This window comes from Faecalicatena orotica, assembly GCF_905197545.1.
In the GTDB taxonomy this organism is placed as follows: domain Bacteria; phylum Bacillota; class Clostridia; order Lachnospirales; family Lachnospiraceae; genus Faecalicatena_A; species Faecalicatena_A orotica.
In genome coordinates this window covers 634,387-821,531 of sequence record NZ_CAJJZH010000001.1, presented here as the reverse complement: position 1 = coordinate 821,531, position 187,145 = coordinate 634,387, and the positions used below count along the sequence as shown (strand labels likewise).

159 protein-coding genes, 1 tRNA gene and 2 pseudogenes (1 of these 162 running past the window's edge) are annotated in these 187,145 nt (G+C 44.6%); 29 read left to right on the top strand and 133 right to left on the bottom strand.

Features of this window, described 5'->3' with window-relative positions; all coding sequences use genetic code 11:
- Window positions 1-69: 69 nt before the first annotated feature.
- The 8 genes from ABIN22_RS03555 to ABIN22_RS03520 are packed head-to-tail and all read right to left on the bottom strand — an operon-like array spanning window position 70 to window position 9,379.
- Window positions 70-735: an acyltransferase gene (locus tag ABIN22_RS03555; protein WP_109729128.1), complete on the bottom strand. Its 666-nt coding sequence runs from the start codon at window positions 733-735 to the stop codon at window positions 70-72.
- Window positions 736-747: 12 nt separating this feature from the next.
- A complete protein-coding gene (locus ABIN22_RS03550; protein WP_346906606.1) occupies window positions 748-1,746 on the bottom strand; it encodes a D-2-hydroxyacid dehydrogenase in 999 nt (332 codons plus the stop codon).
- A gap of 16 nt (window positions 1,747-1,762) precedes the next feature.
- Window positions 1,763-3,889: a DNA topoisomerase gene (locus ABIN22_RS03545; protein ID WP_346906604.1), complete on the bottom strand. Its 2,127-nt coding sequence runs from the start codon at window positions 3,887-3,889 to the stop codon at window positions 1,763-1,765.
- A gap of 27 nt (window positions 3,890-3,916) precedes the next feature.
- On the bottom strand, window positions 3,917-4,966 hold the full coding sequence (locus ABIN22_RS03540; protein ID WP_346906602.1) for an aldose epimerase family protein: 1,050 nt from the start codon (window positions 4,964-4,966) through the stop codon (window positions 3,917-3,919).
- 24 nt (window positions 4,967-4,990) lie between these two features.
- Complete coding sequence (ppk1, locus tag ABIN22_RS03535) at window positions 4,991-7,099, bottom strand: polyphosphate kinase 1 (protein ID WP_346906600.1); 2,109 nt, start codon at window positions 7,097-7,099, stop codon at window positions 4,991-4,993.
- Window positions 7,092-8,099, bottom strand: a complete 1,008-nt coding sequence (locus ABIN22_RS03530) for a GNAT family N-acetyltransferase (RefSeq protein WP_346906598.1) — start codon at window positions 8,097-8,099, stop codon at window positions 7,092-7,094. Before ABIN22_RS03530 ends, ppk1 begins: the two co-directional genes overlap by 8 nt.
- A gap of 3 nt (window positions 8,100-8,102) precedes the next feature.
- A complete protein-coding gene (locus ABIN22_RS03525; protein WP_109729122.1) occupies window positions 8,103-8,507 on the bottom strand; it encodes a secondary thiamine-phosphate synthase enzyme YjbQ in 405 nt (134 codons plus the stop codon).
- A gap of 14 nt (window positions 8,508-8,521) precedes the next feature.
- The gene (locus ABIN22_RS03520; protein ID WP_109729121.1) at window positions 8,522-9,379 is read right to left on the bottom strand and encodes a patatin-like phospholipase family protein; all 858 of its coding nucleotides are present in this window, start codon (window positions 9,377-9,379) and stop codon (window positions 8,522-8,524) included.
- A 316-nt stretch (window positions 9,380-9,695) separates the two neighbouring features.
- Between ABIN22_RS03520 and ABIN22_RS03515 the strand changes: the two genes are divergently transcribed.
- A complete protein-coding gene (locus ABIN22_RS03515; RefSeq protein ID WP_109729120.1) occupies window positions 9,696-11,330 on the top strand; it encodes an ABC-F family ATP-binding cassette domain-containing protein in 1,635 nt (544 codons plus the stop codon).
- An 89-nt stretch (window positions 11,331-11,419) separates the two neighbouring features.
- Here the strand turns inward: ABIN22_RS03515 and ABIN22_RS03510 are convergent, their stop codons facing one another.
- From ABIN22_RS03510 to ABIN22_RS03500, 3 genes are all read right to left on the bottom strand, one after another.
- The gene (locus tag ABIN22_RS03510) at window positions 11,420-11,653 is read right to left on the bottom strand and encodes a hypothetical protein (RefSeq protein ID WP_118621325.1); all 234 of its coding nucleotides are present in this window, start codon (window positions 11,651-11,653) and stop codon (window positions 11,420-11,422) included.
- Window positions 11,654-11,922: 269 nt separating this feature from the next.
- Window positions 11,923-12,522: a recombinase family protein gene (locus ABIN22_RS03505; protein ID WP_109729290.1), complete on the bottom strand. Its 600-nt coding sequence runs from the start codon at window positions 12,520-12,522 to the stop codon at window positions 11,923-11,925.
- Window positions 12,523-12,889: 367 nt separating this feature from the next.
- Window positions 12,890-13,504: a histidine phosphatase family protein gene (locus ABIN22_RS03500; RefSeq protein ID WP_346906595.1), complete on the bottom strand. Its 615-nt coding sequence runs from the start codon at window positions 13,502-13,504 to the stop codon at window positions 12,890-12,892.
- Between the two features lie 189 nt (window positions 13,505-13,693).
- Between ABIN22_RS03500 and ABIN22_RS03495 the strand changes: the two genes are divergently transcribed.
- Complete coding sequence (locus ABIN22_RS03495; protein WP_118621327.1) at window positions 13,694-14,173, top strand: S-ribosylhomocysteine lyase; 480 nt, start codon at window positions 13,694-13,696, stop codon at window positions 14,171-14,173.
- Between the two features lie 65 nt (window positions 14,174-14,238).
- Here the strand turns inward: ABIN22_RS03495 and ABIN22_RS03490 are convergent, their stop codons facing one another.
- A complete protein-coding gene (locus ABIN22_RS03490) occupies window positions 14,239-15,939 on the bottom strand; it encodes a glycogen debranching protein (protein WP_346906593.1) in 1,701 nt (566 codons plus the stop codon).
- A gap of 23 nt (window positions 15,940-15,962) precedes the next feature.
- A complete protein-coding gene (locus ABIN22_RS03485) occupies window positions 15,963-16,970 on the bottom strand; it encodes a sugar ABC transporter substrate-binding protein (RefSeq protein WP_109729294.1) in 1,008 nt (335 codons plus the stop codon).
- Between the two features lie 382 nt (window positions 16,971-17,352).
- Here ABIN22_RS03485 and ABIN22_RS03480 point away from each other — a divergent pair, with 382 nt between their 5' ends.
- Complete coding sequence (locus ABIN22_RS03480; RefSeq protein WP_109729295.1) at window positions 17,353-17,667, top strand: DUF1292 domain-containing protein; 315 nt, start codon at window positions 17,353-17,355, stop codon at window positions 17,665-17,667.
- Here ABIN22_RS03480 and ABIN22_RS03475 read toward each other — a convergent pair.
- From ABIN22_RS03475 to ABIN22_RS03390, 18 genes are all read right to left on the bottom strand, one after another.
- On the bottom strand, window positions 17,653-19,485 hold the full coding sequence (locus ABIN22_RS03475; protein ID WP_346906591.1) for an ATP-dependent helicase: 1,833 nt from the start codon (window positions 19,483-19,485) through the stop codon (window positions 17,653-17,655). The genes ABIN22_RS03480 and ABIN22_RS03475 overlap by 15 nt on opposite strands.
- 25 nt (window positions 19,486-19,510) lie before the next feature.
- Window positions 19,511-20,965, bottom strand: a complete 1,455-nt coding sequence (gltX, locus tag ABIN22_RS03470) for a glutamate--tRNA ligase (RefSeq protein WP_109729297.1) — start codon at window positions 20,963-20,965, stop codon at window positions 19,511-19,513.
- 24 nt (window positions 20,966-20,989) lie between these two features.
- Window positions 20,990-21,715 carry an SIR2 family NAD-dependent protein deacylase gene (locus tag ABIN22_RS03465; RefSeq protein WP_109729824.1) on the bottom strand — a complete coding sequence of 242 codons (726 nt, stop codon included), beginning with the start codon at window positions 21,713-21,715 and terminating at the stop codon, window positions 20,990-20,992.
- A 126-nt stretch (window positions 21,716-21,841) separates the two neighbouring features.
- Window positions 21,842-22,288 (bottom strand): threonine/serine exporter family protein, encoded by a 447-nt coding sequence (locus ABIN22_RS03460; protein WP_109729298.1) that lies wholly within the window; start codon window positions 22,286-22,288, stop codon window positions 21,842-21,844.
- Entirely contained in the window at window positions 22,285-23,040 is a 756-nt protein-coding gene (locus tag ABIN22_RS03455) for a threonine/serine exporter family protein (RefSeq protein WP_346906589.1), read from the bottom strand. The genes ABIN22_RS03460 and ABIN22_RS03455 overlap by 4 nt, the downstream gene beginning before the upstream one ends.
- 184 nt (window positions 23,041-23,224) lie before the next feature.
- Entirely contained in the window at window positions 23,225-24,436 is a 1,212-nt protein-coding gene (locus ABIN22_RS03450; RefSeq protein ID WP_346906587.1) for a leucine-rich repeat protein, read from the bottom strand.
- Window positions 24,437-24,707: 271 nt separating this feature from the next.
- Complete coding sequence (locus tag ABIN22_RS03445; RefSeq protein ID WP_346906585.1) at window positions 24,708-26,690, bottom strand: DUF2207 family protein; 1,983 nt, start codon at window positions 26,688-26,690, stop codon at window positions 24,708-24,710.
- 24 nt (window positions 26,691-26,714) lie between these two features.
- Window positions 26,715-27,266 (bottom strand): LemA family protein, encoded by a 552-nt coding sequence (locus tag ABIN22_RS03440; protein WP_182440754.1) that lies wholly within the window; start codon window positions 27,264-27,266, stop codon window positions 26,715-26,717.
- 136 nt (window positions 27,267-27,402) lie between these two features.
- The gene (gene def / locus ABIN22_RS03435; RefSeq protein ID WP_346906583.1) at window positions 27,403-27,882 is read right to left on the bottom strand and encodes a peptide deformylase; all 480 of its coding nucleotides are present in this window, start codon (window positions 27,880-27,882) and stop codon (window positions 27,403-27,405) included.
- Window positions 27,872-28,117 (bottom strand): helix-turn-helix transcriptional regulator, encoded by a 246-nt coding sequence (locus ABIN22_RS03430; protein ID WP_109729303.1) that lies wholly within the window; start codon window positions 28,115-28,117, stop codon window positions 27,872-27,874. The genes def and ABIN22_RS03430 overlap by 11 nt, the downstream gene beginning before the upstream one ends.
- 178 nt (window positions 28,118-28,295) lie before the next feature.
- Window positions 28,296-29,729 carry an adenylosuccinate lyase gene (gene purB, locus ABIN22_RS03425; RefSeq protein WP_346906581.1) on the bottom strand — a complete coding sequence of 478 codons (1,434 nt, stop codon included), beginning with the start codon at window positions 29,727-29,729 and terminating at the stop codon, window positions 28,296-28,298.
- Between the two features lie 35 nt (window positions 29,730-29,764).
- Complete coding sequence (purC, locus tag ABIN22_RS03420; protein ID WP_109729305.1) at window positions 29,765-30,472, bottom strand: phosphoribosylaminoimidazolesuccinocarboxamide synthase; 708 nt, start codon at window positions 30,470-30,472, stop codon at window positions 29,765-29,767.
- A gap of 200 nt (window positions 30,473-30,672) precedes the next feature.
- Window positions 30,673-31,362, bottom strand: a complete 690-nt coding sequence (locus ABIN22_RS03415; protein WP_109729306.1) for an amino acid ABC transporter ATP-binding protein — start codon at window positions 31,360-31,362, stop codon at window positions 30,673-30,675.
- Between the two features lie 11 nt (window positions 31,363-31,373).
- The gene (locus ABIN22_RS03410; protein ID WP_346906578.1) at window positions 31,374-32,030 is read right to left on the bottom strand and encodes an amino acid ABC transporter permease; all 657 of its coding nucleotides are present in this window, start codon (window positions 32,028-32,030) and stop codon (window positions 31,374-31,376) included.
- A 75-nt stretch (window positions 32,031-32,105) separates the two neighbouring features.
- Window positions 32,106-32,963, bottom strand: coding sequence for an amino acid ABC transporter substrate-binding protein (locus ABIN22_RS03405; RefSeq protein ID WP_109729308.1), 858 nt, complete (start codon window positions 32,961-32,963; stop codon window positions 32,106-32,108).
- A 173-nt stretch (window positions 32,964-33,136) separates the two neighbouring features.
- Window positions 33,137-33,904: a hypothetical protein gene (locus tag ABIN22_RS03400; RefSeq protein WP_346906635.1), complete on the bottom strand. Its 768-nt coding sequence runs from the start codon at window positions 33,902-33,904 to the stop codon at window positions 33,137-33,139.
- A complete protein-coding gene (locus tag ABIN22_RS03395) occupies window positions 33,879-35,162 on the bottom strand; it encodes a DUF5716 family protein (RefSeq protein ID WP_346906576.1) in 1,284 nt (427 codons plus the stop codon). The genes ABIN22_RS03400 and ABIN22_RS03395 overlap by 26 nt, the downstream gene beginning before the upstream one ends.
- Window positions 35,163-35,184: 22 nt before the next feature.
- Window positions 35,185-38,475, bottom strand: a complete 3,291-nt coding sequence (locus ABIN22_RS03390) for a DUF5717 family protein (RefSeq protein ID WP_118621335.1) — start codon at window positions 38,473-38,475, stop codon at window positions 35,185-35,187.
- A 137-nt stretch (window positions 38,476-38,612) separates the two neighbouring features.
- Here ABIN22_RS03390 and ABIN22_RS03385 point away from each other — a divergent pair, with 137 nt between their 5' ends.
- Window positions 38,613-39,707 (top strand): pyridoxal phosphate-dependent aminotransferase, encoded by a 1,095-nt coding sequence (locus ABIN22_RS03385; RefSeq protein WP_346906574.1) that lies wholly within the window; start codon window positions 38,613-38,615, stop codon window positions 39,705-39,707.
- Window positions 39,708-39,781: 74 nt separating this feature from the next.
- Here ABIN22_RS03385 and ABIN22_RS03380 read toward each other — a convergent pair whose 3' ends face one another.
- Together ABIN22_RS03380 and ABIN22_RS03375 are read right to left on the bottom strand one after the other, a co-directional pair.
- On the bottom strand, window positions 39,782-40,126 hold the full coding sequence (locus ABIN22_RS03380; RefSeq protein WP_346906572.1) for a cupin domain-containing protein: 345 nt from the start codon (window positions 40,124-40,126) through the stop codon (window positions 39,782-39,784).
- Window positions 40,127-40,139: 13 nt separating this feature from the next.
- Entirely contained in the window at window positions 40,140-40,586 is a 447-nt protein-coding gene (locus tag ABIN22_RS03375; RefSeq protein WP_346906570.1) for a GNAT family N-acetyltransferase, read from the bottom strand.
- Window positions 40,587-40,805: 219 nt separating this feature from the next.
- Between ABIN22_RS03375 and ABIN22_RS03370 the strand changes: the two genes are divergently transcribed.
- Together ABIN22_RS03370 and ABIN22_RS03365 are read left to right on the top strand one after the other, a co-directional pair.
- Entirely contained in the window at window positions 40,806-41,273 is a 468-nt protein-coding gene (locus ABIN22_RS03370; protein WP_346906568.1) for a phasin family protein, read from the top strand.
- Window positions 41,228-42,901 (top strand): ABC1 kinase family protein, encoded by a 1,674-nt coding sequence (locus tag ABIN22_RS03365; RefSeq protein ID WP_346906566.1) that lies wholly within the window; start codon window positions 41,228-41,230, stop codon window positions 42,899-42,901. Before ABIN22_RS03370 ends, ABIN22_RS03365 begins: the two co-directional genes overlap by 46 nt.
- Before the next feature lie 12 nt (window positions 42,902-42,913).
- Here ABIN22_RS03365 and ABIN22_RS03360 read toward each other — a convergent pair whose 3' ends face one another.
- The 25 genes from ABIN22_RS03360 to ABIN22_RS03240 all read right to left on the bottom strand — a co-directional run bounded on the left by ABIN22_RS03360 (window position 42,914) and on the right by ABIN22_RS03240 (window position 75,934).
- The gene (locus tag ABIN22_RS03360; RefSeq protein ID WP_346906564.1) at window positions 42,914-44,995 is read right to left on the bottom strand and encodes a transglutaminase domain-containing protein; all 2,082 of its coding nucleotides are present in this window, start codon (window positions 44,993-44,995) and stop codon (window positions 42,914-42,916) included.
- 14 nt (window positions 44,996-45,009) lie between these two features.
- Complete coding sequence (locus ABIN22_RS03355) at window positions 45,010-46,065, bottom strand: DUF58 domain-containing protein (RefSeq protein WP_346906562.1); 1,056 nt, start codon at window positions 46,063-46,065, stop codon at window positions 45,010-45,012.
- Between the two features lie 51 nt (window positions 46,066-46,116).
- A complete protein-coding gene (locus tag ABIN22_RS03350) occupies window positions 46,117-47,064 on the bottom strand; it encodes an AAA family ATPase (protein WP_118621340.1) in 948 nt (315 codons plus the stop codon).
- A gap of 150 nt (window positions 47,065-47,214) precedes the next feature.
- A complete protein-coding gene (locus tag ABIN22_RS03345; protein ID WP_109729317.1) occupies window positions 47,215-47,901 on the bottom strand; it encodes a D-lyxose/D-mannose family sugar isomerase in 687 nt (228 codons plus the stop codon).
- Window positions 47,882-51,022: an alpha-mannosidase gene (locus ABIN22_RS03340; RefSeq protein ID WP_346906559.1), complete on the bottom strand. Its 3,141-nt coding sequence runs from the start codon at window positions 51,020-51,022 to the stop codon at window positions 47,882-47,884. The genes ABIN22_RS03345 and ABIN22_RS03340 overlap by 20 nt, the downstream gene beginning before the upstream one ends.
- 16 nt (window positions 51,023-51,038) lie before the next feature.
- The gene (locus tag ABIN22_RS03335) at window positions 51,039-53,081 is read right to left on the bottom strand and encodes an alpha-amylase family protein (protein WP_109729319.1); all 2,043 of its coding nucleotides are present in this window, start codon (window positions 53,079-53,081) and stop codon (window positions 51,039-51,041) included.
- Window positions 53,082-53,164: 83 nt separating this feature from the next.
- Window positions 53,165-54,004: a carbohydrate ABC transporter permease gene (locus tag ABIN22_RS03330; protein ID WP_109729320.1), complete on the bottom strand. Its 840-nt coding sequence runs from the start codon at window positions 54,002-54,004 to the stop codon at window positions 53,165-53,167.
- Window positions 53,994-54,962 (bottom strand): carbohydrate ABC transporter permease, encoded by a 969-nt coding sequence (locus ABIN22_RS03325; protein ID WP_346906556.1) that lies wholly within the window; start codon window positions 54,960-54,962, stop codon window positions 53,994-53,996. Before ABIN22_RS03325 ends, ABIN22_RS03330 begins: the two co-directional genes overlap by 11 nt.
- A gap of 12 nt (window positions 54,963-54,974) precedes the next feature.
- The gene (locus ABIN22_RS03320) at window positions 54,975-56,333 is read right to left on the bottom strand and encodes an ABC transporter substrate-binding protein (protein WP_346906554.1); all 1,359 of its coding nucleotides are present in this window, start codon (window positions 56,331-56,333) and stop codon (window positions 54,975-54,977) included.
- Window positions 56,334-56,515: 182 nt separating this feature from the next.
- Window positions 56,516-58,255 carry a cache domain-containing sensor histidine kinase gene (locus tag ABIN22_RS03315; RefSeq protein ID WP_346906552.1) on the bottom strand — a complete coding sequence of 580 codons (1,740 nt, stop codon included), beginning with the start codon at window positions 58,253-58,255 and terminating at the stop codon, window positions 56,516-56,518.
- Window positions 58,252-59,871 carry a response regulator gene (locus tag ABIN22_RS03310; RefSeq protein WP_346906550.1) on the bottom strand — a complete coding sequence of 540 codons (1,620 nt, stop codon included), beginning with the start codon at window positions 59,869-59,871 and terminating at the stop codon, window positions 58,252-58,254. The genes ABIN22_RS03315 and ABIN22_RS03310 overlap by 4 nt, the downstream gene beginning before the upstream one ends.
- A 208-nt stretch (window positions 59,872-60,079) precedes the next feature.
- On the bottom strand, window positions 60,080-62,053 hold the full coding sequence (locus ABIN22_RS03305) for an FtsX-like permease family protein (protein WP_346906548.1): 1,974 nt from the start codon (window positions 62,051-62,053) through the stop codon (window positions 60,080-60,082).
- A complete protein-coding gene (locus tag ABIN22_RS03300; RefSeq protein ID WP_109729325.1) occupies window positions 62,053-62,814 on the bottom strand; it encodes an ABC transporter ATP-binding protein in 762 nt (253 codons plus the stop codon). The genes ABIN22_RS03305 and ABIN22_RS03300 overlap by 1 nt, the downstream gene beginning before the upstream one ends.
- 194 nt (window positions 62,815-63,008) lie before the next feature.
- Entirely contained in the window at window positions 63,009-64,034 is a 1,026-nt protein-coding gene (locus ABIN22_RS03295) for a TRAP transporter substrate-binding protein (protein WP_430517190.1), read from the bottom strand.
- A gap of 6 nt (window positions 64,035-64,040) precedes the next feature.
- The gene (locus ABIN22_RS03290) at window positions 64,041-65,327 is read right to left on the bottom strand and encodes a TRAP transporter large permease (protein ID WP_346906546.1); all 1,287 of its coding nucleotides are present in this window, start codon (window positions 65,325-65,327) and stop codon (window positions 64,041-64,043) included.
- A complete protein-coding gene (locus ABIN22_RS03285) occupies window positions 65,315-65,815 on the bottom strand; it encodes a TRAP transporter small permease (RefSeq protein WP_109729328.1) in 501 nt (166 codons plus the stop codon). Before ABIN22_RS03285 ends, ABIN22_RS03290 begins: the two co-directional genes overlap by 13 nt.
- 33 nt (window positions 65,816-65,848) lie before the next feature.
- Window positions 65,849-67,096, bottom strand: a complete 1,248-nt coding sequence (locus tag ABIN22_RS03280; protein WP_346906544.1) for an MFS transporter — start codon at window positions 67,094-67,096, stop codon at window positions 65,849-65,851.
- A gap of 122 nt (window positions 67,097-67,218) precedes the next feature.
- On the bottom strand, window positions 67,219-67,983 hold the full coding sequence (gene aroD / locus ABIN22_RS03275; protein ID WP_346906542.1) for a type I 3-dehydroquinate dehydratase: 765 nt from the start codon (window positions 67,981-67,983) through the stop codon (window positions 67,219-67,221).
- A gap of 67 nt (window positions 67,984-68,050) precedes the next feature.
- Window positions 68,051-70,066 carry an oxidoreductase gene (locus ABIN22_RS03270; RefSeq protein ID WP_346906540.1) on the bottom strand — a complete coding sequence of 672 codons (2,016 nt, stop codon included), beginning with the start codon at window positions 70,064-70,066 and terminating at the stop codon, window positions 68,051-68,053.
- Window positions 70,067-70,080: 14 nt separating this feature from the next.
- Window positions 70,081-70,905: a sugar phosphate isomerase/epimerase family protein gene (locus ABIN22_RS03265; RefSeq protein ID WP_346906538.1), complete on the bottom strand. Its 825-nt coding sequence runs from the start codon at window positions 70,903-70,905 to the stop codon at window positions 70,081-70,083.
- A 10-nt stretch (window positions 70,906-70,915) separates the two neighbouring features.
- A complete protein-coding gene (locus ABIN22_RS03260) occupies window positions 70,916-71,962 on the bottom strand; it encodes a zinc-dependent alcohol dehydrogenase (RefSeq protein ID WP_181368535.1) in 1,047 nt (348 codons plus the stop codon).
- 36 nt (window positions 71,963-71,998) lie between these two features.
- On the bottom strand, window positions 71,999-73,042 hold the full coding sequence (locus ABIN22_RS03255) for a zinc-dependent alcohol dehydrogenase (protein ID WP_109729334.1): 1,044 nt from the start codon (window positions 73,040-73,042) through the stop codon (window positions 71,999-72,001).
- Between the two features lie 139 nt (window positions 73,043-73,181).
- Window positions 73,182-74,144: a 3-dehydro-scyllo-inosose hydrolase gene (gene iolN / locus ABIN22_RS03250; protein WP_109729335.1), complete on the bottom strand. Its 963-nt coding sequence runs from the start codon at window positions 74,142-74,144 to the stop codon at window positions 73,182-73,184.
- Window positions 74,145-74,274: 130 nt separating this feature from the next.
- A complete protein-coding gene (locus ABIN22_RS03245) occupies window positions 74,275-75,183 on the bottom strand; it encodes a hydroxymethylglutaryl-CoA lyase-like TIM-barrel protein (protein ID WP_346906535.1) in 909 nt (302 codons plus the stop codon).
- 118 nt (window positions 75,184-75,301) lie between these two features.
- Window positions 75,302-75,934, bottom strand: a complete 633-nt coding sequence (locus ABIN22_RS03240) for a GntR family transcriptional regulator (protein ID WP_181368537.1) — start codon at window positions 75,932-75,934, stop codon at window positions 75,302-75,304.
- Window positions 75,935-76,298: 364 nt separating this feature from the next.
- Between ABIN22_RS03240 and ABIN22_RS03235 the strand changes: the two genes are divergently transcribed.
- From ABIN22_RS03235 to ABIN22_RS03225, 3 genes are all read left to right on the top strand, one after another.
- A complete protein-coding gene (locus ABIN22_RS03235) occupies window positions 76,299-77,567 on the top strand; it encodes a dihydroorotase (protein WP_346906533.1) in 1,269 nt (422 codons plus the stop codon).
- A 197-nt stretch (window positions 77,568-77,764) separates the two neighbouring features.
- Complete coding sequence (locus ABIN22_RS03230) at window positions 77,765-79,114, top strand: 4Fe-4S dicluster domain-containing protein (protein WP_109729339.1); 1,350 nt, start codon at window positions 77,765-77,767, stop codon at window positions 79,112-79,114.
- Between the two features lie 14 nt (window positions 79,115-79,128).
- On the top strand, window positions 79,129-79,668 hold the full coding sequence (locus tag ABIN22_RS03225; RefSeq protein WP_118621345.1) for a BMC domain-containing protein: 540 nt from the start codon (window positions 79,129-79,131) through the stop codon (window positions 79,666-79,668).
- A gap of 135 nt (window positions 79,669-79,803) precedes the next feature.
- Here the strand turns inward: ABIN22_RS03225 and ABIN22_RS03220 are convergent, their stop codons facing one another.
- Together ABIN22_RS03220 and ABIN22_RS03215 are read right to left on the bottom strand one after the other, a co-directional pair.
- A complete protein-coding gene (locus tag ABIN22_RS03220; RefSeq protein ID WP_346906531.1) occupies window positions 79,804-80,823 on the bottom strand; it encodes a sensor histidine kinase in 1,020 nt (339 codons plus the stop codon).
- Window positions 80,820-81,491: a response regulator transcription factor gene (locus ABIN22_RS03215; RefSeq protein WP_109729830.1), complete on the bottom strand. Its 672-nt coding sequence runs from the start codon at window positions 81,489-81,491 to the stop codon at window positions 80,820-80,822. The genes ABIN22_RS03220 and ABIN22_RS03215 overlap by 4 nt, the downstream gene beginning before the upstream one ends.
- A 245-nt stretch (window positions 81,492-81,736) precedes the next feature.
- Here ABIN22_RS03215 and ABIN22_RS03210 point away from each other — a divergent pair, with 245 nt between their 5' ends.
- Genes ABIN22_RS03210 through ABIN22_RS03200 form a run of 3 tightly spaced genes read left to right on the top strand, consistent with a single transcriptional unit; the run spans window position 81,737 to window position 83,587 of the window.
- Window positions 81,737-82,051: a PadR family transcriptional regulator gene (locus ABIN22_RS03210; RefSeq protein ID WP_109729342.1), complete on the top strand. Its 315-nt coding sequence runs from the start codon at window positions 81,737-81,739 to the stop codon at window positions 82,049-82,051.
- Window positions 82,051-82,647: a DUF1700 domain-containing protein gene (locus ABIN22_RS03205; RefSeq protein ID WP_109729343.1), complete on the top strand. Its 597-nt coding sequence runs from the start codon at window positions 82,051-82,053 to the stop codon at window positions 82,645-82,647. Before ABIN22_RS03210 ends, ABIN22_RS03205 begins: the two co-directional genes overlap by 1 nt.
- Complete coding sequence (locus ABIN22_RS03200) at window positions 82,631-83,587, top strand: DUF4097 family beta strand repeat-containing protein (protein WP_346906529.1); 957 nt, start codon at window positions 82,631-82,633, stop codon at window positions 83,585-83,587. Before ABIN22_RS03205 ends, ABIN22_RS03200 begins: the two co-directional genes overlap by 17 nt.
- Before the next feature lie 71 nt (window positions 83,588-83,658).
- Here the strand turns inward: ABIN22_RS03200 and ABIN22_RS03195 are convergent, their stop codons facing one another.
- The 7 genes from ABIN22_RS03195 to ABIN22_RS03165 all read right to left on the bottom strand — a co-directional run bounded on the left by ABIN22_RS03195 (window position 83,659) and on the right by ABIN22_RS03165 (window position 89,999).
- Entirely contained in the window at window positions 83,659-84,006 is a 348-nt protein-coding gene (locus ABIN22_RS03195; protein WP_118621348.1) for an arsenate reductase family protein, read from the bottom strand.
- A 35-nt stretch (window positions 84,007-84,041) separates the two neighbouring features.
- Window positions 84,042-85,415 (bottom strand): sensor histidine kinase, encoded by a 1,374-nt coding sequence (locus ABIN22_RS03190; protein ID WP_346906527.1) that lies wholly within the window; start codon window positions 85,413-85,415, stop codon window positions 84,042-84,044.
- Complete coding sequence (locus ABIN22_RS03185; RefSeq protein ID WP_346906525.1) at window positions 85,406-86,065, bottom strand: response regulator transcription factor; 660 nt, start codon at window positions 86,063-86,065, stop codon at window positions 85,406-85,408. Before ABIN22_RS03185 ends, ABIN22_RS03190 begins: the two co-directional genes overlap by 10 nt.
- Before the next feature lie 27 nt (window positions 86,066-86,092).
- Window positions 86,093-86,881: a lantibiotic immunity ABC transporter MutG family permease subunit gene (locus ABIN22_RS03180; RefSeq protein ID WP_346906523.1), complete on the bottom strand. Its 789-nt coding sequence runs from the start codon at window positions 86,879-86,881 to the stop codon at window positions 86,093-86,095.
- Window positions 86,869-87,645 carry a lantibiotic immunity ABC transporter MutE/EpiE family permease subunit gene (locus ABIN22_RS03175; protein ID WP_118621352.1) on the bottom strand — a complete coding sequence of 259 codons (777 nt, stop codon included), beginning with the start codon at window positions 87,643-87,645 and terminating at the stop codon, window positions 86,869-86,871. The genes ABIN22_RS03180 and ABIN22_RS03175 overlap by 13 nt, the downstream gene beginning before the upstream one ends.
- A complete protein-coding gene (locus tag ABIN22_RS03170) occupies window positions 87,642-88,349 on the bottom strand; it encodes a lantibiotic protection ABC transporter ATP-binding protein (protein WP_118621353.1) in 708 nt (235 codons plus the stop codon). The genes ABIN22_RS03175 and ABIN22_RS03170 overlap by 4 nt, the downstream gene beginning before the upstream one ends.
- A 150-nt stretch (window positions 88,350-88,499) precedes the next feature.
- Window positions 88,500-89,999, bottom strand: a complete 1,500-nt coding sequence (locus ABIN22_RS03165) for a phage tail sheath family protein (protein WP_346906521.1) — start codon at window positions 89,997-89,999, stop codon at window positions 88,500-88,502.
- Between the two features lie 349 nt (window positions 90,000-90,348).
- Between ABIN22_RS03165 and ABIN22_RS03160 the strand changes: the two genes are divergently transcribed.
- Window positions 90,349-91,551 (top strand): FprA family A-type flavoprotein, encoded by a 1,203-nt coding sequence (locus ABIN22_RS03160; protein WP_109729353.1) that lies wholly within the window; start codon window positions 90,349-90,351, stop codon window positions 91,549-91,551.
- Between the two features lie 118 nt (window positions 91,552-91,669).
- Here ABIN22_RS03160 and ABIN22_RS03155 read toward each other — a convergent pair whose 3' ends face one another.
- From ABIN22_RS03155 to ABIN22_RS03110, 10 genes are all read right to left on the bottom strand, one after another.
- Entirely contained in the window at window positions 91,670-94,201 is a 2,532-nt protein-coding gene (locus ABIN22_RS03155; protein WP_346906519.1) for a YfhO family protein, read from the bottom strand.
- Window positions 94,202-94,306: 105 nt separating this feature from the next.
- Window positions 94,307-95,413 (bottom strand): DUF3048 domain-containing protein, encoded by a 1,107-nt coding sequence (locus ABIN22_RS03150; RefSeq protein ID WP_346906517.1) that lies wholly within the window; start codon window positions 95,411-95,413, stop codon window positions 94,307-94,309.
- Between the two features lie 90 nt (window positions 95,414-95,503).
- Complete coding sequence (locus ABIN22_RS03145; protein WP_118621357.1) at window positions 95,504-96,457, bottom strand: glycosyltransferase family 2 protein; 954 nt, start codon at window positions 96,455-96,457, stop codon at window positions 95,504-95,506.
- A gap of 54 nt (window positions 96,458-96,511) precedes the next feature.
- Window positions 96,512-97,966 (bottom strand): flippase, encoded by a 1,455-nt coding sequence (locus tag ABIN22_RS03140; RefSeq protein ID WP_346906515.1) that lies wholly within the window; start codon window positions 97,964-97,966, stop codon window positions 96,512-96,514.
- Between the two features lie 2 nt (window positions 97,967-97,968).
- Window positions 97,969-98,976 (bottom strand): glycosyltransferase family 2 protein, encoded by a 1,008-nt coding sequence (locus tag ABIN22_RS03135; protein ID WP_346906513.1) that lies wholly within the window; start codon window positions 98,974-98,976, stop codon window positions 97,969-97,971.
- A 50-nt stretch (window positions 98,977-99,026) separates the two neighbouring features.
- Complete coding sequence (locus tag ABIN22_RS03130) at window positions 99,027-100,031, bottom strand: glycosyltransferase family 2 protein (RefSeq protein WP_346906511.1); 1,005 nt, start codon at window positions 100,029-100,031, stop codon at window positions 99,027-99,029.
- 10 nt (window positions 100,032-100,041) lie between these two features.
- Window positions 100,042-101,148 (bottom strand): glycosyltransferase, encoded by a 1,107-nt coding sequence (locus ABIN22_RS03125; protein ID WP_346906509.1) that lies wholly within the window; start codon window positions 101,146-101,148, stop codon window positions 100,042-100,044.
- On the bottom strand, window positions 101,148-102,584 hold the full coding sequence (locus ABIN22_RS03120) for an O-antigen ligase family protein (protein ID WP_346906507.1): 1,437 nt from the start codon (window positions 102,582-102,584) through the stop codon (window positions 101,148-101,150). Before ABIN22_RS03120 ends, ABIN22_RS03125 begins: the two co-directional genes overlap by 1 nt.
- Before the next feature lie 653 nt (window positions 102,585-103,237).
- Complete coding sequence (locus ABIN22_RS03115; RefSeq protein ID WP_346906505.1) at window positions 103,238-105,565, bottom strand: type I phosphomannose isomerase catalytic subunit; 2,328 nt, start codon at window positions 105,563-105,565, stop codon at window positions 103,238-103,240.
- Between the two features lie 2 nt (window positions 105,566-105,567).
- Window positions 105,568-107,298, bottom strand: coding sequence for a phospho-sugar mutase (locus tag ABIN22_RS03110; RefSeq protein WP_346906503.1), 1,731 nt, complete (start codon window positions 107,296-107,298; stop codon window positions 105,568-105,570).
- A 273-nt stretch (window positions 107,299-107,571) separates the two neighbouring features.
- Here ABIN22_RS03110 and ABIN22_RS03105 point away from each other — a divergent pair, with 273 nt between their 5' ends.
- The 7 genes and pseudogenes from ABIN22_RS03105 to ABIN22_RS03075 all read left to right on the top strand — a co-directional run.
- Complete coding sequence (locus tag ABIN22_RS03105) at window positions 107,572-108,645, top strand: mannose-1-phosphate guanylyltransferase (protein ID WP_346906501.1); 1,074 nt, start codon at window positions 107,572-107,574, stop codon at window positions 108,643-108,645.
- 245 nt (window positions 108,646-108,890) lie between these two features.
- Entirely contained in the window at window positions 108,891-109,307 is a 417-nt protein-coding gene (gene tnpA, locus ABIN22_RS03100) for an IS66 family insertion sequence element accessory protein TnpA (RefSeq protein ID WP_346906499.1), read from the top strand.
- Window positions 109,301-109,615 carry an IS66 family insertion sequence element accessory protein TnpB gene (gene tnpB, locus ABIN22_RS03095; protein ID WP_346906497.1) on the top strand — a complete coding sequence of 105 codons (315 nt, stop codon included), beginning with the start codon at window positions 109,301-109,303 and terminating at the stop codon, window positions 109,613-109,615. Before tnpA ends, tnpB (ABIN22_RS03095) begins: the two co-directional genes overlap by 7 nt.
- Before the next feature lie 116 nt (window positions 109,616-109,731).
- Window positions 109,732-110,097 (top strand): IS66 family insertion sequence element accessory protein TnpB, encoded by a 366-nt coding sequence (locus ABIN22_RS03090; protein ID WP_346906495.1) that lies wholly within the window; start codon window positions 109,732-109,734, stop codon window positions 110,095-110,097.
- A complete protein-coding gene (gene tnpB, locus ABIN22_RS03085; protein WP_346906493.1) occupies window positions 110,087-110,449 on the top strand; it encodes an IS66 family insertion sequence element accessory protein TnpB in 363 nt (120 codons plus the stop codon). The genes ABIN22_RS03090 and tnpB (ABIN22_RS03085) overlap by 11 nt, the downstream gene beginning before the upstream one ends.
- 292 nt (window positions 110,450-110,741) lie before the next feature.
- Window positions 110,742-112,349 (top strand): annotated as a pseudogene (gene tnpC / locus ABIN22_RS03080) (IS66 family transposase).
- Between the two features lie 61 nt (window positions 112,350-112,410).
- Window positions 112,411-112,554, top strand: a pseudogene (locus ABIN22_RS03075) (transposase); the annotation flags it as partial.
- A gap of 175 nt (window positions 112,555-112,729) precedes the next feature.
- Here ABIN22_RS03075 and ABIN22_RS03070 read toward each other — a convergent pair.
- From ABIN22_RS03070 to ABIN22_RS02980, 19 genes are all read right to left on the bottom strand, one after another.
- Complete coding sequence (locus tag ABIN22_RS03070; RefSeq protein ID WP_346906491.1) at window positions 112,730-113,866, bottom strand: glycosyltransferase; 1,137 nt, start codon at window positions 113,864-113,866, stop codon at window positions 112,730-112,732.
- Window positions 113,867-113,908: 42 nt separating this feature from the next.
- Window positions 113,909-115,747 carry a hypothetical protein gene (locus ABIN22_RS03065; protein WP_346906489.1) on the bottom strand — a complete coding sequence of 613 codons (1,839 nt, stop codon included), beginning with the start codon at window positions 115,745-115,747 and terminating at the stop codon, window positions 113,909-113,911.
- On the bottom strand, window positions 115,747-117,201 hold the full coding sequence (locus ABIN22_RS03060) for a flippase (RefSeq protein ID WP_346906487.1): 1,455 nt from the start codon (window positions 117,199-117,201) through the stop codon (window positions 115,747-115,749). The genes ABIN22_RS03065 and ABIN22_RS03060 overlap by 1 nt, the downstream gene beginning before the upstream one ends.
- A 17-nt stretch (window positions 117,202-117,218) precedes the next feature.
- Window positions 117,219-117,860: an acyltransferase gene (locus tag ABIN22_RS03055; protein ID WP_346906485.1), complete on the bottom strand. Its 642-nt coding sequence runs from the start codon at window positions 117,858-117,860 to the stop codon at window positions 117,219-117,221.
- Window positions 117,826-119,025, bottom strand: a complete 1,200-nt coding sequence (locus ABIN22_RS03050; RefSeq protein ID WP_346906483.1) for a glycosyltransferase family 4 protein — start codon at window positions 119,023-119,025, stop codon at window positions 117,826-117,828. Before ABIN22_RS03050 ends, ABIN22_RS03055 begins: the two co-directional genes overlap by 35 nt.
- A 154-nt stretch (window positions 119,026-119,179) precedes the next feature.
- A complete protein-coding gene (locus ABIN22_RS03045) occupies window positions 119,180-120,028 on the bottom strand; it encodes a glycosyltransferase (RefSeq protein WP_346906481.1) in 849 nt (282 codons plus the stop codon).
- 21 nt (window positions 120,029-120,049) lie between these two features.
- Window positions 120,050-121,045 (bottom strand): glycosyltransferase family 2 protein, encoded by a 996-nt coding sequence (locus ABIN22_RS03040; RefSeq protein ID WP_346906479.1) that lies wholly within the window; start codon window positions 121,043-121,045, stop codon window positions 120,050-120,052.
- A 67-nt stretch (window positions 121,046-121,112) separates the two neighbouring features.
- On the bottom strand, window positions 121,113-122,186 hold the full coding sequence (locus ABIN22_RS03035) for an acyltransferase (protein ID WP_346906477.1): 1,074 nt from the start codon (window positions 122,184-122,186) through the stop codon (window positions 121,113-121,115).
- Window positions 122,173-123,156 (bottom strand): glycosyltransferase family 2 protein, encoded by a 984-nt coding sequence (locus tag ABIN22_RS03030; RefSeq protein ID WP_346906475.1) that lies wholly within the window; start codon window positions 123,154-123,156, stop codon window positions 122,173-122,175. Before ABIN22_RS03030 ends, ABIN22_RS03035 begins: the two co-directional genes overlap by 14 nt.
- 21 nt (window positions 123,157-123,177) lie before the next feature.
- A complete protein-coding gene (locus ABIN22_RS03025) occupies window positions 123,178-124,494 on the bottom strand; it encodes a UDP-glucose dehydrogenase family protein (RefSeq protein WP_346906473.1) in 1,317 nt (438 codons plus the stop codon).
- Window positions 124,495-124,582: 88 nt separating this feature from the next.
- Window positions 124,583-126,094 carry a hypothetical protein gene (locus tag ABIN22_RS03020; RefSeq protein ID WP_346906471.1) on the bottom strand — a complete coding sequence of 504 codons (1,512 nt, stop codon included), beginning with the start codon at window positions 126,092-126,094 and terminating at the stop codon, window positions 124,583-124,585.
- A gap of 376 nt (window positions 126,095-126,470) precedes the next feature.
- On the bottom strand, window positions 126,471-127,556 hold the full coding sequence (locus ABIN22_RS03015; RefSeq protein ID WP_346906469.1) for a glycosyltransferase family 2 protein: 1,086 nt from the start codon (window positions 127,554-127,556) through the stop codon (window positions 126,471-126,473).
- Window positions 127,557-127,575: 19 nt separating this feature from the next.
- Window positions 127,576-128,796 carry a glycosyltransferase family 4 protein gene (locus tag ABIN22_RS03010; protein WP_346906467.1) on the bottom strand — a complete coding sequence of 407 codons (1,221 nt, stop codon included), beginning with the start codon at window positions 128,794-128,796 and terminating at the stop codon, window positions 127,576-127,578.
- 17 nt (window positions 128,797-128,813) lie between these two features.
- Complete coding sequence (locus ABIN22_RS03005; protein ID WP_430517189.1) at window positions 128,814-129,512, bottom strand: sugar transferase; 699 nt, start codon at window positions 129,510-129,512, stop codon at window positions 128,814-128,816.
- 71 nt (window positions 129,513-129,583) lie between these two features.
- Entirely contained in the window at window positions 129,584-130,789 is a 1,206-nt protein-coding gene (locus tag ABIN22_RS03000) for a DegT/DnrJ/EryC1/StrS family aminotransferase (protein ID WP_346906465.1), read from the bottom strand.
- Window positions 130,790-130,806: 17 nt separating this feature from the next.
- Entirely contained in the window at window positions 130,807-132,804 is a 1,998-nt protein-coding gene (locus tag ABIN22_RS02995) for a polysaccharide biosynthesis protein (protein ID WP_347559296.1), read from the bottom strand.
- Between the two features lie 45 nt (window positions 132,805-132,849).
- Window positions 132,850-134,667: an LCP family glycopolymer transferase gene (locus tag ABIN22_RS02990; RefSeq protein WP_346906463.1), complete on the bottom strand. Its 1,818-nt coding sequence runs from the start codon at window positions 134,665-134,667 to the stop codon at window positions 132,850-132,852.
- A gap of 230 nt (window positions 134,668-134,897) precedes the next feature.
- The gene (secD, locus tag ABIN22_RS02985; protein ID WP_346906461.1) at window positions 134,898-137,054 is read right to left on the bottom strand and encodes a protein translocase subunit SecD; all 2,157 of its coding nucleotides are present in this window, start codon (window positions 137,052-137,054) and stop codon (window positions 134,898-134,900) included.
- A gap of 28 nt (window positions 137,055-137,082) precedes the next feature.
- The gene (locus tag ABIN22_RS02980) at window positions 137,083-137,508 is read right to left on the bottom strand and encodes a hypothetical protein (protein ID WP_346906459.1); all 426 of its coding nucleotides are present in this window, start codon (window positions 137,506-137,508) and stop codon (window positions 137,083-137,085) included.
- A 196-nt stretch (window positions 137,509-137,704) separates the two neighbouring features.
- Here ABIN22_RS02980 and ABIN22_RS02975 point away from each other — a divergent pair, with 196 nt between their 5' ends.
- Window positions 137,705-138,190, top strand: a complete 486-nt coding sequence (locus tag ABIN22_RS02975; RefSeq protein ID WP_109729384.1) for a cytidylate kinase-like family protein — start codon at window positions 137,705-137,707, stop codon at window positions 138,188-138,190.
- An 8-nt stretch (window positions 138,191-138,198) separates the two neighbouring features.
- Here the strand turns inward: ABIN22_RS02975 and ABIN22_RS02970 are convergent, their stop codons facing one another.
- Window positions 138,199-139,470 (bottom strand): dicarboxylate/amino acid:cation symporter, encoded by a 1,272-nt coding sequence (locus ABIN22_RS02970; RefSeq protein ID WP_346906457.1) that lies wholly within the window; start codon window positions 139,468-139,470, stop codon window positions 138,199-138,201.
- Entirely contained in the window at window positions 139,471-140,382 is a 912-nt protein-coding gene (gene rfbD, locus ABIN22_RS02965; protein WP_346906455.1) for a dTDP-4-dehydrorhamnose reductase, read from the bottom strand.
- A 232-nt stretch (window positions 140,383-140,614) separates the two neighbouring features.
- Between rfbD and ABIN22_RS02960 the strand changes: the two genes are divergently transcribed.
- Both ABIN22_RS02960 and ABIN22_RS02955 read left to right on the top strand, forming a co-directional pair.
- On the top strand, window positions 140,615-141,415 hold the full coding sequence (locus ABIN22_RS02960) for a DUF4474 domain-containing protein (protein WP_346906453.1): 801 nt from the start codon (window positions 140,615-140,617) through the stop codon (window positions 141,413-141,415).
- On the top strand, window positions 141,412-142,281 hold the full coding sequence (locus ABIN22_RS02955; protein WP_109729388.1) for a metallophosphoesterase: 870 nt from the start codon (window positions 141,412-141,414) through the stop codon (window positions 142,279-142,281). Before ABIN22_RS02960 ends, ABIN22_RS02955 begins: the two co-directional genes overlap by 4 nt.
- A 23-nt stretch (window positions 142,282-142,304) precedes the next feature.
- Here the strand turns inward: ABIN22_RS02955 and ABIN22_RS02950 are convergent, their stop codons facing one another.
- From ABIN22_RS02950 to pth, 4 genes are all read right to left on the bottom strand, one after another.
- On the bottom strand, window positions 142,305-142,865 hold the full coding sequence (locus ABIN22_RS02950) for a manganese efflux pump MntP (RefSeq protein ID WP_109729389.1): 561 nt from the start codon (window positions 142,863-142,865) through the stop codon (window positions 142,305-142,307).
- Window positions 142,866-143,085: 220 nt separating this feature from the next.
- Window positions 143,086-144,144: a peptidylprolyl isomerase gene (locus ABIN22_RS02945; protein WP_118618992.1), complete on the bottom strand. Its 1,059-nt coding sequence runs from the start codon at window positions 144,142-144,144 to the stop codon at window positions 143,086-143,088.
- Window positions 144,145-144,192: 48 nt separating this feature from the next.
- Window positions 144,193-147,576 carry a transcription-repair coupling factor gene (gene mfd, locus ABIN22_RS02940; RefSeq protein ID WP_346906450.1) on the bottom strand — a complete coding sequence of 1,128 codons (3,384 nt, stop codon included), beginning with the start codon at window positions 147,574-147,576 and terminating at the stop codon, window positions 144,193-144,195.
- Window positions 147,577-147,580: 4 nt separating this feature from the next.
- Window positions 147,581-148,159, bottom strand: a complete 579-nt coding sequence (gene pth, locus ABIN22_RS02935) for an aminoacyl-tRNA hydrolase (protein WP_346906448.1) — start codon at window positions 148,157-148,159, stop codon at window positions 147,581-147,583.
- A 206-nt stretch (window positions 148,160-148,365) separates the two neighbouring features.
- Between pth and ABIN22_RS02930 the strand changes: the two genes are divergently transcribed.
- Window positions 148,366-148,800, top strand: coding sequence for a hypothetical protein (locus ABIN22_RS02930; RefSeq protein ID WP_109729393.1), 435 nt, complete (start codon window positions 148,366-148,368; stop codon window positions 148,798-148,800).
- 24 nt (window positions 148,801-148,824) lie between these two features.
- Here the strand turns inward: ABIN22_RS02930 and ABIN22_RS02925 are convergent, their stop codons facing one another.
- The 3 genes from ABIN22_RS02925 to sigG form a co-directional block, all read right to left on the bottom strand.
- Window positions 148,825-149,088, bottom strand: coding sequence for a glyoxalase (locus ABIN22_RS02925; protein ID WP_109729394.1), 264 nt, complete (start codon window positions 149,086-149,088; stop codon window positions 148,825-148,827).
- Window positions 149,081-149,758, bottom strand: coding sequence for an HAD family hydrolase (locus ABIN22_RS02920; RefSeq protein ID WP_118618996.1), 678 nt, complete (start codon window positions 149,756-149,758; stop codon window positions 149,081-149,083). The genes ABIN22_RS02925 and ABIN22_RS02920 overlap by 8 nt, the downstream gene beginning before the upstream one ends.
- 122 nt (window positions 149,759-149,880) lie before the next feature.
- Window positions 149,881-150,660 (bottom strand): RNA polymerase sporulation sigma factor SigG, encoded by a 780-nt coding sequence (gene sigG, locus ABIN22_RS02915; RefSeq protein ID WP_109729396.1) that lies wholly within the window; start codon window positions 150,658-150,660, stop codon window positions 149,881-149,883.
- A 193-nt stretch (window positions 150,661-150,853) separates the two neighbouring features.
- On the opposite strand from sigG, the gene ABIN22_RS02910 reads away from it, so the two are divergent.
- Both ABIN22_RS02910 and ABIN22_RS02905 read left to right on the top strand, forming a co-directional pair.
- Window positions 150,854-151,150: a nucleotidyltransferase family protein gene (locus tag ABIN22_RS02910; protein ID WP_118618998.1), complete on the top strand. Its 297-nt coding sequence runs from the start codon at window positions 150,854-150,856 to the stop codon at window positions 151,148-151,150.
- Window positions 151,137-151,550, top strand: coding sequence for an HI0074 family nucleotidyltransferase substrate-binding subunit (locus ABIN22_RS02905; protein ID WP_346906445.1), 414 nt, complete (start codon window positions 151,137-151,139; stop codon window positions 151,548-151,550). Before ABIN22_RS02910 ends, ABIN22_RS02905 begins: the two co-directional genes overlap by 14 nt.
- A gap of 71 nt (window positions 151,551-151,621) precedes the next feature.
- On the opposite strand, the gene ABIN22_RS02900 is transcribed toward ABIN22_RS02905, so the two are convergent.
- From ABIN22_RS02900 to ABIN22_RS02805, 20 genes are all read right to left on the bottom strand, one after another.
- Complete coding sequence (locus ABIN22_RS02900; RefSeq protein WP_109729397.1) at window positions 151,622-152,239, bottom strand: manganese catalase family protein; 618 nt, start codon at window positions 152,237-152,239, stop codon at window positions 151,622-151,624.
- On the bottom strand, window positions 152,240-152,677 hold the full coding sequence (locus tag ABIN22_RS02895) for a spore coat protein CotJB (RefSeq protein WP_346906443.1): 438 nt from the start codon (window positions 152,675-152,677) through the stop codon (window positions 152,240-152,242).
- 122 nt (window positions 152,678-152,799) lie between these two features.
- The gene (locus ABIN22_RS02890) at window positions 152,800-154,410 is read right to left on the bottom strand and encodes an MBL fold metallo-hydrolase RNA specificity domain-containing protein (protein ID WP_109729836.1); all 1,611 of its coding nucleotides are present in this window, start codon (window positions 154,408-154,410) and stop codon (window positions 152,800-152,802) included.
- An 830-nt stretch (window positions 154,411-155,240) separates the two neighbouring features.
- Window positions 155,241-155,981, bottom strand: coding sequence for an RNA polymerase sporulation sigma factor SigE (gene sigE, locus ABIN22_RS02885; RefSeq protein WP_109729399.1), 741 nt, complete (start codon window positions 155,979-155,981; stop codon window positions 155,241-155,243).
- A gap of 1 nt (window position 155,982) precedes the next feature.
- Entirely contained in the window at window positions 155,983-156,771 is a 789-nt protein-coding gene (locus ABIN22_RS02880; RefSeq protein ID WP_346906441.1) for a sigma-E processing peptidase SpoIIGA, read from the bottom strand.
- A gap of 618 nt (window positions 156,772-157,389) precedes the next feature.
- Window positions 157,390-158,589, bottom strand: coding sequence for a cell division protein FtsZ (gene ftsZ / locus ABIN22_RS02875; protein ID WP_109729401.1), 1,200 nt, complete (start codon window positions 158,587-158,589; stop codon window positions 157,390-157,392).
- Window positions 158,590-158,946: 357 nt separating this feature from the next.
- On the bottom strand, window positions 158,947-159,972 hold the full coding sequence (locus ABIN22_RS02870; protein WP_346906438.1) for a cell division protein FtsQ/DivIB: 1,026 nt from the start codon (window positions 159,970-159,972) through the stop codon (window positions 158,947-158,949).
- Window positions 159,973-160,102: 130 nt separating this feature from the next.
- The gene (locus ABIN22_RS02865) at window positions 160,103-161,197 is read right to left on the bottom strand and encodes an FtsW/RodA/SpoVE family cell cycle protein (RefSeq protein WP_109729403.1); all 1,095 of its coding nucleotides are present in this window, start codon (window positions 161,195-161,197) and stop codon (window positions 160,103-160,105) included.
- A gap of 14 nt (window positions 161,198-161,211) precedes the next feature.
- A complete protein-coding gene (murD, locus tag ABIN22_RS02860; RefSeq protein WP_346906436.1) occupies window positions 161,212-162,579 on the bottom strand; it encodes a UDP-N-acetylmuramoyl-L-alanine--D-glutamate ligase in 1,368 nt (455 codons plus the stop codon).
- A gap of 3 nt (window positions 162,580-162,582) precedes the next feature.
- On the bottom strand, window positions 162,583-163,539 hold the full coding sequence (gene mraY / locus ABIN22_RS02855) for a phospho-N-acetylmuramoyl-pentapeptide-transferase (RefSeq protein ID WP_109729405.1): 957 nt from the start codon (window positions 163,537-163,539) through the stop codon (window positions 162,583-162,585).
- Between the two features lie 150 nt (window positions 163,540-163,689).
- Window positions 163,690-165,471: a peptidoglycan D,D-transpeptidase FtsI family protein gene (locus ABIN22_RS02850; RefSeq protein ID WP_109729406.1), complete on the bottom strand. Its 1,782-nt coding sequence runs from the start codon at window positions 165,469-165,471 to the stop codon at window positions 163,690-163,692.
- A 90-nt stretch (window positions 165,472-165,561) separates the two neighbouring features.
- On the bottom strand, window positions 165,562-167,583 hold the full coding sequence (locus ABIN22_RS02845) for a peptidoglycan D,D-transpeptidase FtsI family protein (RefSeq protein WP_109729407.1): 2,022 nt from the start codon (window positions 167,581-167,583) through the stop codon (window positions 165,562-165,564).
- An 11-nt stretch (window positions 167,584-167,594) separates the two neighbouring features.
- Window positions 167,595-168,134 carry a hypothetical protein gene (locus tag ABIN22_RS02840; RefSeq protein WP_118619014.1) on the bottom strand — a complete coding sequence of 180 codons (540 nt, stop codon included), beginning with the start codon at window positions 168,132-168,134 and terminating at the stop codon, window positions 167,595-167,597.
- An 80-nt stretch (window positions 168,135-168,214) separates the two neighbouring features.
- Window positions 168,215-169,150 carry a 16S rRNA (cytosine(1402)-N(4))-methyltransferase RsmH gene (rsmH, locus tag ABIN22_RS02835; RefSeq protein ID WP_346906433.1) on the bottom strand — a complete coding sequence of 312 codons (936 nt, stop codon included), beginning with the start codon at window positions 169,148-169,150 and terminating at the stop codon, window positions 168,215-168,217.
- A 37-nt stretch (window positions 169,151-169,187) separates the two neighbouring features.
- Window positions 169,188-169,625 carry a division/cell wall cluster transcriptional repressor MraZ gene (gene mraZ / locus ABIN22_RS02830; protein ID WP_109729410.1) on the bottom strand — a complete coding sequence of 146 codons (438 nt, stop codon included), beginning with the start codon at window positions 169,623-169,625 and terminating at the stop codon, window positions 169,188-169,190.
- A 518-nt stretch (window positions 169,626-170,143) separates the two neighbouring features.
- A complete protein-coding gene (locus ABIN22_RS02825) occupies window positions 170,144-170,380 on the bottom strand; it encodes a hypothetical protein (protein WP_109729411.1) in 237 nt (78 codons plus the stop codon).
- A gap of 56 nt (window positions 170,381-170,436) precedes the next feature.
- Entirely contained in the window at window positions 170,437-171,276 is an 840-nt protein-coding gene (locus ABIN22_RS02820) for a DegV family protein (protein WP_109729412.1), read from the bottom strand.
- A gap of 509 nt (window positions 171,277-171,785) precedes the next feature.
- The gene (locus ABIN22_RS02815; RefSeq protein WP_346906430.1) at window positions 171,786-173,129 is read right to left on the bottom strand and encodes an FtsW/RodA/SpoVE family cell cycle protein; all 1,344 of its coding nucleotides are present in this window, start codon (window positions 173,127-173,129) and stop codon (window positions 171,786-171,788) included.
- Window positions 173,130-173,185: 56 nt separating this feature from the next.
- Window positions 173,186-175,066: an asparagine synthase (glutamine-hydrolyzing) gene (gene asnB, locus ABIN22_RS02810; RefSeq protein ID WP_346906428.1), complete on the bottom strand. Its 1,881-nt coding sequence runs from the start codon at window positions 175,064-175,066 to the stop codon at window positions 173,186-173,188.
- Between the two features lie 170 nt (window positions 175,067-175,236).
- Window positions 175,237-175,311: transfer RNA gene (locus tag ABIN22_RS02805), tRNA-Pro, on the bottom strand.
- 111 nt (window positions 175,312-175,422) lie between these two features.
- On the opposite strand from ABIN22_RS02805, the gene ABIN22_RS02800 reads away from it, so the two are divergent.
- The 3 genes from ABIN22_RS02800 to ABIN22_RS02790 are packed head-to-tail and all read left to right on the top strand — an operon-like array spanning window position 175,423 to window position 176,804.
- Window positions 175,423-175,917, top strand: coding sequence for a spore coat associated protein CotJA (locus tag ABIN22_RS02800; RefSeq protein ID WP_330405222.1), 495 nt, complete (start codon window positions 175,423-175,425; stop codon window positions 175,915-175,917).
- Window positions 175,914-176,183, top strand: coding sequence for a spore coat protein CotJB (locus tag ABIN22_RS02795; protein ID WP_109729415.1), 270 nt, complete (start codon window positions 175,914-175,916; stop codon window positions 176,181-176,183). Before ABIN22_RS02800 ends, ABIN22_RS02795 begins: the two co-directional genes overlap by 4 nt.
- A gap of 3 nt (window positions 176,184-176,186) precedes the next feature.
- Entirely contained in the window at window positions 176,187-176,804 is a 618-nt protein-coding gene (locus tag ABIN22_RS02790) for a manganese catalase family protein (protein WP_109729416.1), read from the top strand.
- Between the two features lie 103 nt (window positions 176,805-176,907).
- Here the strand turns inward: ABIN22_RS02790 and ABIN22_RS02785 are convergent, their stop codons facing one another.
- The 8 genes from ABIN22_RS02785 to ABIN22_RS02750 all read right to left on the bottom strand — a co-directional run.
- Window positions 176,908-178,218: a S1C family serine protease gene (locus tag ABIN22_RS02785; RefSeq protein ID WP_109729417.1), complete on the bottom strand. Its 1,311-nt coding sequence runs from the start codon at window positions 178,216-178,218 to the stop codon at window positions 176,908-176,910.
- Window positions 178,219-178,319: 101 nt separating this feature from the next.
- Window positions 178,320-180,146: a glutamine--fructose-6-phosphate transaminase (isomerizing) gene (gene glmS, locus ABIN22_RS02780; RefSeq protein WP_118619024.1), complete on the bottom strand. Its 1,827-nt coding sequence runs from the start codon at window positions 180,144-180,146 to the stop codon at window positions 178,320-178,322.
- A 219-nt stretch (window positions 180,147-180,365) separates the two neighbouring features.
- Window positions 180,366-181,811, bottom strand: coding sequence for a cohesin domain-containing protein (locus ABIN22_RS02775; protein ID WP_118619026.1), 1,446 nt, complete (start codon window positions 181,809-181,811; stop codon window positions 180,366-180,368).
- Between the two features lie 27 nt (window positions 181,812-181,838).
- Window positions 181,839-183,158: an LCP family protein gene (locus ABIN22_RS02770; protein WP_109729420.1), complete on the bottom strand. Its 1,320-nt coding sequence runs from the start codon at window positions 183,156-183,158 to the stop codon at window positions 181,839-181,841.
- Between the two features lie 68 nt (window positions 183,159-183,226).
- Entirely contained in the window at window positions 183,227-184,174 is a 948-nt protein-coding gene (locus tag ABIN22_RS02765; protein ID WP_346906424.1) for a glycosyltransferase family 2 protein, read from the bottom strand.
- 11 nt (window positions 184,175-184,185) lie between these two features.
- Entirely contained in the window at window positions 184,186-185,385 is a 1,200-nt protein-coding gene (locus ABIN22_RS02760) for an LCP family protein (RefSeq protein ID WP_118619030.1), read from the bottom strand.
- Between the two features lie 25 nt (window positions 185,386-185,410).
- Window positions 185,411-186,814 (bottom strand): undecaprenyl-phosphate glucose phosphotransferase, encoded by a 1,404-nt coding sequence (locus ABIN22_RS02755; RefSeq protein WP_109729422.1) that lies wholly within the window; start codon window positions 186,812-186,814, stop codon window positions 185,411-185,413.
- A gap of 209 nt (window positions 186,815-187,023) precedes the next feature.
- Window positions 187,024-187,145: the final stretch of a glucosyltransferase domain-containing protein gene (locus tag ABIN22_RS02750; RefSeq protein ID WP_346906422.1), read on the bottom strand. Its footprint extends 1,414 nt past the window's final position; the window shows 122 of its 1,536 coding nt (coding positions 1,415-1,536); the start codon falls outside the window, past its right edge — the gene reads right to left on this strand; the stop codon is at window positions 187,024-187,026.

Below are 187,145 nucleotides of genomic sequence, written 5' to 3'. Positions count from 1 at the left end.
CCCGCATTTCCCCCCGCATAAGGAACCCCCGCATCCCCGCGGCCGGTTTTAATTGACGCGTCCCGCATTCTAAACTTTTTCTACAACTTCACCTTGTTTTTTGTAGATGCTCCCTGACGGGACATATCCTCTGACTGAGGACAGTGGGTAGATGTTTGTATGGCTGCCTACTACGGTTCCGGGGTTTAAGACACTTCCACACCCTACTTCCACTTCGTCGCCGAGCATGGCACCGAATTTCTTCATTCCTGTTTCGATCTTTCCTTCCGGAGTCTTTACAACGACAAGCTTTTTGTCGGATTTCACATTGGAGGTGATGGAACCCGCACCCATATGGGACTTGTAGCCGAGAATGGAATCTCCTACGTAGTTGTAATGTGGAACCTGAACTTTATTAAACAGGATTACATTTTTCAGTTCTGTAGAGTTTCCGACGACTGCACCTTCCCCGACAATCGCGTTACCCCTGATAAATGCACAGTGTCTTACCTCTGCATCCTTTCCAATGATGGCAGGACCATTGATAAATGCGGTAGGTGCAACCTTTGCTGTTTTGGCGATCCATACATTTTCACCTCGTTTTTCGTACTCTTCTTTGCTTAAAGAGGCACCGAGTTCCAGAATGAAACTGCTGATCTTCGGGAGTACCTCCCAAGGATAAGTCACTCCCTCGAAAATATCTTTTGCGATTGTTTCATCAAGTGTGTAGAGTTCTTTTACTGTCAATGCTGTCATGTTCTGCTCCTCCTAATCGTTGTCTTCCGGTCCACAGAATTTTCTGTAACCGGTCTGAAAGTCTACTTCATTTTCTATCTTACAGCCTGTTAAAACTGCTTTTAAATTTTCTGCGGCAATCTCTACTACTGTCTCCAGTATCTGCTGCATGTGGTAATTCCCGGACACATGCGGCGTAATCAATAGATTCGGAGCATCCCACAGGGGTGAATCTTTCGGAAGCGGCTCCTGCTCAGCCACATCAATCGCTGCGCCGCCCAGTTTCCCGCTTCGCAGTGCATTTACCAGATCTTCTGTCGGGATCAGGCTCCCCCTCCCTACGTTAAGCAGGAGCGCCCCGTCCTTCATCCGGTCTATACGCTCCCTGTTCAGAAGATGTTCCGTCTCGGGGGTTCCCGGAAGGGAGCATGCCACGATATCGGCCCTGCCAAGCAGGTGATCCAGTTCATCCATTTGATGCAGTTCATCCAGATAGTCCGGCCTCTTTGCCCGGTTCCTGCGCACACCAATCACATGGCTTCCCAGCGCATGCATCTTTCTGGCAAACTGGCCGCCGATATCGCCCAGCCCGATAACCAGAGTCACAGAGTTCATGATGGAATTCACTTTCCCTTCATCCTTCCACTCATGTGATTCCATGTTCTTATAGTACCGGTCCAGTTTCTTCATCAGCATCAGTACGGCACCGAGCATATACTCCGATATAGCCAGGCCATATGCGCCTGTTGCATTGGCAAGCTGTGCCCCTGCCGGCATGATGCCGGGCACAATATACGGTGCTGCACCCGCACTGTCCAGCTGCATAAGCTTTAAATTACGGGCAGACTTCAGATACTCCGGCTTTACATTGCCCAGAATAAACTCTGACCGTTCAACCATCTCCTGTGTCACATCCTTCTGTGAAACGTAGGTAAAATGAAATTCATCACTGCCTGCCGCTTCAGATGCCGCATGCTCCAGATATATTTTATGCTGCGGTTCTGCCGGAATTGTCACTAATATTTCTCTCATGCCAAGCCCTCCCAGACTATTTCACACTCTGTTTCGTATCCTGTTTCTTATCAGAAATCTTTTTAGCAGCCTTCGCCCTGCCGGCACCCGGTTTCGTATCAGTTTCCTTCTTATAAAACTGTGCCGCCCGGTCATAACAGCCTCTCAGCTGATACTGGTTGTTAAGCCCCTTCACCCCATTCGTCCGGCTGATAATAAAATGATCCAGCTTCTTCATGTATTCATCCGGGGTAATCTCCCCGTCGGCCACATAATTCAGCCCTTTTTCCCAGCTGGCCGTCAGTTCCGGGTTTAACAGAGATTTAATCGAATTCTCCACAACATCAAAAATCATTTCCCCCTGAAGCGTCGGCGTGATAATCTGCGTCTTTTTATTCAATGCAAGGTACTTGATGTTGATCAGCTTTTTCAGGATTTCCGCCCGCGTCGCACTCGTACCGATGCCACTTCCCTTGATCTGGGCCCTGAGTTCTTCGTCTTCGATCAGCTGCCCTGCATTTTCCATCGCCAGAATAATCGAGCCAGAATTATACCTCTTCGGCGGAGACGTCTCGCCCTCCTTGATGTCCAAAGCCTTCACTGGAAGTATGGCCCCCTTTTTCAGGCTTTTGATCACCTCGAAGAAACTGGTATCCAGATCCTGCCCCTGTTCATCCGGTGCATCATTACTTCCCGCATCCGAACCGGCCTCCCCGTTTCCGGCAGTGGAATTATTCCTTTTTGCCTGAGGGGAGCCTGCCACTTTCAGGTAACCCTCCTCCGCCAGTACTTTAAAACTGGAGAAAAAGCATTCTTCTTTGATCTTTGTTGTGACAGATACCTTCTGGTAGACAGCCGGCGGATAAAAAATACTTAAAAAACGCCGGACAATGCAGTCGTACACTTTTTTTGCCGTTGCAGGGACAGCATTCAGGGCACTAAGCCCCTGCCCTGTCGGAATGATGGCATAGTGGTCCGTGATCTGCTTGTCATTGACATATCTCGTCTTTGCCAGACCCTTGTGGCTTCCGAACCCCAGAATATCTTTCAGGTATGGCGCAGCCATCGGATATTTGGACAATCCGTTTAAGTTTCTGCTGATTTCTTTCGCTACGGCGGTTGAAAGCACTCTGGCGTCTGTTCTGGGATATGTAACCAGCTTTTTCTCATACAGCTCCTGCACGATACGCAGCGTCTCATCCGGACTGATCTTGAATCGTTTGGAACAGTCATTCTGAAGCTCCGCAAGATTATAAAGGAGCGGTGGATTCTTCTTCTCCGTCTTCTTCTCCATCGAAACAATCTGGCAGGTAACCGGCTGGGGCTCCTTCAGATAATCAACCAGTTCCTCTGCTTTTTCTCTCTTCTTAAACCCATTCTCCTTGTACAGATCAAAAGACTCAAAATAACGGGACCCTTTGACGGCCCTCCATTCTCCTTCAAATGTCCGGCCCTGTGCTTCAATGGTGCTTAAGACACGGTAAAACGGAGTCTTTACAAATTCCCGGATTTCTCTTTCCCTGCGCACAATCATTCCCAGTACGCAGGTCATGACACGCCCCACCGAAATCACCGCATACTTTGTATGCAGGTAGTTTGAGATGCTGTTTCCGTATTTCAGGGTCAGGAGGCGGGAAAAATTGATCCCCATAAGATAATCCTCTTTTGCCCTCAGATAAGCGGATGCGCTTAAGTTATCGTACTCCGATAAATCTTTCGCCTCCCGGATTCCGCGCAGGATTTCTTCCTCTGTCTGGGAATCAATCCATACTCTTCTTCTCTGTTTCCCCTCCACATGGGCTTCCTGCTCCACGAGCCGGTAAATATATTCCCCCTCGCGTCCGGAGTCCGTGCACACGTATATCTTGTCCACATCATCCCTTGTCAGGAGGCCGCTCACGATCTGGAACTGCTTTGCCACCGCCGGAATCACCTCGTACTTGAAATTTTCCGGGATAAACGGAAGGGTGTCCAGACTCCAGCGCTTCAGCGCAGGGTCATACACCTCCGGGTAACTCATTGTGACCAGATGCCCTACACACCAGGTCACGATGGCCTCATCAGATTCCAGATAACCGTCTTTTCGTCTTGTATTTAATTTTAATGCTTTCGCGAATTCCTGAGCCACACTCGGCTTCTCCGCAATATATACTGATTTCCCCATAAATAATTATACTGCCTGCTTTTCTCTTTATAGTGTACCAAACCGGTATTCTGTAACGGTTTTATATGCTTCCCCGCTTTTGCATACCGGGCCTGCAAAATGATCGTGATGGATGGCATCCGGGAAGTACTGTGTCTCGAAGCAGACTGCAGCGCGCTTCTGATAAATACTGCCGTTCTTGCCCGGTTCGTCCGTCAGGAAATTGGCTGTGTAAACCTGCATTCCGGGCAGGTCCGTCCACACTTCCATGACAATGCCACTCTCATCATATGCAGCTTCCGCTACTTTAGCAAATTTCCCGTCATTTTTCAATACCCAGTTGTGGTCATAGCCGCCTCCAAGACGGGTCGCTTCATAATCCGCATCAATCCTTTCACCGATTTGCGCTGAAGTTCTGAAGTCCATCGGGGTGCCTGTTACTTCTACCAGTTCCCCTGTCGGGATCGACTCTGCATCCGCCCTTGTGAAATAATCTGCATCAATGGTCATACAATGGTTCAAGATAGTCCCGCTGTCATGCCCGCCAAGGTTAAAATAACTGTGATTTGTCATGTTGATGATCGTATCCTGATCCGGAACGGCGTAGTATTTCATGCGCAGTACATTGTCTTCTGCCAGCTCATAAGTCACATGCATATCGAGTGAGCCCGGGTAGCCCTGGTCCATGTCCGGGCTGTGGAGTACAAACGTAATGGAATGCTCTGTCTCTTCCTCTACTTCCCAGAAACGCTTGTTGTAATAATCCGTACCGCTGTGGAGGTTATTTTTCCCATTGTCATTCTTCTCGAGCTCATAGGCTACACCGTTGATTTCGAATGAAGCACCGCCGATCCTGTTTGCATTTCTTCCGACCGGCGCCCCAAAGGATGCCCCGCCTTTCTCATACCCTTTCGTGTCATCATATCCGAGTACGACATCCAGAAGATTCCCATTTTTGTCCGGCACATATACGCTTACCAGTGCCGCCCCGAAATCTGTTACTGTGATCTTCATACCGTTCTTGTTTTCCAGAGTAAACAAGTACCCCATTTTTCCGTCCTTTGCTGTTCCAAATTCTCTTTTTTCTAAACTGCTCATTTTTTCTTCCTCCTGTCTTAAATTTTATGAATGTCTGAAGAAACTTCTCAGCCGTTTCAGCAGAGAAGGCTTTTCCACCGTCGGCTGCGGGCGTTTTGCCTGCAGTGCTTCTTTCATGAATATCTCCTGCGCGTTAACCGTCTTTTCCCCAACACTCTTTTTCTGGTACGTCCCGTCGTCCTGCATAACCCTCGCCTTAACATTGTCAGCCAGCATCACATTCAGGCTGCGGGCGAGTCTCTTCTTGATCGACTCGTCGTAGATCGGACAGGCCACCTCGACTCTTTTTTCGGTATTTCTTGTCATCATGTCGGCCGAACCGATGTATACCTTCTGTTCCGCCCCCTGTCCGAACAAAAATACTCTCGGATGTTCCAAATAACGTCCGACGATGCTGGTGACAGTAAGATTGTCCGTCTCCCCTGGAATTCCCGGCAGGATACAGCAGATTCCGCGTACAATCAGGTCAATCCGCACGCCGGCTTTGGACGCCTCCGCAACCTTGGTAATGAAATCCATGTCTGTCACAGAATTCATTTTCATGATAATTCTTCCGTCTGATCCTTTTTTGATTTCCTCGTCCATCAGCATGAGCACCTTCGGCTTCAGGCTGGTGGGCGATACGATCAAATGCTGGTAAGCCCCGTCCAGATTACCGATCGACATGTTTTTAAAGAATACGGCGGCATCCTCCCCGATCGACTGGTTCGACGTCATCAGCGAAAAGTCTGTGTACATCTTTGCCGTCTTTTCGTTATAATTACCTGTCCCGATCTGCGTGATATATTTAATTTCATTCTTATTCCTATATGTGATCAGGCAGATCTTGGAGTGCACCTTGTAGCCTTCGAAACCATAGATTACCCGGCAGCCGGCCTCCTCCATGCGCTCCGACCAGTCGATATTGTTCTGCTCGTCAAACCTTGCACGCAGTTCGATCAGTACCGTGACCTCTTTTCCGTTTTCCGCCGCGGCACAGAGATATTCTACCAGCCTTGTCTTTTTTGCGAGACGGTAAATCGTAATCTTAATCGTCATGACGCTGGGGTCCGCAGCGGCTTCCTTGATCATCTGCAGGAAGGGCTCCATACTCTCATAGGGATAGGAAAGAAGGATATCACGTCTTTTGACCTGTGCCATGACACTGCCCTCCATGACAGAAGGCGAAGCCTGCGGCGTAAATGGTTCATCTACGAGGGAGCGCCTCATGGAAACCGGAACTTTTTCGGCGATCGCAAACATGAATTCCAGTTTCATCGGCATTTTGGTGCGGAAAATGCATTCCGGGGTGATGTTAAACTTATCACAGAAGTACTTCTCCATCTCTTTCGTGAGCGGATTCGCCACCTCCAGCCTGACCACGGCCATCCGCCTGCGCTTATGCAGCGTTTCCTGCATAATATTGCGGAAATCTTCACTGTCGGCATAGGCCTCATCATCCGGGGATACATCGGCGTTGCGCGTCACACAGATATAGTTTCTGCCAGAAACCTGATACTGTTCAAAAACAATGTCCAGATACTCCATCAATACCTTTTCCATGCGGATATAACGGATGTCATGTCCCGGCAGGTAAAGGATGTCCGAGATGAACTGCGGCACCGGAACAATCCCCATCATGCTCTTATTCTCAAGCCTCAGGTCCGCCACCACATAGATCTCTTTATTAAGCAGATGCGGGAACGGGTGGTTCACATCCACGATCTGCGGGGAAAGCACCGGCAGTACCTGGTCCTTAAAGTATTTCTTTACATATTTCCGCTCCTGTGGCTCCAGTTCCTTAAAATCGAGCCCGCATACGCCGTACGGATGCAGCTGCTTCTTAATATCCGCATAAGTCTTGTCTCTCTCTTTATACAGCGGCGCTACTGCCGCATAGATCGCATCCAGCTGTTCCTGCGGTGTCATGCCGCACTTCGAGTCCACGCTCTTATTATTCACAGAAGCCATATCATACAGGCTTCCTACACGAATCATGAAAAATTCATCCAGATTACTTGTGAAGATAGCTACGAACTTCATCCTTTCCAGAAGCGGAACGCTCTCATCCTTTGCCTCCTCAAGCACCCTCTGATTAAAACGCAGCCAGGAAAGCTCTCTGTTCTGTGTATAACTCAATGTCTTTTTATTCATGGTCTCCCCTCACTTTTTTCATAAAAATATCTGTCCCGTTATTCTCGTAAATATGAAATCCGTACTTCTCGTAAAGTCCTGCTTTATCTTCCGTATGGAGCATCCCATAGAGGCCCTCAAGTTCCCCGTCGCCGGTTATGTAATCCAGAAGCAACCGCCCGAGGCCCTGCCCCCGGTAAGCCTCATCTACAATCACATCCGCCAGATAGTATGTCGTCGTATAATCTGTCAGAACCCGCGCATAGCCGACCTGGTAGTCATTCCGGTCATAAACACCATAGCATCTGGAGTTCTCCATCGCCTTTTGGCACTGACCGAGCGTCCGGTCCCCTGCCCACGATGTCTGCTCCATCAGCTCTTTAATCCTGCTAACCTGCAGTTTCTTCTTGTCCGTACTCACATAAAAAACTTCTCCGTCTGCCTCACTGGCACCTTCCGGCGCTTCACGCATGATCTTTTCTTTCGAATCCTGCCTTAACCGTTCCCGCAGCATTTTTGTGTAAGCAAATGCTTCGGACTGCTCATTGCCATACGTCATCTGGAGGTCATATTCCAGAGGGAGCCAGCTCTCAATTGGCGCCTCATTATGCTGAAGCAGCGCCTCCATCTTGTCTAAGGCCGCAAAGAGTCTTGCTTCGGGGGTCTTCTTTACCCTGACTTCGGAAAGCAGGCCCTCCAGTTCCTCTTTCTCCGCTCCGTCCAGCAGGCCGGTAAGCTGCCGCAAAGCCTCCTCTTCACGAAGTTCTTCCCGTTCCCCTTTATGAAATACGGCGAAATCCCCGGTGAGCGCTTCCCCGATATCATGGAACATACACAGCTCTATGACACGCTCCATCCTGACCTCAGGGATTTCGTGGCGGAGCATCCATGCAAATACACACAATCTCCAGGAATGCTCAGCCACACTTTCCTGTCTGCCGCCGGAGGTCCAGGAATGCCTCGTATTGCACTTGAGCTTCTCCACCGCATCCAAAAATGCAATCAAATTGTCTGTCTTCATCCGCTATCCTTCCATGATCTTCACAAAAAATGTACGGTTCCTCGGCCCATCAAACTCACAAAAATACAGGTCCTGCCAGATTCCAAACAGAATCTCCCCATCATGCAGGATCAGCGTCTGGGACGGCCCTGTCACTGTTGTCTTCATATGTGCGTGGGAATTGCCCTCCGCATGCCGGTAAAATGGGGCTTCTGTTGGAAATACTTCCTCGAACCCGAGAAGCATATCATGCACAACATCCGGATCTGCATTCTCATTTATTGTAAATCCTGCCGTTGTGTGGGGAGAGAATACAACAACGATTCCCTCCATGATGCCGCTCTTTTTGATGTCCTCCCTTACCATATTTGTCACTTTCGTCATCTGCTGTGCGCTTTTTGTTGAAATGTGATGCTCATAAAGATTCATCCTTCATACCTCCTTTACTTTTCCAGATATTCCAGCAACCTGCCATATTCCTGTTCCATCAGCTCATATCCGTGGTTGTAAAAAGCAGTCAGTGTCTCCTTGTTCCGCTCCAGTCTCGCCACCGGCTTCACAAGCGGGCGGAGTACAAATATGGATCCTTCCCTCTCCAGTGCCTCAAGCTGGTTCATGGTCCTGTTATAATAAAAACTTCTTGTGAGAATCGATTTTACCAGTTTTGGGTAGGAGCGGTATGCCTTCCGGTATACTTCTGCCATCCCCTTTGACACTGTCTTCTTCCTGTATCCCGTATTCCTTGTAAGAAATATGACAATCTTTTCATTACCCTTTTTCAGCGCCCTCGCAAGTGGTACGCTGTCGGAGAGCCCGCCGTCCAAATATGGCACCTCGTCAATATTGACGATCGGTGTGACAAGCGGCATGCTGGAAGATGCGCGGCATATCTTCATCAGCCTTTCCCTGCTCTTCTTCTCATTAAAATATTCCGCCTTTCCCGTCAGACAGTTCGTCGCCACAATCTCACATTCGATCTCTGATGCAAGATAAGTATCATAATCAAATGGAATCAGTTGATTCGGAAATACATCAAAGATCAGATCCATATTCATCAGGCTCTTTTCCTTTACAAATTTGCGGAAGCCGTAATAATAGTTGCCGCTCTTATCCGTCGGTATCATACAGTCTCTTGTCCTGCCCGGCTGCCTTGACACATAGTCCACTGCATTGCAGGCCCCGGCCGAAACACCAATCACGTGTGACATATATAAATCCTTTTCCATCAGGTAATCCAGTGCCCCTGATGTGAAAACACCTCTTGTAGCGCCGCCTTCCAGTACTAATGTAGCTTTCTGCATTTTTTTGCCTCCTCGCTTTTCTTTTCCCATTATATAACGATTTTCTTTATTCGAAAACAACAACTTTGTTAATTTTCCCGAAAACCTATGGAAACCTTGCTATTTCCATGCTTCTCATGTTAATATAATCGTTGTAGCCAAAATTCCCACAGCAGGCTGCGGGGTATTTAATCCCCCCCGTCAGCTTCCGGGCCTGTAAGCCCGATCCGGACCTCCCGGGGCGCGGGAAAACAGCGGAAAATATACGTGCTGCCTCCATATGCCGGTAAGCTGGCCTTGTGCAGTACACGAACACGATTTAAAGGAGATTACAAACATGATCAGTGCAAATAATGTGACATTGCGCGTTGGAAAAAAAGCGCTGTTTGAAGATGTGAACATTAAATTCACAGAAGGGAACTGTTACGGAATGATCGGCGCAAACGGAGCCGGAAAGTCTACATTCTTAAAGATTCTGTCCGGACAGCTTGAGCCGACAAAAGGGGATATCGTCATTACTCCCGGCGAGCGACTCTCCTTCCTGCAGCAGGACCACTACAAATACGATGACTGTCTCGTACTGGACACCGTCATCATGGGAAACGCCCGCCTTTATGAAATCATGAAGGAAAAAGAAGTAATCTATGCAAAGGAAGACTTCACAGAGGAGGACGGTATTAAGGCAAGTGAGCTCGAAGGCGAATTTGCCACCATGAACGGCTGGGAAGCAGAATCCGATGCTGCCACCCTTTTGAACGGGCTTGGAATTGACACAGACCTTCATTATAAATACCTGAGGGACTTAACCGGTGCCGAAAAAGTCAAGGTCCTGCTTGCCCAGGCATTATTCGGGAATCCGGATATTCTGCTGCTGGACGAGCCTACCAACCATTTGGATCTGGATGCGATCGCATGGCTGGAAGAATTCCTCATTAATTTTGAAAATACAGTCATCGTCGTATCCCATGACCGTTACTTCCTAAACAAGGTATGTACACAGATCGCTGATATCGATTACGGCAAGATCCAGCTCTATGCCGGTAACTATGATTTCTGGTATGAATCCAGCCAGCTGCTGATCCGCCAGATGAAAGAAGCAAACAAGAAGAAGGAAGAAAAGATCAAAGAGCTTCAGGAATTCATTTCCCGGTTCAGTGCCAACGCTTCCAAATCCAAACAGGCAACTTCCAGAAAGAAAGCCTTGGAAAAGATTGAACTGGACGAGATCAAACCTTCCAGCAGAAAGTACCCTTACATCGACTTCCGTCCGAACCGTGAAATCGGTAACGAGGTTCTCACTGTAGAAGGGCTCTCCAAGACAATCGATGGAGAAAAGATTCTGGACAACATTACCTTCACTCTCGGGCACGACGATAAAGTAGCCTTTGTCGGAAGCAACGAGCTTGCAAAAACAGTACTGTTTAAAATACTCATCGGCGAGATGGAGCCGGATGCCGGAACTTATAAATGGGGAATTACAACCACACAGGCATACTTCCCGAAAGACTTCGGTGGGGAATTTGACAATGACTACACGATCACCGAATGGCTGACCCAGTATTCCGAAAATAAAGACGCGACCTATGTCCGCGGATTCCTCGGAAGAATGCTCTTTGCCGGTGAAGACGGTGTGAAGCGTCTGAAAGTGCTTTCCGGAGGAGAGAAGGTGCGCTGCCTGCTTTCCAAAATGATGATCTCTGGTGCAAACGTACTGCTTCTGGATGAACCTACTAATCATCTGGATATGGAATCAATCACCGCACTGAATAACGGAATGATCAAGTTTCCGGGAGTACTCCTCTTCACCTCACGCGACCATCAGATTGTACAGACAACGGCTAACCGTATTATGGAAATCGTGCCTGGCGGTAAACTGATTGATAAGATTACCACTTACGATGAATATCTTGAAAGCGATGAAATGGCTAGAAAGAGATATACTTATACAGTGGAAACCGAAGACGAAGATTAATCGAATTTCGCAACAGGACCAAAAAGGCCCTACCAGAAAAGACTTCATGTCTCTGGTATGGCCTTTTTTTATCACTTTCTTTACGTCTGTTATAACGCTCTAAGCAGCGTTTTCTTGCCCTCCTCAGGGTTCAGAATCTGTGTCTTCATCCCGGTTAAGTAATCCAGCACATCGGACCATTCTCCGACAGCATATGCTGTACTGTCTATACTTTCGATAGCGCCGATCAAAGAATTGCGAAACTCATCTTTTCTCAAATCAGATATATAATTCGCACCTACCCGATGTGTCAGAACCTCTAACAGTCCCTCTTCTCTTGACATAACTTATTCCTCCTTATGGTACTGCGGATTAAAGCAGACTTTGGTCAACAAATACATTCCTGTACTTTTTAGCTAAAAAAAGATAGTCCTTAGATAGGAAATAAATAACATTTCCATAAAAAATTATAATCTGCCATATATAAATTAATCTTAACAATAATGCAGAATAAAGTCTACCTTTTTCATCACCAGATGCATACCAACTATTATTATATTATCAACAATGCAGAATAAAGTCTACCTTTTTCTGCATTATTTTTACCATATTTTTACATCTCTTCTTTTTGGCTGCACCATTTTTTAAAAGTTTTAAAATCTACATTCAGCCTTCTGGATGCCTCTCTGGCGCTGATTTCCTGCCGTTTCCACTCCCAGTATACATTTTCGAATGTTTTGGGAATCTTAAGGGACTCTCTCCCAAAATGTACGCCCCTTGCTTTTGCCACTGCAATTCCCTCCGCCTGTCTCTGCCTGATGCTCTCGCGTTCGCTCTGCGCTACAAAAGACAAAAGCTGCAGTACAATATCAGCAATCAGTGTACCTACCAGATCTTTCCCCTTCCTTGTGTCCAGAAGCGGCATATCAATTACTACAATGTCTGCTCCTATTTCCTTCGTTATGTACCTCCACTGCTCTATTATATCCTCATAATTTCTTCCCAGGCGGTCGATGGATTTTACGTACAGGACATCGTCCCGTCTGATATTTCTGAGAAGTCTTTTATATTCGGGTCTGTCGAAATCTTTTCCGGATATCTTTTCCACGTAAAGATTTTTTTCCGGTATCTTCAGATGCTCCATTGCAACCAACTGTCGTTCTACATTCTGGTCTTTAGAAGATACCCTCACATAACCAAAGCATTTGTGCATTCCTTTCCCTCCTTTTACGACACAACTATTATCGCACATTTATGCGGCAGTACCCGCTGGTATATTTTACCAGTTTTCGAACTAAAAAGTAAAACAAAAGTAACTATAATATTATATATAATACATAGAAACATTTTTCGTAATCATTCACAATCTCATAATCTAAAAGATTCATAAAACACCGGACAAAAAAGAAGTGCCCATAAGAGGTACTGCCGGTATACTGCGAAAAGCCTGAATCTTTTCGCAGTATACCGGCATGAAAACTGATTCCATAACTATCAATTTTCACCTCTTCTGAACACTTCTCCTGACAAAAACAGTTCTATCATCTATATATGCACTCACTGTGCAGCTCAAACAAGCTCTAATAAAATACTTTGTCTTCTTCCAGAATTTCCGGCTTACCGTCCCTTACTTCTACAATGGTAACAGCACAGTTCTTCGGAACGCCATTTATCCAGAATCTGGATATATCGGTTTCCCCTTTGATGCAGTTTAACATGGCCGTCAGGGACGCACCATGAGTCGAGATAAGGATTGTTTTGTCAGTAAATTCTTCCCTATTGTATAATTCCTCCAGAAATTCCTGAACCCTTTTTTCCACTTCGGGTATGGACTCTCCGCCTTTTGGTACTTTATAACCGGCCGTGTCCGTAAAGAATTTATTGAATTCATCACTGTCCGGATCCCGGTTTTCCCCTCTGCAGCGCATCCCCTCACAGACTCCGAACCCCATTTCCTGAATCCTTGGTTCGTCATATAGAGGAACTGTCCTGCCGGAAAGTATGATCCGGGCAGTCTCACGGGCACGGGTCAGAGGGCTTGTGTAGGCTGCATCGAAGGTTACATCCTTCAGTCCCTCTGCCGTCTGTTTTGCCAGATGCCTGCCATAGTTGTTCAGGGGGATGTCCGAATGTCCCTGTACTTTTCCTAATTTATTCCACGCCGTCTCACCATGACGAACTAAATATAATCTCATGCCATACCTCCTGATTTATGTCTATATGTATCTGTATAGTATAAACATTCCTGTTCCTGCCGTCAAGTTACTGCGCAGGCTGTACCCTGCCCCTAATTTGTGCTTGTCTTCTTCCTCTACACCCGCTATAATAATTTTTAAGATATTGAAGCCATACTGGATTTCATATAATTTCAAGGAGGAACTATCATGGAAAAGATAACAAGCTTCACCATAGATCATTTAAAATTAATTCCCGGACTCTATGTTTCACGAAAGGATTTCATAAACGAGCATCCTGTCACCACCTTCGACATACGTATGACGAATCCAAATGAGGAACCCGTCATGAATACAGCCGAAGTACACACGATTGAACACCTCGGTGCTACTTTTTTAAGGAACCATCCTGCATACGGGAACAAAGTCCTCTATTTCGGCCCAATGGGCTGCCGTACCGGATTCTATCTGCTTCTGGGAGGCAGTTATGACTCAGCCGATATCGTTCCCCTTATGCAGGAAATGTTCAGCTTTATATCCACTTTTGAAGGAGAAGTCCCCGGGGCTTCTGCGAAAGACTGCGGGAATTACCTCGATATGAATCTGCCGATGGCCAGATACCTGGCAAAAAAATATCTGAATGAAGTACTCATAGACATACAGGATACACAGATGTACTATCCCGGATAACTATGAAAACAAAAAAGGGAACTGCCAGCCGCAGTTCCTTTTTCTGTTATATGCTGTCATACTTCTTATTTCCCGATCAGCAGTACGATGCTTCTTTCCTTTAGCTCAATCATCTTCTGATTTTCAAGCGGAATACTACTCTTTTCTACTCCCAGCCTTGTCTCTGTCACCCGATACCACTTTTTCTTCTTTCCCAGCGTCGGCAGGGCAAAGGAATGCTTTTCCCAGTGCATATTGTATGCAATGAAGCAGTCATCGTCTTTTAGTCCGCTGCCACTGTATAGAATTCCGAGCTGGCGGCTTGCAATCTCCGCCGGAATCTGCCATGCATTCTCTCCGTGGTAAGATACGTCCGGCGTTCCGCATGCGGTCTGGTCCAGACCCAGAAGAAGGTCCGCACGATGGAGCACAGGATGTGATTTTCTCAATGCAATCAGTTCCTTCACATACTGGAACAAGTCATCGCTGGTCTTTTTCTTACTCCAGTTGAGCCAGGACAATTCATTGTCCTGACAATACACATTATTGTTCCCTTTCTGTGTATTCCCAAATTCATCTCCCGCCAGCAGGCACGGCGTTCCCTGGGCCATCAGCAGCAGGAAAAATGCGTTCCGTATCTGGTTCCTCCTAAGTTCCACCACTGCTTTTTTGCGGCTCGGGCCTTCCACTCCGCAGTTCCAGCTGTAATTGTAATCCGGGCCGTCCTGATTGCGTTCCCCGTTAGCCTCATTATGTTTTCCGTCATAGGATACGAGGTCAAACATGGTAAACCCTGTATGTGTCGTGATGTAATTGCAGCAGCCATCTTCTTTTGTGTTATGGCGCAGCGCCCAAATAACGTCATTTACCATGCCTTCGTCCCCCTTCAGGAAACGGCGCATGATGTTCTGGAAGGCATCCTCTTTTTTCATGATTTTGACGCCCTTTAAAAGAGGGTCGCCGACAAGCATATCCCACGGTACAGTATATGGATTCACTACAAAACCATCAACATGATATTCCACAGTATAGTATCTGAGGCACTCCCATGCTGTCTGCGGAAGAATCCCGGCCGCAAAAGGCATCTCCAGAACGACTTCTATGCCGGCTTTGTGATATTGCTTTACCATCTCCTTCAGTTCAAGACAGGGGTTCCCTGATGCACTGTAGGCCGCCTTAGGGGCGAAGTAATATCCGGGTCCGTATCCCCAGTAATTCTGGTATTTTCCCGTGTACTCCTCGAACTCATAAACAGGCATACACTGGATCTGGTTGATCCCCAGTTCTTTCAGATAGGGAATCTTCCCGGCAGCGCCCAGAAAAGTTCCTTTATGTTTTACATGGGAGGAACTGTGCATCGTGAAGCCCCTGACATGCAGACTATACGCAATCACTTCATGGTAAGGGATCTTCAACTGGGAGTCTCCCTCCCAGTCAAAGGAACCCGTGCTGATCTTCCCGCGTATCTGGTGGGACTCGAGGTCTGCCTTCTCTCCAAATGCATGCTGTCCCGTGATTTCCCTGACGAACGGGTCTATACTCACCCGTCCGCCAATTCTGTAATTATATTCATACTTATCCGGCTCCAGCCCTTCTACTGCCAGAAACCGGACCTCACCCACAGCCTTTTCTTCTGGCATGGAGAATACCTGCCCGGGGACCTGTCCGCCCTTTTCGTACAACATAAGTTCACAAGCGGCTCCCGCGGGCACCGCCACTGCAAAATTCACCCTGTCTTTTACGATCCTTACTCCCAGTGGATATGGAACTCCCTGCACTTCTCTCATATTCTCTAGGTCCTCTCTTCCTTTTACTGCCAGCCGTCGGTGCCGTACATCTCTACATTTTCCTTATTGATAAAGAACGTCTCTTCATATGTCTCTCTCTCGTAATCATCGTCGTCCAGAATTGCAATTCCTACCTCGACAGCTTTCTTCCCTATATTGATCGGTGACTGGGCCCCTGTCCCTTCCATTAAAGTCCCCGGTTTCGATAACTCACTTTTCACTCCGGGTGAACCATCCACGCCGTATACGAGAACATCTTTCCTGCCGGCCTCTTCAAGCGCCTCGACTGCCCCAAGCGCCACCTGGTCATTCCCGCACATAACAGCATCAATCTTCGGATTGTCGGTCAGAATTCTCTTCATCTCTTCCTTTGCCGTATCTTTTTTCCCTTTTACATCTGCTCTCGCAAGCACTTCAAAGCCCGCATTCGTAATCGCACTCTCAAATCCCGTAATTCTCTCATTGATAGAATTCATGGAAGGGCATTCCAGTATGACAATCTTTCCTCCGTCAGGACGGTGTTTTACAAGATCCTCCCCGCACAGATAACCTGCGTTCTTATTGTCCGAACCTACATAGGCCGTAATCAGGCCGGTTTCCTTTACCTGTGTATCGATATTGATTACCGGGATATCCGCTTCTTTCAACGCCTCCAGAGCCGGTGTGATCTTCTCCCAGTCAACCGGGCATAAAAACACGGCATCCACGCCTTCTTCTATCATTTCCTGAATCTGCTGTATCTGAAGCTCCACATCTGAACCCGGGTCCTTTGTAACCAAATGGTATTCCTTTTCATTCAGAGATGTCTCTATAGACTTCTTAAGGGTATCGAAATAAGGATTGCCCATATCTATACAGCTATAGCCGAAGGTATAGCCGTCGTACACTTCCTCTTCTTCCTCGCCGCCATCCTCATTCTCTGTTTCCTGTACCGCATTATCTTCAGGCGTACCTACATTTTTCTTGCAGCCCGCGAGCATCATGGATGCTGTCAGAACTACAAGGAGTACGCTCAGTATTTTCTTTTTCATCTGTTAACCTCCTACATGTTTCTGAATCTGTCAATCACCTGCTTCTTCCATTCTACCGTTTTTCTCCCCAATGTCAATAGTTACTGTTCACAGGCAAGCCTGTAAACAGTAACGCGCCTGCTCATTTAAAGTCGCCTGCGGCGAGGAGCAGGCTTATTGGCTACTTTACGTTCTTCCTCCCAGCCTATCAGCGTAGTGATAGGCTGGGGAGTGAGCAGTAACTGTCAATAGCAACAACTGCCATCCCGTGTATGTTTCCCCTTGCTTTTTACTCTTCTTTTTGTTAGAGTTAAGGTATATCCAAGGGCCGCATCAATCTGCACCCGCGGAAGGATCTGCCGATAAAACTGCAGAATAAGCCAACCAATAAAGGAGATCATCTATGAACGAAGAAAACGAATCACTCACCGTAACATTAACACTCGACAACAATGAAGAACTTGAGTGCGCTGTACTCACAATCTATGAAGTGGACGGACAGGAATATATTGCCCTGCTCCCCCTGGATGAGGAAGGCAGCAATGAGGAAGGACAAGTCTTCCTTTATCGCTTCTCTGAAAAGACACCGGGTGAACCGGAGCTCGAGAACATCGAAGATGATGATGAATACGAACGTGCTGCTGATAAGTTCGATGAGTGGCTGGATACTCAGGAATTTGAAGACCTGGATCTGGATGACGACTCAGACGAGGAATAACTCATCAACAAAACGGGAAGGGGATGTCTCCTTTCCGTTTTTTGTTTTAACATACACGATTTTAAGCAGTTCCTTTGCTCTGGTCATTGCTACATAAAAAAGCCGTCTTTCCTCCTCAATCCCCTGTTCTTTCAGCGCCTTTTTATAGGGTACCTGACCCTCGTTGGCCTCGATAATGTAAACCGTGTCGAATTCCAGCCCCTTTGCCGCGTGCATCGTCATCAGGCGGACGCCTTCATGATTCAGTTCTTTTTTCTTCTCCCTGAGCTTCAGAGTATTGGTATACTCTTCAACATGCGTAAACCACTCTTCCAGCGTCGCATATGGGCGGGCAGCCTCTTCCAGCTCCGCCATTACCTCGAACAGGTCGCCTGCATTGATTTTTCTTTCCTTTGCATATTCTCTCAGAAAATCGTCATATCCAATCCGTTTCCTCAGATATTGGATAGCCGCGTAGGGAGCCATTTTCACAAGCATTTTCAAGTCCCACTCAAATTGGTCTACCCTGTCCTGCATCCATTCTTTATCACAGTAGAATCTTCTTAAATCTTCGAAGGAAACATTCCTCCCGGACAGGCTGTCCCTGCCAATATACCGCTTCGGCCGGTTCATGATCTGCAGGAAATCCTGTCTTTCACGGCTTCCGAGCGCCATTTTAAAATATGTCCGGATATCCTTTGCAATAAAATGATTATAAATGTTCGGCATATGCTCCCTCATTTGAAACGGAATCTGACGCTCTAAAAGGCCTTCCACAAGCGGCCTTGCATCTGTATGGATGCGGAACAAAACTGCAATCTCCTCCGGTTTTACCCCTGACCTGATTCGTTCCTGTATTTCATCCAGAATATATGAGCCTTCCTCAACCGGATCCCGCACCTCCTGTACATGGAGACTCGCCCCTGCCTGTTTATCCGCCCGGATTGCCTTGTCAAAACGTACTTCGTTATGTCCGATCACCTTCAGGGCGTTTTCCACAATATTCGATGTGGAACGGTAATTGATATTCAGAAGGATCTGCTTTGCACCCGGAAAATCTTTCTTAAACTGGAACATCAGCTTTGCATCCGCACCCCGGAATCCGTAAATGGACTGATCGTCGTCTCCGACCGCAAACAGATTATTTTGAGGGGCTGAAAGCATTTTAATCACGTCATACTGTACTTGGTTAATATCCTGGAATTCATCTATTAGAATATACTGAAACTTTTCCTGCCACATTTTCAGGATATCCGCCCTGGCACTGAATAATTCATAGCAGAGAACAAGCATATCGTCAAAATCTATTTTTCTTTCTTTTTTACGCTCCTCTTCGTACTGCCGGTAGATATCCCGGAATGCACCGGCATTACATTTTGTTGATTTATATGTCTCTATATCTAGCCTGTTATTCTTTATCTTCCCGATTTCCGTTGCAATCTCCTGCAGGAAATCTTCTTCATCAAAAATCTCTATATCCTCCTGCTGGTTCACGACATGGCGGATCAGCTGGTATTTTTCTTCCTCTGATAAAATATTCTGAGGCCCGAACCTGTAGGCCCATTTCAGAATTCCATAGTATATTCCGTGGAACGTGCCAACAGTGACAGGAAGTTTCTTACTTCCCATCAGATTTATAAAGCGGTTCTTCATCTCCGTGGCCGCATACTTAGTAAAAGTAATGACCAGAATTTCTTCTGGCCTTACTTTTTGTTCTTCAATCAGATATTTCATTCGGTTCACAATTGTCAGGGTTTTCCCGGAACCGGGACCCGCCAGTACGAGACATGGGCCTTTCCCATGAGTGACTGCCTCTGTTTGAGCCTTACTGAAACTCATATATACCTCTTTCCCAGTCATTTGTTCAGCTTAACTTCTCAATCGCAGTTTTAATCCTGCTTATAGATTCTTCTTTTCCGAGAATCTCCATGATCTCCGTGGCACCTCCGGGTGTGTTCTGTTTTCCTGAAACAGCGGTTCTGACCGGCCACATAACATAACCGTTCTTACAGCCCTTCTCTGCCACGTACCCTTTCAGCGTTTCGAACAGGGCATCATTACTGTAATCTTCCTGGGCCTCCAGAAGCGGAAGCAGTTCTTTCAGTACTTCTAATGATGTCTCCTCATTCGTCTTCATTTTCTTATGGGTGTACATTGCCGTATCATACTCCGGAAGTTCTTCAAAGAAATCGATCTGCCCGGTAATGTCCGGGAATACCTCGATCCTTGACTTTACAAGTCCGGCAATCTTCTTTAGGTCATAGTCCTTCTTAATGACTTCTTTTATATATGGCTCTGCCATCTCATAGAACCGGTCAAAGTCCATTGCCTTTATATATTCCCCGTTCATCCACTTTAACTTTACGGTGTCAAATACAGCCGGTGACTTATTCATATGGCGGTAGTCAAAAGCTTCCACCAACTCCTGCAGGGTGAAAATCTCCCTCGTATCCGCCGGGCTCCAGCCTAAAAGTGCTACGAAGTTTACAACGGCTTCCGAAACAAATCCCTGCTCGATCAGGTCCTCATAAGAAGAATGCCCGCATCGTTTGCTCAGCTTCTTATGGTTCTCATCTGTAATCAGGGGACAGTGTACATAAACAGGGACTTCCCATCCGAATGCCTCATACAGGCGGTTGTACTTCGGTGCAGAGGAAAGATATTCATTTCCCCTTACTACATGGGTGATCTCCATCAAATGGTCATCGATTACATTTGCAAAATTATAGGTCGGGAACCCGTCTGATTTGATCAGGATCATATCATCGAGTTCTGCATTCGGAACTGTAATATCCCCGTATATCTCATCCTGGAAAGTTGTCGTGCCTTCATTTGGTACGTTCAGACGGATGACCCACGGTGTCCCTTCTGCCAGCTTTGCCTCCACCTCTTCTTTGGAAAGCCCGAGGCAGTGCTTGTCGTATACGACAATATCTGTCCCGTCTTCAGATACGGAAGTCTTTAAAGACTCCAGCCTTTCTTTATCACAAAAGCAATAGTAAGCATCCCCCTGTTCCACCAGCTGTTTTGCATACTTCAGGTATAGTCCGGAAGCATTTCTTTCGCTCTGCACATATGGGCCGTATCCGCGGTCTTTGTCAGGTCCCTCGTCATGAATCAGGCCTGTTTTTTCCAGTGTCCGGTATATGATCTCGAGAGCTCCTTCCACAAAGCGCTCCTGATCTGTATCTTCCACACGGAGGATAAAATCGCCCCCCTCATGCTTTGCAATCAGATATGCGTATAACGCCGTCCTTAAATTTCCTACATGCATCCTCCCTGTCGGACTTGGTGCGAACCTTGTTCTTACTTTACTCATGTCATTTTCTCCATTTTCTGTTTCTTATTTTGAATTTATCTGGTATGTCTTTACCAGTTTTTCAAGTGCATCATCGACTCTGCTGTATATCACTACATCTGCCAGCTTATCTGAATAATGCTCCTGATTTGTAATAAGGATCAGCTTCTCCCCATTGTAATACTGAATCAGCTGATGGCACAGTGCTGCGTGCAGGCTCGTTCCCAGAACAAGCAGCACATCTGCCTTCTGAATCTCTTCGGCAGCTTTCGTCACAATGCCATTATCTACCATCTCCCCGAACAATGTGATCTTCGGGCGGATTGTATTCTCACATTTTTCACAAAGGGGGATCCCCTTTGCATTCTTCATGTACTCTATCGGATATTCCTTCCTGCAGTGGGGGCAGAAGTTATCATACACGGAACCGTGCAGGTTGACCACGTTTTTACAGCCCGCCCTCTCTAAAAGTCCAAATATGCGTTTGGTAATTGAACATTGTATCAGGCCGTACCCTTCCAGTTTCTGGAGGTTCATAAATCCCTTTCCCGGCGGTATCTCTGTCTGCGCAAGAACCTCATTTTTGTAAAATTCAAAAAAAAGTTCCTTCCTGGTTGCATAAAAGGCACTGCTCATGATCTCCTCCACAGAATAACCGTACTTCTGCTCGATATCATATGACACAGCCCCGTCCCTCAATCCGGGATATCCATTCTCCAAAAGCATCTCAATCCCGCTCATCGCAACAGTATACTGACTCTCTTTCAGCATTTGTAAAATATTAGCGCCCGGCATACTCATCCCGCCTTCCTATTCCTTACACATTTGCCGCAGGTTTCATTGTTAAAATCATTATAAATCAAGTCCCACGATTGTTCAACATTTCAATTCACATTCCTAATGTGTATCTTTCGGAACCGTTTTTTTTAAGTGCACCTTAAACAAGGTGTCCATAATAAATACGGCAAGTGAGATAACCCCCGCAATTTCCAGTGTCTGTGTCAGGTAATAACTGCACTGTGCACTGTCATTGGCTATCAGATAATAAACAATCCGGTACATACCGGCACCGGGAACGGTCGGCAGAATACCCGCTATCAAAAATATGGTCACCGGGGCTTTAAATACTCTGGCAAAGATGTGCGAGGTCAGTGCGATTGCAAGTGCCGAAAAGAAAGATGCCAGTACGGCATCCACGTGGCACTGCACACTGAACAGATAGACAAAACCGCCGATCGCACCTACGATCCCATCGTGCAGCATGTACTTCTTCGGTGTCTCCAGCAATACCGCGAATGCAGCCACGGCCACAAAACATCCCGCCACCCCGAATACCAGCATCATATCAGCCCACCTCCCCGGAAGAATACGCCTGCCAGTGCAATGCCCGCACCGACGCCAAGTGCAACTGAGGCCGCAATCAGGAATGCCTCCAGTATTCTGGCCCCTCCGGAAATATAATCCCCCTGAAGTGTATCCCGCACCGCATTCGTAATTGCCACACCGGGAACCAGGGGCATGATCGAACTCATAATGATAATATTATCATTCACAGACGGTATGACCTGTTTCAGTGAAATAGCAGCCAGTGCTATCGCAAAGGAAGACAGCATGTCCAGAATGAAACCATTGATCCCCAGCCGTTTTCCAATGGTATGCGTCAGGGCAAGCACCGTACCGGTCAGGACTGCCGCCCCTACTTCGGTAATCCCTCCGCCAAACAATGGTGCAAATCCGGTGGCTGCAAGGATTGTTGCCAGATTATAGATCCATGTGCGGTGCTGTTTCCCGCCGGCCTTTTTCAGTCTCTCATAGGATTCTTCCAGCGTCAGCCCGCCGGAACAGTACTTTCTGGATATATCATTTACTTCCATGATGCAGTTCAGGTTCGTCCCGCGTTCCTGCACACGCTTCGTGGCAGTGATCGGCTCCATGTCCGGGCCCCCTAATGTCGCCACAAGACCTGTCATCATCACAGTAGCCTCCACCGTCTGTGTGCCCGCGGTACGAAGGATATGGTTCATCGTATCTTCCACACGGTACGTCTCGGCTCCGCTGCACAACATCAGTTCCCCCGCCAGGACCGCTGTATTCATAACAAGTTTATAATCCATATTTATATGTCCTGCCTTTTCAATCCACTTATGCCGGGAATCTGGTATTCCCCAGAGCGTGTTTGATAAATCATGTATACGGCTGATTTATCAAACACGCTCTAATCCCCGGCTGTATAAATACTTAAACATTTTAACACAAATACATTACTTGTGAAACCCCCGATTACTTTAACTGTACAGTTACCTGAAAACCGGAGAAGATTTCCTGAAACTCTTCGAAATAATCTGGAGGAGCAGAAATCACTAAACCACTGCCTCCACTTTCACCAAATGCCATGCTGCCCACTTCCGGCGGCAGACTTTTGATCATGACCAGCTTTGACAGATTCGTATTAGCAAAAGCGTAATCAGCAATACGCGTTACAGAGGATGGAAGTTCATAGGTCCCGATTCTGCCGCTTGGAAATGAAACGATTGTTGTCATATCCTTATCAAACAGCACCCCGTCTACTTGCGTATAAACTGGGTTTCCATCTCCCGTCCATATACAGAACAGCTCCGGTAGTCCGCTCAGTGCACCGTCTTCAATATAAGTTATATTATCCGGAATCTCAATATCAGTGATTCCCTCCCCGGCGTTATCAAATGCACCACTCACTATCCCCGTACAGCCTTCAGCAGGAAGGACTAAGTAACCGTCATCAATCTGGGCCTCCTCCGGTATAAAGCGGCAGAGCAGTCCCTCCTCATTAATTTCGAATCCTGCCGCTGCATTCACAGTTCCGTCTGAAGGAGTGTCCGGTGCAGTTCCATCATTCGGCACATCCGTGCCAGAGCCTTCGTCCGGTACATCGGGCGGCACAATTTCCGGCGTGTCGGGCAGAACCGTTTCCGGTATATCAGGCACCACATTCTCCGGTGTGTCAGGCAGTACTGTTTCTGGTGTACCGGGTACCACATTCTCTGGTGTACCGGATACCACATTCTCCGGTGTGCCGGGTATCACAATCTCCGGCGGGTCCGGAGTGAAAGGGTACTTTCCATATGTATTTTCACCTGCTGCATGGTGATCCATCGCTATATCCGGTCCGGAATACAAATTTCCCGTCAGATTCATACCACTTTCATCCGGCAGAACGACTGCCGGCCCGATATACATATTCGCATTCTTTAGCCTTACAGCACCGGCCTCCATATTTTTCCACGGGAATTTAACACTATCCGGCCACTGTGTCAGAATCTTTGCCGGATCCCATCCATTAATGTTTCCTGCTATCGGCTGGTATGGATTCTTTGTCATTTCTTCCATCATCTTTGTATCTGCTGACGCAATTTCTGCATAATTCAACTCCGGCAGTTCATATGCCGTCCCCGTCAGAATTATCATCGCCAGCGTGGCACCCAACGCCGAAAACATTCTTCTTTTACTTAACATGTTTCTTGTAATTTTACCGCAATATTCCATAATCCCTCACCTGTACCTTCTATAATTTTCCAAACACCACAATTACTGATTTTACAAAAGAAACGGCAGCGCTGCAACTATTATGCAACATTTCTTTGCTTTTTTGCAGAAACATGCTGCTGTACATACCATTCTGGTGTGCACAGCAGCTGAAACATCACGATTTTACACAAGAAAAAGGAATGCTGCAAGCTTTTACAGCATTCCTTTACGCTTTTTTAATATACCCCGGGCACTCCTGTTACCAGCTCCCGCCGCCTCCGCCGCCGAAACCGCCTCCGGAAAATCCGCCCCCTGAGAAGCCGCCTCCCGTAAAACCTCCGCCTCCGTGACCTGTTCCCGAGGTCACAGAAGGCTGAGGCACGGTCAGGGTCGACGCTGTTTTGTTCAGGCCGCTTATCATCAGCCTGTTAAACATATAATAGTCGAAGAATGTATAGCTGTGATATGGTGTATACCACTGTGGTGCAGCCAGAGACAAATTCTTCAGCTTTTTTGCAAACACGTCCGAGAGACCGAACACATATGCATACGGTATCACGTGGTAAAACCATTGAGGATCGGTCTTTGCCAGTTCATTCATCCGGTCCAGTTCTGCCGTCTCTATGAAATCTCTCAGACCTGCAATGCGTCCCATCCACTCGGCACACTTGGGAGTCCTGCTCTTCATAAAACCTGTCATGCCGATCGATGCGCCAGTCATGACAAGCACTGGAATCAGGACCCAGATATAATCAAACACCTCTCTCTGGATCACCCGCATGATATAACTGCCTGTATAGACTGCCGTAGAGAGAAAACAGATTCCGAGTGTAACAGCAGCCGTCCCTTTTCGTGACACATTCGCTTTTGCATACCAGTCATCAATATTGGAACAGAAGATCAGCATGCCGGCCAGCAGCACAGCCCACAGGACCACCTGCAGGATCCCCCTGCCTATACTTGTATAAGAATAAATACTGGTAACCGCCATAAACCATGCAAGTGGCAGCGTACATAAAACCTTCGAAACCACGCGGGAAATCTTTGACCCGCGGGTATACAGCATATCATTTCCACCGCTCTTGAAGTAATTCTTCAGTTGTGTCTTTGCCATGTCCAAAGTTCCCCTGAACTTGTACTGAAGTTCTGAGATTTTACGTTCCGCCCCCCGCTCAAATAGTTTTCGGAAGACCGTATGCTGGTAATTCGGTGCATCTGCCGGAAGCTCTGAGAGCTTATACAGACACAGTTCATGGTCCGCCATTTCTTCGATCCGCACATACCCTTTATCCGCCCAGTAGATAATCAGGGAAAGAACATCCTTGTCTTCCACGCTTCCGTCAATAATATATCCGACCGCGGCACTGTCTAATCCTTCCGGGGGCTGGTACTGGACCGATGTAATAATCGGTTCGTCTTTTCCAAATTTTAAAAACAGGATCAGTATCAGCAGGAATACTGCGATCCCCGGCAGGAACAAAAGCCATCTTAAAAATGACAGACTGTTCGTCCCTGTAAAATAGCCTTTTTCCACGGGGGCATAAAAAGTAATTCCTTCCCCAATTCTCAGGTCCGTCTTTAATATACCGGTTACCGTATTACCATCCCAGGTTAATTTCAGAATCTCCTTTGCATTCTCGATTCCCCCGTAACTACCATAGTAAAAGCGAAGCTTGCTATGATCTATTTCCTTCGGAAATGTGATACTAAATCGACTCCCCGCCGGAATCCTGTTCTGCCACTGGCCGGGCATGACATTGTATGTTGTCTCATAATAATCCTCTGTCTGTACCCTTGGGATGACTGTATAGGAAATCTTATACTCTTCCTGTGATGCTGCAAAGGCATCTGCATCCCCGAGACGCAGGACCTTGCTGCCATTTTCTGATGTCACATCCAGACCGGAGTCTGAATGAATGTCCGTAATTTTCGCATGATACGGAACCGGCCTCAGCTTTGCATTCTCATCAAGGGAATAGATAACTCCCTTGTACGGGATATGGCGGTAAATCCCATGCCTTGCATCCAGAAAATCCACGCCGATATGTTCCGTCACCTCATAGGACCGGTCTTCCCTGACAACAACGTCTGTATTAAAATACCGGGTATTCATGGCCGTATCCTGTTCTACCCCTGCCGTGGTCGTTGTCCTCTTCTCCACAGCCCCGGAGCCGAATGTCAAAAGCAGCCAGATCCCGCCCCAGACCAGAAATGAAACCGCTCTACCGCTCATCCTCTTCATATGCATATCCCCCTGACAGCGCTGTTAAAATGATACCTTTACATTTTCTCTCTGGCCAGCCGTTTCCACCTCGTACAGAGGTTTTCTCCTGAACCCGAAAATGCCTGCCAGAATATTGCCCGGGAACATCTCGATCTTCGTATTAAAACGGTTTACAACACCGTTGTAGTATCTTCTGGATCCCGCAATCTCTTCTTCAATGCGTGAAAGCTGGTCCTGAAGCTGAATGAAGTTCTGGTTTGCCTTCAGGTCCGGATAAGCTTCTGATAATGCAAATAGAGACTTCAATGTATTACTCAGAATATTATCATTTTCAATCCGCTCCTTGGCAGTCGATGCATTCATCGCTGCATTCCGCGCGGAAATGACCTTCTCCAGAGTCTCAGACTCATGCTTTGCATAACCTTTGACAGTCTCCACATAATTAGGGATCAGGTCATACCTTTTTTTCAAAGATACGTCCATTGCCGAAAATGCCTCTTCCGCTTTGTTCCTCAATTTGACAAAACCGTTATAGGAACTGATAAGCCAGATCACAAGAATCACTACAACTGCGAGAATAATCCATAATGCCATAATTACTGCCTCCTTCGGGTCTTCCCCAATACATCATCTGTCTGCATATACGCTTGTTATTTCTTTCTGTCATTGTATCGCAATCCATACACCGATGCAATCATTAATATTTCCATACTCTACATATTATTCACCATTATTCACAATCAGACGTTTCTTTAGACATGTCAATTTCTGCAATTGCTTTATCCAAAAAGATTTCCCCGTCTAAATGTTCAAGTTCATGGCAAAAACATTTTGCCATCTCCCCCTCGCCGGTCAGAATCAGTTCCCCGCCATTTTCATCCAGAGCCTGAATCGTAACTTTCTCGGGGCGGATGGTCTTTACAAAGCGATTCGGAAAGCTTAAACAGCCCTCCACACATTCCTGAACACCACTTCTTCCAATTATCTCTGGATTCACCAGTTTCAGGGTATGGCCGCAATAATCGATTACAACCAGCCTTTTCAAAATTCCCACCTGGTTCGCCGCCAGCGCCGCACCATTCCCTGTCTGGTGCAATGTCTCCATCATGTCCCCGAGTATCTGCCTGATCCTGTCATCTATGCATTTCACTTCTTTACACTTTTTTCTCAATAAGGGATCACCCTGATACCGTATGTTCCTAACTGCCATTTTTTCCTCCTCTGCTGCTGTCAGCTCTTGATTTTCTGACACTTTCCTGAAATAAAAAGATTTCCTCAATGGTGCACCCGAATACTTGTGCGATATCATGTGCCAGCCAGATAGATGGTTCAAATTTCTCCGTTTCTATTGCATTGACTGCCTGTCTGGATGTCCCCACGAGTTCTCCAAGCTGTTCCTGTGTCATGCCTCTTTGTTCACGAAATTCACGGATTCTGTTTTTCATTTACTTTACACCTCTATACTTTGTCATCTTCTCCTGTAATTATATGTCCTCCCCAGAGTAATGTCAACCTTACATCCACAGTTACAGTAAAGGCACTGAAAAGCCTGTTACCGTCTGCTTTTCAATGCCTTCTTCACTGAATATACTCTTTAAAAAAATTTTCCCTGACTGCAGAAGCCTATACATTAATTTCGGCTTTTACTCCCAGCACGTCCTGATTCTCCTCAAGCAAAGGATTGATCACGCGGCCTAAGTATGCCTCAACCTGCTCTTTTGCACGTCCCACATATTTGGATGGGTCCATCGTCTTCTTCAGGTCTTCCAGACTCATGTTGAATGCATCGTCTGCGGCAATCAGTTCGAGAAGGTTATTATCCAGTCCCTTCTCCTTCACATTGCGTCCCGCTTCCATAGAAAGCTCACGGATTCTCTCATGAAGTTCCTGTCTGTCCCCGCCGGCTTTTACGGCATCCATCATGATGTTCTCCGTTGCCATGAACGGAAGCTCTGACATCAGACGCTTTTCAATGACTTTCGGATACACAACGAGCCCGTCCACTACATTTAAGCAAAGATCCAGGATACCATCGATAGCCAGAAAGCCTTCCGGCACGCTTAAGCGCTTGTTGGCGGAATCATCCAGTGTTCTTTCAAACCACTGGGTAGCCGATGTAACTGCCGGATTCAGGGCGTCGATCATCACATATCTGGACAGAGATGCAATTCTCTCACTTCTCATAGGGTTTCTCTTGTATGCCATAGCAGAAGAACCAATCTGTGTCTTTTCAAACGGCTCCTCGACTTCTTTCAGATGCTGGAGCAGACGGATATCATTGGAGAACTTATGTGCACTGGCCGCGATACCTGCAAGCACGTTCAGCACCCTTGTGTCCACTTTTCTGGAATATGTCTGTCCGGAAACCGGGTAGCATGCTTTGAATCCCATCTTTTCAGCGATCATCGGGTCGATCTTGTCGATTGTTTCCTGATCCCCGTCAAACAGTTCCAGAAAGCTTGCCTGTGTCCCTGTCGTCCCTTTAGACCCAAGAAGCTTCAGGCTTCCCAGAACATAGTCCAGATCTTCCAGATCCATCTCAAATTCCTGCATCCAGAGCGTTGCACGCTTTCCGACCGTTGTCGGCTGTGCCGGCTGGAAATGTGTGAAAGCGAGTGTCGGCTGTGCCTTATATTCACCGGCAAACTTCGCCAGCTCGGCAATGACATTGATAAGCTTTGTGCGGACCAGCTTCAGTGCCTCGGACATCACGATCATATCCGTGTTATCCCCTACATAACATGAAGTTGCCCCCAGATGGATGATCCCCTTTGCTTTCGGGCACTGAACACCATAAGCGTACACATGTGACATCACGTCATGGCGCACGACTTTCTCACGCTCTTTCGCCACATCATAATTGATATCGTCCGCATGGGCCTTTAATTCCTCAATCTGTTCATCGGTAATATTCAGTCCCAGTTCCTTCTCCGTCTCGGCAAGGGCGATCCAGAGCCTCCTCCACGTCCTGAACTTCTTATCCGGTGAAAATATATACTGCATCTCTTTACTGGCATAACGCTCTGAAAGAGGGCTGACATAACGGTCCGTACTCATAAAATGTTATCTCCTATTCTGTTTCAAATTTTATCCTATTTGATGCCGATACGTTTAAAGACTTCCTGATAGGCATCTTCTACATTGCCCATATCCCTGCGGAAACGGTCCTTGTCCAGTTTCTCATGAGTCTCTTTGTCCCACAGTCTGCATGTATCCGGTGAAATCTCGTCGGCAAGGATGATATCACCGTGGAATCTTCCGAATTCGATCTTGAAATCAATCAGTTCGATACCTGCTTCATCGAAGAACTTTTTCAGGACATCATTCACCTTGAATGTATATTCTGTGATCTTGTCGATCTCTTCTCTTGTAGCAGCCCCGATTGCGATTGCAAAGTAGTCGTTGATCATCGGGTCGCCAAGATCATCATCTTTGTAGCTGAATTCCAGTGTCGGTGCTAATAATTTTCTTCCTTCTTCGATGCCCAGCTTCTTGGAAAAACTTCCTGCTGCCACGTTACGCACGATGACTTCCAGCGGGACGATCTCGACTTTCTTCACTGCCGTCTCACGGTCGCTTAATTCCTCTACATAGTGAGTCGGAACGCCTTCTTTTTCCAGTACCTGGAAAATATAGTTGGTCATGCGGTTATTGATTACGCCTTTTCCTACGATTGTTCCTTTTTTCTCGCCATTGAATGCAGTGGCATCATCTTTATAATCTACAATTACAATATCCGGGTCCTCTGTTGAAAATACTTTCTTTGCTTTTCCTTCGTATAACTGCTCTAATTTTTTCATACGTTCACACCTGTCCTTTTTGTTTTATCCTCGTTAAATGGTACGACTGTCTTTCAAATCGTGAAAAACAAAGTCTCGCAGGCTAATTATAATACAAGGCAGAGGGAAAATCAATATACCCTCTGCCTTGTATAAAATAATGTTCATTATTTATTTTTGCGTGAATATATAAGTAACACTTATATATAGTATTGCATTTATCAATATTCTTCTGAAAGTTTCCCCAGAAACTCCTTCATCCTCGTGTTGTCAGAGCCGAATACTTCATCCGGAGTCCCCTGTTCGGCTATGACTCCCTTGTCCATGAATATAATATGGTCAGCCACATTTCTGGCAAAATTCATCTCATGTGTCACAATCACCATCGTCATATGTTCTGCAGCCAGATCTTTAATGACCTTCAGTATCTCACCTGTCAGTTCCGGGTCGAGGGCCGATGTCGGTTCATCGAAGAATAAAATTTTCGGGTTCATCGCAAGTGCCCTTGCAATGGAAACCCTCTGCTGCTGTCCGCCCGACAGCTGGTAAGGATAAGCGTTCTCCTTATCCTGAAGTCCCATTTTCTGAAGCAGTGCCCTTGCCTCGGCAAATACCTCGTCTTTATTTCTTTTCTGCACCTTGATTGGTGCATCGGTAATATTCCTTATCACAGAAAAATGGGGAAACAGGTTGAAGTTCTGAAATACGAGTCCATACTCTCCCTCATAATGAATCTCCCCCTCATCCGGTGCCTCAAGATTCGTTGCACAGCGCAGAAGTGTAGACTTTCCTGAACCGGAAGGCCCGATGATCGCAAGGACTTCGCCCTCCTCTACCGTCAGGGAAATATCCTCAAGCACTCCAAAGCCGTCAAAGCTCTTTTTTATATGTTTCATTTCCAGCAAACTCATGACATTTCCTCCTATTGGTAGTAATTCAGCTTCTTTTCAATCCCTTCCATAATGACAGCCACGACAAGATTGAAGATATAGTAGAATATTCCTGCCGCAACAAGGGGGATTACCGAAGTCTGCGATGACGCAATCAGTTTGGCCGTCGTAAACATTTCTGCAACAGCAATACCGAATGCTAAGGAAGTATCCTTTACAAGTGTGATGACTTCATTGGTCACTGACGGCATAATCCGCTTGATTACCTGCGGGAAGATAATGCGGAAGAAAGTCTGGCTCCGGTTATACCCCAGAAGCTTCGCGGCTTCATACTGTCCCACCGGCATGGATTCGATCCCGCCCCGGTATATCTCCGCAAAATACGCGGCATAATTGATCGCAAACGCAATCAGCGCCGCAGTAATCCTGTAGGAAGTGGAGATCCGGATTCCGAATATGTAAAACGGCCCGAAGTAAACAACCATCAGCTGAAGTATAAGAGGCGTCCCGCGCATAATAGATATGTACGCCTTCGTGATCCACTGTATGATCTTAATTCTTGACATCCTTCCAAATGCAACAATCAATCCCAACGGCAGGGAAAACAAAAGCGTAGCCACAAATATCTCAATCGTAACCAGCATTCCGCCTGACAGCTGCCCTATCATCGCCATAATACTAATCTTCATTTCATCGTCCTCCGGGTCTTAACTGGATAAAAAGGCCAGATACAGTTCCTGACCTTTTTTCCATCTTTTCTTATTTTATTTGCCTAAAGTAACAGAGTCCTCAACACCCCATTTTTTTGCAATCGTCATGAATGTGCCGTCATCTGCCATCTCATTTAACGTCTTCTGAACCTGGTCTCTTAACTTTTCATTGCCTTTGTTGAAACCAACCGCATACTGCTCTGAAGATATTGTTTCGTCAAGTGTTATGTAGCCGCCGTTTCTGGAAGCGATCTGATATTTTGCAACACCGACATCCATCGCAACCGCCTCTGCCGCTCCGGCCTCCAGATCCATGAATGCGGTATTATAATCCGGCACCTGTGTCAGTTGTCCGAATGTATCCGCAAGTTCCTTCTGGTCGCCTTCCAGTGCTGCCAGCGCCGAAGAGTCCGCCTGCACCTCGACAATCCTGCCTGCCAGGTCTTCCAGTGATTTGATACCGGAATCCTCTGCCACGACAACCACCTGGCTGTTGTCCACATATGGATCAGACCATGTGTAATCATCCTCGCGGCCATTCATCGTAAATCCATTCCAGATACAGTCGATCGTACCTGAGCTTAATTCCATATCCTTTGCATCCCAGTCGATCGGCTGCTTTACAAGCTCCCATCCATTCCTGTCACACACTTCCTGGGCCAGGTCCAGGTCAAATCCGACATATTCACCATCGTCATCCTTATACCCATAAGGCGGGAAACTTGCATCGAATCCAAGTGTAAACTTATCACCCTCCGCCTTTTCTTCATTGACCACTTCTGTCTTACTCTTTGTCTCTTTCTTTTCTGAACTGCCGGAATCCTTCGCTGTATCTTCTTTACTTCCGCACCCTGTAAGAGCCGTTGACAGCATAAGTGTCGCAGCCAGAGCCAATGCTAATTTTCTTTTCATAAGTTCGTCCTCCCTTGCGCAGTGCTTTATTCTTTTATCAATTGATTACTTTACCACGCTAAATCGCTTAGACAGCATATCATACATCCAGACAAAAGTCAAGATTCTGTGCCGTGAAAACAGCTAAAAACAGCGGCTAAGGGGAAGAACTTCCCCCCTGGCCGCATTTCATTTTATATATGGCTTCTTCTGTACTGCTGTTTCCATTTTTCAAGCATCACCGCGCTTGGATCCATCTGGAGATGGCTTTTGATGTCCTCCATTTCCTGGCGCATCTGGGCATTGATTTCTACATAATCGTCGTGTTTTGTCAGGAGGATGTGATATTCCTCCAAAGACATATATCTGTATGATGCATACAGATACGGCTTCAGAAGTGCCTTATCTTCGCAGATCTGATATGCCCTGTCATACATTTTTGCAGATTCCTGATATAGGAACAGCCTTCCATAGGCCGCCCCCAGGCCCGCATATATTTTCCCGTAAAATTTGGGATCTACGCTCTCATCCGGATCTTCATTGAGGATCGCCTGATATACCAGAATTGCCTCTTCTATCTCACCGCTCTCCAGCAGGTTGTCACCCTTATACTTCTGGCGTTCGATATCCTTCTGGTTCTTCAGGCGTTCCAGTACATTCTGGATACGGATCATCTCCGGCTCACGGAATATCTTGGAGCTTTTTAGAATCGTCAGTACAAACTTCTCAACTGAGCCGTTCAGGCGGATGACGTCCCGCAGGCTTCCTGCAAGTACGGTCAGACCTACTTCCTCTTCCAGCCAGTTGCAGAGCTGCTCATTCATAATCGTGTAATCAATCAGGTAGAGATTATTGCACAGATAATAGCATAATTCTTCAATTGTATATATCTTGCAGTGTATCCTCGTGATCTCATAAGGATGCGTTGCGTGTCTGTCATGACAAAGAATTAAACTTCCCATCATTGCCTCCTAAGTGAATTATCTTCTCTTCCTGAAAATCCGTAGGCAGGAAAAACTCCCCGAATCCTACGTCCCTTGCCGTGATTTTGCATGTCTTTTCATCGAGAAACAGTGTTTCCAGCTGCAATCGCATAGAGTATTCCCCGCGTTTCGGGAAATTCTCAAGCGGGATCACTTCCGTCTTCAAGGTTCCCTGTATCAGTGATTCCACATGAAGTTCGATGTCTTCCACGTCCTCCAAAAGAACCTCCCACTGATTATTCGATTCATACCAGTGGGCCCCCCACGATACGATCGGATACCACATTTCCTGCCCGTCCACCCTCATATTGACTGTGATCTGGTCCGTCAGCTTTGTATCCGACAGATAGACCGGGTCCTCAATATGCATGTACATCTTGCGGTAGGCTGTGTAGCAGGCGCCCTTGCTGTAAAGGTTATTGCCGATAAAGGCCCTTCTGCCGTTGCAGAGCACACGCAGGGATGTGGGGTACCAGTTATTCTCAAACCCTTCCCCTGTCAGGAATACAGAAGAAACAATCCGTTTGTCAAATACGCCTTCAATAAACTTCCGGAACCGCATATCGGCCTCTTTTGCCTTATCCTCATTCAATACCGGATATACCGCCGCCAGCTCCTTCATATGCGCGCTGGCCACCTCGTCGACCGTGACAAACGTCGTCTTTCCCCCGCCCAGTCCGGGCTTCAGGCGGCGCAGCATATATGCCTTGATTTCATTCCTGTCACAGCAGAACAGCGCCGCCTCATACTGCCACAGTTCCTTCGGCTGGTAAAACAGGTAGTTGCAGAAACTTTCCTTATAATCCTGAATAAAAATATGCCGCTTATCTATGTTCATCCGCACCGCAATCCCGCGCAGGAGCTGCGCCAGTTCCTCGTTCAGTTCCGGCACGCTGAAAACAATCCCGTCAATCTGCGGAAAAGACTGCAGTGACATCTGCACGAACTTGGACAGAAGCCATACTGCATCATACGTTTCCTCCCCAAATTCAATCTTCTCCCCTGCCAGGCTCTTATCAAGAAGTCTTGTGACTGTAAAACCTTCTTTGACCGTCACCAGACGCTTGGCCTCCTTGCCGTAGGCCCACGTATCCCTCAGCTTTCCGATGATCAGCGGAATCTGATAGTTATCCGCATCCACCTCCATAGTCTCCGGTTCGAGCTGCTGCTCATTATAGAAACTGATCTGGCAGGTCTTTTCATTTATCTCATATCCAATTATATTCCCTTGTCCCATCACAGACCACCTCCCCGCGGCATCAATACTGTTCAAACATGTGTGCCGCTATCGCATCCTCGGCCGCATAAGCCTTCATCTTCATTTCCTTCTCCCGGCCTTCACAAAGCAGAATATCATTCAGCCGTCCATACCTGCCGGATTCGCCCCGCTTTACTTCCTTCACGCAGCTTTCCTTATCACTGCGGTATGTGTTGCCGTCAATCGTTTCTTTGAAATAGTACTTCAGGGTTTCGTTTGAGAAAAGCACAAACTTCTTTACATACAGATTCTCATACATCGGTGTCAGAACCTCCGTCGAGTAATCAACCGCTTCCGTATCCCCTTTCTGAAGCTGGTAGTAAAGCATAACCCTGCTACCCTTCTGCCCCTTGTACTCAATCAGAGTCTTGTCCCAGAGCTGAAGCTCGATCAGCCATTCCTTCTCATAAGACAGGAAAAATGGAAAATAAATCTGCTTTCCACACAATTCCTGCAAAAACTTCTTCAGCGTCTTACGTATCATGGAATTATATTCTCTTGCCGAGTAATATTTTAAAACAGCGATTCTGCAGATATCTATCGTATCTTCGCCTTTCTCATACTCCCGGCAGATGATGTCGATCACGCTCTTACTGATCTTCCTGTCCTCCACCACATACCCTCTGGACATATAGGCCAGATAAGCCTGCTGGAGCCTGAAATAAGCACCTTCCGCATAATATTCCTCAAACACCTGCACTTCTGCAAAGAGTTCTTCTGAAAACAGCATCTGTGTCAGAATACGTTCGCCCAGTTTGTGGCTGTGTACCTCATATTCCCGCGCCTCTCTCCAAAGCTGTTTCATCTCCGAAGTTGCCCCGCAGTAATAGTTGGACAGATAGGTCAGGATCACTTTATCATACTGTCCCTGCTTAAATAGTTCAAAACAGATATACGTCAGGAAATCGTCATTTTCATAATTATTCTCCCTGATCGTCTTGCTGCAAAGCGCAAACAATTCCTCCTCGCTGTAAGCCTCCACACCGCGTTCCCTGACCACCTCCAGCGTCAGCGGCTCATCCTCTTCCTCGAGACGGTTCAGGCGCATACTATTAAGGAACTTCTTACACATATCCATGTAACGGAGTTCATAGAATAAACGTCTGCTCTCATAGGGAATAGAGTCTGTGTAATGTCTGCCGTCCTTTGCCTCCCACACGAGCCTGTCCGTCTTCGCATATAAGAACACCTGTGTCCCCCTGTCGCTGTAGGGAACCTTCTGGGTTATGGTCCCGTTATCCGAGATAATGTGGATAAACTTCATATTCGGCACTTTCGTCGTGATCTCATACGCATGGCAGATATCGTAAAGCGCCTTAATCCGCTCCGGATTCATAGAACGTTCTACGATAAACCGCTTATAAATAATCCTCAGCTGCTCGTCTATGTGCCGGCGTTCCAGCTGGTTCCATGCAAAGGCTTCCATCTCATCCCTGTAGTGTGCATAGATTTCGTTGGATTCGTCCTCATAGGTAATCAGGTTCGAATACAGCAGCGCACACTTGTGGTAATCAAGATTGTTCCCATGCATAAAATACAGGTATACAGACCGCGGCAGTGCCTTGTGGAAATGCTGCACCCGGATGGAGGCCATATAGTATTCATACAGCTGGGCGATCTTCAGTTCTGACTCCACGGCTTTTTCATACCACTTAAAGTAAAGGTTGTCCACACAGTTGCCTTTAATCAGCAGTGTACAGATTGCCGTTAGGATCATGGACTCTTCATACATCTTATAGGCAAGCACAAGTGTCTCATACAGGTGTCTGTCGAACCCTTTCAGCTGGCTCGCCAGATTGGCCGTATACAGTGCCAGTTCCTTTGTCATCAGCTTATACTTTGCTGCAAAATACAATACCCGCACTTCAAATGTCCCCAGCTTCTTCAGAGAAGAACTCTTATCCCTGAAACACTTGAACGCTTCCATATAAAACCAGATACTATGGTTCTTTTCCTCATAAAAATGCTGTTCCAGCACACGCAGCCGTTCACTGTAGATCTTATATTCCGAATCCACATTTACAAGCATACAAAGAATCATCCAGCTCTCCGGATGCTTCATGTAAGACTTGGAAAGCTCCTCTGCAACCCTGCGCTGCCCGATGGAATCATTGCTCAGCAGGGTGGTAAGGTACAGGTAATAGGAACTCATCTCCACATTTTTCCCAATTGCAAATCTATTATAATTATAAGATTCGAGAATCCACTTTGCCTCTTCGAAGCGCTGGCCCAGAAGGCAGACATGTGCATGTACCAGCAGATATATCTCATTCTTGCCGTCTGCTTCACGCAGATGTTCCAGCTTCTTCACCGACTCCTCTGTCCATGTGTTAAGGTCTATCCTGCCGGCCTCATATGTCAGATAGCGTTTCACAATGCTTGCAAACTCTATGTCTGCACTGCGGTAGTCCTCCTCCCGCTTCACGTCCTTCTCGACCACGATCTCATAGATGAGTGACTCGTACGGAGTCTCCAGTATGATCTGCCCGAAGTTGCTTCCCCTGTGCAGCTGCTCTGTCGTAATGATATACTCCAGGCGGTAGGAATTCCCGATAAACTCCTCTGTCGTAACCTTGGCATGTTCGACTGTCAGAAAATCGCCTTCCGTGCGGACATCGATCGTCAGATAGCCCCATGTATTCTTCTTGACAGTCAGTGTCTCTTTACGTGCCTCCTCCACTTCCATGAAGGCACGGCTCTCCTCCTCAAGCGTCAGGAATATCTTCTCTTTCTGCTTGCAGCCGACAAGGAATTCTTCCAATGCCTGCTGATCCAGCTCCCACTTGCGCATGTTGTCATACAATGCCTGAATACGCTTGTCTTCATATTTTAATATCTCGTAAAAATCTCTGGAACGGAACAGTTTCTCTGCCTCGGCCGGATCGCGGAAAGAAAGCTTCTTAAAATCCTCGAGGCTCTGCACCTTGCCATAGCTTGTCATAACAAATGGCTTTTCGATGATCGCTGTAAATGCAACGTCATATTCGCCCCCGTTGCATACAATCGTGAACTTACCATGTTCGACATGTCCCGGCACCAGCCCGGAGCCATCATATGTATAATAGATATTAACCGGATTCCCATCGAAGCCCTGTTCTTCACAATGGACACGATAAGAAGAGGGATATACAAGCCCCCTGATAGTCCCCTCGCCCTGGTTCTGCAAAGAGAAACTCCCCTTATACATTTCTCCCTCACCGACACGCATGATGATCCGGGTCTCCGGGAAAATGATCTCTGGCTGCGGAATGTGAAAATCTCCTTTGGAAAGACGTTTAATCTTATTCTTCAAGTTCGTCACCTACTCATTTTCTAATGTTACTTTTCCTGACGTTGCATTTTTTCATAAGCACGCTATAATGAATTATATCATCAATATAGTATTTCTTGCAACGGGTGAATGAAAGAATTTGAAAGGAGATTGTATACATGAATACAAAACCAGAGTTTCATGGCAGTGATCTTGAGAAAATAGAGGAATATTACGGCATTCCAAAGGAATCCATCGTTTGTTTCGGGGCCAATGTCAACCCTCTCGGCCTTTCCGAAAAAGTCAGACAGGAAATCGCGGCAAATCTGGATATCATTTCTACCTATCCGGACAGGGAGTATACTTCACTTCGAAATGCCATCGGGCAGTACTGCAAGGTCCCCCCTTCTTCCGTTCTCGTAGGGAACGGCTCAACCGAACTGATCTCCCTCCTGATCGAACAGAGATGTCCGAAAAAGACACTCATCCTCGGTCCGACCTATTCAGAGTATGCCAGAGAGCTTTCCTTTTCAGACAGTATACAGGAATATTACCACCTAAATCCGGATGATGGGTTCCGTCTGAATGTCCCTGACTTTTTAGAAAAACTGGAAGAAGGATTTGACCTCCTTATTATATGTAATCCCAATAACCCGACCTCCTCCGTCATTAGGACGGAAGATATGCGCCGGATCTTAACTGCCTGCCATGAAGCAGATACCTTTGTCATGATTGACGAAACCTATGTAGAATTCGCACCAGATATCGGGGCAGTCAGTGCAGTGTCCCTCATTGGAGAATTCAGTAACTTCATGGTGCTGCGCGGGGTTTCCAAATTCTTCGCCGCCCCCGGCCTCAGACTTGGTTACGGTGTCACCGGCAATGAAGCGTTCTTAAAGAGAGTCCGGGAGCACCAGATTCCCTGGTCATTAAACAGCATCGGGGCGTTTGCCGGAGAACGCATGCTTCAGGACAGCCGCTATATACAGCATACGCGCACGCTGATTCTGGGTGAGCGTACCCGTATGCTGGAGGAGCTCCGTAAAATCAGGCTCATAAAAGTCTTCGATGCATATGCAAACTTTATCCTGATCCAGATCCTAAAGGAAGGACTGACTGCATCCGGTCTTTTTGAGGCCTGCATCAGACGGGGCCTTATGATCCGTGACTGCTCTTCCTTCCAGTGTCTGGAAGGGGAATATGTACGTTTCTGCATGATGTTGCCAGAGGATAATACACGTCTGCTGGACACATTGAAAGAATTTTTGGAATAAGATGCAAAAAAGAACAGGCGAATGATACAACCATCTGTCATCCGCCTGTTCTTCCTTTCAATCACCATTTACTGCTACTTCTTCAATATCAATGCAATAAATTCCAGATCTTCACTTCCTGTATTCTTCACCCCGTGTCCTTTGCCGTCCTCGCAGAACGTAACATCCCCCGCCTCTATCGGCACCGCTTTGCCGTCGTCATCATACATTCCTGTTCCGGAAAGGATATAGTAGGCCTCCGTCTCCCCGTGGTGCTCATGGTGTCCCAGCTCACAGTTCGGCTTAAGCGTAACTTTGGAAAACATCTTGCAGTGTTCGCCGAGCTGTTCCGGCATCAGAAGCGCCTCCTTCATTATAAATCCGGCTCCTCCGTTTACTTTCTCAACCGTTTCTACCTTTCTCTCTCCTGCTTTCGTCATCACGTCAGCCTCCTTAATCATGAAATTCTTTTACCATCTGGTTATATGCAAGAGGCTTGTATCCAAGTCTCTCATAAAGGGCGGCCGCCCTCACGTTATCATCCTCCACTTCCAGCCGGAACCGGGTAACCCCTTCTTCTTTATGTTCTTCCACATAGGCAAAGAATTCGCTTCCAAGTCCCTTTGAGCGGTACTCCTCCAGAATATAAAGTTCCTCGAGCCAGTACACATATCCCCCTGCCTCCTGGGAAAATGTCTTTGCAACCAGACCATACCCGGCTGTCTGCCCCTCAGACTCCAGAATATAGCCCAATGCATAAGTCCCCCCGTTCATACATTCCTCAAATGTCCTTTCAATATAAGAATCCGGAATGGGATAGAGCACTGCCGGTGAGTGATAAAAATCATGCGCCATCTTTAAATACACATCTCTGTCTTCCAGTTTCATTTTACGAATCATAAAAACCTCCTGCTTAATAACGTTTTATAATGTCAATTATGTTTTCATCCTACCACACTCCTACAGAAGGGTCAAGCAAAGGAAACAGGGAATGGACAGTCGTCAATCAACTCTTAATTTGTCCCCTATTTCCAAAAATTTAAGAAATGGGGAGACGGCTTTGTGGTATAATAATATATATAAATTTTATTTGTCTTACTAAGGAAGGATGGTGCTACTATGGAACTGAATGAAGGTTTGAAGAAAATATTACTGGCAGGTGTCGGCGCAGTTGCCGTTACGGCTGAGACTGCAAAGGATGTTGTGGATAATCTTGTTAAAAAGGGGGAACTTACTGTAGAACAGGGCAAGGTCCTCAACGAAGAGCTTAAACAGAACGCAAAAGAAAAAGTCAAAGAACATGTTTCTGTCACCGTTGTTAAGGAATACAAGGACGCAATGGATGCTGTCAGCCATATGGACCCGGACGAGCTTGCCGCCTTAAAGGCTAAGATAGCAGAGGCTGAGAAAGCCAATGAGGAAAAGGCTGCCGCCGAATGCGAGGATGAGACGGAGGAGAAAGCCGATACCCCTTGCAGCGGGGATCAGGAAGAAAACACAGATGCCCCTTGCAGTGACGAGACAGAAGAAACTGATATCCCATGCAGCGGGGATCAGGAAGAAAAGACGGATACACAGGAAGGCTGACCACGGAGCTGATTATGGACGAGACATTTGTAACACAGGAACAGAATAATACGGAATCTCCCGCTTCTGACAAGAGGCTGCGCGAGATCCTGGCGGTGCTTAGGCGCCACCAGGTCACGCACGGCCTGTCTCCTGTCAAGCTGCGGGAGATTTTAGAAGATCTGGGGCCCACCTATGTCAAGCTGGGACAGATTATGTCAATGCGCTCAGATATGCTGCCGGAATCTTACTGTGAGGAATTGACGAAACTGCGGACGGAAGTAAGGCCCCTGCCGTTTCATATAATTTACGGCGTGATTGAAACAGAGCTGAACAGGCCTGTTTCTGATATTTTTTCAGAGATAGAAGAGACACCCCTTGGCTCTGCTTCTATCGCCCAGGTACACCCTGCTGTTTTGAAAGACGGCACAAAAGTTGTCATTAAAATACAGCGGCCGGCTATCAAACAGACGATGCAGAATGACATCCGCCTTATGAAAAAGGCTGCCGGCATTTTAAAGATTGCCATTGGCACCGAGGATCTCATTGATTTTAAAACAATTCTGGATGAACTGTGGAAGACAACACAGGAGGAAATGGACTTTGTACAGGAGGCTGCTAATCTGGACCTGTTTTATGAAAACCAGAAAGAGATCGCCTATGTCACATGCCCGAAAGTTTTCCACGAGCTGACTACACCGCGGCTGCTTGTCATGGAATATATTAACGGAATCCAGATAGATGAGACAGCACAGCTGGAAGACCTCGGCTACAATATGACCGAGATTGGCCAGAAGGCGGCCGAAAACTACTGCAAGCAGATACTGGAAGATGGTTTTTTCCATGCAGACCCGCACCCGGGCAATCTCTGGGTAGCCGGCGGGCAGATTGCATGGCTGGACCTTGGCATGACCGGAAGACTGACACAGCATAATAAACAGCTCTTAAAAAAGGCTATCACCGCAATTCTGGAAAATGATATCTATGCCCTTAAAAACGTGCTTCTGGCCTTCGGCGAACCTCAGGAGCGTGTTAACCATGCCCGTCTGTACACCGACATTGACGATATTCTAAGCAAATATCTTTCTATGGATTTTGGAACTATGAAGCTGGGCACACTGATTGAACGGATGCTGGAACTTGTGAAAGACCACAGGCTCGCTATCACCCCCGACGTCACCCTGCTCGGACGCAGCATGATTACGATGGAGGGGACACTGACCGCATGTGCCCCGGATGTAAATATCATCCAGATTCTGTCAGTCCATATGTCCACCCTTCTCATAAAGGAACTAGATGCTAAGAAGCTGCTGCGCCACAAGGGCCGCCAGCTGTACACCTCTATGGATAAATCACTGGATATACCCGCACAGCTGTCTGACCTATTGAATATCACAAAGAATGGGCAGGCACAGCTCAATCTGCAGGTCGCTGATTCCGAAGAAATCCGGGAAGATATCCAGAGGACGGCCAACCGGTTTATCTTGAGTATTCTTGCGGTCGGACTGTTTATAGGTTCCGGGCTGATCCTCAATACAATGTCTATGCCAAGGTGGTTCGGAATCCCGTGGCTGAGTTTTATCGGGTATTTCATCTCATTCATCCTGATACTTGTACTCATTTTCCGCATCTTATTCCGCAAAAAGTAGCCTTTCTATTTATCAGCCCAGACAGCGGATCTGGTGGTATTTTATTTTCTTCCATCCGGTCAGGTCATGCCGTACCTTTTTTGTTGCATCGGTAACAAGCTGATACAATTTTTCGTGTTCTTCTTCGGAAGGCGGGTTTTGTGCAAACATCGACTGCCATACTTCATCCTGAATCCACTGCCAATCCCCGACAGATATCTCAGAAATGTAGTTTTTCAGGGACTCAAAAGCCTCTGAAGCCAACGGATCCGCCGCCTCCTTCATGCCTAAAAAGACTGCCGTATCATATAGGGTCCGGTACAGGGCCAGTACTCCCCGTCCATTCCGGTATCTGCGGCACTGCATCATTCTCTGCTTTCTGCGCACTACTCCCTGAATCAGAAAAACAGCAGTCAACAGCAGAATCATTCCAGCGATCGTAAGGCTCCCCAGAAGGATTCTGGTGCTCTTCTTCACTTCTGCCGGTGCCTTCTGCCGGCTGTCCGAAGCAGGGGGAACCGCCAGCGTATCTGTCCCTGTATAAGGAAGTGTATGTTCCCTGACCTGCCAGCCGTCCTCATAGGTTTCACACCACGCATGTCCCATCTGCCCCGTCACTTCAGCTGCATATGTTCCGTCCTCCTGTTCCTGAAACGCGGACGCAGGAATCGCATACCCCTCTGCATATCTTGCCGGATAGTGAAGGATACGGTACATGAGTACAGCCGTTGTCGCAAAGTGCACGCAGAAACCTTTCTTATTTTCAAACAGAAAATATTCTGCAAAGTCCTGATCTGCCGGTGTTGCTCCCGGATTATAGTCATAAACGGTATTCTCTTTGAACTCCTTCTGAATAAACCGGGCTGCATCCTCAATACTTCCGATATCCTGTTCACTGCACAGCGCCCTCAGCCGTTCCAGATCCGGGGGATACTGGTAGTATTCGTCGAGTACTGCATCTGACAAAGCTTCCATCCTCCAGAAGCTGCCGGAATAAACACTGCCATACGCTTCCGGATAGTAAAATGTTCCCCGGGGACGTTCATCTGTACGTACAACAATTCCCTTACCGTCTCCCGGAGAAAACGAAGCGATCGCTTTTAAATCCTGCGGGATTCCATCTTTAAATACACCGGTTCCCGACTCTTCGGGCAAACCGGGGGGCTCACCCTGCACCTGTGTTTCAGCTTGTTCGGCTTCTTTCGCTTCCGGGTCTGTCTTTTCTTCCTCCTTCTGTCCTTCCTGTCTCTCCTTTTCCTGCTGTGGCTTCTCTTCGTCCTCTTTTTTCTTTTCAGAAATTCCTGTCAAATCTGTAAACTTTTGTACAACGCCTTCCTTCACAGCCGTCCTCGCCTGCCGATACACACCGTTTTCAACAGTTTTCATGGCTTCCACCGGCTTTGCAGCCACATTCGAGGCCAGAAAAAGCACCATAATACAGACAAACGCCGATGAAGCGCCGAGTATCACCGATTTTCCTGAGTTTCCCCCGCAGACGGCAAAATAAACACCTGCCGCGAATATCAGCACCCAGCATGCGCCTGCCGACGGGAAGTATCCTTCCACGGCCGCCAGCGCCGCCGGACATAAGATTAATAGTACCGTCAGAAGTTTTCCCCGGTTCTTCACGAGTACCCAGGACCACAAAAGAAGCACCGGCATGGTTGCCATAGCCGTTAAAAGGCCAAGCGTCCACGCCGCGGCTTCCGGCTCACTGTAGAGCAGCAGAGGTTCTGTCCCTTCATAATGGACTCGCAGATACGCATTTGCCAGATAATTAACGGCCGCGGCCGCAAGTGTCTGTCTCCGCCAAAATATAAATGCAGCCGGCAGGACACAGAGTATCACTGAGAGGCCCTTCTGCCATACTTTCAGCGAGGCCCACATTACCCCCAGCACTGCCAGAGGAAACAGAAAGACTGCAAGCCATACGATATTGATATCAGCCGGAAAGACGTTGAAGAATATCCTCCACCAGGAAACCGCAAGGAAACAGACGGCCGCACCCCGTGCGAAAATCAGCACAGCCCCCGTCCCATACGGCCTGTCAAATCCGTTTTTCTTTTCCGCCTCATACAGGCGGATACCGGATTCTCCTTTTTTCCTTCTGCTCATTGCCTGGTCCCTCCTTACAGCTGCAGCAATTCCTGTGTTTCCCCGTTTATCTTCATGTTACCCTGTCCGTCAATCACAACAATGCTGCTGAAATGTTCACCCAGAAAAGCATCTTCATAGGCAATCCCGGCCATCTCCCGGTCTTCATACGGCTCAATATCGAGTAGCCTCCAGACAAGCTCATACGCCGATTCCGCACTGTTTACTTTATATTTGACGACTCTTGCATTCTTTTCTTCAAACCATGCAGCCATATGAATGCATTTTTCTCCTGCCAGAGTCATACTCAAAGATGCCGTGCGTTCCAGCATACGGTCTATCCCTGCGGCACTCGCCCCTTTTTCTGCAAAATCCACCCATAACAGAACGACACACCCCAGAGGACAGCCATGTTCTTTGACCATGAGTTCCCCTTCCTTTGCCGTCAGCTTCCAGTGGATATCATGCACAGAATCCCTGGGGCGGTACTCCCTGATCCTGTAGATTTCCGCCGGGTCATCCCCGCCTTTTTCCACGGAGTACTCATCCGCATCGGCCAGAAACTCTCTGGTCCTTCTTGTGATTTCCAGAGGGATCAGCTCAAATTCCGGCATAATGCCTACGGTGGACCGCTCCTTAAGCTTAATTCTATGATAAAAAATACCAAGAAAATCATAGATTCGAAGCGACTCCATGCTGACCGCCACACTTCCGCAGTAAGAGGAGGTGAAATAATATGACTGTATTTTACGGCTTTTACCCTCCAGATTTCCTGAAAGGACCTTCTTTTCCTGCCTTTGCAGAAAACTGCTTCCCACCCTGACCTCTGCCTTATATTTTACACTCCAGAATATGGATGTATTTTTAATCCAGATACTGATCCTGATTCTGCTGTTCTTGTTTCCCATTGCCGGCACCTTGTGCAGCCCGGCCGAAACCCGCCCCCGTATCCATTTCAGGTATAAAAACGAGAGGAACGGATACAGACACTCCAGCACTAAAATAGCCGTCAGTGCAGGTTCGTTATACATCAGAAACAGATAAGCGGTAATCAGGAACACGGCCAGATAAGTGACCACTCTTTTCCCCATATTTCTCCCCAGCCTTTCCTCTTCCGGCAGCCCGCATATGACTGTCCTGTCTTACCGTTTTGAGACGGATGGTTTTTTCACTTCATCGAGAACCTTTTCCAGCACATCCTCTTTCTGTATATGCCCTACTTTCGCCTTTGTGCTGAGCTGGATCCTGTGTATGGCCGTACACGAAAACACCTCCGCAACATCTTCCGGTACCACATACCCACGGCCTTTGAGATAGGCTCCTGCCCTGGCCATCGCGGTCATGGCCACGGTTCCGCGCGGGCTTAAGCCCATTGCAATCCATTCCATCTCCCTTGTCTTCTTTGCCAGCTGCGCGATATATGTGTAGACCACATCGTGTACAAACACGTCCTCAGCCTCAGTCTGTGCATTCAGAATCCACTGGGCGCTCATAACCTTCTTCACCGAATCCGTAGTCCTCCCCGTCTGGTTTCTCTTTAGGATCTCCACTTCCTCTTTGACAGACGGATACCCCATATTGACACAGATCATGAACCGGTCCAGCTGCGCCTCTGGCAGGAGCTGCGTTCCAGCAGAGCCCGTCGGATTTTCCGTAGCGATGACAATGAACGGGTTCCCTGTCCTGCGGGTCACCCCGTCCACGGTCACCTGCCGTTCCTCCATAACCTCCAGAAGGGCCGACTGCGTCTTCGGAGAAGTCCGGTTGATCTCATCGGCCAGCAAGAGATTGCAGATTACTGCACCCGGCTGATAGACGAACTGCTCCGTATCCTTCTGGTACACCGTAAACCCGGTCAGGTCGGCAGGAAGCACATCCGGGGTAAACTGCACCCTCTTCTCTTCCAGCCCCATTGCCCTGGAAAATGCCAGCGCCATCGTCGTTTTCCCGGTTCCCGGAATATCCTCCACCAGAATATGCCCCTTGGCCAGAATCGCCATCATAATCTTGTTAATCACATCATTCTTTCCAACAACCGCCTTACGCACCTCGCGTATTACCGCATCAACGGCATCCCTGTATTCAGACATCTCGTTCTACCTCCCCGTATATAAACAGAATTTTCATCCAGACTGCCACAATATATTTTCAATTGTATCATAACTCTGCACGAAATGGAATAATTGAGATCATAAAGGCCCGCCTGTGCTGCTAAAACACAGGCGGGCCTTTATATCTTCTTAATCCGCATCAGGATATTCGTTACAGAGCAGACGGCAGGCCACTTCATCCTCCTCGATCTCCGGGAAACGTCCAATCTCTTTGTTATAAAAGAAGTTATCGTTATCGTCATCATTGCACATAGAAACCTCGCCCAGAAGCACCGGTCCGCCTGTCTCTGGTACAATAAAATCATGGTACATATACGGGGTGATCGTGATGCTCTGCCCCGGATGCAGGCAGACTTTGGTTCCGGCAGGCACGTATTCTCTCTTCCCATCTGAACATACGGCAACATCTGTATCCAGCATTTTCTCTTCCGGTGTACCGTTATATACTGTTATGAACACATCATTGCCGCCTCTGTTGATAATATCCTCCATCTTACTCACATGAAAATGCATGGCTGCTGTCTGGCCTTCATATAACATCAAAAGCTTTTCAGCATATGTTTTTTTATATTTCTGAGGTTCTTTTAGATTGCCATTGCGTATCGTAAAAAGTGAAAAACCAATTTCGTCAAATCTGCCGAGACCGAAATCTGTAATATCCCACCCTAATTTGTTGTCTCGGATCTCATCATATTCATGACCAGTATGGAGCCAGTCCTCAGGCGTCCAGTAAGCAAAGGGCGGCATCTCAAAACCATGCGCTTTTATCAGACTTTCCATATCCTTGATGACCTTGTTAATTCGGGAACGTTTCATATGGGTAACCTCTTTCTATATCTAAATATAGTTTCAAACTCATAATTTCAAACGGTTTAATTACAAATTCCAGCTCACCGTTTCCCTCTTCTTCCCCATTACTTTCTTCCAGAAGATTGCAGGGAACTATTTTCTGAATATTATAACCAGAAGACAGTTGTACTTTATGCCTTCCCCCCCGGCATTCATGCAGTCTGACAATTAGACATTCCTCATCTTCTGCTTTCTTGACTGCATCAATCTGTACACCATCATCTGACACTTTGACAAGCTGGTTTTTATCTTTGAATTCGCCTGATACGGCCTGCGCAGGCAGGTTCAAATTATTAGCTGCCTCAATTACGCCGCCCTCCTGTGCCCTGCCCGTATGCGGAAGGAAAGAATATACAAAATCATGCTCACCCATATCAGCAGATGTGTCCGGAAATTTAGCACTTTTCAAAAGACTCAGGCGCATAACATGGTCTTTGATGCTATAGCCATATTTGCTGTCATTGAGAAGGGCCACGCCATAATCCTCTTCTGAAATATCTGCCCACTTATGTCCGCAGACCTCAAATCGTGCCCAATCCCAACTCGTATTCCAGTGTGTAGGGCGTTCGACATGCCCAAATTGTATATCATATGTTGCTTTCACGGCCCTGATATCCGTATAGAATGCTGTTTTTAACAGCTTGTGATCTTCCTGCCAATCCACATGTGTGGTAAAATCAATCCTTCTGGAATCACGGTATACTGCCATATCCTGTACAATTTGGGATTTGTGGAAGCTGTATTCAAAGCGGATTACTGCCTTCAATGGCCCCTCTTCCACAACCTGACCTCCTTTACACTGTTCAATAATCTCCTTTTTCTTCACATGAAAAATATCAATATCCCAGGCATCATATTTCAGCGGCTTGTCCTCATAAATCTCCAGAACATTACCTTTTTCGCCTTCCCTTATAACCATCCTGTCTGCTTCTTTGTCGAATATCTTTACTAACTGGCCAGCCTCATTCCATTCGATAACATAATATGGGGTTTCTATAGAATTCCTATTTAACTTAAATGCTGATTTCTGTTCCTGTGTTTTGTCTTTCCCCGGCCTGAAGGTTATATTGCACATGGAAAAGGGCTGAATTTCCATAAGTACTTCATAGCCTTTAGCTGTACGCTGTGCTTCCAGTTTTTTTCCTGCTGCATCAATGAAATCCCCGTCCTGTATAACCGGCACATGAACCAGTTCTTTCCCGCCAAAACTGTTCACCGTATAAATACCGAAACAATTCTCCTTCGGAACTATTAGCTTCTTAAATGCATTCTCTATAATTCCATCCGCTAATTTTTCTGCCCTTTCATAGGAAATCCTTGAATCTTCATATACTTCCCGTATTGAAGAACCCGGAATGATATCATGGAATTGCTGTAACAGAACTTCTCTCCAACAGTCCTCGATTTCCTGGCGCGGGTATTCCCCACCCCCTGCATAGCAGACGGATGCAAGCCATTCCGCCTGTGTAAGCCTTTGTTCCATATACCGGTTAACTTTTTTATTATATGCCTGTGATGTATATGTTCCACGATGATATTCTAAGTATAATTCCCCGTCCCAGGTGTGTACATATTCATCACTATTTTCGATATCCTCATGAAGTTGGTTGAAAAAATCTAACGCCCTGACTGGCTTTACCCCTGGGAGCCCGGGCAGTTTGTCCATTGCCCGGCGCATTTCAAGCATATCACGGGTCACCCCTCCCCCTCCATCTCCATAACCGTACGATATAAGCGTGTTTTTACTTAGATTCTTATTCCTGAACTTCTTCCAGCTTCCTGCCACGGTACGTGGATCCATCATTCCACTATAAGTTGAATATCTGGTATCCAGCTCCCGCCCCTCCTCCGGCGTGTTCACAAAATAAGTGAGTATTTCACTGCCATCAATCCCCCTCCACCAGAATACATCATCAGGCATGGTATTGAATTGATTCCAGCTGATTTTCGTAGTCATAAATGTATCTATCCTGCACTGTTTCAATATCTGGGGCAAGGCCCAGCTATAGCCAAACACATCCGGCAGCCAGAGGTATTTACATTCTTTTCCAAACTCCTGTTTTATAAACCGGATCCCATATAAAAACTGCCTTACAAGCGATTCTCCTGATGGGAGATTGCAGTCTGCCTCCACCCACATTCCCCCATCCGGTTCCCATCTGCCTTCTTCTATCTTTTCTTTTATTATTTCATATAAATCCGGCCGGTCCTGCTTGATGTAATTGTAAAGCTGAGGCTGTGTCTGGAGAAACGTAAATTCTTCATACTGCTCCATCATGCGGATTGCCGTCGTAAAAGAGCGGATGACCTTCTCCCTCGTATGCTTCGTCCGCCACAGCCATGCGACATCAATATGAGTATGTCCCACTACATTTATATTCACTTTGCTATGTTTCTCTAATTGTTTCAGCCCCTCCGCTAAAACACTGTGTGCTGTCTCTATAGTTCCATAAAAAAATTCTTCATCCCATTCGATACAACTCAGCACATTTTCAAACAGGTTTTTTAGTTCAATGTACTCTTCATCATCCGGCGATAATAAAAGCAGTGTCTCCGTAATTGCTTTTCCATAATAATAGAGTTCATCTGTCTTTTCATGCAGATAGCCCAGACTTGCTTCTTTTACCCTGTGGTAGAAATCTCTATGAATCCCACCACCTTCCAGACCGCTCCAGAGCATAAAAGTCAATTTTACTATCCGGCCCTCCAATTTATCAAACAGGACTTCCCTATGGTTCGTATCTACTCCCTGATAGGGGATCCCGTCTATATAGAGCAATGATTCAAACCCGCTGTTATAACAGTCCCCCGTTTTTCCAAAATCAAACAGCCCAACTGCCTTACAGCCTTCTTTTGTTTCCGGTATCTGCACCTTTTTTTCCAGCCACAGATAAGAATCCCTTCCTTTAAAAATATCATTTAATTCTAAAGGCCTGCCCTCTATCCGCTCCGGCGGGACAAGATGCACCTCATCATCCAAAGCATGGTCGGGCATCGATATGAAAGGGGCTATACTTCTGCACCCCATATACCTTTTTATTCCCAGCTCCTCCACTCTTTTCTGAAACTTCTCAATTGTAAAAAACATACATCCTCCGATTAAATTAATCTACTATTTCTATTACTGTAAATAGCTCTACCTTCGGAATCAGGATGGTCGTCATCCCATTCTCATAGCGGGCCTTCACTTTCATTTCTTCTTCCACTGTCTTCACGCTGCTGATTGCTCCCGGTATTTTTATCTCGATCTCATAAATGGGGGCTACTGGTGAATTCTCCTGCTCGTTTATTACAGCAAAATATTTTTTACTATCTTTTCTCCATCCAACGACTTCCGCAAAAGCAGGGGCATTTGATTCAAACTCCAACGTTTTACACAGCCCTCTGATTATTTTTCCAACAACACGCCTGCTTGTATAAGGCCTGCTGTTTTCTATCGGCGCTGCTACCCAGAGAATCTCACCCTTGCCAATTTTTTTCACAATGGCTGCCGGTCTGTCAGTAAAGACACCTGGAGGATTCGAATGAATTGCCGAAAATTCACATTTCCCGGTCATTGTATAAGGCAGAGTGATTGTCGCTAATATATCATACTCCCCTGAAAATTTAAGCAGTTCCATTTTCCCTTGTACATTCATTGGGGATTTTGCTGTAAAATCACTGAATATTTCCATTCCTTTGTCAGCAGCACTCATATAAGTAACTTCATGCTCCGTCTCACCTATACTTTCCGCCTCCAGAAGTTCTAAAAGTCTCCCATGTCCGATATGGCCGCTCACATAAAGCTTTCCGCCCTCCCTTATATACGACTCTATCGCATCCATTTCATCATCATGGATGACTGCAGTATCACAGATAATGAGTACATCACTTTTTAGTCCATTCAGTTTCTTGCTTGGGATCACATCAAACGGCAGGTTTTCTTCTCTGAGAATTTTGCCCATATTAATCTGCGTTTCCATGAATTTCCGGCTATATTTATCATCTGTCACCGGACTGCCATTCTCACTCCAATGGCATTTTGAGCGGCTCGGGAACCAGACACTTATATTGGTAAGCATATCCCCGCTTACATACTTTTCATAGTTCATTGTCCTGGCAAATGCCCTTTTTACCGGCCCCTGATACACTTCCTCACATAGTGTGCCATCCGGGTTTGCCCCGTCACAAATGGAAAATGCACCATTATGTACTAATGCAATCATGGCATGCAGGGCGAATTCTTCCTCTGTCTTTGTCGTCGTATGGTAAGACAGCCCGGGATCACAGCGTGAAGATATGAACACAAAGGGCAGCGCTTTACTCAGATTCCTGTAATATTTACACATATACGTCTGCTGTAAGAATCCGCCATACAGGTCCCCGCCTGCATAATCGCATGCCTCGGCTACCAAATCTGAATGTGCATACTGCCAGGGGTCTGCCATCATGGATAAATTATGTTCAATTGTCACTTCTGGATGGATTGACTTTACCACGCCCGCAGAAAATGCCGCAAACTCTCCCATCCATTCCTCACGAATGCTCTGGAACTCCCTGAAATTTTTATCCCCCCAATCTATCGTTCTTGGCATTTCCCTTCCGGTCCTCTCAAAATATTTTTTCCGGCAGCTCGGACAATAGCATACTTCCGGGAAAAACGGCATATCAAGGAAAATAGTCTCAAATTGATAGTTTTCGGTTATTTCTGTCAAACATTCTTTTACATACTGCCTGTATTCTTCATTATTCGGACAAACTATCCCGTAACGTCCCTTTCTGCTCATGAAATCACTGTCCGGTACCATCTCTTCTCGGGATGTCTTTCCATATCCATTAATCATGCGCCATTCCGGGTGTTTCTCATATGCCCAATTATCAAATATCTGCGAAAAATACGCCATAACTGCAATGCCGTTACTATGGCATAATTGAATCATCTCACCGACATAGTCTCTTCCTTGCAGCCCCTTGTGCATGCGTCCGGTTTTGGTAGGATAAAATGCCAGCCCTGTATGCGGTCTGCACTTTACAACAATCTGCTGCATGCCTGCATCTTTCAATAATTTCACAAGTCCCTCAGGATCTACCCTGGATAAAAACTCTTCATTCCAGTCATCAATATGCATATCTAAAAAACTCCGCCTGTAGTTGCCTTCAATCCACATATATTATGTTCTCCTTCATTCTTAAATAGTTTGTTTTACCAAATAATTTCTCCCTCATCCCGCTATAACCCGCCGGCCTGCTGCTAGCCCTTGACTGCCCCTACCGTCATCCCTTTCATGATCTGTTTTGAAAATATAAGATAAATAATCAAAATAGGCAGGATAGATACTAATAGTGCTGCCATATAAAGGGGATAGTTAATTGCATGCTCTGAATTGAACATTCTGATCGCAATAGATATTGTCCTCAGGCTTTTATCATTAATTAAAACAAGAGAGAAGGGAAACTCATTCCATGCATTCATAAAGGACGTTATAACAATAATTGCCGTTATCGGTGAACACATTGGAAAAATAATTTTCGTTAGCAGCTTAAAGGTGCTGCATCCCTCCATATATGCCGCCTCGTCCAGTTCTACCGGTATCGTCCTGATATAGTTTTCTGTAAGCATCACTGCAAATGGCAGTGAGAATGCCAGATATGGCAGAATCAATGTCCATCTGTGGTCCAGCATCCCCAAAGCCTTAAACTGCAGGAACACCGGAATCAACAGTGACAGCATCGGAATAACCATGCCCGAAACAAACAATAAATACACGGCCTTTTTAAACCTGAAATTATATCTTGATATAAAGAAACCTGCAACCAGCGCGCATATCACTGTTAAAACCACATTAATGAATCCAAGAATTGCAGAATTCAAGAAGCATTCTAAAAACCCGCTGGATTGTACCGCATCTATGAAATTTTGAAAATAAGGATGTGTTGTAAGGCTCATACTATTCTGCATAAACTCGTTGCTCGTTTTCAGCGCCGAATTCACCATCCACAGTATCGGAAATATGCAGGATGCAGAAAACAAAAGGAGAACTGCATTCACAACGAATTTAAACATCCCCTGTAAAGTATTCTTAATGGTCATTTGCTTTTCCCTCCATCAGCCTCTGGATTCCTATCGTCAGCGTCATAGATACCACCAGGATTACCACTGCCATTGCAGACGCATAACCCATCTTCATCTGGACAAAAGAAGTATCATAGTTATAAAGTGACAGCACACTGGTTGCCCTTCCCGGTCCTCCTCCTGTCATAACCATAATGTGGTCAAATGCTTTAAAAGAACCTGCAAAGCAAATCATAAGACATATCTTTAAAGTATCCCAAATCAGTGGAATTGTAATATACAGACTTCTTTTAAATCCAGTCGCCCCGTCTATCTCCGCAACCTCGAGAATATCTTTCGGGATAGTTGCCACGGCCCCCATAAGTAATACCAGATAATATCCTATGAACTGCCAGATTACCGGAACCGCTACTGACAGCATGGCTATCTTCGGATCATCCAGCCACGGTTTAATCCAGCCGTCCAATCCTGACGCACGCAGGAAATGGTTCAGTATACCAAAATCGTTGTTATAAATCAGCTGCCACATCAGACCGATAACGACGGCCGCTATAATACTTGGGAAATACATCACCCTCCGATGAAGTTCTACAAATTTTACCCATTTCATTGTAAAAAACAATGTGAAAATAAATGCAATCCCCACCTGTCCTGCAACCATCAGCACAGTAAACAGCATAGTGTTCTTAAAGGACAGCCAGAAAGTCTTATCATGCAAAAGCTGTATATAATTGTCTAAACCAATAAATTTTTTCCCGGGGCCGCCTGACCACTCAAAAAAGCTATATCCAAATGCAAATAAAGTCGGGACCACTACTATGAACAGATAAACGCCCACTGGAATACTCAGATATCCAAATATTCTTCTTCCGGGCGGCATAAGAGGATTTTTATACTTTGGCCTGCCCTTTGACGCAAGTCCCCCTGCGGGGCATATCCTGTCATATGCCCCCTGGGTCTGTCTATCTTTTCTCATTTCATCATCCCCTTATTGTTTTTTTGCGCTTTCATGTGCTTCCTGAAGCTTTGCCGCCAGTTCTTCCGGTGTAAGCGAGCCAATGGACATCTCCTGATAACCTACATAGCTTGCATCCATGTATGCAGTAGAAAGCTGTACTTCCGGACACCCCACGATCTTGTCATAAGAATTGTACATATCAAGGAATTTTACGAATAAAGGATCCAATTTGCTTTCATCATAATCAACTTCTTTTGCTGTAGCCAAAGAACCACCTTCAATCAGCAATGTCTGGATTTCCGGTGCCGACATTTCTTTTAAGAAGTTCACCGCTGCCTCCTGCTGGTCCTCGGCCAGTCCTTCTCTTAAGCTGATTCCCCACCCCTGGCCGCCTACAATCTGGCCTTTAAGTTCTTCTTTTCCTTTTACCGGTGGAAAAACCGTAATCTCTGTATTGTCAAGGATTTCCTGTGATGCTTCATTAATTAAATTAGAAACTGACCAGGATCCTTCAATATACATTGCTGCTTTACCATCATAATACATCTGGCGTACCTGTACAGGATCAAGGCTGTTTACATCTTCATTAAATAATCCGAGATCCATCAGTTCTTTAAGATATGTAATTGCTTCTACCGAACTTTCATCTTCAAATGATGCACCGTTATAGTTTTTCACATCTTCATACCATTCGTTACTGTTGAATTTCATAAGGATACCGGGCATAACCTGCGAAGCAATGGCATATTTCCCCTTATTTCCGGTTGCAAGAGGAATATATCCGTTCTCTTTTAATGTCTTCACCGCCTCTTTAAATTCCTGTTCATTTGCAGGAAAGCTGTCCATACCGCATTTTGCAAAAATATCTTTGTTATAATATATAACATGATTTACGATACTGCATCGGGGAACTCCGAGGATATGATCTCCAAAAGTATAATCGCCGAACATACCATCAGCAAATGTATCCGCCCATTCCTGATTTGCTTCCAACACCGGCGTCAAATCCTGTATCTGTCCGTTCTCGTAAAATGATCCCATCATAGATGGAAGTGCCATAATCAGATCCGGAAGCTCATTAGCCGCAGCCAGTGTTTTTAATTTCGTCTCATACCCGGCTTCCTGACTGACAATTTCCTCCACCAGTTCCACATCCGGATACTTACTTTTAAAATTGTCCACAGCCTTGTCCATCATAATTGATTCAATATCCCCGTTTTTAATGGCTTCATCCGTCCCCATATGCATAATAGTCAAAGTAGTCTTAGATGAATCACCTCCTGCTCCACTTTCCTTTGCATCCTTTTCTGTCCCTGAACAGCCTGCCAGCATTCCGCCGACCATTGCCGCTGCCAATACAACTGAAAGAATCTGTGTTCTTTTCCTCATTTTTTGTCCTCCTTTTTGTTTCGGTGTATTTATATAATTAGCATATCGTATACTGTTCCTGCAAAAAACCATGTAAACTATAAAAATATCCACTTTTCTATTCAATATGCAAAAAGAGCCTGACCTGACAGACTCTTATCACGATTACTTTGTATCCTTTTTAGCTGTTTCATTATACCTGTCTACATATGTTTTGTGTAAGCCAGCAACGGCTGTACAATCCGCACTACTGTTCCGTTTTCCGTGCCGGCGCGGAAAAAAAGACCATAGTTCTTTCCAAACTGCAGTTTTATACGCTGGTCGATATTGCGGATTGCCATACCTCTCTTTTCCTCACTTTTGACGTCCATAAGCAATTCTTCAATCTCACTGATATCTATGGAATCTCCGTTATCCTCCACTTCAAAATATAAGTTCTCCTCATCTTTAAATCCCCTGATCCAGATATCACCTTCTCTTCCACTTGGAAGAATTCCATGTTCCACACTATTTTCCACTAATGGCTGTATCACAAAACGCATCGTGGCCCATTGAAACAGTTCTTCGTCTGCCTCAATGTGGAACTGAATCTGGTCAGCTGTACGCAATTCTTGTATTACGATGTAATTTTCTACATAACGTATTTCTGTCTCTACGGAAATAAATTTCTGTCCGGAGTTCATCGTAAGCCTGTAAAGATCCGCTATTGCAAGAACAACACGTCCGGTTTTGTCCGCATGTTCCAGCCTGCTCATCCAATATGCAGTGTCCAGATTATTATATAAAAAATGAGGGTTAATTTGTGCCTGAAGCGCTTTCAGTTCCGCCTCAGTCTGAAGCACTTTCCCTGTCAGCACTTCATTGACCAATTCATTCATACGTCTTGTCATAGCATTAAACTGTGTGCTTAAAATGCCTATTTCATCATTACTTTCAAACTGGAGCTGGACATCATAGTTGTCTTCCTTTACTTCCCGGATTTTTCCCGTAAGCAGTCTCAGCGGGTGAAGAATAGCACGGGAAAAAAGCACCGATGTCAGAAGACATAAAAGCATACTTGCCACAATCCCATATATCAGCAAATCGCGTATCGTCCGGTTTTCTTCCAAAAGCTTTGAACGTTCCAGACCACTGACAATCGTCCACCCCGTGTCAGGAAGTTTATTACCATATACCAGAGTATTACTCTTCTTGTCTGAAATAGTTGTTATCCTGCTTTCCTTAAGTTTTTCTAAATCTGAAATAACCGTCTCTGATTTACCCGCGCTCAGCAGGACATTTCCGTCATCATCCACCAGTGCTATATATCCCGGATATGTTTCTATGTAATTTGAAAACTGCTCTTTCATTTTGGACAGCGGTACATTAATCCAGAGAGTCCCAAGGGTATTCTGCAAATTTTCAGTGTCCCGGATACTGCGTGTCAGCGTCAGATAAACCACGGGGCTGTCATCATTTTTCGCTGAAGTACCCGTCCAGAAGGACTTCCCCATCAACTTTTTTGCACGACCGGCCAATTCTTCCTCCCTTTTAACATCCCGGACATCACCGGCATGTAAGACAAGGCCGTTTTCGCCCTCAATATAAATAGAATTTACGAACTGATTCTGGCCTGTATAGAACATCAGACTTTTTGCCACCTCATTCTGACGCCGCAGTAGTTCACTCCCAGTCATAGATTCTGCCAAAAGCGTTTCTTTCACATCGGAATTCTGAATAATGTACAGTGACAGGTTTCCTACATAATCCGTTGTCACCTGAATACTGTCTGCAATACTGTCAAGTGCATTTTCGGATGCTGCCTCCTGCTTCTGTTCTACTATTTCCAGAGATTTTCTATATAGGACAGTGCCTATAATTGCAATTGGTATCATAGAGATTACGATTCCCAAAATAAAAACTTTCACATTCAGGCTAACAAACATTTGTTTCTTCTTTTTCACTTATTCCCTCCGTCATTCTTCCATGATAACCTGTTCCGATACTCCTTTGGAGAGCATCCGGCATACTTTTTAAAAACCGTATTAAAATATTTATAATTCTGGTAACCACATTTTTCAGCAACCTGATAAATCTTTAAATCCAGATTGTTAAGATATTCCTTTGCACGCTCCACCCGGTATTGATTCAGATAATCACTGAAATTCATACCCGTCTGTGACTTGAATACCTGGCTAAAATAATTCGGCGTGATATAAAGCCTGGAAACAATCTGTTCCACTCTGATTTCTTCCGAAAAATGATTTTCTATATATTGTATCGATTTCTGGATAATGGCATTATACTTGTGCCCCTCTGTCGATGCCAGTAATTCGGAAATCTGACGGCCAAACCTCAGCATCTGCCTCCTTAATGTTTCAAAGCTCTCGTATTTATCAATTTCTTGTAAATAGTCATAATTCCCTTCCGGGAGAATTTCTGGATTAATAGACATTTCTTCAAGGTTTGAAACCGCAATCATCCATACCCTGATGCATGCTGTTTTTAATTTTTCTAAATCTGTATGCTTTTCTAATGCCTCATCAAAAATCCCCTGTATAACTGACAAGACCCCATCTCCATCATAACGCAGTAATTTCTGGATTAATTCGTTTTCTCTTTTCTGAATATTGAGAAACATTCCTTTTCCCGGCTTCATCCCATCCGTATACTGTATCACATGCTCCCCTGACAGATAAGGACGGCTGCGTAACGCCTGCAGAGCCTCCCTGTAAGAGCTTTGAATTTCATATACATGTTCTTTTACACGTCCTATTGAGATAGTGACATAGAAACCATGTTTCTCTTTTATCTTCTGGTACAATGGTATAATATTCGTTGTATTTACACGCTCGTACTGAAGAAGTACTATAAAATGTGCCCTCTTATCCAGAAAAACCATGTCTTTTTCTGATAAATGCAGCACCTCCCGAATAGTTTCCTTTATCTGCATCTGAAGTTCTTTTCGCTCTTCTTTGGAATTCTGGGTTAAAAACAGGAAATCATCAACGGAAACTAATACTACCTGAAAGACTGGACCATCAAAATTTAGACCCAGGCGCCGCCCTTTCTCTATAGTATGAGTGATCTCTTCATCCCCTGACGAATCTTCTTCCAACAATATATTTAAAAATCTTTCCTTGACATATTCGTAATTTTCCTCAACAAAGCTCTGTTGGAAAACTTCTTTTTTGTATTTCCTTTGTTCTTTCTCAATCTCTTTCCGTAAACGTACTACTACAGACAACAGTTCATCTGCATCTACAGGTTTCAAAAGATACTCGAACACTCCTATTTTCAAAGCTTGCTTTGCATAAGCAAAATCATCATACCCGCTTAGTATAACAATCTTAATAGCAGGGTATGCATCCCTTACTTTTTGTGAAAAAGCCAGACCATCTTCCCCCGGCATACGGATATCAGTCAGAATAATATCAGGATGAGTCTCCTTTACTTTCTGAAATCCCTGAATACCATTTGCCGCTTCCCCGCAGATTTCGAATCCTTCTTTTTCCCATTCCAACGATAGAATGATTCCTTTCCGTACAATAAAATCATCCTCTACCACAAGCACCCTCATACTCTCTGCCTCTCCTCTCCCTAATACCTGATTACCTTTCGGAAGTTTTCAGAATCAGTTTCATTCTATCATATTCCGGTAAATATAACAGAATAATTTCCTTTTTCCCGTAGAATAGAAACATAGATAACAGAATATAACTGTTCTGAAAAAGGGGCAGCCGGTTAAATTTTTCCATTAACCGACTGCCCCGAGGCACTTTCATGATTTACTGGACAATCCTGTAATATTCTCTCGATGTAATCAGGAATACTCCCCCGTAGAATACCGCGAATATAAGCACCGTTGCTATAGTACACATCAAAAACAGGTGTATATTGACGAGATTCATAATTGCCAGCAGTTTTGTGATTGTTTTAAAGGCAAATGCCACATGTACGATCGCAACCAGCAATGGCAGGAAAAATACCAATAGTACCTGGCTCTTGATCGAACGCTGTACTTCTTTCTTGCTCATCCCCACCTTCTGCATGATCTGGTACCGGTTCCTGTCATCATACCCCTCTGAAATCTGTTTATAATAGATAATCAGCACGGTTGCCATAATAAACAGCGCCCCGACAAATACACCAAGGAACAGAAAGCCGCCGTAGAGTGCATAAAAATCCTGCCTGAATGCCCCCTTATATTCTGTAAACGATTCCGGTATCTCAGCTGTCAGACGCTTCTGTATGGAGGCCATGACAGATTCTTTTGCGTCCCCGCTGCCACTTAAGTCAAAATAATCAGTGTATATGATTTGATCCGAGCCTTCATAACCGTAGGTCTTCTTCAGCTCTGCAATCTTATCTGCATCCGGCATTACCAGAATGATGCTTTTTACAACATATGAGAGTTCATCTTTTGTTTTTCTCGTATCCTTCATTACTTTTTTCACTGCAAAGCCTTCATCCTGCAGATAGATTGTATCCGAATCAAACTCATCCCCCTGCACGATAACCAGTACCTGGTCTTTATCAAGTGCTTCCTTTTTTCCTTCCAGCCGGTTATAGTCTGACAGCGGAATGATGACCAGTGTCCTGAAATTTGCAGTTTCATTTGAGATATCTGAATCCTCCTCCAGAAGCAGCCTTGCTTCCTTTTCCTTGTATATAGCCGTAAATGTTCCCGAACGGTAAGAACTGCGGTTTTCTATCTCAACACCGGCCTTTTCGGCCTCTTCTTCTATAACCTGATTTTCGGTATCTATTTTTTCCTGTGAACTTCCCTGGATCGTTACATGAACATCTGACGGGAAACGTAATGAAAGAATGTCTTCCATTCCTGCATACAGGGAAAAGGTTACGGATATCAAAACCAGTACAACCGTACTCATGATGCAGATATTAGCCAATCCGACCGCATTTTGTTTCATCCGGTAAATCAGGCCCGATACTGAAGTGAAGTGGCTGGTCTTGTAGTAAAACTTTTTGTTTTTCTTCAAAATCTTCAAAAGCGCGATACTTCCTGCCGTGAACAGGCAGTATGTGCCGATAATGACCAGTATGACTGCCATGAAAAATTTTCCAATCGCTTCTAACGGGGATACTGTTGTCTGGGCGATATAGTAGCCTGCCCCCAGAGTAAGCACACCGATGAGGGTAAGAAGCCGCTTTGTCTTAGGTTCTTTTTCCCCCTGACTGCCGCCGTGCAGAAGTTCCACCGGCTTTGCCGTCTGCACCTGTAAAAGATTGAATAACAGTGTAACCGTAAAAACGGCAAGGAATATGATCATTGTCGCCAGCATTGCCTGAGGTTCCACCGCAAATTTCAGCGGGACTTCAAAACGCAGCATTTTTAATAAGATTAAAAACATCAGCTTCCCGAGCAGCATGCCGAGTCCCAGGCCCATTAAGAGGCTGATCACCGTGGTAAGGACCGTCTCCCACACCATCATTTTCGCCAGATTGCCTTTGTCCATTCCCAGCACCTGGTAGAGTCCAAATTCCTTTTTCCGCTGCTTTACAAGGAAACTGTTTGTATAAAAAAGAAAGATTGCCGAAAAAATACCGGTGATCGTCGCGGCCCAGCGCAGGATCAGCTTCAGGACATTTGAGCCCTCCATCTGGTCCAGCCCTGTATTCAGGCTGATTGCAATCATTACATACAGCATCATGATGGTCAGTATACCGGTCAAGATATACGGAATATAAGTCTTCCCATTCTTCTTGATATTGGTCCATGCAAGTTTCGGATAAAACATTACCGGTCACCCCCTGTGGTCAGAACTGTCAGCGAAGCCGCAATTTTCTGGTACATCTCCTCATTCGTAAGATTCCCCCTGTAAATCTGGTGGAACACCTCTCCGTCCTTAATAAAGAGTACCCTGTTTGCATTACTGGCAGCCTTCACACTGTGCGTCACCATGAGGATCGTCTGCCCGTCCTGATTGATCTGTGTGAACAGCTCCATCAGGTCATCCGAAGCCCTTGAATCCAGAGCCCCTGTCGGCTCATCCGCAAGAATCAGCTGAGGCTTTGTAATCAGGGCACGTGCTACTGCCGCCCTCTGTTTCTGTCCGCCTGACACTTCATAGGGAAATTTTTTAAGCAGTTCTGTAATACCTAGCTTCTGTGCAATAGGCTCCAGCTTCCGGTTCATCTCTTCATATTTTTTCCCTGCCAGCACAAGCGGAAGATAGATATTATCCTCCAGAGAAAACGTATCTAACAGATTAAAATCCTGAAAAACAAAGCCCAGATTCTGACGCCTGAATGCCGCCATCTCCCGGTCTCTGATCGACCCCAGGTCCCGCCCCTTCAGGTACACCTTACCACCCGTCGGTTTATCGAGAGAAGCGAGTATATTTAATAAGGTCGTCTTTCCGGAACCGGATTCCCCCATAATCGCAACAAACTCACCTGATTCTATGGAAAACGTCACATCCGAAAGCGCCTGCACCTGACTGCCTCCAAACCTTGTCGTATAAATCTTCTTCACATTTTTAACATCCAGCAATGACATATCTATTTCCTGCCTTTCATCTTCCTCATTCTCTTGTTTACGAACTTATTATAAACCGACTTGACATTCACAATCCATAACTTTAGCTTGCAAAATACAAAGAAAACCTTACAAAATTGTAAGCTGGGAGGGGACTGTCAGAAAATGGAGTGCAAGGGGGTCAGACCCCTTTGCACTCCATTTTCTGAATATTCTCATTGTTTATTTGTTGTATACAAATCCACCAACTCGTCACCCACCTGCTCACGTATGTCCTGATATAGTGGCTCGCATAATTCTCTCATTTTTTCATACAAATCGTCTGACAATTCTATAACTTCTGTGCCGGACTCTTCCATGATGTCCATCCTGTCTTCTACCCGGATGTCTGCCTGCTCTCTTGCATATGAAGTGGCCGTGGCTGCTGCCTGAGTGATGACTTTCTGCTGCTTCGCACTCATTTCACCAAAAAACTCCTCACTGATGAATAGGCTGATGTAGTGTGGCAGATGGTTTGTATCCACGACGTAATCCTGCTGTTCATACAGCTTGCCGGATACGATGACTTCGACGGGATTCTCTTCTGCATCTATTGTGTTCTGCTGAAGCCCTATGTATACCTCACTGAATGCCATAGGTGTGGGGTTTGCCCCCAAAAGCTGCCAGAATGCCAAATGGTTGGCGTTTTCCATAGTCCGGATTTTCTGGCCTTTAAAGTCAGCTATTGCTGTGATTTTCTTATTCGTCGTCATTACCCGGAATCCCTGATCCGCCATGCCTAACAGATGATAGCCGTTTTCTTCATAGATTCCCTCAATCTTTTCGTAGAATTCCGGGTTATCCACTGCCTTACGGGCTTCTTCTATTGTCTTAAATGCTGCCGGCACGTCGAATACAGCCATCTCCGGCATGAAACTGACCTGAGGCGCCGTGTTCTGAACAACAAACGGAATATCCCCTTCCTTACAGCTTTCCAGCAATTCTCTGTCATTGCCTATCGTAGAGTTGGGATAGATGCTGATCTGCATCTTGCCATCGCTTAATCTGCTTACTTCTTCTACGAATTTTTCAGCAAATACTTGCGTGACTGTATCCTCCGGGCTGCTTGTCCCCAAAGGCCATGCGTAATTCTGCACGCTTTCCTTTTTCCCACCCTCTGAGCTGCATGCACACAGACTGAGCGTCAGGACAATCATACAGGCTGCCGCTGTCAGCCCTGCTCTTAATTTTCTCACATCCATCCCTCCTTACAGTGTCAGGCTGATTGCCGGAATAAATGTAATGAGCAGCAATGCAGCCAGAAAAATCATTATTAACGGGAACGCTTTTTTCGCAATTTCCATCACCGGAATATCAGAAAGAGAGCTTGCCACAAATAGATTCACCCCTATCGGCGGCGTCACAAACCCAATCGCCAGATTGATAACCATGACAATACCGAATTGTATAGGATCCATCCCGATTTCCAGTACAATTGGCAGCAGAATGGGCGTCGTAATCAGGATTGCCGGGCTGGTGTCCATCACCATTCCCACAATCAGAAGGAACACATTGATCACAATCATGATGACCACTGCCCCTGAAAATGTATCCAGAATCCATCCACTGATTGTCTGCGGCACCTGCATCAGGGTCAACACTCTTGAAAATGCAGTCGATGCAATGAGAATAAACATCAACGGCCCATAAGTACGCACCGCCTCAGAACAAATTGCGACGATATCCTTCATTTTCAGTGTCTTATAAATTACAATACTGACAAACAGCGCGTAAAATACCGAGATAACCGCCGCCTCTGTCGGAGACGCAATCCCTCCGTAAATACATCCCAGAATGATAACCGGAGTCAGCAATGCCCAGATACCTTCCTTCATTAGATGAGGAAAACCTCTCCCGCGGAGGATATCCACAACTTCCTTAATTTTCTCCGTATCTTCTCCATAGCGCCGGCAGTAAAAAGACGCATACGCCATCAAAAGCACAGCAATGAGGATACCGGGGATAATTCCCGCCTTAAACAGATCCCCGACTGACTCACCGGACGCCATAGAAAACAGGATATAAGGGATGCTCGGAGGGATGATAACCCCCAGCCCGCCGGCTACAGCTACGATAGCAGTGGAAAATGTCTTATCATACCCCAGATTAATCAAGATAGGAATTGTCATGCTCCCTACTGCCGCCACTGTTGCAGGTGCAGAACCTGAGATTGCCCCATAGAAGAGACAGGTAATAATGACCGCACAGGGTACGCCTGCCCTTCTTTTCCCGATAAAAAATGTAAAAATGTCAAATAATTTTCTGGACACGCCGCCCCTTGCCATAATAATCCCGGAAAGCACGAACATCGGAATAGCAAGCAGCGGGAAGCTGTCCACACCGCCCAGCATGGAGCGGATGACATAGGAGACACTTGCCGTAAAACTGGAGTCAAACGCTCCCGGCAATAAGGACGCGACTCCTAAAGATGAGGCGATAGGGAATGATAACACCAGCAAAATAATAAATATCAGAAATACGCTTACTGCTGACATGCTTCTCCTCCTTTCTTGCGGCATTTTTTTATTTCCAAGTAAAATTTCTGCGCCAATCTGACTTCTGCTAAAAGGAATCCTGCAAACGGTGCTGCCTGCAGCATCCACATCGGCATCTCACAGGCAGTGCTAACCTGCCCGCTTTCAATTGCAGTCATAAGATATCTCCATGCCGCCGGAATCATATAAGCCAAAAACACAAACTCTAATACATAATCCAAAATAAAAACAGCTGACTTCGCAAGGCCTTTGAGCTTATCCGTAAGCTGCTCCAAGCGGATTGCAATCGCTTTCTGTGTGGCAAAACCGATGCTTAGGAATCCGCTCCAAACAAAAAGATAGCGTGTCAGTTCCTCTGTCCAGGACAGAGAGAAATTAAATATATATCTGGCGCAGACCTGTACTCCCATAATCAGCGTCATCACCATCAGCAGCACAATCAATAACATTTCTTCAAAATGCTTATTCAGCCATCCCAAAGCTTTCATAAAACGCCTCCCATCTCCACAACGGAAAAATCTCTATTTTTCTTTTCCGGCCAGCCTGCCATACCGCAGGTTCACAAATAATGCCAACATGACGCCAATTGCCGTAATCACGATATTCAGTATGATAACAGAACCAGCTCCTTTTGCTGCCCCCAGAGAACCAGCCAGCGACAGGATTGTATAGTTAGAAAGACTCGATGCAATCATGATAATACTTGTAATAGTCCCCTTAATCGTAGGAAACAGGTCATTCACCGTAGCTGTTGCAAGCTGCAGCACACCGCCTGCCGCCGAATAACCGATTACAAAAGCCCCCGCCATACAGATAGCAGGCGTCTTAATCATATAGACCAGAACCAGCATGACCGTTGCGATAGCCGGATAAATAGCCAAAAACCGTACCGGAAGGAACTTGTTAACCAGCACAGATGTAACAAAAATCGCCACAATGGTGCCTGCTGAATAATAAGTCTGCATCATGCCCGGGTCTGTCATATGTGCCACTTCTTTTCCAAATGTCTGCGCACAGTTCAGCCAGAGCTGGAAGGTAGCCGTACAGGTGAATCCAATTGCAATCAGTGCAACACTTTCCACCGTAAATTTTGCTTTCTTTAGGCTGCCAAGAAAAGAATCCACTTTGTCTCCCGTCTTCCCTTCTGCCGCTCCCGCTGCTTTCTTTTCAGGCAGCGGAATCTTAAGCACGAGTACCCCTATCACCAGAATCACCGTCGCACATACATACATCAGTACAGAGTACGGAAGATTTGCCGCAGCCAAAGCCCCCATCATGAACGGAAGCAGAAGCTGTGCCATAGAAATAAACAGCTTCGTCAGCATCGTAGCAAGTCCTGATTTTGGCTCCATAAGTTCGACACATGCGGGAATGACCCCTGTATCCAGAAAAGAATTGGCAGCCCCGCCCAGAATCGCTGCAATGTACGCCACCTGCATATTCGGAGAAAACGCAATCCCCACAAAGAACAATGCATAAGAAGCAATTCCGAGCAGTGCACAGAGCCTGCGCCCCATCCTGTCTGAAATCGGACCCGAAAATGGCAGGGTAATCAGACGTCCAAGTCCCAAAGCTGCCGCAACCATCGTTACTTTCTCCACGCCTGTTCCCCACTGCCCAGCAAGGAACTCCTTAATCACCTGCTGCCCAAGCAGAGAACAGCCAATCCCATGTATAAAATAATTCAGATACAGAATAAATGCGCTGCCCAGATATTTTCCATTTGGGCCGGACTCTTTTCTTGTATTTCCACTCACAATTTCACTCATTTTTCTACTCCTTCAATCACCGCGCCTTTTTCATTACACCTTACGGCTTTGGTTACGGTCTCCTTTATCCCGTCCACTTCCCCGCCCGGGAACTTCTCCCACGCGCTCTGCCACGGGACAGTCTATTGATTCTCCGAATGATGCAGCACATTCAGGATATACTTCAGATCTTCTATCGCAAGCTGCCCGGGCGCTGATACCCGCATGGTGCTTCCGAAGGTCAGCGCCGAGCCGAAGATTTCACCACTGATCCTGCTGATTCCACCCAGCCATTTCATCGACATCGTAATCAGAGGGCCATCCGCATGTGCATTGGCATACTGATTCGTCGCTGACAGAAGCGTGAGGACATCTCCCGCATTTTTAGGCATAACCGCCACCTTAGGCACATCCGCCCCAAGCGTCCTCATCTTGCACAGCCGTCCCACAATTTCCTGTTCATTCGGCGTTTTTTCAAAATCATGGCTGGAGATAATCACTGCTTTCCCTTTTCCATGTGCATATCCGCAGAAGTCCTGACAGACCTCATCACCCATGAACAACTCAATATCCAGCAGATCCACGTCGCCTGCATCCACCATAGACTGATTCAGTCTTATGTATTTTTCTAATTCTATCGAGTCGTTGGTCCCTTCGGTACGGTAAGTAAACAGGATTGGCTTATTGCCCATCTTCTTGCGGAGTTCCCTGCCCAGTCCGGCAGTCTTTTGAACATCATCCACATCCACATAATAATCCGCCCGCCATTCAATCAGGTCAGCCCCTGCCTGCAGTGCAAGTTCTGTCTCTTGCAGAATCCCCGCTTTATCCTTCCCTGTAATCGGAACACAGACTTTCGGCATTCCTGTGCCTAACTCCATATCTCTGATTTTCAAAGTCTTTTCCATGCCTTACTCCTCCACTTATTCCTACTGCTGCTTAATCTTTGGATATCCGCTGCGGCCGCTTTCTGCCCTACTTATTCGCCAGATACCCATGCTTCCTGAGTGAATTCAGGATATTATGCCCTTCTGACACACCTTCGATAATCCTTCTGGCACGTACGCTGTCTCCGATGTTAATCATCTCCGCCTTCTGTTCCCCGCCGCATACCTCTTCAATCTTTTCCAGTATCGGACTTTGGGACTTCATGCCAAGACAGACAAACCCATAGTCGAATGTGATCACCTCTGTCCTGCCTTCTGGCGTCTTCACCTGAAACTGCGTATTTTCTACTTTGGTAAGCGCTGTTTTTGTAAGTTCTCTGACACCATATTTTTCACTGATTTCCCGCATGCGCAGCTTACTGACAGGGTCTAAGTCGCGCCCAATTTGGTCGAGCATCTCAACAATCGTCACCTTTGCGCCTCTTGGGGCGAAAAACTCCACCACATCCAGTCCGACGGCGCCGCCGCCTATGACTGCCACACTTTTCCCTTCCATATTCTGTGGGAAGGAGTCCACATTATCAATCATGCGCAGGATGGAATATACCCGGCTGCCTTCCTTGTCAATCCAGTCATGCAGCCCTTCAATCGGCGGAAGCAGAGGCTTAGAACCGGTGGCATTCACGATGATGTTGGGCTTTAGGCTGCGTACGAACTTTGCCGTTGCTTCCATTCCAGTAAATGTATACAGATTTGGAAGGCTTTGGGCACGGTTAGTGAGATATTCCACAAAATCATGGATTCTGCGTTTATCCGGTATCTTGCTGATTTCCGCCGCCAGACCACCCAGAGTCTCTTTGCGTTCCAGAAGGAAAGTCTGGCAGCCAGTCTCTGCTGCCGTACATGCGGCTTCCAGCCCGGCAGTTCCGCCGCCTATGACAACCACATTACATGGCTTCACAACCTTTTGTGTCTTGTCTTCCCAACGGTTCACCAAAGGATTCACTGTACAGCGGATTGGCGTATTCTGTGCCAGCCTGTGTCCGGCACAGCCGATATTGCAGGAAATACATTTTCTGATGCGGTCTTCCCCGCCGAATTCTACCTTATTCACCCATTCGGGATCGGCAATCAGACCTCTTCCCATCCCGATAAAGTCAGCATCCCCATTTTCCAGAATCTCCTCCGCACGCTTTGGAGATCGGATATTACCAGTTGTAATCGTAGGCTTTTGGAATGTTTCCCGGATTGCCCTCGACATATAAGAGCGCCATCCGTCCTCCAGCTGGCAGCTGTCAATCTGGTACTGCAGTGAACTGTTCAGCCCTGCTGACACATCTATGACATCCACTTCCTCCTGAAAGTAGGTGAGAAGCTCTTTTGTATCTTCCAATGTATTCCCGCCTTCTGCCAGTTCATCTGCACTGATTCTGCAGAAAATCGGGAAAAATGGCCCCACCTGTCTGCGGACCTCTTCCACCACCAGCTTTGCCAGCCGTGCCCGGTTCTCGGCACAGCCTCCGAATTCATCGTTTCTCTTATTCATGGTAGGGGAAAGGAACTGGCTGATCAGATATCCATGCCCGGCATGAATCTCCACTGCGTCAAATCCCGCTGTCTGTGCACGTTTTGCCGCCTCCCCATACCGCTTCACAATCGAAAGGATCTCTTTCTTTTCAAGCGGTCTGGGTATACTCCCGCCCGGTTTGGACGGGATGTTGGAGGAAGATACCGTCTGCATCCCGATACGTGTATCCAGAGCCGAAGCCCCTGCATGGTTAATCTGAATGGCAATGCAGGTACCATACTGGTGTACGGATTCGCAAAGCTTATACAATCTTGGGATATAGTTGTCATGGTCAATCCTGATCTGTGTAGTCCCGTTGGAGCCAAGCGGGAAGTCCACGCATGCATTTTCCACAATAATCAGGCCTGTCCCGCCCTGCGCCCGCTGCTCGTAGTAATCCATATGAAGAAAGCTCATTTCTCCATTCTGCTCCCCATAGTTGGTTCCCATAGGCGCCATTGATATTCTGTTTTTCACTGTCATTCTCCTGACTGTGAACGGTTCAAATAATTTTGGATATTTTTCGTGTTTCTTCATATTGATTACTCCTTTTATGCTTCTTTTATATCTGCATCATACCGGTAAGGATAGATGCCGTAATCTTTGAGCAGGCCAAGTCCTTTTCTGATGTCCTGCTGATAGTCGTTGAATGTATTCGCCTCATAAGAAATGTATCCTTTATAGGAGATGGACTTCAATGTTTCAAACAGTGTCCCGTAATTGAATCCATCGCCCGCCATAGGAACTCTCCTCTCGGGAAACGGAAGAAGTGGGTTATCTACATGGACATGCTTGATAAAGTCCGCATATTCTACAATATCTGAATAAGGATGCCCGCCTGCGATGAACCATCTGAAGTCCAGCAGTGTCTTCAGGTTCCCGCATCCCAGCTTTTTTGCATAGTCGTAGGCCTCGGGCACGCTTAGGACAGAATTGCAGATTGCCGCTGCAAGAGGCTCCATCATAATCGTGATATTGTACGCTCTGGCGATATCGCACAGCGTGACAATCAGCTGCTCATTCTTCTTGGACGCCTCCTCACGCCCTGCCCCTTCCGGAAGGCTTCTGGTCTTCCCGTTGCCATATACAAAATACCTTGCACCCATCCTGGCAGTCCTGTCTACGGCTTTCTTCAGGTATTCTGTATAATACGCAAAGTCGAAACTGTCATCCGCAACCACTACATCGAGTGGGAGGGGATTATCGAAGACCTCACTTGCAATCCCACTGTCTTTCACCAGTTTTCTTGCTTTCTGGTATTCTAAATCATCAAATGACATGATTTCCTTAATATGCAGTTCAACTGCATCATATCCGGCTGCCGCAATCTGATCCGCCTCATTTACAAAGCCAAAATGGCTGGTTTTCATTTTCATAAGCCGCCCCCTAATCCTCATTTACTAGCACAACTTTTACATCTGTTGACCTGCCCGATACCAGCTCCTCCATCTTCTTCTGTACCTGATTCATCGGCGCAACGGTCGTAATCAGCTTTTTCAGGTTAATCTTGCCGGATGTAAGCATCTTTGGAATCTCGTATAATTCGTCAACATAACAATAGCTGCCCTTTAATTTCATCTCATGTGCCACTGCATATTTATACTCAAATCCATCCATATGCTCCGCTGCCATGCCAATCATCGCAATTTCACCGCCGTTTCTGACCATCTTCATACTGGTGTTCAGGCTGACTGCAATGCCTACACAGTCAGCTCCGGCATCTGCGCCCTTGCCGTTCGTGATTTCCATTACCTTTAATACAGGGTCTTCCAGCCCGGAGTTAATTACATGGGATGCCCCGCATTCCAGTGCTTTTTCCAGACGCTGCTGGTTCAGGTCAATGCAGATTACATCCTTTGCGCCCAGATATTTTAAGCATTCTAATGCCAAAAGACCGATTGGGCCTGCGCCGAAAACTGTAACGACTTTATCTTTTACATCACTTAACATCTTAACGCCGCGGAGCGCAACGGAAGTAGGTTCGAACATGGAGCCTTCCTCAAAGCTTATGCTGTCTGGGATAGGAATCAGCTTTTCTGCCGGGACTACCACATAGTCTGCCATTGCGCCGTCATATCCGCCTGCCGGCATGGTTGTCCCCGGGATGAAACGTTCCTCACAGAGATTTGGAAGCCCTGCCTTGCAGTCCGGACATTCGCCGCATTGGATGTTTGGATACACTACGACCCTGCCGCCAACCGGTATGGATGGGTTCTCCACGCCTTCTCCATATTTATCAACGACACCGGAGAATTCGTGTCCCATTACAAGGGGTGCCACCCGCATGGCGCTGGTACCTTTGAACCCTCCCGTATCTGAACCGCAGATAGATACGGCTTTGACCTTAATCCTTACCTGGCCCTTTCCCGGTTCCGGAGTTTCACGTTCCTGTTCCTCGATTTTATATGGTGAGACATAACAATATGCTTTCATAGATTTTTCCTCCATTTCATCAATCTACATTTCCAATTACACTTCAATCTGTACCTTTATTTCCGTATTCTGCGGGTTATTCAGAATATCAAACGCTTCCTGTCCTCTCTCAAGAAGATACGTTGAGGTAATCAGGTCTTCTACATTCAGGCGTCCCTCAGCAAGCATCTGCGCCGCCTCCTTCATTTCCGAAGTAAACATATAGCTTCCCAGGAACTTCAGCCCTCTTCCCACAATCTCCATTGGGTCAATCTCTACCTTTTCATGCATCAGTGCTACAAGTACGATTGTTCCGCCATTTCTTACCAGCTCAAAGGACTGATTGATAGAAGAACCGACCCCGGCAGCAATGATGACTCTGTCTGCGCCATAAGAATCTGTAAGTTCTTTTACTCTTGCTGCAACATCTTCATCCTTCGCATTAATGACCTCATCTGCCCCACATTCTTTTGCCTTCGCAAGTCTTGTGTCAAGGATGTCGGATACAATCACCTTCGGAACTCCCAGAGCCTTCAGGAATTTTACAATCAACAGTCCAATTGGACCAGAACCAATAAGCACGACACTCTGTTCATCCACTGTCCTCCCAGTCTTCGCACAGGCAAGTGTCACTCCGCATGGCTCCAGCATTGCCGCTGCTTCATAAGAAACATTATCCGCAACAGGGACAACCATCCATGCCGGCACGGTCACATATTCCCGCATCGCCCCATCAGTCTGTGTGCCCCCGATTGCAGTGCCCATACTCTTCCTGTTCCCGCACAGATTACCTTCCCCACGTTTACAGAAAAAGCAGTCATTACACAACACCATAGGATTCACCGTTACCTTCTGCCCGGCTTTCAGGTCTTTGACCTCATCCCCTACCATGGTAATATCACCCGAAAATTCATGTCCCAGAACAAGCGGCGGTGCAAATCGGTCCGATGCGAACCTGTATGCTCCTAAGTCAGAACCACAGATAGATACCTTCTTAATCTTAATCTGTACTTCATCTGCCTTCGGCATTGGAATTGCCCTTTCCTCAACCTCCAGCACACCGGGTCCATGATAAACTAATGCTTTCATTGCCTTTCCCATTATCCTGATCTCCTTCTTCCTTCTCCCCCGTCCATTAAGAGAATCGCAAAGGGGTTCTGCAAAGGGGTCTGACCCTTTTGCATAGGGGTCTGACCCCTTTGCTCTCCATTGTCAGATAATTATTGTGTATTGAATCAAATTAGCACGGCCATGCGATTGTATAGATATGTTTTCCGCCTTTTGTAGGTCCTTTTAATAATTTTTCTATCTCTTCCGGATCTCTCTGGCTCATGTATTTTGCATCAGGAAGTTTTCCTACCGGACATGCTTCCAAAATGTCATGATGTAATGTAACAAGGTAATCACATACCTTTTCGATACATGCTTTTGCCTTAGCCGGGTCTGCCTCTGTCGCGTGTCCTAATACTCCCTGTGGTGCTGTCACACACTCAATTCCTGCATTTCCCACAACACAGTGTCCCGGGATTGGGTTGCCATAGATATCACCGCCCCGGTCTACATGCCCTGCCGGAAGGATTCCGTGTACATCTGTGTCTTCAGCGTGTTCCATGTCGCAGTATTCCGGGAACAGTGCCAGTGAGATACTCTGTTCTGCCTCACAAGCATGCTGGAACGGTCTGTTAAATGGTCCGCCATGCTCTTTGTCCATCAATGTCTGGGCCATGACACGCGGCAAATCTACAAAGTAAATCATCGCAGGCACCTGATATTTTTTCCCCCACTCCTGAATTGCAACCGGAAGGGAATATTCCTGGCCATGCATGCTGATGAAAATCATCTTACGGAATCCGGTATTCCAAAAACCGGTGATGATTGCACGCAGATATGCCATGAAAACATCGTCCGGAAGGGGTATTGTGCAAGGCTGCCCAATATGATGGAAGGGGTGTGAGCCATACCATACCGGCTCTGCCACTGTACATCCAACCTTCTCTGCCACCATTTCTGCAATCCTTGATACGATAAATGTATCTTCACCGATTGGACCTGAATTCCCGTGATTCTCTGTGGAACCTACCGGGATAATAATGATATCGTCTTTCTCCAGCCTCTCCTCAACATCTTTTTTTGTCATTGTCTGATAATACATCTTCTTTGCTGACTCCATCTGTCCTTCGTTTGGAAAACTCCACTCTGCCATGATTAATTCCTCCTTGAATAAGTTGTTTATTAGTTTTTATGACTTATCGAACTGCATCTTGCTTTTCAATAAGCGAATAATGGATTACTCCACTATTTTCAAAATAATTCTGCTGCCTGTGACCATAAAATCACTTTGCAGATAATGCCCGAAGTCTCTGCTGATAACTGTCTGTTCCGACACCGTTTACAAGTTTTACGATTTTCCCGCCGGCAGCCATGATTTTTTCAAAATCCATTCCTGTCTCGATTCCCATAGAATTCAGCATGAACAGCACGTCTTCTGTGGAAATATTACCGGTAGCCCCTTTGATATATGGGCATCCGCCTAATCCTGCCAGTGAGGTGTCTATCTTATCAATCCCCGCTTCCATAGCAGCCACTACATTTGCCAGCCCCATTCCTCTTGTATTATGCATATGCAGCATCCAGTCCATATCGGGAAATGCTTCCCGGAGGGCCATCGTCCTCTCATAAACGAGCTTCGGTGTGCCAAGCCCTGCAGAATCGGAAAGGGAAATCTGGGCTGCCCCTGCATCCTGAAATGCCTTTACAATCTCCTTAATAAAATCAAATGAAATCACGCCTTCCCACTGTGAAGCAAATGGCAATGAAATGGACCCTGCAAATCCCATATGGTTATCCCTCGCTATTTGCCCGGATTTGGCAAATGTCTTCATAGACTCAAGCGGGGAACGCCCTGCTCCTGCCTTGTTATGTTCCATGCTGGCCGAAACGTTCAGCTTAATCTTCTGACATCCGCAGTCCGCTGCCCTTCTCACATCATCCGGCAGATACACAAGTCCACGGTACTCAACGCCTTCCTTCATATGGAGCTTTTCAAAAACCTTGTCAGTATCCTTCATCTTATACATCGTCTCATACGTGGAAAATGCACCAACTTCAATACTTTGGCAGCCTGCATCAACAACCTCCTCGATAATTCTCACTTTTTCCTCAACCGGATAAATCTCCGGGGCTGTCTGGAAACCATCCCTTGTAACTACCTCACAAAGGATTACTTTTTTGGGAAACTTCATCTTTCTTTCTCCTCTCTTTACTGTTTTGTTAATAAGATGCTTCAATGTGATATATCCATATCGATGTCTCGTGATATTATGTGATGCATCACTAGCTTTCAAAAATATGTCCAGATGGTTATAAACCAATCTGAACATACCCTTCCTTCATTCTCTCAACAGCTGCACTCGTATGCTGGTACATACATTCCAACGCTTCTTCGTACTTCTTCGCCTCAACCAGCTTCAAAAACTTCTCATGTTCCTCTATGGGAAGATAGCTATGCTTCCTCACAATCTTTCTCGAGCCTATCCTATACTGGCTGCGCACGCCTCTGTAAAAATCAGACAGCTGCTTATTCTGCAGCAGGTCAATCAGATAAACATGGAACTCTGCATCAACTTCCGTGTATGCCGAAATATCTTTCTGCTCCATAGCCCTCTTCTGCCTTACGATGAAAGCCTTCAGAACTAAAATATCGTCTTCCTCAATCTTATCAATAATCTTCGGCAGGACATAGTGTTCCACACATTCACGGCTCTGATAGATGTTTTGAATTGCTTTCATATCAATCCGCAGTACAGAAAATCCTACATTAGAATCAACCTCCAGAAGCCCTTCATTCTGCAGCTTCACCAGTGCTTCCCTGACAGGCGTGTAACTTAAGCCCAGTTCCTTAGCACTCTTGCGGACACTGAAAAGTGTCCCCGGCTCCGCTTCCATAATCTGTTCTTTCAGGCTCTCATAAGCCTGTTCTTTCAATGTTGGCATATAAAAACTTCCTTTACCTTTGTCTTGTCTGTTTGCTTGTGATTTCTTATGATGCATCAATCATATCACTTGTCAGTACATTTGTAAACCCCACAAATCAGACAAATATATTCAATAATTTTTGTGCATATTTCACATTTATTCAAAGGGGTCAGACCCTTTTGCTCTCCATTTTCAGAATATTCTTAAATTAATAGAATCGCTATCTGTGGTCTGCCACACATGTGTCTTTTTTATAACAATAATTGATTCCGTTTCGGTCCTATGTTACCATGAACACTAGATTTGAAAGAACCTCATCAAGTGTTCAGGCAGCTTCCGGCTATGTTTGGCCGTTGCTGGGGGTAATAAGGAGATTATTCTAATGAAAATATTAATTAAAAATGGACGTGTTTTGAATCCGGCAACCAATACGGATGCCGTGCTTGATCTTTTAGCAGAAGACGCCTGCATTAAAGAAATTGGGACACATATAGACGCCACGGATACCGATAAGGTAATTGACGCCTCTGGCTGTTATGTCATGCCCGGGCTCATTGACATGCATGTTCACCTGCGCGACCCGGGATTCCTGTATAAAGAGACGATAGAGACTGGGACTCTTGCTGCTGCCAAAGGCGGATTCACCACAATTGTTGCTATGGCCAATACAAATCCAGTTATTGATGATGCACACAAGCTGGAAGCAGTCTATGAGCATGCCCGCCAGTATTCTCCTATTCATGTGCTTCAGGCCGGCTCTGTTACCAAGGGGATGAACGGTTTAGAGCTGACCAATGCCCGGGCATTAAAAAATGCCGGGGCTCCTGTATTAAGTGAGGATGGAAAGACGGTCATGAACGCAGCTCTGTTCCGCGAAGCCCTCTTAAACGCTGCTGCCCTGAACCTTCCTGTTTTAGATCACTGCGAGGATATCCATTTAAAGGGAAATGGCGCACTTAACAGTGGTTCCATCGCAAAAAAACTAAAAGTAGAAGGGATTTCCAATGCCGTTGAGGACACTATCATAGCACGGGACATCCTGCTTGCGAAAGAGACAAACGCACGTCTTCATATCTGCCACTGTTCCACTGCAGATTCTATGAAAATAATAAAAGCTGCTAAAGAGGACGGCATTTCCGTAACCGCTGAGGTATGTCCTCATCATTTCACGCTTACAGACGAAGATATCCTTCCCGGAGACTCTAATTATAAGATGGCCCCTCCTCTCCGCACCCGGAAAGATGCTGATGCATTAATAGATGGATTAAAAAATGGGACTATCGACGTAATTTCCTCCGACCACGCCCCACATGCCCTGTATGAAAAAACCGAAGACATCGCATCCGCCGCATTTGGCATCGTAGGTTTGGAAACTTCTGTTCCACTGACAATAACCGAACTTGTTATCCCCGGACACCTTACCCCTCTTCAGATGGCAGAAAAGATGAGTTATAATCCAGCCAAAATACTCGGGCTCGGGACGCGTGGCCTAAATGTGGGAGAAATAGCCGATATCACTGTCATTCATCCTGATATAGAGTTCGTAATAGATAAGGATTCCTTTGCAAGCATGGGGCGCAATACCCCATTTCATGGGCGGAAGGTCCGTGGAAAAGTCCTGTTTACTATCTGTGAAGGGGTTATCTGTTAAACCAGAACAACTAAAATAACAATCACAAGATCTTTTACTCACAGGCAGCCTGTAAACAGTAACCATCATTCCCTATATTACGATATTTTTAGGTACGATATTTTTATCCAAAATTCCCTGTTTCTTTCCTCCGAAATATGTTATTATTATAACGTATTGTAAAGAATAGCGAGAATCAATGAATGGAGAAGAAAGCTATGAGTCTAATTGAAACAGTAAAAGATGCCGGTATTGTAGGAGCCGGTGGGGCAGGATTTCCTACACATGTGAAGTTAAACACAAAGGCCGAGTATTTTATCGTTAATGCTGCCGAATGTGAACCATTGATTGAGACAGACAAGTATCTGTGCAGGACCTTTGCCGATGAACTGATCAAGGGCATCACTTATATTGCCGATCATCTGGAAGCAAAGAAGCGCTACATAGCACTGAAAGCAAAATACAAAGCCGAGATTGCCGCTTTAAAGGAAGCGATTGATAAGAATCACGCCGATATCGAGATTTTCGAGATGCGCACTTACTATCCGGCCGGAGACGAGCAGATTATCGTACAGCAGGTGACAGGAAAGACCGTTCCTGAACGCGGGATCCCGATCGAGGTGGGCGCCGTAGTTGATAATGTAGGAACCGTACTGGGAATCTACCGTGCTGTTACTGAGGGAGCAAAGGTAACAGATAAGTATCTTTCCGTTGTCGGGGAAGTAAAAGAGCCGATTATGCTGAAAGTGCCGATCGGGACACCGATCCGGACATGTATAGATGCCGCAGAACTTAAGATTTCTGATTATGCAGTCATTCTCGGCGGCCCTATGATGGGAAAAGTTTTCGCAGATGACAGTATGATCGACAAGCAGGTTGTAACGAAGACAACAGGTAACATTATCGTGCTTCCGAAAGACCATTACCTGATCAAGAAAACCCAGGTCCCGATTGAAAGACTGAAACACCAGGCAAGAAGCGCGTGTATCCAGTGCCGCATGTGTACGGATTTATGTCCGCGTTTCCAGACAGGGCACAGTATCAAGCCTCATCTTGTCATGCGTAATATCTGGAGGGAGGATATCATTGATTCCAATGAGGAGTTTGCAAAGAGCTTCGGCGATGCCGTGAACTGCTCCAGCTGCGGAGTGTGTGAGATGTTCTCATGTCCGATGGGTCTTTCTCCGAGAAAAGTGAATGATTACATGAAGGGAAAGCTTCGTGAAAGAGGAATCATGATTGATAAGACTCCGAATCCGACAGCAAGACCGACTATTGAACTGAACCGTATCCCGACTGACCGTCTGATCTCAAGACTGGGGCTTGCCCAGTATAACGGACTGCATGCACACAGCTGTACAGAGCTGCTTCCCAAGGAAGTCTTTATCCCTCTGTCCCAGCACATCGGCAAACCGGCCGCTCCCGTTGTAAAGGCGGGCGACACCGTACATACAGGCGACTTGATCGGACAGGCTGACGATGCTGGATTATCTGCCAACATCCATGCAAGCGTAGACGGAACCGTAACCGAAGTAACATCCGGCGGCATCAGAATTAATGTAAACTAATGGAGGAATCAAAAATGGGAAATTCAGTTGGAATGTTAGAATTATCCAGTATAGCAAAAGGAATTGAAACATGTGACCACGTACTTAAGGCGGCTGAGGTTGAATTACTGAGGGCCTCCACCTTATGTCCGGGAAAATATATGATCATCATCGGCGGTGACACAAGCAGTGTCAATGCGGCAATGAGTGTAGGCGAAGAGATCGCAGGACCTTTCCTTGTGGACAAGCTTCTGATCGCAAATATCAGTGATCAGCTGATGCCTGCAATCAGCAGTACAACACAGGTACCTACAAGCGGGGCTGTCGGAGTCCTTGAATTTTACTCTGTCGCTTCTGCCATTGTTGCGGCCGATACGGCTGCAAAGGCTGCGGATGTACACCTGATGGAGATCCGCACAGGATTTGCCGTGGGCGGTAAAGGATTTGTCACCATGTGCGGCGATGTCAGTGCAGTAACCGCTGCTGTGAAGGCTGCGGAAGAAGTCAGCGACCTGCTGGTTAACAGCGTTGTAATCCCGCGTCCTACAGATAAGCTTTACGAAGCTCTGATGTAGGCAGATTTACCACGAATATATAAAACGCCAAACAGTCACGATAAAACAGCTGTCCCGGCTGCGTCCATGAATTGGATGACACGCAGCCGGAACAGCTGTTTTCATTATTACAGGACTTGCTCATTGTCATCAGACTTACTCAACAATCTGGGGCTTACGGTATAAGTCCAGCTTTACTTTTGTCCCCTTACCCACTTCAGATTCTACCGTCAGGCCGTGGTTTAATTTTGTGCAGATGGATTTGCACAGATACAGCCCTATTCCTGTAGACTTCTTGTCCTTCCTGCCATTATATCCGGTGAAGCCCTTCTCAAAAATCCTCGGGAGGTCTTCTGCCTGAATCCCAATTCCTGTATCTTCGATTATTAATACACCTTCCTTCAAGGGATCCATATAGATGGAGATAGATCCCTTATTCGTATACTTCAGGGCATTGGAAAGCAGCTGCTCCAGTACAAAAAGCATCCACTTTTCATCGGTAAGCACCCTGCCTTCGCATTCCCTGTAGTCCAGACGAATTCTTTGCAGGATGAAAAGCTGGGAATACTTTCTTACGGCCTGACGGACAATCTGGTCTGTCTCATACCAGTTCAGTGACAAATCTGATGACATATCCTCCATACGCAGATAAGACATGACCATCTCAACATACTGCTCAGTCTTAAACAGCTCCATTTTCATGGAAGGGATAAATTCGGTCTGCTGCTCTTCCATCTCCTCTTCTTCAAAGGATTGTAAGAGCAGGCGCATCGCTGAGATTGGTGTCTTTATCTGGTGGGCCCATAAACTGTAATAATCAAGCATATCCTGCCTGCTGATCCGACCGTTCGTCTCAATATCCGTTTTACACTGGAACAACTGCCGTATTTTTTCCTGATATAACTCCTCTGCTATATCACAACAGCCCGGAAGTTCTCTCAATTCATCAGGCAGGGCCTCGAGTGCTTCCCTGACCCGGGATGTGTGCCGGCAGTATCTGACAAATCCTGCGATACATGCAGCGGCATATATGACGGCTGACAGCAGTATTGCATATCCAAGTGCATCACTACTTATATTATGCAGATAAAGAATAAATGTAAAGATAAACAATATCAACAAATATACAACGAACAGGCCGCTTCTTGTTCTTAAATAAGAGATCAATTTTTTCATTCGATCAGGTACCCGATTCCTTTCTTTGTCACGATAAAGTTCTCCACGCCGATTCCCTCCAATTTTCTCCTCAGTCTGGTGATATTTACCGTCAGCGTATTGTCATCAATGAACTCGTCACTCTCCCAGAGCCTTTCCATGATTCTTTCGCGCTTCACAATCTTTCCCGCATTTTCCATCAAAATCTGGAGAATCTTAAAATCATTCTTTGTCAGGTCCAGTTTCTGATCCTGATATATTACGGTGGCATCATTCAGGTTCAAAATAACGCCCTGATATTCCAGTACGCTCAGTTGTCCCTGAAATGAGTACGTACGTCGAAGCAGTGCCTGAATCTTCGCAGTCAGGACATTTAAATCGAAAGGTTTCTCGATAAAATCGTCCCCGCCCATATTCATCGCCATGACGATGTTCATATTGTCATTCGCCGAAGACACAAAAATGATCGGCACCTTAGAAATCGTTCTGATCTGGCTGCACCAGTGGAACCCATTATAAAAGGGAAGAAGAATATCCATTAGGACAAGGTGGGGCCCGAATGAAATAAATTCCTCCTGTACATTCTTGAAATCTGTGACACAGTGTACTTCATAATCCCATCTTGTCAGATGCGACTGGATCGTCTTTGCAATTGTCAGGTCGTCTTCTACGATCAGTATTTTATACATCGATGCTCTCTCCTTATCTTCTAATACGGCCGGTACTCCTGAGGCCCGGTGCCGTTCACCCAAGGTTCCCGGCACGTTCTGAACTGTAACCATTATACTCTGCCTTGCACCCTGCTAACAAGTTCTAAAGAAGATCTTTCAAAATTCTTTAGATTATATATGTTGACAATATATATTATATTTCATATAATATGTGTATAAAATATATATACAAAAATAAAACATATACAGAAAGGACTGATAACATGACCTTTACGCTGAATACACCGATGTTCGATTTTGTCGTCCTGTCGGTCATTGCAAACGGTGATGCTTATGGCTACCAGATCAGCCAGATCATCAAAAAAGCAGCAAACACGAAGGATTCCACACTCTACCCTATCTTGAAACGGTTACAGGATAACCGGTATGTGGAGACTTATGACCAGCAGTTCCAGGGACGCAACCGGAAGTACTATTCCATCACGGATACGGGCCGGGAGCACCATCAGGAATTATTAAAGGAATGGGACACTTATAAAACAACGATCGATGAGATTGTTAAGGGAGGGATTTCATAATGAACAAAACAGAATACATGAAGACGCTTGCCCACAGTCTGCGGCGCCTGCCAAAAGAAGACTATGATAAAGCAATTGATTATTTTGAAGAATACTTTGCGGATGCAGGGCCGGAAAATGAACAGCAGGCCATCGAGGATTTAGGCTCCCCTGCAGACGCAGCGAATGAACTGATTATTAACCTGGCCGTTAAAAATGCACAGGAACCCCCGAAAACAGTAAAACACGGACTGTCCGCCATCTGGATCGGCATACTTGGTGTATGTGCCGCCCCGATCGCACTGCCGTTAGCCTTTTGCCTTCTGGCAGTCATCATCTGTATGATTATGGTGGCGCTACTTTTTATCTTATGTTTATTCCTTGCGGCTGTTGCCGTGGCTGCCAGTGGAATCGTCGGTGTATTCGGCGGGGCAGTCCTTCTGTTCTCAACATTTGCCGATGGACTTGCAACAGTCGGTATGGGCCTGTTTGCATTAGGCGCCGGACTTCTGCTTGTTTACGGGGCCGTAATCTTCTGCCGCTGGTTTTTAAAGAGGGCATCCAGATCACTTGCCAATATTTCAAAGGGAGGAAAAAAGAATGAAAACAATCACTAAAAGAATTCTCACTGTTTCTGCCGGACTTATGGCAGGGGGTGCCATCCTTGGCGGAATCGGTTTTTTCATGGGAGGCAGACCCGGTGTGGCTATTAACAAATACGGGATCAATTCCTCTCATACCAAATCAGAGGCGGTAGTGTTAGAAAAAACTAAATTAGATTCCTTCTCTGATGCTACATTTACAGTTGACTCTTATACCGATATCAATGTGATGGCATCAGAAGACGGAAATTATTATCTGGAATACAAATTAGACAAAGGCGACGGTAATCCTGAATACGATGTCAGCAACGGACAATTTACTATGCAGCAGACAGACTTTTACGTAGGTTTTATCAATATTGGATTTGGCACAGATGCCCTTGTACCCAACACATATATTAATCTGTATGTACCGGAGGACAAGGAACTTGGCACACTGAACATAAACAATGACTCCGGTGATTTATCTCTGGACCATGTCCAGTTCAAAGACGCCAATATTGAAGTCGACTACGGAGACATCACGGTAAAGGACAGCAAGTTTGACTCCATGACACTCACATTGGAAAATTGTTCTTTTGACCTTGCCGACAGCGAAATCGGACAGTTTTATCTCCATAATGAATACGATGATAATACATTCACGAACTTCACATGCAAAACTGCAACTATAGAACTTGATTCTGGCGACCTTTACATGGATGCGGCTAAACTGGAATCCTTGAACTGTGATTCCGAATATGGGAATATCACACTGCTTCTCCCCGAAAAACTGGAGAAATACACGTTTGATGTCAATACAGAATATGGTTCCATCAGACTGCCGGGTGATGCCCCGAGGGGACATTATTCAGACAGGGATGAAAGCGAAGAATATTATCAGACCGACGGAAACGGGAAGAATCTGATAACCATTCAGGCTGATTCCGGAGACATTGAGATAAAAGAACGATAAAAATCACATATATTAAGAAAAACTAAGAAGTGCAGAACCCCTGCACTTCTCTGTTTTTAATGACTAATTCCTTATAACTTCTCCGCCCATTCGCTTTCTTTAAAACCGGTCAGGACTGTGTCTTTTGTAACGATAATCGGACGCTTTACCAGCATCCCGTCTGTGGAGAGGAGCTCGAGCTGCTCTTCCTCACTCATCTGCGGGAGTTTATCCTTCAGTTTTAATTCTTTGTAGAGGTTCCCGCTCGTATTGAAGAACCGCTTCAACGGCAGGCCACTTTTGTGGTACCATTCGGTCAGTTCTTCTTTTCTTGGGTTTTCTGTCTTAATATCCCTCTCCTCATAAGAGATTCCCTGTGCATCCAGCCATTTTCTGGCCTTCTGGCAGGTGGTACATTTTGGATAACATACAAATAACATATTTGTGCCTCACTTTCGTCATGATTTGTCTGTCTTTATTTGCCCGTCTTTACTGGAATGTAGAGACAGACACAGGCGCCCCTGTCTTCGTCGGAATTGGATAAAACAAGACTGCCGCCCTGCTGTTTTGCGAAGGACTGCACCGTAAACAGGCCTATGCCGTAGTGATACTCAGAGTTCCGGCTCTTATCCCCCTGATAGAACTGCTCTGCTGCGTGCCGGAGGTCTTCTTCCGTAAAGCCGGGACCACTGTCCTCTATCCGTAAGCACAGCCAGTCCCCTTCTTCTTTTATACGAATCCATATCATTCCGCCCTCAGGCGTATATTCCACTGCATTATTTAAAAGGTTTTCCCATGCACGGCCCAGAAACTGCCTGTCACTAATAATATAGTCCGACTGAAGTGAAATTACAACCTCCAGACTCTGTTTTTTTGCATCCGTAAGCATTTTCGCAGACTCCCGGAAGGATTCCGCCATATTCCGGATCTCGATCTTTTCCTCCTTCGGCTGGAAGTCACCCTCTGATTTCAGCATTTCCTGAAGCGTCAGGACATACTGCTCAATCCGGTCTGTCTCCTGAAGAATGTAAGTCTGGTACTCCCGGCTTTCTTCCCGTGATTCTGCCTCATCCAGCAGCTGTGTGCTGCCGCGTATCACGGTCAGCGGAGTCTTGATGTCATGCACCAGTGCCCTCACCTGCTGCCGCCTGTTCTCCTCCAGTTTCCACTGTTGTTTCAGTGATATTTCCAGCGCGTCCTTCATCTGAATAAGAGAGTCCATCACCTCGTCAATCTCACGAATCCTTGTATCAGGCTTTCTAAAATCCAAGTCCTTAAGCTGTACTTTTTCCGTCACCTGTTTGACCGACTCCAGCTCCTCCCGGAATATCCTGCCGAATCTCCTGACAAGTATGACACATTCGATCAGAAACGCAGACAAAAATAGCAGCAGGAGGCTTTCCGGGGCTCCCGGCAGATATTTCCTCAGCACCGGGTCCGTAAACTCTGCCTTGATATAGTATACGGCGATACAGATTTCATTTTCGCGCGGGAATACCTTGAAATATTCACTTCCATAGCTGCTGCCGCCCTGCTCATATCTCTGCCAGACACCTGTCCTCGCTTTTTCCGCCAGATTTCCGTAAAGAAATGTTCCATCCTCACTATAGACCCCGAAACGGCAGGTGTCGGGTATCATATCCTCCGTTACCTTCCCGGCTTCCTGAATGACCGTGCGGTTCTCCTCAAGCACAGTCTCCCCGTAATTGGCTGGCAGCAGCATCCCCGCGCCGCTTGCAATAAGAAATAACAGAACCGCCAAAAGGAGCAGTCCGCCCGTCACAGCACAGAACCAGAGCAGGAACCTCCAAAACACAGACTGTACTGACACTTTTCGTTTTACTTCCATTTATACCCTATCCCCCATACCGTTTCGATCGGTTCTATCCCTGCCCTTGAAAACTTCGCCCGGATATTCTTCACATGCTCTGTGATCGCAGACACGTCACTCTCCCGGTCATAGCCAAACACCCGTTCATAAATCTGCTCCTTTGAGAAAACATGTCCGTGGTTCACAGCCAAAAACTCACTGATCTCATACTCACTTTTTGTCAATGGGATGCGCATGCTGTCCGTTTCCGCCTGCTTTCCTGCCAGGTCAAAGCGCACCCCCGCTATCATGACCGCATGTTTTTTCTCCCGGTTTTCCCTCCTCAAATGTGCCTGGACACGGGCCCTTAATTCGCCGATACCAAAGGGTTTTGTAATATAATCATCGCCGCCGGACCCGAGACCGTACATAATGCTCGTTTCATCCGTCCTGGCCGTCAGAAATAAGATCGGGCAGTCCACTTTGCTCCTGATATTCCGGCAGAATGTGATTCCATCCGTCCCCGGCATCATCACATCCAGTATGATCAAGTCATACTGGTTGAGATATTCTTCCTTTACCTCATCAGCATTCTGACAAACCGTCACCCTGTGCCCTTCCTTCTCCAGTGCACGCCTTATTAATGTAAGAATTGCCGGTTCGTCATCCACCGCTAGAATTCTGGCCATGATTTTTCTCCCTCCTTATTTCAATCCCTAATCTTCCATTCTCCTGCCTTCGTAATTGTGAAACCACATAAACAGCAGTCCTGCCCCGGCCAGAGTCATCAAAAGCATTACAATACCGCCCGTTTCAATCTGAGTCCGGAGGAATGCCTTATTTATATCTGCATTTGCCGTCATCTGCACATAATAGCCTGTAAAACGGCCTGCCCAGGCACAGGGCAGGAACTGCCAGATGCCGTCCCCCAGACCGGTCATCATAAGGGCCGCCACCAGACTCTCCACGACTCCCGCACCAATCGATATCCCTCGTGAAAAACGGATTCCGAGAAAAAGGTGAAAGCAATAGCAGAAAGTCTGGCAGACCCATGTGACTAGAATCAATACAAAATAAAATTTCCCCGGTACCTTTACATCTGTCATCAGTGAAAATCCTGCTCCAAAACCTCCGACCGCAAGGGTCAGGGCAGCCAGATTCCATAGCATGAGCAGACAGATTTTTATCGCAAGATTTGACTCCCTGTGCCTGCCGGTCCCGAAAAGATTCTGGAAATGCCCGGCCTGCTTTTCCTGCTCCGCCGCAAGTGCACTTACAAAACTTACGAGTACCGGACATACAATTGAGACAATCTCTATATAGCCGGATATTTTTCCCCACGCACTCCACATGGAGAAGCTGTAATACCAGAGAAATACGGCGATTCCAAGAACCGGCATCACAATATGCAGCCAGAGAATCCATGTCCTGCGCATTTTCAGCATCTCAGCGCTGAGCAGATGAAGGAATGTGACATGTTTTCTTCCATTTTCTAATCTTCCCATCCCCGCAGCCCCTTTCTTTGATACAGATTCGCAGTCACCAAAAAACAGATGAAAAATAACACACCTGAAATCAAAACTCCAACTGGTATGGTCCATAAGTCCAAAACCTCCGGAGAAAACGTCTGGCTCCCCGGCTGCGCAGGAAGTCCGTTTGGCAGTATCCTAAGGACGGGGCACATCAGGCGGCTGATATAAGAAAATGGATTCAGAAACCACCATTTTGACAGTGCTCCCAAGATCCCCAGGCCAATATTCCCTGCCAGTCCGAGCAGAAGCCCTGCCGCATATCCACACGTGCGGCTCATAAACAGCCAGAGTGGAACCTGCCATGCACTTAAGGCCAGCCACAGGCATACCGCTGCAAGACCTGCCATACCAGAAATACTCCTGAGAGCCCCCTTTGCCAGAATCCTGCTGACGATTTCCTGCGTGCAGTACAAAAGCAGTGCCGCATACAGAAGTGTTTTTAAACTGTAGATTACTTTTGCGGCCCAGAGCTTTTTCATATCAAGAGGAAGTGTTCCCATGATCCTGTTTTTTACTCTTTTTTCCCGCTGTTCCGTGAATGCCGTGCTAAGCAGGAGCAGCATGGGAAAGAATGTGGTATACCACCAGTTATACTGATTTGTCTGATAATAAACTGCATCCTGACCTGAAAATAGGAACGAAATCAACAGACTGACGAGAGGCACGGCCCAGAATAATTTTGCCGACACCGTGTGTCTGTTCTTCAGCCCTTCTGCTTTGATATATGCCTGCATCATGCCGCCCTCCCCCTGTTCTTTCTCACAACTTCGGTAAACAAGACTTCCAAATCTTTTCCCTGCTTCATCCCGCCCTGGTATCCGAGCACACCGTCCGAAATGATTCCCACATAATCCGCCACCTGCTCAACCTCGCTTAAAATATGGCTTGAGACGATGACCGTAATTCCTTCATGGGCAAATCCACGGATCAGTTCTCTCAACTCCTGTATACCGAAAGGATCCAGCCCGTTCGTCGGCTCGTCAAGGATCAGCAGGGACGGGTGATTCAGAAGTGCAGCCGCAATTCCCAGCCTCTGCTTCATCCCCATCGAAAACTGACCGGCCCGTTTCTTCCCAGTATTTTTTAGGTCCACAATTTCTAGTACCTCCTGAATACGCCTCTTCGGAAGTCCCAGCAGAAGCGTCCGTACCTCCAGATTTTCCTCCGCCGTCAGATTTTCATAGAGAGGGGGCTGTTCGATCAGAACACCCGTTTCCTTAAGACTGTCCCTGGTCCATCGCTTTCCCCGAAAATAAATCTCCCCTTCATCCGGCCGCATCATTCCCGAAAACATCTTCATAAGCGTCGATTTCCCGGCCCCGTTTGGACCAAGCAGGCCGTATACACAGCCCTGTGGCACCTTCAGGGATATCCCCTTTAATACCTTCTGCCGGGCAAAACTCTTGCTGATTCCCTTCGTCTCTAATATAAATTCACTCATATCAGTGTCCTCCTAATTACATTCTGTATTTGATAAAATAATCATACAAAAAGAATATAAGGAATTTATAAGGGTGGGGGATTTTCTTTCAATTGGAGGGGCGGTAAAATTTTCTACGCATCTGGGGTATATGACCGGTATGTTTTTTCTTTATGAACTGCTCTCGGCGGTATGTTGTGTGATACGGAAAATTACAAATTCTGCGGGTCTGGACGGGGAGATTCCAATATTCATTATTAATCTGCCGTTTTTGATATCATCCGGTGACATGGTTGTCGGACCGATCTCTATAAAGTAGCTCTCACTTGGTGATGCTCCTGCAAACATGCCGTTACGGAACAAAGTATTCAGAAAACTGTCTATCGAAAGGCGAACTCGGTTCCAAAGGTTAGCATCATTCGGTTCAAATGCCACCCATCCAGTATTTGCCTTAATGCTTTCCTCCACGTAAATAAATAAACGTCTGGTATTGACATATTTAAAGGCTGTATTTACACTTGCCGTCCTTGCTCCCCAGATGCGGATCCCCTGTCCCGGCAGTGCACGGATCAGGTTGATTCCTTTTGGATTCAGGATATCCTGCTCCCCCTTGTTAAAATTAATATTCAGGCCGGTGCATGCTATCGTCTCATTTGCCGGGGCCTTATGTACGCCCCTGCACATATCGGTACGGGAATAGACTCCCATAACGGCCCCTGACGGTGGGAAATATCCCGGTTTCTTATTGGCGCGGTCAAAATTCTGTATCCAGGGATGATAAATTGCTGCGTAAGTGCTGTCTATCATCTCTCTGAACTCAATCAGTTTTCTAACATCAGAGATATCCCTCGGCATATCGAGGACTGCAAACCTGCTCTGTATGCTCTCACAGTGGGCAACCAGAGAATTGATTACCTCTGGGATAGTGACACCCGGAACCGCTATAATACTCACTGTATTATTCTCAAGAAATGCCTGGATTCCGGTTCTTTTTCCCGGCCCTTCATCTGTACCAGTAAAAGTGGATGCTGTAATATTCTCTTTTGTACCGTCAGCGCCGCCCTCCAGCCGGATTGAACAATTTCCCTCTCCTAAAAGAGCCTCCACCGGATTCCCCGGCAATGGTATATCTTCCCCCTCATTTGGGCCTTTGTACTGTAACTTTACCAAACGGCTGTCCTGCAGTCTGCGGCCTATATAATTAGCCGATTCTGGGTGAAGATTTAATTCCGCGAACTCTTCTACTTCATCATCATACATTACCCGGATGGTAAGTCCTTTCTTACTATCTTCTACAAAATGTAATTCGACCCGATTCCCCCAGTTCCCCTCATTGGCCGCCGTTACGGAAAGCTGACCATTATCATATGAGGCTGACCTCGCATCAGACGGCAGTACACGTGCAACATAGCAGCGGCTTCCACCGTTTTGAAAAAACTGTTCTACTGCGCCTGCCAGATAACGGTATTCTCCAAATGCAGCTTCATTTAAGTAACCTCCGAATTTACGTGTGAATTCCGAATAAGTCAGAATCAGAACCGGAGCTCCCGCAGCGGTCCCCCTCTCTGCCAGACCTACAAATCCGGCCACACTTGTTGCTACGCCCTCCATTGAATGCGGCAAATTTTCATATTCCTCCACATATACTCCCGGCGATAAATATTCTGCCATTTCTTTTCTCCTTTCCTGCTGCAGGCACTTTGAAGCAGGCCCGACCCACGCTTTTTTTACCTTCCAATTGTATCTGTATCTATCTTATCATAAATCAGGAGGATTTCACTGATATTATTTTGTTTGTCCTAAATCTCTTAAATCTGCCACAAAAAGGCTTCCACAAAAAAACTTGCAAAATAATGTATGAAAATAGATACTTAACTTGCGTATTCCTGTTTTTATGGTAAAATATTCACGTAATAAGATTTCACACCCTGTGCACCGGCAGTGCAAATACCGCCCTGACTGTCCCGACCATCCGGCAGCCACTGCACAGTAAGCATAAGAATAACAAGGAGGAACGCATATGTACTATTTTAGAAAAGTAACAGATGATTTATATTGGGTTGGTGGCAATGACCGGCGTCTGGAGTTATTTGAGAATCTTTTTCCAATTCCAAACGGTGTATCATACAATTCTTACCTGCTGATGGATGAAAAGACCGTGCTTTTTGATACCGTGGATACATCTATCGGAAGACAGTTTCTGGAGAATATCGAGGCTGTACTGGACGGCAGGTCACTTGATTACCTGGTAATCAACCACATGGAACCGGATCACTGCTCTCTCATTGATGAGCTTGTGATACGCCACCCGGATATGAAGATCATCGGCAATGCCAAGACATTCCCTATGATCGGCCAGTTTTATGATCTGGATCTGGAAGGGAAGACGGTCACGGTCAAGGAGGGGGAGACCTTCTCCAGTGGAAAGCATACCCTGCACTTCGTGATGGCCCCTATGGTACACTGGCCGGAAGTCATGATGACTTACGACGAGACTGACAAAGTACTCTTCTCCGCCGATGCATTCGGAACCTTTGGTGCAATGAACGGGACAATCTTCAATGATGAGATTGATTTTGACCGCGACTGGCTGGATGATGCCCGCCGTTATTACACCAATATCGTTGGAAAGTACGGCGTACAGGTACAAAATGTCCTGAAAAAAGCATCTGCCCTCGATATACAGTACATTTGCCCTCTACACGGTCCTGTCTGGAGAAGCAATCTTGCCTACCTGCTTGAAAAATACAATACATGGAGCACCTACAAACCGGAAATGCAGGGCGTTATGATCGCCTATGCATCCATGTACGGCAATACAGAGAATGCGGTAAATGTTCTGGCTGTCAAGCTTGCTGACGCAGGTGTCAAAGAGATTAAAATGCACGATATTTCCAGAACACATGTATCTCAGCTGATCTCCGATAGTTTCAAATACAGCCATCTGGTACTTGCGGCTCCAACATATAACGGCGGCATTTATCCGGTCATGGCGAATTATCTCGACGATATGAAGGCACTGAGTGTACAGGGACGTACAGTTGCAGTGCTCGGCAATGGAAGCTGGGCCCCAATGTCTGCGAAGCAGATGGAGGCTAAGATCAGCGAGATGAAGAACATGACTCTTTTGACCGATAATTTTGCAGTAAAGTCCGCACTGAAGGGTACACAGATGTCAGAGCTTGATGCTCTGGTTGAAAAACTTGTGGAGAGTATACTGTAATTCTAGAAAAGAAAAGTAAAGAAGATAATAAAAAGTCTGGCCTCCAAAACTGCCAGACTTTTTATATACTTCGTCAACTATTGATATTGTTTTTGCTTCGAATTATATAGCAAAACGCTCACTCCTGCTTTTTTCTCCTGTCAAACCACACCAGTCCCAGAAACAGCAGAACCCCAGCTATCGTAAGCAGAATTCCCGTTTTTACCCCCGGCACATGGTATTTCAGTTCGATTTCATTCGCCCCTTCTGTTACCGGTACCGCCATCAGGGCATTGGCCGCTTGTTTTATTTCGACCTCTTCCCCGTTTACACGGGCAGTCCACCCGTCATCGTACGGGATTGTCAGAAGCATGATGCCGGCCTCATCTGCGGTATAGTTTCCTTTTACATGGCCGTCATCGAAAATCTCTGTCGTCATTTCTTTACTCTTTAATTCACGTATCACATCCTCAAACAAGGACTGGTCCAGATAATAGAAATAAGAGGTCGCATCCTGCTCTGTCCCGCTGTAACGGTCCAGTGTAATTGTATGTTCCTCATTCCCATTTCCTGCATTAAATATCTTGTAACTAAGCCATGTAGAATAATCGCAGCGGTACTCCCCGTCAATAGAGAGTGCCAGATCCTGCATCTCTGTGTCAATATATCCATACAGAAGATCCCCTGTCCCGGCCGATGGGATATGGAAATTCAGAGACTGGTCTGTCAGGCTGGTCTCCGGCTCTATTTTCTTATAGAGATCCACTTTTCTTCCGAGAATATTGGAAAACAATTCGTTCTGGTATATAAACGGATCTTCCGATTCCACCTTGTCATACACGGACCCGGCCGCCAGCATTCCTGCCCCCAGCACATACGGGTTCCGGTATACTGCTTTCTGATTTGCATCCGGAATAGAGGATACTTTTTCATAACCCGCCACGTTCTCCGCAGACAGCAGGTATTTTACACCGAACAATGAATCGGCAGGCAGCACGGATTCTGACACAATACTCAGGTCCCGTTCTGTCGAGTATCCGATATCCAGAAGCATATCACCGACCGCTGAATCATAGGTAGAAGAATAATGATTCAGTCCCCGGTATCCATAAACCATTGCCTCATTCAAATATGCAGAGCAGCGGTTTGGCTCAAGATAACGCTTCTGAAGTGTATCCATCCTGTAAAAGACGGAATCTTCGCTCTCCTGTACTGAGCGTATCTGTGCCTCTGACTGATTTACATAGTCCTGATACGCCTCATTCTCCGGATTCCACTGATAGTTGATCTGGAAGGTAATTGCACCGTTGATCACAAATTCCACGGCTAAAACAACCGGTAACAGGTACCTGACCCACTTCTGGTATGCAGCCAGAAGGAAAAGCAGGCAGTATATTGCCAGAAAAACAAATGTAACTTTCAGATATCCCTGTCCATACACATTGTAGAAATAAAATCCGATAAAAAGCAGAAGCAATCCCCCATAAATCGCGGACATCTTCTTCATCTCCCGCCCTTCCGCGAATTCAGCTGCACCTCTGGCAGCCAGATAGATCAGAAGGAATACGGCAACGAAGCTGAACCTGTAGCGATAGCTCCCTGCATACCGGAAACCGCTCCACACACATTCTAACGGGATAAACCAACAGCTCACCAGCATGAAAATCACTGCAATACCTGATAACAGTTTTTCCTTACCGGGTATCCTGCCCGATATAAAATAGTACAGAACCAGTCCCAACGTAGGCAGGCCGCAATACAAGGAAACGGTCGGCACGACACTGCCCAGTGCAAAGCCTCTGAATATGTCTAAAAAGGATCCATTGACAGCCGGTGCAAAGATTGACAGACTGAACACTTCTTTCCCATTCTGCAGCCCTTTTACGATCGGATAGAAAATAAAACAGCTCCCCAGAACACCACTCAGCATTACAAGGCCGGCCCGTACGGTATCTGCAATAACCTTTTTCCATTCGCCTTTCTCTCCCGTTTCCGGCATGGACAAGATTCTCTCATAGAGGAAATAGCATCCTGCAAAAATCCCCGTCATATAGCCTGTATACCAGTTGATCGCAATGCTGAGCAGGACTGTGATAAAAAGGCCGGTCTTTTTCTTATCCGTAACAAACCGGTATACATTCCATAAAAGAAGTGGCAGTAAGATCACTCCGTCGAGCCACATAATATTGGAAGACTGTATCATGACATACTGCATCAGCCCATAGGACACAGACAAGAGTATCCGAATCCTTAAGGACAGCACCGGGAAACGTCTTGACAGGAAGAAGTCCATCGTAATTCCGGCAAGTCCGAGTTTCACCGTGTTCAGGATAAACAGGAAAAGGGGAATCAAAGCTTTCGGGAAGAAAACAACAAACAAATTGAGTGGGCAGCCCAGATAATACCCGAAAAGCGCCATAAGAGAGCCACCCATTGATTTTGAAAAGGAATAACCGAGATGTGCCTTCCCAAGAAGGACGTCCTGATAAAATGCAAAATAATCGACATATTGAATGTCCTGATCCCACAACATATTAGATTTCGTCCCAAAAGGATAGATGCCGCTCACTGCATGTATGATCATAAACAAGCCCGTGATGCATATAAAGATAATTCCCATCACTGCAAGATTCTTTTTTCTGTTTTCATGTAGTTCCCTATTCTTCAACATGGATGATTAAACTCCTATTCCTTTTTATATCTTTCTCTCCACACAGGAAAAACTCTGTATAATGAAATACGGCTGAGGAAAACCCAGCCGCATTTCTTTCAATTCCTACTGGAACTGACTCTGTCCGGGATAGTTTACTGCTATATAGCTTTTCCCGCGGTTTACTTTTATTTCATTCCCATTCATATCCACAAGGTGCAAATCGGACCTTTCATTATTAGCATCCTTGTACCAGTGTATTTTCTGGACAGCCCCGTTTGATACATAGTATCCGGTATAATTATTTCCGCCATTCCAGTTCAGCTGCTTATGTCCGATATCGTCTCTCACAGAAATATCTGTCTCCAGTACGAACACATTTGTGAATGCCAGCTGTGTCTGGGTGCTTTCGTCCATCTGGGGATTGCCGTTGATCTGTTTCAGATACGTCTTAGATGCCTCATCATATGTCAGTGTTGCTGATGCCGCTCCGAAATCAATGCTGACTGTCTTACAGTCAGAACCTTCCGGCTTAAGCTGTTCATTTACCCCGTTGAAATTGAATGCAGTACCCTTCTTATCGTCTGCCAGATCTGTTCTTCTTCCCTCGGACTGTACCACTTCTGCAAACCTTGTACCGTCAAAATATCCGGTGTGCTCCAGAGAATAGCCCTTATTCAGCCTGTCCTGATCACGCCCAAACAATCCTCCGGCATTATTAATCCCGTCATACTGGTCCAGATTCAATGCCTCCAGATAGTCAGCAATGCTGTCATCAATTCCCCAGTTTACATAGAATGCGTCATAAGTTTCTGAAAACGCCGGGAAATAATAGCGGCAGCTTCTGATCGCACAAATCTTCGGAACGGTTGTATAGTCCCCGTAGACTGCCATTAAACGTGTCACATCACCTTCCACCGGAATCTCATAGATAATGTCAGCCTTTCCGATTCCATACTGCGGGAGCGCGTCCTGCACATTGTTAACCATGACTGCTACAGGTCTTTTGCCGATTGCCCCATCAGTCAGGTCGCCAAGCCCTGTCAGAAGATTCTGATTCGCTGGTGCTTCTTCCGGCTCTTTAGTCTCAACCGGTTCTGTTTTCTTCGGTTCTTCTGTTTTTTCTTTCTTCGTTTCTTCTTTTGGCGCTTCTGTTTTTTTCTTACATCCTGCCATACTGAAAATCATCAGCATAACCAGAAGGACAACGCCTGCTCTTTTTAACCTCTTCATATTCATACCCCCTTGGTAAAATATTGAAATATTTCTAATTAAGTATGCTGCCTCTTACATTTTAGCAGATACACCATGAAATGCAACCCGTTAATCTTCCTTTGCTTCTTCCAGATTGCTCTCCCTGCATAAGTATATCGGCCTGTTCTTCGTTTCCAGATAGGTCTTGGACAAATACATACCCAGAATACCCATACAGAGCAGCTGTATCCCTCCCAGCAACAGTATAATACAGGTCATTGACGGCCATCCTGCCACTGGATCCCCAAAGCAGAGTGTCTTTACCAGTATAATAACCATGAACAGAAACGCCACTGCACAAAACACGATGCCAAGTACTGATGCCATCGCAAGAGGTGCCGTGGAAAATCCGATGATCCCCTCCATACTGTAACGGAAAAGCTTGAAAAAGGACCATTTCGTCTCTCCCGCCCTGCGCTCTACATTCTCGAACTCAATCCATTTCGTTTTATATCCGACCCAGCCGAAAATGCCTTTTGAAAAGCGGTTATATTCACTCATTTCAAGAATCGCATTCTTAAACTTCCGGTTCATTAGACGGTAATCCCTCGCCCCATCCATGATCTCCGCAGAAGAAATCTTATTCATCAGTCCATAGAACCTGCGTGCAAAGAACGACCTTATCGGCGGTTCTCCCTTTCTCGTTACCCTGCGGGTGGCAGCCGAATCATACCCTTCCTCTGTCACAGCCTTCAGCATCTCCGGCAAAAGCGACGGGGGATCCTGAAGATCTGCATCCATCAGCGCAACATAGTCGCCGTCAGAATTTTTCAGGCCGGCATAGATAGCAGCCTCCTTCCCAAAATTTCTGGAAAAAGAAAGATATTTCACCCTCTCATCTTTCTTCGCCAGATCTTTCACGATTTTCAATGTATTGTCCTTCGAACCGTCATCTATAAAAAGAACTTCCATTTCATATGTTTCAAGCTGGGTACATATCTTCTGAAACTCCTCGTAGAAATACGGGAGCACTTCCTCTTCATTATAGCAGGGAACAATCAACGTTACTTTTTCTCTCTTCATCTCACTCTTCCTTAGTCTGTAAATAAAGTTTCTCTATCTCTTCTTTAAACAGGGCTATTTTCTTTTCAAGACAGCCCTGACTCCCATATCTGCAATCTCCGTGACAAGCGGGTCCTTCATAGCCAGCAGTAGACCGCCGTAACTCCCGAAAAATAAGAATGCAGCAATCAGCATGGTTACGAACGGTCCCAGATCCGTGGAAGTCTTAAGCAGTACAGACAGGATACTCGCAGCAGCCAGCGCGAAAGCTACCTTTCCAACCCTGACATCTGTCAGCAGTCCCTTAAGCATATCTTTCAGGTACACACACTGAATTATAAGTACCACAAGCTCTGCCATAACCGTTGCAAACGCCGCCCCCGCAGATGCAAAGTGGGGAATTAGGAAAAGATTCAGCACAAAATCCACAACTGCCCCTGCCACGACAGATATCAGCACCTTATCCTCCCTGCCCATCGGCGTCAGAATCTGGATTCCGGTAATATTAGACAATCCGATCAGCAGTACAGTAAGCATCAGCAGCTGCATGGGAAACGTGGCTGGCAAAAATGGTTCTTTCGACAGGATCAGTATCGATTCCCTCGCAAAAATTATAAAGAACACTATGAGTGCACTTCCGGCAGTCACGACAAATCTAACCGCTTTCACGACCGTTTTCCGGAATGCTTCCATCTCCCCCTTTTCGATATAGAAAGATAATCTTGGCAGAAGCACCGTTCCCAAAGAGGTTACCACATTTACCAGTACGGTTTTTACCTTAATAGCTGCATTGTAGTATCCTACATCTGTATCTGTCTTCATAAAGCCAAGCATTACCATGTCCAGATTCAAATAGATACTCGCTGCGGCGGACATAAAGAAAAAAGTCAGTATGGGCCTGATATGGCGTTTGAAATCATAACTAACCGTCTTCTTTAGGGAAACAAACTTCCTCATGTTTATAAAATTCAAAATACCGGACCCATAACTTGCGAAGGCGCTGACTGCACCGTATATAATATAATCTTCCGGCGAATGTACGAATGCAAACATCAGGACGAGGCCCACTACCTTGAACCCAAGCGCACAGAACGTAATGTAAGAATACTGCTCAAGGGCGCTGTAAAGCCATTGAATCCCCATCGTATTTAACACAATGGAAAAACTGACAACAGTCAGCAGGATTCTCTGCTCATTGAATTTCGGGATCACGGCAAGACTCAGGAAAAAAGCCACGTAGATCACCGCTGTCGTAATCCCGTTGATAATCAGCAGTTCCTGTACCGTAGCCGAAAGCTTCTCCCTGTCGTCCCTGACCTTTGCACACGCACGAATCCCATACGTAGGCACCCCCAGAGATGCAAACATTGTAAAGTATGAGACAACAGAAATCGCAAAAGCTACTTTACCGCTCCCGTCAACCAACAGTACCCTGGAAATATACGGGAATGTAATGAGAGGAAAAATGATTGCCGAAACTGTCAGCAGGGCATTCATAATAAAGTTAAACTTTATGGAATGTATCTTCATGTCTAGTCTTCTCCTATGCGGTTGCGTTTCTTACAGAATCTCGCAACCCAGGTATATCCTTTGAAATGCAGTCTTCTAAACATTCGCAGACTGCCGCTTTCCATTCCCGCCCTCTCATAAATATCTGCACTCTTATTCTTGAGTTCTCTATCAAAAGTGATAAACTTTTTCCGGATCTCCATATCATCCACCGGAAAACTCATAAATATTGTGATCTGATCGCCGATCATCTGTGCAGTCCTTTTTCCGATATACTCAACTTTCTCAGGTGAACAACTCTGTTTCATGCTCTCATAAAATTCTGTCAGATGCATGATCACATCGATATGGTTCTGCATATGCCGCTGATACCCCTGAATACTGACGCTCTGCGTCATGACGGCAAGCCGGTACATGTATACGGTCAGGTCCAGATACTGCACGGTCTTTACATAAGGCACCGGGAACAGGATATACTCCACATCCACATAGAAGCAATGTTCATCCAAACGGATATGATTCTCTTTTAATACCGAAGTCCTGATAACGAGTGCGTGCATGCTCATCTGTCTGATTTTACATGCTTCTTCAAAATCCCAGACCTCTCTTCCTGCAAATTCTCTGAACTCTACTGGTGTCAGTTCACCTGTCGTATCGTTCACCTCGTTATAGTTCGTCACCACGTATTCCGCTGTGCATGACTTTAAAGCCTGTACCATCCTGACAAAATCTTCCATATTTACCCAGTCATCTCCGTCAACAACCTTGAAATAGGCGCCGCGCGCTTCCTCAATTCCGCGGTTAATGGTGGAACCATGTCCGCCGTTCTCCTTGGAGATTACGCGGAAAGTCTGTGGATATTTTTCCTCGTATTCCTTCCCGATCTGCGCGGTATTATCCTTTGATCCGTCATCCACAACCAGTACTTCAATATCATCTAAAATCCTCTCATCCAGAAATGAATCCAGTGTCTGGTTCAGATACTTCTCCACGTTATAAGACGGGATCGTAACTGTTAATACTTTCTCCATAGTTTATCTCCTATTTTTTCCTTATCATACTAATCGTTTAGAATCGGAAACTACTGTCCTTTCATACGGTCTTTCGCTTTTCGCATACCGGAAAGCAGATTCATCACCCGGTACATCCTCCGTTTCATAAAAAACAGCAGAATCTTATCCTTTCCGGACAGCTCGCTGATATAAGGATTCTTCATGATATCCGGATATTTTGAGACTACATATTTCCGAAATCTGTCCAGCCACATGCTCTTTGTATCTGCCAGAATAATCTCCTTTGACGGAATAAAATAACAGTGCTGGAAAACCAGATATTCCAGTTCTTTTTTAAATTCCTCTTCCAGATGCTGCCCGTTAAAGTAATCCATCAGGAAATTCATCACATAGGTGCGGTCCTTATAGCTCCTTTCGAAGTTATTGCTCCGCATAATGGAACCCTGCCGCAGCATATAATAGTACTTGGGCGAATCTCCCACATACCCGATCTTTTGGGCTTTTATAATAAATCTCGGAGTTGTCGCCAGATCTTCATAGTGAAGCCCTTCCGGATACCGGATTCCCGATTCATCCCAGAATGCCTTGCTGTATAAGCAGCAGCATGCCGAAGGCGACTTGATCAAAAGTTCCGGATTCGATCTTGCATTCATACACTGATTCTGAGGAAAACCATAGTGGTACCGGTCTCTGCGCCCAGTATCCTCTTCGATGGATTCAAAATCAAAGAACACCATGTCCGCATGCAGTTCTTCTGCACAGCAGACAGCCTTTTCCACCATATCGGGTGATACCGTGTCGTCACCGTCTACAAAAAACAAATATTTCCCGTGAGCCTGCTCTGCCCCCTTGTTTCTTGCATCACTCAGGCCTCCATTTTCCTTATGCAGAACTTTCACTCTGGAATATTTTTCGGCATACTCATCACATATTCCGGCGCTTTTATCCGTCCCGCCGTCATCTACCAGAATAATCTCTGTCTTCGCATAGGTCTGTGCAAGAAGGCTTTCTACGCATCCTTCTATATACTTTTCAATATTATAAACAGGAACAATTATACTGGCTAACTCCATAACATACTCCTTATTGATATAATAAATATTTCTGCTGCTTTTTCAGCTGTTCCAGACTATAGTCAGATCCCTCACCGATACGGACTGCTTCTCTGTCCTGTTCCTGCCTGTGAGACAGAATGAAGGAAGCCCACTCCTCCGGACTCTTTTTCAGGGATAAAAACCAGCAGTGACCAGTTATTTTTGCCTCATCTGTAATCGTATCACTCATCAGGCAGGGCAGTCCTGCACACTGGGCCTCCACACCGACAGTCGGAAGTCCCTCAAAATTAGAAGGGAGAACAAAAAAATCCATTCCCTGAAACAGCCTGTCAGCATCCTTTCGAAATCCCAGAAGCTTTACACTGTCTTCCAGCCCCTTTTTCCTTACAGTCTCTTTTACCTGCTCAAACCGGACCCCCGTGCCTACAAGCAGAAGTATAGCTTCGGGGCACCTTTTTTTCAGTGCTTCAAAAACGTCAATTAAAAAGAAGTGATTCTTCTGATAAACGAAGTTTCCCACATGGCCCACAACAAACTGGTCAGTTATCCTCAATTCACCGCGTATCTCTTCTCTTATTTCCACATTGTGTTGAAATCTCCCCGTATCCACTGCATTAAAGATCACAGAAAAATCTGGAGACTCCACAATTTTTGCCGGGAACATCCACACCCCGGCCTTTTTGGAACATCCATAATATTCAGTTGCCGTCCTATACAGGGTCAGACGGCAAATATAATGGATGATGTCAAATATTTTACGTTTCAGCACGCTTTCAATGTCATTCCCACTTGAATGGCTGTGCAGAAGGATACGTTTCACGTGCATCTTCTTCGCGGCCCATGCCGCCGCACAGTCAATCGCAGTGGATATGTTCAGATATACAATATCATATCTTCCCTGTTCTATAATCTTACAGACCTGTCTGTACTGTTTCACCGGATGCTTTAAACTGGCTATTGCAAAAATTCTTGATTTCCGCTCTCTTAGATAACTTTCCAACTCCGGGTCGATTTCATTCGTGAGAAAGTCAATTCCCACATCATCCCCCCGCACATTTTCAAGAAAGTTCAGAAGGTATTTATCAATTCCACCGCTCCTGCCATCCATGATAAAGCCTGCCAATACTCTTTTCATCACTGCTTCTCCATGTTTTCCTGTATCTGTACAAAACTGCCGCCTTCCTTAACTGTATAATGCATCAGATATCCCAGGAAGGTCCAAAGTGCAAAGCTTCCCGGTGAATTCGTATACAGTCCGTCTAATAAAAATAACATTGATATTGCTGCTATTATAACGCATGCACTCAGTACGGCAATATAGTTCCTGTCTTCCGCCTTAACAAAGCGCTGCCCGCGCCACCAGCGTATCAGTACCAGAATCATGAATGCAGCGTAAATTACAAATCCTACGATCCCCTGATAAGCAAGGATGTTCAGATAAGTATTGTGAAGGCTCACGTACTCACCCTGCGGATTATTAATCAGATAGCTGTCCGGCAGTCTGTCTTTCACAAATGGAAGAAACGAATTGTATCCGGTTCCCAGAACCGGCTTCGTCTTCCACACTTCCAGTCCCCCCGTCCAGAGTGCTATCCTGCCGCTGCTGAAATCATCCTTTACCCCCTGTTTCCTGCTCTTATCATGTCTAGTCTGCTGGTCATTCAACGTTTGCTTTGGTTTCCCTGCCGCGTTCTTTTTCAATTTGATATCCATCTGCTTCTGCACCTGCGTGCTGACCTCTGACTTCAGGTAAGACGCACCCCCCAGAAATGCAGCTGCGAACACTGCCATTACAACAAGACTAATGCAGACCCCTTTAATTTTACTCTTTTTCATAACAGCCGAATAAATAAACCAGAACCCCACTGCCGCGATCAAACAAACTTCCGCTGTCCGGGAATCACTAAAGACCAAATAACCGCAGTTTAATACTATCATGATGATGTATAAGATTTTCTTTAAAAGCCCTTTCTTTTCCAGTAAAAAATATAGACACATCAAAATAGCAGCTGTGCTCAATACACCGCCGTAATTTGGATCTGTATAAACTCCCCAGAGACGCTCCCATCTGAATCCCGCAAACATGGTCTCACCATCTCCTGTAAACCATGCCTTGTAGTAAAGAGTCTTCATCATAATAAGTCCCGCTGCCGCGGAAAGCGCACCATATATCATGATAATATGGGCCACAACAGTAAATTCTTTTTTATATGCCTGCACAGACCTTGAACTATCACAGGCGTAAAGCAGGAAGAACAACATTCCCGTCCATATCAGCCACTTCAGATCCGACGCCGCCTGCCCGTAAGACCGGTTCACGATTATGGACAGAAGAAAACTAGCGCAGAATAAACCTAGCACAATCCAGCCCGGTGTCTTTATATAGTCCCTGAAAAAAATCAGCCTTCCCAACAAAGTCAGCATTCCAAGAACCAGAGAAAGCTTCACAAGCAATGGCTGTATCGGAGATGAATACAAAAATACATTAAAAGTAGCTAGTCCCAGTAGTAAATATGTGATTTTAAAGCTCCACTCCAGTATACGAACGTAATCCTTTTTAATAAGTCTCAATAATCCTTAAACCCCTTTTCTTTGCATCTGGATCATCCCATGAATCATCCTGCTAATTTTTATCCCCCTTGTTTTCTCTCTATGCTATCTTATACTTTTTTCATCCTAAAATCAAGTTTTTGACAGAAATCCAGATTCGACCTGAATTTTCATTTTACGTATATAGAAGTCCACCATGATGGAAGAAGATGATAGTATTCTGTTGTTAGAGATGGCTGTCGCCACCAATCTAGGGATGAAAAATTAAATGTATTAAATATTGATGTGAATGTCGTTAATATCAACAAAGTCAATATTAAAATTCTTTTTTCCACTTTGTACATCCCCATTCAATTTTTTCACTCTTTAAATATATCGTAAATCATAATTTATTCATACCACTTTTGGACCATTGATCTGTACTGACATGATAGGTGATTTTATACGTGATCTTATGTTCCTTTAAAAAACTTTTAGTTTTATGAATCATTACTCATGAATTAAAAGACTAATCCAGTAATAGTCCTCCCCATAAGTTGATACTATCATATCCCTGAGATGTCCAATAAATTGAGGTTCAACTTTTTCAACATAATATGTCTATTATCTCAAATCTGTAGTATGATATCCACGCATTTACTATGAGCGTTTACGAAGAAAACAAATGTTATTTCTTAAACTGTTGTTATAATTAGCTCACAATTTCCATGCACATATAATTTTTGTTTACCGGCACATAAAAAGAAATTGTCTCCTATTTGAAATGCATATTTATTTTCCCCATATACAATGTCTCCGCTACCTCTCAAAACGGTAATTGTCCGAAATGATGATTCGTCATTCATAACCTCTAGATAACCTGACACTGTATATTTAACACATTGAAAATATTTGCATTCTCCTATCAGTTCAATTTCTGAATCCATAACAAATGACGCTGGTAATTTAGTATTCCTGAAATTTTTCCATTTTTTTAAGTTTGCAACATCTAATGCCTGTTTTATATGCAACTGTCTATAATTCCCATATTCATCTTTCCGACCATAATCATAGAGCCTATATGTAACATCTGAATTTTGTTGGATTTCACAAACTAAAATTCCAGCTCCTATCGCATGTATTGTTCCTGCTTCGATAAAAAATGTATCTCCTTTCTTTACCGGTATCTTATTTAGGATATCCAAAATTGTGCCTTCTTTTAGTGCTTTCTTCAACTGTTCCTTTAAAATATCTTCTTTTAATCCGCAATATAGATAGGAATTTTCATCGCATTCTACAACATGCCACATTTCATTTTTCCCATACTGTTCCTCTACCCGCAAAGCATATTCATCTTCAGGGTGTACCTGAACCGAAAGATTTTGTTTTGCATCAATAAACTTGATCATTAATGGAAATTTATCGAACGCCTGACATTTCCATCCCCATTCTTCTTTACCTATAATATCAAGATACTCGCTAAACAGCAGGCCCTTATTCTGACCTTCTGCAACAGAACTTTGTCCCGAATTATGTGCAGAAATTTCCCAACTCTCAGCAACAATATCATAATCACACTTCTTATGATATTTATCTCTTAGTTTATTTCCTCCCCATAAATAATCTTTAAAACAAGGCTCCATTTTAACTAATAGGTCATGTTGTCTATTCATTATCTTTCTATCGGTTTGAAGCGATATGGTATCCTCTTCTTTAATATCTTCACCGACTGATACCTCTACAATAACCACGTCTTCATTTGTATTATTAGCTATACAATGCACTTTACCTGCCGGAACAAATATGCTGCTGTTAGGCAAATAATCTTTCTTCTCTTCTTCGATAATAACTGTAGCAACGCCTTTGACGATAGACCAATGTTCACTTCTGAAATTATGCTTATGACTATTAAAAGACTTTCCGGCACTCAAAGTTACTTTCTTTACCTTATATCCGTCTCCTCTTGTCAAATTTTCATACTTTCCCCATGCCCGATACCGTACACTACTATTCTCAAAAAAATCATTATATTCCTCAACATGATTTTTTATTACACGTTTTCTTCTGTTAGCCTCAGCCTTTGAAGTTATCAGAATAGCGTCATCGGTATTCACTACTAAGGCATCATCTATGTTATTAACCACTACAAGTTTATTATCTGATTCATTAATAATTTGAGTATTATTACAGTTCTCGAGAACCGTATTTTGTTTAAGTGACTGATTCCAGCTCAATAATGTATCAAAATTCCCAATGTCTCTCCACTTATACTTAGCCTGAACTGCATAAATATTTTTGCTTTGTTCTAAAAAATTATGCTCAATGGACATTATGGGAAACTCTTGAAGCCTAGCAAAGGGTAAATGAATTGTTCTCAATTCTCCTTTTATCCCATCCTGAATCTGCTTACATGATTTAAATAAGATTGGATTTAACTTCTTCATTTCCTGCAAAAAGTTTTTAACAATAAACAGCATATTTCCACCATTCCATAGGAATCCCTGCTTAATATATTGTTCTGCTATATTCTGCTGTGGCTTCTCATGAAACCGGATGACTCTATTCTCTTTTGATAATAGATATCCAAAATTTGTATCAGCCTCTTCCGGCGTAATACCAAATATAACTGCCGAAGCGGCTTTTGTTAAACTCTGTGCGGCTACAATTGCTTCTTTATAATATAAATTATCAATTTGATGATCTGAGGAAACAACATAAATAGTCTCTGAGGGATTACAGCACATACTAACCACCATAATAGATGGTGCTGTTCCCTTTTTTTCACTTTCCAAAAAACATCTATACTTTACCCCTTGAAATATCTGCATCTGACTTTCAACTATAAAGTGATAATCTTCATTTGTAACAATGAGAAATTCCTCACAAAAGGGTAAATTTCTTGCGATGGTTTCTTGAAATAGTGACCGGTTTTCTTTGATATTCATAAACTGCTTAGGATACTTTTCCCGCGACAACGGCCACAAACTATTTCCTTTTCCACCTGCTAATACTAAACATTTCATCTTTAATCCTCTTGTTCCATAATGCTCAATAAGGCTTCTTTCAATTCCTGTATTTTTTTATCTGCTTGCTTAATATCTTTCTCTTTTACCCCCAAGTAAACTTTCACTTTGGGTTCAGTTCCAGAAGGTCTCACACAGCACCATGCATTATTATTTAGTTCATAATAAAGAACATTAGATTGTGGCAGTTCTAATTGTTCTTCGCATTTAGTTTTCAATTCATATCGTACCCGCTGTTGGTAATCTCTGATTGCCAGCACCTCATAATCAGCTAGTTTCGTAGGCGGCATTTCCCTTAAATTCTTTAGAATCTCCTTGATTCTTTCTACACCATCTATTCCCTTTAATGTTATAGATAATAAATCTTCCTTGTAATATCCATACTTTTTATAAATATTCTGCATTTGATCCCATAAGGTCATCCCTTGTTTCTGATAGTATGCAGCTGCCTCACACAAAACCATAGATGCAACTACAGCATCTTTATCTCTGGCATACGTTCCAAGAAGGCATCCGTAACTTTCTTCATAACCAAATAAATATTCATACTTTCCAGACTCCTCAAACCATTTTATCTGTTCCCCAATATACTTAAATCCTGTCAATACTTCTATTAAATGTACCTTATATTCCTCCGCTATTTCATTTGCCATGTCAGATGAGACTATTGTTTTAACCAATGTTCCATTTGCTGGCAACATTCCTTGTTTTTTCTTTTCAGCTAATTGATACTCTGCAATTAACAAGCCTGACATATTTCCAGTAAATGGTATATACTCATTTGTTTCACTGTCTTTTGCATATACACCCAGACGGTCTGCATCAGGATCTGTCGCTAAAATAATATCTGCATCCACTTCTTTAGCCAATTCTAATGCCAATTCAAATGCTCTGTGATCTTCCGGATTAGGATATGGTACTGTACTAAAATTACCATCTGGCAGTTCCTGTTCCTGAACCACAAAAACTTTATGAAAACCAATCTCCTTTAAAATTCTTCTAACCAAGAGATTTCCCGTTCCATGCAGCGGCGTATACACGATCTTTAATTGCTCCGCCATTTCTGATATTGCCTCTGAATTCAAAATCAGCTGTTTGAGTTCCCTTATATACTGAGTATCTATATCATCGCCTATGTAAATCAATAATCCCTCAGCAATTGCTGACTCTTTATCTATCGTTTTCACGCTACTATATTCACTTACAGCATTTACTTCCCTAATAATTTGTTTATCCTTTGGCGAAGTAATTTGAGCCCCGTCCGACCAATACACTTTGTATCCGTTATACTCTGCCGGATTATGACTTGCTGTAATCACTACACCAGCAATACATCCAAGTTGTCTCACTGCAAATGACAATTCCGGCGCAGGTCTTAATGATTCAAATAGATACACCTTTATTTCGTTAGCACATAAACATAATGCTGTTTCTTCTGCAAACTCCTTTGACATAATTCTAGAATCATATGCAATAGCAACTCCTTGTGCTGATCCGTTTTCCTTGATAATAAAATTAGCCAAACCTTGTGTTGCTTTTCTCACCGTGTAAATATTCATCCGATTAGTCCCGGAACCTATGATTCCCCTTAACCCTCCGGTCCCAAAATCTAATTCCTTATAAAAGCGATCTTCTATCTCTTTTTCATCTTGTAAGTTCTGCAACTCTTCTCTTGTTTTTCTATCAAAATATGTATTTTCTGTCCAAATCCTATATCTTTCTTTATACGTCATGGCCTAACCATCCTTTCAACAATTCTGTATAATTTTATCATATTTTCTAACAAACTCCAAGGATTTCTTGTCTTCCTTTCTCAATTATAGTATGATATTGTTATTGTTTATAAATAGACTTGTAAACAATAACTTCCACTCCGCTTTTATAATTCTTCTTGATAATGTATTGACTCACTTGCTGTTTTACATGATCGTGTCTAAGTGTTTAAAGTAGCGGTTTATCAATGAAATAACTGCATTACAATCATCACAAAAATAAGGAGAAAAAGAATGAAAAAAACTGCACTAATAATGGCCGGTGGCAAAGGAGAACGTTTTTGGCCTAAAAGCCGTAAAGCATTGCCCAAACAATTTCTATCACTAACAGACGATGACCAAACAATGATTCAGCTAACTGTAAAAAGAATACTACCGCTAGTTGATATAGAGGATATTTATATCGTTACGAACAAGATCTATAAGGATCTCGTTCAGCAACAATTACCCGGTATTCCCATCTCAAACATTATTTGCGAACCTGCCGCAAGGAACACTGCTCCTTGTATTGGCCTAGGGGCCTTATATATTTCAAAAAAATATGAAGAGGCTATTATGTATGTATTACCATCAGATCATTTAATTAAAAACCCAAAACGTTTTATTGATTCTTTAGATAAGGCGAGTACCATTGCAAATTCAGGCTCTAATCTCGTAACATTAGGAATAACTCCAAATTATCCCGAGACAGGTTATGGGTATATTAAATATAATTCTTCACAAGAATTTATGGGAGGATATTCTGTTGATCAATTTGTTGAAAAACCAAGTGTAGACTTAGCTGAAGAATATCTTGATAAAGGAAATTATTTGTGGAACAGCGGTATGTTTATCTGGAAGATATCATCCATTCTTGATAATATAGCACGGTATATTCCTGATACATATCAAAAATTATTAAAAATCAAAGCTGCACTCGGAAGTGATCAAGAAAATACGGTATTGCATGATACATTTATTGAATGTAAATCAGAATCTATAGATTATGCTATTATGGAACATGCCTCAAATATATATACTATTCCAGAAAATTTTGGATGGGATGATGTCGGCTCATGGTTGGCTTTGGAAAGGCACAATGCAACTGATGTAGATAATAATATAAAGAAAGGATCTATAATTTCTATTGATACACACAATTGTATTATTGAAGGAAGTCAACGGTTAATAGGAACCATTGGTATAGAAAACTTGATAATCGTTGATACTGAAGATTCTTTGTTAATTTGTACCAAAAATGAATGTGGCAAAATAAAAGATTTATTATCTGAGATTAAGAAAAGCCACTATTCTGAAAGTATATTATAATGATTCGGAGCATGTGAAAATTTATCTGTAAATAAAATTTTTAAAGGGTCTTTTATGGTAAAATAAAAAATCATAGGAGGCCTTTATTATGGCAAGAGAAAAGTAACCAGTACACAAAGTGTAAGGCGCTTAAATCTTAGGTAGCTTTACTGTCTACGTTTTTGAACTCATAATGATAGTAAATAGATTTTTACTACACTCCGCCTGATAGGAGATAGAAATTCGATACATTTGGAGGTTTTATTATGAGTTACAAACGTGCTTCAGGGCGCTCTCTGGAAGAATGGATGGATTTGGTAACTAAATGCAGGCAAAGTGGCCTGACAGATGCTGCATGGTGTAATGAACACGGGATATCTCCCAGCTGTTTTTACAATGCAGTTACCCGTCTCCGTAAAAAAGCCTGTCAGATACCGGGTCCAGTTGGAAAAGCCAGCACTCTTGATCTTACATCCCATAAACAGGATGTGGTTCAGATTGCTATAGAACCGGAGTCTTCTCCGGCAGAACGGATTTCAGATAATGGAGGCAGTCCTATGCACCTTGACAATTTACATACGATTGAAATCGAAGCAGACGGATTTCTGATACGAATGAGTAACGAAATCAAACCGGTGCTTCTGAAGATACTCATGGATACGCTAAAGGAGTCATTATGTTAGCGGATATCTCAAGTGTTGATGCAATCTATATCGTTTGCGGAAGAACAGATATGCGCAAGTCCATTGATGGGTTATGTGCGATTATTCAGGAACAGTTTTCGATGGAGATTGACCATGCCCTCTTTCTTTTCTGCGGTCGCAAATGTGACCGGATCAAAGCCATTTTTAAAGAACCGGACGGGATGGTTATGATCTACAAAAGACTGACTGCCCAGAGATCTTACAGATGGCCAGGAAATAAATCCGAAGTCCGGAATCTTACATGGCGGGAGTTCGACTGGCTGATGTCAGGCATCGATATTGAGTAAACGCCAAATAGTAAGTACCTTTTCAAAATCATCATATGTGAGATAATAGACTCATCACTATAAAGTCAAAAAAGTTTAGTACTCAACTTTTTTGACCAGACTACAGGAGGTGAGTCATGAAATCTCATACAAGTTTAGTTGCACAGCAAACTCGTTTGAGTGAATGGGCCGAACTGGTCAGGGATTTCCAAAATCGCCCACAGGGTATGAAAATTGATGAATGGTGCCAGCTGCACGACATGACGAAAGCGAGTTATTACTGGAGACTCCGAAAAGTTCGGGAAGCTTTTCTGGCAGCTGCTGACAACACACCAGATTTTATAGAAGTTCCTTCTTCTCCTATCCAGTCAGAAAATATAGCACCGGATCATAAAACCGTTGCTATGATCAAAGGTAGAAACCACCTCACATTGGAGATCACAGACCAGGCATCTGCTTCCTTTCTTCATACACTTTTGGGAGTGATGATGGATGCTCAATGATGGTACAGGATTCAAAAAAGTATACATAGCCACTGGCTTTACGGATCTTCGCAGAGGAATTGATGGTCTTGCCAGGACCATACGTTTCCAGTTCCATCTCGATCCTTATGATAAACATACATTATTCTTGTTTTGTGGCAGGCGTACTGACCGGATAAAAGGACTCCTCTGGGAAGGCGATGGGTTCCTCCTTCTGTACAAGAGGATTGAAAACGGTAACTTTCGATGGCCGCGCACAAAAGACGAAGCACTGGAGATTACCGCAGACCAGTATCAAATGTTGATGCAGGGATTGGAAATCATTGCCAGGAGTCCGATTGAAGAAGTTCCGGAGCCGGTGTTTTCCATGTGATTTGTGCAAAACAGCGAAAATAAGATCATTTTTATTTCTGTCGATTTATCCTGTGCAATATAAAATTTAAAGTTATTCACATCCTAAAAGTTCCATGTGAGCTTTTACATTTACATGACTCAAAAACTTTTCGGATTGTGGATAACCGTCATAAATATCTGGATTTTCAGCGCTTCTTTTCAGGTATTCATAACGGTTATCCACCATCAAAATGACGAAGGTGACAGAAATCAAAAATGGCGAAAATCTGCCGTTTCTGCTATAATACCACTCAGGAAAGTGAGGTTCGGTTATGGCAGTCAAGTATACGGAAGAACAATTAAATACAGTTGATAAGTCGTTTCTTATCCATCTGCTTTTGTAGCAGCAGGAACAGTTGGAAGCCTTAACAAGGGAACTTCATGCATCGAATGAAAAAATGCAGCTCCTGATGGAACAGGTGATCCTTGGTAAACAGAACCGTTTTGGCAGATCTTCTGAAAAGATGGAGGATACCGGTCAGATCCGTTTTGGCGAAGTGGATGGAAGCATTGTATTTTTTAACGAAGCCGAAGCTGTATCTGATTTTAGTGTATCAGAACCAGAAGACCTGGAACTCAGATCTCCCAGGCAGCCAAAACGCAAAGGAAAGAAAGAAGCGGATCTTTCCGGACTTCCGATCAGGCGGATCGACCACTATCTGTCTGAGACCGAATTGGAAGAAGAATTCGGTGAGAAGGGCTGGAAACAATTACCGGATACGATCTCCAGAAAATATCGTTTCGTGCCAGCCAAGGTGGAAGTGGAAGAACATCACATTGGTGTATACGCCAGCAAAACAGATGAACATATGGTCAAAGCAGACCATCCAAAGTCTTTGCTGCATGGAAGTCTGGTATCCCCATCTTTGGCAGCTGCGATCATCAACGGTAAGTATGTGAATGCAGTACCACTCTATCGATTAGAACAGGAATTCCAGCGCTATGGTCTTCAGATCACAAGACAGCATATGGCAAACTGGTGCATTCGTCTCGGAGAAGAATATTTATCGGTTCTTTATGATCACCTTCATGAAGAATTGTATTCCTGTCATGTGATACAGGCAGATGAAACACCGGTGCTTGTAAACCATGATGGATGGAAAGCAGGTTCCAAAAGCTGGATGTGGGTATATCGTTCCGGACATCTATATCACAACCGCCAGATTGTCTTATATGAATATCAACAGACGAGAAATGCATCCCATCCACGGGAATTCCTGAAAGGGTATGATGGCATCTGTGTGACAGATGGATATCAGGTCTGCCATACTTTAGAAAAGGAGTTGGAAGAACTGACGATTGCCGGGTGCTGGGTTCACTGCCGCCGCAGATTTGATGAAGCTTTGAAACTGATCCACATATCGCATCAAAAGGAATCCGAGGCGTTTCTGCTGATGAAACAGATCCAGGCAATCTACCGGGAAGAAGGGAAGTTGAATGACCTTTCTTCTGATGAACGGCTTAATCAGCGGCAAGCGGTCATAAAACCACTTGTGGATGCGTTTTTTGCGTACCTGAAAAACAGAAAGGATAAATTTGGAGATGCCGTCGGTTATGCTCTGAACCAGGAAAAATATCTTCGGGTATTTCTCACAGATGGAGATGTTCCAATAGATAATAATGCATCCGAAAGGGCGATCCGGGGCTTTTGTATCGGGAAGAAAAACTGGCAGATGATAGGTACCATCAATGGAGCCAAGGCTTCCGCGATCATTTATAGTATTGTAGAAACAGCAAAAGCCAACAATCTGAAGCCCTTTGATTATGTACAGTATCTCTTAGAAGAGATTCCACAACACATGGATGACACCGATTGTGCATTCGTGGAAGATCTTCTTCCATGGTCAGAAAAGCTTCCGGCAGAAATCCGTAAAGCTTAAATATAGGTGGCTGCAGAGCAGCCGCCTAAAAATGTCAAGGTACTTGCTATTTTGCGTTTACGGTGAAAACGAAAGTTCCAAATACTGGCTGGCTGTTTTAAATTGCTTAAAAAATCGAGGCGTAAAGGATATTCTGATCATTTGTGCCGATGGCCTGACCGGTATCAAAGAGGCCATCACTGCTACGTATCCAAAAACGGATATCAGCGCGTAAACGCAAAATAGCAAGTACCTTGACATGCAACGGCATGTACTGTTATAAATAAAACAAGGGCTGAAAGCTCCAATAGGTACTATCAGCCCAATTATTATCATAGAAGATCAGTATTTACAGACTTTTCTTCACACACTCATAATTCGGGATTTTTTTCACAAGCTCTCTAGCTTTCATATAATGTTTCTATTGTTTCCAACATCCTGTCCCAGGAATATTTATAGGCTTCATCTTGTATATGCATTTTAAACTTTTCCGAAGCTTCTTCTTGAAAATACTTAACAATTGCTTGACTAATAGCATTGGGATTATTAGGCTCTACTATATATCCAGTTTTTCCATCTTTTACTACATCAGGAAGCCCCCCAACTGCTGTAACTACTACAGGTTTTTCGAAACCATAAGCAATCTGCACGATTCCACTTTGTGTTGCAGATTCATAAGGAAGTACAACTAAATCACATGCTGCAAAATATTTTTCAACTTCTTTATCTGGAATATACCCATCATATATCTCTAAAGTATCTTCTATTTTTAAACTTTGTATTAAGTCTATATAATCTTGTTTATCATCACCAAAGTCTCCCACCACCAATAGTTTTGCATCCATACCTGTCTCTTTTAGAATTGACATTGCTTTTAGTAAATGCTTTAACCCTTTATATTCTCGAACAAACCCAAAAAATAGCAACACCCTTTCATTCTCATTCAGATTTAGCATCCTCCTTGCCTCTGCTCGTGCCATATTTTTAAACTTAAATGCATTATAAGTCGGATGAACTGTCTGTATGCACTTTGCATCTGGCTTAATCCCCTTTAAATCATCTTTATCCATTCTTGATTGTATTATAAAATAATCGCCTTGCATCAGTACCTTTTTTGTTAAAATTTGATCAAAAGGAAAACGTTCATGTGGAAAAACATTATGGCATAAAAATAAAACCTTTATCTTTCCCAATATTTTGCATAAACTCCAATAGCAAGGTGAAAAATATGGATGCCACCATTGAAAAATCACTAAATCAGGAGCCATTTTCTTAATATCATGCCCGACTTTCATCCAATTAAAAGGATTTGCTGTATTTATAATAAAGTTTGTATTTTCTGTCTTAAAACTATCATTTTGGAAATCCTTTTGCTCTTTTTTGAATAAAATTTTAGGATATTGCATTTTAAATGATAGCATCTTCACCTCATACTTTTTACTCAATGTTTTATACATCATTCCCGTATAATGTGAAATACCACCTTTAAATGGATATACCGGACCAATTATTATTACCTTTTTTAATTCCGTTTTCATCTCTAATACTCCCCTCTAAAATATTACTTCGTTCTTTTGTTATTAATACGACGAGAACCTTACTCCACAGTTTTCTACTATTTCCTGTAGTACTTTCCCTTTTATATATATATATTCATTATCATCAAGTTGAGCATATTGATAACCCATTTTTAACATTTCTTCCTCTAGCACCTGATCTGAAAAAACTATCAAATCATCATTTGATTCTTTTGGTAGCTTAGGTATAATATGGTATTCTTTCAACAAAAATTGATATATATAAAAGTTCTGATGATCTTCCTTTCCACTTCCATCAAAAACATAAATATCTTCTGGTAGTTCAATTTGCTTTTCCATTTTTTGAATAAGATCATACCCAGAATCTGCCAGACTATATGTTTTCAATGAATTATTATAATCATACACTATCCCATTATAAATATATTGGAATATTAAAACCATCCCCACAATAATTAATGGCAAATAAATTTTCTTTTTTTTATACAAAAAATAAAAAGTAATCAAAAGGATGCAACAAATAATAGAAGCAGGTAAAAACAAAGAAATTCCTATTTCTCTAGATTCATTCCACAATGAAAAAGGGATAAAAACTTCTGTTAAAGTACCATTTTTATAGATATATGGAATAATTGCCATAAACCAATATAATTGTAAAAGAATAAATGTTATAAATATTGTTTTAAACCATTTCCTGAACCAATCCCTTTTTAAATAAATCCACGCAAAAAACATCATAATCAGAGGACCGCAGTAGATTACGAAATACCTGATATAAGTAAAACCTTTCAACCCATAAGAATAACTCGGTATCCCTAAACTCATCCCATCTGTTGCCCAAATTCCCCATGAAAAAACTTGCCCTAAAATAGTTACAACAATACCTGTAAAAGAAAATGTCCCCAAAATCAACATTAACTTATGACAATTTTGCTCTCTATATTTAAAAATCTTTCGTTGTTTCCACTCGCTTATTTGAATTCTAAAGAGAGAAAAAAACGCTATAATAGTAACAAGAAATATACCACATGTCAAAATATTAATTGTATTTATCTGCCCTAAAATAATATTTCCCCACGCATGCCACGTTCTTGGACTAAGAACATCTATAATAGAAGCTGTCTCAATTGCAGAATTCCTTAAACTCTCCTCCCCTTGTTTTAACCAAATGCTTGATTTCATGAATTCAATAAATTTGGTGGATACAACCCTTCCTAGTAATCCTGCAGTGCACAATAAAGGTAACGATAATATCCATTTTTTATAAACAACCCTTCCTACCAGTATTACCATAAAAAGAGCAATCCAGAATATAATTGCTCGCGTATGCACAATTTGTGCATACACTATTATCAATACACAAATAACTGTGTTTTTAATAGTTCTCTTATTGCAAGATAAATTTTTGCAGGCTTTTAATATTACTAATACCAAAAGCCATACTAAAAGTTGTAACAAATGTTCATTATAAACCACCATAGTTCTAACCGCTACAACATATGTACAAACACCTGAAACTAAGCAACAATATTTTTTATCCTTTATACCAATTATTTTTAACATAATATAATTACAAATCAAAGCACTAATTCCATAAAACACACTTTCACAAATGAGCATCGTTCGATATAACCAAACGGAGTCCTTTATAAATCGTATTAACGGAGAAAATAGAATTGTCATTCCTGATCCATAATAGCCAGCATGTGAAACAACCTCTGACCAATCATACCCTGCAAAGAAGGCACCATTTGAAATTGTTGCAATCTCATCCGATCCAGTTCTAACAGGATACGCAAAAATATTTAAAATTATACGTGGTACAACCGCAATAAAAAAAAGTGTAAACTGATATTTATATCGCCCCCAAAATCTTTTCATCAATTCCTCCTCCCGCCATTATCACTTATTTTAATCATATCAAGCATATATATTAATCGATTACGCTGAAATATAATAAACAAAGTCAAAGTTAATCCCCCATAAATAGCTATACCTATTAGGATTTGAAGAATCAAACTACTAACATTTTCACCAAAGAGCCCTCCACACTTGAAAACCACAACAAACATACTTAATCCAGAAACAACAAAAATCCAACAATCCTTCAAATAGGTGCTAATCTCTAATTCTTTCGTCACGGACATTGTCTGAACTAACATAACTGAAAATTCAGCTATCAGTGTTCCAATAACCGCACCTAATGCGCCTATTTTAGTTATTAAGATACTATTAAATAGAACATTAAAAACAGCTCCAACAATAACAGACACCGTATATTCCCTGTCCCTTTTATTTGGAATCAAATATTGTGTTCTTAAAACATTTGCCCATGAATTAAACACTGTAATTGGAGAAAGGCACATTATTAATATTCCACAAGCCCTAAACTCCTCACCAAAAAATAAAGGAGCAAAATTTTCAGCTACTGCTGCTGTCCCCATGGATATAGGCAACGCTAGCGCCATGATAAATTGCATTGAGTCTCTAATATAGATTTTGCTACGATTAAATTCACCATTAGCTATTAAATTTGACATTTTAGGCAACATTACCGTACCAAGTGCATTTATAAAAACGATTGGAATATTAATAATTTTTTCTGCATTTTCATATAGCCCAGATTGTACTCGGCTACTTAATAAACCTAGCATAACTTTATCCATCATTTTATATAAACTAACTGCAACAACTGGTATAAATAGAATCATAGAAGGCTTAATATGCTTTTTTATTCCCGACCACTCAGGTTGCTCAAACTTTATCATTTTCAATATTCTGGGCCATAATACTAACTGACTAATAAGTATTGAACCTGCTGATATTAATATATATATATATAAGTCTTCTTTTTTCTTAACAAATACTAAAATTGCAACTAATGATATAATTTTTACTGTAGCACTTCTAATCGAAGTCCACTTAAATTGTTCCATACCAAAAAAAAACCAGTTAATATCAAAAACACCCGAAATAACATATAAAATGTTTATCCAGACAACAATTCTTTCTTGTGAATGAATAGACATGGCAAATAGTATATAAATAGCTAAACTAAGTAAAGCTGTTACAAATTGAACACTATAAATCTCCCAAAATTCTTTTGACAATTTATCTTTATTATCTCTAACCATAGCAATACTTCGATTTCCATAATTATTCATACCCACCATACCAAATAGAACAAAGTAGCCTGCAACAGAATAATAATAAGAAAAAATTCCAGTTCCCTCTGCGCCAACAACTCGTGCCAAATAGGGCGCAGTTACTAGAGGAACGATCATATTTAATACTTGATACAACATATTAAATGCTAAATTCTTCTTAACACTCATCCATCATTCTCCAATACCTATCTTTTCTTAATTATTCTTGCAGGATTACCTGCAATTACACTGTTTTTTGTAAAACTTTTTGTAACAACTGAATTTGCACCTATAACACATCCTGATTCGATATTTACACCAGCAAGAAATACTGAACCAGAACCAATCCAACAATTATTTCCAATTGTAATTCTTTTATTCTCTACTCCTTGCAATCGAATTAGATCTGTGCCACTATAATTATGATTTTGAGCATGGAAACGAACGGCCTGTCCCATCTGAACATCATCTCCTATTACTATTCCGCCAGATGCTCCAAAAAAAGAATAGTCTCCACAGCAAAAATTATTACCTATTTTTATTCCTTCCCCTGGACATTCATATGAACTGCTAGCTCTCATTATAGAATATTTTCCTATTGAACAGTTTTCGCCAAATCTTAAGCCCTCTTTTGAAAAACCATCTATTTCTACATAATCTCCCAAAACTAATCCTCCCCCTGAATTATAAATAAAGCTCCTATGTTTTATCATTACTGATTTACCACAAAGTAAACGACCTTGAATATTAGATCCTACCTTTTTTATTAATCCTCTTACTCTTCTCAATGAATATTTATAAATTTTTTCTATTTTATTTATTTTTAAACTTTCCACTTTCTCCCCCAATATTTAAATAGCATTGATATACTTGATTAGCATTTTTTTCAACGCTGAAATTATGGTGAACATACTCTAAAGCCTTCATTGCTATCCTTTTTCTATACTCTTCATCTTCAACTAAAGCCTCGATTTTCATAGCAAGATTTTTAAAATCACCTTGTGTATATAATAAACCATTGATTTCATTATTAATAATTTCTTTCGTGCCACCACTATTCGCCCCTATTACTGGAAGGCAACTAGCCATTGCCTCTATCGTCACTCTTCCAAAAGCTTCCATTTTTGAACAAACAAGTTCTATATCCATAATTCGACGTAATTGATTTAAATTATTTATATGTCCATAAAAAGTAACTTGACTCTCTATGCCCAATTTAATCGCTTCCGCCTTATAAATTTCAATATTTCCAGATCCGGCCAAATGTAAAAATATATTATTAATTCCTTTTTTCTTCAAATAGCTAATAGCTAACATTGCCTCTTTTTGGCCTTTAGCATCAGATAACCTTCCCGCTATAAGCAAATTATATCTATCCTTTTTTTCAAATGTTTTAATTTTTTTTTCTGGAAATCTAATTCCATTATATATTCTTAACACCTTATTTTCCGGAATAAATTGTAAATATTTTCGTTTAAGTTCATCAGATACACAAATAACTTTATCACTGTGCTTTTCAATATAACGATATGAATAACTTTCAGAAAAGACAAATGACAAATTAAAATCTTCTTTTCCAAATTCCCTTATATGCCAGACATGAGGGATATTATACATTTTTGATAATATTCCTCCCATATTTATAATACTAGAATTCGTATGAATTATGTCAATATGAAAGTTTCTAATTTTTTTTCTTAGGCATAAAGCTTTTAGATAATTTATGATACATGCTACGCGATGCATCATAATTATTAGCTTGCCTCTCATCCCCTTAACTTCTTTTGGAATTAGCCATGAATAAAACTTTGTATAAATAATAGTTACCTTTCTTTTTTCTAACTCATTTATCAATGGTCCCTCGTCCGTTCTGACTAGAACATACACTTTATTATTTTTCTTTAATTCATCTATCATACCAAGTAAAGATAAAGTAGCTCCGCCCAGAACTGTTTCATGTGCTACATATAGTATATTCATATTAGTCTCCATTCCGCCACCAAGCGACAGCACAAATAGTAATGAAAGTGTTTCCCCTTTTGCTCTTGATGTACAGGTGTACCCCGATTCACTAAAGTTAGAATCTTCTTAATTAGATTCGTTAAGTAAATTTTTTATATCAACTTCATGATTTTAGTTTAATTTACTTTCTTTCACACTATTTTCCTCAATTATACCTTTTCACAATTCTTTGATAATTTAATGTAAACACTGGTAAACTATGAAAAAAGCTTGCCAACTGCCTACAAAATTTATTCATAATTTTTCTCGTTCCTATATTTCCAGTAGAACCACCTTCTTTATGCAGAATCTTTGCATTCTGATCTACCATAGTTCTTAATCCAACTTTATCTAAATACCATGCCAAATTTAGTTCCTCACCATATAAAAAGGTTTTTGGAAATAGTTGTTTATAATACTTAAAAAACTCAGCCGTTAATATATATGCTGCCCCCTGAACTATATATCCTTGACTCTCTAACTGTTCTAAATTGTACCCATTAATTCTCTTTGATAAACCATAATTGATTTTAAAAATATTCTGAATTGTACCGGAAAAAATATTAAATAACGCCCTTAATGTTTCCAGAAAAAGATGTTGAGTGAATCTACCATATGGAGTTTGTATCTTATTATTGCAACCAATACAAGTAGGATTAACTAATCCAATCCCTTTTCCACAGCAGTTCATCATTGAAGAAAGTACATCCTTTGTTAATAATACTGTATCGCTATTTAAAAGGAATATATCTGTACAATTCAATTCTTCAACAGCGTATCTTATACCAAGATTATTTCCTTTCGCAAAACCTTCATTTTTCTCTGCTACTATTAAGGTGATTTTAGTATTTCCCTCAAACCTATTTCGTATTTCTTCGATTGATTCGTTTGAAGATTTATTATCGACAATTATTATATTATAATTAATATAATCTTGCTTAAGAATACTATCTACGCAATCAATTGTATCCTGAAAGTTAATATAGTTTAAAATAACTATCCCTAGTTTTTTCATTTTCTACTCCATATCTACAATTCAATATTTTTGTACAATTCTAAAATGCATTATAAACCATCCTGACATAAGGCCCATCCATTTTAAAACAGCATAAGGAAGATAAGCTGATAATGCTAATACTTTTGTCGTTATACTTACTTTTTGATCCAATAGAACTCTACTTCGCAGTTTACGTAGATAATATTTCAATTCACTCCTATGCTCTTTATACTGGCGACTCATCGGCAATTCTCGTATCATTTGTAATATAGAAATTAACATTCTCGATTCTGCTGCTTTTATTAAACTCGGATATTTCTCTTCTATAAATTCCAGTATTTTTTTAGAAATCAGAATGCGATCCCATTTTTTTTCATTAAAGGCAGAATGCATACTGCTTCCTTCCCTTTGAAAATAATAATATTTTACAGATGGGGAATATACTACGCCATTGCTTAAATCAAACCAACGATAGACTACAGCCAAATCCTCATATAACATTCCCTCAGGAAACATAGCATTTTGAAATATTTCTCTTTTAATAAGTTTTAAACATGGTGAATTTGTTAAATGTCTTCGGTAAAGTAAATCTTCTAAAGCTTCTTCTGACGTAAGATTCTTTATATCTTTCTCCGAAATATCTTTATTGATATTTTCAATAGTGTATACCTTTTTATATCCACATACTGAAATATCCACCAAATTTTGATGTAATAAATTATATAAATACTCTATATAATCTTCCGAAACCCAATCATCAGCATCCACAAATGTTATATATTTACCCTGCGATTTTAGAAACCCATAGTTTCTTGCACTTGCAGCCCCTCCATTTGCTTTATGATAGGTAAATATATATTTAAACATTTTAGCATACTGTTTACAAATATTATATGAATCGTCCGCCGAACCATCATCTACTAATATAATCTCTATATTAGAGTATGTCTGTTTAGTAAGTTTGTTCATCATTCTCGGTAAATATTGCGCAACATTGTATACAGGCACAATTACAGATATTAAATCTTCATTCATAATTCCTTGTATATTATCTATGAAATTAACTCCATAGCCTCTCTTTCTCAAATTTTAATAACCACTTTTATAAAAGTAGACTATGAACGAAATGTATTTTATTCATAATCTCTATGATTACAAAACTAATTATAAATACTATTGCTGTGGTTATGATAATCATTATAATGCTTGGTATGTTAATTAACATCCATCCACCTTTTTCTAAAATAGCTATAACCAATGCATGAATCAAATACATTCCAAATGAATTTATACTTAGCTTTCTTAATATTTTTTTACTTTTCAACCCAATCCCCTTTTTTTCCACAAATTGTCTAACAAAAACATAAATAGCGCAAGAAATCAAAAGACAATTTAGAAAAGGATATGATAAAAAATCTTGTATAAGTGTTCCTGACGTCATTGATAGATGATAAGTTCTTTCGAAAGTTGCTACTAAACCCAATACGCCCAAAGAATAAAGTCCCAATCTTATATTTTTTTTGAACTGAGTACTATGGACTTGAAACCCCATAAGAAAATATACTAAAAATCCTCCATTTTTACCAAACAAAATATTTAGACCTGCCATTCCTTCTTCTACAAACACACCACCTTGAATTACGTTTAATACTGTTGGCAAAATGCTAGAAAAAATAATTCCTATAACTAACAAATAACTACAGATTTTTCTATTTGCGGTAATCAATTTCAAAATGGGTACTATAATATACAACCCAGCTATTACATAAAGAAACCAAAGATGATAATGTCCTCTTACCCATGTAATTACTAATTCTTTAAAACTAGAATAGTTAAAACTTTGTCCAGATACAATAAAGTTACCTATCGCATATATTGCTGACCAAATTGAAAATACCTTTAAAATATGTAATACATATTTTTTCAACATTATTGATACCGATACTTCTTTTTCTTTTCTAAGAAATAGGCAACCACTTATCATGATAAAAATAGGTACACACCACCGTACACTACTATTAAACATTAAAGCTATTACCCAAGTAATACTTCCCAATGAACTAAACTTCATATAAGAAGATGATATATGTAAGAGCATCATTGCAAACAAAGCTAGCACTCTTAGAGCATCTAAATATTCTATGTTTATTGTTGTACTCTTTTTATCTATAGACATCCTTATTTTTCTCTTTCTCTTCTTCGTGCCCCACTCCGTAATCCATCTTTCTCAACTCAAATTGTATCTCCTCTAACAATTTTCTGTTAGCCGAAATAACATCACCAAGTAATCCAATAACACCACAAAGTACAGCAATAATGATTAACATACTTGCCAGTATCAAAGACTGTATATGTCCAGTCCCAGCCCCCATGCACAGATAAACAATAAACCGTATTCCCAATGCAAGCCCGGCAATTCCAAACACTGCCGCAATACACGTAAAACAATACAACGGCTTATACATCATCAGAGCACGTCCAATTGTAAGCATAGACTTCTTCACATAACCGAACATACTGCTAAAAAGCCTTGACGGTCTCAGTTCAGCATTCGTCCGAATCGGCACAGATGTAACTGCCATCTTTTGCCTTCCAGCCTGTACAATTGTTTCTAATGTATATGTATACTCATTAATGACATTCAGCCTCATAGCTGTATGTCTGCTATACGCTCTAAACCCACTGGGAGCATCCGGTATATCTGTTTTTGATGCTTTTCTTACAACCCAGCTGCCTAAGTGCTGTAACTGTTTCTTAAGCGGTGAAAAGTGTTCCGTTTCATCAATAGGACGTTCCCCTACTACCATTCCTGCTTCCCCACGCAGAATCGGCTGAATCAATTTTTCGATATCCGCACCGCAATACTGATTGTCTGCATCCGTATTAACAATAATATCTGCACCATTCCTTAAACATGCATCGAGACCTGCCATAAATCCTCTGGCAAGTCCCTTATTATTCCTGAAATTAACAACATAGTTCACGCCCCAATTTTTAGCGACCTCTACAGTATTATCTGTACTTCCATCATTGATAATCAGATATTCTATTACATCAACACCGTCAATATGCTTCGGCAGGTCATTTAATGCAACTTCTAATGTTGCCGCTTCATTATAACATGGAATCTGAATAATAAGTTTCATAGTTTCTCCCTCGTGTTTCCTTTATTTTTTAAGTAAGTCCTGATTCACAGCACTTCTGCCTATGGAATCATAAATTACTTTTGTATTCTTCATCTGTTCTAATGTATAACAGTTTCTGCCATCCAGTACAATCGCTTTATTCATCAGTTCTTCATACTTCTGTACATCAAACTGCTTCACTTCATCCCACTCTGTCAGGATCAGACACAGATCAGCCCCTGTTATAGCTTCTTCTATTGTCTTGCAGTACTGGATTTTTTCCGGGAAGTGCTTTTTAAAGTTCTCCATACCGACCGGATCCCATACACGCACATGTGCACCATCTTCCATTAACAATGGAACATTCACCAGTGAAGCTGCCTCCCTCAAATCATCTGTTCCCGGTTTGAATGTACATCCCAACACAGCAACATTCAAAAACAGAAAATCGTCGTAGTACTTTTTCGCCTTTTTTATCAATTTAAACTTCTGATTTTCATTCACCTCAATGGCTGCACGGATTGTCCTGATTTCATTATCGTTAAAATTAGCCAGCCAGTTCAAGGCCTTCGTGTCTTTTGGAAAACAGGAACCGCCATATCCAATACCTGAACTTAAAAACTTATTGCCGATTCTGGCATCATATCCCATGCCATCTGTTACTTCTTCGATATCAGCACCGACAATCTCACACAAATTAGCAATCTCATTAACATAAGATATCTTTAACGCAAGAAAATCATTAGATGCATATTTTATCATCTCTGCACTACGTCTCTTTACAACAAGCTTTGGTGCCTCGAATCCATCGTATACATTTTTTAGAATTTCCCCGGGCACTTTATCCTCTACACCAATCACAATTCTGGAAGCGTGCAGGGTATCTTTAACGGCAGTTCCCTGAGAAAGGAATTCTGGATTAGATGCCACATAAATCTTCACATCATTTTTCTGCTTGTCATGAATATAAGCCTCAATCTTATCATTCGTACCGATAGGCACTGTTGACTTGACAACGACTACGCAGTCCCGCTCCACACTTTCTGCGATCTGCTTAGCTACTTTATATACATAGGAGAGATTTGCTGAGCCGTCCTGCTTTTCCGGAGTACCTACTCCTATAAAAATCACTTCGGCATCACGATATGCCCCTTGATAATCTGTCGTAAACGTAAGATGTGCTAAACTCTCCGTCATTAATTCTGACAGTCCGGGTTCATAAATAGGAGAGACTCCCTTTTGCATAATCTCTACCTTATCTTTATCAATGTCTACACATGTAACATCATGGCCTTTACTAGCCAGACATACCCCTGTAACAAGACCCACATACCCGGTACCAGCAACTGCTATCTTCATTTCAAATTCTCCGTTCTTCATTTGTTTTTTTTGCAAAATTCGACATGCTCTTAAATAATATAACATACTTCCGTACGAATTTCCACCCTTAATAAACAGCTGATAATGTTATACCAGTTTCTTCTATCTTTTCCTTTAGCTGCTCTCCAATCACATAAATGTATTCATGTTCTGCTATTTTACCATATACATATCCGTCATCTATAAGTTCTGACCACACTTCTGGACTCTGGCACAAAAAGACAGCTACCGTTTTCTTTTCCGGCGGCGCTTCAGAAACGACTGGTTTTTCCAGCATACAAAACTGGTACAGGTATTTAGTCTGCTGTCCTGTCCCATCCACACTCGCATCCTCAACATATATTTTATCAGGTAATATTCCTTCTTTTTCTAAATTTTTAAGAAGCTGCACACTGTCGTCTACATAAGAATAATTTTTTTGTCCGCGGTATCCCTCATGATACACCGCGTTATAGCAATAAGAATAGATCAATATAACACATAGTACTCCGAGTATTAGCTGTGTTTTGTTTTTTCTGTATAATATATAACTGATGATTAGTACCAGAAATACTAAAAATGTAGCCGGCAGATAGGTACGAAGCCTAATCTCATCTACAAACCCTCTGGTTAATGAAAATGGTGCAAAATCCCAGCAGCTCCCATTAAAATCACTAATATAAGGTAAGATACACAGAACCCAATATCCCTGAAGCAAGCCTGTAATTACGCAGACAACCGGATATAATTTACCAATTGTTTCTCTTTTATGATAAAAAAAGGATATTCCAATCATTAACAAAGGACCAACATATGCGGCATAATAGCGAAAATAAGTCACTGCCCGATATGCATCTGGATCGCCCCCATAAAACATTGCATTTGTCACTCCGCCAAGCCAGCTGATCGACTGTCCGCCAATTGTAACAAGTACAGCAGCTAAGAATACGCTTCCAATCAAAACATATGGGCTCAGTTTCTGAACCACTGCCATTTCATTATTTGCTCTTCTTAGACCTTTCCATAAAAGAATCAGAATAGCAACAACTGCAAACACTGCCAATCCTCCGGTTACAATAATAGCTTCGTTCAATTGCCCTATAATAATATTCACCCAGGCTGGCCATGATTTTACATCCTCCAACAAATATCCCATTGAGAATGAAACTCCTGTGTTAGACACATCGGAACTGGATGCGTTCACAAAATATGCTAATACAGCCTCTATTCCCTTTTGACTTACCACAAATCCCACAGCCCCCATAATAAGGCAAACTGGAATCGATACTAAAGATTTCCGATACACCCATCCATAATAAACAATTCCAAATACCACTGCAATCCATACAGCCGTTGCACGAGAATGTACCGTTGATGCATAGAACAGTATCAAAACAAGGAGAACCGTGTATGCAATCTTTTTCTTTCTGTCATCTGCACGGGTATTCAATCGCAACAATACCCAAGCCAACAGCCACATAACCAGAACATATATAAATTCCGGGTATGTATAAACCGCTCTTACTGCTACCAGATAAGAACAACATATAGAAGAAACACACAATATCTTCTCATTCTCCACATTCAGATATTTTTTCATCAAATGATATGCAATAGGCGCACTAGCACTCTGTGCCACAGCCATTAGTAAGACTATCATACGATATAATAATACCGGATTATGGAACAACTGAAAAAAAGGAATCAACAGCATAGTGTACCCATACCCATAGTACCGGTAGTTCTGCATAACCCCACTCCAGTCATACCCCATCAGCTTCGCTGCAGGTCCCATCGCAAAAATCTCATCCCCGCCAATTGATACAGGGTCAGACTGAAGCGCAAAAAAAAGTCTCGGCAAAAATGCTATAGTAAATGCAATCCATATATATTTGTTTCTACATATCGACTGTATGGCTCCTTTGAACCATCTTTTGTTACGTTGTTCCATTTTATATCTCCTGTATAGTTTTATTTTACCGCCCCGATTTCACCTTCGAATAAACCATAGGCAAAAACTTCCGCACAATATATATCCCCCGTCCCATCATTAAACAGAGCATTGCCCTTCTATACCGGAATAATACCAGAGCGATCCGAAGTGCCAGACTTTCTTTTGCCCTTGCCACGGGTATAAGTTCATTAAACAGTCCCTGGGCAAACACGGCCCTGCACCACTTGTACCGCAGAGCGTGATTCATGCCGGACCTTTTATCGCAGTTTCTTTCCAAGGCGGATAGGATATATCTTGCATACAGGCTTCCAAGGATACTGCGAATTTCTTCTGTACAGATCTCCCAGTAAGAAAATTGGTCAAACAGCATCTCGATCCGCTGTCTGTGCAGTTTAAAGTAATCCGGCACAAACTTATTCGTCAGATTTGCTTCCATTCGTTTTCCGTAATGGTATGGTGTCACCGGCAATATGTTTACAGTCTCCACATCCATGAAATACTTGACGTTAAACGTGATATCCTCGATTAATTTTATATTTTCAAATTCCAGCTTCATCTCACGGATATAATCAAGCAGATAAAATTTGTTCCATGCATACCCATACAGAGTCTGCTGTTCCAGTTCTATCACACAGGGCCTGAACTCCGCGGCCGTCTTATAGTAATGCTCTAACGGGCAGATAGAATGGGTATACTGCAGAACACCTTTTTTGTCGTAATACTCTTCTACATGTCCAAACAGCACCGCCTGGGCGGGATTCCGCTCAATTGATGCATATACCTGTTCCAGCAGGTCTGCGTCTGCATAGTCATCCGGGTCCATATACCAGATATATTTTCCGGAAGCGGCCTGTGTCCCTGTATTCCGCGCCGGGCTTAACCCCTGGTTCACTTCATGGTGGATCACCCGGATGCGCGAATCTTCAGATGCATACCTTTCTGCGATCTCTCCACTCTTATCCTTCGTACAGTCATCCACGACCAGAATCTCCCAGTCACCGAATGTCTGCTCCTGTATACTGGTGATTGCACGGTCAATATATTTCTCCACACCATAAGCAGGCATGACGATTGTAAAAAAAGGGCTTTTTACCTCTGTTTTATCCATAGATGTACCTCTTTGTATCCTATTTTTTAACCAGTCCCCTGATCAGTTCTTCAATCTTCCGGTATGCCTTAGGCCTGTCAAACTGCTCTTCCGCAATCTGTCTGGCTTTTTTGCCCATCTCAAGGCGCTGGTCTTCGTTTTCATATAATTTTTCAATGGCATCCGCCAGAATGTTGACATCCTCTGGCTCTATGTTTATACCAAATCCGTCCTTTTCTACCTTATTGCGGAATTCCGGACTCATGCATGTATTGATCATAGCTTTGCCCGCAGCCAGATAGTCTCCTATTTTTGTAACAATACTCTGGGGTGCTTTGCGCACAAATGAGTTCACCAGAATATCGGACTTCTTAAGGTATGCCGCCATCTTATCATATGGGGCGTACCCTACAAATTCCACGTTATATATCTGCCGGTCATTCGCCAGCATTTCCAGCTCCTCTTTCATGGGACCGCCGCCCAGAATCTTAATGTAGATATCTTTATGGCCTCTCTTCGCCAGTTCTTCGCCAGCCAGTACCATCGTTCGAATGTCATAGCTTGTCCCGATTGTTCCCGCATAAGTTACCCAGAACTCACCATCCAGCTTTACCACGACTTCATCATTGTCCTGCGCACCTTTGTCAAATACAGCAATTTCATTTCCTACATATACTGTCGCCTTTGGTACGGACCTGTTCTGGTTCTGGAACGGCCGGTCTCTGTACTCGTCTGAAGTACCAATCACACCGGATACCAGTGAATACACCTTTTCCGCATCTCTCTGGAGTGGATAGAACAGAATCGGGCTGATTACCGGGATATCCAGCACCATGCGCATCGCCTCCGGCCACAGGTCGTTAACGTCAGCCACAAAAGGAATCCCTTTTCTCTTTGCATATTCTGCCGCTGCAAGCGCCACGTCATTTGGTGGTATCTCTGCATACAGCAGGTCATAGCCGCCCTCCTTCTCGAGTAGTTCCGTCAGATTCTTTGCCGCAGTCTTATGGCTTTGTATCCGCTTTAAGTCAACATTTTTCTTATATCCGGGTTCGTAGATGAACTTGATTCCGAATTTATAGTCTTCGTTCTTAATCTTCTCTATATCACGCTGTGCCTTCTCCCAGTGCTGAAAAGTCGTCGTTATCAAATCAACCTGATAGCCTGCATCTGTCAGGAAATCACAGAGATAACGGAATCGTGTATACCCTTTTTCCCCGTTTAGTCTGACACCCATCGTAATCACTGCTATTTTTTTCATCCTTTATCTGCCCCTCTCTATCTAATCACAGCCAGAACCGTATCTATCATAATCTTAAAATCTCCCCAGACGCTGAATTTCTTCAGGTACTGTAGATTATACTTCATCTTCACCGGCAGGATATGTTCTACATAAACATCGTCAACTGTTTTTCCGGTCTCCAGCTGGTATTTTTCCATCTTCTCATCTTCATCCTTGAACAGAATGCTTGTTCTTGAAGTAATACCGGCGGGAAGCAGCAGTGTCGCCATCATTTCCTCTGAGTACCGGTCCACATACTTTTTCACTTCCGGCCTGGTCCCGACAAATGACATATCCCCGGCCAGCACGTTAAAAAGCTGAGGAAGCTCATCCAGCCGGCACTTTCGTAGCATCTTTCCCGCCCTTGTGATCCGGTCATCCTGCTTTTTTGTAACCAATGGCCCCTTTTTATCAGCATCTGTAACCATAGTCCTGAACTTGAAAATACGATATGGTTTCCCATATCGTGTTATCCTTTCCTGTCTGTAAAAAACAGGCCCCCTGCTGTCTAATTTTATCCATACCGCAAGCCCTGCCATGACCGGTGACAAGACAACTGTTAAAACAAGTGCAAGAAAGAAATCCACCATGCGTTTCAGACACAGGCTGGATTTCTTCCTCACTAATCTTTCATAATATGGTTTCACATGTCCATTGCGCATGGACTCCGGCAACTGGTTCCATTGTGGCATCATAATTATTAACTCCTGTTTTTCTTGATTGTAACTGTTCATGGTACAAGCCAGTTACGCCTTATTACCTTATATTACTTTAAAAGGCTGCGGAATGTCTCCGCTGTAAACTGCAGCTGCTCATCTGTGAGGCATGTATGCAGTGGCAGTGTGATTTCATTTTCAAACTGGGCATATGCATTTGGGAAGTCTTTGATATCAAATCCCATATTCTTATATGCCGTCAGTAATGGCAATGGCTTATAATGGACATTCGTCGCAATCTCCGCCTCAGCCATTTTTGTAATCATATTGTTACATTCTTTACGTGATTTGTCAAGCACACGTACCAGATATAGGTGTCCGCTGGACTTATGGGACTCCCCATAGTGGTTCAGGAGGCTGACCGGGCAGCCTTTCAGAGCTTCGTCATACTGCCTGATCAGCTCTCTTCTTCGCTTCAGTATATTCGGATACCGTTTAATCTGGACAAGCCCTATGGCAGCCATGATATCCGTCATATTGCATTTAAAGTATGGAGCGACAATATCGTACTCCCATGCCCCCGCCTGTGTCTTGGCAAGTGCGTCTTTCGACTGGCCGTGCAGGGATAAGAGCATATATTCCTGATACAGTTCCTCACTGTCTATTCCTGCAGCTGTCACTGTCTCAGACCACGTCACTGCCCCGCCTTCCGCGGTTGTCAGGTTCTTCACTGCATGGAAAGAAAAGCAGGTGAAATCTGCAATCTGGCCGCACATTCTTCCGTCCGCCTCCGCACCGAAAGCGTGGGCCGCATCTGACATGACAAGGATTCGGCCAAGCGCCTCCTGTCTTTCGCAGGAAGGATGGAACAATGCCTTTTTCTCTTCAACAATCTGAAAGATTTCATCATAACTGTCATATATGATCCCTGCCAGATCGACACAGATGATTGCCTTTGTGCGCTCTGTTACGGCCTCCCGCACCTTCTGCGGGTCCATCTCATATCTGCCCGGCAGTGTATCTACCAGAACGGGGGTCGCCCCCGCGTGGCAGATGCTGCTGCATGTAGCTGAATACGTATATGCAGTCGTGATCACCTCATCTCCGGGTCCGATCCCCATCACTCTGAGAGTCATCTCCAGACACGCAGTGGCAGAATTCAGGCAGACTGCCCTCTGAGTCCGGCAGTAAGACGCGATCTTCCGTTCAAACTCTTTTGTCCTCGGGCCGGTCGTAATCCAGCCGCTCCTCAGTGTATCTGCCACTTCTGCGATTTCCTCTTCTGTAATATCCGGTGGTGAAAATGGTACCCTCATCGTTTTTTCCTTCTTTCTTAATTCCCTGTTTCCGTTTCTTCCGGCTGCACATCTGAGTCAGCTGCGCTGCGGCTTAAAAACGCACTTGGAAGCTTTGACCTCGTATCTGTAAATTCCTTTTTCCAGCCTGCCTGTATCTGCTGGTCCCGGATGATATCTGCTTCCCGTAAATGATAAGTCGGAACGATTTTATGCACGATCCGTTTCATCTGATCGGTTTCCGCATAGGCTTCTCTGTAAAGATCTTCAAGATCCCTGAGAAATTCCTCTTCGTCAAAATCAATCGGTTTCCCGATATGGATCTTCTCGTTCTCTGTGCTTTCCAGACCTTCCTCTGCCATCAGCAGTTCTTCATAAAGTTTCTCGCCGGGACGAAGACCCGTATATTTAATCTCAATATCCGTCCCCAAAGTGTATCCCGAAAGACGGATCAGGTTTTTCGCCAGATCAACGATCTTGACTGGCTGCCCCATATCCAGCACAAAGATTTCTCCACCCTTTGCACTCGCGCCTGCCTGCAGAACTAAAGATACGGCTTCCGGAATCGTCATAAAGTACCGGATAATATCTGGATGTGTGACCGTGACCGGGCCGCCCGCCTCAATCTGCTTCTTGAACAGAGGAATCACGCTGCCGTTGCTTCCCAGAACATTTCCAAACCGTACTGCAACGAACTCTGTTTTCGAACGGGAGTTAAACACCTGTATGATCATCTCGCACATTCTCTTGGACGCTCCCATGATGTTTGTCGGATTGACCGCTTTGTCTGTAGAGATCAGGACGAACTTCTCAACTCCGTACCTGTCGGATGCCAGTGCTACTTTATAGGTGCCGAATACATTATTCTTAATCGCTTCATTCGGGCTGTCCTCCATCAGAGGCACATGTTTGTGCGCCGCAGCATGGTAGACGATATCCGGGCGGTATTTTTCAAAGACGCTGTTTACCTTACGTCCGTTTCTGACAGAGCCGATCAGCACGACAAGGTCCAGATTCGGATATTTTGACTTCAGTTCCTGCTGGATATCGTAGGCATTGTTCTCATAGATGTCAAATATAATCAGCTGTTTTACCCCGTTTGCCGCAATCTGGCGGCAGAGCTCGCTGCCGATGCTTCCGCCTCCGCCTGTGACCAAGACTACTTTGTCGGAGACGTAACGGCCAATCTTCTCTGTCGTTATCTGAATCGGGTCTCTTCCGAGCAGGTCCTCAATCTCTACATTACGAAGCTTTGAGACCGTCACCTCGCCGTTGACAAGCTGGTAAACACCGGGCAGGATCTTCAGGTCACAGGCCGGTATCTTCTGGCAGATATCCAGAATCTTCTGGCGTTCCCGTTTGTCCGCACTCGGAATGGCAATGATGATCTCATTAATATCATATTTGTCTGCATACTTCAGTATGACATCTCTGCCGCCGACCACTTTTACTCCGTGGATAAATGTTCCTTGCTTTCTCGGGTTATCATCAATCACGCAACAGATCTTGGCATCCAGTTCCGTGCTCAGTTCCAGTTCCTTCATCACTACATTACAGGCTTCTCCCGCACCGATAATCATCGTGTTGCGCACATGTCTGCCGTGGATATTCCCACGGTACAAAAGGCGCATGAGCCTGTAGGAAAAACGGCTTACACAGGTAAGCAGGAACAGCGCCGTACCATAAAGCAGAAAATAACTTCTGTAAATCATCCGGTATGTCAGGAAATAAGCCAGAAGATTGAAAAGTACCGACACCATGCACGCCTCGATGATATATACCAGTTCCTTGATGCTTGCAAATCTCCAGAGGCTGGTATAAAGCCGGAACATTGCAAAAATAATAACCGTGACGATAGTATTGACGACGGCCACTTCTAAGACAGAGGTATAATATTCACCCGGTATCTCCGTGATGTGCATGTTAAAGCGGACCCATAACGCAAGAAAAGAACTTACGTTGATAAATAAAATATCCAGAAGCACTAAAAAAACTTTGTATATAACAGACAGGTCCCACTTTCTTAAAAGTTTCATCATATCTTATTATTCCGTATCTTTCAGATTCCAAAGGCCGCCCGTTTACTGGGCAACCTCTGAATCCGGAAGAATTTCTCCCTTCTCTACAGCGTCAATCGCCTGTTTTATCGTATTGATAGAATCGAGATTTGGCTGTGTGACATAAAGGATACTTCCCGGTGAAGAATAACATTCCTGATCGTCCCCTGTTCCCTCTGCGGCCAGTGACTTGATGTTCCATGCCGCCCCGTCAGAGAGCTGGCTTTTGATCAGTTCCTGTATCTGTGCCTGTGACATATTCGTATCCACATTACCGCTCACACTGCTTAAAATTCCGTTTGCACCGGTAAGGATCGCCGGTGAGATTGCCTTTTTAATCATTGCAGTAATGACAGCCTGCTGGTTTCTTCCCCTCTGGAAGTCACCGCCGTCCACATTCATTCTTTCTCTTGAGAATGCAAGCGCCTGCTGCCCGTTAAAGTGGTTCTCACCCTGTACCACATTCATGACAAGTCCTGAATCCTCACTTGTCGTGAATCCCTGTTCAGACACAACATCGACACCACCCAGTGCATCGACCATCTGGACAAGAGATGTGAAGTTCACCCTTGCATAAAAATCAATCTTTGTGTCATAAAGCTGGGCCAGAGTTGCCATAGAAGCATCCACTCCATAAATCCCCGCATGAGTTAGTTTATCCTTCTGTCCGCCCGATATTCCCGGAATCTCCACATAATAGTCACGAGGCGTCGTAACCAGAAGGATCTGGTGCGTTGTCGGATTCACAGTTGCGATGATATTCACGTCGCTGCGGCTGTTCGTCTCAATCGCTCCATACACGTCAATACCGCTGATATAAACGGTAAAGCAGTCACTATCCACTTCAACTTTTGCCGCTGCATTCTCCAGCTTACTCGTAATCTCATGTGAATAAATGATTTTCACATTGTCACTGTATCCTTCGAACGCCTCTTCCAGAATCGCGGTATAGGCATCATTATAGATAATTGCCTGCACATTTCCGTCATGCAGGGCAGTCGCCTGCTCATTCAGACTCTTGTACTCAGTTGTGGAAATATCGCTGCCGACTTCCTTATCAATACTTTCTACCGTGGCTTTTACATCGTCGCCCTTCATGGCATACTGGACACCAAAGTCATATCCTGCGGCATCCTCAATTGTCTCGGCTGCATCCGTTGATAACACGGCTACTACCATCTTATCTACCTTTTTGTCACCGCCGCTGATCGCTTTCACGGTTCCGTTTGTCTTAAATATATAGTAGGAACCCATTACAAGGACAATGGACATCAGCACACTGAGAACCTTACCCGCAATTGCCTTCTTCTTCGAGATCAACTGGCTTGCAAGCGGAATGACCCAGAGAAATACAAGTACACCGATGATAATTCCCAGATACTTCATCGGCAGCATATTCAGCACAAACAGGGCCGCGATGAACACAAGCGTTACCGCAAACTGGATTCCACAGAGAATGATCCCGACTTCTTTACTTACCTTATTAGATGCTCTCTTCTTTCCTCCTGGATTACTCCGGCTTCTTCCCGCCGGTGTACCCTTAGCCGGATTCCCGCCTCTGCCCGGACCGCTCTTCGCACTGTTCACACTCCTGCCTGTTCCGCTTCCGGCACTGCTGCGGTTCGGTTTCCTTTTTGCCCCTTCCGCGGTGCTGCGGTTCGGATTTTTCCTAGCGCCTTCGCCCGTACTCCTGTTTGGATTTCTCTTTGCACCTTCTCCGGCGCTCCGGTTCGGATTTCTCTTCGGGGTGCCGTCGGCACCGCCCGCACTCTGCTTTTCTTCCATCCTGCGGCGCTTTCTTGCCTGCTCCCGCCTGTATGCTTCCCGTTCGCTCTCACTCATTTTATTCTGGCCCATTGGTTCCGCCCCTTCCCTGTCTTTATGTTTCCGGAAAAGTCGATAGTTCGCTTTTTCCGGCTGCTTCTTTCTATATGACTGTGTAAAATACAGGCAGACTTTTTAAATGAAATCTGTTTAAAAATGTCTGCGTACCCTTAATCGACAAGAGTACCCAGACATAATAGCATTTTTCTGCAATTTTCGCAACATTATGAATGTTTCTTCAAAAAAAGTTAAGGATTCTTCCTATTTTTCCACGTCACCCACACTGCACTTGCAATGCATATGGATGAATAGCATCCGCTGATCATCCCGACCAGCATAGGCAGTGCAAATACTTTGATTGATTCTATATTATAGATGACCGCAAATACCAGCACAATTGCCACACAGAGCACTGTCGTGAATGCTGTGTTCACTGACCGCCCCAGTGTTTCCGTGATACTTCTGTTGACCAGAGGCACAAGCCCTTCTTTCGTGTGTGTGTTCATATGCTCCCTGATCCTGTCATACAGGACGATGGTGTCATTGATCGAATATCCAATGATCGTCAGAGTTACCGATACAAACGCATCGTTCAAAGGTATTTTGCACACACCAAATACTAAAAATACAATAAACACATCGTGCATCAGGGCGATCACTCCGGACACGCCCGCAGAAAGCCCTGACAGCGCAGAGAAACGGATCCTGATGTACACCACGATAAACAATGCAGCAAGGACGACGGCGATCACTGAGTTTTTCAGTGCGCGTGCCCCAATATACGGTTCCACCGCATAAGTCTCGGATGACTGGTATTTCTGATCCGGCTCTGTTTCCTGTATCGTTTTTAGTACCTTCGCCTGTTCTTCTGGTGTGATTCCCTGATTGCCTCCCAGATTAAGTACCAGTTTTTTCTGCCCGGAGACAAAATCTTCTCCTGCCTGTGCACTGACCGGACGGCTCAGAACCGCCTCCACCGCCGCAGATGTCTTACTGATATCCGGAGTCTTGTCACACGTGTATTTTAAGATGACTCCGCCCGTAAACTGGGTATCCAGTGTCACACCCCGGACTGCACTGATGACCGTGCCCGTCAGAAGCACAGCGGCAGTAAAGAGAAAGATGGCCTTTCTTTTGCCGAGAAAATCAATCGGCTTTTTCACTTTCTTTATATAGAACAACTTCTGGTTCTGGAACTTCGGATAAAGGAGTACTGAACTCAACATCGTCCTTGACAGCCAGACACCAGCTACTAAATTGATCAGTACCCCTGACAGCAGGGTATACCCAAAGCTCAGCATCGTCCCTGAACCAAATATCATCAGGATCACCGCAACTGCCGCCGTTGTTACATTTCCGTCCAGCACCGATGAAAAAGCATTTTTATATCCTTTTCTCACGGCCGATCTCAGGCTGCTGCCCTTCTGGATTTCCTCACCGATGCGCTCGCTTATGATGACATTGGCATCCACGGCCATTCCCAGGGACAAAATCAGTCCGGCGATCCCGGGAAGAGTCAGGGTATACTGCGGAACCGAAAGTGCCAGTACCTGAAGACTCATCTGGAATACCAGCGCCAGACACGCAATGAATCCCGGAAGCCGGTAATACAGGATCATAAAGATACAGACGAGAATAAATGCAGTCGCGGCCGCCATTGTCATGGCTCTCAATGCACCGCTTCCCAGAGTCGGACTGATTGTATTATAGTTGGTTGTCTTCAGGGAAAACGGCAGCGCACCAGCATTGATTTTCTCCGAAAGTGCCTTGGCATCCTCCTGAGTTTTCATGCCGTTGATAACAGCTTCTCCTCCCTGAATTGCTTCCTGCACGACCGGGTTGGAGATCATATCTTCATCCATATATATCCCAATTGGCTGCCCTGTCAGTTCTTTTGTTGCCTTATAAAAATCATCGGCCCCTGTTTTATCAAACTGGAGAGATACCTCATAGGCTCCCGTCTGCTGGTTTTTTACAACGGAACTGTCTGCCACGTGCTGACCTTCTACCAGAACCTTCCCCTGCGGATCACGGAAAGTCAGCCTCGCCGTTTCTCCCAGCTCTGCGATTGCAGACTCCGGATTAAATTCTTTCTCATCCGATTTCCACGGGAACCTGACGATGATATTTCCATGCTCTTTATCAACCGTAACTTCCCTGTCCAGAATATTCTGTGCATCCAGCCTGTTTTCTATAACAGTTCTGGCGGACTCCATGTCTTCCGCTGACGGAATCCCTTTCACACCTTCCGGCTCGAAAACAGCCTCTACACCGCCCCGGATATCAATCCCGAAACGCATATCTTTTGCGCCCTTAAAGTCACTGCCCAGCCCGAAAATGGCAGCATAAAGGAATACTGCAATTACACACAGCACAATCCATATATTTCTTTTATTTACTTTCAAAGTAAAGTCCTCCTATTCTATTTTCATTTTAAGAATAAAAGAACCCCTTCTTTTTTCCATCCCTTAACTGGAGTATTCGTATCTGATGCATGGCATAGCTCTGAAAAGCCATGCTGACAGACTGAATGACAGACCACACTCTTCCATCCGGCAGAAATAAAAGCATTGAGAAAACTAAAAAAAGATTAAAGAAAATCAGGACAGACTCTTCTTCCGGTCTGCCCATTCTGATACTTGAGACATTTCTTGATTCTGCTGCCGGCAGGACATCGGGCATGCCCGAAGCCAAACGGTTTCCTGAATCCAGAACCGTCTGCTCACTGCCGGAGCCTGTTTCAGACTGCACATGGTTTGTTACATTATGCGGCCTGCGGTCACTCTCAATAAAAAGGCATAGGAGTATAATCTGTACCAGAACTATAATTCTCATTAATTTTATTGCCTTAGTCTTCATAGTGCTCCTCCTTTACCTTTTTATTCGATCTATAGGTTCATTATAACGAGTCTTCCCTCTCCGCACAACTATTAACTACCATAAAAACACTCTTTATAAAATATACATACACTTTTCCCCCCATCGGTGTTATAATAAAACTCAAATACTGACGGTATTGCAACTCTCAGAGGCACACACGAAGGAGGAATACATTATGAAATTAGTAATTACAATGAGCCGCCGTTTCGGCACCGGCGCAAGCGTGATTGCAAAGGAACTTTCCGAAAGGCTTGATATCCCTGTATACGACAAGGCATATATTGAACAGCAGATAGACGACCATATGTATGACAGCGAGGCAGAGGCCATTCGTGAACTGGCTGGTAACCCGTGCATCATCCTTGGCCGCTGTGCCTCCGATATTCTGAAGGATAAACTGAATGTACTGAATATTTTTGTCTGTGCAGATAAAGAAGACCGTATACAGAGGATCATGGGACTCGAATCGCTTTCTTATGAAGAGGCGAAGGAAAAGGTCGAACATACTGACAAGGAACGTGCCGCATACTATTACGAGCATACCGGCAAGACATGGGGTGACGTGAACGATTACCATATGATACTCGATACGTCAGAGCTCGGCGTTGAAAATTGTGCGGACATCCTCATGCAGTACTTCGAAAAGCTGGAATATATCTAAAGATCTGGTTACTCCATTCTGTCAAATACTTCCCGGTTCAGGGATTTGTTCTGATAGGCAACGATCGTGGTGCATACTGCATCCCCGGTTATATTGACAGCGGTTCTTGTCATATCGAGAATCCTGTCTATTCCCATAATCAGAGCAATCCCTTCTACCGGAAGCCCTACGGAATTGAAGACCATTGACAGTGTGATCAGGCCTACGCTCGGGACTCCGGCCGTTCCTATCGAAGCAAGGGTGGCCGTGGCGATTACGGTAATATAGTCTGCCGGGGAAAGTGCGATCCCGAATGCCTGTGATACGAACACAACCGCGACTCCCTGCATGATGGAGGTTCCGTCCATATTGACGGTCGCTCCCAGCGGCACCGTGAAAGATGAAATTTTCTTGGATACCCCCATTTTTTTATCCAGCGTTTCGATGGACAGGGGGATCGTCGCATTGGAGGTTGCCGTGGAAAACGCGAATCCCATGACTGGCAGGAATTTGCGGATAAATTTTATCGGGTTTAATCCCGTAAATAACTTCAGCAGTATCTGGTAGACCCCAAAGCCCTGCAGCAGCAGTGCGAGGAAGACGGCCGCCATATATTTCAGCATCGGTATAAACGCGTCGAAACCAATTCCCGCAAATGTCTTTGCAATCAGGCAGAACACGCCGAATGGTGCGGCTTTCATAACTGCCATCGTCATATCCATCATGAGATCATTAAATTCAGCAAAGAACTGGGCAACAGATGCAACCCTCTCACCTCTTTTAGCCAGAAGAATCCCAATAAAAATAGCAAAGAAAATAATCTGCAGCATGTTGCCTTCCGCAAGTCCCTGAATCGGGTTCTTCGGTATGATATCCAGCAGGGTATCTGCAAATCCTGCCGTCTCTGCGGCCGAAGTCTCTGCCGTCTCGATACTGCTGATGTCCAGGCCAACGCCCGGGTTAATCAGATTGCCGATTCCCAGTGCCAGCGTAATCGCTGCCGCCGTGGTAAACAGATAAAACCCTATGGTTTTCACACCGACTTTTCCAAGAGTCTTAGTGTCCCCGATTGCCATGCTTCCGCAGATCAGGGAACAGAATACAAGCGGCACGACCAGCATCTGCATGGCCCGCAGGAAACCATTCCCGATTACATAAAAGATTCCGTCTATAATCACTGTATCTCTGACATATCCCTCCGGGACCCAGTAGTGCAGAACGATTCCCGCAAAAGCCCCTAGCAGGAGGCTGATAAAAATCAGTGTCGTAAGTCCTGGTTTTTTCCTCTTCGTTTCTTTCATCTACATTCCCCTTTCTTTTCTCTTGTTCTCATTAGCTGTACTATAATCGGAAACATAATCCGCCACATATTCTCTCAGTGCTTCCTTCCATCCTGACGGCTGCTGTATGCCGCACATCCGAAGCATCATATTGTCCAGTACTGTATACTCCGGCCCCTCGAATCCCGGCTGTCTTCCGCCCATTTTTATCGGGACCAGTTCTACTTCTTCTCTCCCAAGCAGTCTGAGAATTTCCTGTGCCAGAGCGTATCTGCTGCAGTGTCCGGCACAGACTGCATGGTAAATGCCCTCCTGTTCAGCCTGAATCAGGCGCAGGATCACCCCGGATAGTTCCTTCGCACTTGTCGGGCATGCAAAGTCATCCACGGCTGCCTCGATCCGCATTCCTTTCCCAGCCTGCTCAATGATCGAATTTACAAAGTTACTTCCTTCTGACCCATAAACCCAGGAGCTCCGGATGATCAGGTGCTTCGGCGCCAGCTCTTTCACGAAGTTCTCGCCTGCAAGTTTTGACTTTCCATATACTGTTCTCGGATTGGGTGTGTCAAACTCATGGTGGCTCTGCTCGTTTGTATCCCAAAAAATATCGTCCGTGGATATCTGGATGATTCTCGCGTCTATCTTTCTTGCAATCGCACTCAGGTTCCTTGCCCCGAGGGCGTTTACTTTATATGCTTCTTCTACATTTTCCTCACACGCCTGTACATCTGTCATACCCGCACAGTTGATGATTGTGTTCGGGCGGTTCCTGCTTCCGAATAAATTCACATCTCCGGCACAGGTGATATCCAGGTCCTCGATATCCGTCTCAAAAAGCTCAACATCACGCATATCCAGCATATTGCGTATCATGGTCCCCACTCGTCCGGCTGCCCCTGCAACCCATATCTTCCCATAATCGTATCCCATCATTCTTCTCCTTTTCAAATCTTTCCCTTAAAAAAGGTTCTCTAAACTTCGCTATTATAAATGGAATCGTCTTGTTTTTCAAGTCCATTTTTCTGGAATCTGCATATAGTGTAATAAGAACTTTTTCAGGACTCTGAGTATGTATCTCCTTATCCCTATTATAATTGTACTGTTTTTTGTTTTATTCTTGTCGTATTACCACAGAAAAAAGCAGGCCGTCCAGAAAGTCGGCCGGATGTCTTATGCATGGAAATGTGACCTGCTGAACGAACTCGCCGTTCCTTTTGGCTTTTCCTATCAATTTGTCCAGGATATCTTTACTTTCAGGGACGATGCATGGCAGAAAGAGTTCGGGTACGGGGAATTTTATGATCTGAATGCATTGTCCATGCACATGATACTGGACTGCGAACCTGTATACTTCAACTATCATGGGAAAACCTGGCTGATCGAATTCTGTAAGGGACAGTACGGGATTAATACAGGCGCGGAAGCCGGTATTTACCACGCAGACTCGGTCGTACCCCCGGCACTCCGGCCCCAGACGGTCTTTACAGCCGCCGCAGAGGATGAGGTTCTGCCTGTTAAACTGCGGCTGACCGGGCCTGACTGCCCGCTTTTTTCCATTTCACAAAAACAATGGCGCGTATCCGGCTTTGTCATGGGTACTTTCACCGCCCCAGAGGATCTGATTCTCGAAGCAGCCGTAACATTCCCCAATCCGGACATGTGTACAGCCTTCACCCGCGCCATGAACGGCCTCGGCTACAAAAGCAGTGAACTGCTCACATACCAGAATACAGTACAGTTCTACTTCACAAGGCCGAAATCAGCTCCGCTCATGGCACCCGATGTCTTTCTGGAAAAATACAGGCTCCTGCAGGGTGATATCTTCTGTGAGCTTTTCCTGTGGCTCACCAATCCTTTTTTTACGACCGTGGACCGGCTGCTTTACCTTTACTACACACATCCCTGCCTTTTTGAGAGGATTCTCTGTATCAGAATGTTTCAGAAGCACAGGAGGAAAAGACAATGAGCTGGTATGAGCGTATTTCACGGGCATTTGTACAGGCGCCTGTCGTCCCCTTAAACAGCAGGTCCCGCTTCGTGCTGATGAGCGACTGTCACAGGGGGGTCGGCAATCACAATGATAACTTTATGAAAAACCAGAATGTATATTTTGCCGCACTAAATTATTATTATGAAAAAAATTATACCTATATGGAATTGGGAGATGGGGATGAATTGTGGGAAAACCGTTCGCTTTCCCAGATTATTGATATTCACAGTGACGTCTTCTGGCTGCTTTCAAAATACCGGAGAGAAAACAGGCTCTATCTGCTGTACGGCAACCATGACCACAGCAAACGCCACTGCCATTATTGCCAGAAGCACTGTTCCACCTACCATGTAAGCGGCCAGAACGATGAATCGCCCCTTTTTCCCGGTGACTGCTATCTGCAGGGGCTGATTTTAAAAGATACAGAGCATGGAAATGACCTGTATCTGATCCACGGCCATCAGGCAGACTTTTTAAACAGCACACTCGCCCCTCTGGCAAAGCTGCTCGTCCGTTATATCTGGAAGCCGCTCGAAGCAATCGGGGTGTCCGATCCTACGAGTGCGGCAAGAAATTATACGAAAAAGAAAAAAGTGGAGAAACGATTGACAGACTGGGCCATACAGGAGCATAAGATACTCGTGGCCGGGCATACACACCGTCCGATGATTGGCAGTTCACAGGCCCCCTATTTTAACACGGGAAGCTGCGTACACCCCCGGTGCATCACCTGTATTGAAATCCAGAACCGGATGATGATACTCGTCAAGTGGACGCTGCGCACCCGGGAAGACAGGTCCCTGTATGTAGCACGGGAAGTTCTAGAAGAATACAGGCTGTAACAAAATTTGGAAATACCATCGTTTTACAGGACCCCCAGATGTTCCAGCAGGATCTTCACCCCCAGAAGGATCAGGATGATTCCTCCTGCGAGCTCTGCTTTTGATTTGTATTTTGTCCCAAACACATTCCCGATCTTTACTCCGGCGGCTGACAGGATGAATGTAGTCACTCCTATAAAAGATACGGCGGGGATGATATTCACACGGAGAAATGCAAAGGTGATTCCCACCGCCAGTGCATCTATACTGGTTGCCACGGCCAGAACAAACATCGTTTTTATGTCCAGGGAATCACTTGTATTTTCGCATTCCCCCGAGAGTGATTCCCTGACCATGTTCACACCGATGATTCCAAGCAGGATAAAGGCGATCCAGTGGTCTACAGCCGTGATTTTATCCTGAAACTGTACGCCCAGAATGTAACCGATGAGCGGCATAAGTGCCTGAAACCCTCCAAACCACAGTGCAACAATAGATACTTTTTTCACGGTAATCCTGGGCATCGCCAGGCCCTTACAGACGGACACCGCAAATGCATCCATTGATAATCCTACTGCCAGTAAAAATAATTCTATAAATCCCATTCTTTTTTCCTCCTGTGTAATGAATCTGACGTGGGTTAGAATAAAAGGGCAAAAAAAAGACACATGTACAGCAAATAAACTGTACATGAGTCTCATTAATTAAGATAAGCCAGACTTTCCAGTCAGTATGTTGACTTACCACGCATATCCTGCGCCAATTACTCCCTCACGGACTGATTAGTATTCTATCATCCAAAGACTGCAATTTCAAGTATTTTATTTATTCATTATCCGAATAGTCGTCTTCACTCTGCTTTACAGTGACACCCTGCTTTTCAAAATTGACTTTCTTCCAAACATTTTTATGTTCTGTTATCTCTGTGTCTTCTCTCCACTTCTTCAGAAGAGAATCATACTGCTCCTGCTTTCTCTCTTCCACAATGGATTCCTTCTTTGCATCGGTAGCTTCTCTGTCAAGGAAACTGGTCACTTTTGCCACATAAATACCTGAATCCGTATCAACGATGTCTGTGACGTCCCCTTCATTCTCAAGAGCATCCGCTGCCTTCACCAGATCTGCATTCGGGGATGTGGAATCGGCATCAAATGTAGCTGTCTTTACTTCCTGTCCTGCTTCCTGTGCCAGAGCCCCTATATCCGGATTGTCCCCTGCTTTTAAGCTGTCTGCAAATTCCTGTGCCTTCTGCTTCTGGGCCGCTTTCTCGTCATCAGTCATGGCCTCTGAATTACCATCCGCATCTGTCTTATTATAAGAGAACAAAACATACTGCATGCTCTTCTGCGCGGCCTCTTCATCAGACACCTCTTCGTCAACGCCTTCCTTCATCGGCTGGTCCATCCTGCTCTGTATGGTAGCAAGCTCCAGGTACTTCTTTACATTCTTCTCATACCCGGAAACCGCCTCTTTGTCCTCCAGAGTGTTATCTTCTACAAAGAGATTAGCTGCCTTATCAATCGCCTTTTTATCATCATCAGTCAGTTCAATATCATAATCCGCCGCATGCTGGTTCAAAAGATACATGTTCTCCAGAGCTTCAAGGAGGCTTTCTTTCATACCGTCTTCGTAGGTCTTGCCATCCTCAACCTCCTGCTTCCACATGTCCTCACCAGTCATCCCCATCATACCCGCATAATAGGTCTCATACTGAGCCTGCTGCATTCTGGCATAAAAATTGGCAACACCCAGTGTGATCTTATCCTTTCCAACCTCTGCCACGACCGCATCATTATCCATAGAACGGCTGCATCCTGCCAGAGATGACACTGCAAGGGCTCCCGCTGCCGCCATAATTATCAATTTCTTTCTGAACTGTCCCATAATATCCTCCTACGTACATTCTAACTTCATTATTATAGCCTTTTTTTATTATTCTAACAAGCCTTTTATATCATTTAACAGCTTTTTCACCAATTCCAGAACGTCCTCGTCCTTTGTCTTCCCGCTGCGCCCCTTCTTCTGGTACAGGAAATACGGCGGTGTGTCGGCCTTGAATACAAGGCTGCCATTGTAGGCCTTGAGAAGTCCCGGTATTTTCTGCGGCTGTACCTTTGCTTTCTCATACATGGTAAGCTGGTATGCATCTCCTTTTTGCTCCACTGCCGTTACATAGGCAGAATGAGCCAGCGCCTTTAAGCCTGCAATGTTCAAAAGCTGCTGCACCTTCCTCGGGATGTCGCCGAAACGGTCGATGAGTTCTTCGATCATATCGTCCATCTCCTCTTCATTCTCAATGCTGGCAATCCGTTTATAGACATCCAGCTTCTGGAATTCATTTGCAATATAAGACTCTGGAATATACGCATCGATATTCAGGTCGATGGAGGTTGTATACACATCTTCTTCCATCTCCCCCTTCAGCTGTTTCACTGCCTCATTGAGCATCTTACAGTACAGGTCATACCCCACGGCCTCCATATGGCCGTGCTGCCGGGCGCCTAGGAGGTTGCCCGCCCCGCGTATTTCCAGATCCCGCATGGCGATCTTAAACCCGGAACCAAGATCCGTAAATTCACGGATCGCGGCGAGGCGCTTCTCCGCAATTTCTTTGAGCATCTTATCCCTTCTGTACAGAAGAAACGCATATGCCATACGGTTCGAACGCCCGACCCTCCCCCGAAGCTGGTAGAGCTGGGAGAGTCCCAGCCGGTCCGCATCGTGGATGATCATTGTATTTACATTGGAAATATCCAGTCCCGTCTCAATGATCGTCGTGGAAACGAGGACATCAATATCACCGTTAATGAAGTCATACATAATATTTTCCAGTTCCCGCTCGTTCATCTGGCCGTGGGCAAACGATACTACAGCATCCGGGACAAGCCTCTGGATCCTGCCCGCCACATCTGCGATGTCGCTGACACGGTTGTATACATAGTAGACCTGTCCGTCACGGGACAGTTCTCTTTCTATGGCCTCCCTGACCATCTCGTCATTGTATTCCATTACATAGGTCTGAATCGGCATACGGTCCATCGGGGCTTCTTCCAGCACGCTCATATCCCTGATTCCGATCAGGCTCATATGGAGCGTTCTGGGAATCGGTGTGGCTGTCAGGGTCAGTACGTCTATATTTTCTTTCAGCTTCTTGATCTTCTCCTTGTGTGTGACCCCGAAACGCTGCTCCTCATCAATAATCAGCAGGCCTAAGTCTTTGAACAGGACATCCTTTGACAGGACCCTGTGTGTTCCGATCACAATGTCCACAAGGCCTTTCTTTAAATCTTCCACCGTCTTCTTCTGCTGCGTGGAAGTCCTGAATCTGCACAGGAGGTCCACCCTGACCGGGAAGTCTTTCATCCTCTGTACAAACGTGTTGTAATGCTGCTGGGCCAGAATCGTAGTCGGCACAAGATAAACGACCTGCTTTCCCTCCTGAACCGCTTTAAAGGCGGCCCTGATTGCAATCTCAGTCTTCCCATACCCGACATCCCCACAGATCAGACGGTCCATGATCTTCCTGCTTTCCATATCCCGTTTAGTGTCGGCAATCGCCTGGAGCTGGTCGTCCGTTTCCTCAAAAGGAAACATCTCCTCAAATTCCTTCTGCCATACGGTGTCCGTCTCATAGGCATACCCTTCGGCCTGCTGCCTTGCCGCATACAGCTCTACCAGGTCCTTCGCAATCTCCCTGACTGCTCCGCGTACCTGACTCTTTGTCTTCGCCCACTGGCTCGTTCCCAGCTTGTTCAGCTTTGGTTTCTTTGCGTCCGCCCCCGCATACTTCTGGATCAGGTCCAGCTGGGTCGCCAGAATATAAAGCGCGCCTCCCCCGGCATAGGTAATCTTCATGTAGTCTTTCGTGATTTTGTCTACTTCAATCTTTTCGATACCCTGATAAATTCCCAAACCGTGGTTTTCATGTACAACATAGTCCCCGATCTTCAGTTCCGAGAAGTTCTGGATCTTCTGCCCCTCATAGACTTTCCGGCGTTTCTTCTTTTTGTGTTTCCCGAAAATATCGGTCTCTGAGATGACCATGAACTTCAGCATCGGATATTCATATCCCTCTTCCACATGCCCGTACGCAACCATGATCGCCCCGGGCTGTACGATGCGGCCCATATCCTCGCTGTAAAAACTGCTCAGGTCATAATCCCGCAGATCCTCTGCAAGACGCCGTGCACGCGTCCTGGAGCCGGAAAGGAGGATCACGCGGTACCCATTTCTTTTCAGCCTCTTCAAGTCCCTCGTCAGCATTTCGAAGCTGTTATTGTACGGATTTACACCCTTTGTCTGAAGACTGTAAGTATCCCGCACATGAAAAGAACCGCATTTTGACTCCAGCGTCGTCAGTCCGATTCCGTAATACTGGTTCATCTTCTCCACAAGCTCTTTTGTGGAAAACACACGCAGATCCTCTTCCTCATCCTGAATTCCCGCGGCCTCCCTGTTTTTCTGACTGTTCAGGAATTCTTCCTCCACCTCGTCCAGACGTTCCAGAAGTCGTACAGGTTCATCCAGAAATAATATACTTTTTGAAACCGGGAAATAATCCAGAAAGGAAACACAGTCTGCGCTGTCCCCCTGAAGCTCTGCGGCGGGATAAATCACGACCTCGTCCAGATTCTCAACCGAACGCTGGCTCTCCACATCAAACGTACGGATCGAGTCCACCTCGTCGCCCCACAGTTCTATACGGACGGGAAGCTCTTCTGTCAGGGGGAACACATCCAGAATCCCGCCTCTCACGGCAAACTGTCCCGGCCCCTCGACTTCTGTCTCTCTCTCATACCCCATCGCTGAAAGTTTTTTCTGGAGTTTTGTAAAATCAACGGCCCCCTCTCCTGAAATATGAATCCTCTTTTCAGAAATGTCATTAAGCGGGGACATTCCATCCAGAAAAGCATCGATCGTCGTAATGATAGTAATCCCGTTTTCAGTCCCCCCGGCATCTCCTGCTGAAGCACTGCCTTCGTTTCCGGCCTCGAAAATTGCCTTTACCACTTCCATGCGCTGCTTTACCAGATACTTTCCCTTAATATCGGCATGATAAAAAAGCAGGTCCTTTGCCGGGTAAAGGTACACATCCTCATCCAGAAAACGATATTCCTCATAGGCTTTCTTCGCCTTTTCATCACTGGAAAAAGCGATGATTTTGTAAAAACAACCATCGCTTAATGCATATATCAGGTGGGTCTTCTGTGAGTTGACACATCCCGCAATCTGCAGGATTCCTTTTTCCTTCATTCGTTTTGAAAAAATCTCATTATACTCCGCCAGCTCGGAAAGCGGCGCTAAAAAAGCCTGCATAAGTCTACTCTTCCTTCTTTTTGCGGTTATATTCATTCATCGCGGCCTGAATCTCCCCGGACGTAATCATTTCCACGGCATGTACCGCCTGACTGTAGCCTTCTTCCATCAATTCATGCTCCGCTTTTGTAAAATGCCCAAGCACATAGTCTGCCAGATCATACCTCGGCGGCTTTTCACCAACGCCAACCTTAATCCGTGGAAATACCTGACTTCCCAGATGTGCAATGATGCTCTTGATCCCATTGTGCCCTCCGGCACTTCCCTTTGCCCGGATGCGCAGCTGTCCGACGCCGAGGCTCACATCATCATAAATAATAATCAGTTCCTGCTCAATATCCACCTTGTAGTAATCCACGAGACTGAAAATACTCTCACCGCTGAGATTCATATAAGTCATGGGCTTTGCCAGAATCACCTTCTGGCCCCCGATAATGCCTTTCCCTATGAATGCACGGTGCTTCCTCGTGTCCACTGATATATTATATTGGCCAGCAATGGCATCAATGACTTCAAATCCCACATTATGCCTTGTTCCTTCGTATTGTTTATCCGGATTTCCCAATCCAGCAATAATATACATAACTTTCACCTCTTCATGCAGGGCCGTAATTAAAAATTAAACACAGCCTGAATTTTCCAAATGTGGCTGATACGCCGCATCTCCATACATTTTACAGGATTGCATCCTATTTGTCACGTAAAAGCCGCGAATATTTTTCGGTTTCCCGTCATACACTTATAAAAAGCGAAATGGAAATAAAATGGCTAACATGGGAGGTCTTTTTCATGGGTTCTAAAACTAAAATCATCGTTCTGCATATGAAAGAAATCATTTATACCGCAGTTTTTGTGGCACTGGGCATACTGCTTGTCATTCTGCTGGTAGTTATGTTCCGTCCCGGAGGGAAAGATAAAAGTGCAGATGCGAAAAAACAGTACACTCCGGGGGTCTACACTTCAACACTGACTCTGAACAACACAAACCTGGAGGTCGAAGTATCCGTGGATGAGTCACATATCAACTCCATCCGGTTCTCCAATCTGGATGAGGCGATGACAACCATGTTCCCGCTCATCCAGCCGGCAATCGAAGAAATTGCTGATCAGGTCTATGATAAGCAGTCGCTCGAGGAAATTTCGTTATCCGATGATACCCCGTACACATCCCAGGTGATCCTGGATGCAATAAAAGAAGCCACAGAAAAAGCCGCAGTGAAATAATTCTGCGGCTTTTGTATGTGTGGATTATCCTTCCACGATCAGATACTGACCATTCTGCAGTGCGAATACTTCTGACGCTTCTTCCAGTTCTTCCGGAGTCATCGCATCGACATCGATCCCGCTCTCCTCAAAATATTCCCTTACCTCGTCAATGGAATCAACAACCACTGCCATGCAGTCTTCCAGGAAGGCTTCTGCCTCCTCCAGTGTCTCAGCCACAGGTTCGTCAAACAGCTGGGACTGTTTCTGCAAAAATGTAAGTAAACATTCCTCATCGTATTCATTCATGACTTTCCACCTCCCTATCATTGATAAATTCAAAGATCTCAAGCGGCGAATCCATAATCAGTTCAGCTCCCGCTTCTCTGAGGGCTTCTCTGCCCCTGAATCCCCAGGATACTCCTATGGTCTTCATCCCGGCCGCTCTCCCTGTCGCAATGTCCACTTCAGAATCGCCGATATACAACGTCTCTGACGCATCTGCCTGTAGCTTCTGCGCAATATCGAGCGCTGCCGCAGGGTCCGGCTTTCTTGGTACGCCCTCTTTCTGGCCCTGTATCCACTGAAATGTATCCGTGCCGAAAATCTCTTTCACGACGCTCAAAGCATCTCTGTCCGGCTTGTTGGACAGTACCGCCATCCTGATTCCCGCCGGCTTAAGCTTTGATAGCAGTTCCATGATCCCGTCATACGGTACTACATGATATGTGCATCCGGTCTTAAATATGCGGTCATATCTTTGCATGGCCTCGTCAAGCCGTGCCAGATCCTTCTCACCTGACGCTTTCAGGGATTTCTCTAAAAGCACCTTAGCGCCGTTGCCAACAAACATCCGGCATTCATCCCGGGTGATCGGTGGAAGTCCCATCTCTTTCAGTGTCTCATTCACAGAAAAAGTCAAAGAATCCAAAGTATCTGTCAATGTTCCGTCTAAATCAAAAATGCAAGCTTTATACATGGTTCCTCTCCATACCTTCCTTATTATCGTATCTGTATAGAACAGTTACTTATAATCTACGTTTATCATAGTATGAAGTCATGGAAATTTCAACCATAAATAGGGATTTTTTCTGAATGTGTTTATCCAAGCAGGTACTGCTTCATTACTTTCAGTGCATTTTTCTCCAGACGGCTGACCTGTGCCTGTGATATCTTGATCTCCTCGGCCACTTCCATCTGGGTCTTTCCTTCAAAGAAACGGAGGGTAATGATATAGCGCTCCCGCTCATTGAGACGCTCCATCGCGGCTTCCAGTGACAGCTCCTCTACCCAGTTTTCCTCCTTATTCTTCTTATCGCTCACCTGGTCCATGACATACAGCGTATCCCCCCCATCCGAGTACACAGGCTCATGCAGGCTCATAGGCATCTGTATGGCATCCAGAGCAAAGACGATATCCTCTTTGGAGATTCCGATCTCCTCTGCAATCTCCTGCACGGTAGGCTCCTTTAAATGCTTCTTCATATAGCCTTCCTTCGCATAGATTGCCTTATAAGCGGTATCCCTTAAGGACCTGCTGACACGGATGGAATTATTGTCCCTTAAATACCTTCTGATTTCCCCGATAATCATTGGAACTGCATAAGTAGAAAACTTCACCGCCCTGTCCGGGTCAAAATGGTCCACCGCCTTCATGAGTCCTACGCAGCCGATCTGGAACAGGTCATCCGCATTCTCATTACTGCTTGAAAACCGCTTAATCACACTTAAGACCAGCCTTAAATTCCCTTTAATATACTGTTCCCGCGCCTCTTCGTCCCCTTCCTTAATACGGGAAAACAAAGCCACCTTCTCTTCTTCTTTCAAGAGTGGGAGCTTCGCTGTATTGACACCACATAATTCCACTTTATTCAAAGCCATAATAAAAATCCTCCTAGACGAAAATTTGATCTAGTAAAATCATTCTCATTCTGGCCGGCAGTTATTCTTTGGGGAGAAAATTAAAAAAAGTTTTAGTCCTTGACAATACAATTCGCCTCTGGTGGGATAACGCAAGTTGAATTTAGAGATTCTTTTGTGTATAATGGTAAAAAACAGATGGATAGGAAATATTATGTGTACAGGAAAAACAGGAATACGCAGGCAGGTTTTAGAAGAAATTATAGATTTGGCAAAGTTTTATGATCTTTCAAGGGTCATTTTGTTCGGCTCAAGAGCCAGAGGATGTTATCTGGAAAAAAGTGATATTGATCTGGCTGTAGAGGGAAAGAATATCGTGGACTTTGCATTGGATGTGGATGAAAAGACAGATACCTTACTGCAGTATGACATCGTGGATTTGTCAACAGCCCGGGAAGAATTATTGGAAAACATCAGGAAGGATGGGATCATATTATATGAGAAAATTTGATAATTACTGCAGCAATCTGGCTGTTTTGGAAAAAGCATATAAAGAAGATATTCAGAATGAATTTATAGTTTCGGGGATTATAGATAAGTTCTCCATTCAATTTGAACTTGGATGGAAAGTATTGAAGGAATTCATTCTGTACGAAGGAAGTTCCATAGGAAAGACAGGCTCACCGAGGGCTATCATAAAAGAGGCCTATCACATCTTTGATTTCATGGACGAAACTATATGGCTTCATATGCTAAAAGATAGAAATGATACAAGCCATATATATGATGGCAATCTGGCAAAAGAACTGGCAGCAAGAATTTTAAAGGAATATATTCCTGAATTTGTATCGACGAGGGAAAACCTATTCCGCAGGTATAAGGATATTGTGGGGGAAAAACAATTTGATTAATATGTATAAACTGGCGCCATTAAATAAATCGGGAATTCTTTTGTATAGCGCCAGTTTATAATTTTTTTGTCTTACAACTCTGTTTTCATCATTCCTTTATCGAATTCAGGATTGAAGTAATAATAATTCTTTGAATCCAATTTTTCTTTCGTTTTTTCTAATGCTTCCCCGAATCTCTGGAAATGCACGACTTCTCTCGCCCTTAAGAATTTCAGTGGTTCTCTGACCTCAGGGTCGGGAATCATCCGCAGCAGGTTGTCGTATACTGTTCTTGCTTTCTGTTCTGCCGCAAGGTCCTCCGTCAGGTCTGTAATGGCATCGCCCTTGGACTGGAATTCGATGGACGTAAATGGCAGCGCGGATGCGGCCTGCGGCCAGAGAGCGGTCGTATGGTCTATATAGTAGGCATCAAATCCTGCCTCTTTTGCCTGCTCAATTGTCAGGTGCTTTGTCAGCTGATAAACCATCGCGCAGATAATCTCCATATGCGCCAGTTCTTCTGTACCGATATCTGTCAAAAGACCGCCCACCTGTTTCACAGGCATGGTATACCTCTGTGAAAGATACCGCATGGATGCGGAGAGCTCTCCGTCGGGTCCGCCGTACTGGCTGATGATCATCTGGGCCGTCTTCGGACAGGTTTTTGTAATTTTAACCGGAAACTGTAATCTTTTTTCATATATCCACATTTAAACACACGCTCCTTCCCAGGGCATGGGACCGTCCTGCCAGCAGAACTTCCCGCCACTCTCACAGTAAATGATGCAGTCTCTCGTCAGGGGATAAAACTTTGCTGCAAATCGTTTTTTCAGCTCATCCCTCTCCTTCGTTTTCTGACTGTACATATCGAGTGCCTGGGTATCACTCATATGAGTATCCAGATACAACGTCAGATCGTCCAGTAAAAAACTTGTCTCTGCTATTTTGGTTAGCAGCGTTTCTCTTTCCCTCTGCTCCTCAGACTTCGGTGCAGCTTCTTTGATATCCTTCTTTTCAATTTCCGCCGCAAAAAACGGCTTGTTCAGATCCCGGAAAATGGTACCTGCAGCCATCGCTTCTTTTTCATCATATAACGCGCCCCATTGCTGAATCGGAATAGACGCAATTGCCAAATGTTCTTCCTGCATAAAAAAATCTCCTTTCTCCACATAAATGAATACACATCTGTGCACACTTAGTATGTGGAGAAAGAAGATTTCTACGTTATAAAAAAACATCCAGTTTTGTTAAAATATATAACCGTACTTCTCTATTCCCAGCTGTCCCATTTATCTGCCAGGTTATTGATCTGATTTTCAAATTTTGCCTTATCCTTGTTGGCGATACCCTCATTCCTGTAGATAACATCCAGAAGCCGCCTTCCAGCTGCAAGCAGTCTTTCGAATGCCGCATCTGCTTTCTTTTGTGCAGGTTTTTTAGCTTTTACAGGTATCCTTACACCCTCGCTGAGGATTTCATTTGCCGCCAGGTCTACTTCTCCGTTCGGGAAAGGCGCCCACGCCGGACATCCGAATTTCTCTTCTATCGTCGCTGCAAACTCATCTGTAACCCCATCTTCCCCATGCACGACAAACACATGTTCCAGAGGCGTCTTGAAACCGCCAAGCCAGTCTAAAAGCCCATTCATATCCGCATGGCCGCTGACTCCGTGCAGACTCTCTATCCTTGCGTGTACTTCGATCGGCTCTCCAAAAAGCCTGACATTCTTTTCCCCTTCCAGAAGCCTCCTGCCCAGAGTTCCATTTGCCTGATAACCTACAAATAAAATCGTACACTCCGGCCTCCACAGGTTATGCTTCAAATGGTGACGGATTCGCCCGGCATCACACATGCCGGATGCAGAAATAATAACCTTCGGCTTTTCAATCAGATTAATCATCCTTGAATCATCACTTGTTGTAGATGTCTTCAATCCCGGGAATACAAGAGGGTTAATCCCCGCATTGACCAGTTTCAGGGCATCCTCATCGAAACATTCCCTCATATTTTTTGAAAAAACCTTCGTGGCCTCGATTGCCAGAGGGCTGTCGAGATAAACCTCAAAATCCGGATACTCTTTCAGCAGATTCTGCTCCTTGATCTCCCGGATGAAATACAGCATCTCCTGCGTCCTGCCGACTGCAAAAGAAGGAATGACTACATTTCCCTTTCTGTCAAATGTTTCCCTCAGGACCTTTGTAAAATCTTTCAGGTAGTCTATCTTCTCTGTAGAATGGACACGGTTGCCATAGGTGGACTCAATCACAACATAGTCGGCTGCTTCTGTATAACTCGGATCTTTGATAATAGGCTGATTGGTATTGCCTACATCACCAGAAAATACAATCTTCTTGGAGATATCCCCCTCTGTTATCCACACTTCAATACTTGCTGAACCAAGCAGATGCCCGACATCCGTAAAGCGTACTTCAACCCCGTCGCAGATCCTGATTCTCTCTGAATACTGGCAGGGTACAATCCGTTCTATGGCATCCAGTGCATCCTGCATCACATAGATTGGTTCGAATACCGGCTGTCCTGCACGCCGTCCCTTCCTGTTCCTCCATTCTGCCTCAAATTCCTGGATATGGGCGCTGTCACGAAGCATAATATTGCACAGGTCAGCAGTTGCAAAAGTCGTGAATATCTCGCCCTTGAAGCCTTTCTTAGCCAGCAGCGGAAGTAACCCGGAATGGTCAATATGCGCATGGGTCAAGAGCACATAGTCAATATCCGTCTCCGGAATCGGAAGTCCCGGATTTTCATACAGGTCCGGCCCCTGCTCCATACCACAGTCTACAAGAATATTCTTCCCTGCCGCCTGTAGCAAATGACAGCTTCCCGTTACTTCATGGGCTGCTCCGATAAAAGTCAATTTCATAAGCTTCACCAACCCTTTTCTTTCTATTGTAGCATCTTTCCCCCGAAACTAACAGGGGAACTTTGGAAAATGTAGGAGGGGATTTTGAGGTAAAGGGCCGCCGTGTGGGAGGGGGGGATGCCGTGTCGGGAAGCGGGTTTCAGGGGAAACTGCCCCTAATTAAAACGGGAGAGGAAATGCGGGCACCGCAGGTATTCGGCCGAACTCCTGATGAGTTCGGCCTGCAACCTGCTTACACACAGGACTTGTGGTCCTGTGTGTATCCCGCCTTTCCCTTCCCGTTTTGATAAAGGGCAGTAATCCCTGAAAGACGCCTCCCGACACGGCATCCCCCCTCCCACACGGCTACGTTCATCCAATCGGGACTCCACACACTTCCGATCGGTAAGTTCTGCCAATATCGCGCATTTGAACTGGCTGGCGCGGTTCAAATGTGCTTTGTACGGTATCGTCATATGACAGGCATAAGCCTGTCATGCAACTTGCTTCATCACTCCTGTTTACGGTCTCCCCGAGCAAAGCGATGGGGACCCCGCGAATTTCTGGAGACAGCGCTGAGAATCCGGGTATGGCGTGCGGCGGGGGCTTTTAGGGGGATGGGATAAGCGGCTTGATGAAATCCCGGGGGAAATGGTGGACCACTTTACGGGCCACAAGTCCGGAAAGTGAGTAGGCTACAGGCAAAAGTCATCAGGACTTTTGCCGCATGCCTACGGTGTCCGCTATTTCCCCCGGGATTTCATTTAGCCGCTTACCCGTTCCCCGACAGCCCCGCCGCACGCCATATCCGGATTCTCAGAAGCGTCCGGGCAAGCCGCCCTCCCCCGGCTTTACTCATACCTCACCATTTCGCGTTTCAGCCGCTGCATGATTTTTTTCTCGAGTCTTGATATGTAGGACTGGGATATGCCGAGCAGGTCTGCTACTTCTTTCTGTGTTTTTTCTTCCCCCTCGGGGTTATCCAGGCCAAAGCGCATTTTTACGATTAGTTTTTCTCTGCTTGACAGTTTGTTGATTGCTTTTACGAGCAGTTTTCTTTCTGCCTCGTTTTCCAGATCTTTGTATATGGTATCCTCGTCGGTGCCTAATATGTCGGACAGAAGAAGTTCGTTTCCATCCCAATCTACGTTCAGCGGTTCGTCGATGGAGACTTCCATCTTGGTCTTGCTGTTCCTGCGCAGATACATGAGGATTTCATTCTCAATGCACCGGGATGCGTAGGTCGCGAGTTTGATCTTTTTGGTCGGGTTGAATGTGTTAATGGCCTTGATCAGCCCGATTGTACCGATTGAGATCAAATCTTCCACACCGACCCCTGTGTTATCAAATTTTTTTGCTATGTATACGACCAGCCTTAAATTATGCTCGATCAGAAGTTTTTTAGCCTCCTCGTCGTATTCGGAACCCAGATGCTGTATCACTTCGGTTTCCCGCTCTGTCTCCAGCGGGGCCGGCAGCACCTCGGAACCTCCGATGTAATGTATTTCTTTATGGTTCGGGAAAAAAATACTTCTAAAGTCTGGTATTACTTTTAATTTAAATTGCTGGGGTACTGCTACTTTTACAACCATTTTATATGCCTCCTAATAGGTCAGGATTTAAAATCATCTGATATTCTTCTTGTTCTGAAACACACTCTTCGCAAACTCCTATAAACGGCTTCTCTACCCATCTCTCTTCCTTTAAGTGGATGCACATTTTCCGGATGCGGAACACGGGCATGATACTCTCTTTTCCTACTGTACGGTATGGTATGTAATGAAAACCGTTTTTCATGTCATCATCTGTCAGAATAGACCTTGCCAGAGCTTTATCTACAACACTTACCGGCTCTTTCGACAAATTGTCTTCCAGAGCATTCCCAGTGTCAATTAACGCCTTTACTCTTTGTTCGCCTGCACTTGTATATAACGTAATCTCGCAAATCTTTTCCTGCAATGTCTTAAGTCTTATAAGAAATTTCCAGATCCCCCTTATCAGGTAATAGCAGCCGACGGCCGCAGCAAAGAACAGACTTCCCGCACGCACGTATGGGTGCAGTGCCTGCAGAATCCCCCCATACAGGAAAGATGCGACATACAGCAAACCAAATGCTTTCCAAAATTGACTTTTTCCTTTGACCTTTAATCCTGTCTTGATCATTATTGTATTGACTGTTGTGTGGAACAAAATGAGTTTTATAATTCCCGGTACCGGAACAGCAATCACAGCACATGTAAGCCCTGCCCCGACTACTCCCCCTAAATAAATGCGTCCATGTGTGGAAGGACATTTCAGCACCTGATTTACGGTAAGCAGTATTAGAGAATCCATCATAAAATTCACCAGAAACAACACGTCTATGTATAATTCATAGTACATGCTCCACCCTCTTTCTCGTTGGTACTAAATCGATTTGGCACTCAAGCAAGATTTATTATAAAGGGAAGAAGGGAAGAAAATTTGTCAGAAACTGACAGAAAAAAAATAATAATTTCGACACGGGGTATTGTTTTATGGGAAGGGGACGCCAGTATGGGGGAGGCGGGGGAGGGGTGTGGTGTTTTGAATGCCGGATGTTTAGACAAGAGTTTGTAATAGAAAATGAGCCTGCTATGCCGGAACCAACCCACTTAATTTTCTAACGTTCCATTTCTCCCATCCACTTTCCTGCCCCACCCTCCATACCGGGATGCACAGCTAAGTGGACGGACAGTCTGGGACCCGCTGTGGGTTTCGATGCCGTTTTAAGAGGGCTTAGAGTGCACTTAGAAAGTGTTACAGCAAAAACGAGAAAAATGAAGGTCAGAATTTGGTGCCCAACACCAAATTCTGTAGCCAACTTGTGGAGAAATCATCAAGATTTCTCCGCATATTGGCTAGTGCCTTCATTTTTCTCGTTTTTGCTGTTATACTTTCTTAGTAAACGGTTCGCCCCCTGAAACGGCATCGAAACCCACGGCGGGTCCCAGACTGTCCGTCCGCTTAGCGTCCCCCCACTTATTTCTTGAAGAAGTCCGGTATTTTTATAGACTGTTCTTTTACCTTGCTTGAAGGTGTCCTTGGCTGATCGAGTGTCGGAATTGTTCCGCCTGACGGTCTGCTTGTTGCCCCTGTCGGTCTTGCTGCCGCGGTTCTGCGCTCCGGATCAATCTGTGTCCTGCCGCTTACCATGTCTCCTGACGGGAGGATGGAACCGACCTTCTGCTGTCCTTCCAGTCTTGCTTTTAACTTGGAAGAGCTTCCGCCTACGTTATGTAAGCCGGTAGCAATGACTGTGATTGTTGCTTCATCAGATCTGGAATCATCATACATAGCACCGAAGATGATGTTTGCATTCTCACCTGCAAGTTCCTGTACGTATTCTGCTGCATCAGATGCATCCATAAGGGTGATATCACCGGAAATATTGATGATAACATGGGATGCACCCTGAATGGTTGTCTCAAGCAGCGGGCTGGCAACAGCCTGTTTTACTGCCTCTAATGCCTTGTCGTCCCCGCGTCCTGCACCGATACCGATATGGGCGATACCCTTGTCCTTCATAACGGTCTGGATATCTGCGAAGTCGAGGTTGATCAGAGAAGGTACATTAATCAGGTCCGTGATACCCTGAATACCCTGCTGTAACACTTCGTCAGCTTTCTTTAAAGCTTCCGGCATGGTTGTCCTTCTGTCAACAACTTCCAACAGCTTGTCATTCGGGATGACAATCAGTGTGTCTACATTTTCTTTTAATTTATCAATTCCCGCAAGGGCATTGGACATACGTGTCCTTGATTCAAAACGGAAAGGCTTTGTGACAACGCCTACAGTCAGTGCTCCCTGCTCCTTTGCTATACGTGCTACGACAGGAGTTGCTCCTGTTCCTGTTCCACCACCCATACCGCAGGTAACGAATACCATGTCAGCACCTTTAAGTGCGGCTGAAATTTCTTCTGAACTTTCCTCGGCAGCCTTCTCCCCTACTTCCGGCTGTGCCCCGGCACCAAGTCCCTTTGTGAGCTTCTCACCAATCTGCATTAAAGTTGGTGCTTTGCATAACTGGAGTGCCTGTTTATCTGTATTGATTGCTATAAATTCTACACCTGCAATCTGCTCATCGATCATGCGGTTTACTGCGTTATTACCGCCGCCGCCGACTCCGATAACTATAATTCTTGCAGCTGCTTCTGATTCGTTGGTTTTAATTTCTAACAAGAGTGTTTCCTCCTTCGTCGTCCTATTAATATTATTTTATACATCCCTTATTCCCACAGGCATCGACACAACGCCATGCCAGCATGACTGTGACATCCGCCGCGGGGCCAAATCCCCGGCAGCCAGCTGTCGGGACCTTGACTTCAATCTACATTCCGGGTTCATTATGAATGCGGAATGACACAGCAGCAATGCCGCCGTTTTTATTGAACGATATAACTCAATAAGTATATAATATAGTCTTTTACATAAATAATCAATAGATTTTTGCTTATTTTCTCTTTTTTTTATTCAATTCATGAAGGCTTTACAGCTTATTTTTCAGCTTTTCTGTAAACCTGCCTGCCGGAGTATGGATTACGGGAACTCCTCCCCCGTCTGGCCATCTTCCTGATACTGGCTGTCCATCTGATTCTGGCTGTCCTGCTGGTCCTGACTGTCCTGCTGGTCCTGACTGTCCTGTTGGTCTTGTCCGTCCTGAGCGTCCCCTGTATCATCCTGATCTGTCCCACCGTCGTCTTTTGACTTGTCCTGAGATGATTTTGGCACAAAACGGACCGCCTTGTCCGAGGCGTCAAAATTCTCCAGATGGAGTGTTCCCTCCTCGTCCGGATATTTTTCTGCCAGCTTCTCAAGGATCGGCGGTACCTGTGCGAGACGATCTTCATAATTGGTCTTGCCGAGCAGGACTTCCACAGTTCCGAAGTAGAGGTTCAGTTCACTGCCTGAACAGGTGATCCGGTCAGGAGTCAGTTCGTATTTTACAATAAGCTGTGAAATCTCTACGATCCGCTGGAATACATTTTTGTCTGATACCGGAAGTATTTTTCCCATCTTTACTTTGGACGCATCGATATCCATACCTTCTATATACGCGGCCCCATCCACTTTGTCTTTTGTCGTCAGAAGTGCCGTCCCTTCTTTATCAAAATAAAGATACTGGTTATTATAATCTATGTATCCGCTTATTTCCTTTTCCTTTACTGTCACACGTATGGACCAGGGTGCTTTCAGGGTGATCCTGGACGATTCTATTGTTGGCAGCTGCTTTGTATCTGCTTTGTTGAACTTCCACCATGCATACACGGAATTCATGCCGTACTTATCGCTCCTGATCCACTCGATCACATCATTTTCAGCTGTATATTTGTTTCCCTTCACTTCTATCTTTTGTATATGGAAGAGGAGGAGAAAAGCAAAAACGATGATTGCTATCCCTAAGACAAATGTCAAAAGTCCCAGAAATACACCCTTTCTCTTCTTCTTTTTTCTCTCAGGAGGACGGTACCCTTCCTTGTATAATACTTCATTTATATATGCTTCATCATCAAACTGTTCATATTTCTCACGTCTGCTCTTCTTACTCTGCTTTCCGCGCTTCATCGATCGTCCTCCTTATATTACTTATCTTATTGCCGTCTGCCCCTTCGGGTGCGTACGGTAATAAGATCTTCCCCTGCCCTATTCTATCAAATACAAGCCATTTTATACAAGACCTATTTTCCCAAACCGCTTACTCGCTTTTTTCAATCGAATTGGATACACTCAGCACGAGTCCCATTTCCAACAGCAGAAACATGACCGAGGTGCCCCCGTAGCTGATAAAGGGCAGTGTGATTCCGGTGTTCGGAATGGAGTTTGTTACAACCGCAATATTCAAAATCACCTGAATCATCATATGTGCCATTGCCCCTGCCGCAATCAATGCCCCCAGAAGGTCTTTCGCATGGGTTGCAATCACAAAAAAACGCCAGATCAGGATCAAAAACAACAGGATAATCAGGCTGGCCCCTACCAGCCCCAGTTCTTCACATATGATAGAAAAAATCATGTCGTTCTGCGCTTCCGGCAGGAATCCAAGCTTCTGCACACTTTCCCCGAGCCCTCTTCCAAACAGGCCTCCTGATCCGATTGCATACAGCCCCTGAAGTGTCTGGTATCCCTTTTCATACTGCTCCGGGTTTCTCCAGATTGCAAGCCGCTCCAGCCTGTAACTCTCCAGTGCCAGAAAGATTCCCATGAAACCTATCCCGGCACCGCCCATCCAGAGAAACTGGGCATACTTTGGGCTTGCCACGAAGATCAGCACTACCGCGATGCCCATGATTATGATCGCGGTACTTAGGTTGCTCGCCCCTACAAGAGCCACAATAGGCAGCACCGGTATCATCACCTTAACAAGCGTACGGAATTTCCCCATCTGCTTCACATTCTTTGTGACAAGGCAGGCAAGAAAAAGGATAATCGCCACCTTTGCAAACTCCGAGGGCTGAAAAGAAATCGGGCCCAAAGAAAGCCATCTTTTGGACCCGTTGTACTCATCTCCTATAAACATAACCGCTACCGATAAAAGGATTGCTGTCAGATACCCGAGCTTTGCCAGAGGAGCCCATTTATGGTAGTCGATATTCGCCACAATCAGCATCCCTGCCATCCCGAGTGCAGTTGCAAATCCCTGCTTTTTCAGGTAATAGAAAGAATCGTGAAACTTAACCCGTCCGTTGTAGGCACTGGTGCTGTATAAAAGGACCAGTCCGATTATCACCAGTAGTAACACAACAATCAGCAGTGTATAATCATACCGCTTCTTTTTAGCAGGACGCTCCAATATAAATTCACTCCTTATAACTGGTTTACAAGTTCTTTGAATTTATCTCCACGTTCTTCATAATTTTTAAACATTCCCCAGCTCGCACACGCCGGTGACAAGAGTACGGCATCCCCGGGAACAGCATTTTCCACACAGATATCCACTGCTTCCTCAAATGTATCAGCCAGAACCGTATCGGTGAAACCAAGCCGTCTGGCTGTCTCATCTATCTTCTCTCTGGTCGCCCCTAAAAGGACCAGCTTTTTCACCTTGCCGTCAAAAGCCTGTATCCATTCTTCATAAGAAGAATCTTTATCATATCCGCCGCCTATCAGGAGCGTCGGGCGTTTCATTGCCTGAATCCCCTTGATGGCTGCATCCGGGTTGGTTCCTTTGGAGTCATTATAATAGGCAACTCCATTCTTTTCGGCAACAAACTCTATACGGTGCTCAACCCCCTGGAAATCCATGACCGTCCTGCGGATAATGTCCAGCGGAACTCCATATGCCGCTGCCATCCCAACTGCTGCCATGACGTTTTCATGATTATGCGTCCCCAGAAGCTTCAGCTCATCAATATGGCAGACCACCTCCGGTTCGCCGTCCATATTTAAGAGCATTCTGCCGCCGTCCAGATAGATACCTTTATCTAGTTTACGCCGGCTGCTGAAATATAGAACCTCTGCACTTACTTTTTCCGCGAATTTTCTTGTTACTTCGTCTTCATAATTCAAAACACATGTATCTTCTGCCGTCTGGTTCTTTGCAATATTCTGCTTTGCCCCGATATAGGCTTCCATCGTATGATGACGGTTCAGATGGTCCGGTGAAATATTCAGAATCGCACTCACCCGCGGGCGGAATGTATGTATGGTTTCCAGCTGGAAACTGCTCATCTCCGCAACAATCACTGATTCTTCCTTTGTTTCCAATGCAATGGCCGTGTAAGGGTTTCCAATATTTCCGACAACAAATGTGCTTTCCCGGTAATTCTTCATGATCTCACCTAAAAGTGCGGTCGTCGTTGTCTTCCCGTTTGTTCCTGTTATCGCAAGGACATCGCCTTTTCCGAATACATAGGCCAGCTCTATCTCACCCCATATGGGGATGTCTTTTTCTCTCATCTGCCCTACAACTGCAAGATCGGTAGGAACCCCCGGACTCATGACTGTCAGAGATAGTGTGTCCAGAATCTCCTGCGGCAGTTCCCCGAGAACCACCTGCATATCAGCCCCTTCTGTCTGTCCTGTCAGTATTTCATTGCGGATACTCCCCGCATCCAGAGAAGCGTTGCCATCATATAAAATCACATCTGCCCCTTGTTTCACAAGCAGTCTGCCGGCCGCTATCCCACTGATACCAGAACCGAATACCAGCACTTTTTTCTCTCTTAAGTCCATAATCTATACCCCCATGAGTGCAATCAGGCAGAGAATCGCCGTTACGATTGAAAATACAGCAACGACTCTCGTCTCAGACCACCCGCATAATTCAAAATGATGATGAATCGGCGCCATTTTAAAGAAACGTTTCCCTCCCGTTTTCTTAAAATATGTTACCTGGATCATAACGGAAGCCACTTCGACCAGATAAATCAGCCCTACGATAATTACAAACAACGGCATCTGCATCATATAAGCCGTTCCTATGACAAATCCCCCCAAAGCAAGGGAACCGGTATCCCCCATGAAAACACTGGCAGGATATACGTTAAACAGGAGGAATCCAAGCAGGGCACCTACCACAGCACAGGTGATCGGTTCAACGCCGCTCTTCGTTCCAATCGCCACCACGGTGAAGAAAGTCGCTACCAGTACGGTTACACTTGATGCGAGTCCATCCAGGCCGTCTGTAAAGTTCGTTCCGTTTACAGTACCGATTACTGCAATAAATAAAAGCGGAATCGCGATCCATCCGATATCCCAGTACTTGCCGCCTGAGAATGGAACAAGCAGTGTCAGCGGAATCTTAGCCACCTTTATAATATAGTAGGCAAAGATGGCAGTCACCACGATCTGAAGCGCCATCTTCTGTTTCGGGTAGAGCCCGTCGGAACGTTTCATGACGACCTTCAGATAATCGTCCAGAAATCCGATCAGTCCAAATCCAATTGTCAGGAACAGGATCGGGATGATGTTCGGATAATCTTTTACATATAATAAGGAAGTAATCACAACACTGCCAAGGATGATCACCCCGCCCATCGTCGGAGTACCCGCTTTTTTCAGATGGGACTTCACCCCATCCTCTCTCTCGGTCTGACCCATCTTCAGTTTTCTAAGAAACGGTATCACAACTGGTCCCATCAGCAAACTAAGCACGAATGAAATCAATACCGGAATCACTACATGATAACTCATACATACACCTCTTCATCTCTTTTGTTAAATAAAAACTTATTTATTCTTATCATTGCTGCTGTCCTGCCTGAAAATGCCAGCAGAACATCTCATACAGTATACCTCATTAGCTTCTGTTTTTCAACTAGAAAACAACTGTTAATCCCTAACTCAATCCGCGCTGTCTTCCTGTTTTTCTCCCGTTTCTTCTGTGTTTTCCGGTATGGTTCCGGTTTTTTCGATACCCAGATAAGGCAGCACATTATCGTAGATGCTCTTAAGTACGGGTGCCGCAATTGTTCCTCCATAATAGACACCCTGTGGGTTGTGGATCAGCACCATGCCAAGAACCTGAGGGTTCTCTGCCGGGGCAAATCCGAGGAAGGATGATATATATTTATTGGCACTTCTCGGCAGTGTCTGTGATGTCGCCGTTTTCCCCCCTATCGTATAGCCCTCGATATAAGCATTCTTGCCAGACCCCTCGGACACTACGCTTTCCAGGAGCGCGCGCATCGTCTTGGAAGTTTCTTCTGATACGATTCCATCTTTTTCTTTGTACTTAAATGTCTCGATCTCATTCCCGTCTTTGTCCAAAACGCCCACCCCAAGGTGAGGTGTCACTCTCCGCCCCCCGTTGATCAGTGAACTGACAGTCGTCGCCATCTGAATAGGGGTCACCTGAAATGACTGTCCGAAAGACATGGTTGCAAGCTCCACTGTACCAATATCTTCTTTTTTATGCATAATCGTCCCAGCCTCCCCGGGCAGGTCAACATTCGTCAGGCTCATTAAACCGAACTGTTTAAAATAATCATAGAAACGATCAGATCCAAGCCTCAGGCCGATATCTATAAAAACCGGGTTGCAGGAGTTCTGAATTCCCTGCACAAAGGTCTCAGAGCCATGTCCGCCGACTTTATGGCACCTGATCTTCCGGTCCTCCACCACACGGTAGCCCGGACATGAAAAGGTATCAGAAAGCTTCACAACACCTTCCTCCAGACACGCAGAAGCAGTAATGATTTTAAAAACCGATCCCGGCTCGTATGTATCATTGATACACCCGTTCCTCCACATCTGGTTTAACTGGTCCTGCACCTGCTCATCCGTCAACGTGTCCATATCTGCTCCTGTATTCAGTATATACGGTTCGTTCAAATTAAATTCCGGTACATTGACCATTGCCAGTATTTCTCCATTTTGGGGATTCATAAGCAGGATGGATACGCTGTCCGCCTGTTTTTCTTCCATCACCTTCAGTGCCGCCTGCTCACAATACGACTGGATGTTGTAATCCAGACTGACCTTTAGCGTATTCCCCGCCACCGGCTCAATCCTGTCTTCCGCAACTCCCTCCAGTTCAATCCCCCTTGCATCAGTCATGGTTAGAATTGTCCCGTTGATCCCTTTTAAGTACTCCTCGTATTTTACCTCCAGGCCGATGATGCCCTGATTGTCCCCGCCTGTGAATCCCAGCACCTTCGATGCGATTTCATTATAGGGGTAATAGCGCTTGAAATCTTCATCCACCTTCACTCCGGCCAGATTATAATTCCGGATCCGGTCCCCGGTTTCCTTGTCGACGTTTGTTTTTACTTTCTCCATAGAAGAAACCTTTTCCACACGCTTTCTTACCGTCTCCTCGTCCAGTTCAAGCTCTTTCATGAGTGTTTGGATGACCAGTTCCGGGTCTTCAATCTGATTGTGTATGACAGAAATCGTGCAGACTGTTTTATTCGTCGCTAGCACTGTCCCATTTCTGTCTACGATTTCGCCTCTTGCAGCCTTAATCGAACGCTCCCTTTCATGCAGGGATTCTGCCTTCTCCTGATAATATTCTGCGTCAAAAACCATCAGGTATACCAGTCTCCCGATCAATGCCAGCAATACTACAGAAGCGCATAGGAACACAACGAGTATTTTCTTTTTATTATATGTTTTGTTCTTCATAAATAAAAACCTTACAAAAGATGTTTTTATAACATATTACATCTTTTGTAAGGTTATTCGTATCTGTTCCCAGTTACTGCTATTTCATTTCTATTGTGCATCCTGACCGGTTGCCCAGTCGGCCAGATCCGGATCGTAGTTATCGTCTATATAAGATCCATCCGGTTTGTCATAATCGTCCTCATAATTCGCGTCAAAATCCTGATAATCTGTCTGCTGCTGGAGCTGCTCGGTCGGCACGGCGCCGTTCGTCGTTCCCGTATATCCTTCCATTGTTGTAATATTCAGGTAAGGGAATGCCTCTGACATAATTTTTTTCGAAAGGTCAAGTACGTAAGAGCTGGTCCCCTGGTCGGCTACATTTGCCTCGTCGATTACGACATACACGACGACTTCCGGATTTTCCTGCGGTGCATATCCGATATATGAAAGCACATACTTCTCATTACCTCGCGGGAGTTTCTCAGCCGTCCCCGTTTTTCCGCCGATATCATACCCTTCAACGTTAGCCCCCTGACCTGTACCGCTTGTCATAACCGCCTTCATATACTGTTTGACCTGTGTTGATGTCTCTGCAGATATCGTCTTTTTCAGCAGCACAGGATTTTTCGTTTCTACTACTTTCCCGCTTTCGTCCTGAATCTGTTTTACAATATGGGGCTGATAGTAATTTCCCCCGTTTATCAGGGAACAGAACGCCGCTGTCATCTGCGTCATTGTAACATTGAAGCCCTGTCCGAAAGAACTGGTCGCAAGTTCCGACGGGTTTAACTGTTCTTCTGTATAGAGCAGGGATGCTGTTGATGCTTCCCCCGGCAGGTCAATCCCGGTATACTCACCGAAACCAAAGATATGCTGGTAACGGCTGAAGTCCTTTGCCCCGATGGCCTCCACCATATGCATCAGCGCCACATTACAGGAGTTCGCGACTGCCTGTTCAATAGTCTCTGTCCCATGCCCTGATCTCAAATGACAGGCTATATCATAATCACCCACATGGAGGTACCCCCCACAGACATATGTTTCATTCCCTTTCAAGGCACCTGTTTCCAACCCTGTTGCAACCGTAAACGGTTTTGCAGTAGAACCCGGCTCAAATGCATCACTGACGCAGAAATTTCTCCAGAGCTCATTCATGGCCTCCAGCTTTTCATCGTCAGTCATGGCTTTCAACTTTTCTTCTGTATAAATCCCAGTCAAATCTCTCGGATTATTCAGGTCAAAATTCGGATAAGACGCCTCTGCCAGAATTTCCCCTGTATTGGGGTTCATGATCATAACTGCCGTATTCTTACTTCCCGGCTCTCCCTCACGTTTTTCTCCGGTATGCTCATCATTGAACTCTTTGATACACTTTTCTACAATACTCTGTAGTGTGACATCAATAGTGGATACGACGGTATATCCGTTTTTCGCCGGTTTTACGGTGCGTTCTACGGTCGACGCACTGTCAAAATATCCATATTCACGTCCATCCGTGCCGTTCAGGACTTCATTATAAGCACTCTCTATCCCTATTGCCCCCTGATTGCCGGCAACGCTGAACCCGATCACATCACTCGCAAGTGAATTATATGGATAAGACCGTTGATAATCGTCCTCCAGCCAGATACCTTTTACATTCGGGTATTTCTTCGTATTCTTTTCTATTTTTTGAAATTCTTTGGCCTTTTCATAGGATACACCTTTCGCAAGAATCTCATACCTGCTTTCAGGATTCTCCTTGATCCGTTCCCTCACATCTGATTCCTTAATATCAAATACATCTTCCAGTACTTTAATCGTAGGTTCGATGTAGTCTTCATCAGACAACACGACATTCACATCCAGTATGACATTGTAAACCCTCTCACTGACTGCCATCTTTGTCCCGTTACGGTCTACAATATCCCCCCGCTTATACGGGATGACACGGCTGTCATACTCCTGCTGGTCCAGTACAATCTTCGTATACTTTTCTCCCTTGGATGCATTAATATAAGTAATCCTGCCTACAAGAACAACAAAAGCCAGTATAATTGCCATAAACAGCATTACCAGCTTTTTCTGCATCCTCTTCGGGAATTTTTTAGTTAAAAATTGAAATCTATTTTGTCTTTTACGTTTTGCCATATTCGTTATCCTTAATCTGTTACATCCTTCGACTTGGCCAGAACTCCGTCTGACGGGATATCACTGTACTGTTTCACATAATCGCTTGTCGGGCTTTTATATTCTATTACATTGCCCTGGGAAGCGTATACCATCCCCATCTCATTCATTGCCTTATCACGGATCTCTTCCAGATTCACAGAATCTTCCGCTGCATTATATGCAGTATCATTTTCTTCGGTCAAATCTGCGAGTTCTTCCTGCAATGCAGAAATATTCTCTGATCTGCTGACCATATCGGACTGGAGCTTTAAGTAAGCTACGCAGATCAAAACCGCACAGATTGCTGCTGCCGCCAGAAAAATCGTATATGCAGGACTCGTGTTCATTGCACGTTTCCTGTTCCTGCGAACCTGACGGCTTGTCCTCTTCGGACTCTCCGGCTGTGCCTCCGGCCTTCTCTTTGGCAGAACTTCCGGCTTAGGTACTGTATTACCATAAACATATGCCTGTCTATAGCTGCTTTTGTTATATGCCTGTCTGTAACCTGACGCTTGTCTCCTTGCAGCCATCCTAGTCTGCCCCTTTCTTGATACTGTTTCCGTCAGGCTCTCCCCTTCCTGACGGTATCTATTTGCTATACTCCTGAAAATTAAGCCCGTTCAAATATCCTCAGCTTAGCGCTCTTTGAACGGCTGTTGAACTCCAATTCCTCCTCACCCGGCAGAATTGGTTTCTTTGTGATTACTCTTCCCTTTGATACATTCCCGCATACACATACCGGGAAATTCTTCGGACAGATACATGGATCCTCATTCTTGCGGAAGGCACTCTTCACGATCCGGTCCTCCAGTGAATGGAATGTTATGATGCATAACCTGCCTCCGGGATTCAGTAAATCAATCATCGTATCCAGCGTCTCCTTCAGGACCTCCAATTCATGGTTCAGTTCTATCCGGATTGCCTGAAACGTTCTTTTAGACGGATGACCCGATGTTTTCTGAATCTTCATCGGAATCGCCCTGCTGATTACTTCATTCAGCTGTCCTGTTGTTTCAATCGGTCCCTTACCGCGCTCCATTACGATATGCTTTGCGATGTTCTTCGCAAACCTGTCCTCTCCGTAATCCCGGATCACGCGGTAAAGATCCGCTTCGCTATAGTCATTGACGATGTCCCTCGCTGTCATCTTCTGCCTCTGATCCATTCTCATGTCCAGAGGGGCATCTGCGCGGTAGGAGAAGCCCCGTTCTGCCGTATCTAACTGATAAGATGATACGCCCAGATCCAGGATGATCCCATCGACCTTGTCAATGCCTATCTCATGGAGCCTCGGCTTCATATCACAATAATTGCTCCTGATTATTGTAACTCTCTCCCCGAAGTCGAGTAACCGAACGCTGGCTGCTTCTATAGCTGCAGCGTCCTGATCTATTCCTATAAAACTCCCCTTGCTGCTTAACTGCTTACACACTTCAAAGGCATGTCCGCCTCCGCCGAGTGTAGCATCCACGTAAATTCCGTCCGGCTTGATTGCCAGACCATTTACCGTTTCTTCAAGTAAAACTGATGTGTGCTTGAATGCCATAAAATCCTCCATATTCATCCGAAAGCTGCCATTACTTTTAGATTCTGATCCCAATTGCTTCCATACGTTCTGCAATTGCATCCAGATCTTCTTCGCTGACCATGCTCCGTTCTTCCCAAAGTGCTTTATCCCAGATTTCAACGCGGTCCTGTACCCCTACAAGGACAACATCTTTTTCCAGATTGGCCGCTTTTCTCAGAGAAGGTGGTACCAATACTCTCCCCTGCTTGTCAAAACTGCCTTCTGAAGCACTTCCGAAGAAATAACGCTTGAATATTCTGGCATCTTTATTCATACGTGGTAAGGTTTCCAATTCGGCAACAAAGTTGTTCCATTCGTCCATAGAGTACACAAATAGACAGCCCTCCAAGCCATTACAGATTACGAAACTATCTCCCAAGTCGTCTCGCAGCTTAGCTGGGATGATTAGTCGGCCTTTTTCATCAATTGTGTGATTAAACTCTCCTAATAACATCCGGAACCCCTTCTGCTAAGTGGGCCTCCACATTCCACCCCACTTTGTGCCACTATCTACCACTTTCTTACCACTTGTCACCATTGTAAACCACACTCTCTCCATTTTCAAGTATTTTTTTCTTAATTTTTTATGGGGATGGAACAGATTTCCAGAGAAGGAGATGCCGTGGGAAGCGGGAATACGCGGCTTTGGGGCAATTTACTGGGATAAGCGGGGGGATGAGGAAAAAAATGGAAAAATTATTTTCCCGTTTTCCGACAGGTGGGGGATGGTGGGGGATTTTTTGCATTAGTGGGGGCGAGTGGGGGACATGGTGGATTTTTCTTGAGATTGTGTGTCTTTTTTGTATGTATTTTGGGTTTTAGATGTTTTTAGGACCCATTTTTTAGATTATAGATTTGATTTTTTACATAAAAAAAGAAAAAGCAGAATCAGAACCGTGATTCGTTATCATGGTTCTGGTCCTGCTTTTTCGTCTTTGTTTAAAATAATTTAATTGTCCTGAAATGTTCTGCCTATTTAGATAACTGACTCAGGTAGTTATTGACTGCATCGTAATTCACTTCAGCCACTGCCCTTTCCTGATTTGCTTCATGTGTCTGGTATGCTGAGAATCCAAGCCAGCCCACTAACGCCAGCGCTGCAAGTCCGAGTACACATTTACGTACAACACTCATGATACGCTGCTTTTTAATAATCTTCTTTCTGTTGGCCTTTTCCTGTTTATATCGTTCTACTTTTTCCTGACTCATCTTTATAAACTCCTTCGTGCTTTTACATTCTATAAAGCATTTTATCACAAAGTGTTCTATACCACAACTATTATTCCGCCGTCACTTGCATACATTGTACTGATTCCGGCCGTGTCGATGATGAAACTGCTTTTAAATTTTGCCCGGGCAAGAAGACTCTTCTCTACTTCCAGTGCTCTTTCTTTGCAGTTACAGTGTGAAATCGCCAGTATCTTTTCTTCTGAATTCTCTACATCTTCCACAATGTGGTCCACCATCTTGGCAAGAGCCCTCTTCATCCCCCTTGCCTGTCCGAGCTGGCAGATGACACCTTCCGGCTTTGCCCCCATGACAGGCTTAATATTAAGTGCACTTGCCACGATCGCCTTAATCCCGGAAAGTCTTCCGTTCTTCCGGAGTGTATCCAATGTTTCCAGTACGAAATAAGTATGCTGGGATTCGATATATTTTTCTACCGTACTGACTATTTCCTGAAAACTCATATCCGCTTCTTCACATTCCTGAATCTTCAGCGCAATCAGTGTTTCTCCAATTGATGCGGAACGTGAATTGAAGATATAGATATCCTTCTTTCCATACTCCTCTTCATAAAGCTTTCGGCCAAGCTCTGCACTATTGTAGGAACCACTTAATTCCGCAGATAATGTCACGGCGTATACACGCTCGGCATCACAATGATAACTTTCCATATATTCTTCCGGAGACGGGCAGGATGACTTCGGACATTCCGGACTCGCTGCAACACGTTTCAAAAAATCAGCCTGGTCAAATGTCTCATCATCTACGATACGGACACCACCGACTTCCATGCTGAGTGATGCAGTTTCAAAAATCCCGCTCTCTTTCATCTCCTCCGTCAATTCCCCACAGCTGTCTACTATTACTTTATAACTCATATCAGTTCCTCCCACACTACACCTGATGCATTTTGCATCTATTATATGTAGTTTTAAATACTACATACTAATATAACACACTTTATATAGTATTGAAAGAGATTTTTTTCAAAATCTCCGCAAAATCTCCGTTTTCTTATGCTTCAGTGAGCATAGTATCCCGCAATCAGATTTTCTTATCGTGTACGGATACCCGGCCGGATGCACCAGCCAGTGGCAAGGCGGGTCCGGATGCAGGCGGGGCGGTGTCTGCTGGTGAAAAGTCCGTTAAGTAAGCTGTAGAAGATGTTAAAGAAAATGGAAGAAAAATAGAGGGCAGAATTTACTTCCGAAGTAAATTCTGTTGTCGCCTGAGGCGCAAAAACATCGGTTTTTGGGCTGAATGCGGCATGTACCTCTATTTTTCTTCCATTTTCTTTTACATCTTCTTAGCGAAACGCCTCGAACTTTAAGCCAGCAGACACCGCCCCGCCTGCATCCGGACCCGCCTTGACATTGGCGTCCCTCCTCTATCCCTCACTGAGTTTTATTTTTCTGGATATACCAAGCGCAATCCCCATTTCTGTCATCAGGAACAAAATCGACGTTCCCCCGTAACTGATAAACGGCAGTGTGATTCCTGTTGTCGGGATCAGGTTGGTTACTACCGCGATATTTAAGATTACCTGCAGTGCAATATGTGCAAATATCCCAGTTGCAATCAGTGACCCGAACATGTCAGGCGCATTTCTTGCTATGAACATCAGACGGTACAGAAGCAGCCCGAACAAAACAAGGATCACAATTGCACCGAATACCCCCAGTTCTTCACATACAATTGTCAGGATCATATCGTTCTGTACTTCCGGTATAACTCCGAGTTTTTGTGTACTGTTTCCGAGCCCTTTTCCCCAGAAGCCCCCGGAGCCTATGGCGTAGAGTCCCTGCATAACCTGGAAGCCGCCGCTGTCCGCGTGATTCTCCGGGTCCAGCCATGTGATGATCCTGCGGAGGCGGAAATTTTCACTTGTTGTAATCGTGGCCGCCATAATCGAAATCCCCACTACTGCCACAACCGCCACTACACCGATGATTTTGATAAAGGGCTTTGTCTTCGGATGTGCCACAAAAAACAGGATACATGTGATTGCAAAAACGATAATCGCAGTACTCAGGTTCTCTGTCAAAAACATGACCCCGCCGGCAGCAATCAGGCCAAAGGCCATGATACGCACGAAACCGTCCCTTGTATTAATCTTCTTACCCATCCTGCACAGCTCGTAGGAAATAAACAGGATCACTGCGATTTTAGTAATCTCAGAAGGCTGCAGTGTCAGATTTCCCGGAAGCTGTATCCAGCGCCTGGCCCCGTAAACTTCAATTCCAAGCGGTGTTTTTACAAGAAGCATCATAACCATTGAAAACATATAGCATTCGAATGCAAATGCACCGTAAATATGATAATCGATTTTCGATACAACAATCATAACAACAAAGCTTAATATACCGATGACTCCCTGCTTTGTAAAATAATACATGTCGTTCTGGAAGTCTGACTGCGCGCTGTAAGCACTTGTACTGTACAACATCACCAGTCCGAAGCACATCAGGAATATGATCACAAGCAGTAAATCAAAGTCAAAATATGCCGTTCCCTTTTTTGCTCCCGCCTTTTTGCTTCTCCCCGCTGAAACGGGAGGTGGTACAGGAGGTACACCCCGTAACGGCTGTGTATTGTCCAGTCTTCTCTTTTGTACTTTCCCGGATACACTGCGTCCCGTTTCTGCGCTTCGTATCGGTCTTACCTTTTCGTTCCGGGAAACTGCCTTTTCCTGCCTGTTATTGCGGATTGGCCGTACTGTTCTGCTCTTCATAGTATCTCCCCTGTCTGAATAACATCCCGCTTATTACTGTTGTTTTGTAGCATATATTATCTGGCATTCATCGTCGGATGCACCGGTTTCCCATGTTCAAAGTACCTGTCATACCACACGAGGAAAATATATACGGTCCAGATCTTACGGCTGTTGTCCGTCTTTTCGTTCATATTCTTTCCATTTCTGTGGTCATCCAGCATCTTCACAAGCATATCGGTGTTAAAAAACTTCTTTGCCGCTCCGGACATAAACATGTCCTTCACAATCGTGTAATACTTGTCTTCCTTCAGCCATACACGGATCGGTATTGGGAAGCCCAGCTTCTTCTTCTCGGCGGTCTTACTCCTGATTACCTTCTCTGCGGCCGCGCGAAGCGCAATCTTTGTCTTTGGGGCACGTACCTTGTAATTAAGAGGAAGTGTCTCCGCCAGCTCCAGTACCTTTTTATCGAGGAAAGGCACACGTACCTCCAGTGAATTTGCCATTCCCATCTTGTCCCCCTTCATCAGGATATCATGGACAAGCCAGAGGTGGAGGTCCACATACTGCATTTTTGTAACCGGGTCTTTTCCCTTTACCCGTTCGTAAAGCGGATGTGTCACTTTCTGGATGCCCGGTTCACATCCCTTTTTCAGAATCCTGCTGGCCTCGCGCTCCGTAAAAATATTCGTCGCATTGGCAAAATACCGTTCTTCCAGTGTCTTTCCGTGGCGCATCAGGAAACCTCTTCCCTTTACCCCGCGGGGCAGGCAATATTCTGCAAACTTGCCCAGCACCCTGCGAATGCAAAATGGAATCTTATTAAACCCGGTATGCTCCAAAGGTTCGCAATAAATATTATATCCTCCGAACAGCTCATCCGAACCTTCGCCGGATAAAACAACCTTCACTTTTTTAGATGCCTCCCCGCTCAGGAAGTACAGCGCAATAGCTGCCGGGTCCGCAACAGGTTCGTCCATATAATACTGAATATCTGACAGCTTATCCCAGTACTCTTCCGGCGTAATGATCTTCGCGTCATTCTGCATATTGATGCTGGCTGCAAACTCCTTCGCATCCTGGATCTCGCTATATTTACCTTCATCAAATCCAACCGTAAACGTATGGTCCACCTGCCCTAAATAAGTCAGATAACTGGAGTCTACACCGCTTGACAGATATGAGGCGACCTCTACGTCACTGATCTTATGCATCTCAACAGATTCTTTCATTACCTTTTCCACATCTTCAACGACTTCCTCAAAAGATTTCTTACTGTCACCTGTAAAATGTGGTTCGAAATAACGGGTAATCTCCATCTCACCGTTCTCATATGTGAAATAATGTCCCGGCTGCAGGCAGAACACACCCTTAAAAAATGTTTCATTCGTCGGAACGAACTGGAAAGAAAGGTAATTTCCCAGTGCCGCCTCATTGAATACCTTGTCAAACTTCGGATGCTCCATGAATGATTTTATCTCGGAACCAAACATCAACGTGCCATTCATTTGTGCATAATATAAAGGCTTAATGCCAAAAATATCTCTGGCAGCAAACAACTTTTTCTTCTTTGTATCCCAGATTGCAAATGCATACATCCCGCGCAGACGGTCTACGAGGCTTTCCCCCCACTGTTCATATCCATGAAGCAGTGTCTCTGAATCTGTGTTGGAAACGAAAATATGCCCCGCATCCACCAGTTCCGCCCTCAGTTCCTGATAATTGTAAATTTCACCGTTAAAAATGAGCACCATGCTTCTGTCCTCATTATAAAGCGGCTGGTCTCCCACTGCCGATAGGTCAATGATGCTCAGACGCCTGAATCCCAGCGCCGCATCCTCGTCCACATACCTGCCCTCACTGTCCGGTCCCCGGTGGACAATCGTGTTCATCATATTGACCAGTACCTGTTCTCTATCCTCAACTTCGCCTACAAATCCTGCAAATCCACACATATATAAACATCTCCTTTATTCAAGTACGCCGGAACATGATTGTACATCAAACACGCCCCAGTACATAACTTGCCCCTTATTATAGCTTTTTTTACATAGAAAAACAACTTTTTTAAAAAAGGGGCTGTGAAACAAGAAAAGCAGTGCCATATGTGCACTGCCTCTCTGCATCGGGGTGACAGGATTCGAACCTGCGACCTCACGGCCCCCAGCCGTGCGCTCTAACCAAACTGAGCCACACCCCGCCTTTGCTTTTACTATTATATAAAACTTTTGCCCAAATGTAAAGTGGAACCTTTTCTTTTTTCTCCCATATTATATTAGTGTAAACATTAATGGAAGGAGTTAACGCAAAAATGGCGAATTGTCAAAACAATATGCGTTACGGCAGACAGATGAACTTCAATAACGGCTGCAATGCCACGCCTGCCGGAAACAGCAATAACAGCGGATGCCGCAATATGCCTATAAATAATAACACCGAATGCCGCAATATGCCGTCTCGCGGCAGTCAGACCGGCTGTCCTGCACCAATGCCAAAAGCAGACTGCCAGCACCGCACCCCGGAACCATGCGGATGCCCGAAACCGCAGCCACGTAATAATGACTGTATGTCAAAACCCAGAAACACTATGGAGGCCCGTATCCCGGAATGCCAGATGCCGAAGCGCCGCACTCCCGAACCGTGCCAGTGCCGCTATGACGCCCTTGAAGATTTTCCGCTGGCTATGGCTTACGTACCGTGGCAGAGGTGGCAGAATATTTTTGAACCATGTAAAGCATTACAGTGCGGTACGATTTTCGAAGAACTCAGGAAACCATTCCGTGGGAAAGGAGGCTGTAACCGATGAGTGAACGTCCATGTAAAAAAGATCTTCTGAATAAAATAAACGTTGTCAGCTTTGCTGTCGATGACGTAAAACTGTTTCTGGATACCCATCCATGTGATGAAGACGCGCTTGCTTTCTTCCGTGAGTACAGCCGCATGAGAAATGAAGCCTTAAAAGAATATGCTGCATACTACGGCCCTCTTACTATTGACACCACTGTCTATTCCTGTGCTGACAGGTGGGACTGGGTCAATGAGCCGTGGCCGTGGCAGGAAGGAGGATGCTGATATATGTGGGATTATGAAAAAAGACTGCAGTATCCTGTAAAGATTACCCAGACCAACCCAAAACTCGCCCAGATTATCATTTCACAGTTTGGAGGACCTGACGGCGAGCTGGCAGCATCTATGAGATATCTTTCCCAGAGATATACGATGCCTTACAGTGAAGTGACCGGAATCCTCACAGACATTGGAACCGAAGAACTGGCTCACATGGAAATGGTTTGCGCCATTGTACACCAGCTCACAAGAAATCTGACTCCAGAGGAAATTGAAAAATCCGGTTTCGGGACTTATTATGTAGACCATACGCTCGCTCTCTGGCCGCAGGCCGCAAGCGGTGCTCCGTGGACGGCAACTTATTTCCAGTCCAAGGGTGATCCGATCACGGACCTGCATGAGGATATGGCCGCTGAACAGAAAGCACGAACTACCTACGATAATATCCTGAGACTGGTAAAGGACCCTGAAGTATGTGACCCGATCCGTTTCCTGAGGGAACGTGAAATCGTTCATTATCAGAGATTTGGGGAAAGCCTCCGCATCGTACAGGATCATCTGGACAGCAGGAACTTCTATGCAATCAACCCAGAATTCGATACAAATCAGGACTGTGGGTGCAAATAGCGAAAATCAGGCAAGGCAACTGCTGTAAAGAAAAGAAAGCCGGTCCTCCGCGGATCGGCTTTCTTTCCTTTTTCAATTATTATATTATCCGGCACTGTTCAGATTATTCGGACTTTGCCCCTAATGTTATTTCATAGTTTTTCGCCGTGTACTCACCATTATTGTCAGGTGTCTGGACGGTTACCTGAACCTTCTCACCTTTGGCATAGTACTTGAGCTCTTTCTGTAATGTTTCCATATTGTCAATTGTCGTACCGTTTAATTCTGTAATAACCCCGCCTTTGCTCAGTCCGGCTGCCTTTGCTCCGCCTCCGTCTGTAACGTCTGTAATATATACTCCGAGAGGCATACTGAACCTCTGGGCATATTCTGATGTTACATCAAAACCGGTGATGCCTAAGTACCCTCTCTCAGACTCGGATACTTTTGCTTTTGTCTGCTGGTTCATCAGGTTTGTTATAATATCGGATACATCACTAATCGGGATTGCATATCCTACACCTTCCACGGAACTGCCTACCAGTTTGGAGGAGTTGATTCCGATTACCTCTCCGCTTGCATTGACAAGCGCTCCGCCGCTGTTGCCCGGATTGATTGCCGCATCTGTCTGGATCAGGCTGACGTCATTTACCGTTGTCTGGCCTGTTGCCTGATCTGTTGTTGTACTCTCACGGTCTGTCGCGCTGATAACACCTGTTGTAACAGACTGGCCATAGCCTAATGCATTACCGATAGCAATTGCAGGCTCTCCTACTTTCAGCTTTGTGGAATCGCCCAGTGTTGCAACTGCAATAGCATCCATTGTATCATCTGAAATCGTATTAAGCGGCACTGCAATTACTGCCAGGTCATGTGATGCATCTGTTCCTTTGATGTTCGCCTCAAGACTTGTGTTGTCGTTAAAGGTAACTGTCAGAGTCTCACTGTTCTCTACTACATGGTTATTTGTTACGATGAGCAGTTCTGAATCATTCTGTGAAATGATGATTCCGGTTCCTGCACTTTCACTCTGCTGCTGCGAAACACCGCCGAAGAAATCCTGTACCTGCTGGACACTCATATTCGTAATGGATACAATAGACGGCATTACATTTTCTACGATTCCTGATACATCGGATGTAACAACATTTGATGTCTTTGTCAGTGAACTACTGTTCACTGGTGCCGTGCTCTTAGCTGTTGACTTCGTCTCATTCAGGCCGAGAAGCCTGCTGCCGACAATGCTTGATGTTAAAAATGTTGCGCTTGATACAACTCCAAAGAGCAGCGCAAATCCTGTTACTGCGACAGCTTTCGGCATTTTCTTTTTTTGTTTTGGACCTTTGTTATTTGGTTCGTTAAAATTCTGCTGGCTATTATACTGAGCACTTCCCTGCTGTCCTTCGGGATTGTAATAATTATATTGATTTTCCATACAAATTCCTTCTTTCTCTTGTATTTTATATTGATATAATAGCCGCTCTTTGTGATAGAATTGTGTTCATTTATTTAACAAACTTTGAAACTGTCATTTTTCTATTCAACTGTAACAGATTTCGCGAGATTTCTCGGTTTATCTACATCACATCCCCTGCCCACAGAGATATAGTAGCCAAACAGCTGCAATGGGATAATTGCCAGCGAATTAGTAAAGTATTTATTCGTTTCTGGTATGTAAATGACGTAATCTGCCGCTCTTTCTACTTCATCGTTGCCTTCATTCGTAACAGCCAGTACGAATGCACCTCTGGTGCGCACTTCCACCATATTGCTGATCATCTTCTTATAGAGGTCCTCCTGTGTCAGCACGGCTGCAACCAGAGTCCCCTCTTCAATCAGAGAAATGGTTCCATGTTTCAATTCACCTGCCGCATATGCCTCAGAATGGATATAAGAAATCTCTTTCAATTTAAGTGAACCTTCCATCGAGATTGCATAATCAATTCCACGACCAATGAAAAATACGTCTCTCGCCGCCAGATATCTGTTTGCAAACTTCTGGATTCTGTTTTTATTGTTCAGCAGCATTTCCACCTGGTCCGGAAGGCGTTTTAAATCTTCAATATATTCCTTCATCTGGCTGTCAGTGATCTGACCGCGCACTCCGGCAAATTTCATTGCAAGAAGGTACATGGCGATCAGCTGGCTGGAGTAAGCTTTTGTCGTAGCAACGGCAATTTCCGGCCCGGCCCATGTATACATAACATTGTCCGCTTCTCTCGCAATAGAACTTCCCACTACATTGACGATCCCAAGGACTTTTGCCCCTCTTGCCTTAGACTCCCGGAGTGCTGCAAGGGAATCCGCAGTCTCTCCGGACTGGCTGATAATCACGACAAGTGTCCCGTCTTCAATAATCGGGTCACGGTACCTGTACTCCGAAGCCACGTCCACCTCTACCGGAATTCTTGCCATCCCCTCGAATACATACTTGCTTGTCACACCCGCATGGTATGCAGAACCGCAGGCTACAATCATAATCTTACGGATGTCCCTGATTTCCTCATCTGTCATATTCAGTTCTTCAATCACGATGTCATGATCTTTTATGCGGGGCGAAAATGTGTCTGTCAGGGCTTTCGGCTGCTCATACATTTCCTTTAGCATGAAATGTTCATATCCGCCCTTTTCTGCCGCATCAACATCCCAGTCAATATGTACTGCACTCTTTTCAATCGGCTCCTCGTCTACATTGAAAAACTCCATAGAATCCTTTGTCATTCTGACAATTTCTTCATTTTCTATAAAGTAGACATCCCTTGTATATTTTAAAACAGCCGGTACATCGGACGCAATGATACAGCCCCCGTCAGACTCACCTACGATCAGCGGACTGTCCTTGCGGACTGCATACAGCTCATCCGGGTGATCCTTGAACATGATCCCAAGGGCATAAGAACCTTCCATACGATGCATGATCTTTGTGATCGTCTGAAGCGGATTCCCGTGGTAATAGTAATCCAGCAGATGTGCGATCACTTCCGTATCCGTATCAGATATAAACTCATACCCTTTTCCTGTCAGCTTCTTCTTAAGCTTCAGATAATTCTCTATGATTCCATTGTGTACGACAACAATCGTTTCATTTTTATTAAAATGAGGATGTGCATTGATATCCGACGGCTCTCCGTGAGTTGCCCATCTTGTATGTCCTATCCCGACCGTACCGGGCATCATCTCTCCGTCATGGGTCAGTTCGCTTAGTACCTTCAATCTTCCTTTGGATTTCTTCATCCCGATTTCTTCACCGTTGTATACAGCGATTCCCGCTGAATCGTACCCCCGGTATTCCAGTTTTGACAAACCATCCAAGAGAATCGGAGCTGCCTGCTTCTCACCAACGTATCCAACTATTCCGCACATATCGTACTCCCTTCTTACAGTTAAAATATCAAGTTAAAAATTACATTACAGCGTGTATTGTAACAAATATTTAACAATTTGTAAATTCCCATTTTCAAACCACACATAAACAAAGAAAACCAGGAATTTTTCGGAACGCTGTTATCTGTCCAGAAAATTTCCCGGTTTCTTTATATCATTTTATCTCTCATACGCTTATAAGAACACTTTATCCCGATTCTAAAGATCAATAAAATCTACTGAAAAATCGTCATCATCACCTTTTTTTGATTTTCTTGACGGTTTTGCCTCATAATCATCTTCGTCATCATAGAACTCATCATCGTCATATTCCTCGAAGCCGTCGTCATACTCATCTTCGTATTCGTCATCATATTCCTCGAAGTCATCGTCTTCCTCATAGTCACTGCCTTCTTCGTAATCTTCAAAGTCGTCCTCTTCTTCATTGTCAAAACCAATGAACTGGTCTCTGGACTTATTCTTGACACGGGGCATATTATCATCCTCGTCATCTCCCAGTCCATACTCATCATACAGTTCATCCAGTTCCTGATTCCTGTGAGAAAGTTTTACCGCAACCACAATGATGATGATTAACAGAAGAAGGATCAGCCCCCACACTGCACACATGACAATCGTCAGATGCTTTTCTATAAAATTCACGATCTTATCCGTCAGTGTATTAGATGAACTTTCCTGCTTCTCTGCCGCCGGGACTGTGTACCTCTGATATGTCTTTTCAGTTTCATCATACTGATAATATCCCTGTGTTCCTTCACTGCTCAGGGCATAAACAAGATAATATGCTTCATCTGTTGAATTATGCCATGCAGTGAACACCTTGCCGCCTATATCTGTTGTTGTCTCCTGATAAATAGAAGGCAGTCCCTCTTTATCCTTGTGGTTCATCAGAAAAATGGAGATATCTGAATTAACATCAATCACTTCTGTCTGTGTAAATGAACCGTCATCTGTACTGTATAGAAAATAATCGGAATTTCCTTCGCTGTCCTCCAGATAATAAATATACTGTCCGCTTACTTCCTGATACATAGCTTTTGTTTTTGTTCCGTTAAGCTCTGTATCTACCGCAGTAAATCCCTTCGGAACCGCTGCTTCTGAAAAATTTGCATTAACAGTGTAGGATTTCCCGTCAACATCTACCTGAAGGCTTCCTGACGCCGCTTTTTCCTTATTTGAGTCCTGACCACCATCTTCTACCGGAGTTCCGCCTTCAATCGTAACCGTAGAATCACCTGTGTCCAGATTCAGTGCCTCATCATTGTAAAGGTATGCCGTATAATCTGATGCCTGAAGTTTGGTCGTACCTTCCTTTAAAGCAGTAAATTCCATTGAGAAAGCAGCCTCTGAAGTATTACCGTCACCCTTGAATGAAAGCTTTACCGTTCCATCCCCGCCTGTCGCATTCGTACCACTTTCGAACCTAAGGACTGACGCATCATATGTTACCGTAACATCAATATCCCCGAGTGCACTTCCGCCAGCATTTACCTTGGATGTAACAGTTACTTTATCCCCTGCTGCCCCGGACGGATCTGAAAACTGAAGTGTACCTTCCGCGGCAAATGCCTGCATGGTGAAACATGATACCGTCAGACATACTGCTAATAATAGGGCCCCTGCTTTTTTTATTATTTTCTCCATCTGTTCCTACCTCTTTTACTTGTCTTATTATTCTGTTGCCGTATTCTGGTCAGCAGTGCCTCCGGTATCTGCCGGACCACTTCCTCCGGTATCCGCCCCGCCGGTATCTCCTGCATTACCACCGTCTGCTGCTCCATTCTCACCACCGGTGGACGGATCTGTGTTCCCTGTATCTGTAGTATCTGCTGGCGGCGTATATCCGTTGTCTGTCCCTGTCCCGGGATCTGCATAGTAATAATTCTCTTCCGGCGTCTCATAAACAGACGGGTCTTCTGTCGTATAACTTCCAGATGCGAATGCCTGTATGGAACTGCTGAGTGATGTCACCGTCGACGATGGACTGTACCCGTCACTGCCAAAGAAAAACTGATGCAGCTGCTTCACATTATCTTCCAGATCGTCAGCGATAACAGAACTTCCCACACCTGTCAGCGTCGATGTCGATTTATCGAACGGGAAACCGCTCATCTCTGTTAGTTTATAGTCAAACGCATCCTTCGCATAAGCCAGGATCTCAGTCAGTGTAAAATTAGTAGCTACCTTTGGAAATACTTTATCTATAATACGGTTAATCGTTGACAAGTCTGCTTTCTGTGCCTTTATCACTATCTGCTCCAAAACATTGCGCTGGCGCTCGGCACGCTTAAAATCGTCTCCTGTCGTATAACGGATCCTGCAGTAAGAAGTCGCCTGAACACCATCCAGCACCTGTTTACCAGGTTTTGTCAGGTCTGTCGTTGTCTTCCCTGTAACTCTGGAAGTCTCTGTGCAATATCCATTGGTCCAGAATACTTCCTCATCCGTCAAATCGAGTTCGACCCCGCCAAGCTCATCTATCACATCTACCAGCACATTAAAATTGACTGTAACATAGTGCTTGATATCCATGTCCAGATTCTTGTTCAGCATTGCCACCGCTCCCTCTGCGTCATCCGTCGCATAGGCCGTATTTGCCTTATTATATGAACCATCCGGCTGTTCCAGGACGGTATCCCTGAATACGGAGCAGAGCTTGACTTCTTTTGTCTCCCTGTTCAGGCTGGCAATAATGATAGTATCACTCCGTTCTCCTGCCCCCAGTGTTCCGTCTCTTGAATCCAGCCCAAAAAGTGCAACATTTAAATATCCGGTTTCATTATGCTCAACTTCTGTTGAAATATTCAGTTTCGATGTATCTAACTGCGTTGTCTCTATCTTATTCAGCTTCGATGCCGCAAAAGCCACTCCTGCTGTCATAAGCAGTACCAATACCCCACCTGCTATCGCCAGAACTTTTTTCCACATGGCCCATGCCATAAATCCACGGCGTGATCTTCTTCTGCGCTTTTCATATCTTCTTTTCGCCATTGTAAACCCTTCCTGATAAATTATTTACTCACGATTACACTTTATCATACAATAAATTTGCATAAACTTCAATCACATTTTTGTGATTCTTTGTTCACATCTATCCAATATTTAGGATTTGAAGAGCATCTTAGTACAAGGTTTTGTGGCAGTTTTTTGTAATTCTTTCCAAGAAGAAAACCCAGATATTTGAAAGCACTCTTAATTATAAGCTTCACAATAAGCCACGGTTTCCCGATTCTAACCAGATAAGACGCAGACATACTGACCAGCTTTATCCCTTCACTTTCTGATCTTACCCCTTGAAATACATCCGGATAATCAGCCTGGGAGACGGCCAGGTCAAAATTCCGCTTCATTTGTTGTATACACGTATAATTATGAGAATGTATTACTTCCGCTTCTGCAACATAAGCACATCTGTATCCCAGCTTCAGCATACGCGCTGCCATGATCATATCTTCATTAAAGATTGCCTTCTTCACAAAACCGCCCGCTTCCTCATAATAGGCTCTCCTATATGCGGCACAGACATTTGAACAGAAGTACGCTTTTATTCCCATTTTTTCAATAGAACTGCTGTCTTTTATAAAACTTTTGACCGGATAATTAAAGCTTCTTGTATAACGTTCGATCACATCGCATTTATCATCCGGCAGCTGTCTCGCATAGGCACATCCAATGGTTTCATCATCGAATACTGCAATGAGGTTTTCAATCAGCTTATTATCTTTCGGTACTGCATCCTGTGTCATACAAACAACAATCTCTGCGTCCGACATACCAACAGCCATGTTTCTGGTGGCGCCGTGGTCAAACTCCCGGCTGCTTATTTCCCTGACAAGAATCTTTGGATCGAGTCCCACTGTCTCCCACGGGAACGGGCCCGCCTTCGTGTTGATCACTATAATCTTCTGAATCGGATAAGACTGTCTTAACAGCCGCTGAATCAGCAGGTCGAACTTTCCACCCGGCTTATATGCAGGGATTATAATATCTACTGTTTTTAATTTCATATTTTCTTCTGTTACCATTGAGCATCCCCATCTGTATAGGTACTGTCCTGATAATTTTCTTCTGAGCCATCGTCTGAATATCCATTATCAACATAGCCGCTGTCATCCGTATAACTGCCGTCATCTACGGGAGTCTCATAATCACTGCCGCTGATTCCCGAGAGGTAGGCAACATCGTTATCGATTTCCTTTACTTTATCGGAAACCTGGTAATCCTTTTCGCCGAATAAGAACTCGTGCAGTTGTTTGACATTGTCAGCAGCACCAATCGCAACAACAAATGACCCTTCCAGTCCGATCACTGAATCAGGTGTAGCAACATCAAACGGATATCCGCTCATCTCCCCGATCTGATACTGGACTGCACTGGCCGCCATGCCAAGAAGGTCATTGGCTGACAGATTCGTCGATACCTGTGGGAATATCTGATCAATAATCTTATTTAGTGTAGATATATTTGCCGTCTTGGCTTTATTAGCTACCTGTTCCAGAACCAGACGCTGTCGTTCCGTACGCTTGAAATCACTGCCTTCTGTTTTACGGATTCGGGCATAGGCAACAGCCTGTATACCATCCAGTGTCTGCTTTCCGGGCTTTGTCAGTTCTGTTGTTTCCCTTCCAACCACTCTTGAGGTCTCTGTACAATATCCATTCGTCCAAAACACCTCTTCGTCTGTCAATTCCAGTTCTATGCCTCCGAGCAGATCAATCACATCAGCCAAAGCATTAAAATTAACACTCATATATTTCTTTATATCCAGATCAAAATTACGGTTCAGAAGTGAAATTGCCTCTTCAGGCCCTCCATAAGAATAAGCCGCATTTGCCTTGTCATAAGTCCCATCAGCCTGCTGCGTCAGCGTATCCCTGTACACAGAAACAACTTTTACCTCTTTTGTCTTGTTATTGATACTGGCGATCATAATTGCATCGCTGCGCACACCCCCGTCCAGCTCTCCTTCTCTGGAATCGAGGCCGAAAAGAGCAATATTGGTAAATTCACCTGTATCTTGATATATCTCCAGGTTATCCTCATTAATTGTCTTATAATCCAGTTTGTCCAGTTTTGACATAGCATATGCCGCCGCGCCCAAAACCCCGAGCAGAATGATTTCCACCACCAGAAGTACAATTCTTCTTCTGAGTTTCTTCTTATGTAACAAAGCACGCTGCTGCTTTGTCATTTTCACTTTGGATTTCTTTCTTGCCATATTATATCCCCTTATTTACTCGCTCTTAATAAGCATTCTTATTCACAAATCCTTTGAATATTGTCAGGAATAAGATTTTAAAATCAAAACCAATCGTCCAGTTCTCAATATAGTATAGGTCATACTCGATACGCTTCTTTATAGAAGTGTCCCCACGATATCCGTTCACCTGTGCCCATCCGGTTAAGCCGGGACGCACCTGATGCTTTACCATATATCTCGGGATCTCTTCTTTAAATTTCTCAACAAACAAAGGCCTCTCCGGTCTGGGACCGACAAGGCTCATGTCGCCTGTTAATACGTTCCACAATTGGGGAAGTTCATCTATACTCGTCTTTCTGATAAACCTGCCAATTCTTGTAACCCTCGGATCATCTTTTGTCGTCCATTTATTTTTTTCCTTATCAGCGTCCTGTACAACCATTGAGCGGAATTTGTACATTGAGAATGGCCTGTTCTGAAGCCCCACTCTCTCCTGCTTGAAGATAAGCGGTCCCGGAGATGTCACTTTTATCGCTGCTGCCGTGAACAGCATGACCGGTGAAAATAAGATCAGTGCACACACAGCCCCGCAGATATCCATTGCTCTTTTCAGGACTTTATTAACCGTACTGTTTAACGGGACATGCCTGATATTAATAACAGGAAGTCCCAGTAAATCTTCTGTATAAGGTTTCGTCGGAATAATGTTATTATAGTCAGGAATAAACTTTGTATGCACACCGGACTTTTCACACATATTCACGATATACTCCAATTTATGGTACTCATCTAACCCCAGAGTGATAGCTATCTCATCTACTCTGTTCTGAGGAAGTATAATAAGAAGGTTATCAATGCTCCCAATTACTTTCACACCCTTGTACTCCATCCCTCTGGGCTGATGGTCGTCAAGGATTCCTCTTACAGAATATCCCCATTCCGGATTAGCCGCAATGCGGTCGATATACTGCTCCGCTGCACGGCTGTATCCTACCAGAATCATGTGTTTCTGGTTGTACCCGTTGCGCCTGATTTTACGTAAGAAGTAACGGATCAGATTCCGGGCCAGAACTTCCAGAAATACGTTCACAACGAAGAACACAAAAATCATCAGTCTTGAAAAGTTAGGCTCATTCGTCACATATAAAATTAAAATGAAACTCATCAGGCCTATGACATTGGCCTGTGTTATATGCCACGCTTCCAGCCGTCTTCCCTGCACCCGTTTGGGGGTATACAGCAAAAATACTGCATACAGCACCAAATATCCCGGTACAATATAAATAAGTGCCTGCATATATACTTCCAGAGGGAGATACCATGCATCCAATTCAAAGAACCCGCTCCTGAACCGTAAGTACCATGCAATCACATACGAAATCATTACAATAAAACCGTCTACAATGACCTGTATCCGGTTAAAATACTTCTGATTATCCTTAATCAACAAATTCACCCGCTTTTCTAACGTCTATATTTGTTTTTTATATTGTCGTCATTCATCTAACATATTTATTATATCCTGCATTATCTGTTATATGATACAATACTTTTTTCAAAAGGACAAGCAAAATCTACCAGACGCTTAACATTCTCTTAATATTTTCGTAATATAGGAACACAATATACGGCAGGAATCGTGGTCCCTGTTCACCTTCATTTTCTCTCCACCTGATTAATTGTATACCACTTTTCACTCGGTTCAGAAAAGAATACAATGATGGACTCTTCTGTCTCTGCAATGCTTCCCTCCTGCGGCCAGATATTCATCCTGCTTT

Excerpts from the sequence above, each read along its gene's own strand:
- rsmH (WP_346906433.1), bottom strand. The coding sequence starts at position 169,150 with ATGGCATTCAAGCACACATCAGTTTTACTTGAAGAAACGGTAAATGGT.
- ABIN22_RS03010 (WP_346906467.1), bottom strand. The coding sequence starts at position 128,796 with ATGAAAAAAATAGCAGTGATTACGATGGGTGTCAGACTAAACGGGGAA.
- ABIN22_RS03060 (WP_346906487.1), bottom strand. The coding sequence starts at position 117,201 with ATGAGTGTTAAGAAGAATTTAGCATTTAATATGTTGTATCAAGTATTA.
- ABIN22_RS03460 (WP_109729298.1), bottom strand. The coding sequence starts at position 22,288 with ATGATGCTGGTATTCGGGGTGGCGGGATGTTTTGTGGCCGTGGCTGCA.
- ABIN22_RS03505 (WP_109729290.1), bottom strand. The coding sequence starts at position 12,522 with ATGCACAAATGCTTTGGTTATGTGAGGGTATCTTCTAAAGACCAGAAT.
- ABIN22_RS02950 (WP_109729389.1), bottom strand. The coding sequence starts at position 142,865 with ATGGGATTTATAGAATTATTTTTACTGGCAGTAGGATTATCAATGGAT.
- ABIN22_RS02975 (WP_109729384.1), top strand. The coding sequence starts at position 137,705 with ATGAAATTAGTAATTACAATGAGCCGCCGTTTCGGCACCGGCGCAAGC.
- ABIN22_RS02870 (WP_346906438.1), bottom strand. The coding sequence starts at position 159,972 with ATGAAGCGCGGAAAGCAGAGTAAGAAGAGCAGACGTGAGAAATATGAA.
- ABIN22_RS03135 (WP_346906513.1), bottom strand. The coding sequence starts at position 98,976 with ATGGAGAAAGTATTAACAGTTACGATCCCGTCTTATAACGTGGAGAAG.
- ABIN22_RS03140 (WP_346906515.1), bottom strand. The coding sequence starts at position 97,966 with ATGAAGATACATTCCATAAAGTTTAACTTTATTATGAATGCCCTGCTG.
- ABIN22_RS03555 (WP_109729128.1), bottom strand. The coding sequence starts at position 735 with ATGACAGCATTGACAGTAAAAGAACTCTACACACTTGATGAAACAATC.
- ABIN22_RS03090 (WP_346906495.1), top strand. The coding sequence starts at position 109,732 with ATGAAATCTCATACAAGTTTAGTTGCACAGCAAACTCGTTTGAGTGAA.
- ABIN22_RS03200 (WP_346906529.1), top strand. The coding sequence starts at position 82,631 with ATGAAAACAATCACTAAAAGAATTCTCACTGTTTCTGCCGGACTTATG.
- ABIN22_RS03125 (WP_346906509.1), bottom strand. The coding sequence starts at position 101,148 with ATGAAAAGAGTATTGGCAGGCTTTATCATGGATGGCAGGAGCGGTGGA.
- ABIN22_RS03160 (WP_109729353.1), top strand. The coding sequence starts at position 90,349 with ATGTACTATTTTAGAAAAGTAACAGATGATTTATATTGGGTTGGTGGC.
- ABIN22_RS02980 (WP_346906459.1), bottom strand. The coding sequence starts at position 137,508 with ATGAAGACTAAGGCAATAAAATTAATGAGAATTATAGTTCTGGTACAG.
- ABIN22_RS03385 (WP_346906574.1), top strand. The coding sequence starts at position 38,613 with ATGAATACAAAACCAGAGTTTCATGGCAGTGATCTTGAGAAAATAGAG.
- ABIN22_RS02790 (WP_109729416.1), top strand. The coding sequence starts at position 176,187 with ATGTGGGATTATGAAAAAAGACTGCAGTATCCTGTAAAGATTACCCAG.
- ABIN22_RS02815 (WP_346906430.1), bottom strand. The coding sequence starts at position 173,129 with ATGAAGAGCAGAACAGTACGGCCAATCCGCAATAACAGGCAGGAAAAG.
- ABIN22_RS02990 (WP_346906463.1), bottom strand. The coding sequence starts at position 134,667 with ATGAGTGAGAGCGAACGGGAAGCATACAGGCGGGAGCAGGCAAGAAAG.
- gltX (WP_109729297.1), bottom strand. The coding sequence starts at position 20,965 with ATGAGTAAAGTAAGAACAAGGTTCGCACCAAGTCCGACAGGGAGGATG.
- ABIN22_RS02760 (WP_118619030.1), bottom strand. The coding sequence starts at position 185,385 with ATGGCAAGAAAGAAATCCAAAGTGAAAATGACAAAGCAGCAGCGTGCT.
- ABIN22_RS03525 (WP_109729122.1), bottom strand. The coding sequence starts at position 8,507 with ATGAATCTTTATGAGCATCACATTTCAACAAAAAGCGCACAGCAGATG.
- ABIN22_RS03380 (WP_346906572.1), bottom strand. The coding sequence starts at position 40,126 with ATGACGAAAGCAGGAGAGAGAAAGGTAGAAACGGTTGAGAAAGTAAAC.
- ABIN22_RS03165 (WP_346906521.1), bottom strand. The coding sequence starts at position 89,999 with ATGGCAGAATATTTATCGCCGGGAGTATATGTGGAGGAATATGAAAAT.
- ABIN22_RS03455 (WP_346906589.1), bottom strand. The coding sequence starts at position 23,040 with ATGAATACAGCGGTCCTGGCGGGGGAACTGATGTTGTGCAGCGGAGCC.
- ABIN22_RS03000 (WP_346906465.1), bottom strand. The coding sequence starts at position 130,789 with ATGAGGGTACCATTTTCACCACCGGATATTACAGAAGAGGAAATCGCA.
- ABIN22_RS03340 (WP_346906559.1), bottom strand. The coding sequence starts at position 51,022 with ATGTTTTTTACAATTGAGAAGTTTCAGAAAAGAGTGGAGGAGCTGGGA.
- ABIN22_RS03170 (WP_118621353.1), bottom strand. The coding sequence starts at position 88,349 with ATGAGTGAATTTATATTAGAGACGAAGGGAATCAGCAAGAGTTTTGCC.
- def (WP_346906583.1), bottom strand. The coding sequence starts at position 27,882 with ATGGCAGTTAGGAACATACGGTATCAGGGTGATCCCTTATTGAGAAAA.
- tnpB (WP_346906493.1), top strand. The coding sequence starts at position 110,087 with ATGCTCAATGATGGTACAGGATTCAAAAAAGTATACATAGCCACTGGC.
- ABIN22_RS02765 (WP_346906424.1), bottom strand. The coding sequence starts at position 184,174 with ATGAAATTAAAAACAGTAGATATTATAATCCCTGCATATAAGCCGGGT.
- ABIN22_RS03485 (WP_109729294.1), bottom strand. The coding sequence starts at position 16,970 with ATGAAAAAGAAAATACTGAGCGTACTCCTTGTAGTTCTGACAGCATCC.
- ABIN22_RS03175 (WP_118621352.1), bottom strand. The coding sequence starts at position 87,645 with ATGATGCAGGCATATATCAAAGCAGAAGGGCTGAAGAACAGACACACG.
- ABIN22_RS03325 (WP_346906556.1), bottom strand. The coding sequence starts at position 54,962 with ATGAGAAAAGATAGACAGACCCAGGGGGCATATGACAGGATATGCCCC.
- rfbD (WP_346906455.1), bottom strand. The coding sequence starts at position 140,382 with ATGATGGGATACGATTATGGGAAGATATGGGTTGCAGGGGCAGCCGGA.
- ABIN22_RS03220 (WP_346906531.1), bottom strand. The coding sequence starts at position 80,823 with ATGAAAAAATTGATCTCTTATTTAAGAACAAGAAGCGGCCTGTTCGTT.
- ABIN22_RS03310 (WP_346906550.1), bottom strand. The coding sequence starts at position 59,871 with ATGAGGGTGCTTGTGGTAGAGGATGATTTTATTGTACGGAAAGGAATC.
- ABIN22_RS02925 (WP_109729394.1), bottom strand. The coding sequence starts at position 149,088 with ATGAATGAATACGATGAGGAATGTTTACTTACATTTTTGCAGAAACAG.
- ABIN22_RS02825 (WP_109729411.1), bottom strand. The coding sequence starts at position 170,380 with ATGAGTCAGGAAAAAGTAGAACGATATAAACAGGAAAAGGCCAACAGA.
- ABIN22_RS03185 (WP_346906525.1), bottom strand. The coding sequence starts at position 86,065 with ATGGCCAGAATTCTAGCGGTGGATGACGAACCGGCAATTCTTACATTA.
- ABIN22_RS03360 (WP_346906564.1), bottom strand. The coding sequence starts at position 44,995 with ATGAGCAGAAGGAAAAAAGGAGAATCCGGTATCCGCCTGTATGAGGCG.
- ABIN22_RS03245 (WP_346906535.1), bottom strand. The coding sequence starts at position 75,183 with ATGAAGTTTCCCAAAAAAGTAATCCTTTGTGAGGTAGTTACAAGGGAT.
- ABIN22_RS03070 (WP_346906491.1), bottom strand. The coding sequence starts at position 113,866 with ATGAAAACGGAATTAAAAAAGGTAATAATAATTGGTCCGGTATATCCA.
- ABIN22_RS03490 (WP_346906593.1), bottom strand. The coding sequence starts at position 15,939 with ATGAGAGAAGTGCAGGGAGTTCCATATCCACTGGGAGTAAGGATCGTA.
- ABIN22_RS02850 (WP_109729406.1), bottom strand. The coding sequence starts at position 165,471 with ATGAAGAACAAAACATATAATAAAAAGAAAATACTCGTTGTGTTCCTA.
- glmS (WP_118619024.1), bottom strand. The coding sequence starts at position 180,146 with ATGTGCGGAATAGTTGGATACGTTGGTGAGAAGCAGGCAGCTCCGATT.
- ABIN22_RS03365 (WP_346906566.1), top strand. The coding sequence starts at position 41,228 with ATGCAGCGGGGATCAGGAAGAAAAGACGGATACACAGGAAGGCTGACC.
- ABIN22_RS03500 (WP_346906595.1), bottom strand. The coding sequence starts at position 13,504 with ATGAGATTATATTTAGTTCGTCATGGTGAGACGGCGTGGAATAAATTA.
- iolN (WP_109729335.1), bottom strand. The coding sequence starts at position 74,144 with ATGGCAGAGTGGAGTTTTCCAAACGAAGGACAGATGGAGTCAGCAAAG.
- ABIN22_RS02905 (WP_346906445.1), top strand. The coding sequence starts at position 151,137 with ATGAGAAAATTTGATAATTACTGCAGCAATCTGGCTGTTTTGGAAAAA.
- ABIN22_RS03550 (WP_346906606.1), bottom strand. The coding sequence starts at position 1,746 with ATGAGAGAAATATTAGTGACAATTCCGGCAGAACCGCAGCATAAAATA.
- ABIN22_RS03475 (WP_346906591.1), bottom strand. The coding sequence starts at position 19,485 with ATGAGTTTCAGTAAGGCTCAAACAGAGGCAGTCACTCATGGGAAAGGC.
- tnpB (WP_346906497.1), top strand. The coding sequence starts at position 109,301 with ATGTTAGCGGATATCTCAAGTGTTGATGCAATCTATATCGTTTGCGGA.
- ABIN22_RS03020 (WP_346906471.1), bottom strand. The coding sequence starts at position 126,094 with ATGAAAAAATATCTGAATGTGGAGAATGAGAAGATATTGTGTGTTTCT.
- ABIN22_RS02960 (WP_346906453.1), top strand. The coding sequence starts at position 140,615 with ATGTCTTATGCATGGAAATGTGACCTGCTGAACGAACTCGCCGTTCCT.
- ABIN22_RS03005 (WP_430517189.1), bottom strand. The coding sequence starts at position 129,512 with ATGATGCCACAATGGAACCAGTTGCCGGAGTCCATGCGCAATGGACAT.
- ABIN22_RS03190 (WP_346906527.1), bottom strand. The coding sequence starts at position 85,415 with ATGGAAGTAAAACGAAAAGTGTCAGTACAGTCTGTGTTTTGGAGGTTC.
- ABIN22_RS02955 (WP_109729388.1), top strand. The coding sequence starts at position 141,412 with ATGAGCTGGTATGAGCGTATTTCACGGGCATTTGTACAGGCGCCTGTC.
- ABIN22_RS03415 (WP_109729306.1), bottom strand. The coding sequence starts at position 31,362 with ATGAGTTTGCTGGAAATGAAACATATAAAAAAGAGCTTTGACGGCTTT.
- aroD (WP_346906542.1), bottom strand. The coding sequence starts at position 67,983 with ATGGAAAAGACTTTGAAAATCAGAGATATGGAGTTAGGCACAGGAATG.
- ABIN22_RS03215 (WP_109729830.1), bottom strand. The coding sequence starts at position 81,491 with ATGTATAAAATACTGATCGTAGAAGACGACCTGACAATTGCAAAGACG.
- ABIN22_RS03110 (WP_346906503.1), bottom strand. The coding sequence starts at position 107,298 with ATGACGTATAAAGAAAGATATAGGATTTGGACAGAAAATACATATTTT.
- ABIN22_RS03410 (WP_346906578.1), bottom strand. The coding sequence starts at position 32,030 with ATGAAGATTAGTATTATGGCGATGATAGGGCAGCTGTCAGGCGGAATG.
- ABIN22_RS03150 (WP_346906517.1), bottom strand. The coding sequence starts at position 95,413 with ATGAAGAGGTTAAAAAGAGCAGGCGTTGTCCTTCTGGTTATGCTGATG.
- ABIN22_RS03290 (WP_346906546.1), bottom strand. The coding sequence starts at position 65,327 with ATGTCAGCAGTAAGCGTATTTCTGATATTTATTATTTTGCTGGTGTTA.
- ABIN22_RS03495 (WP_118621327.1), top strand. The coding sequence starts at position 13,694 with ATGGAAAAGATAACAAGCTTCACCATAGATCATTTAAAATTAATTCCC.
- ABIN22_RS02920 (WP_118618996.1), bottom strand. The coding sequence starts at position 149,758 with ATGTATAAAGCTTGCATTTTTGATTTAGACGGAACATTGACAGATACT.
- purC (WP_109729305.1), bottom strand. The coding sequence starts at position 30,472 with ATGAAAAAATTAGAGCAGTTATACGAAGGAAAAGCAAAGAAAGTATTT.
- ABIN22_RS03510 (WP_118621325.1), bottom strand. The coding sequence starts at position 11,653 with ATGTCAAGAGAAGAGGGACTGTTAGAGGTTCTGACACATCGGGTAGGT.
- ABIN22_RS03180 (WP_346906523.1), bottom strand. The coding sequence starts at position 86,881 with ATGGGAAGATTAGAAAATGGAAGAAAACATGTCACATTCCTTCATCTG.
- ABIN22_RS02895 (WP_346906443.1), bottom strand. The coding sequence starts at position 152,677 with ATGCAGGAAGAACATTTGGCAATTGCGTCTATTCCGATTCAGCAATGG.
- ABIN22_RS02795 (WP_109729415.1), top strand. The coding sequence starts at position 175,914 with ATGAGTGAACGTCCATGTAAAAAAGATCTTCTGAATAAAATAAACGTT.
- ppk1 (WP_346906600.1), bottom strand. The coding sequence starts at position 7,099 with ATGAATAAAAAGACATTGAGTTATACACAGAACAGAGAGCTTTCCTGG.
- ABIN22_RS03240 (WP_181368537.1), bottom strand. The coding sequence starts at position 75,934 with ATGCCAACATTGAAAGAACAGGCTTATGAGAGCCTGAAAGAACAGATT.
- ABIN22_RS03270 (WP_346906540.1), bottom strand. The coding sequence starts at position 70,066 with ATGAAGAAACACGAAAAATATCCAAAATTATTTGAACCGTTCACAGTC.
- ABIN22_RS03045 (WP_346906481.1), bottom strand. The coding sequence starts at position 120,028 with ATGAAAAAACTAGGGATAGTTATTTTAAACTATATTAACTTTCAGGAT.
- ABIN22_RS02840 (WP_118619014.1), bottom strand. The coding sequence starts at position 168,134 with ATGGCTGCAAGGAGACAAGCGTCAGGTTACAGACAGGCATATAACAAA.
- ABIN22_RS03225 (WP_118621345.1), top strand. The coding sequence starts at position 79,129 with ATGGGAAATTCAGTTGGAATGTTAGAATTATCCAGTATAGCAAAAGGA.
- purB (WP_346906581.1), bottom strand. The coding sequence starts at position 29,729 with ATGAGTACGGACCGTTATGTCAGCCCTCTTTCAGAGCGTTATGCCAGT.
- ABIN22_RS03015 (WP_346906469.1), bottom strand. The coding sequence starts at position 127,556 with ATGGATAAAACAGAGGTAAAAAGCCCTTTTTTTACAATCGTCATGCCT.
- tnpA (WP_346906499.1), top strand. The coding sequence starts at position 108,891 with ATGAGTTACAAACGTGCTTCAGGGCGCTCTCTGGAAGAATGGATGGAT.
- sigG (WP_109729396.1), bottom strand. The coding sequence starts at position 150,660 with ATGGCTTTGAATAAAGTGGAATTATGTGGTGTCAATACAGCGAAGCTC.
- ABIN22_RS03035 (WP_346906477.1), bottom strand. The coding sequence starts at position 122,186 with ATGTCTATAGATAAAAAGAGTACAACAATAAACATAGAATATTTAGAT.
- ABIN22_RS02890 (WP_109729836.1), bottom strand. The coding sequence starts at position 154,410 with ATGAAATTGACTTTTATCGGAGCAGCCCATGAAGTAACGGGAAGCTGT.
- ABIN22_RS03260 (WP_181368535.1), bottom strand. The coding sequence starts at position 71,962 with ATGAAAGCATATTGTTATGTCTCACCATATAAAATCGAGGAACAGGAA.
- ABIN22_RS03430 (WP_109729303.1), bottom strand. The coding sequence starts at position 28,117 with ATGAAAAACAGAATCCGTGAATTTCGTGAACAAAGAGGCATGACACAG.
- ABIN22_RS03445 (WP_346906585.1), bottom strand. The coding sequence starts at position 26,690 with ATGAAGAGGATGAGCGGTAGAGCGGTTTCATTTCTGGTCTGGGGCGGG.
- ABIN22_RS02845 (WP_109729407.1), bottom strand. The coding sequence starts at position 167,583 with ATGGCAAAACGTAAAAGACAAAATAGATTTCAATTTTTAACTAAAAAA.
- ABIN22_RS03540 (WP_346906602.1), bottom strand. The coding sequence starts at position 4,966 with ATGAGCAGTTTAGAAAAAAGAGAATTTGGAACAGCAAAGGACGGAAAA.
- ABIN22_RS03305 (WP_346906548.1), bottom strand. The coding sequence starts at position 62,053 with ATGTTTTATCCGAAACTTGCATGGACCAATATCAAGAAGAATGGGAAG.
- ABIN22_RS02900 (WP_109729397.1), bottom strand. The coding sequence starts at position 152,239 with ATGTGGATATATGAAAAAAGATTACAGTTTCCGGTTAAAATTACAAAA.
- ABIN22_RS03195 (WP_118621348.1), bottom strand. The coding sequence starts at position 84,006 with ATGTTATTTGTATGTTATCCAAAATGTACCACCTGCCAGAAGGCCAGA.
- ABIN22_RS03330 (WP_109729320.1), bottom strand. The coding sequence starts at position 54,004 with ATGACCATTAAGAATACTTTACAGGGGATGTTTAAATTCGTTGTGAAT.
- ABIN22_RS03115 (WP_346906505.1), bottom strand. The coding sequence starts at position 105,565 with ATGAAATGTTTAGTATTAGCAGGTGGAAAAGGAAATAGTTTGTGGCCG.
- ABIN22_RS03210 (WP_109729342.1), top strand. The coding sequence starts at position 81,737 with ATGACCTTTACGCTGAATACACCGATGTTCGATTTTGTCGTCCTGTCG.
- ABIN22_RS03105 (WP_346906501.1), top strand. The coding sequence starts at position 107,572 with ATGAAAAAAACTGCACTAATAATGGCCGGTGGCAAAGGAGAACGTTTT.
- ABIN22_RS03030 (WP_346906475.1), bottom strand. The coding sequence starts at position 123,156 with ATGAAACTTATTATTCAGATTCCATGTTATAATGAAGCGGCAACATTA.
- ABIN22_RS02945 (WP_118618992.1), bottom strand. The coding sequence starts at position 144,144 with ATGGGACAGTTCAGAAAGAAATTGATAATTATGGCGGCAGCGGGAGCC.
- ABIN22_RS03040 (WP_346906479.1), bottom strand. The coding sequence starts at position 121,045 with ATGAATGAAGATTTAATATCTGTAATTGTGCCTGTATACAATGTTGCG.
- ABIN22_RS03480 (WP_109729295.1), top strand. The coding sequence starts at position 17,353 with ATGAACGAAGAAAACGAATCACTCACCGTAACATTAACACTCGACAAC.
- ABIN22_RS03255 (WP_109729334.1), bottom strand. The coding sequence starts at position 73,042 with ATGGGAAAGGCAATGAAAGCATTAGTTTATCATGGACCCGGTGTGCTG.
- ABIN22_RS02930 (WP_109729393.1), top strand. The coding sequence starts at position 148,366 with ATGGGTTCTAAAACTAAAATCATCGTTCTGCATATGAAAGAAATCATT.
- mraY (WP_109729405.1), bottom strand. The coding sequence starts at position 163,539 with ATGAGTTATCATGTAGTGATTCCGGTATTGATTTCATTCGTGCTTAGT.
- mfd (WP_346906450.1), bottom strand. The coding sequence starts at position 147,576 with ATGCAGGCTTTTTTAGCGCCGCTTTCCGAGCTGGCGGAGTATAATGAG.
- ABIN22_RS03515 (WP_109729120.1), top strand. The coding sequence starts at position 9,696 with ATGATCAGTGCAAATAATGTGACATTGCGCGTTGGAAAAAAAGCGCTG.
- ABIN22_RS03355 (WP_346906562.1), bottom strand. The coding sequence starts at position 46,065 with ATGGGGAAAAGAGTGGTCACTTATCTGGCCGTGTTCCTGATTACCGCT.
- sigE (WP_109729399.1), bottom strand. The coding sequence starts at position 155,981 with ATGGTTGTAAAAGTAGCAGTACCCCAGCAATTTAAATTAAAAGTAATA.
- ABIN22_RS02775 (WP_118619026.1), bottom strand. The coding sequence starts at position 181,811 with ATGGAGAAAATAATAAAAAAAGCAGGGGCCCTATTATTAGCAGTATGT.
- ABIN22_RS02970 (WP_346906457.1), bottom strand. The coding sequence starts at position 139,470 with ATGAAAGAAACGAAGAGGAAAAAACCAGGACTTACGACACTGATTTTT.
- ABIN22_RS03155 (WP_346906519.1), bottom strand. The coding sequence starts at position 94,201 with ATGTTGAAGAATAGGGAACTACATGAAAACAGAAAAAAGAATCTTGCA.
- ABIN22_RS03405 (WP_109729308.1), bottom strand. The coding sequence starts at position 32,963 with ATGAAAAGAAAATTAGCATTGGCTCTGGCTGCGACACTTATGCTGTCA.
- ABIN22_RS02910 (WP_118618998.1), top strand. The coding sequence starts at position 150,854 with ATGTGTACAGGAAAAACAGGAATACGCAGGCAGGTTTTAGAAGAAATT.
- pth (WP_346906448.1), bottom strand. The coding sequence starts at position 148,159 with ATGTATATTATTGCTGGATTGGGAAATCCGGATAAACAATACGAAGGA.
- ABIN22_RS03280 (WP_346906544.1), bottom strand. The coding sequence starts at position 67,096 with ATGAGTGAAATTGTGAGTGGAAATACAAGAAAAGAGTCCGGCCCAAAT.
- ABIN22_RS03145 (WP_118621357.1), bottom strand. The coding sequence starts at position 96,457 with ATGAAGAGAGAAAAAGTAACGTTGATTGTTCCCTGCTATAATGAAGAG.
- ABIN22_RS03335 (WP_109729319.1), bottom strand. The coding sequence starts at position 53,081 with ATGTGGATTGAAGGCAACTACAGGCGGAGTTTTTTAGATATGCATATT.
- ABIN22_RS03285 (WP_109729328.1), bottom strand. The coding sequence starts at position 65,815 with ATGAAAGCTTTGGGATGGCTGAATAAGCATTTTGAAGAAATGTTATTG.
- ABIN22_RS03230 (WP_109729339.1), top strand. The coding sequence starts at position 77,765 with ATGAGTCTAATTGAAACAGTAAAAGATGCCGGTATTGTAGGAGCCGGT.
- ABIN22_RS02800 (WP_330405222.1), top strand. The coding sequence starts at position 175,423 with ATGGCGAATTGTCAAAACAATATGCGTTACGGCAGACAGATGAACTTC.
- ABIN22_RS03520 (WP_109729121.1), bottom strand. The coding sequence starts at position 9,379 with ATGCAGAAAGCTACATTAGTACTGGAAGGCGGCGCTACAAGAGGTGTT.
- ABIN22_RS02880 (WP_346906441.1), bottom strand. The coding sequence starts at position 156,771 with ATGTACTATGAATTATACATAGACGTGTTGTTTCTGGTGAATTTTATG.
- ABIN22_RS03530 (WP_346906598.1), bottom strand. The coding sequence starts at position 8,099 with ATGAAGACAGACAATTTGATTGCATTTTTGGATGCGGTGGAGAAGCTC.
- ABIN22_RS03370 (WP_346906568.1), top strand. The coding sequence starts at position 40,806 with ATGGAACTGAATGAAGGTTTGAAGAAAATATTACTGGCAGGTGTCGGC.
- ABIN22_RS03400 (WP_346906635.1), bottom strand. The coding sequence starts at position 33,904 with ATGGGAAGTTTAATTCTTTGTCATGACAGACACGCAACGCATCCTTAT.
- ABIN22_RS03440 (WP_182440754.1), bottom strand. The coding sequence starts at position 27,266 with ATGGCATTATGGATTATTCTCGCAGTTGTAGTGATTCTTGTGATCTGG.
- ABIN22_RS03350 (WP_118621340.1), bottom strand. The coding sequence starts at position 47,064 with ATGTCTGAATACAGGGATGCCGTTGATGCGGTAATACGCGAGGTGCGT.
- ABIN22_RS03465 (WP_109729824.1), bottom strand. The coding sequence starts at position 21,715 with ATGCTGAAAGAGAGTCAGTATACTGTTGCGATGAGCGGGATTGAGATG.
- ABIN22_RS03295 (WP_430517190.1), bottom strand. The coding sequence starts at position 64,034 with ATGGATGTGAGAAAATTAAGAGCAGGGCTGACAGCGGCAGCCTGTATG.
- mraZ (WP_109729410.1), bottom strand. The coding sequence starts at position 169,625 with ATGTTATTAGGAGAGTTTAATCACACAATTGATGAAAAAGGCCGACTA.
- asnB (WP_346906428.1), bottom strand. The coding sequence starts at position 175,066 with ATGTGTGGATTTGCAGGATTTGTAGGCGAAGTTGAGGATAGAGAACAG.
- ABIN22_RS03395 (WP_346906576.1), bottom strand. The coding sequence starts at position 35,162 with ATGGGACAAGGGAATATAATTGGATATGAGATAAATGAAAAGACCTGC.
- ABIN22_RS03130 (WP_346906511.1), bottom strand. The coding sequence starts at position 100,031 with ATGGAGTTAGCCAGTATAATTGTTCCTGTTTATAATATTGAAAAGTAT.
- ABIN22_RS03345 (WP_109729317.1), bottom strand. The coding sequence starts at position 47,901 with ATGAAACGTTCCCGAATTAACAAGGTCATCAAGGATATGGAAAGTCTG.
- ABIN22_RS02995 (WP_347559296.1), bottom strand. The coding sequence starts at position 132,804 with ATGAAACTTTTAAGAAAGTGGGACCTGTCTGTTATATACAAAGTTTTT.
- ABIN22_RS02820 (WP_109729412.1), bottom strand. The coding sequence starts at position 171,276 with ATGAGTTATAAAGTAATAGTAGACAGCTGTGGGGAATTGACGGAGGAG.
- ABIN22_RS03065 (WP_346906489.1), bottom strand. The coding sequence starts at position 115,747 with ATGAAAAGATTTTGGGGGCGATATAAATATCAGTTTACACTTTTTTTT.
- murD (WP_346906436.1), bottom strand. The coding sequence starts at position 162,579 with ATGGACTTAAGAGAGAAAAAAGTGCTGGTATTCGGTTCTGGTATCAGT.
- ABIN22_RS03265 (WP_346906538.1), bottom strand. The coding sequence starts at position 70,905 with ATGAAAATGAAAACCAGCCATTTTGGCTTTGTAAATGAGGCGGATCAG.
- ABIN22_RS03450 (WP_346906587.1), bottom strand. The coding sequence starts at position 24,436 with ATGTTAAGTAAAAGAAGAATGTTTTCGGCGTTGGGTGCCACGCTGGCG.
- ABIN22_RS02770 (WP_109729420.1), bottom strand. The coding sequence starts at position 183,158 with ATGGCGAAAAGAAGATATGAAAAGCGCAGAAGAAGATCACGCCGTGGA.
- ABIN22_RS03235 (WP_346906533.1), top strand. The coding sequence starts at position 76,299 with ATGAAAATATTAATTAAAAATGGACGTGTTTTGAATCCGGCAACCAAT.
- ABIN22_RS03375 (WP_346906570.1), bottom strand. The coding sequence starts at position 40,586 with ATGATTCGTAAAATGAAACTGGAAGACAGAGATGTGTATTTAAAGATG.
- ABIN22_RS03205 (WP_109729343.1), top strand. The coding sequence starts at position 82,051 with ATGAACAAAACAGAATACATGAAGACGCTTGCCCACAGTCTGCGGCGC.
- ABIN22_RS03545 (WP_346906604.1), bottom strand. The coding sequence starts at position 3,889 with ATGGGGAAATCAGTATATATTGCGGAGAAGCCGAGTGTGGCTCAGGAA.
- ABIN22_RS03025 (WP_346906473.1), bottom strand. The coding sequence starts at position 124,494 with ATGAAGATAGCAGTTGCTGGTACCGGGTATGTGGGTCTTGTTACAGGG.
- ABIN22_RS03320 (WP_346906554.1), bottom strand. The coding sequence starts at position 56,333 with ATGAGGAAAAGAACACAGATTCTTTCAGTTGTATTGGCAGCGGCAATG.
- ABIN22_RS03300 (WP_109729325.1), bottom strand. The coding sequence starts at position 62,814 with ATGTCATTGCTGGATGTTAAAAATGTGAAGAAGATTTATACGACAAGG.
- ABIN22_RS02785 (WP_109729417.1), bottom strand. The coding sequence starts at position 178,218 with ATGGAAAATCAATATAATTATTACAATCCCGAAGGACAGCAGGGAAGT.